We start from the raw sequence: 175,098 nt of genomic DNA on the forward strand, positions 1-175,098 counted from the left end.
CCAGCACTAATATTTCCACTAGTATCCGCATCTGTAGTCAACACTGCACTCTTTGAAATACTTAAATCACTTGATGGCGGTATAGTGGTACAAAAATCAAATCCACCAATTCCAGCACCATGAACCACATTTGCACTACAACCATCGCAGTTTTGCCAAACAATAGTAATACTTGCGATTCCATCTAAGTCTTCAAAATTAACTCCTATTTGATCATTATCATTTGCTGTTGAACTACTCTCAGCATTAATTTCTCCATTAGCCTCATCAGAATCATAAGAAGGTGTTCCTGAATCTGTGAATGTTGGAAAAATTGTATTTCCTAAACCATCAGTCGCAGTAACCGTAAATAAATCTCCATTCGTTCCATTAGAATTTATATGATAAAGATCAAATCCTATAGAGTATATATCTGTACTAAACGATATTGTTTGTGTAATTCCAGTTGCTCCAAATCCATTCGTAAAATATTCTAAAACTTCATCTTCTAAATTCTCGGAAGCATTACTAGCAACACTTGGCGTATCAAGAGAAGTCGTTACAGGCCAACCATTTAAAGTACTTGTTTCTCCAGAAAACGTATGGGTTATATCTATTCCTGATCCATCTACATTAGAAAACGTATTAGTAAGAGCGCCATCCGGAGTCCAATCAAATTCATCTATACCATTAGGGACAAAACCATCCCAAACTAAATTATAAATTGTACTACTACAAGCTGGATTTTGATGTAACACGTTTACAACTGGTGCATCACAAATATTCGTAGTAGCATCATTTGTAACCCTAGGATTTGTTCCTAGAGTATAATCTACTCCTGTTTCTGTAACTAAACCTGAACCATCTACTGTTGCCGGATCTGTCATTCCAAACTGTCCTCCATCTCCACCATCCGCATTACTATCATTATAAGCTTCATTGGCATCACTACAGCCATCATCATCAGAATCCAAATCTAGATGATTCGGAATATCATCTCCATCTGTATCCTCATATGTACAATAGGTAACATTAGAAAGTAAAAAAGTTATTAATCCATTATTCGCTACATCACCATCTTGCCTTGCTTTCCCTGTAGTAATTTGAAAAGATGATACTAATCCCTCTATAACAATATCTGAATAATTAAGTGTCGTATCGCCCGAACCATTAGTATAAGAAGTTATGGACGGGGATGTACTATCGTTATTTACAATAACATGAGAACTCCCAGATGAAGTAGTTGTATAACTCCCACTAGGAAAAGTCGTTGGACTCATCAAGGATCCCAAATTAATAATTTGACTTCCCGGACCGGTAGCATTTACAGTTACTTTATCGCCGCTATCTATTCCAGACCACCTAAACTTAACACCAGTAACCGGCTCACTGAATGTAAAAGTATACACTAAGCTTTCAGATAATCCGTCATCTATTTCTTCACCTTGAATTCTAATAGTAGTTGGATCATCAACCTGTAATATGTTTAAAGTTCCTCCATCTACTTGATTTATCGTTGTAGTAATATCAACATCTACTCCATCAAAGTCGAAGATATCATTTATAGCACCTACTCCATTCTGATTTCCTGAAGGAGCCGTTCCAACACTAATTGATGAAGATGCACAATTCAACCCTTCATCAGTGTCTAATATCCCGTCATTATCATCATCACTATCACAAAGATTACCAACATTATCAGAATCTTGGTCAGCTTGACCTGCATTAGCAATCGTAGGACAATTATCTAATGGATCACCTGTACCATCTCCATCAGTATCCACTACAAAACCATCTGGAGTTGAAGCAGTATTAATACCTGCAACAACCGTTATAGATGTTGGATCATCCCCTTGCGTCTGAACAGCGTTAATAGGTAAATCTGTATCAGAATCCAAAATATCAATAATAGCATTACCAGGAGGTAAAGTAGCACTATATGTTCCATCAGGATTTGTTTGTATGGTCTGAGTATTTCCATTTACATCTGTAATAGTAATTGTTACACTTCCTATACCGGACTCACCACTCTGAACACTATCACCATTTGCGTCATTATATACTACCCCACTTATTGTTCCAGGATTCGAACAAGTAACTGCTCCATTGCTTATTCCTGTTATTGACTCACCACTTCCTCCACTTGTAGCACCATTAGACGGAAATTCTGTTACAGCACCACTATTAGTAATACCATTAGAACCTCCATTTATATTAATCGTAGGCGAACCTGCAGAAACCGCTACAAAACCAGCACCTCCACCTCCTCCAGGACCTTCACTTTCATTATTAGTAATTAATTGATCTCCACCATCTCCACCATTTACACTAAGTGTTAAAGTATTATCTATAGAAGAAGCTCTTAAAACGATACTTCCTCCTCCTCCTCCTCCTCCAGGTGCGTCATTATGGTTTGGAACTGTTGGTAAAGCATCAGCTCCATTAGCAATTATGTTACCAGAACCTGTAATAGAATTTGCTCCAAGCAGTATTATACCACCTCCATTAGCAGCATCTTGACTTGCGCTATTATTTCTATCACCGGCTCCTCCTCCTCCTCCAAGGAAAATTCTATTTTGTTCATTTGCTATAAGAGGTCTTCCTCCTAAGCCTCCAACTGGATCTCTATCATCCCCTCCCCAAGCATCACTACCAGGAGCAAGAGTTAACGCATTTTGATTGCTAGAACCATAAGAATAACCACCTCTTCCTCCACCGGAAGAATTAGTTAATGCGTTACCATTTGCTATATAATCGGGATCTAAGGTCCATGCAGAAGTTCCGATACACCCAGAACACATTACACCAGAACCATTAAACCAAGTATTACCGTTATTACCATTAGATCCACCACCACCACCAGAGTTGTGAGAGTTTCCTCCTCCACCTCCATTAGCTGGCGCTCCTCTACCATATCTTCCGCCTAATGTATCATAATCCGTTTGATACCCAACAATACTTTCTCCTTTTTCTGCTCCTCGTCCATTTGCATTAGTTACAAAATCATTAACAACCGTAGTTCCATTCGTGGAAGTTGTATTATCAACAACTCCACCTCTAAATCCAAGTCCAGAACCATCTATATCACCTTCAATATCTATTATGTTTGCTGTAATAACTACAAGACCACCACGTCTACTTCCTGCAAAATCCTCCCAAGCTAAAGGAACTACCGAAGCACCAGCATCTATAGTAAGAGTGTTATATTGTGGGACCTTAATTACTTGTGTTTTACCCGCCACAAAATAACTATTAGCAATCTCACAGGTTAATGTTATCGTATTCGCACTTATACTAGCAACATAACCGTACTCATACACTCCTGAACTTCCATAATCAGTTATATCACCATAACTAACAGTGTTAGTTGTATTGATAGTTGCTCCTTGAGCCTGATAAATCAAAATCAAATCTCCACTAGAAAGACCTCCAAGATCGGTTGCGACACTATTCACATCCAGCGTAATATCACCAGCAGATATATCTGAGGTAACAGGACTATAGGTATTAAGAACAGTATTTGCAGCCGTTACGGTAAGATCACCATCTTTGGCTTCCTGACCGGAAGCGCTGTAGGTAACTAAAAAGATAAAGGTCAAAAGAGACATAAACGCACTTTGACCCAACAAGACTTGGGTAATTTTTTTCATATGACGATGGTTTACAACAGTATATAAAAGTTTGGGTATAACCTTTATTTACCATTCATAAATATCTTAAATAATATTTATATTTTAAAAACATATAATATCTTTACGGTAAAACCGTAATTCATTATATATACAAATATGGCATACATTAGAACAATTAACACTTAATTCCCCAAATTTTTTTCTTTTTTTCGACGAAATACACTTTTCGAACGGCGAAAAACGACTGAAATTTATAACATTTCAAAATAACGTAGTTTTTAAGTCTCTTATCTTCATTGTACATTTATATAGTATATTTGCAAACTTTAGCAATAGAACTACAATGAAATTCTCAGAAGAAATAAAGAGACGAAGAACATTTGGAATCATATCGCATCCAGATGCTGGTAAAACAACATTAACAGAAAAGCTACTTCTATTCGGAGGAGCAATCCAAGAAGCGGGAGCTGTTAAATCCAATAAAATTAAAAAAGGTGCGACCAGTGATTTCATGGAAATCGAACGCCAAAGAGGAATTTCGGTAGCCACTTCTGTATTAGCCTTTGAATACCAAGGAGTTAAAATAAACATTTTAGATACTCCTGGACATAAGGATTTTGCTGAAGATACTTTTAGAACTTTAACGGCCGTTGACAGTGTAATTGTAGTTATTGATGTTGCTAAAGGTGTAGAGGAACAAACTGAAAAATTAGTTTCTGTCTGCAGAATGAGAAATATTCCAATGATTGTATTTATAAACAAACTAGATCGAGAAGGAAAAGATGCCTTCGAACTTTTAGATGAAGTGGAACAAAAATTGGGATTAAAAGTAACACCTTTGAGCTTTCCTATTGGTATGGGATATGATTTTAAAGGAATTTATAATATCTGGGAAAAAAACATCAATCTTTTTAGCGGAGATAGCAGAAAAAATATTGAAGAAACCATTGAAGTATCTGATTTATCATCACCTGAGCTTAACACTTTGATTGGCGACACAGCAGCAGACACTCTGAGAGAAGAAATAGAATTAGTCGAAGGTATTTATCCATCATTCGATAAAGAATTATATCAAAAAGGAGATTTACAACCTGTATTTTTTGGTTCTGCTTTAAATAATTTTGGTGTGCGTGAATTACTTGATTGTTTTATATCCATAGCACCTACTCCAAGAGCTAAAGAAAGTGATACCAGAGTAGTACAACCTGATGAGAAAGATTTTACAGGTTTTGTATTTAAAATCCATGCGAATATGGACCCTAAACACCGAGACAGATTAGCTTTTATTAAAATAGTTTCTGGAACTTTCGAACGGAATGTACCATATTTACATACAAGGCACAATAAAAAACTTAAATTCTCTAGTCCAAATGCATTTTTTGCCGAAAAGAAAGAAATTGTAGATATCTCATATCCCGGAGATATTGTAGGTTTACACGATACTGGTAATTTTAAAATCGGTGATACCTTAACAACTGGAGAACAATTAAACTACAAAGGTATTCCCAGTTTTTCTCCTGAACATTTTAGATACATTAACAATGCTGACCCACTAAAATCCAAACAATTAGCAAAAGGTATTGATCAGTTAATGGATGAAGGAGTAGCCCAGCTATTTACCTTAGAATTAAATGGAAGAAAAGTGATTGGTACAGTTGGTGCACTTCAATATGAAGTAATACAATATAGACTAGAACATGAATACGGAGCAAAATGTACTTATGAAAATTTAAATGTACATAAAGCTTGTTGGATATATGTAGAGGATGAAAATAATGATGAGTTTAAAGATTTTAAACGAGTTAAAAGTAAATTTCTTGCAAAGGATAAACAAGGCCAATTAGTATTTTTAGCAGATTCTTCGTTTAGCTTACAAATGACGCAACAAAAATATCCTTCTATCACTTTTCATTTCACATCCGAATTCTAAACTCATTTTAAAACTATTTTTAAACACTTTTACAAAGAAAACAACTATTTATACGTCTTTAAAATTAAAAGACATTAAACAAGTTACATTTAACCTGTTTATTTTTTAGTCATTATAAAAAACTATCAATTCAATAATTGTTATAATTAAATCCTATATCAATCTTTTGAACTATCAAACCCACGTTTTCCTGCGAGAATTTCAAAAAACAATTTAAAATCTGAAATCAAACTCCAAAAAGGATATTTAAATGTAGCAGGCTTATTCTTTTCAAAAAAAGCATGACCAACCCATGCAAAACCATAACCGACTAAAGGCACCAAAAACCACTTCCAACTCCACCCATAAAATATAGCAAATCCTATAATAACAAAAACCAAAAAGGTTCCTACGAAATGTAAAGTCCTACTAGTCTTATTTTGATGTTCCATTAGGTAGAATCTATAAAATTCTGAATATGTTTTAATTCTATCCGACATATTTTAATATATTAAATAAAGAATGTTTAAGATAACAAATTATATATCCTTATCAAATTCAAAATTCTGATATAAAAAAAATCCGCTCTTTTTACAAGAAGCGGATTTTTATATAATAAAAAGTTATATATACTTTATGCTTGACCTGTAGGGCCAAAATTCAATGGAATCGGTGGCTGATCATAATCCTTAATCTCCCCATGTGCAGCTTCAAACCTTGACACATTATCACCTAAAGCTTTTAATAACCTTTTAGCATGTTGAGGAGTTAAAATAATCCTACTCTTTACTTTACTTTTAGGTCTACCTGGCATAATATTAACAAAGTCAACCACAAACTCAGATACCGAGTGATTAATAATTGCCAAGTTACTATATACTCCATCAGCTATTGCATCATCTAATTCTATATTTAACTGATTTTGTTTTTGTTTCTTTTCCTCTGCCATTTTATACTATTTTATGAAAGCTAATAGCTTCTTAAAAACAGAAAGCCTGCCAATTGGCAGGCTTTAACTGATTAATTATAATTTACTTCTTGTCTTTGTTCCATTCGATCTTCGAATTCTTCCTTGGAACCAACTATGATACTTTCGTAATCTCTCATACCTGTTCCAGCTGGAATTCTATGTCCAACGATTACATTCTCTTTTAATCCTTCTAAGTCATCAACTTTACCACTTACAGCAGCTTCATTTAATACTTTTGTAGTTTCCTGGAATGAAGCAGCAGAAATAAATGACTTAGTCTGAAGCGAAGCTCTTGTAATACCCTGAAGTATCGGAGTCGCTGTAGCAGGAGTAACATCTCTTGCTTCTACTAAGTTTTTATCTTCCCTTCTCAAAATAGAATTCTCATCTCTAAGATCTCTTGGAGAAATAATCTGACCAGCTTTTAAGTTTTCACTATCACCAGCTTCTTCTACAACCTTCATTCCGAAGATAGCATCATTTTCCTGAATGAAATCAGACTTATGAACTAATTGATTTTCTAAGAAAATAGTATCACCTGGATCTTGAATTCTAACTTTACGCATCATCTGACGTACTACTACTTCAAAATGCTTATCGTTAATCTTCACACCCTGTAATCTATATACCTCCTGTACCTCATTAACTAAATACTGTTGTACAGCTGAAGGTCCTTTGATTTTCAAAATATCTTCTGGAGTTACAGAACCATCAGATAATGGCATACCTGCACGTACAAAATCATTCTCTTGAACAAGAATCTGATTAGATAACTTCACAAGGTATTTCTTGATTTCTCCAATTCTAGATTCTACAATAATCTCACGATTACCACGCTTAATCTTACCAAATGACACTACACCATCAATCTCACTCACAACAGCTGGGTTAGATGGATTACGCGCTTCGAATAATTCCGTTACACGTGGAAGACCTCCTGTAATATCACCAGCTTTCGCTGACTTACGAGGAATCTTCACTAAAATCTTACCAACATTAATCTTATCATTATCATCTACCATAAGATGGGCTCCTACCGGAAGGTTATAAGAACGAAGAACTTCGTCATCTTTACCCATTATTAATAACGTAGGTATCTTTTTCTTATCACGAGATTCTGAGATTACTTTTTCCTGGAATCCAGTTTGTTCATCTATTTCTACTTGATAAGTAATACCTTGCTCAACATTTTCATAACTTACTTTTCCAGCAAATTCTGAAATAATCACACCGTTATATGGATCCCATTGACAGATACTCTGATCTTTCTTAACAGTATCTCCACTATTAATAAATAGCTGAGAACCGTATGGTATTAAATTTGTACTAAGTACTATCTTAGTTTTAGGGTCTACGACCTTAACCTCAGAAGTACGAGAGATTACTACATCAATATCATTTCCGTCTGAATCTTGACCTTTAACAGTTTTCAATTCATCTATCTCTGCTTTACCTGCAAATTTAGATTTCAATTGATTTTCTTCAGAAATGTTACTTGCAATACCTCCCACGTGGAATGTACGTAATGTAAGCTGTGTACCTGGTTCTCCAATTGATTGTGCTGCCACAACACCAACTGCTTCACCACGCTGAACTGTTTTACCAGTTGCTAGGTTACGACCATAACATTTTACACAAATACCTTTCTTAGCTTCACAAGTTAACGCAGAACGAACTTCTACCGATTCTACTGGAGAATTCTCTATATTTTTAGCTATAACATCATCAATCTCAACTCCTGCTTCTACCAGAACTTCTTGAGTCAATGGGTTAATAACATCAACTAATGAAGTTCTACCGGTAATTCTAGCAGCAAGACCTTCAATAATTTCTTCATTTTTCTTTAGCGGGGTAACCTCTACACCTCTTAATGTTCCACAATCTTCTATATTAACAATAACATCTTGTGCTACATCAACTAAACGACGTGTAAGGTATCCTGCATCTGCAGTTTTAAGTGCAGTATCGGCAAGACCTTTACGAGCACCGTGAGTAGATATAAAATATTCAAGAATTGATAGACCTTCCTTAAAGTTAGAAAGAATTGGATTCTCAATAATTTCTCCACCAGCTGAATTAGATTTCTTTGGTTTAGCCATCAATCCACGCATACCTGTAAGCTGACGAATCTGTTCTTTAGATCCCCTTGCTCCAGAGTCAAGCATCATATATACTGAGTTAAACCCTTGTTGATCTTCTCTAATACGCTTCATTGACAATTCTGTCAATTCAGCATTAGTTGAAGTCCAAATATCAATCACCTGATTATAACGCTCATTATTAGTAATAAGACCCATGTTATAATTCCCTACAATATCGTCTACTTTAGCATTAGCATCGGCAATCATTGTATGCTTTTCTTTAGGAATAATGATATCCCCTAAACTAAAAGATAATCCTCCTCTAAATGCGAAGTTATATCCTAATGTTTTGATTTCATCTAGGAACGCCGCAGTTTCAGGAACACTAGTTACTTTCAAAATATCTCCAATAATATCTCTAAGAGATTTTTTGGTTAATACTTCGTTGATATAACCTGCTTTTTCTGGTACTTTTTCATTAAATAAAACTCTACCAGTAGTAGTTTCTATAATTTTAGTAACTAACTCCCCGTCTTCAATATCTTGTGTTCTAACTTTTATATTAGCATTGATATCAAGTCTTTTCTCATTATACGCAATAACAACCTCTTCTGGAGAATAAAAAGTAAGATCTTCACCTTTAATTACTAAATCCTTAGTTGATCTACGTGATTTAGTCATGTAATAAAGTCCTAATACCATATCCTGAGAAGGTACTGTAACTGGTGAACCATTCGCAGGATTCAAAATGTTATGTGATGCTAACATCAATAACTGTGATTCTAATATTGCTTCTGGTCCTAGTGGTAAATGCACCGCCATCTGATCTCCATCAAAATCGGCGTTAAATGCCGTACACACTAATGGGTGTAACTGTATCGCTTTACCTTCAATAAGTTTTGGCTGGAATGCCTGAATACCCAAACGGTGAAGCGTAGGAGCACGGTTTAGTAATACTGGATGTCCTTTAAGAACATTCTCTAAGATATCCCAAACTACAGGCTCTTTTCTATCTATAATTTTCTTAGCTGACTTTACTGTCTTTACAATACCACGTTCAATCAATTTTCTAATCACGAATGGTTTGTATAGCTCAGCCGCCATATTCTTTGGAAGACCACATTCGAATAATTTCAATTCTGGTCCTACAACAATTACCGAACGAGCAGAATAATCCACACGTTTACCTAGTAAGTTCTGACGGAAACGTCCTTGCTTACCTTTTAAAGAATCTGAAAGTGATTTTAATGGTCTATTAGAATCAGTTTTAACTGCAGAAGCTTTACGAGTATTATCGAATAAAGAATCTACCGATTCTTGTAACATACGCTTTTCATTACGTAAAATTACTTCTGGAGCTTTGATTTCCATCAAACGCTTCAAACGATTGTTACGAATAATTACACGACGATACAAATCATTCAAATCAGAGGTAGCAAAACGACCTCCATCTAACGGCACTAAAGGACGTAATTCTGGTGGAATTACCGGAACCACTTTAAGTATCATCCATTCTGGACGATTTTCTCTATTCTTATTAGCATCACGTAAAGATTCTACAACCTGAAGACGTTTTAAAGCTTCAGTTTTACGTTGCTTAGATGTTTCATTATTTGCCTTATGTCTTAATTCATATGACAACTCATCAAGATCAATTCTTTTTAGAATTTCGATAAGACACTCTGCTCCCATCTTAGCGATGAACTTATTAGGGTCTGTGTCATCAAGATATAGATTCTCTTGAGGAAGACTATCTAAGATATTAAGATACTCTTCTTCTGTAAGGAAGTCCATTTTCTGAACCGGCTCACCTTCTTCATTCTTTGCGATACCTGGCTGAATTACTACATATCTTTCGTAGTAAATAATCATATCCAATTTCTTCGAAGGAAGACCTAATAAATATCCTATTTTGTTAGGTAAAGAACGGAAATACCAAATATGCGCAACTGGCACAACTAAATTAATATGTCCTACACGATCTCTACGAACTTTCTTTTCCGTTACTTCTACACCACATCGATCACATACGATCCCCTTGTAACGAATTCTTTTATATTTACCACAAGCACACTCAAAGTCCTTAACAGGTCCAAAAATACGCTCACAGAACAAACCATCACGTTCTGGTTTGTGAGTACGATAATTAATAGTTTCAGGCTTAAGAACCTCTCCTTTCGATGCTGCTAAAACAGACTCAGGAGATGCTAAACCTATCGAGATTTTATTAAACCTCTTTACTGCATTCTTATCATTATTTCTTGCCATAATATATGGTTACTTAAGAATTATTGTAATTTAATTTTGAATAATAGTATAGTATAATCGTACCCTTTGTATACACTCGGGGTACGATTTCATATATATTATTCTTCTAATCTGATATCCAGACCAAGACCTTTCAATTCGTGCATCAATACGTTGAATGATTCCGGTAATCCAGGTTCTGGCATAGGCTCACCTTTTACAATACTCTCGTATGTTTTAGCTCTTCCTATAACATCATCAGATTTAACAGTCAATATTTCACGAAGGGTAGCAGAAGCTCCATATGCCTCTAATGCCCATACTTCCATCTCTCCAAAACGCTGACCACCAAACTGAGCCTTACCACCAAGTGGTTGCTGCGTAATCAATGAATAAGGACCAATAGAACGTGCGTGCATTTTATCATCAACCATATGACCTAACTTAAGCATGTAAATCACACCTACCGTTGCTGGTTGATCAAAACGATCTCCTGTACCACCATCATATAAATATGTATGTCCAAACCTTGGAATACCCGCTTCATCAGTAAATTCATTGATCTGATCTAAGGAAGCTCCATCAAAAATTGGAGTAGCATATTTTCTACCTAATTTCTGACCTGCCCAACCCAATACGGTTTCATAGATCTGACCAATATTCATACGAGAAGGTACCCCTAGTGGATTTAATACAATATCTACCGGTGTTCCATCTTCTAAGAACGGCATATCTTCTTCTCTTACGATACGTGCAACAATACCTTTGTTACCGTGACGACCTGCCATCTTATCACCTACTTTTAATTTACGTTTTTTAGCAATGTAAACTTTAGCAAGTTTTATAATTCCAGAAGGTAATTCATCTCCCACAGAGATTGTAAACTTCTCTCTACGCAAGTTACCTTGTAAATCATTTTCTTTAATCTTGAAGTTGTGGATAAGGTCCGCAACCATCTTATTAAGACTATCATCAGTAGTCCAAGTACCCTTTGTAAGGTGAGCATAATCATCAACACTATTAAGCATTTTCTGAGTAAACTTCTTACCTTTAGGAAGTACTTCTTCTCCTAAGTCATTAATAACTCCTTGTGAAGTTTTACCTCCTACAATAACAAATAACTTATCTACTAATTCTGCTTTTAATAAAGCAAATTTCGCATCATATGATCTCTCTAAGATAGAAATATCCTCTTTATCCTGAGAACGTTTACGTTTATCTTTGATAGCACGGGCAAATAACTTCTTGTCTATAACAACACCATGTAATGATGGCGAAGCTTTTAAAGAAGCATCTTTAACATCTCCTGCTTTATCACCAAAAATGGCTCTTAGTAGCTTCTCTTCTGGTGTAGGATCACTTTCTCCTTTTGGAGTAATCTTACCAATAAGAATATCTCCTGGTTTAATTTCAGCACCTACACGGATCATTCCGTTTTCATCAAGATCTTTTGTAGCTTCTTCTGAAACATTAGGAATATCATTCGTTAACTCTTCATTACCTAATTTAGTATCTCTTACTTCTAAAGAGTACTCGTCGATATGAATAGAAGTAAAGATATCATCTCTAACTACTTTTTCAGAAATTACAATTGCATCCTCAAAGTTATATCCTTTCCAAGGCATGAAGGCAACCTTCATGTTTCTACCTAAAGCAAGTTCTCCATTTTCGGTTGCATAACCCTGACATAAAACTTGTCCTTTATTTACTCTATCACCAACTCTTACAATCGGTTTAAGATTTATAGAAGTACCTTGGTTCGTTTTACGGAATTTAATCAGGTTATAAGTTTTAGAATCACTATCAAAACTTACCATTCTCTGTTCTTCCGTTCTATCGTACTTGATAGTTATCTTTTGTGCATCTACATACTCAACAACTCCTGCTCCTTCTGAGTTAATTAATACTCGAGAGTCTGAAGCTACCTGACGTTCTAATCCTGTACCTACGATTGGTGCATCAACTCTTAATAATGGTACTGCCTGACGCATCATATTTGATCCCATCAATGCACGGTTCGCATCATCATGTTCTAAGAAAGGAATCAAAGATGCAGAAATAGAAGCTATCTGATTAGGAGCGACATCGGCATAATTTACAGATGTTGGCTCTATCACTGGGAAGTCACCTTCCATACGTGCAATAACCTTATCACTTTGAATTTTACCATCTTCTTCTAATGGTAAATTGGCTTGCATTATTAATTTTTCTTCTTCCTCTTCAGCACTTAAATATCTAAACTCACTTAAATCTACTTTTCCATCCTCAACCTTACGATAAGGAGTTTCTAAGAATCCCATTGAATTCACCTTTGCGAATACCGCTAGTGAAGATATTAATCCAATATTCGGACCTTCCGGAGTTTCAATTGGACATAATCGACCATAATGCGTATAATGTACATCTCGAACCTCAAAACCAGCTCGCTCTCTTGACAGACCACCTGGCCCTAATGCAGAAAGCCTACGCTTATGAGTAATCTCTGCTAATGGATTTGTTTGATCCATAAACTGAGATAACTGATTCGTTCCAAAGAATGAATTAATTACGGAAGACAAAGTCTTTGCATTAATTAAATCAATTGGTGTAAACACTTCATTATCTCTAACATTCATACGCTCACGAATTGTACGTGCCATACGTGCTAGACCAACTCCAAACTGTTGCGATAATTGCTCACCAACAGTTCTTACACGACGGTTAGATAAGTGATCAATATCATCAATCTCAGCTTTTGAATTGATTAATTCAATTAAGTATTTTATAATAGTAATAATATCTTCTTTGGTAAGAACTTGCTTATCCATTTCGATATTAAGACCTAACTTCTTATTCATTCTGTAACGACCTACCTCACCAAGGTTGTAACGTTGATCAGAGAAGAATAATTTATCAATAATACCTCTTGCAGTTTCTTCATCAGGCGGTTCTGCATTACGTAATTGACGGTATATGTGTTCTACGGCTTCTTTTTCTGAGTTCGTAGGATCTTTTTGTAATGTATTATGGATTATCGCATAATCACCTTTTTGATTATCTTCTTTGTGAAGTAAAATGGTTTTAGCTCCAGAATCCACGATCTCATCTAAGTGATCTTTATCTAAAACAGTATCACGATCTAATACAATTTCGTTACGTTCGATAGAAACAACCTCTCCTGTATCTTCATCAACAAAATCTTCGTGCCATGTATTCAATACACGAGCAGCTAACTTACGACCTAATACTTTTTTTAATCCAGACTTAGAAACTTTTACTTCCTCTGCAAGGTCGAAAATTTCTAATATATCTTTATCTCTTTCAAATCCGATAGCACGGAAAAGAGTAGTAACTGGTAATTTTTTCTTTCTATCAATATATGCGTACATAACGCTATTGATATCTGTAGCAAATTCTATCCAAGAACCTTTAAAAGGAATTACTCTCGCAGAATATAGCTTAGTTCCATTCGCGTGGAATGATTGTCCAAAGAAAACACCTGGTGAACGGTGTAATTGAGATACAACAACACGTTCTGCTCCATTAATACAAAATGTACCACTAGGAGTCATATAAGGGATTGTTCCTAAATATACGTCCTGTACAATCGTTTCAAAATCTTCGTGTTCTGGATCAGTACAGAAAAGTTTTAGACGTGCTTTAAGAGGAACACTATAAGTAAGTCCTCTCTCTATACATTCTTGTAAATCATATCTTGGTGGATCTACAAAGTAGTCTAAAAATTCTAGTACAAATTGATTACGTGTATCCGTAATCGGGAAATTTTCCATGAAGGTATTATAAAGACCCTCATTTCCTCTTTCTTCTGACTTTGTTTCTAATTGAAAAAAGTCTTGAAAGGATTTGATCTGGATATCCAAAAAATCTGGATAGTCAGGTCTATTCTTTACGGAAGAAAAATTCAATCTTTCAGTTTGCGTTGCTAACATCAATGGACGGAATTAAATTAAAATTTAAAAAACAGCGTATTTTAATACATCATATTTATATACGCAAAATGGTTTAGACCTTAGAGAAAATTCTCCAGGTCTAAACCTCTATGTCAATATATGGTAAGCTTACTTAAGCTCAACCTCTGCTCCAGCCTCTTCTAATTGAGCTTTAAGAGCTTCTGCTTCATCTTTTGCTACTCCTTCTTTGATTGCACTTGGAGCACCATCAACTAATCCTTTAGCATCCTTAAGACCTAGACCAGTTAATTCTTTTACTAATTTTACAACTGCTAATTTAGCACCTCCTGGAGCTTTAAGAATTACATCAAATTCTGATTTTTCTTCTGCAGCTTCACCACCACCAGCACCACCAGCAGCAACAGCTACTGCAGCAGCAGCAGGCTCAATACCATACTCTTCTTTTAGTATATCTGCTAATTCATTAACTTCTTTTACTGTTAAGTTAACTAATTGTTCTGCGAAATCTTTTAAATCTGCCATTTTCTATCGTTTTAAATAATTTTTTTTAATTGAAATATAATTTGTTAAAAAGTGCGTACACGCTTGATTATCCTTCTTTCTCGGATAATGTTTTAAGGATACCAGCTATAGTACCACCGCTAGATTTTAATGCTGAAATAACATTCTTAGCAGGCGATTGTAATAAGCCAATAATATCTCCAATAACTTCTTCCTTAGACTTGATCTCTACAAGTTTATCTAAGTTTTCGTCACCTACAAAAATTGCAGATTCAACAAAAGCTCCTTTTAATACAGGTTTCTCAGATTTCTTACGAAATTCCTTGATAACTTTTGCCGGTGCATTTCCTGTTTCGGAAAACATAATAGAGGTATTACCTTTCAATACGTCAGGCAATTCTCCAAACTCCTTATCTGATTTCTCCATTGCTTTCGCAAGGAGCGTATTCTTAATTACTTTTAATGATACGTTAGCTTTAAAACAAGCTCTACGTAAATTTGAAGTTGTTCCTGCATCCAAACCTGAAATATCAGCTAAATAGATATTAGAGTTTTCAGCTAACTGAGCAGTTAAGTCTTCAATTACTTGTGATTTTTCTTCTCTTGTCATAATCGTTTATCTTAATTACCAGCATAGTTCTTGGAATCAATCTCCAGACTAGGGCTCATTGTAGAAGACATATATATTGACTTAATATACACACCTTTAGCAGCCACAGGTTTTAACTTCACTAACGTTGTTAATAATTCTTTTGCATTTCCTGCAATCTTATCAGCAGAAAAAGATGACTTTCCAATTGCAGCATGTACAATACCAGTTTTATCAACTTTGAAGTCAATTTTACCAGCTTTAACATCAGAGACAGCTTTTGCTATATCCATTGTCACTGTACCTGTCTTAGGGTTAGGCATTAAACCACGAGGTCCTAATACTCGACCTAATGGACCTAATTTACCCATAACACTAGGCATTGTAATGATCACATCTACATCAGTCCATCCACCTTTAATCTTGTCTAGATATTCATCAAGACCTACAAAATCAGCCCCAGCTTCTTTAGCCTCTGCTTCTTTATCTGGTGTTACCAATGCAAGAACTTTAACATCCTTTCCTGTTCCGTGTGGTAATGTTACCACACCACGTACCATTTGATTTGCTTTACGAGGATCTACGTTCAAACGAACAGCTAGATCTACCGATGCATCAAAATTTACGTTTGTTATTTCTTTTACTAAAGCAGAAGCTTCGTCTACAGAATATGCTTTATTCTTTTCGACTTTAGCTCTAACTTCCTTTTGCTTTTTAGTTACTTTTGCCATTTTCTACACGTTTTTGGATTAAAAAGGAGCTTGTCCTTTTACAGTTACACCCATTGAACGAGCGGTACCGGCAATCATTTTCATAGCAGATTCTACAGTAAATGCATTTAAATCTTGCATTTTATCTTCTGCGATTGTACGAACTTGATCCCAAGTAACACTAGCCACTTTTTTACGATTTGGCTCTCCTGAACCTTTTTTCGTTTTTGCTGCTTCCAGTATTTGAACTGCTGCAGGTGGAGTTTTGATTACAAAGTCAAAAGATTTGTCCTTGTAAACATTAATAACAACTGGCAATACTTTACCAGCCTTATCTTGTGTTCTACCATTGAATTGCTTACAGAATTCCATGATATTCACTCCGGCAGCACCTAAAGCAGGTCCAACTGGTGGGGATGGGTTAGCCGCTCCTCCACGTACTTGAAGTTTTACAACCTTACTTATCTCTTTAGCCATTTTTCTAATTTTAAATTAGAATTGTTCCATAAAGTGGAAGCAATAAGAACAATTCAGGATATATAATGTAACAATTATTATACTTTTTCTACTTGCATATAACTTAATTCTAATGGTGTTTTTCTTCCAAAAATCTTAACCATTACTTCTAGCTTACGCTTTTCTTCATTTACCTTCTCTACAGTACCATTAAATCCATTAAATGGACCATCAATTACTTTTACCGTTTCACCAACAGTATAAGGGATGGCTACATTGTCTGTTTTAACAGCTAGCTCATCTACTTTTCCAAGCATTCGATTAATTTCCGCTTTTCTTAAAGGTACAGGATCACCACCTTTTACTTCTCCAAGAAAACCTATAACTCCGTTAATAGATTTTATTATATGAGGAATTTCTCCAGAAAGGTTTGCTTCTATCATCACATACCCTGGAAAATAAACTCTCTCCTTATTTATTTTTTTTCCATTACGAATTTGTACCACCTTTTCAGTTGGAACCAAAATCTGAGAAACATAGTCTTCCATACCCATATGAGCAATTTCTCGCTCTATGTAATCCTTAACCTTGTTCTCTTGACCACTTACAGCACGTACTACGTACCATTTTTTTGTATTACTAACCTCAGCCATATCTAATTATGATTTAACTAAAGTGAAATAATACTCTATCATATTACTGAATACAGTATCAACTCCCCAGATAGCTAAGGAAAAAATTACAGAAAACACAATTGTAACTAAAGTAAGTCTCTGCGCTTCTGCCCAAGGAGTCCAAGTAACGTGATTTTTCAACTCGCTATATGATTCCGAAATATAATTTATTAATCCAGCCATCTTTCTATTCTTTTTAATGACAAATTTGTCATTTGAAATTTATCTTAAAATTACTATGCTATTAAAACATAACAACTTAAACTTTCTATGCACGGGTTGAGAGACTCGAACTCCCGACACCTGGTTTTGGAGACCAGTGCTCTACCAACTGAGCTAAACCCGTATACATAAGTCAAGGTATTCGCCGTAACGAATACCTTTCCTTATATTATCTATATTATTAGTCTAAAATTTCAGTTACCTGACCGGCACCTACTGTTCTACCACCTTCACGGATAGCAAAACGAAGACCTACATTCATTGCAATTGGCTGAATAAGCTCAACAGTAATAGTTAAGTTATCTCCAGGCATTACCATCTCAACTCCATCAGGAAGCGCAATGTTTCCAGTTACGTCAGTCGTACGAACGTAGAACTGAGGACGGTAGTTATTATGGAATGGAGTGTGACGTCCACCTTCTTCTTTCTTAAGGATATAAACCTCAGCTTTGAATTTAGCATGTGGAGTTACAGATCCAGGCTTAGTAATTACCATACCACGAGAAATCTGAGTTTTCTCAATACCTCTTAATAAGATACCAGCGTTATCTCCAGCTTCTCCTCTATCAAGGATTTGACGGAACATCTCAATACCAGTGATTGTAGAAGTTAATTTCTCAGCTCCCATACCGATGATCTCAACAGGATCCCCAGTATTAGCGATACCAGTCTCTATACGTCCAGTTGCTACTGTCCCACGACCAGTAATAGAGAATACATCTTCAATCGGCATTAAGAAATCTTTGTCGATCTCACGTAATGGCTCTTCAATCCAAGCATCCACTTCTTTCATTAATTCTAAAACCGTATCAACCCACTTTTGTTCTCCGTTAAGAGCTCCTAGTGCAGATCCAGCAACTACAGGTCCATTATCTCCGTCATACTCATAGAAAGAAAGAAGATCTCTTACTTCCATCTCTACTAACTCTAAAAGCTCCTCATCATCAACCATATCCACTTTGTTAAGGAATACAACGATTCTTGGAATACCTACCTGACGTCCTAAAAGGATATGCTCACGAGTTTGTGGCATAGGTCCATCGGTAGCAGCTACTACTAATATAGCTCCATCCATCTGAGCAGCACCAGTTACCATGTTCTTAACATAATCGGCGTGACCTGGACAGTCAACGTGCGCATAATGACGGTTAGCTGTTTGGTATTCTACGTGAGATGTATTAATTGTAATACCTCTTTCTTTTTCTTCTGGAGCGTTATCGATAGTATCGAAATCTCTAGCCTCAGAAAGACCAGCATCTGCCAATACCTTAGTAATAGCAGCCGTTAAAGTTGTTTTACCGTGATCAACGTGTCCAATAGTACCAATATTTAAGTGCGGTTTGGAACGATCAAAAGTTTCCTTTGCCATAATTAATTTATTTAATCTTAGTTATATATTAGTGTTCAATTAATGCTTCTGAACCAAGAGCCAATGACGAGATTTGAACTCGTGACCTCTTCCTTACCAAGGAAACGCTCTACCCCTGAGCTACACCGGCTTTTTAAAGTACACAATGATAAACCAGAGTCCTTTAATTTACTTAAAAAGAAAACCGATTCATCACATTCTATTTTAAAAATCCAATGCTAATAATGCATCAAGATTAGCTCTGTATTTTTTAAGAGCGGGAGACCAGGTTCGAACTGGCGACATTCAGCTTGGAAGGCTGACGCTCTACCAACTGAGCTACTCCCGCGTTTACAATTTTGAAAACAAAATTGAAGGTTGTGGGGAGAGCAGGATTCGAACCTGCGAAGACGTAGTCAGCAGATTTACAGTCTGCCCTCGTTGGCCGCTTGAGTATCTCCCCAATAAAATCATTATTTCAGAATGAACTTCTAAATTTCGAAGCGCAAAAGTAATCAAATATTTTACAATTCAAAATTTTACAAAAAAAAAGGTTTATTTTTTTCAAAATCTTAACCTTTTTTGAGCCGATGGAGGGACTCGAACCCACGACCTGCTGATTACAAATCAGCTGCTCTAGCCAGCTGAGCTACATCGGCTTTTGATTACTTTTTTAAGCATAAAAAAGTCCGCTATTTCTAACGGACTGCAAATGTATAGAATTTATTTCTTACACAAAACATTTTTTAAAAAAAATGTTCAAACATGTGTATTTAATTTTTCCTTACGTTTTCTCAACTGTCTTTCTAACGAACTAACACACTCATCCACACCTCCTTCAAAACTTTTGTTTATTTTCTTAATTATAAACTCATCTCCCGGCACACTCAACAAAATTTCGGTAATCTTATTCTCCTTACCACTTGTATTCATAACTTTTAGAAAAACATCAGCATAAATAATACGACTAAAATGATTTTCTAATTTATCCAATTTTGCTTGAGTAAAATCTATCAACTTTTGATCAACATTAAAATTTACGGATTGCAAGTTCACTTTCATAGGTGTTATATTAATTGGTTAAACAAATATTTAAAGCCTAAAAGAAATTAAAAAAAAGCAGCTTACAATTTATTTTTTATTCCTTGGATGGGATTGTTTATATACTTTTGCCAGCTGAGCTATACTTTGATGTGTATACACCTGAGTAGCTGCTAAACTAGAATGACCTAGTAACTCTTTTACAGCATTTAAGTTAGCACCCTCATTAAGTAGATGTGTCGCAAATGAATGTCTCAATATATGCGGGCTTCTTTTAACTTTTGAAGATACCTTACTAAAATAGCCATTTATCACTCGATAAACAAGTGTTTCATATATTTTAACTCCTTTTTCTGTAAGTAACAAAGAAGAATCATCAGACACCCTAACAACCTCTTTACGTAATTCTAAATACTGTTTTACAGTCTCAAGAACAGAAGGTATTAAAGGAACATACCTTTCCTTATTGCGCTTACCAAGAACTTTAACTTGCTTAGAAGAAATATCCACATCCATTATCCTAAGGTTTACTAACTCAATTCTACGCATTCCAGTAGCATAAAACAACTCAACAATTAATCGATCTCTTACACTTTTAAAATCCGATCCGCTTAACAATTCTTTTAACACTTGATCAACCTCTACATCAGAAAACGGAATTTGCAGCTTTTTTGAAGCTTTCAATGCTTTATGCTTAGCTAATGGATTCTTTTCTATCTGCTCTGATTTAAGCAAAAATTTAAAATAAGTCTTAAGAGAAGACACCTTCCTATTAATTGTTCTATTAGAAACTTCTTTATCCACCAAACTAACTATCCAAGAACGAATTTGAGTATAATTTGATTTTGAAATATCCTTCACTTCATACTCATCTTCATAAAACTCAATAAAAGACAATAAATCTGCCTTATAAGCAGCGACAGTATTAGCAGAGTACTTTTTCTCTAAAAACAAATAATCTACAAATTCTTGAATAAACATAAAAAAGCCATTAGATAGCAAAAATATAAAACTTTTGCTTCTAATGGCTTAATTTATATATACTGAAAAACGAAGTTTGATCTCAATACATAGAAATCAAAACATACAACGCCTCAACATTTTTTTTTTAAATTTCTTCTTGGTCTCTCAAGTGCTGAATGTACTGCGCTTTTTGAACCTGAGCTCTACGCTCTACAGAAGGCTTTGTGAACGCCTGACGCTTGCGCAACTGACGCATTGTTCCTGTTCTGTCGAATTTACGTTTAAAACGTTTTAACGCTCTATCTATATTTTCTCCGTCTTTAACTGGTATAATTAACATAGTGTTACCTCCTTTCTTTAAAAATTAGGATGCAAATATAACACAAAAGTATTATCTACAAAGCTTTTTTTACACGAAGTTTATATTTCATCATTTTTAATTTTAGGCGCTACACTATCTGTACAATAAAAACAGTTATTGGACGCACTCAAATGCACCATTAAACCAATAACACTTTCCTAATATATTACTCAAAATCAAATAACTACTTAAGAGACCATACCGTATATCCTTTTGGCGGGGCTTGTATCTTAACCCATTTTCCTCCCTGAGTTACTGGCTCCCAACTAGAATTACCCGTATAATCTTTTATTCTTTTACTGGACCAATTTGTCTGAATCCATCTTTCTTTCCAAGAATTAGAATTATTGATATACACAATTAAACCATTCTTTCCTCCACCACCATTTCTTCTTGCAATATACTCATCATTATCTGTCCATAAGTTTGATGTATTACCTCCAGCTAAATTATTATGAATCCAAATCAAATTATTCAACTTACTCTTACTCAACCAATCCTCATAATCTCTATAAAAAAGTGCAGGATATCCCTCATGAGTTAAAATGTAAGCGTATGCCAATAACTTATTAGTATAAATCTCATCGGTATCATGATTTGCCACAAACGTAACTGCTCTACTTGCATTTCTCTTCCAAAGCATATCACCACTAAGTGCATTCAAATTATTACCCACAAATGCATCTCTCATTTTATAATAACAAGCAAAATCAAATGCTGACATCTCTGCCTGATCTGTCCACCACTTAAGAGTATTTACATTTCCATCCCAATACTCTCCTACTCCAAATACTCCTGTAGACTTACGGAATTCTTTCGCTACCCAAGGTTCAAAACCTTTTACATAATCAAATCGATACCCATCGAATCCCATTGTATTTTTATAATACTTCGCTACGGAATTACTTCTTTTCCATAACCAATCCTGAACATAGGCTTTATTGTGGCTTAAATCAGGAAATCCTCCAAAAATACCGCTATCAGAATTATATGCTTCATTAGGGTGAAAATCATATTTAGTTCTATTGAACTTATTAGACATTGGGTCAAACTTTGTGTATGTATTTTTACCCGCAAATTCATTCCATTCTAAATCACCACCACTATTATGATTAATTACTATATCGGCAATTACATTCAGTCCTTTATTATGGGCATTAGAAATTAAAGATTCTAATTCTGATTTAGATCCAAACCTTGTCTCTGTACTTCCCATTTGATTGTATTGGCCAAAATCATAATAATCAAAAGGATCATATCCCATAGAAAATGTTCCATTTTGAGCTTTACTCACAGGTGGTAACCATATTGCATCAACACCTGCATTACTCCAGGCATTAACTTTTCCTTTCACAACATTCCACCAAGTACCACCAGCAGGAACATCCCAATAAAAAGCTTGCATCATTACCCCAGATCCTATAGTTTTAAGACCCGCTCTAGTAGAAACCGATTCTTCTGGTTTGATTGATTCGGGCTCTACAGAATCTAGAATTTCGTCTTTACCACACGAAACGATAAAAAACATCGCTAACAGAAAATAAACGAATTTAAAAGTTTTCATAAAAAAGTGTTTTTTGTGTTAAATTTTCAACAATGTAATATTTTTACCCACAACGAAAACGTTTGAAAGTTTACTCAAACGTTTTCGTGTTGATAAAATTTTAGTATTTATCTAAAAACAGCTGCTGAAAAATATTGATTCATCACTTTTTTATGCCAATAAAAAGAAAATCCGCAGTAAGAATTGATTCCTCAACTCAAGACTGCAGATTTTGTATAATTTTTAAAAAATAGTATTGTTCATTACCATTTTGGCGAATTGAAAACAATTTTCGCCAAAACATTAATCTATTTTACGCTTTCACCGCTGGTTTGTATTCCTTTTTATCAATTACCATTTTGGCGATAATCTCTCTTAAGATTTCAGAGGTGCCTCCTCCTATTGGTCCTAATCGACTATCTCTAAACAGTCTTGCCAATGGATATTCCTCCATATAGCCATACCCACCTAACAACTGAAGACACTTATAAATGACTTCATCTGCTATTTTCGTAGACATTAGTTTAGACATACTTGCCTCTTTTACCACATATTGTCCATCATTCAACCTTTTAGCTATTGAATAATTAAATTCTTTACACATTTCTAATTCACTAGCCATATCAGCTACTGAATGACGAAGTGCTTGAAACTTATCTATTGTTCTCCCAAAAGCTTCTCGTTCTCCCATATACTTAATAGCATAATCCAAGGCAAATTCAGCTCTAGCGTGCGCATTGATACCCATTATCAACCTTTCTAATGCAAAATGCTGCATTATATATGAGAATCCTTTATCCTCTTCTCCCATTAAATTCTCTGCCGGAATTACAACATTATCAAAAGCTATCTCACCTGTGTCAGATGCCTTCCATCCAAGTTTATCTAATTTGGTTGCTGAAATACCAGGGGTTTCTCTATCCATTATAAAAATACTAATCCCTTTGTTTCCAAGATCAGGAGTAGTTTTTGCGGCTACTACAAGATAATCGCTGTAAACACCATTAGTAATAAATGTCTTTGAACCATTTATAACATAAGAATCTCCTTCTTTTACGGCAGTAGTTCTCATACCTGCTACATCAGAACCTCCAAAAGGTTCAGAAATACAGAGACATCCTATTTTCTCTCCAGTAATACTAGACTTAAGGTATTTTTCCTTAATTCTATGATCTCCTTCTTTATTCACGTGAGTCATAGCTAAATAAACATGAGCCCACATTGCTGCGGCAAAACCTCCAGAATTTATTTTTTGTAGTTCTTCTAAAAATATTACCGTATAAAAAAGATCTAAACCTAATCCTCCATATTCCTCCGGATAAGCTATTCCAAAATATCCCATTTCACCGAATTTCTCCCAAATGAAACGTTCTATATCACCAGTCTTTTCCCACTTATCTATATGTGGAACTACCTCCTTTTGTAAAAAATCTTTTAGACTTTTTCTAAATAATTCGTGCTCTTCTGTAAAATACATGTTGTTTAAATGATAACTTTTGATTTATATAGCTAACATATTACCGTAAATAAAACACATAAAAACCTTTTTAAGAATTTACATATTATCAAAAATTACGATAATTTTCTCCGATTTTTAATTTAATTCCAAATATAACGCTATTCTATCTATTTTTTCTAAAGAAAAACCCTCAATTTTTCCTAATTCTTCAAAACTAGACACCCCTTCATGCTCGTCAATAAAATCTTTAATTTCCAATGCAGTCTCAAAATCAAAATATGGCACCTCCATTAGTTCTTTTACCGAAGCATTATTAATATTAATTTTTTTGAATTTAGTATTAGTCTTGACCGTGTAGAAAGACAGAATTTTTTTTCGTTGATTTTCATACAAACCTACAACATCTTTAAGCTGTAAATCACTTATAAAGCCATTTAATCTATCTCTTCGTTTTACAATCCTATCTGCAATGAAATCCGGCACACCAATAATCTCTTGAAATTCCTTAGAAGTAACACCATTAAGATCTTCTTTCTGAGCAAAAGATTTTACAGGATATTGTACTTTTTTATAAGGTTTTGATTTTTTAGAATTTTGTACCCAATCCGGAAATTTAAATAAAGGCGAAATTACTGCTAATAATGAATCAGAAACCCCAGTAACTTTTTTAAAATCCCACACAGAATTTATCCACTTCTCTTTTTTACGATATACATAAAGTCTATCTAACTCGTCGGTGGACATCCCTAAAACATAACCTTTATATTCTGTTATAAAGTTTGGATTAAATGGCCTTAGATTATACTCTTTCTTCTTATTAAAAGCTTCATTTTTCAATGAATCTATCTGCGATTGATATTTTGTAAGTGCTACAAGATTATTTGAGCTATTTGTCGAATTGGGAAAAAAACACAAAACCAGTATCAATAAGAACATTAATATGGTTAAAAGAAGAATCCCATTTCGGAAACGTCTATGTATCTCGAAATGGGATTTATTTAATTTCATATTTTTAAGAATTATTTAGAAGCCTTTATTGCTTCAAAATATCTAGCAAGTTGCTTTTTAACTACAGGGAAAAGGAAAAACAGCCCTACCATATTAGGAAATACCATTGCAAAAATCATCGCATCTGAGAATGCCCAAATAGAACCCATACTTGCTGCTGCACCTATAACTACAAAAGTTAAGAATAAAAGTTTATAAACTAAATCCGCTGCTTTACCTCTACCGAATAAAAACTTCCAAGATTGTAATCCATAGTAAGACCAAGATATCATTGTAGAAACTGCAAATAAAACTACCGCTATCGTTAAAAATATATTAGAGTATGGTATAAACTTTCCAAACGCTTGTGCAGTAATTCCAGCTCCTTCATATGATACTCCATCAATCAAAACAGCACCACTACCATCTCCTCCATATTGAAACGCTCCTCCAGAGTTAAAAATAATAATTACTAAAGCAGTCATTGTACATATCACTACTGTGTCAATAAAAGGCTCTAACAAAGCCACAAGACCTTCTGAAGCAGAATATTTAGTTTTTACAGCAGAGTGTGCAATCGATGCTGATCCTGCCCCAGCCTCATTTGAAAATGCTGCTCTTTTAAAACCAACTAATAAAACTCCTATAAAACCTCCTACACCAATCGCTTTCGGATTAAATGCTTCAGTAATAATCATACCAAGAGCATCATCAATAAATGAAAAGTTACTAAAGATTATATACAAACAAGCTAAAATGTACATCACTGCCATTAAAGGAACCACTTTTTCCGTAACCGAAGCAATTCTCTTAATTCCTCCAATAATAATAATTCCCACAAGGATTGCTAATATAACACCAATAACAGTTCCAGCACCAGCGCTCTCTAACCCCATAAGTTCTTTTAAAACTATTGTTGCTTGATTAGACTGTGCCGCGTTTCCTCCACCGAAAGATCCTCCAATACAAAATATTGCAAAAATTACTGCTGCAATTTTACCTAATGTAGCAAAACCTCTTTCTTTAAGACCTTTACTTAAGTAATACATTGGACCTCCATAAACAGTTCCATCTTCTCCAACATCTCTATACTGCACTCCCAGTGTACATTCCACAAACTTAGTAGACATTCCTAAAAGCCCACAAATAATCATCCAAAATGTAGCTCCAGGTCCTCCTAAAGCAATTGCCAAAGCAACACCAGCTATATTACCATTACCAACAGTTCCCGAAACTGCTGTAGCTAATGCTTGGAAATGCGAAACTTCTCCTTCTTTACTCTCATCTCTTATAGTATCTGGAATATCTCCGTCTACCCCAGCATCAGGGTCTCCCAAACTGTGACCTTCCACGTCGTCATATTTTCCACGTACCACATTAATTGCTTTTGCAAAATATCTAATATTAGGAAAGCCAAAATATATTGTAAAGAAAATTGCACTTAGAACCAATAATATAATTACGAACGGAGCGCCCGCAAAAACTTCAAAAAAGATAACTTTTGAGAAAAAATTAGAAATTGGTTGAAAGGCTTCATCTATTTTTTGATCCAGACCTTTTTCTGTGGTCTCTTGTGCGAATGTTATAAATGGAATTGTGAGAGCTAAAATTGAAAGAAGAATTCTCTTCATAATGTGTGAGTTAATTGAATTTAGTTTTTTAGAAGTGAGCAAGATGCTAAAAAAAACCATTGTTTACAATAATTTAACGATTAAATCTTTTGTGCTAATCTAAATATTAAACTCTTTATTCAATTGGTTTACCTGTTCAGGTCTTCCTAGCACAACAACTTTAGATCTTGGTTTTAAAATAGTATCTGCTTCAGGATTTACTATATACTCTCCTTCTGGAGACTTATATCCAATTATAGTACATCCTGTTCTTGATCTCATGGCTATTTCACGAATGGTTCTCTCTTGTTGATCATCAAATAAATCTTCGAAAGAAACTTCTTCTATATTTATAGATCTCTTACCCACAATTGATAAATTGTCTAAAAACTCAATTAAATCTGGCACCACTACCAAAGAAGCCATATGATCTCCTCCTATCCTATCTGGCATAATTACATTATCAGCTCCTGCTAATCTTATCTTTTTATAGGAAGCATCCTGTGATGCCCTACTAATAATTTTAAGATTCTTATTAATCTGTCTTGCAGATAAAACAATAAACAAATTATCCGCATCTTCTGGTAAGGTGCATATTAAACAAAAAGCATCTTTGATTTTAGCATCTATTAGTACGTTATCCTCAGTAGCGTTTCCTTCGAGAAAAAAAAGCTCATCGCTTTGATATTTCTCAATCACTGTTTTATCATTTTCTATAATAATAAAAGGCTTATTGTATGCCAATAGCTTATCTGCAGCTTGTTTACCATTTCGGCCGTAGCCAACAATAATGATATGATTTTCTAATTTATTTATCATTTTTTGCAGTTTTCTATGTTGTACTCTTTGAGGATCACTTTTCCCTACGATATATTCTGTAATTACCGATAAAGAATATCCTAAAATTATTGCGCTTGTTGTTATTAAAAAGACCGTAAATAACTTTGCATTATCATCTAACGGTTCTACTTCTCCAAACCCTACAGTAGACATTGTAATAACGGTCATATATAAGGCATCTATCCAAGAATACTCAGAAAAAAATCGAAAACCTATTACCCCTACTGCAACAACAGTTATTAGCAAAGCTAAGGCTATATATATTTTAGACCCAAATCGCTTTAACATATTTATAAATCAAAAACTGAAGTTCTTTTAGTATATACCAAATCCTTTAATTTTAACCAAAAAGCCATATTAAGATAAATCACAAAACCTAAGCCCGCTGTAGCAAAGGTTAAATAAATAAAAAATAAGCGTACATTTTTAGCACGCATTCCTAACCTATCTGCAAGCCTACTGGACACATAAAACCCATTACGCTCCAAAAAATGTCTAAGATTATATAGCATAATGCAAAATAATTATATTATCCTAAACTACCCTCTCTATTCAATAAATAATTACCTATCGAACATTTTAAACAAGCTTTTTGATTACAATAATTATTTTTAAGTTCGATCATAGATTGCGAATGTAAGGCATCATCCATTCCTATTCCTAAATCAATAAAACGATTAGTAATACTATTTTTTTCGCAAGGTAATTGTGACATTAATCCAAATATTTCTTCTTCTATGTCTTTCCCAAGATCCTTGGCATATAAAAATTTCAAAGGGATAATAGTATTTATCAAGATCAAATGCACAAATGACTTTGTCATTTTTTTATCTCTCGCAGTAGACTTCTTATCAAAAGTATAATGTGTTTTCCAGAACTCGCTAGCACTTACATCGAATAGTTTATAAAATTTCTCAAGATTATTCGTTTCAATGACTTCTCTAAAGAGTTGTTTATTTTTAATATAAAGACTTGCAAATTGAGATATTCGAATTGTTGGGAAATTAGGAGGTCTCAATCTAAAAAACTGAAATGGAATCACTCCCTTATTTTTTAATTCAAATTTAATTTTTAAAAAATCATATTGTTTTAAAAGCTTTAAAACATATGGAGTTTCAGAGTTTATATCTAGTAAATTTGCTTGTCCATAAAGCAAAGCCTCTAATTGCTCAATATTTATACTACATTTTCTAAAGCACGAGAAATCGAAAGAATTAGCAACACTCAAAAATGCATCGCCATTAACCTTTAACCCAAAATTCTTTGCTAATAATTTAAAAAGTACAGCTTCCCAATCATTTGAAGATTGTTTTAATAACTCTCTAATTAATGATGATTTATGTTCTAATCGTTCTATATATAATCTTTCTTGCCAATTAGAAATTGTAAAACTAGGTACTTCAGAAAGCTGCTTTTCACATTGAATCCAACTAACTGTTTTATTCTGAAAAATCTTTTGATACTGAATAAGTAAAGAGGTATCCACGTAATCTTTAAGTTGTAAGGTAGGTATCCGAGAATTATCTCTTCTAAAAACATCAATATCATCTTCCCACACTACGTGTAATATAACATTATCATATGCAAAATTAGTCTCATGATGATGTACATACCAATCACTTGACTTTATATGAATCTCTACATTTCCAGCCCATTTCTGATCATTAATTATCAATTGTGCATTAAAGAAATCAGGGCCTGAATTCAATTGATTATGATCTCCAATCCGCAGAAGTATGACAGATTGTTGATTGGTAGTTTTTAAATTTGAAAAATTGATTTTCTTGTATTTCCATATATAATGCAGAAAGTCTTCATTCATAAACAATCACTATTTAAGATTATCGCAATACATATAAACAAAATAAATTGTTCACATACTTTGATGTGTCCTTAAATGGTAAAATGTTACCTAATAAGTATTTATTTTTAAAAAGAATATCATACACTTTCTTTAGTCGTGATAATTTTTATTCTTTTATTGTAAGTGAGTTTATACTATAAAGACTACTTAGAAAACAATTTCATGAACAGCATACTAAAATCAGTTTTTATTGCATTTTTACCGTTGATAGGGCTTTATTATACTATAATGAGTACTACATCTATTATAGCGCATGGATTATCAGCTCCAATATACTTTGGACAAATTTTAATTGCTTTAAGCATTACACTATTTTTTGTTTTACTCTTTTTAAAACCTGTTGCTCGAACAGATGAGAATTTAAAAGTCTATACGACACCAATTATAATAGGGCTTTTAATTAGCTTATGGTTTGGTGGTTTTAAAGAAAGTAATATTAATAGAATCTTACCGAGCTTAGGTTTATTTTTAGGTTGGGTTTTATATCTAAAATGGTATTCTATTTTTAGTAATCGCTCCGAAAATGTAATACTAAAAAAGGGATTCAAATTTCCAAAACTGGAATTTCTAGATATTAATAAAAATGAAGTTACAACTAATGAATTTCACGGAAACCCAACCATATATTTATTTTATCGAGGAAATTGGTGTCCTCTTTGCATGATGCAAATCAATGAAATAGCATCTCAATATAAAGAATTAGAAAAAAGAAAAGTAAATATTGTATTAATCAGTCCTCAACCTCATAAGCACTCTAAATCCTTAGCAGAAAAATATGGACTAAACTTTCATTTCTTACAAGATTACAAAAACAAAGCAGCTAAGAAAATAAAGATTTTAGCAAAGAATGGATTGCCAATGGGGCTTCAGGTATTTGGTTATGAAAGTGATACTGTTTTACCAACAGTCATCATTACAGATTCTAACCACACCATTATCTTTGCTGATCTAACTGATAACTATAGAGTCCGGCCTGAACCAAGCACATTTATCAATGTCATAGATAGTATTAGCTAAAAAAACTATCAAAACATCCAGTAGTATGAGTATCTTATGTTAACAAAATGAGCTGTTTCATGAATACTTTAGCATATCAAATAAGTCACCTTAAGGATTGATTAGAAATCAATTACAGAATATCTTCATCCAAAAACTAAAAAAAACCTTAAAAAACCACACTATTTACTTACAAATAGTACGGTTTAACCTCTTTTTTTCTTAAAAAAGACTTAAATATGGCAAAAATGTACTATTGGTAAGATTTTATGTATTAATGGAAATTATTACAACACTATCATTTCTTTTCTTTGTTCACGAAATAGGGAAGATAATTTCAAAAAAACATATATAAAGATTATAAAATCCTAAGCTTAGTTGAGTTTGTGTTAGGTTATAGATGGTTGTCATTTTTGACGACCATCTTTATTTTACACACATTAAAACTTATCGAATTTGTATATCAGGGTAAACATCAAATTTATTGAAGAATGCTTTTTTAAATTTCGATGAATTCGAATAATTAAGATTATCCATCACTTCTTTAATAGATAACCCTTCTGTAAATATCATATTATAAGAACTTTCTAGTTTTTTATTATTAAAAAATTCCAAAGGTGTTTGATCGTGAATCTCTTTAAACATATTAAAGAAGTTAGTTCGACTCATATGAGCCATCGATGCTAGATAATCCACTCCAACAAATGGTTCGTGGAGGTTATGCTCTAAATAACTACTAACCTTATAAATGTTACCTACCTGAGCACTATTGATATTAAATGGGTTACTCTCTGTCTCCCACATTAAAACATCTTTCCAGAATGTTTCTAATAAACGGATTCCTCTAGCAATAAAAAACAAATAATTTTCAACTTTTTTAATATCAGGAGATACTATTTGATCAAATAAAAGGGATTGTTTATATGAAAGGTAAAACTTATTAATATGTTGATGTGAGTATCTAATGTACTGATCTACCTTATCAGCCATATTACTATTTTTCAGGAAATAAGGTTTTGTATATTTACTTTTCAATACAATCATAATAGATTTAACCTCTGCACCTTTGCTTATATAAACTCTTTCTCCTTGTTGAGCATCCATGCACCTCATATTTCCCGGAGTATATCCATCAGAATATGAACTTATTATTTCATTTTTCTCTATCTGATGATCTAATGAGTATTTCCTAAAATGTAAGATAATATCTTTTTCTCCAATAGGCTCTCGCACATATTCGATATCAACGTAGGCTTTATAGTTATTGATAAAAAGAAAAACTTCTGGAGATATTTTGTAATAACTAAGGTACCCTTTTCCAATTTCTGGAGGAAAATAAATTCTATCCGTAGTTCCATCAGGATCCAATTGGGATCTAAAATAGGTCCTCAATATATCTATATCAGAAAAGTCGAATGAATATTTTTGCATAAATCCACGATTTTATACGAATCTTTTCTTTATAGATTGATTTTTTCACATAAAGTTGCGCACAAAAATAAAGAAGTTCTGATTTTGGTATAAAAACAACCCCTAAATCAGTTTAAATACTAATAAAGGGGATACCTTATATGATATAAATATAAATAATTTATTTTATATGACTTATAACATCATATTTTGTAATGATATGATGCTTTCCATTCTCCAGTGCAACTAGAACAGCAGGATTACCATTTTTGATTAAACTTGATATCTCATCTAGTGATGTATTTGCTTCTACAATTGGGAAAGGGTCATTCATAATTTCTCTGATTGGAGTATCCGCAGTGTTTTTATCATCCAAAAATGCAGAAAACAAAGCACTTTCATCTACTGAACCTACAAAACCTTCACTATCTAAAACAGGTATTTGCGAAATTTGAAATTTACGCATACGTTCTATTGCATGAGAAACTAATTCCTCTGTTTTTACCGTTACCAAAGGCTTTTCTTCATGATTTTTCACCAGATCTACTGCAGTAGAAACTTCTTCTTCAAGAAACCCGCGTTCTCTCATCCAATCATCATTAAACATCTTCCCTACATATCTACTACCGTGATCATGAAATAACACAACAACTACATCATCCTTTTTAAAATGATCTTTTAATTGCAATAATCCTTTAATAGCAGCTCCTGCACTATTACCAAGAAACATCCCTTCTTCTTTAGCAAGTCTCTGCGTATACACTGCAGCGTCTTTATCGGTCACTTTCGTAAATCCATCTATAATAGAAAAGTTTACATTTTCTGGCAAGATATCTTCACCAATACCTTCAGTGATATAAGAGTACACCTCATTTTCATCAAATATTCCGGTTTCGTGATACTTTTTAAACACTGAACCATAAGTATCTATACCCCAGATTTTAACATTTGGGTTTTTCTCTTTTAAATATTTACCTACGCCAGAAATTGTTCCTCCTGTTCCAACTCCAACTATAAAGTGAGTTATTTTTCCTTCGGTTTGTTCCCATATTTCTGGACCAGTACTTTCATAATGAGCCTTTGCGTTAGAAGGGTTATCATATTGATTAACATACCAAGAATTAGGAGTTTCTTCTGCCAATCTTTTAGAAACAGAATAATAAGATCTAGGATCATCTGGCTCCACATTTGTTGGACATACCATCACCTTAGCTCCAACAGCACGCAGAATATCCATCTTTTCTTTAGACTGTTTATCTGCCATAACACAGATTAACTTATATCCTTTTACAATTGCGACAAGAGCAAGTCCCATTCCAGTATTTCCCGAGGTTCCTTCAATAATTGTACCTCCAGGCTTCAATCTTCCATCTGCTTCGGCATCTTCAATCATCTTTAAAGCCATTCGGTCTTTCACAGAATTCCCAGGATTAAATGTCTCATATTTAGCTAACACTAAGGCTTCGACATCTTTTACCAGAGCATTCATTTTTACCATAGGTGTATCCCCAATGGTTTCCAAAATATTATTTGCGTACTTCACAAGCTTACTAATTTATTAGAGTCTCTTTAATTGTTTTTTTATGCGCTGCAAAGATACGAATACAAAGCTATTAAGTAAGAGGAAGATGCACTAATTCAAACTACTGAAACCTAATCGCTTTAGAAGGTGATATTTTAGCGATTACATAGGATGGTATGAGCAGCATTACAAGACATAATAACATAGTTCCTACATTAAGTAGAATTATATATCCTATATCAATATAAATCGGTGCTGTACTCACATAATATGTAGCTGGATTAAGGCCAATTATACCATAATATTTCTGAACAAATAACAAGCCTATCCCTATAATATTCCCCCAAAGCAAACCAATCAATATCAAATATCCAGCATTATATAAAAATATTTTTCGGATACTCCAATCATTTGTGCCTAATGATTTCAGAATACCAATCATAGGGGTTCTTTCTAAAATTAAAACAAGTAATGCCGTAATCATATTGATCCCTGCTACTAATATAATTATACTAATAATACCGATAATATTGAGATCAAACAGTTTTAACCATTCAAAAATACTTCCATACTTTAAAGTAATTGTTACTGCTTCTAAATCAGAAGGGATATTTTCATAAATCTGTCTCCCTTTTTTATCAATCTCATCAAAGTCATCAATAAACACCTCGAAACCACCCACCTGATCTTCATTCCATTTATTCATTTTCTGAATATGCCTAATATCCGCAAAAATAAATTTCTCATCAAACTCTAAGAAACCAGAATCATAAATCCCAACTATTTTAAATGCTCGAATATTAGCAGGTATATTAGAGCTAGAGTTTTTCTTTAAAAAAACAGTATTAGCATTATCTCCTAATCCTAATCCTAGTCTAGACGCAGTATATGCTGATATCAGTATCTGATTATTTCGAGGATCTGTAAAATCAGGTAATATTCCTTCTACTAGATACTCTTCAAAATATGACCAATTATAATCTGCCCCTACTCCTTTAACTACTATCCCTTCAAAATCATCTTCAGTTCTAATGAGTCCTCCTTTAGTAGCATATCCCTGAACATGTTTAATTCCAGTTACATCCGTAAAATTGGGATAAAAGTGTTGATCCTTTTTAATAGGAATCATAGATTCTAAACTGTTATTATTATCATAACTAGTAATAATAACATGACCATTAAATGCGGCAACTTTTTCTCTAATTTTGCGTTGTAACCCTATACCAGTAGCTACAGTTATCAACATCATAACCATACCAACGGTTATAGCCAAAATGGCGATTTTTATGATTGCTGATGATATGCTACTTTTATGTTCCTTACCTTTGATAAGGCGTTTGGCAATAAAATATTCGAAATTCAAGGTTACTTATGGTTTTTATAAGAAATGCATTCAAAAATACGTTTTTATTCTTTTTCACGCTGCTTATTTCTTGCGGAAGCGGAACAAAAACATCATCTCAGACAACTTCTGCTACTGAAAAGCCTAAAATAAATCAACAAAGTGTTATTTCAGAAAACCAACAACAAGACTCTTTAAATGTTTTAGAACCTGTTATTACTGGAGCAAATCAAACTGAATTATACCTACCGATGTTACAAAATAAAAAAGTAGCAATTGTCGGTAATCAGACTTCTGTAATTTTTAAGTTCCCTAATCTTGACCCATTATTGCAAAGAGAAAAAATTAATCCGAATACTTTAGAACAATATACACATCTAGTAGATTCTTTATTGTCTCAAAACATTAATATCCAAAAAGTATTTGCCCCTGAACATGGTTTTAGAGGAAAAGCAGATGCAGGAGAACTAGTTGCTGATGAAAAAGATATCAAAACAGGATTACAGATCGTATCATTGCATGGTAAGAATAAAAAACCATCCAGTGAATCGCTTTCTGATATTGATATTGTAGTTTTTGATATTCAAGATGTTGGAGCACGGTTTTATACCTATATTTCTACATTACATTATGTAATGCAAGCTTGTGCCGAAAATAATATTCCTTTATTAGTTCTGGATCGTCCTAATCCAAATGGGCATTATATAGATGGACCTACCTTAGAAATAGAACATAGTAGTTTTGTGGGAGTTCATCCAATTCCATTAGTTCACGGGATGACGATAGGAGAATATGCAAAAATGGTAAATGGAGAAGGCTGGTTAGGAAATAACCTAAAATGCGAAATCCAGATTATCCCTGTCAAAAATTACACGCACGAAACATACTATAGTTTAGCAATACGACCTTCCCCAAACTTGCCAAATGATAGATCGATAAATCTATATCCCAGTCTCGGTTTTTTCGAAGGTACTACGATTAATGCTGGACGAGGTACAGAAATGCAATTTCAGATTTTCGGATCTCCAGATTTCCCAATAGATCAATACGATTTTGCTTACACGCCACAACCTAATTTTGGGGCCAAGTATCCTAAACACAAAGGAGAAGTTTGTTACGGAAAAGATCTTAGAAAAACTGAAAGATTAAGTAGCATTAATATACAATGGATTCTTAACGCTTATAACAACTCTCAAAATAAAGATGGTTTTTTTAACTCTAAATCATTTACTATACATGCAGGAACAAAAAAACTACAACAACAAATAGAACAAGGTTATACTGCTCGTGAAATAAAAAAGACTTGGACAGAAGGTCTAGAAAAATTTAAAAAAATAAGAGCTCAATATCTTCTCTACAAATAACCCTAAAATAGAGATCTAAAGATCCCTGTTTTCAGGGATATTCATGGTTTTTGAAATTAATATCTTTGACTATCTAAAGTATAAAACATCGTAAAACAGATATTTCAACATAATTTTAACTTTAAAAGTTATTTATCATAATGAAATAGAAAAATATTCTCCCCAGAATAATTAAAGTAAAAATGAAGTTAGTCAACTACCATATATTATCTTATCTAAAAAACAGTATTACACTAGTACTACTATTATTTTCTTTGAGTATTCTAGGGCAGATTGATGGGAGAAACATATCCATTTCTAAAAAAAGATTGAATTCCTATTCTGATGAGAGAAAATATCTTGATGAAGCTTATAAACTTCTTGGAACAGAAAAAGAAATAGACGCCTACAATACATCTCATCGTTTATTAAAAAAAACGAGACATAAAAAAAATAAAATCTACGCTAATATTATTATTGGTATATATCACAATGACAGAAACTTGGCCGATTCTGCATTGTTTTATGGAAAAAACATCATAAAGTTACTAGGAAAACAAAAAGATTCATTATCAATGCTAAACCTATCTTCTGCCTACAATATTATTGCTAATGCCTATGGTGATAAAAGTTTATTAGAAGAAAGTAAGAAATGGCAACTTAAAGGTATTGAAATAGCACGTAAATATAATTCTAAAGAAATATATTATAGAAAAATACACAATTTAGCGTCTATATATATACGTTTAAAGAATTATGATTATGCTATTGAACTTTTAGAATCCTGTTTGGAATTTAAAAAAAATGAAAAATTTACTTTCACAGTTTATATAAGCTTAGCAACTGCTTACTCATATTCTAACAATTATGAATTAGCCCTTTCTTATTTAAAGAAAACTCTTGAATATTTTAAGAATGATAATGGTTCTAGAAATCAGGTAGTAATATTACAAAACATAGGAGCTCAATATCATCTTCTAAAAAACTACAAAGAAGCATTAGCTTACTATAACAAGGCACTTATTTTAGGTAAGAAAAAAAAATATCACAGACCAACACTTGATGCAATGAATAACATTGGTTTGGTCTTTCAGGACAAAGGGAAGTATGAAGAAGCGAAAAAAGCATATCAGGAATCATTATTATTTTCCGAAGAGTTAGGTTTTCTAGACAAACAAATCACCATATACAACCATTTAGAAGAAACTTCAAAAGCTCAAGAAAATTATAAGGATGCATATCTTTTTTATAAGAAAAAAAACAAAATAAAAGATTCTGTTAGAGAGCTTCAGAAAGATAGTGAGGTTCGAGAATTAGAAGTAAAGTTTAATACACTACAAAAAGAAAAAGAAATAAAATTTTTACAAGTTGAGAACACCAATAGGAGCTTAGAACTCGCAAATCGAGAAGAAGCAATCAGAAATTTAAAACTGGAACAAGAGATAGAAAAAAAAGAAAATGAAATTGTAAGAAAAGAAAATGAAAATAAACTTTTGTCTTTTCAGAATGAAACTGAAAAAACGCTAAAAGACAACATCATCCTAAAGAAAAACCAAGAACTTAATGATGCGCAATTAAAAATCCAACAAGACGAAACTGCCAAACAAAAAGTTTTTAAAAATATCATACTATATTCTTTTTTAATACTACTAGTTCCAGTAATTGGTTTATTAGTTACTTATTATCAAAAAATCAGAGTACAAAGTGAACTTAATCAAAAACAAAAAGAAATAAACGAAACAAAAATTTCGTCCTTATTAAAGGATCAAGAATTAAAAGTAATTAAAGCTTCCGTAGAAGGACAAGATAAAGAAAGAAAACGTATAGCTCAAGAATTACATGATAGTATCGGCGGAAATCTTGCTGCTATTAAACTTCAATTGAACAACTCTGATCAAAAAAACCAAAGCACATTAAAAGCTGTTAATACTCAAATTGATGATACTTATGAATTAGTTCGTGATCTTTCTCACAACTTAATTCCTAAAAAGTTTAGTAAAAACAATTTTTCTGATGTACTCGAAGAATATTTTAGTAATATTGGAGGAGCAAGCAATCTAAAAACGGGGTTTAGTGTGTACCCAAGAAGAAGAGTCGATCTCTTAGAAGAAACTTTACAAGTGGAAACTTTTAAAATCATACAAGAATTAGTAACTAATAGTATTAAGCATGCGAAAGCATCGTCTATTTCGCTTCAAATTAACTTATTAGACAATGAATTGAATATTCTTTTTGAAGATGATGGGGTAGGTTTTGATGTAAATAAAAATACCGAAGGTATTGGATTCAGAAATATAAGAAGTAGATTAGACAAGATTGACGGAACAATAGATATCGATTCTAGAATAAAAAGAGGTACAATAATTAATATAGCAATAACCAGCTTAACAACAACCACAGATGAAGTACAACCTAATTATAGCTGATGACCATAAAATGTTTTTAGATGGATTACTAAGTATCCTAAATTCTGAAAATGATTATAATATTCTTTTAACAGCAAAAAACGGCAAACACATAGCTAAATACTTAGAGATCAATCCTGATGAAAAAATAGATTTGATCATCACAGATATAACCATGCCAGAAATGGATGGAATCGCTCTTAATAAAATTGTGAAGAAGCGAAGTTCTAATATTAAAACATTGGTCGTAAGTATGCATAACAACCCTGATATGATTGATAATCTTATCGAACATGACGTAGATGGTTATGTGCCAAAAAATGCTGAGAAAGAAGAACTTCTAAAAGCCATACAGACTATATTAAGTGGAGAAAAGTATTTTTCACGTGAGATAAAAGATATTTATATGGAAAATAAGTTTTCCAAAAAGAAAGATGAAGAAATAAAACTAACACAACGAGAAATTGATGTTATTACATTGATTGCTCAAGAATTTACTACTCAGGAAATTGCAGACAAACTATTCTTAAGTAAACATACCATTGAAAGTTACCGAAAGAATTTAATTGCCAAACTTAACGTAAGAAATTTAGCAGGACTCACTAAGTATGCTATAAAAATGAATTACGTAGAACATTAATCTTCCTTTAAAACAAGTGGTTAAGCCACTTGTTTACTATTCTTTATTTTATTCAAAGTAGTATTCACCAACTTATATTTAGAGTATTGGTGATTATAATGGTGTATTCACTATCGAAATCATTTTACATCATTTTTTCTTCATATCTGTACTTAAAAAAACATGACATCCCTGTTTTCAGGGTACTCATTTTCACCAGAAACTGTGTTACTTTCGGCTTATATAAATCACATCTTTGTACTGTAGTTATTGATAAACAAAATATCAAAACGTACAGCATTAAACTAATACTAACCCTATAAAACCATAAAGATATGATCTGGGGAATCTCATTAATTTTATTAAGCATTTTAGCAGTACCATCATTATTGCTTTCAAAAAAACCAAACGCAAAAGAACTTTTAGAAAAAATAGAACCTTACCAAGGATGGATTGGTCTCGTATTCTGTTTCTGGGGTGTTTGGGGAATTATTTCGGCAATCTTAAATCTAGGATGGCTTACCACATATCCAATTTGGTGGGTAACTTTATTAGCAGGTAATATCATTTCTGCAGTGCTTGGATTTATGTTAGGTTTTGGACTTATCAATAAATTCTTTTTATCCAAAAATGAAGCTGCAAAAGAAAAAGCAAACGAATTAAGAGCAAAGCTAGCTCCTAAACAAGGAAAACTGGGAGTTTTTGGATTAATCGTTGGCGGATGGATGATCGTGGCATCATTCCTTTTCTTTACATAATATGTTAGTTAGTTGAAGAATGGGGAGAGAACATCGTGTTTAGAGATATCATTCTCTCCTCAATTCTGAACAACCAAAATTCATAAAAATAAATATCAAACTTATACTCGTACCATGATAATCTTCGGAACAAGTTCTTCTACAATTCATCCAGCGAAGCTTGATGGAGGTTGTTGCCCTTTTTGTAAAACAGAAAATCAAATGTGGATCCAAGGGTATCGAAAATACTTTCACGTATTCTGGATTCCGTTCTTCCCACTATGGAAAAAAGTGTACTCTGTATGTAGTCACTGCAAAGGAGCTTTTGAAAAACAAGAATTCAACAACGAAAAACTAATTACCAGTTTTGAAAATTTTGAAAAAAACAGAATCAAAATTCCTTGGTATCATTTTACAGGTATAATTATCTTTTTATTACTAATTACACTGATCGCAGTGTTACCATTACTTACTAATTAAACAAATTTAAATTACACAAATTATTACATTATGAAAACAAAAATTTTATTTCTATTAAGCATTATTGTTCTTGGAACTACAACCACTTTACAAGCTCAGAAGTTAAAAAAATTCGGAAGCTCCATTGAGAAAAAAATAGGTCCAAAAACAATAAAAGTACCTTACACTGATGTTGTATCCTATCTTGGATATGCTGCTCCGGGAAATGAGGATGAAGTAAAAGATGGAAAAAAGTTCTATTATATTTATGTATGGGTTCCTGCTGTAGCGCCAGAACTTGGAGTAAGAATGATGTCTCCTGTAGGTAAAGCTAAAGTAAAAAAGGCAATTAAATCTGAAGCATATACTAAAAATGCAAAATCTGCAGATTATTTTGACACATATATCACTTTAGAAAGATCTGACATTATCAGTACTGCTAACATCAGTCAAGATGCTGTAGACGGTGCAAACTGGACGATCTTAGAAAGAAATGATGATAGTGGTGAAATGCCAAAACAACCAAGTGGTAGTTCTTACAACTCTTTGTTAAGATACAAAAGTGATGTTAATGATCCTTTAAAAGCATTAACTGTTGGATTATACCGTATTGGGTTTACTACCTATAAAACTGGAGAAGTAAAAGGTACATTCTTAGCGGAAGTTGCGGCTCCTGTAAAATTACCAGGTGTAGTAATGGCTAAAACCATTAAAGACCTAAAAGCAGGACTTAGCAAGTAACATATTGCTAACAATCAAAACTTAGAAGGTTATTCTTATGTTTAAAAAACATAAGAATAACCTTCTTTCACTCATTCTTTCTAAAAATAACCTCAACTAAATTACTGACGGTATGCAGGACGACGCAGGAAAAAAACAAAAAGAAAAAAAAAGTGTTCTTGATGACATATTAGGTAATGCTATTTCTTCAACCAAAAAATATGAAGAAACAAAAACAGGTCTTGAGACTAAAAGCTGTAAAAGTTGTGGTGCAGCGAGACCTAGCGATACAAATCTTAAATACTGTGATTTCTGCGACAATCAATTTTATTAAAACCTAACAAATTCAGATAATGTCTTTTATTTCTACGCAAAACAGATGGGATACTTTTCTTTTAAAAATAAAAGATAGATTTCACGAAGTACTTAGTAAAACAGAAAAAGCATTACCATTACTATTTGAAGCTACAGATTTTGAAACTATCACATTTCAAAATGCATGGCAAGGAATATACTCGCAGGCATCTGATTTGATATCAAAAATAGATGATACCTGGTTTGATAAAGTAGAACAAACATTTTTAGATTCAGATTTAGAATATGGTTCAACTAAATTTATCAATGAACGAAATAAAGGGTTTCAACTACAGCACGATTTAAATCAAGAGCTAAAATCATATGAAGTACGAATTTTTGAAAAAGCTGCAAAAAAACTATTGTCATCTGTAAAAGAAACATTATCAGAAGATTTTTCGTGTACTCAATGTCAGGCGAAACTTCCTGTAAAAAACAATTTTTTCAGATCTTATTATAGCACCTGTGATTATTGTCAAACTGTAAACACCTTCGAACCAGGAACCAAAGCAAGAAACATAGAACATTTTGCTGTTGATGCATTAGGACAAGCAGCAGCGCTTAAACATCACCTAACTTACGAAGATCTTAAGTTTCAAAACTACCTAAGCGATCGAGATATAATTAGTAAAGACGAATTAATCACTCAATATCGAAAATACACCGAAACTTTTCTAAAAAAAAGGATAGAAATCATTCCTGATTATCAAGATAGGTATGAAAAAGATCTCTCGGCAAAAATGTCATTTCTAATCGATTATATATAATTCAAAAACAAAAAACATGTCAAACTCTTTTAGTAATCAACTACGCTCAGTTATTGAATGGAATAATCCAAAATCTGATATACTTTTTGAAAAGTGGACACAAAGCGGAGATGAGATTAAAAATGCTTCAAAACTTATTGTCGGACCAGGGCAAGGATGTCTTTTTGTATACGAAGGTAAAGTCGAAGGCTTTTTTGAAAAAGAGGGGCTTTATGATCTTAAAACAGGTAATATCCCATTTTGGACTACCATAAAAAATCTTATGTATAAATTTGAATCTGCGCATAAAGTAGGCATCTATTTTTACCGAAAAGCAGAAATGCAAAATATACGTTGGGGTACACCTTCTCCAATAACCTATAAAGATCCTGTATATAATTTCCCTGTTGGTTTGGGCGCATTTGGAAATTTCTCATTTAGAATAACTAAAGCTGTTGATTTTTTCATCAATGTGATTGCTGGTGATGACTACTACCCTGTTAAAGCTATACAAAAAGTAATCTTATCAAGAATCACGCAACCTATCAGTGATTTTCTTGCCAAAGCATCTTTTAGCTATGTGGATATCGATAAACATCGAAATGAAATTGCTGAGTTTTCTAAAAATTCATGTAGAAATATCTTTAATGAGTTAGGTTTCGAACTCTTAGACTTTAGAATAGAAGGAACCAGTTTTGATCAAGAAACAAAAACCAGAATTGGTAGAATCTCTGATATGAGTGCTGAGGCACAGGCAATGAAGGAACTTGGAGTAAGCTACCAAGATTACCAGCAACTCGAAGCACTTAAAAACATGGCTAAAAATGAAGGTGGAGGAAACCTAGGTATGCAAATGGGTGCTGGTCTCGGGATGGGGCAAATGATGGGTAATATGATAAATGAGCAGAATCAACAACAAAATACTGCTCCACCATCACAATCAAACCCAAATGATCCCATGCAAAAATTGCAAAAACTAAAACAAATGTTTGAAGCAGAATTTATTGACGAGCAAGAATACAAACAAAAAAAACAGGAGATCTTATCTCAATTTTAATAAAAAACTAATCACAAAATTTAATAAAATGAGTAACATACACAAATTCACAGATCACGATAAAACAGAACAAGGTCAAAAAGCAATAGCATTAGGTATAAAAAATAAACAATCCTCATCAGAAGTTGATTATGATTACACTGTACAAGATGCTGCAGATTTTAGTTGGCCAGACATAAACCCTGATCTTATTGGACATATAGAGCCTTGGTTATGCTATGACAAAAAAAATGATGGAACTACTGGAGGATGGGTGGATCTTAATCAGTTCGCTAATGGACAAGAAAGGAAACTTAACGCTTGTTTACAAACGCTAGGTTTTCCAGAAGTTTTAAACACAGATTCCGATAGCGCAAGAAATATATTAAATGAAATTAAAAATAGTGAAAATTTTGAAGTTGTTGCACAGCGATATGGATTTAAAAATAATCAACACTTTTCTTCCGAGGATCATGTAGCGTCAGTTCTTATAAAAATAGAAAAAGCAGAAGGAAAAGCCTTTGATGCTGCGGATGACTTTTTAAAAGAACAAAAAGTAAAACTTGATGCACAAATGGACTCACATATCGAGGCCGCCTCAGAAGGAGGTTTATTAGATCCAATAAACGGAATTGATATGGAAACCTGGGCTGCTGCAAATTCAAAAATTGCGGGAGGTATGGATTCAGAAGAGGTACTAAAAGTTGTAGGAACAGAAAAACCTATATGGGATGAAGTTTCTGCAGAGTGGACCGCAAGAATGTCTCAAGATACTACATTTGCTATCTCAAAGGTATATAGCGATGCATTTTTGAATTCTAATATTGGTAAGTTTGCTATAGTAGAAACTAATGAGACATCTGAAACAAATACTAAAACAAACGGAAGTGCATTAGAAAAAGTTTCTGAGGATTTTGAACTTTATATAAAAATCATGTGCCATCAAAATATGGGTGCAGCACAAGGAAAAGATGCTGCTTCTATACTTAATGAATACGGGCTTAATGTTACTGACTGGAGTTCTGTTGGAGCACAATGGTCTACAAAAATGGCTACAGATACTCGTATGGCAATGAAAATGGGAGAACTGATGGAAAAATATAATGCAGAATTTGCTACCGCAGGTGCAGGAGATGATATAGATTTCTAGGGTTATTAGTTTCTAGATGACAATGACCTGATGGAAGTCAATACATTCTTTGACATTAGATATAGTTAACACTTGATGAAATCAGGTCATTTGCTTTATGAAATAGCAGTATATTTCTAAGCCTTATGATCACACCAGAAAATTATTTTAGATAATCATTACAAAAAGTTCCAAAAAGATGAAATTAGTCCTTTTTCTAATATTACTATCCATACAAATGACGTATTCCCAAAACATGAAACCAAATGAAGAAGTAAAACGACTAGTAGAATTAGGAAAGGACTATATTATTAAGCAAGCACTGAAAAAATTAAATGAATTAGAAACATCAAAAATCAAAAAAGAAGACTTTCATTTCATTACTATAAAAGCAAGTGATCAAAGAATATTGATAGAATTTGGCTATAATGTATTATACCTTCCAAAAAATAGTAGCTACTATTCTGATATCCTTGTAGAGTTACCTTCAAGAAATGCTTCTAAAGGCACAGTTAGTAACGGTAGCGCAAACACCACCTTCTATAAACCAACGTCAGAACACCTAAAAGTCATTAATTTCCTATTAAATCCAAATAAAACAAACACGGATATTTTTAATAAAGGAATACGTTATTCACAAACGATTATTTATGAAGAAGAACAACAATATGTTGTAGATTTTTCTTCACGAGATCCATATGAAGGAGGAAGCTTCTCTAAAGAAGAAATAGATAAAGAAACTGGAGAAGTACTTTCTACCATCAGTGGACATTATGAACCTGCTCCAATATTTCCAGAAGACGCAATCGATCAAGAAAAGTTTATAGAAATAAAAGATTAGCATATTTCTTAGTCATGAAATTACAACTCAGAACCTATAAATTTATTCTCCTTATTTCGGCTAGTATTATTCTTTATGGATTTGACAACTCTCCATATGAGAACACTAATACATATATAAAATCAACTGCCACCTTGGACAAAAAATATCAAAATAAGGTTTTCTATGTTGAAGGTTCTGGAGAAGGCGCTGCTGCAGAGATACGTCTAAATGATATTCCGATTGGATATCTTTCATCTGGAGGTGATTCTGAAATGAAGCACATTCAGGTTGAATTAAATCTGATAACTGGAAAAAACAAATTATCCGTATACCCGACATCGAATAAAGGAACTACCGTAGTACGACTAGTTAGACATACAGAAGGAGATTGGATAGATGGCGTAGGAGGAGAAACTTTGTTAGTAATTAGAACAGAGAATGATAATTCTCCGGTTCATAAAGAAGTAACATTATTAAAAAAGAAACCTCACTGGTCTTGGTTAGATACTGATATCATATCTGATTCTGAAAGTCATAAAGAAGCAATTTCTTTCGCAAAATCTTTCTATAACGACTTAAAAGACCTAAAAAACTTAGATGAAATCATTACTGCGTTGAATCCGATATATTCTGATATGTCAACTATTGATCCAGAAATAACTCTAGCAATTAGAAATAAAGAACTGAGACAAGATCTTCTTAAGAACTCTAAAAAAGAAATCTGGCAGTTTGATAATATCGACACCTTATCATTTACTGCAGTTCTTGTGGGTAATGGAAGGTTGTATGATCTACGTCGAGCTGATGGATCTCCGTTAATCCGTACTTGTCAAAATAGCAAATGGGATCGCATCACTTATAGGAACATAATAGGACGAAAAAATGGAGTTTGGCAATTCTATCGATAGTAAAATTTCAATCAATATTTTAAAATTAAATATGAAGAATACATGGGAATATTATGTTGAGATACTAAAAAAAAATCTATTTATCTATGCATTACTATTTACTTGTTTTTCATACACACAACATCAACCAATGGACACTAAACAAACAAAAATCAAATACGGATCAATTATCGAAATAAAACTTCAAGAAAAAATAACCTTAGAAGACGATCTATGTATCTCTTTAAGGTCATTCTCTCATAAAAACTCGGTAGATGGTACTTTAACGAAAGCATCTGCGTATCTTATTCTATCCATCCACGGTGATAAAAAAGAAGCACTATTATCCACATATAGTAATGATCACTTAAAATCTGAGGAAGAATTAAATTCTTTCGAATATACCAAAACAATAGAACAAGAAAATGGAATGATAGTATCGATGACTTCACAAAATAATGATCGATTTATTTTTTGGAAAAATTATCAAATTCAACTAAAGGAATTTGAATATGATGAATTTCTTAAAATACTAGTCTCCAAAAAAACTTTATAAGGAACCTTGCAAAGTCATACTATCATTATACACGCCTATTACTTTTATGTTCTAGCGGCATTACTTCCTTCATCTTTTCTACTATATTATATGCAGCTGGACAAACAGCCATATTTTGCATCGTTAAATCAGAAATTTGATGAAACTTTTTTCGATCTGTATGTGGAAACTCTTTGCATGCCTTTGGTCTAACATCATAAATCAAACAATAGTTATCCGATGCTAAAAAAGCGCAAGGCACTTCTTTTAAAACAAAATCACCATCTTCATCTTTTTTTAGATATTGATTTTCAAATTGAATAGATTTCATTTTTAAATGTTTAGCTATTCGATCCACATCAATATCTGTAAATAATGGACCCGTAGTTTTACAACAATTAGCGCATTCCAAACAATCTGTTTTCTGAAACTCCTTAGTATGCAATTCCTGCATAAACCTATCCAAATTTTTAGGCGGCTTCTTTTTAAGCTTTGCAAAATACTTTTTATTCTCGTTCTGTGTATCTTTGGCCAGTTTCGGTAATTGATCTATAAATTCTTGCATATTGCAAAGTTAACTCATAATGAGGTTCTAAAAAATTTCTATTCCCGATTAAAAAAGAAATGTGATGAGTAAAGATATTTTCGGAGAAGCTATTAAAGATTTTTATAATAAAAATTCTACTGAAGATATCATAGTCCAAGCTCCGGATTTTGATGACGATATAATACCTGTTTCCTATTTGTTTAGAGACCATCTGGGAATGCCCAAAATTGAGCAAAAAGCATTAGAAATAGCTTTTGGAGATGTATTAGATGTCGGATGTGGAGCTGGTAGTCATAGTCTTTTTTTATTAAAAGAAAAAAAGCTACCGGTACACGCTATTGACATTTCTGAAGGAGCAATAGAAATATGTAAAAAAAGAGGGATTACAAATGCAAATGTTCAGGATATTTTTGATCTTAAACAAGTACAATATGATACACTTTTATTTTTAATGAATGGAAGTGGGATTATTGGAAAACTAGGAAACATTGATCGCTTTTTTGTTCATATCAAAAGTTTATTAAAACCTAATGGTCAAATCCTTATTGATTCTTCTGATATCTCCTATTTATTTACAGAAGATGATGGTACTTTTTGGGTAGATGCTTCTGCAGGATATTATGGAGAAATGCAATATAGACTTAAATACAAAAATTTAAAATCTGATTGGTTTGATTGGTTATATCTCGATTATAACACCTTGCAAAATGCCGCCAATGCTAATGGATTCATTTGCGAACTTTTGCTCGAAGGAGAAAATAATGATTATTTAGCCAAATTAACTAAGGTACCTGATAGCCTTTAGTCTTTAATTTCTGGATGGTCTCATTATACAAATCTCTGCTCCATAATTCACTAACCTCAGCAACCATAGTTCTTAAGGAATCTCCTTGATTTTGAACCTTTTGACCAACCTCAGAATTAAAAAAATTAGATAGTTCTACTTTTTGAGTATCACTAAGTTGCGTTCTGTCTTTAACCATCTGCTTCCCCGTTTCGGATTCATAGAAAACAATAAGTTCTTTAATATCCTTATGAGAAAAATTACTGCGATATGCAGATACTAATAATGATTTAATATTTGTTAATGGCTCCTTTTTATCTCCTTTTAATTCATTCCAAATACTATCGGGAATATCTTGAGCACTATACTGTTGCTTTAACAACGTAAACATTTGGTCAATGGCTACATTATATTGTTGCTCAGTTCCGTTTAAAGAAAAGTATCGCATTGCATCTTCATGGTACGATCTTTGTGCAAAATTTGCAGTAACTGTTAAAAATAACGTTAAAACAAAAACTAAATTTCTCATAAATTCGTTTATTTACTAACCCACACCCCTGGAAAATTAAATTTTATGCAAATTACAAAATTCTTAAGTATTCTTTTGTTCGCATCTTTCATACTCGTTGGATGTTCTGATGACGACGAAAATACTATTATTCCTGATGGTCAATCGGCTAATACACAACCTTTGGGAACATCTGCTAATGATCTATTAAGCGACACAAATTTTAGAGGGTTAACTGTAGAGATTGTATCTGTTCAAGGGTTTGCTCCAACAACGACGGCAGTAAATATGTTTAGAACATTTCTAGAGGAACGTCTTTTTAAACCTGATGGAATAACTATAAATCAGCGTACAGTTTCTTCTTCTGGGTTGTCTCCATTTAATATAGATAAAATAAAAGAGATTGAAACTACTGCAAGAACTGCATTTAACGAAGGAGATGAGATTACTGTTTATATTTATTTTGCAGATGGAACTAATGATAATGATGATGGTTCTAGAGTTACCTTAGGCACCGCTTATTTAAATACTTCTATTGTTATTTATGAAAGTACACTTCGTAATCTAAGTAGTAATCCTAGTGCACCTATGCTATCTACAATAGAAGCAGCTACCCTTAATCATGAATTTGCCCATTTACTAGGACTTGTTAATATCGGAACACCTTTACAATCACAACACGAAAATACCGTATCAAGAGGACATTGTAATGTACAAAATTGTCTTATGGAAGCCGCTATCGAGTTTGAAAGTGGTATGATGAATATGATGGGGGATGGAGTACCGGAACTAGATGCGCAATGCATTGCCGACCTCCAAGCTAATGGAGGTCGATAATAAGTTATATTCCTATTTTATAACTAAAATTAATACACCTTTTCGCCACCAACATAGGTTGAATTCACTTTAATGTTAGGAATTTTATCCTCGTCGATTTCCATGATGTTTTGTTCTAGGATCACAAAATCAGCGAATTTACCTGCTGTAATACTTCCTTTTTCTGATTCTTCAAAATTACTATAGGCCGCCCAAATAGTCATTCCTTTTAGCGTTTCTTCTCTAGTTAAAGCATCTTCCTTTTGGAAACCGTTTGCAGGATATTGCTTTAGATCTTTACGAGCTACTGCTGCATAAAACGTATAAAATGGACTAACATTTTCTACAGGATAATCAGTTCCTAAAGCTAGTTTACCTGTTTTATTTAGAAGTTGTTTATAAGCATACGCTCCTTTTATGCGTTCTTCTCCCAGTCGCTCATCTGCCCAATACATATCACTAGTTGCATGTGTAGGCTGCACGCTCATTACCAAATTATCATTCAGAATATCAAACTCTTCTGGAGATACCACTTGCGCATGCTCTACACGCCATCTTCTATTCGACTTATCTTTTAACACATCATAATACGTATTGATCACCACTGCATTGGCAGAATCTCCAATTGCATGTGTATTCATCTGAAAAGGAGAACCAGCTAATCTTTTTGCCAATTCTTTAAATTCTTTTGTGCCGATTACCATTGCTCCATGATGATCTTCTTTATCACTATATGGTTTCTTTAATACTGCACCCCTAGATCCCAGGGCTCCATCTGCATATACCTTAAAAGAAGAAACATTAAGCTTATCTGTTTTAAGAACACCTTGCTTTAGGTAATAATCCACATATTTTGGAACATTACTAACCATAGCATACATTCTGATTTTTAATTGTTCTGCTTTCTGCAAACTATCAATAACTCTAATCACTTCTGGGCTTAATCCAGCATCATCTACAGTTGTCAATCCATAACTAAAGTTAATAGCTTGTGCATCTTTTAATGCTGCTACTTGTTCTGCAACTGTAGGTTGTGGAAAAATTGCTTCTATCAACTCCATAGGATTATCTATCAATACTCCTGTTAGCTTTCCATCTTTTTGCAAAATCTCTCCTCCGGGAACCTTTGTTTCTATCGTTATTTTAGCAAGATCTAATGCTGCCTGATTTGCCAACATCGCGTGGCCATCTACTCTGGTGACTGCCACAGGAGTTTCAGGAAACAAGCTATCTAACTTTTCTTTAGTTGGAAATTCTTTAATTTCCCAATCATTTTGATCCCAACCACGACCAGTGATAAAAGGCACCTTTTTTTTATTTTGAAAATCTATAATACGTGCCACTACTTCTTCATAACTAGTTGTACCGACTAGGTTCACTTTTTGTTGCTGTAATCCTAATCCATAAAAATGACAATGAGCATCTATCAAACCAGGCACAATCGTTTTGCCTTTTGCATCTACAGAATCTGTAAAAGTATATGTCTGACTTACCTCTGCTAAACTACCTACTGCAATAAACTTATCATTCTTAATGACAAAAGCTTCTACTTTTGGCTGACTATCATCCACTGTATATACATTAGCATTAAAAACAAGCAGATCTGCTGTTTCTTTAGGTTGCTGACAAGAAATAAAAAGAAGTGTACTAAGCGTACCTAAAAGTACTTTTTTCATGATATGTTGAGTTTGAAATGTGTTAAGAGATAAAAATAAAGATAAAAATGATGATATAGCCTTTTTATTAAATTCTTAACTTTTGTACAGCTATCTATAAGATGATTTTGGTAGATTATTTTATAAACTAATAACACGTTTATAGATAATTCCTTCTGATCTATAAACTACCATCAAAACATTATCTCCCGGACGACTATATATTTCTGGTTCGGTGAACGTTTGCCATTCCAATTCTGTTTTTTCAATTATTTTTTTCATCCACGCATCTTCATGGTACTGGGATATCGCCTCCACCATTCCAACTGTCCATTTATCAACGTCTGATGGATTGATTTTAATTACAAATTTATAATCCCATGAGGATGCTCCTGGAAGGGTGGTTCTACTATTTGAAAACCCGTTTACATTAAACAGTTCGAATGCTGCATTCTCAAAATCACTGAAGGATTTAATTTCATTTTTCAAAATTGTTACACGTTCGGACTTGGAATTATAATCATCACTGTCTAGCTTATTAGAATTTGACATAGAACTAGAAGAATCAAAACAACTGCTATACCCTAAAGTCAATAATAACGATATGAGGATTAATCTCTTCACAAAATACTTATAATAAGTTATTTATAATTAGCTCTAAGAAAGAATAATATACTTGAAATTATAGTTAATATAGATAAGATCACGAAAATCGTCACAAATTATACTCGTTTCAAAATATCTTTTCTAAGAGATTTTATTTCCATATTATCATCAGCAAGCTCTAAAAACTGAGTCTTGTTCATAATTACCAAATTAATATCCGTTAATCCATTGGGACCATAATTATTCTCAGTGATGAACTTTCCGTTATCTAATTCGAGTATAGCGCTTGAGTCTATTACCTGTTCGTTATCCGAAAATCTAAAATGTATATCTTTTATCTGCTTATTTCTAAACATCAATCTTGATGTCAATCCATACCTTTGAGCCTTTTCAAAAGGTGTATTTTTATTATTTGAATAATCTTCTACTAAATCAATATCATCATCTGGATGCTTAGGTAATAATACAACTTGACCATTAGACAATCTTATTTGCGATTGAAATTCTTGCATCCCATGTTCATTTTCGAGTGTATAATTAAATCGAATTTTCGAGATTTTCTCATCAATTAAATCAGATATTTTCATAGCTTATGATGTTGTTTATAAACAATTTGTGTGTAAACGTAGTAGGTTTAAATATAACAAATTTTTATATGAACGCATAACTCATTTTTTCTATGAATTCGATTTTAACATATTCTTTTTAAATACCAAAATAGGATAGTATGCATTATCCCACTATCCTATTGATTACTCGTCATAACACATATGTACTATTTCATTCTTTCTAATTGAGTTTTCGCTTCTTGAATGCAGTAACATATTGTTGAGGAGGGATTATTGACAATCATATATAATTACTTGATATATCAAGCATATACAAATATTTGATATATCAAGTAAATTCATTATTAAGTTTTAAATCTATATCTAAAACCACACTCTGAGTAATAGTTATATGAAATATCGGTAAAATAAACCTGTAATGATGATGGTCTATGTAGAATATATCGGTATAAAACGCCTATCATCACTAAACTCAAACCTTCAATAACGGGAAATCCCTTTGTTAAAAAGGCTCCCTTCTTCTTCTATTAAATGTTTCTTGCTAATTATTAATTAATCTCTTGTAAATCAATTAACATGCTTTCCCAATTCTTTTGATTATTATGATCAAATTGAGCTCCATTTTCATCTGCAATTGTAAAGCGCTTGATTGCAGGTGTTTTACTTGTCGCCTGGAATAATTGATACGCTTCTTCTTTCAATGCTTCTGCTATTGGCAAATCAACAGACGCATAAACAGCTTGTTTACAAGCTTCGATAGATTCTGCTGGGAATTTAGAAATACGCTTTGCTAAGGCATCTACATACGGTCCAATTTCATCGGCATCTAGGGCTTTGTTAATCGTTCCAAATTTTTCAGCCTCGTTTGCATCCCAATCTCTCGCTCCTAAAATAATTTCTAAAGCTTTACCAAGTCCAGCTTGTCTAGCCATACGTGAAGCACCACCTCCACAAGGTAAAATCCCCATTCCGACTTCCATCTGCATAAATTTTGCTTTTCCTATTGCCGCAAAACGCATATCCAAAGCTAAAGCCATTTCATGTCCACCACCACGTGCAAATCCTTCTATTTTAGCAATGGTTGCCTGTGGCACATTACTCAACCTTTCTAATACAGATTGTAAATCTAATAATTTCACTTCTTGTCTAGAAACAGCTTCTTGAGACATATCTCTTAACAAATTAGTATCGTAATGACATACCCAATAACCAGGATTAGATGACTGAAAAATCACGACTTTAACACTTCTATCGCGTTCTAAACGTAAACAAAGGCTGCTTAAATCTGCTAGCATTTCTTGTCCTTGTACATTAACAGGTCCAAAATTAATGTCCACTGTTAAAATTCCGTCTTTTTGTTCTGCTGTGAATGTTTGAAAATTTTTGTAATCCATTAGTATCAATATTAAAGAGTTAATTATTAATTGAAGCAAACGTGTGTTGCTTTATTTTTCCGTTTTCGATAATGTACGTATCTGTTGCAAGTTGTATATCTATATGATTATTTCTTCCGCACCATACGAAATACACCATATTATCGTGGGTTTCTTGTTTGATAGTTTTAAATTTAAAATCCTCAAATCGTGGTAAGAATTCTTTATAAAAATTGAATATTTCGATTTGCCCCTTATAAGTTTTTTCTGGTGTAATGAATATTGCATCATCTGCATAATCCTTTGCTACATCAGCTGGGCTTAGTGTATCAACAGCCTTCATATGACTTTCAAATACATTCTGTGAATTTTTCATTATAATTATATTCCGTTAAAATTATAATGCAAATTTACCTTAGGACCTAAGGCTATATCTTGTAAGAAAAAAAGAGGTTTTAGTAAAAAAAGAGGAATATATACTTATTAAGAACTTTGTAAGCTTGTTTTATATGATCCAGCCGTTATCCCTTTATAAGTAATAAAGGTTTTATCTAAATGACTACTATCGGTAAAACCTAATTCTTGAGCAATTTCAGAAACGGTTAAATCTGTATATCTAAGGCGTGTTTCTGCTAATTTAATTTTGTAATTAAGGATGTATTTCTTTAGGCCAATATCCATTTTACTTTTAAAATATTGACTAATATAATTTTCTGAAATATGAAATTGATTTGCTAACTCCTTTTTTGTTAGTCTTTCAGGATCATGGATGTAAAAGTGAATATAATTAATGATATCCTGAATTTTAGAATCAATAAGCTTTGAATGAACAAACCTCATATTTCTGGATATGATATGAAGAATCGTATGTAACGTAGATTTCAAAACAACCTCACTTTTTAAATTTTCATCGTTATATTCATTACACAACACGCTGAATAAAGAGAATATATTATTTTCTTCTGTTTTAGATTTTAATTCTATATGAGAAGTTCTATTCGCACTGTGTAAAATAGTTTCTATTTTTTTAAACCATTCTTTTCGTTGTGTGTGATCTCCATTAACGGATGAATTATTAAAAAAGCTATTCAGAAATTTTATTGCAGTTATCGTTACAGGTGTTTTGATTTCTAAATTATATCTATCATTTGGGATTAAAATAAAAACTTGATTATCATTAAAAGGTATTTTATGGTTATTAATAACTAAAGTTCCAGAACCTTTTTCAATAAATAATATCTCAAAAAATCGAATAGGTGTGTATTGACAAAAAGCTATTGAAGAAACTTTGTCAAAATGTTGAATTACGATATTTTCGAATATAGTTCTTGGCATTTTTAATTATCTCCAGTAGTTTATATAAAATCTATTTTTACACCTAGTTAACAATAGCTTTTGTTATATTGATTTAGTAAATAATCTTCACTATCATCTTTTCCATAAGCATCAGCTTCGGTAATATGCCCATCAATTCCACTTATTCGAGTTACCATTTTACCTTGTCTAAACACTATTTGAAGCCCATGCTCTTCTTCCCATTCACAATTACATTTAATACTAACATAAATATCTTTGTCTGACCATATTCTTCTCTCTACATGAATCTCATTAAAAGACACATAGTTCCATATATCTGTTTTACTTTTTATGTCAAGAAACTCTTGAAATTCATCTCGATATTCTTCTTCAATTTTATTTACAAAATCAATACAACTTTTATGTACTAAATACGTGATGGTTTCGTGATCATCTATTTTTGTTAAGTTTTCTAATGCGTTATCAGCCTCTTTTATAAAACTCAAATCTTTTTCGGGAATGAATCCCGTAAATGTAACGGGCAATTCTTCATTTTTTAAAACAGATACTTTTAAATTCCCACCATACCACCATTCATCAAATTCTTCATCTTGTTCCAGTGTTCCTACAATTCTTGAGTTTATCGAATTCATTTTAAAATATTAATAACTTCTCTTATACCACAGATATAGAGCAGTAGATAAGTAAAACACTTCAAATTAATACTAAAATCAAATATAAATATTTTGCTTTTTTTACCTTTTACAAATATCTAATTTTATATTGATGACTTTATAATAAAACATAGGCCTTTCGATTCAACTCAAAAAAAAGCCTATGTCTTTTTCCACATTATTGTGCTATATCTTTATTATTTAGAATTGATATCCAATTCGTAAGTGCAGATTTATTGCAACTTCTCCTTCATCTTTTTCGAATCCAGAATTTTCAGAAAAATAATGAATATAACCAACTCCAACACCAGTCTCATAGTTAAAATACTTACCAATATTCCTTCTAATTCCCCACGTCGGAATGATTGATAAATCATTAACTATTTTAACATCACTATCATTTCCAAATTTAATAAGTAAATCATCTGAATGAAAACTCGTTTTTAGAGCAAAAAAATTACCGCTATTATTATCTATCCGTTTTGATTTATTCTTGCGCTTTTTAAGATTATAATACCAACGAGGTTCTAGCGAAATAACCGTTGCTAATAGAAAACCCGCATCAGGATAAAAATCATCATTATCATATGCTTCTAAACCAAATTCAGTTCGCAATGCAACTTGTCTTGATAATTTAAATTCATTGTAAACCCATAATCCAGCAAATCCTGTTTGAATACCGAAAATTGATTTTTCTACACTCGGTTTTTGTACTTGTTCAGTTAAATTTTGTGATTTTACTATTAGTGTAAATCCACAAAAAAATAAAGTCAATGCGATTTTTTTCATCATTTTTTATGTTTATAAATTTAATCGCAAATCAATGAATTTATAGGGATTCGGATTGACCAATAGAAGCATTGGTATGTTATAATATGTTAAAAAAAACAGAATGACTTTTCTAATACACTTTTTTATACCCAGAAGGAGAAAGTCCTGTTTCTTTTTTAAAAATTCTATTAAAACTAGTTCTTGATTTGAAACCACATTCACAAGCAATTCCAAAAAGGTTGTAACTTTTATATTCTTCTAAGTCTAACTTTTCTTTTACAGCTTGCACGCGATATTTATTTATTAAATCATAGAATGTAGTACTCATATATTGATTTAACATTGTGGAAAGTATTTTATCCGTAGTAGAAATTTTTTGCGCCAATTTACCTAATGTCAAATCCTGATCTAAATAAGGTTGATCTGTACCTAAAAGAAGTTCTAGTCTATTTTTCAATGCTTCAAACTCTGCTCTTTTTACTGGCGAAATTGTTTTGTTTTCTAATTTATTGACTTTATGTTTTATCTCACTATCAAATAAAAAAGAGGGTAATAACACTTTAGATTGATTTACACCGTAATACCCTAAATAAATCACTAAAATTATCATAGCTATGACAGAAACATAATCAGTATTCCAATGAAAATTTCCAAAAAAGTATTCAAATACTATAATCCCCATATCCAAGCATAAAATGCAGATTGCTGAGATTAGCATAATCTTAATCCAATTAAAATCATAACGTGTTAGGTTCGAGTATTTATGTTTTGTTAGTTTTCTGTATTTCGATAATAATCTTAATGAAAGAAATAGATATAGTAAGAAGTATAAACTATCAATTCTAATGATTAAGCGAATAAAGTCCGTATGCGTATAAGCTAGTGCATCTATCCTGGAATTATTGAAGATTATCGTTGGGATTGTTATAACACAGGCAAATAGCAAAGCAGGTATAAAATGAACTAAAGAATTATTTACTAAGCTATCTTCTTTTAAAAATAAAGATTTTACATATAAAAATAATAATGGCCCTAAAATAGTCTTGGTAATATCGTTAGGCAAAAACAAAAATTGTATCAACCAAATAATATCGTGCAGCAAAGCATAAAAATAGGTATTAACACACCAAAGAAGAGCAAACAGTACAATTAGTATTTTTTGAGGTAGTTCTTTATCTTTTATTTTTAATAGCTGTATTAAAACTATTGCAATAATAAAAACGCCTCCTACTAAAAAGAAGTCTAAGATTAAATTCATTAATATTTTACTCTTTTTAATGTTTGAAAATTCATATAGATAATTATTATGGTTTCCGCAAAAACTGTATCTAATGAGTCACAACGTAAATATCAGATTAATTAGTTGATTGATATAATTGTTTTTACAGCGTTTTCTTAAAAAAATCTAATGCCAATACTACTGTTTTTTCGTGCACTTCTTTTCTATCCACATTTGGATTATCTATGGTTATAGCAGGAGCAACCTTTTTTCCAAATTCTGTAGACTCATTCAAAAAAACATAATGTTCAACATCTTTATTAAAAAGATAAATCTTACTAGTCTTAATTAAACTATGGTACTTTTCGGCATTCCTTTTTATTGGTGCAACCAAATCTCCTTCTCCTGCTACAATAAAAATAGGTGCAGTAATTTTGTCCGTTTGTTCTTTTGAGTGGAATCCAAATCCAATTGCTGGTGCCATCACGAAGAATGATTTAATTCTATCATCTTTTACGTGATCTTTGTATTTGTTATATGATGAAACGATGAGGCTGTCGTTTTCGAAATCTATAATTTCATCTGTTTCTGGAAATTCTGCAGGCATTTCTCTGTCTTCTGCTTTTTCGCTTTCCCTTATAGTTCTATCTACATAACCACCAGCCAACGCAATGTTAGTATAACCTCCTAAAGAAAAACCAACTCCTCCAATTCTTGAAGAATCTATTTTAGTTCCAATTTCTTCGTCTTTTAGAACTCGAGTAAGAACATATTGAACATCAATAGCTCTTTCCCACCATTTTACAAACTCCCTTGGCAATTTATTGAACGTAGAATTCCCATAATGATCCAGTGAAACAACAATAAAACCTTCTCTTACCATTTTTTCTATAAACCAAGTTAACGAAAACCTATTTCCACCAGTTCCATGTGAAACTATTAACAAAGGGAATTTTTCATTGGCAATAGTTGCACTCTTAATTGTTTCTATAGTTTTAAAAAGTTGTTTTTGGCTTTTTTTCGTTTCTTTATTGGTTAAAGTATCCGAAGTTGGATACCATATTTCAACCGGCAATGGTCGGTTTCTAGAATCATCAACATATGTTACTGATTTTTGACCAATTCTAAAGCTTTTTTTTTCTGGTTCACTACAAGAAATAAATAGAAATGTTGCAATTAAAATAATTGATGCGTTTTTCATTTATTGGTTTTTAATCTAACCTAAAGACAACCGAAAAAATTAATTGTTACAATGTTTATTTAAATTACTTCTAAGGTTTATTATAAGAATATTTGCAGATTAAACTCACCAATAACTCGCTCAATGTATAATAGCGATCGACTAATACACTAAACGGATATTTTGTTTATGCATTCTTGTCTATTGTTTTCATTTCATATCGTTGGAACTTTTATGTTAATCAAATTATTTATTTTCTAATTTAGATGTATTTCTGTTTTTTTATGATCTGTTTTGTACAGAAGGATGTTTATCAAAATCTATTGGATTGATTTATGGAAATTGCTTTTCTAGCTTTCTTCGTTCTAAAAACTCTTCAAGAGTTTCCCAAATAGCAGGTAAATATTCAAAGCTTGTGCCGTATTCGAACTCTATAATTTCACCCGAATCGAGTTTTTCATTACCTAACAAATAATAACTATCTCCCACGTGATTGCTAAAAAATCCTTTTGCCGAAGTGAAGAATATAGTATCACCAACTTTATACTTTTTAAGTATCGTTTTATCATTTTTAAAGGCCTCCTCAGAAGAAACATCAATATAGTAATCACTAAATCTATTTAAGTTTTCAATACTTCGTTTTAATGCCGATGGCTGTTTAACTAAAAGAGGTTTATTTAAATAATCTTTAAAACGTACATCTTGAGAAAGATCTGTAGTTGATGAGTAAGCTATATACCAGAAAAATAGACCAATCAATATAAGTGCTACAACTAATATCCCCAGTAAAAACATCATAGATTTCTTCATTTGTTATTACGTTAATTTACTATTTAAGCAAGTTCATCTTTTCACCTTAATCAATTCCAAAATCATTGCATCATCATAAATATACAAGAACCAATCGATTATTTCTTAATTAGAGATTATCAGATATTTTATGTTTGTTTAGAAATTTAGTATTCAATCTTCAAATATTGCCACGGCTCTTACTGGCGAACCTGTTCCTCCTTTGATTTTCAAAGGAAAACCAATAAATCTAAATCTACCTTTTCCAATTAATAGATGAAGATTAATCATATTCTCATAATGCGTGAAATTTAATTCTCCGCAAATATGATGAACTTCTTTATTTGATACGCCAGAAACACCAGGTGACATTGTTTCAACTCCGAATGCAGCTATTTGTTTTTCACCAAGCCATCGAGCTGTTTTTGTCGAAATCCCAGGGCCATTACTCCAGTCTTTTCCGTTAAAACACTTTCGATAATGGTCCGTATAAATTAATAAGGTATCTCCTTTTTTTATTTTCAAATCAGCTTTTTTACAAGCATTTTCTATTTCATCAGGTTCAATTAATTCTTTTAGCTCTTTATGGGAAAAATCCAAACAGATTCCTTCGGTATAGAACATAGACAAAGGCATCTTATCAATTGATTTTCCTTCATATTGAATTGCCATGTGATTTATAGCATCAACGTGTGTTCCTGTATGTTCTCCTAATTCTAATTTATGAACAGCAGGAGTTTTGGTTTCGGGGTTTTTTATTCCATTCCATTCTTCGTGAGAATTATGAACTGTCATTTTAACTTGAGGAAGGTCTTTATACACCGGCATTCCTTCATAAATTTCTTGACTTAAATCAATAATTTCTATCATTCAGTATCGTATTTTTCAAATTTCCGGTAATATTTTGGCTGTTATTAGTAGTGTTTTTTAAAGCATCTAATTTAGCAAATACTAACTTAATAGAAAATCCTCGGAAACTTTAGTAAGGAGTTTTATAGTAGCAATTAATTCTATACAGGTATAGTTAGCATTTTTTAATTTCACCAACAATAAAGCAAGAAGATTTAACTGTATTAAATATCGTCCCGAACTTTTCGATATTCTTTTTCAGTAAACTAATATTTAAATTATTATCTTGACTATAAATTGTTAATTCATAATTTATTTTGTCTAATCTTGGAGGCTTTTCAAGACGTGTTGTACTAACTATTATTTCTGCATTTGAATAATTAAAATTCATTAAAATTGAAAAACGTTCAACATTTTTAAGGATACAAGCTGAAAAAGACCCTAAAAATAATTCTGCTGGGTTTGGTAAACTATCGTTTGATTCAGGAGTAGTTCCAAAAATAATTTGTGAATCTTTAATTTTTATTGAAGCATTATTCTTTGAAGAAGAACTGGCTTTACTAAAATATTTCATTATTTATGTTTTATGTATATTGTTATACATTTTTTATCCAATAAGTTTCTCTAAATGTTTCTCAACCTTCATTTCTAGACTCACTAAATCACCTTTATAGAAAACACTATTTATAATCCAAGGAATCGGCATTTTCTGTCCTATTTCTTTACTAGAAATATGATTTATTGTTAATGGAATTTTCTTTTTTTCTGCATATTTTCGAAGGAGTTGATTTGTGTAATAATCTGTAAAAGGACAAGTGTTTGAATAGTATGCTGTAATTCCTTTTTTGTCTGGACAAGTTCCTAATTTAGCAGATATCATTATTTTTGGAAATTCAGCTTTTGGATTTATCTTCAATCCCCATAATTTGAAAAATGGTGGTGCTTCGTCAACAATTTCAAATCCTTGATATTTAAGAAATTTTGGATCAGTCATAAAAGGTCTTTTTTTATCGCTCGAAATTGCAATAACTCCATCCATTCCATTTTTTTCTGCATCTCTAATGCACTGATCAAGTAGGTTTTTTCCATTTCCATGACCTTTAAATTGTCCCGAAACCCAAAAACAATTAATTATCATAAAGTTTTTTCCAACAATCGGTAGCCAAGAACTTTCTATTGGTACATATTCAATAAATACTTTTCCGCGAACATCAACTTTTTGAAAAGTATATCCATTTTCAAATTCAGTTTTAAGCCAATCCTTTTTCTTTTGGTATCCATCCTTACATTTTTTGTCGCTTATCGCACAACAAATATGCTCATCTTGGATATTTCTGCCCGTTAGTTTTAGAACTTCCATAGCTTTATGTTTTTCTCAAAAGTAAAATTCTACTATATTTCTTTCTATGACAATTATCACCCTCCCAGAACTTTTCTTGATCGTTTAGATACTTCTTTTAAATATATTCCAGTATTGCCTAGATTTGTACTTGCAATTAATTTATTCTGTAGTGCAGTCAGTTTTTATTAACTCGCAATTCCATTTAGATTTTAAAGACAAGAGATAATTAGTTTTCTCCTATATGGTTCAACATTACTTTTATAAAAGCTTAATTCTTTTCAATTATTAATGCAGGGATATTTAATGATTTGTATAGATTGTTATAGGTTTTCATTTCAGTATCAATAATAGAATCTCTCTCATTTTTATATACTTGCCAATCATTCATAAGGTCACTAAAACGTTCTTTGGCGCCTTTGGTGATTTTTGGATCAGCTTGGTCTATGTAGTTTAAAAGTTGTATAAGCTGTGCATTGAGTTTATTGTTAAAATTGATGACATCTTGAAATGTTTTCTGTTTCTCTTGTACTAAGTTCTCTTCCCAACTATTAATACGTTTCTGTAGATCTTCTCCTTTTTCAATCAGTGTCTTTGCTTTATCATTCTCTTTCAAAAGTTTGGAATAATTCGTTAATTGTGATTTCGCAGAGCGCATTTGAATGACAGATTCATGTATATCCTTTAAAGTGTTTTCTATACTTACAAGGATATTTTGTTGTTCCGTAAAATCCTTTGGAGTTGATTGAATTGAAGGATTCGGAAGAATAATTGCCAGTGTTTCTACAGTTTCTTCATCAAGAGATAATCTCAATGTATAATTTCCAGGAGCAACACGAGATCCAGAAAGTCCTCCAAAAACAAAAACTTTACTGATCGCAGGAATAGCTTCTCGATTAAAATCCCAAGTAAACCTATTATATCCTTTCTTAGATGGTAAGATCTCAGGTTTAGAAGGACCACCTGGCCAAGTTTTAAAATCTTCTGGCTTTTTGTTAGTATAAGACCTGACTATTTTTGTTCCTTGTAAAACATCTAATTTCAGATTTAATGAGTCTACATCTTTGTCTAAATAGTAATCGAATGTAACTCCACTTTTAGGATTCAGACCTTGACCTGTAGCTTTAGAAATACCTCCAAAAATACGATAACTGTCTTTTGGTTTAAATAATTGAACAGTTTTTTTCTCTTTTGTCATACTTTGAAGAACGCTTAAGTCGTTTAATATCCAGAACCCACGTCCAGATGTCGCAGCAACTAAATCATTATCTTGAATGATTAGATCATTAATAGCAACTACTGGTAAATTTAATATAAGACGTTGCCAATGTAAACCATCGTCATTGGATACATACAAGCCTGTTTCAGTACCAGCGTACAACAACCCTTTTCGTTTTTTATCTGCTCTAACTACTCTAGCGAAACCATTGGGATCGTCTAACCCATTCACAATTTTCACCCAAGTTTTACCGTAATCATTTGTTTTAAAAATATAGGAATTTAGATCTAATGATTTGTATCTCATAACCACTACATAAGCAACCGCAGGATCATGTTCAGAGATTTCAATACTGTTTATAATACCATCCGAAATACCTAGAGGTGTTACCTTCTCCCAACTTACACCCCCATTTTTAGTGATATGCAATAAACCATCATCACTTCCTGCATAAAGCAGCCCTTCTTGATGCTGAGATTCGACCAAAGCTGTAAGCGTGTTGTAATTTTCTCCACCAGCTGCTTCATTAGTATAAGGGCCTCCTCCAGGACCATGCTTAGCTTTTTCATTTTTTGTTAAATCAGAGCTAATTGCTGTCCAACTTATACCACCATCCGTTGTTTTAAAAACTACATTCCCTCCGTGATAAATAGTTTTTCTATTATGAAGAGATGAAATAATAGGAGCATTCCAATTGTAACGATATTTCGAATCCTTAGGAGCTATACTCAAACCCAATTCGGGATACTCTTTGATAGATTTTTGTTCTCTAGATGATTTTGTCCATTTGCTAATATTACCTTGGTACGTTCCGCCGTATACTATTTCAGGATTGTCTGGATCTAATGCAATAAAAGCACTTTCTCCTCCAGCAACAGAGTACCAATCCTTCCAATCAATTCCTTGATCATTTGTACGGCTCGCAATCGCAATTGCTGAATTATCTTGTTGGCCTCCATACACATTATAAGGCACCAAATTATCAGTAATCACTCGATAAAATTGAGCTGTAGATTGATTTTGCTGAGTACTCCAGCTCTTCCCACTGTTAAAAGAAATATTAGCACCTCCATCATTAGAATTGATCAAATTGCTATTATCATATGGGTTGATCCATAAATGATGATTATCTCCATGAGGCACAGGAATATCAAAAAAACTTTTACCGCCATCGATAGATTTCATTACAGGAGCATTTAAAACATATACTACGTTTTCATTTTGTGGATCCGCAAAAATCTCCATGTAATACCAAGAACGAGCGATATTCACACGATCACTGTTTACTTGTTCCCATTTTTTACCTGCATCATCAGAACGATAAACACCTCCTTTTTCACCTTCTGCTTCTATAACCGAAAAAACACGATCTGGATTTGCTCTAGAAACGGATATTCCAGATTTACCGAAGTCTGTTGGCAGACCATCTTTCATTTTATTCCAAGTATCTCCTCCATCAGTGGATTTATATAACCCAGAATACGCTCCTCCAGATTCCATAATCCAAGGATAACGACGATGTTCCCACATTGAAGCATATAAGATACGTGGGTTTGTCATATCCATAGACAAAGAAGATGCTCCTGTATTTGTATTTATAAATAAAACTTGCTCCCAAGTTTTACCTCCATCAGTACTTTTGTATATCCCTCTTTCATTTGTAGGAGCATATTGCGCCCCTTGCGCAGCTACATAAATGATATTTGGATTTGTAGGGTGAATGATCACGTCAGAAATATGACGAGTTTTTTCTAGCCCTATATGAGCCCAGGTTTTTCCGGCATCCATAGATTTATACACCCCATCTCCCATAGAAGTCATAACACCACGGGCAGGATGCTCTCCCATTCCAACAAGCACAATGTTGGTATCACTTTCTGAGACTGTGATTGCACCTACAGAACCTGTTTTAAAAAATTTATCTGAAATGTTTTTCCAAGTAATACCATCATCTGTAGTTTTAAAAACACCTCCACCTGTAGAACCCATATAGTAGGTATGAGGCTCTCCTATAACACCGGTAGAAGCTACACTCCTGCCTCCTCTGAAAGGACCTATATTTCTCCATTTCAAACCATTAAACAAAGAATCTGTCAGTTTTAAAATAGGTTCTTTCGTTTTATTTTTTCTTTTCTGCGCATTATTAGTTAAAGGCAGTAAAAGCATACAAATAAGAAGGGTTTTTAGCGTTTTAGTGTGGTTGTTTTTAATTTGAGGTTCAGATGAAAGTCTAAAAAATTTAATCATTATTGATAGGTTCATTATTATGAAGTACACTATTTCTGCTGTGCTTAGTAAGGAAATTAAAAGTAGTGAACTTTCTATTAAGCACTTAGCCAAAACTTTTAATTTTGTCTTAAATTTTCTATTCTAAAAACAAATTGAAAAATTTAGTGGTCTTTACAAATAAACATTACTATTAGGCTTAGCACTTATTATCAATGTTTCGTAGACATTATTGTAGACGATTATTTTTCTGAAATCTTCATTACTTCTTCCAATAATGGAGGTAATCCGCTTGGATTTATATTGTCATTATTCCAGAAACTTAAAATACAACTTACATAATTATCTCTTACTTTTTCTGAAACGTAATAAATTGTCAAATTCTTACCGCCAGACATGGATGCCAAAAGTGATGTTACTCCGGTAAAATCATAATAAACTTTTTTAGCTTTTGTAGACACACCTTCAAATACAATAGCTATTTCTTCTTCGGATATCACTTTTCCGCCATTCTGTGATTTAGTTGCTTTTAATTGGTTTTGAATTGATGCATCAGCACTTTCTTTTGTTTTGTGAACAGACCAACTCATTTGTCCGTAATATGGGCATTGAACATTATTAATGTTCATCCAATTGCAATTACCTCCTAATTTAATTTCTCGACCAGCAAAATTTACAATATCAGTTTTTTTCGAACAAAAAGAAGATTTTGGGATAGCATCATTTAAAATTAGATCAATCATCTTTCTTTCAAATACTGGATTACTCTTGTCATAATATCCAAACCAAAATATAGAAATTCGATTGTCTTTGTTTTTAACGAAGTAATGTACACTAATTGAAACCAATCCATTGCCCAGTTCTTCACGTTTGATAACCTTATAGTTTTCAAAACTTAATTCTTTATCAGTCTCTTTATGATCTTTTTTCTTGATTTTGTATTTACGGTATGCTTTCTTTAGATATTTTTCATTGAACTCTGAGGATATTGTTTGTTTTGAAAAATCAACACCATCAACGTTATAAAATGTTGTAGTACCATTATTTATTGCTCGAAGACGATTAAACAGTTCTTCGTTCTGCGCAAAACTTATTTGACTAACGATCAATAAAAGGAAGATTGAGATATTTTTTAGCATCTATTTTGCGATTGTAAACATATATATTGGAACGCCCCTTTTCTCCTATTCTTAGAGTTTTAATAGTTTTGAATACTTATATTTCTTTTGAAAAAACTATATTTTCATATGCTTTTCCATTGACAAGAAAATTTAATTCTCCAACGTTTTTAAATTCATTTCTTTCATAGAATCTAATGGCTCTTTTGTTTTTTATGTAAACAGAAAGCCACATTGTATCTGATTGTAATGCTTTAGCCTTCTTTTCAACAAAAGTAAGAAGTTTTTGTCCAACTTTTAGCGGTATAAATTCATTTTGGATAAAGATCCTTTCCAGACGACAACTATTATCAGACACAACACTTTCTTGTTTTTCGTTTAGCACTAATTTTGCGTAACCAACTGGTAAATCATCGACATAAACAATATAGAAAAAGTTCTTGGGATCGTTTATATCCTGTTTCGTTTTAGAAACTGAAAAATTCTTGTTTAAGTATTCTAATAGATTATTTTTATCCTCTATATAATGACCGTGAGATTCAACCCATGTTACTCTTGCTAAAAGAGCTAAAATGGCTGTATCTGTTTCTTTAGCTATTTTTATTTTAATCATTACAGTTCTTTTTAATGTTCAATCGTCTTAGATGATATCCATGCAGAAATACGGCAATAGTACACCCTACAATTATCGGAATTGCACTAATTAATACGCCGTATACAATATAAATAGCATTAGCAATTAGTGAGATCAGTCTTAGTTTATCTTCACCTTTAGTAGACATTGAATATAAGTTTATAACTAAACCTCCGTAACCAATACAATCAATTAAAAATGGACTCATACTTATCTTTTTTATTTGAATAATTAAAATCGTTAGCTATTGTATTTAAAATCAACAATACAAATATAGAATGCAAATAATCATTTTAACTTTATAATCGATTTTATAATAGTACATTTACATTCGATTACATCAAATAATTATTAAATAAATTTTGATTACAAATGGACACGTTAGACAAAAAGATACTTGAAATGCTAAAAATTAACGCCAGAGAAAGCTTCGCTACTATTGGAAAAGAAGTTGGGTTATCTGCTCCTGCCATAGGCAAGCGTGTTCGACAAATGGAAGAAGAAAGCATCATAGAAGGGTATTCTTTAAAAGTGAATCATGAAAAATTAGGTATTGAGACTAAAGCATATATCACTTTAGTAATGCACCGAGAATCAACAGGAACATCTAATTCTATAGAACAAATACGAGCCATGGAAGAAGTACAGAGTTGTGATCGGATTACCGGTGATGATTGCTTATGTATTTTAGGTTATTTTAGAAACAACAGGCATCTTATTGCTTTTCTTGAAAAAATCTCAGCCTATGGTGCTTCTAAAACGAGTATTATATTAGAAGTATAATTCATGCTGTAAAAAGGCGATAGTTTCGTAGTTAGAAATACCAATTATATGTCTACAGATGCTACTTTTTTATATCGAAAAGAAAGAAGAATTGGTATTTTGGTTGATGGAACTTGGATTAAGACACCACCGCTTATAGAAATTTAAAACTGACCATTTCTTTTCAAATTTTTACTATATCATAGCTGGAAATATTTTCTCGAATCTTTGAGTGAATTCATCTTTAAAATAAACTTTTTTACCTGTGAATGGATGGATAAACTCTAATGAATATGCGTGCAAATACAACCCTTTACCTTTTAAGATCAAATGCGTTATTCCATATTCTTTATCCCCTAGTATCGGATTCGATATACTGAGTAGGTGTTTGCGCAATTGATGTCTTCTTCCTGTTTGGGGTTTCAGTTTCACTAGGTTTAGTGTTCCAAATCTCCTAGAGAAAACTGATTGGATTACTTTATAATTAGAATGTGATTGCTTATCATCAATTGCTGAGGTGATTGCTCCCGCATCCTTCATTTTTCCAATAGTAATCGCATCATATGTCTTCTTTATATTTTTATCTTCAAACATCTTGTTCAAAACACGAATACTGCTACTCGTTTTTCCTATCAATAAAATACCCGTAGTTGCATAATCTAATCTATGTACAGGTTGCGGTTTTGTAGCATCAGGAAGATTACTTCGCTCTAAATTTTGTACCAATGCATTGGTAATCGTTTTAAAACTATTACCACTTACCAAAATACCAGCTGGTTTATGAATCACTGCCAGGTGATCATCTTCAAACAAAACCTTTAATGGAAATATCAATCCGTTCGAAGCATTACCCTCTTCTTGGATGCACAATCGTATGCAATCTCCTCCTTGTAGCAAAGTCCCCGAAGTAGCAATAACATCATTAACAGTAATAAAACGTTTTTTTATTGCTTTTTTAAGTGCTGATTTTGTTACGACTGTCATAAAAACACCTACACCATATTCTTGTAATCGAATTGGAGAAGGGATTTTAGGAACGATATGAGTTTCGGTTGTAGTAATTATACTCTAAATTATATACCTTTTTATAAAGATACAATATCCTTTAGGGTTTAAAAATTTACTTTCAGTATATCTTTAGACTACCAGTTAAAGAAATTCAGTTAGATAACTCTAGATTATTTTTATTTGAGGACAGAAATTTTAGAAAAGAGAATTATTCATCTACAGAAACCGCTGTAGTATCAATTACAGTTTCTGGTTCAGGAAAATAATCCTTAGCGTTTTTTTCAATTAATTCTTTTAAATTTTTCAAATTTACATCTTCCTGTGTTTTCATGGAACTAGACATAAACGAAAGTAGGGATTTTGCAAACACACTATTTCCTTTAATATTAGATTTAGAAATAATCATCGTCTTTCCTCCTTTTTCCTTGAAAAGCATTTCATAATCCATATTCATAAAATCCATGGTAAAAGTCATCGCCATACGTTCGTGAAGTTTCATAGCTGTTATAGTCTCTTCCATCACCATTTCTTCCCCACTGTTATCAACATATACATTAGAAACTGCTCCAACCGTATTAGCCGTACCCTTTATCAATTCAGTTCTTTTAAACCCTTTTATCCACTTAGGTAAGTTAGAAACATCAGACATCACTTCCCAGGATTCATTAGCTGGTTTATTAACTGTTATCTCGTTTTCATAAGAAACGGATGGTGTAAAAAAACCAATCCCAAAAAACACTAATGTTAATACAATAATTAGATACAATAAATATTTTAAATACTTCATAATATGCGTTTTGTGTTCACCATAAATCTATCAAATTAAATTTAAACAGCTTACTCATACTACCTGCAAATCAACACATTACTTTAATTCGAATAATCATAGGCTTCTGGCACTGAAATGTATTTATTTTCAATATTCGAAAACTTAACTAACCGATATATGTATTGCTTACCATTCCTATTTATTGCATATTGTTCTTTTATAATACCTAAATCAAAATCATCTCTATTGAGCTTAGTTTCCTATACGTCTTTATAACTTCTTCTATAGCATAAAATATTATGGAAAATGGATTATTAACACTCATAATACTATGGAATTTTAATTGTCTTGCTATCATGGCGTAAGAGCATACATTACTGATGCTAGTCTAAATCCTAAACTATTCATAAAACTTCCTTGAACTTAATACTACATTTTTTGAACTATACACGATATCTATCTACTTGAGTTTCGAGATACTTTTGTAAAACAGATAATAACATAATACGGTAATACATAAAAAATTATACAATGAAAAATCAAATAAATAAAGTAACACTAATCCTAGTATTAGGGTTCACATCATTTTATATCGCTTGTAGTGATAATGATAACACTTCCCAAGTAGCAGTGCTTCCAGATTCAATAATAGTTAATGAATTAGATTTTTATCCAGAAGGAATTGTTTACAATGAATCCGAAAAAGTTTTTTACACAGGATCAATTCGAAAAGGCAAAATAATCAGTATTGATTTAAACGGAAATCAAGAAGTCTTTGCCGATGATGAAACTCTGACATCAGTTTTAGGTCTTATCATTGACAAAACAAATAATAGATTAATAGTATGTAATACTGATCCTGGAGTAGGAATCAAAACTACCCCCTCGACAGTAGGACAGCTAGCTCAAGTTATTATCTATGACCTATCTACTAGAAGTAAGATTGCTACTATTGATTTAGCAAGTTTACTACCAGGAGATCATTTAGCAAATGATGTAACTGTTGATACTGAAGGAAACATATATGTAACAGATAGTTTTTCGCCTATCATTTATAAAGTAGATCTTTTAGGTAATCCTTCTATTTTAGTAAACAACCCATTATTTGCCGCTCCTGCAGGTGCTTTCGGATTAAATGGTATCGTTTACCATCCCGATGATTACCTTATTGTAGGCAAATACGACGAAGGAAAGCTGTATAAAGTTTCACTATCAGATACAAATAATATAACAGAAATAACGCTGGACGGAGCTGTTAACTCTGTGGATGGTTTATTGTTAACAGATAATAGCACATTACTATTAGCTAGTAATAATATAACTGGAGTTAATTTTGATGAAGCCATATACCAGATAGTAACTACAGATGATTGGGACACAGGAACTATTGCTAATACGTTTATAACTCCCTTAGGAACTTTTCCCACAACACTAGATGTAATTGAAAATGAACTGTACGTTATTTATTCTTCGTTAAGCGCATTATTCAGTGGTGTAACACCACCAGTCGCAGAGTTTCCTATCCAAAAAATATCATTCTAAATTATTCATATTAAAACAAAAAATTATGTCAGAAAAATCAATAATGATTGTGAATGCAGTTTTAAATCCAAATGAAAAAGAAGCATTTACATACTATTCGGAACAATCAGCTCTATTATTTAAGGAAGCTGGTGCTAAGCCAATAGGAAAGCACAAAATTGCTAAAACAATTATCGGTTCTAAAAAACTACAAGTAGTAGCAATTACGGAATTCCCTAGTAGCGAATCCATTACTAACGTTTTTGAGTCAGAAGTATATAAAGAATTACTTCCATATAGAGAAAAAGCATTCCTTGAATTAGATGTTTTTATAGGAAAATAATCGAATAAAAAATTATAATGAAATCAAACAATTATAGTATGAATACATCAACCTCAAATTTCGTAATCTTATTTTTTTCAATTGTATTTTTGTTCTCTTTGGCAGGGAATGCCCAAGAAACAGATTCTAGATCTAAACAGTTATTACAAGCTATGACCAATGTAAATGGAGGTTGGAAAAAAATAGCTTCTAAAAAAGATGTCGAATTCACCTATATTTATCATGATTTAAAAAAAGGAAAAGACATTTCTACAGAACGCTATATTTTTGAAAATGAAGCTTCTTGGGGAGAATATAAACAACACGAAGTTAACATATTACCTGGTCTAGCAGGAGTAGCTATGCAGAATAAAATAAATGGAATACCTAAAGTTACTTTAAGTGGTAAAAAAACAATCTCTCAAGAAGCCGTAAATAGTGCAGATTTCTTTAGATCAGTAAATTATTATTGGTTTACTATGATGTACAAGCTAGAAGACCCAGGCACAATACACAAATATTTAGGTCAAGAGACTGTTAATGGTGTAAAATATCATAAAGTATGTCTTACCTATGATGCTAAACTTGTAGGGAAAGAAGTAAATGATGAGTTTATTTTATTCTTTAATCCTAAGACACATTTGGTAGACAGGTTTATGTTTTCTTTGCCTGCTTGGGGAATAAAAAAACCGATATTAATTATGGTACTTGATTATGAGAAAATTGAAGACATACATATTGCTACTAAGAGAAAAGCTTTCGCTCCAAATGATTCTGGTGAATATTTTACGCTCGTTGAATTTACCACTAAGAATATTAAATTTAATAATGGGTTTACCATAGCAGATCTTAAATTATAAAATGGAACAAAGTAATATTAACTATTTTTATTAATCTAACGGAAGATTACCCTTTGGGATAGTCTTCCGTTTATGACTACCTATTTATTGGTTAAGAGCTATTACTAACTTCGGAATAGTCATTTCTTACCCGAGAATAATAAAATAGAAAACAACACAGGATATTTTTTAATTTAGAAAACCAAATTTAATAAACAATGACATTAACAATTCCCGGTGATTTTCATAAATCTTCTAAAGAAAATGATATCGTTCATACCCTAAATGAGAATACAGTTGTTTTATTAAACAGAAAAAATGGAACAAGTAGATCTAAAATAAACCTCACACAGCATTTAATTGCTTTTGGAATTGAAGGGAAAAAGTATTTTCATTCCCTTGATGATGATACAGCTCTTTATAAAAACGAAGCTATTTTTCTTAAAAAAGGATTGTTTCTAACAACAGAAAAAATAATGGAAAGTAATAATTATAAGAGTATATTATTTTTTGTTGATGATAATTTGCTGTTAGATTTTTTTAAAAAAAACGGGAAATACTTTCCATATACAAATAACTCAAAAGAAGAGCCGCAAACTTATTTTAAATTTGATAACAGTCCTAATTTAGAAGCATATATAAAATCCATACTTATTTATTTTGAAAATAAAAGCCAACTTACTGAACCTCTTTTTAAGGTAAAATTTGAAGAGCTTTTATTAAATCTAGTAATAAATGATAAACAACATGTTTTCAAAGATTTTCTAACCAATTTAAATAAGAAAAACACGTACAATTTAAGTGAATTCATGAAAAATAATTTCACTCGTAATTTACGGATAGAAGACTTTGCATACTTAAATGGAATGAGTACTTCTTCATTTAAAAGAAATTTTGAAAAAACTTTTTATTTATCGCCCGCAAAATGGTTAAAAGAAAAACGAATAGAAAAAGCCGAATTTCTTTTACAGACCTCAGAAAAAAACGTTAACGAGGTCGCTATGGAAGTTGGTTTTGAAAATCCATCTCATTTTATTCAAGTTTTTAAATCACATCACGGACTTACTCCTAAAAAATTTCAACAGAAATTTTTTAGTTAGATCTCATTAAAAATTCTTTTGGACGCTATTAATTGGTTCAATTCTTTATAAAAATCAGATTTATTAATGAAATCCCCATGGTTGCTATAAATTCCTGTCATTGAATTTAACTCCTCCATTTCTTCATTGTACACATCTATATTATCCACAAAATTAAGATCTTCTTTTACAATTCTTTTAGAAGCAATAGCTATATGAATTCTTTTGTTGCATCTACATTTATTAGCCGTGTTATACACGCCGCAATTAGAATTTAAAAAACTACCAATTAGTTTCCTAGATTTTTGGAGTCGTTTCCTAAAATTTTCAGGAGAAATTTCAATTATCTCACAGGCTACATTACTTTTTATTTTAAGAATACTTCCTAGTATAAAAACTATTCTCAATTCTCTGGATAAACATTGAAGCATCGCTAAAGTACACCCTGTTTTCATCTCCTTTTCTAACAAACCACTATCAGGCAAGTCATAACTCACAGGGTCATTAATCGAGTTTAATTCTTCTGAGAACTGACTAAACGAGATAGGTCTTTTTTCGAACGAAGTTTTCTTTTGATTAATTAAATAGTTTGTTGCAATTCTATAAACCCAAGTATTAAACTTACTTTTCCCTTGATATTTACTCAAATTAGTAATTACTTTTAATAAAATTTCCTGAGTAGCATCTTCAGCATCAGCCTTATTCCATAAAAACCGTATTGATAGATTATACACTAATTGATCAATGGACTTAATAAGTTTTTCAAGACTCCTTTTATCACCTTCTAAGCAAGATTTTATAAGTTGTTCTTCCATAATATATAATAAAAAGGCTAAGGTAAGCCTTAGCCTTTTTTTGTTTTTCTTTAATCCGCTAAAATCGTCTGTAACAATATTAATTCTTCTTTTAACTGACCAATTTGTGCACTTAATGTACCTTCCACTTCCTCTAATGGGACTGGAGGAGCAATTAATACGAAAGAGTAAATTGCATTATTGTCTGGTCCAGCTGTCACTCTGGAATACGCAACTCCTACACTATTATCAGGCATTGTCATATACCAATCAATAGTCCCCAACTCTTTATTTGTCTTTGTTTCTAAACCAATTTTAAGTTCACCATTAGGGGTTACTAATAATGCTGATTCTTGATCAGCTTCTTTAAATGCGCCAGTCCATTTAGAAAGATTAAAAGGGTTTGCTATATAATCAAACGCCTTTTCTGTTGATGTCGTTAAATTAATGCTCTGAACATCATGATTCTTTATTACCATCATTCTTATATTTTTTAATAACCAATTCATTTTGGCTACATTATATTAGACAATCTAGAATGCGCACTGTGAAAATTTTTTACGTTTTTTTCTACAGGTAACAAACTATAGCAAGAATGACTGTATTTTTAAACTAAATCAAGATGATTCATAATCTTCTTTAAGCTGAGGTATCTATTATTTTTCAGGAAAATAATCCTTAGCGTTTTTTTCAATTAATTCTTTTAAATTTTTCAAATTTACATCTTCCTGTGTTTTCATGGAACTAGACATAAACGAAAGTAGGGATTTTGCAAACACACTATTTCCTTTAATATTAGATTGAGAAATAATCATCGTCTTTCCTCCTTTTTCCTTGAAAAGCATTTCATAATCCATATCCATAAAATCCATGGTAAAAGTCATCGCCATACGTTCGTGAAGTTTCATAGCTGTTATAGTCTCTTCCATCACCATTTCTTCTCCACTATTATCTACATATACATTAGAAACTGCTCCAACCGTATTAGGAGTACCACTAACTAATTCTGTTCTTTTAAATCCCTTAATCCATTTAGGTAAATTAGAAACATCAGACATCACTTCCCAGGATTCACTGGCTGGCTTATCAACAGCAATCACATTTTCGTAAGACACCGATGGAGTAAAAAAGCCAATTCCAAAAAACACAAGTGAAAGTACGATAATTAAATACAGTAAATATTTTAAATATTTCATAATTTGACGTTTTGTATTCTTATAAATTTATTAAATTAAATCTAAACAACATACGGAAATGCTACCTATAAATCAACAAGTTACACCTGTTATTAGTTTTTTTTCTCCTGAAAAAATAGTAGATATTAAAAAAGAATGACCCCACGTATCACTGAGAATAATCACAGGCTTCTGGTACTGAAATGTATTTATTTTCAATATTCGAAAACTTAACTAACCGATATATGTATTGCTTACCATTCCTATTTATTGCATATTGTTCTTTTATAATACCTAAATCAAAATCATCTCTATTGATCATTTGTTTCCAGCTCAAATACACATAATTAGTTCCTAGAAATGGGTATTCTTGTCTTTTGTATTTATAAGTAATGAAATGAACATCATAAACTTTTCTTTGTTTAGGAGGGATATGCTTCTTACTTTTTATTTTGAATAGTATATGATTAAATACTGTATCATTGATAATAGTATCTTTTAAATTTTCAAAAATAAATTTTTTAGAATACTTAAGATCTCTTTTTTTTATTCTAACCCTTTCTACCAAATCACAATCTAGATTAATCCTATTAGCCTCTGAAAAAGCTTTCTTATCTAAATAAAAGGTAGATTGAAGATTATTCCGTTTATGAAAATAAAGTTTCAAATCCGTTTTCCCATCATCTTGAACTAAAAGGTAGTAATCATTATTTTTAGAATTTGTTAAAACTAATTCCTTCACTTTTGGCAAATTAAGAGACTCCTGATAACTAAACTCAAACAATCTATCAAACATATAAGTACGTTGTGCAGATGCAAATTGGATTAAGAGAATTGTAAGTACCGATAGTAATATCTTATTCATTTTAGGATTTTGGATTTAATAGAACTAAGCTAAGATATTTTTAACTTTTTACGCAAGTATTAAACGATACACCTTTCTTTATCTTCACCTAACATTGAATCAATTTTAAAACTAATAAGATTTAGTATATTTTTCTCTTTCTTCTAATTGCAAAAATTGCTTGCCATTACCCACAAGAAATTTTGTAGGTAATGTTTCTCGATCATTAAATCGCTGTAGAAATACTATAAAGTGTAGATGTGGTCCTGTAGACCATCCAACATTACCACTATATCCGATATGTTGTCCTTTTTCAATGATATCTCCAGGAGTCACTTTAGATCCATTTTTTTTGATATGCGTATACTCTGCAAAAGTGCCATCAGAATGATACACTAGTATATAATTGTTGAATTTGGCACAATCCTGACCAGTACACGTTTTATTATTCCCTTGTTCTACCAAAACCACCTTACCTTCTCTTGATGCATAAATAGGTGTTCCCACGGGCATTCTAAAATCTAATGCGTATTCATTATGATGCGAAATATTACCATTGTAACCTTGGGTTACCATATGCTCCGTTCCTTTTTTAAATGGTAAGTGATATGGATAATCAGTATCATAAGATTCCTGTAAATGATTTCCATGATTATAGCGAACACTAAACCCTAAACGAATCGCTTTTTTTCTATCTACCACTGTTAAATCAGCAATATAAAATTTGGTTGTTTGTTCTGGGATTTCTATGATCTTAATATCGCCAATACTCGAGGTAAGATTCTCTATTTTGAAATCAATCTCCACAGAAACTGGGCAAAACTCACCATTATCTGCATAAATTGTATATCCATTATCCGTTTCTTCGTAATAGACTTTAAAATTGTCTTGTCCAAACGTATTTATGGTTAGTAGACCTAATATCCAAAATAAAGCACTCCTCATGTTCAATTCATTTCCAATTACTAGAATAAAATAAGGTTTTTATCTGAAAATTGCTAATTGGCAGTATTTTTAACAGTATTGTATTTAAACCAGAATCAATAATTAAACTTATACGTAACACCGCCTAATACCTGTATTCCTTGTACGGGAAAGTTTGTCCAACGTTCATAGTTTTCGCCAGCAAGATTATTTCCTTTAATAAAAACAGAGAGTTTATCATTAAATCGATATCCAAGATTAACATTAGCATCAAAATAACTATCCAAAGTTACGATTGCTTCTGGCGTTGGCGGTGTAAAAGCAACCGCTGTATTGATATCCTTTCGCTCTCCGACATAAAAAAGTTGTGCTCCAGCAAACCACTGATTCGTAATTTGATAATCTAGTAATATTGATGCCTTTAATTCTGGCAAATTCCAAGCTTCTTGCTCATCTTCAGTATTATAATCAAAATACTCTGCAGAAACTCCTAATTTAAACTTCTTATTGATATTAAAATTCAATTCTCCATAACCATTCAGTGTTAGGACATCATCATATCGATATGCAAAAGAGTTCCCAAAATCATACCCTTCTAATTGCAATACTTCTGGTCTATTATTTACAAATAATACCTTATCATTTTCTGATGCATATCCACCTCTAAAATTATAACTTACTATATCAGAGATCTTTCCTTTTAATCCGACGTACGCATCAAATTGATTATGAGTAGGAGTTAACACCAAAGTTGGAGATACATACGGGTTTGCTTGTACAGCATCTCTGTATGTATTTTGTTTTAATCCTCCTTCCAATCCACCGTAAGCAATTACTGCTTCATCCAATAACCTGTAAGAAGCTGTTACTTTAGGATAGATAAAAAAGTTATTATCGTTATTCTGACTATCAATACTATAAAAAACGGCTGCCCCAAGGTTTACTGTTAAATTATCTCTTAGTACTACCAAATTAGGTTGTATCCCCAAATTAAGAATGCTAAAATCGTTAGGAGTTTGTAATGCTTGATCCAATGGCCGATCAAAACTTCCTCCCAGATAATCAACAATAAAATCTGTAGTAATCAATTCATCGGCTATTTCAAACTCAAACGTTGGTGTAAAAACGGCATGATGTTCTGTAGAACTTAATGCATCTCCAAAATATCGATAATTCAATGAAGCTCTTTTAAAATACAAATCATCAAACTGCAATTTACCCCCTAACTTGGCCCCAAAATAATTCTGCTGAGGATCAATTGCATCAATCTGCGCTTCTGTTAACACAGGAATTTCTGGCAATCCATACCAATTATATAACTGATGCTCTGCCCCTACCTCTATACCATACGTAAAGTCTTTAGTTCGTGATGTGTAATTAAGGTCTAAAAATGTATTATAAAATTTATCATCGAGTTCTACATCTTTTATACCTCCCTGAGAAGAATTATGATGTAAATATAAGCCCATATTATCTGTACGATTTATCTGGAAATTACTATAAAACTCTGCCAAAACGGATGTGAAATTTCCAAATCCTAAGGTTGCATAATTATCATATAATGGTATTTTTTTAGGTTTGTCTATACTCGCTGCCCTTCCCTTAGCAGGAGTAAATGTAGAAGCTACAGGGACCGAAAAAATACTATATCGTAATTGTTTTTTCTTCTGTGTAACAGAATCATTAAGTATTGGGGTGGATTTCACTTTAAATGCATCACTAATAGTAGGTGTATACGTTTTAACAATAACTACACGTTCCGTTTCTATGGTTTCCTCTTCTTCTTTTTCTTGGGCTACTATAGTGATAATGCTAAAGGCAAAAACACAAGTAAAAGAAATTAATTTCTTGATATATCTCGACATAAATAGTTAAGAGTTTACAACTGATTATTATTGTTCGGTTTGGATGGATGAATTAGTTTTTGCTTCTTCGGCTTTGATTCTTTTGAGTTCGGATCTTGCTTCTTGAATTACATCAGGATAATCCGTAAAATTTTTGATAACACTTTCTAAAATATAGGTTGCTTGATATGCATCTTCTAGTCCATAAAAGTTTTTGGCCATTAAAACCAGCCCTTTGGCTCCATATAGCTTATACCCTGAAAAGTCTTTTGCTAACTTTTGCACTGTTTCATTCGACGTTTTATAGCCGCCTTCTTTATTTTTAAAATAAGCCTCATAATATAATGCTTCTGCCGCTAATTCTCCTGTAGCAATTTTTCTAACTTCCGCATACGCTTTCTTTGCTCTGGCATCATCTGCGGTTTGTAAAGCTGCACGAGCAATAAAAATTTGTGCATCACTTTTTACATCGTTTTGGATTTTTGGATTACCCAACACTTTTTCGGCGTACGTAATTGTTTCTTGATAATGTACTAACTGATAATGAGATTTCATTAAATTCGATTGCGCAAATATGATATTCTGAGGAAAATCAGCTACTGTCTCTAATCGTTCTAATACAGGAATTGCTTCATTATAATTTCGGTTTTCTAAATAGATCTGAGACAACCTTGCTAATGCTTGTTCTGTAAATTCTGTTCTATCTTTTTCTAATACATATTTATAATGTGGAATTGTAGCTTGCTTATCTCCCTTTTTGTAAAACAACTGCGCTAGATAAAAATGACTTTTAAGCGCGTGAAGACCGCTTGGAAACTCGTTCAAATATTTTTGAAAACCAGTTATTGCTGCGTTATCATTATTTTCTAAAAACTGTTTTTCTGCCGCTTCATATGACGTATTATCTAGATCTGCATCGGTAACATCTACAAAACTTAATCCTTTTACCCAATTCGAGTATTCGTCGGTTCTACCAAGATCTACATAGATCAATCTTGCTGTATTTACAGCTTGGATAGCTTCTTCTGTACCTGGATAATCAGCAACTACTGTCTTAAATTTACTCAAAGCTCTATTTCCTTGATCCCCATTATAATAAATCAATCCTTGTTTTAACAATGCTTTCGGCACATATGAGCTTCTAGGTACTTCTCTGATTAATCGATCATACGCTTCGATCCCTCTTTGCGTTTTATTTTCTGCGATATAGGTATTTCCTAAAGCAAACATTGCATCATCCCGATATGTAGATCGTGTATACTTTTTAATAAAAATTTCTAGATCACTGATTTTCTTATCATTCTTTTTTACAAAGCCATAACTAATTGCTTTTTGGTAATGTGCATAATCTGAATCTGCACCGCCATTTTTAATTGCCTTATTATAAGCTTCCATTGCGGGCCAATATTTTCGAGAAATAAAATGACTATCACCTAATCTTAAATAAGTGTCTGTTAATCGCGTTTCATCAACACCTCTTTTTTTAGAATAAGTATCAAAGAACTCTGCAGCTTGTGGGTACTGTTTTAATTTAAAATAAGTGTATCCAATATTATAGTCTATTTCTTCATATTCACTTGTACCAATAGCTCCATCTTTTCCCTTAAATTGTTTAAACCCTATAAGTGCTTCATCAAAATTATTTTGCAGATAATCACATTCTGATTTCCAATAAATCGCTTTTGCCGTAAATTTCGGATCTGTTTGTTGTGCTAAAGATTTATCAAAATATAACTTAGCTTCAGCATAATTGGCTTCATTATAAAGTTCTATCCCTCGAAAATAAGCCACTTTCTGATACACCACTTTATCACCAAAATTGCGACTTCCTTCTAATAAGTCCATTGCCTCCTTATAATTCTTAGAAGTGATATAAGAACTAATTAGTAACTCCTGAACCTCTTCTTTAAACTCAGAATTAGGATATGTTTCTGCATAAGATAACAGGATTTTTGGGGTGCTCTCATATGAATTACCTATCTCATAACTTAGCTTAGCATAATTATACAAAGCATCTTCCTTAATTTTAGCCTCAAAATCCATTTCAGAAGCATTCTTAAATGCATTTAATGCTTGTTGTTTCTGATCTGTTTTCAAATAAGATTCTGCTAAATGATAATAAGCATTCTGCGCAGTTTCATTACGACCATCTACTATTTTATTAAACTCTGAAATAGCATTTGTATAATCGCCTCCTTTATAATAGGCATACCCCAATTGATAATAATCCGTATTATTCCATTTTCCTTTTCTACCTCTATATGCTTTTAGATGCGGAATTGCCTTATCATATTGTCCTAAATTAAAATAACTTTCTCCGATGATCTTATTCAATTCTGATTTCTCAGAAGGTTTAGATCTAGAAAGTTGCCCTAGTCCATCATTAATTGCTTCTTGGAATTTTCCAGATTTAAAATTCATATCACTCTGGAAATAAGATAAGTTCTTATTATACTTATCAAGATCTTTAACCTCATCGAACAACTTATCCGCTTCCTGATAATTATCTCCTTCATATGCTATAAAACCCAAATAATACTTGGCTTGAGCTCCATATTTATCAGTCTCTTCTACTTTAGATAAGAATTTTTTCGCCTCGTTAAATCGTTGGATCTTAAAATATGCATATCCATTATTGAAGTTGAACTTTTCTTTTTCGGAACGACTCATATTGCCTTCATCGACCTTATCATACCATTTACGAGCATATGCATACTTTCCGTTATCAAAATAATAATTTGCTACATCTAAATATGCAGCATTACGCTTAATACTAGTCGGATATTTTACAACAAACTCTTCCATCAAATCATCTGCTCCTTTCTGATTCAACCATACAGCACAATTCGCTATATAGTAGGTGCATTCTGCATCGATGTTTTCATCATCTACGGCATCTCTGACTTTGTCAAATAGATTTTGAGCAGCCAGAAATTGCTTATTGTTATAAAGTTCTAATGCCTGATTATACAGTACTAGTTCATTCGTGTAAATTGCTGATTGTTGCGCAGAAATCTTTGAAGATAGAATTGCTACAAAAAGCATCAAAGTGATGTATTTGTTCATGTAAATATTTCTTTCAAAGTTTAGACTTTGGATACTATTACCAAAGTTCCAGTTTAATAGAAATCTCAAGGTTTTCCTTGACCAATTTTTCTTAAAGTAAATATCGTTTCCCGCGAATAAATTTTGTGTTAAAGATACCCTAATCTTCATAGTAATAACGAAATATTTTGGAGATAATTACATTAATTCTGATTTTTTGGATCAGATATAATTTCATTTATGATTTTAGTATATTTTTTTGCCCCTTTATGATTCAAATGATCCGAGTCATAAAAATCGGCATCTTCTATTCTAAAATCTCTTTTTAAATTTATATAAGTCACATTATTATAATTAGTTGCCAAATCATTACACGAATTGGTGATTTTCTCTAATTTACTTGGGTTAAGTAGTTTTAAATACCCATTATAGACTGGCATATCAACTAAATAAACATTGCATTTTATTTTTTTGCAATAGGCAATAATCGATTGAAGTCTAACTAAATTCTCTTCGAAATCCATTAAAAAATCCTCATGTCTTTTTGCCGTAGCTCTACTTCCTTCTACTAAAGGTATATTGTTTGTGCTTTTATAGTATGTACCCCAACCCCTATTATCGCACCCGACAATTGTTCCTTTATACATATAATCGTGAAGTAGAGTAATCGATTTATCAAAACGACGAGTTAGTGCTAGACTATATTTTTTCACATCTAGTGGATTAATAATGGGAACATCTAATTCCATTTGATGATGGTAAAAATATTTACGCCATCGATCTTCTTTTGTGTTTTTTAATTGGCTTAAACTATAATAACCGATGGTAATAATTACATTTTTTAAATTAGGAAGGCTATCTATATGTTTATCAAACAACAATTGGTCAAAATATAAACTCTGACTTATATTAGACACATTAAAAGTTTTGGCATCCATAAATTCTGGATTAATACCGAAAAAAGCATGGGAATCCCCTAAAACCAATGTCTCTATGTCATTATAAGAGTTACTAATCATTCTATGCTTATAAGAATAATTAGATTCTACAGTTCTATAAAAACTCTCTAATGCTACCCAAATAAAAAGCAGTGGTAGTAGAAATAAGAATATTTTTTTTATAAAAACCTTCATAGTTTAGAATTGAAAATAAATAAAGGTTTGTAAATCCCCTGCATAGTAAAACACGACGAATACCGTAACATAATAAATTAGATATCGAATGCTTTTAGATGATATATACTGAATATCCAATAAGTGTTCTCGTTTTTTCTGAAACCATTCTATGCCTAGATATCCAATCAATAAAATCAAAAACAACTTATTCCCTTGTGGAATAGAAAAAAGTGTTGATGAAAAAATACGCTCTAGATACCCAAAGGCTTCCGTGATTGAATCTGCTCTAAAAAAAACCCAAGCAATAGTAACTATAAAAAATGTAATACTCATTCTTAAAAAATCAACTACTATTGAATTTTGATTTTGGAGAAAAACCTCAAATTTTGTTTCATTATTTATAAAAACTGTAAATATCAATATGATTCCATGAATCAATCCCCAAAAAATAAATGTAAGATTAGCTCCATGCCATAATCCACTTAACAGAAAAACCACAAGAATATTAAATACCAATCTAGGTTTTGAAACACGATTGCCTCCCAATGCAATATATACGTAATCTCTAAACCAAGTAGAAAGCGAAATATGCCATCGTCTCCAAAACTCAATTAAGTTCTTTGATAAATAAGGGAAACTAAAATTTTTCTTTAAATCAAACCCTAACAATCTTGCAGAACCAATAGCGATATCTGAATAACCAGAAAAATCACCATAAATCTGAAAGCCAAAAAATATAGCTCCACAAAACAAGGTACTCCCTGAATATTCTGTATAATCCTCAAACAATCTATTTACAATTATAGCGCAATTGTCTGCAATTACCATTTTCTTAAACAAACCTCCTAAGATTAATCGTAAGCCATCAATACTTCTACTATACTTAAAATATCTGCTTTTTTGAAACTGAGGTAAAAGGTTAGAAGCTCTTTCAATAGGACCTGCTACTAATTGTGGGAAAAATGAAACAAAGGCAAAAAATGAAATAATATCATTCGTTGGGCGTATTCTTTCTCTATATACATCTATTGTATAACTTAAGGTTTGAAAAGTATAAAAACTTATTCCAACAGGAAGGATAAACTGTAATGAACTATAAGATATTGGGGTTCCAAATAACAAAAACACCTCTGCGAACGTTTCTATAAAGAAATTGAAGTATTTAAAGACGAATAAGACACCTAGATTAAAGAATAAACTAACTCCCAAAAGTATTTTTCTCTTTACGCTAGAAGTTGTTTCTAATTGTCTTGCAACTAGAAAATCAATCATTGAACTTAAAAAAATTAATGATAAAAATCTCCAATCCCAAAAAGAATAAAACAAGTAACTTACTGCGAGAAGAAAAACATTCTGAACTTTTTTTGAGCTGTTAAAAACAAACCAATACAAAACAAAAACGATTGGAAAGAACAACGCAAAATCAATGGTATTAAATTGCAAAATGTACGAGCATATGAATTCTTTGGAAAAGTACTTAAAATCTACGTGGATAAAAAAACATTTTTAATAAATACATTATTGCATAAACTTTTTACTTTTACTAAAAATAATAAAATCAGAATTACATACTATGTCCGATCCGGTTCTAAGTCTTAAAAATGCTTCAATCTACCAAAGAGAAAATTTAATTCTTTCAGATGTTAATGTCGAAGTTAATAAAGGGGATTTTGTATATCTGATCGGTAAGACCGGTACAGGGAAAAGTAGTTTTATGAAAACTCTTTATGGAGATATCCCTTTGATAGAAGGAGATGGAAGTATTGTAGATTTTGATTTAAGTACATTAAAAGAAAATCAAATTCCATTTCTTAGAAGAAAATTAGGAATTGTGTTTCAGGATTTCAAACTACTTAATGATAGAACAGTAAAGGATAATTTAGTATTTGTACTGAAAGCAACTGGGTGGACGGATCAAAAAGCTATGGATAGCAAGATAGATGATGTGCTAGATAAAGTAGGTATGAAAACAAAGGATTTTAAATTTCCATATCAATTATCTGGTGGAGAACAACAGCGAATTGCTATTGCTAGAGCATTGCTTAATGATCCAGAATTACTCCTTGCCGATGAACCTACTGGGAATTTAGACCCTCAAACTTCTGTAGAAGTTATGGAGGTTTTACAGGAAATCAATAAAAATGGCAATACCATCTTAATGGCGACTCATGATTATGCCCTACTCCTAAAATACCCTTCTAAAACCTTAAAATGCGAAGGCAATAAAGTCTTCGAAGTAGTACAACGAAAAGGATAACTTCTGTAAAGCAATAGAATAATGCGTTTAATTACCCTTGATGACTTTATAGAAACTTATACGAAGTTTAGACAACGAGGGGCGTCCTTCATCACATCAAAACTGAATATAAACGATATCAAAAGGACCAAGAGTGCTTTTAATGAATTAGACATACAATCTGCTAATTGGTGGATCATTCCGAAAATTCAAAAAAGATGGAATCAACTCATAACTGGAGATTCTCAAACTGAGTACGAAGACTTTGTAATGAAAAAGTTTTTGGCTAATTCTAAAAATCTAAAAATGCTTTCATTAGGGAGTGGGATTTGTAGTCACGAACTAACATTTGCAGGATATGAGAATTTTGAAGAGATTTTATGTATCGATATTAACGAAGTACTTTTTGATGCCGCAAGAAAAACGGCATCAGAAGTTGCATTAGACAATATTAATTTTAAGATTCAGGATTTGTATTCATATAAGTTCCCAGAGAATTACTTTGATATTGTTTTCTTTCATGCGTCACTACATCATTTTAAAAACATAGAAGAGCTTGTTGGTCAAAAAATAAAAAGAACCTTAAAACCTGATGGTAAACTAATCATCAATGAGTTTGTAGGACCAAATAGGTTACAATTCCCTAAACATCAAATAACAGCCACCAATCGAGCTATAAAACTTATTCCTAAACCGTTTAGAAAAAGATTTAAACTAAATTTATTTAAAAATAAAATTTATGGTTCAGGTATTATTAGGATGATACTTGCAGACCCATCAGAATGTGTAGAATCTGAAAAAATCTTACCTTCAATTCATAAAAATTACACCACTATCTATGAAGCTTCTTATGGAGGTAATCTTCTTGCAAATGCATTAAAAGATTTATCACATCATTTTTTAGAACTTGATCAAGAAAAAGAAGAAACCTTGAATAAATTATTTGATTTCGAGGATGATTATTTAAAAAATCATCCAAGTGATTTTGTCTTTGGGATTTATCAAAACACACCTAATTGATTGATGATACTTATCAATCATCTTTCTTATAGACATGTGGGTTTTCTCTAATTCCCTTTTTAAATATTTTCCTAACTCCCATTCTTATTGATGAGTCGATTTTCAATATTTTATCTCTAAAAAACTGACCTGGCCAACCTCTAAAAGTAGTAACATGAAAAGATCTCTTTGCATCTACTGATTCAGTGGAGAAATAGTAATTAGAAATACAGCATCGTACATTATCGACTTTTACCTTACCCACAGAATGCCAAGAATCTTTATGAGTCGCCATAACCACTAATCTATTATAACTTGAATTTATAGATACCGGTTTATTTTTTAGACCTTCTGGCCATAATTCTAAATTACCTCCATTTTCTGGAATCCAATCTGGTGTAACATAATATAACAAGTTAAGTACCCTCCAAAGCTTTACATCCTTATCATGCGAATTATCTAGATGTGGATTCAGATAATTACCTTTTCCCATCATAGAAATCCCACCTGCATAAAGCTTATCATCAGGTTTTACATTACTATAACCACATATCTCCGCTATTAAATCAACAATTCTCTTATCCTGAAAAGCATAAATAATCTCCTCTAGTAAAGGATGATACTTATTCATCTGAGCTGCCACATACTTATACTCTCTTATGCTTCTCTTTACCTTTATATCTTTTGTTCTAGGAAATTTATCAAAAACTTGTCTTGTTAGATCATTGGGCAGTACATCATCTAAATAAAAATACCCAATACCTTCACTAGTTTGATCAAAGTGTTTTTTTAAAACTTCTTCATTATCTTTGAGTTTTAAAAAAATGAGATCAGCAATTTTATCTCTATTAGGGTGATTCATCTATCCAATTACAAATTTGTCTTAAAAATAATTATAAACTTCTAGTAAAACATCTATAAATGTTATCAATTTTGATCCCAGTTTATAATTATAACATTATTCCATTGGTTAGAGAGGTTCATCAGCAGATTTCGTTATGTAACGTTCCTTTCGAAATATTAGTGTTCGACGATCATTCTGATCATCATATTAATGAGAATAAAAGTATTAATGATTTCTCACATTCTTCTTTTAAGAGACTACCAAAAAATATAGGAAGAAGTGCTATTAGAAATCTTCTAGCTTCAGAAGCATCGTATGATTTTCTTCTATTCATTGATGCTGGGACATTTCCAGAACAAAAAAACTTTATCAAAATATATCTGGATAATTTAAACCATAAAGTAGTAACTGGTGGAATGACTTATCTAAAACAACCTCCTAATAAACCTTATCGTCTTAGATGGGTGTACACAAAAAAAAGGGAATCATTGTCAGATAGAAACAAACGTTCCATTGTTTGTTCATCAAACTTTTTAATCCAAAAAAAACTATTTAAAATTGTAGAATTTGATGAATCTTTAGAAAAATATGGTTGTGAAGATGTAGTATTTTTCGATGCTATTGTTAATGAAAATATTTCCATTAAACATATTGACAATTCAGTAATTCATGATGCTAATGACAATGCGGAGACTTTTATAATAAAAACTGAGCAAGCAATTGAAAATCTCATTTTTTTAATCAATACCAACAAACTTGCGTATGATCGATATAAAGTTTCTAAGCTCTATTATAAAATGAATAAAGTAAAAATTGACAAAATCATTTCTTTTACTTTTAAAATCTCAAGAAATATTCTTAAAAGAAATTTCAACTCCTCATATCCTTCAATTTTATGTTATGATTTTTATCGTTTAGGTTATTTTTGTTTAATTAAAAACAAAGCATAGTGCCTTTTTTCTCAATCATAATACCTCTTTACAATAAAGAAAAAAACATCGCAAAAACGATACAATCTGTATTTGATCAAGATTGTATCGATTTTGAGCTTATAATCATTAATGATGGTTCTACCGATAAAAGTGAAAAAGTAGTAACCTCTTTTATAGATGAAAGAATACAATATTTCTTAACGGAAAACAAGGGAGTTGCCAATGCTAGAAATCTTGGAATCGCAAAAGCTAAAGGAGAACTTATCGCCTTTCTTGATGCAGATGATTACTGGTATCCAAATCATCTCACAGTATTGTCTAAATTGTACAAAAAATTTCCTGATGTTGGTTTACTAGCTACTTCCTATGAAAAAAGATTTAGTACCAAATCTATTTTTTTAGCTAATTTCAAAAATATAAATGCAAGTAGTAATTCTCTGATGATAGTCGATGATTTTTTTGACTCTAGTTCCATTGATGCTATTGCTTGGACATCGGCTTGCGCGGTTCCCAAATCAGTTTTTAATACAATTAAAGATTTCGACTCTTCAATTACACATGGAGAAGATACTGATCTTTGGATTCGTATTGCCTTACAATATAAAGTTGCTTTAGCAACATATCTTACTGCGACGTACAATCTAGATGCTAAAAATCGATCAAAAGAAATAGATATAAAAAAGAAAACTTTTCTAAAATTTGAAAAATTTGAAAAAGAAGAAAAACATAATATTTCTTTAAAAAAATACCTTGATGTTAATCGATATTCAATAGCATTAGAACATAAAATTTCTGGAGATCATATTTCTTCTAAAAAATATTGTAAAAACATTCATTGGAAAAACCTGCATTGGAAGAATAGGTTATTAATAAAACAACCCAAAACAATATTACTCTTATTAAAGAAAGTTCAAACTACTTTAATACATGTTTTGGGGATAAAACTATCTAGTTTTAAATAACTTAAACTCTTCAAAGTTTCTAATATAATCTTCTTCTTTATATACTTCTGAAGCTAAAACAAGACATACCGATCCAGAAGAAAAATTTTCCAACTCTCTCCATATTCCAGGTTTAATCAACAATCCTTTATTGGGCTTATTAAGAGTAATTTTTTTTTGTTCTTTCCCATCCTGTAAAATCACATCAAAACTACCACTTAAGGCAATCAAAAACTGATATAATTTTTTATGCGCGTGACCTCCTCTACTTGCATCACTAGGAACATCGTATAGATAATATACTCTTTTAGTTTCAAAAGGAATAACATCTTTCTCCACTACAGCAATAGTACCTCTAGGATCTTTTATTTTAGGGACTTCTATAATTTCACAATCTTCAATGCTTGTCATATGTTCTATTTCTTGGGCGGAAGTATTGCTTGCCATTGTGAAGTTATATTTTCTATTTTAAATTTTGAAACACTCGATATCGTACCATTTTTACATTTTTGGTAAAAAGCTCGATCTTCTATCATTTTATTTAAAGCTTCAGTAAAAGCCTTTTCTTTATTTGAAAGCACTAATATACCATTCTCACCTGTAACAATCACTTCTGAAGGGCCGGATTTACAATCTATCGACACTACAGGTGTACCCATAGCTAAAGATTCTATTAGGACCATCGGAAAACCTTCATAATTACTTGTCAATGTAGTATACAATGCCTGCTTTACATAGGGAAATGGATTATCCGAAAATCCTTTAAAAACAACATAATTTTCTATCCTTAGTTCTTTAACTAGGTTTTGAATCTTCATTTTATCAGGACCATCACCCATTATGATAAGTTTGATCCCTTTTTTTGGTAATCTAGATTTGGCATATGCTCGAATCAGAAAACTATAATTTTTTGAATCCTCAGAAATTCTGCCGTACGATAAAACATATTCATAACTTGGTGTATCTAACCTTACTTTCGACAACATTTCCCAACGGTTTTTATCAAATGCATTATAGATGCAATGCCCTTTAATCAAACCATATTGTTTCTTAAAATGAGATACAGCATCTTTAGAAACTCCTATCAATTCATATGCATTCTTGTATAACAACTTTCCCAAAAACTTATTATCAGGAAAATAAATACCTATATTATAGCTATGAACAATAAAGACTGTATCTGTCTTTTGGTATACAAACGTATTAATAAACCACTGTCTAAACCACCAAGGCCTTGGGGCTGCATCAATGACATAGTCAAACTTATTTTCTCTGATGAGTTTTCTACTAATTACAAATTTTCGCCAACGTTTGTATAAACCTTTATCAGAAGAAGTGAGTAATTCTAAATTCACTAAATTTCCTTTATAATCATACACGATATCATCCAGAATACTAACAATTGTAACATCATATCCAGAATCTACTAACATTCTTGACAAAATAGCACTTGATCGTTCAGCTCCTCCCGCACCTAAGGAAGAAACCATTATACAAACTTTTGTGTTTTTCTTTTGAGTCAACTCAATTAAATGTTTTTGTCTGGCCCAAAAAATGATTTCCGGAACACGACGATCAATAATAAAAAATAAAAGACATAATTAAAAAAATATGCCATAGAAGCACCTATAAACCCGAATTGGTTTATCAAATAAATACTTGCCAAGTATAAAAATGCAAACGAAATAATTTCTGTAATTATATAATACCAAAACATTCTTTTAGCCAAAAACTGATATGCTATCACCAAAGATGCTATTTTAAAAAGATCTCCAAACAATTGCCATATAAACAAGGGTTCCATTTCAATAAACTCATTAGAGAAAAGAACCTTGATTATAATATTTCTTAAAAAATAAATGATCAGAAATCCAACAATAAAAACTGGTAAAATCGTCTTATAAAAATTAATTATTTCTAATCTAAAATCTTTACTCTTTTTTATCTCAGCTAATTTAGGAAGCAGATAAATCGTTAATAATGTTGTTATAAATAGCATATACTGACTACTTATACTTTGTATAGCTTCCCAATAACCTGCTTCTTTAATACCTTCAGTAGTAATAATAAAATTTCTAATTCTGATCAAGATTGCTGGTAAAATAGTTACTGATACCAATGCCATAATTGCAAATGAACTTAATCTTTTTACATATTTAAATGATATCTTATTGGATGGTAAAAATTTAAAAACATCTTTTTTATTCAGTATAATTAAAATGGTTAAGAATAATGATACTGCCGGATTTATAATAATTGCCAAAAATGCTCCTTCTAACTTATATTCCCAAACCAAGAAAACCGTTATCAATAAACCTAAAATACTACTAGCAATATTAAGTAGTATATATATCTTGTATTTAGAATACCCATTAATGATTGCTAAACATAGCGTATTAACAGAATAAAAAGGTAATGCTATTGCTATAGCTTTAAAAACAAAATTATATTGGTAACTACTACCAAAAACCAAGTTATTCCAAAATGTTGGAAAAAAGTAAAGCCATATCGACATTACTATGGTAATTACAAAACATAAAAGGTAGGAAGTTGATAACATGGACTTAGTCTCTTCCTTATCACTTTTAAATTCTGCTATATACTTTACGATACCATTATATAAACCTAAGGTCCCGACTGATTGAATAGAAGTCAAAACATTACGAAGATTACCAATAAGTGCCAATCCTTCTGGCCCCAAAAATATTGCAACTACTTTAAGACTTATAAAACCCGTAATCATTTTCGCAAAAACGCTAATAGCATTAAAAGAACTAACTTTAATTAAAACATTGTTTTTTAATTTATCAAAGTATGAATCCACTCCTTTAGTATCCGTTTAGTGTTTCTATAATCCTATCTACTTGCTGATTGGTTAAACTCGTATTAAGAGGAATACTAACAACTTCTTTATGTATTTTTTCTGTTATTGGTAAAGACAATTCAGAGAACTCTTTTAGGCCGTTTTGTTGATGTGGAGGAATTGGGTAATGGATATGATATCCTATCCCAGAATTTTCTAAATACTCAACAAATTCTAGACGATTCTCAACTCTAACTACAAAAAGATGAAACACATGATTCTCCGAACCATCCCAAAAAGGCAGTGCAATCTTATCGTTTTTGATTTCTGACCTATATCTTTCTGCAATTTGTCTTCGTATTCGATTATCCTCTTCTAAATCTTTCAGCTTTTCTAATAAAAATGCCGCCTGTAATTCATCCAATCTAGAATTTACTCCCAAGTAATCATTTTGATATTTCTTACCAGAACCGTAATTACCAATACTTCTTACTACAAACGCTAATTCTTTGTTGTTAGTAGTTATCGCACCTGCATCACCTAATGCTCCCAAGTTTTTTGCTGGATAAAAACTAAAGGAAGAAGCATCACATAAATTCCCTACTATCTTACCGTTACTATTTTTTGCCCCATGTGCCTGAGCGGCATCATCAATCACGAGCAAACCGTACTTCATCGCTATTTCATTAACTTCATTCAATTGTGCAAGTTGACCATATAAATGAACAGGCACTATAGCTTTGGTTCTATCAGAAATATGTTTCTCTATCCTTTTTATATCTATATTATAAGAATTTTCATCTGGCTCCACCATCACAGGTTTTAATCCTGCATACTTAATAGATAAAATAGTTGCAATGAATGTATTAGATGGGACAATCACTTCGTCACCAGAATTAATTTCTCCTAACTCAATATATCCTTTAAGAATTATAGTTAACGCATCTAATCCATTACCAACACCAATACAATAATTAACTCCACAAAACTGAGCGTAAGAACGCTCGAATTCACTAACAAAAGTTCCTTTAATATATGTACCGCCATCCAAGAAATTAGAAAAACACTCTTTATATTTTTCATGATAACGCCCATTAATTTTATGAAGATCTAAAAATGGAATCAACGATTTAGGTTTTGTCATTATCAAATATATCTAGCTCCATTTATGAAGTATTTTAATCAAAAAATAATTCAATAGGATTCAGTTTTTATTATTACAGTATTAAAAATACCTTTACAGCAAAGATATTTGTTTTTGTGAAAGCCCATAAAAACGTATGATAATTTTTTAAAGCCTTAAATATAGAGACTTAATATTACCTCAATGAAGATATTATTAGTAGGAGAATACAGTCGATTACACAATTCGTTAAAAGAAGGTCTAACAAAAAATGGCCATGAAGTAACTATTGTAGGTAATGGAGATGTGTTTAAAAAATATCCAGTTGATATAGATATTGATGGAAGTCTTGTGAAAAATAATTTTGTACTTAATAAAATTAGACATTTAATTTTTAAAATAACTTCGATTGACATCGCATCACTCGAATCATATATTAAATTCAAAAAAAATAAGAACTCTCTATCTAACTATGATTTTGTTCAATTAATTAATGAGACTCCTTTTAATATTGGACAATATTTCGAAAAAAAACTCCTAGCGTTTCTTTTCCAAAACAACAAAAACGTTTTTTTACTTGCCTGTGGAGATGACTTTAGATTTATTTCCTACCTACTTTCTGGAAAATTTCCTTACAGTACATTAACTCCACTTCTAAAAGATCGAAGTCTAAAAAAACAATATGAACACACTTTAAAATTCGTCTCTGAAAAACAAAAAAAAATACACAATTACGTATTTAGTAATATAAAAGGTGTTATCCCTGCAAGTGTAGAATACAAGGTAGCTTATAAAAACACTTCTAAAGTATTACCTCTAATTCCAAATCCAGTAAATACTGATTCGATCAAAGTAATACCCTTCGTAAAAGATAAAAAAGTAAAAATACTTCACGGAATCAACACTTCTAATTACTTAAAAAAAGGGAACAAGTATTTTGAAGATGCTTTAACTATTATTAAAAAAAAGTATCCCAATAAAATCGAATTAATTACGACAAAAAACCTCCCTTATAACGAATACATTAAACACTTTGTAGCCGCAGATATTATATTAGATCAAGCTCAAGCTCATGATCAAGGATATAATGCCCTAGAAGGCATGGCAATGGGAAAAGTAGTTTTTACAGGTGCTGGTGACAATTTCAGAAAACATTATGATCTTAAAGAGGTCGTAGCGATCGATACATCACCAGATAGTATTAAAATAGCTCAGGATCTAGAAAGGTTAATTCTTAAAACTGATTTGATCCGTGAAATAGGAGAAAATGCTAGAAAATTTATACAAAAAGAACATCATTACATAAACATTGCGACAAAGTATATAGAAATCTGGAAATCCAACAGCTAATAGCTACAATACTAATTCATAAAAGTCCTGCATATAAATTTCACACCCTAATTCTTCTTTCTGTTTTAATAGTCCAAAATTATCATCAGTTACAGTACCCATATCAAAAAAACGAAAACCTTCTTTTCTATATCGATCAATGAGGAATATAAAAAGGAAATCAAGTGCTCTATATTGTTCCCCACTATTAGTGACAGCACCATACTGAGATTTCACCACCCCTGCATTTTTAAAAATAGTAATTCCAGCTAAAATTTCATCATTCAAACTAATTACAAATTGATGTATAAACTCTGGAAATCTATTTTTAAGTAGATGGATTTCTTCTAAAGTATGGACAGGTTTTACATTATGTTTTTCCTTTAATCTTGGAATCAACACTTTTTCCCAAAAACCGGAAAAATCATTCACTTCTTGTATCTCAAACCCCAAATGTTTTCTTTTTTCATAATGTTTCAATTTACTTTTATGAATACTTGATGGAAGACTATAATCTATGGCTAGATTTAGATCTCTACCATAAAGTTTAGCTCCATACTCCGACAGGAAAAATGTGAATTCGTTGGTTGGTTTTTGATGATAAAAAACTGGAGTAGGCTTTATAAAAAGATTACAGAATTTTTGAGCACGTAGAAATCTAACAATCTCAGAAAGTATATCCTTCACCTTTTTTCCACCTATACTTTGTTCTAGTATCAATCCTCCGTAGGTTAAACCTTGATGAGAATAAATATTTCTATCCTTGATATTAGCAGGAAAAACAGCTATTAATTTAGATTTATCAAAAATCAATAAAGAAAAATCATGAAACCTATCAGAATGATATTCCATAAAATCTCTATAAAAAAGAAACGTACCGTTTTTAGTATTATCTATAAAATCGTTCCATAAAGAATGATCTTTCTCCTCATATTTTTTAATCGTATACGTTGGCAAAGTAATTATTTATATAAGTGAAAATAGTTAATTTGTTTGAGTATCCGGAATATAAGTCTTACTTTTAAAATATTAAGGTAGAAGTTATGCTTCTTTTCTTAAAAAAAGGTAATAAAAATTTATACCTGCAATTGCCGTGTTAGTAATTATTATTGGTAACGACCAATTCAGTAAGACCCCATAAATTACAAAAGCCACACACCCCACCGTATTTATTAGACGAAGTTTTTTAATGTTACGCATTAGGAATGAGATGAGCACCATAAACGATGCAAAGTATCCAACCAGTTCTATTATTAAATTTTGATCTAAAGACATAGATTAATGTATTTTATCGATAAAAAAAAGTATTTTACCGTTATTTTAAAGGATTTTACAAGTTCAAAGTTGAATCTAAAAATTACATTTGCACGGAGAAAAAATTATATTAAAAATAATTTCACTCCCTAAAAACGAATTGATCCCAAAACCATAATTACCCCAAAATTTTGACAAAAAATCCCGAGTTTCCTCGGGATTTTTTACTTGTATATAATATCTAAAGAATAAGATTATACGATCTTATTTCTTTTACGTTCTACTTCTGTTAAGAATACTTTTCTTAATCGTAAATGATTAGGAGTAACCTCTACATATTCATCCTTTTGGATATATTCTAAAGCTTCTTCCAAAGAGAATTTGATTGCCGGAACAATCTTAGCCTTGTCATCTGCACCAGACGAACGTACATTACTTAATTTCTTAGTCTTGGTAATATTTACAGCCATATCATCTCCACGAGAATTCTCTCCAATCACCTGTCCTTCATAAATATCCTCTCCTGGATCTACAAAGAATTTTCCTCTATCCTGTAACTTATCTATTGAGTATGGTATTGCAGACCCCTTTTCCATAGAAACTAATGAACCATTAATACGACCAGGAATATCACCTTTAAGAGGTTGGTATTCTTTAAAACGGTGCGCCATAATTGCTTCACCTGCTGTAGCCGTTAATAATTGGTTACGTAATCCGATAATTCCTCTTGATGGAACCATAAATTCACAAACCATACGGTCACCTTTAGCTTCCATGCTTAGCATTTCTCCTTTACGCATCGTTACCATTTCCACAGCCTTACCAGATACATTTTCTGGTAAATCGATGGTTAATTCTTCAATCGGTTCACACTTAACACCATCAATTTCTTTAATGATCACCTGTGGTTGACCGATCTGTAATTCATATCCTTCACGACGCATTGTTTCAATCAATACAGATAAGTGAAGTACACCTCTACCAAACACTAAGAACTTATCAGCACTATTTGTCTCATTAACTCTAAGTGCTAAGTTTTTCTCTAATTCTTTCTCTAATCTTTCTTTGATATGTCTAGAAGTAACGAACTTACCGTCTTTTCCGAAAAACGGAGAATCATTAATCGTAAATAGCATACTCATTGTAGGCTCATCGATTGCAATAGTTTTCAAACCTTCAGGGTTTTCGATATCAGCAACGGTATCACCAATTTCGAATCCTTCTAGACCTACTAACGCACAAATATCTCCAGCTTCAACTTTATCAACTTTCATTCTTCCTAAACCTTCGAAAGTGTGAAGCTCTTTTATTTTAGATTTTTTTATTGTTCCATCTCGTTTTACTAACGAAACCTGCATTCCTTCTGTTAATGTTCCTCTCTGTAAGCGACCAATAGCAATTCGACCTGTAAAAGAAGAAAAATCTAATGATGTAATTAACATCTGTACTGTTCCTTCTTCAATTTTTGGCGCAGGAATATGTTCCATCACCATATCCAATAAAGGCTCTATATTATCTGTTTCTTTCTGCCAATCATCACTCATCCAATTGTTCTTAGCTGAACCGTATACCGTAGGAAAGTCCAACTGCCACTCTTCTGCTCCCAATTCAAACATAAGATCAAATACTTTTTCATGTACTTCATCAGGAGTACAGTTTTCTTTATCCACCTTATTAACAACCACACAAGGTTTTAAACCAAGATCAATTGCTTTTTGTAGTACGAAACGTGTTTGCGGCATTGGTCCTTCAAAAGCATCAACTAATAATAATACTCCATCAGCCATGTTCAATACACGCTCTACTTCTCCACCGAAATCGGCGTGACCTGGTGTATCAATAATGTTAATTTTTGTTCCTTTATAAGTAACAGAAACATTCTTAGAAGTAATTGTAATTCCTCTTTCGCGCTCTAGATCATTATTATCCAAAATCAAGTCTCCTGTATTTTCGTTCTCACGAAACAATTGACAGTGATACATAATTTTGTCTACCAAGGTAGTTTTACCGTGATCTACGTGAGCAATTATAGCAATGTTTTTTATAGCAGTCATATACGCCTGAATTTAAGGGTGCAAATGTACGTTATATTTTAATAGTTTGTATATTAAATCAAAAATAATAAAACAGCTTCAAAATCAAATACTTAAACCCTACTTCTAAAGCTGCTAGAGTTTCAGTTAACAATTAGCTATTATAAGACCACACCAATAAAGTAAGGACTTTATACAACTAATAAGTAATATGATATTTAACTCAGAACTTCTTGAAGGATAATCTTTTCATTCAATAATTAAAACGCATATCTTTGCATTCTTAAAATATCGATATGGAACTTTCTAAGATTAAAAATCTCAAAAACCTTGATGCTAATAATTTTTTCCTTCTTGCTGGACCTTGCGCCATTGAAGGTGAGGAAATGGCATTACGAATTGCAGAAAAAGTTGTAGAAATTACCAATAAACTAAAAATTCCTTATGTTTTTAAAGGTTCTTTTAAAAAAGCTAACCGAAGTCGTATTGATAGTTTTACCGGTATTGGTAATGAAAAAGCTTTAAAGATTTTGCGTAAAGTCGGAGAAACATTTGAAGTGCCAACAGTAACTGATATTCATGAAAATGATGATGCTGCCATGGCAGCGGAATATGTTGATATTTTACAAATCCCAGCATTTTTAGTGAGACAAACAGATCTAGTTGTTGCCGCAGCCAAGACAGGAAAAACTGTAAATCTAAAGAAGGGGCAATTTATGAGTCCTGAAGCTATGCAACATGCCGTAAGAAAAGTAAAAGATAGCGGAAGCGACTTAGCCATGATAACAGATAGAGGAACTATGTTTGGATATCAAGATATGATCGTCGATTTTAGAGGAATACCTACAATGAAGGAATACGCTACAACCGTTCTAGATGTTACACATTCCTTACAACAGCCTAATCAGACTAGTGGAGTAACTGGTGGAAGACCGGATATGATAGAAACGATAGCACGTGCTGGAGTAGTAACTGGCGTTGATGGCTTATTTATGGAAACACATTTTGATCCTGCAAATGCAAAAAGTGATGGTGCAAATATGCTAGACCTGCAATATCTAGAAAAATTACTTAGCAACTTAGTAAGTATAAGACAAACTGTTAATTCGTTATAATTTTTTTATCTCTATGTGCATATGCCTGATGAAGTAGAGCAATAAGTACTTGTTCTTCTATTTCTTTAGACTCATAATAACGTAAAGATTTAACGTATTTTCTCTTATCCGATTCTAGTTTATTGACATACTCGGTAAAATATTGTGCGCCCCAAAAACCGATATCAATATATCCTTTGGTTACATTTAGATAACAAATAGGACTTTTATCTACGTAATAAAAAGGGACTTTCCACTTAAACAACAACTGCACCTCTGGCAGAGTAGTTTCGATAATTACCTGGATATGGAGTAACATAGATCGAAATGGTTCCGGTTGGTTAAGAATATAATTTTCAGCAGGATTCAATAAAAAACAGTATTTTTAGATAGTTAATTTATAATTATTAACCCCAAGATATCTAATCACATTGAAACCTCAAAACCTAACTCAATTAATCTACCTCTTACTCTTTTTACTACCTGTATTAGCTTCAAGTCAGGCAAAAAAGAAGAAACAAGAAACATATACCATAGAAGCTACTGTCTTGGATAAAAACAGCAAGAATCCTTTACCATTCACAAATGTTTTGATTGAAGGAACATCTATAGGAACTATAACTAATGAAGAAGGAAAATTTGAACTAACAATAAGTAAAAAATATGAGTCCTTTAAGGTTGTTTTTTCCTTCGTAGGATATGAAAACAGTAGTCTTTCTGTTAAGAAACTAAAAGACACTTCTAAAAAAGTATACCTAAAACCTATCTCAACCTCACTAGATGAAATTGTTGTTACTGCAAAAAATAAATACAAAGAACTTATTGATCAGGCTATTTCTTTAATTTCAAAAAATTATTCTCAAAAGTCTATTCAACTCGAGGCATATTATAGGGAATTGACGAAAATAGATGACAGTTACACCAAATTCTCTGATGCGGCCAGTATCATCCAATATTCAGCATATGATTCTAATTTTGATTATTTATTATCTAATACTAATTACATTCAATTTAATCGCTTAGAATACAATATCAATCAGGTTCCTTATCCTGAACCTAAAGAATTTGTAGCTGACACCAGAGATCAAGCAAAAATAATAGCTCTAAGAAAAAGCAATAACTTACAAGATTACCGGATTTTGGAACAATCAAAGAAGCTAAAATCCATTGACACTTTAAACCTAAAATGGTTAGAAAACAATGAAATAGGCGGAGGTCCGCTTCGATTAACAGGAGCAGATAAAATAAAAAGAAGAGAAGATTTCTTCGATCCTAAAATTAATAGCAAATATCTTTTTACACTCTATGGGAAAAGTATTTATAACAACAAACCAGTATTTATAATCTCTTTTAAACCTAAAGATTCTAACAACATAGAGACTCGATACAAAGGAGAAATAACCTTAGATAAAGAAAGTAAAGCAATCATTGCATATCAATACCAGCTTACAAAAAAAGCAAAAAAAGCTCTGAATCAACGATTTGCTACTCAATTAAAAACTCCAGAAACTATTGAGAAAAAGACTAAAAAAGCCTTCATTACGCGTATTACTAGCCTAAAGAATTATAAAATATATGTAACATTTTCTAACTATAAAGATAAGTGGTACCTAAAAAGAATTAAAGCAATTAATTCTTATGAAAATACTGGTGATTTATTTGAAAACTATAAAATAACTACTGAATCTGAATTAATAGTTGGTGCAGTTGATACTGGGAGAACCTCACCATTAGCTGGTCAAGAAGTTTTCAAAAACAACTTTTCCAACGCTCTATTTAACTACCCACTTTCTTATGACAGTGAATTCTGGAATAACTACAACAGCCTTATTGCAACTGGCGTTATCGGAAAAGCTCTTGAAGATTTAGAAGTCAAAGGAAGTTTAGAATCACAGTTCAAAAACAAAAATTAATTTTAGATTTCTTACAAAAAAACTTGCGAGATATACTTTTTTAATTTTACTTTGTATTTCAAAGTACTTTTAATATGAGCACAGAAGATTATTTAAAAGACATTACAGAGATCAAAGACATGATGAATAAATCATCACGTTTTTTCTCTCTAAGTGGTTTATCAGGAATATTAGCAGGGATCTATGCAATTATAGGGGCAGCAATTGCCTATTACCTTGTCCGCATCAGCGGTATAGATTATGTTATTGCAGAAGGAAAAATATTTAATTACATTTTAATTGATCTAATGGCTGTGGCTCTTCTAAGTATTGTAACTGGAATTATATTGAGTAATAGAAAAGCTAAAAAAAATAACGAAACCCTTTGGAATGGAACTTCCAAAAGATTACTCACTGCTTTTCTAATCCCATTAGTTACTGGCGGTATTTTTATAATCATCAAAATTTATAGTCATCATTATGGTCTTACGGGATCATTAATGCTTATTTTTTATGGATTAGCTTTAGTAAATGCTTCAAAATATACTATTGGAAACGTAAAGTATTTGGGGTATGCAGAAATTATATTAGGTTTGGTGTGTTCTGTATTTCCTACCTATGGTTTTTGGTTTTGGGTCGTAGGATTTGGAGTGATGCATATTATATACGGCAGTTTAATCTATTTACAACACGATAGGTAATTCTTCAGAACATTTAAACTTTAAGCGTAAAAGCTAAACAATGAGTAGTATAATTGGCAACATAAATAAAGCATTTGATCACCGAATACGACTGGGTATTATGTCTATTCTAGTGGTTAATGAATATGCGGATTTTAAAATGCTAAAAGAATTATTGGGAGCAACTGATGGTAACCTAGCTAGTCATACGAAAGCATTAGAAAAATCAGAATATATATTAGTCGAAAAATCATTTATTGGCAAAAAACCCAACACCAGATACAGTGCTACCAAAAAAGGTCGTGAAGCTTTTAAAAAACACGTAGAAGCTATTGAAAAATTACTGAAACAATAGCTATATTTTTTTATCAATTTACTTTGAAATTCAAAGTACTTTTAAAAACTAAAGATGAGATCTATATTATTAGAAATATTATATGAATGGAGTAAAATCCCATATCAAAAATGGTTCAAGAAAGAAGATCCTTGGGACATTCCGGTATCACAATTATTAAGGTATCCTCAAACAAGCCTGGGATTTCACTTAGGAAGTTTCTTGCTACAACATGATTTTACACCTCAGCCTAAATTAGAAAACCATGATGTATTTCATGTGCTAACAAAAACAGGAATTACTGTTCCTGAGGAAATATCAATGCAATATTACCTTCTTGGTAACGGTAAAAAGAGTGCATACTTATATACTGTCATTTTCATAGGAACCGTACTCTACCCTGATAAGTTTAGAGTATTTAGAAATGCATTTAAGCAAGGACGCAATGCATACTCATTTCATCAATTGGATTTCAAGAAATTACTAGATCAATCACTAGACACCATAAGAACAACTTTTTTAATAGCTACATCATGCAAATAACACAATCAATAAATCGAAATGCTCTTATGATAGCAACTTTTAGTTTCCTTCTGGGTACAATACTTCTATTATTACACCTCATTGTTTCTTGGGAACAAATAATTATGATAGGTCTTTTTTATGTTATCATAGCTATTGTTCTAAATGGAATCACTTTTATTGGATTATTAGCCAATACAATTATAAATTATCACTACTACAAGGAGAATCTAACTACTGTACTAGTGTTTTTATTAAATATTCCTATTGCCATAGGATACTTCTTAATCGTTATCAACAACCCATTTCATAATACCATACTATGATAAATACTTTTCAAAAACAACTACCCTTTATTAAAGGTTTTAGTATAGCCATAGCATTTAGCATAACTCTTTTACTAATTAGAGTTATAAGGCTAGAATCCAATTTTTATTTATTCTTAATCTGGAATTTATTTTTAGCCTGTATTCCTTATGGAATTACTGTCGTACTAAGTTTTGGTAAACTAAAAGAGAATCGATTCATTTTTGGATTAGGATTTATTTTATGGTTAGCTTTTCTTCCTAACGCTCCTTACATCCTAACGGATTTACAACATATTCGTCTTAGTACCTTACATTCTGTATGGTTTGATGTATTATTAATTCTATCATTTGCAATAAATGGGTTAATTATTGGATTTGCCTCTCTGCGTATTATGCAAAAACTTCTCAATAACCATTTTTCTAAAAAAACTACGAATTTACTAATTCATATCACCCTTTTGTTATGTGGATTTGGCATCTATATGGGAAGAATACTTCGATGGAATAGTTGGGACCTAATCCAAAATCCATTACACATTCTCGGAGATATATTTAGACGAATTATATCGCCTATTGAGTATATACATACTTGGGTATTTACTCTAGGTTTTGGTTGTTTTTTAATCATAACCTATCATCTAATTCAACATTATCATAAAGAAAACAATTAAAAATACAATCACTATAAAATCAAAGAATCATGGAAAATCAAAAACCAAGAAAGTCCTTTGGACAATGGATAAAAACATCTATTACTATCCGTATGCTTATGGTTGGAATATTAATTTTGGTATTATTAATTCCACTCTCTTACATTAAAAATTTAATTCAAGAACGATCAATAAGACAAGAGCAAACGGTAGTAAGTGACATCAATCAAAAATGGGGAAATCAAGTAATGCTTTATGGACCTATTCTAAAAATTCCATATCAAACTCATAACATTAAAAAAATATGGGATGAAAAAACTAAATCATACACTGAAGAAGACATTATTACGGTTCGACATGCTTTCTTCTTTCCTAATTTATTAGACATCAAAGCAAACGTTACATCTGACACACTAAAAAGAGGTATTTATAAATCTCCAGTATACACTTCTGACATGAAGATTAAAGGATCATTTACAATACCATCTTTTGAAACACAAGATATAGCACAAGAAGATATTCTATGGGACAAATCGACGGTCATCCTTAACTCTACCAATCTAAAAGGAATAAAAAGCAATCTCCAACTAAAACTTGGCACAGAAAATTACTTACTACAATCAAAATACTCTAAAGATTCATATACCAACACATTGGAAACTAAATTCCTAAAAGAAAACTCTTGGCCAAAAGATAAAACAGTTGACTTTAATTTAGATCTTATCATCAACGGAAGTAATCAATTAAAATTCATACCTGTAGGTAAAGAAACCAATGTAAACATAACTTCAGATTGGGCTTCTCCTAAATTTGACGGAAATTATTTACCAGACCCAAAAACTAAATCCATTACCGACAAAGGTTTTAAAGCAAGCTGGAAAGTACTACAGGTAAATAGGGAGTTTGAACAAGAGTTTTTTGGTGAACTCCCACATATTAATTCCTCCGCATTCGGGGTGAAATTCATTGTTCCTGTAGATGATTATCAAAAAAGTGAGAGAACAGCTAAATATGGATATCTAGTAATTGCTCTAACCTTTTTGGTGTTTTTTTTAATACAAACTATTAGCAAAATAAATATTCACCCGTTCCAATATCTGATGATAGGATTAGCTTTAACGATGTTTTATACATTGTTAATCTCTATATCTGAACATTCTAGTTTTTTATACGCCTATCTAATCGCTGGTACATCTGTAGTATTATTGATCTCTACATATTCTAAAGCAATTCTTAAAAGCTTTAAGTTTATGGCTATGATATCAACATCTTTGACCGCGTTATACGCATTCATATTTGTTATCATTCAACTAGAAGATTATGCATTATTAGTAGGAAGTATTGGACTATTTTTAATACTAGGAACCATTATGATGGTGTCTAGAAAAATTGATTGGGGAAATGATGGGGTTTAATATTTTTTTATAAATCATATTACTAATTTTTTAAATAACAAACAAAAATGCTGGTTAGTTAGTTGAGAAAAGTCGTGCTTCATTTTTTTTGAAGTGCGGCTTTTTTTTAACAAAGATTTGTTTCTATTACAGATTGTGTTTCAAAAAGAAAACCGTTACTTTTCATTCTTAAATATATCCAAATCTATATTGGAATAACAAAAAGAAAACACCAATGAAAAAAGAAATATTTATACTAGTTATTGCGATTTCCTGCATATTTGTTTTCTCTTGTAAAAAAGAGGCTAATAAAAAGATTGTTACGGAGGAAATAAAATTCACAAAAGAGGGAACACTCTCTATTTATGCTTTACGGGATTCTATTCCAAATCAAATTATCTCTTTAGATATAGAAATTGCAGATAATGATTACGAAAGAGAAACTGGACTAATGTATCGTAAAACTATGGAAGAAAAAAGAGGCATGTTATTTATTCAGGAGAAGTTTAAACTACAAAGTTTTTATATGAAAAATACATTGATACCTTTAGATATTATCTACATTGATGATCAATATAAAATCGTGAGTTTTCAAAAAGATGCAAAACCATTAGACGAGACTTCTCTCCCTTCAGAAAAACCTGCAAAATATATTTTAGAAATAAATAGTGGATTATCTGATCAATGGAATCTAAAAATTGGGGATTCTATATCCTTTAAAAGAAACTAAATTTATCAGAATCAAATAAAAACCCTTGAAAAATTATTCTTTTCAAGGGTTTTATCTAGGGATAAATCGGAAAAATTATTTAATAATCTTCACAACCTTATTAACAGTTTTACCACTGAATTTCACAAAATATATTCCTTTTGCCACATTAAGAGGTATTGATATAACTCCATTTTTACTCGATATCACATCAGAATAATACAACCCTCCTTTTACATCTCTAATCGTAACACTAAGAGATCTATCCTCTCCCGATATATTAAAGTTAATCTCATCTTTAAAAGGATTAGGGTAGATTGAAGAAATTATTGTTGTAGCTGTTTCTGATTCTTTATTTAATGGATTACTTACCCAGCCTGCATCATACCATCCTTCTCCACAGATTTGTAAATCTTCTGTTTGTTGTTCTCCATTCGTACTAAAAATAACTTTAGCACAGGCTACACCAGACAATGTATATTCATACCATCCATCTCCATCTATATCAGTCATTTGGACACCAGGCCAAGAAGTAGTTAAAGATGTGGGCGTTGTTTCCCAATAATACAATGTTACAGGATTCCAATTGGTATTGTTATTATTAAAATGAATTGTCAATTCATCATCAGAAACATCACCAGGACAAGCTGTTGGACATTGATCATACCATTGATTAGTAGACGAATCATACCATCCATCTATCTCTCTCATCAAATCATCTGATTGTCCTCCATTGTTGTTATTATTAAACACAATACCTATATCTGCATTTTCTTCTATTAAAAATGAATACCATTGAGAGGTTTGTTCTCTATTCATGGATTGACCTGGCCAATTCCATCCTGGTAAAGGCTGATTTGTATTTTTATCAAATAAGTATACATATACTTCATCCCAACTAGACACATTTCGATAATAAACAGTAAATGATTGAGCTTCATTGACATTATAATCTTCAGAAATAATCGATGACTCTCCAGTACTATTATAAGCAATAACTTTTAAGACAGTATCTCCAGTAAAAGTTAATGTATTCTGATACAAGGAACTAGAATCAGAGGGTTCTGATCCATCAATGGTATAATAAATCATTCCTTGATTAGTTGATGACAAATTAACTGACACGCTTCCTTCATAAGAACCTCCTTGTGGAGTTACTAACAACTCTGGTAATCCTAAAACTCCTGGACAATCCGAAGGACATTGGTTATACCAAATATTTTCTGAATATACATACCAACCATCTACGTTTCTAAATTGGTCGTCGGATTGTTCTCCACTTCCATTTGTAAAAACAAGACCAACTTCTACTGATTCCGATATAGTAGTGATATACCACGGTGAATCTTGTTCTTGATTCATTAATTTACCTGGCCAATTCCATCCTGGTAACGTTGCATTATTATTTTTATCAAAAGCATATACATAAACCTGACTCCAATTAGAAGTGTTCTTAAAATGAACATCATAAGAAGGCAGGTCTCCAAATGTATAATTCCTAGTGATTACTTCAGAAGAATTTCCATCTTCATCAAATGCTATTGCTTTTAAAGTAATTGGTTCGCTATCACTATTTCCTATATCGAAAGAATTTATATACTCCTCACTTGATTGATCAGGCTCTGATCCATCTGTTGTATAATAAATAGTAATTCCGTCATTAGTTGCTGTTGTAGAAGCCTCTAACTCTACTTGTATTATATCATCAAAATTTCCAGAATCTGGAGTTACAGTAAGAGTTACTTGATCACTACTATTAAATTCTCCAACATAAACATGCTGAATAGGAGTCTTAAATACATTCCCTTTAGTATCCACTGCTTCTACATAATAATCCACTAATACATTAGACAAACCTTTAATTTCTGCATAACACAAGTCCGCAATTGCGGTAGGCTCTATGAACAAATCTATTTCTGGATCTTGTGTTACATTTCCTTTAGGAAATTGTTTTTGCACCATAGAAACGCTACTCCAAGAGCTAACACCATCTCCACTAGAATACACATCATTTACATTATCAGAAATAGGGTTTATTCCATCATTATCGGTTCTATATTTTAATTCTACAGATGCCAAACCATTTACATCATGTGCAAATGTCCAAACATGAAAATCGGATGTATTCTGAACTTCTTGATACGCGTAAATAGGACCAAACCCTTTCCCGCCTGGATTATATGGAAAACGTTGTGGTATAAATACTGATGGAGGTGTATTATCCTGTTCTGGAGCATCTCCTATTTCGGCTTTCGCATGTTCTATAGCAATATTACCTGCTAAAGTTTGCTTTACTTCCATATCAATTGCCTTACCATAATACATATAACCACTAGTTAAAGATGGTAAGAAAAAATGCCAAGCTTTTTCTGCATTAGAAGCTCCGAAAGAAGGATCAATAACTTTCGCTATATCTATACCTCCACTATTGTCCTCTGCAGTTAAAACATAGTTTTCTGCAGCAGTTATTACGGCCCAATTTCTAGCATCCTCAGTCCAACCATCCGGATTAAACATATAATCTGTGGTATCATACAAAGGCCATAACCAATTAATAAATTGAGGATGTCCCCAATCATTAGCCGCATTAACCCAAGATCCATCTTCTACCTTTACAATATCACCTTCTGGAACTGGGTAAGAATTTAAGAATTGTTGTATTGTAGTGGGATCATATCCTTTAGAAGCAGCTTCATTAGCAAACCCAGGAACAGACTCTTGGTAATAGCTATCTCCTCCTCCCCAAGCATTATCTCCATCATGAGCTAGTAATACAATCGATGGTTGACTTGCATTACTAAAAGGAGCGATATTAGCATCTATTTCTCCTGTTTCCATAGAACTAAATCCGTTCTGATAACTCAATAAATCAGCCATCGGAACAACGTCCATTTTATACGTTTGACCAGTTTCTGGATCAATATACTGTGCTTTGTGTGCTTGATAACAATATGGAGCAGCAAAAGTCCCTCCTCTTCCATCAATTTGACCCTTCCACCAATTCTGTCCATTGGTCGCTACTTTATCTGCAGCATTAGGTGGATCAATATTTACTCCAGAAGTTCCATAATCTAATGGGTAATCATTTAATGTACGAGACAAATGACTATTAGCAACAACAGACCATTGAAAACCTTCTTCTACTAAAACCTTAATAATCCTCTCAGAAAAAGAACATTCTGCTGGCCAAAAACCTTTAGAATATTCTCCTCCAAAAGTTTCAGTCATTATTAGCTTATGAGTTTTTAATTCCATTCTTAAAGCACGTTCACTTATTAATGGTGCTAACGCATGATGAAATGTAAACCCTGTTAGGTCCATCCTAGGTTGTCCACCAGATGTTTTCCAGTTTTTAGCTTCTATAAAGTTATTTTCCCAACCTTGGCTATATCCCCAAACTCCGGCATTTCCTAAACTATTTACATTTTCTATTAAACAACCAGAATAATTAACTTGTGCTCCTCCATTTGGTAACCCTAATAGTGTTTGAACAGAATTTTTGGGACCATATTGATATGCTTTTACGCGATCATATTTACCAAAAATCTCCTCCAAATTATTTAGAGGATGACTTATTCCATCATCATATATATTCCAGGAATCACCAGAGGTTTTTAAATTATGGGACTCTAAAACAGTCTGATAGCGATTAGGATTTTCTTTACTTTTCTCGGGCCAATAATTCGGCTGTTGCATATGCCACAAGTAAGAAGTGTGGACTTGTTGTGCTACTATCCCTGAATAGACAAATAGCAGTACTAAAAATAAGTTAGTGTTTTTCATGAATCTTGTGTGTTAAATATATAATTGTGTTATGTTGTAAAACAACATTTATATATTCCAACGACAACTAACCCCTGCAAAGAAAGCTTCCCAAATCTTATATTTGCAAACTACTTATAGATATCTCAGCATCATTATATGTTCAAAAAAAAATGAACAACTAAAACTTTCGTTTATATACAACCAAATAATAGTAAAAAGTAGATTGACACTATTTTAAACCCCACCCTAAAACTATCAATGAGTTAAAAAATTAACTGTTTAATAATGATATTTTCAAATGTAGGTAATTAAAAAAATTAATTTCTTATTCAATTATTACGCAAACGATATAGTGTTAACAAAAAGAGAAAGATTCACAAAACCACAGTCAATTAACAGGGAAAATTCAAATAAAAAAAGAGCTGTACCCTAAAAACGATACAGCCCTTTTTTATAAAAATCTACAGAAAACTATTCTTCAATTTTCTTTTTTTCTTTAAGACCAACTTTCTTCACTGTGTCATACATTACAGGAGTTGCAATGAATAATGAAGAATATGTACCTACTAATACACCAATAATTAATGAGAACATAAATCCTCTTAATGGTTCAGCAAAAATAAAGATTGCTATCAATACTAATAAAGTAGTTAACGAAGTATTCAATGTACGACTTAATGTACTATTTAATGCTCCATTAATATTCTTGTCTAATGGCCAACCAGTATGTTCCGCGAAATATTCACGGATTCTATCAAATACAACCACCGTATCATTCAGAGAGTATCCTACAACCGTTAATATGGCTGCAATAAATGCTTGATCAATTTCCATATTAAATGGCATAAACTTCCAAGTAATTGAGAACACACCTAATACAACTAAAACATCATGAAACACTGCTGCTACTGCACCTAAACTAAACTGCCATCTTCTAAATCTAAATAGGATATACAAGAATACTACAATTAAAGATCCGATAACCGAAACAAATGCTGCTTGCTGAATATCATCTGCAATAGTTGGTCCTACCTTTCTAGAAGACATAATACCCACTTGTTTATCTTCATCTCCATTAGAGAATTCCGCATACGTCATACCATCTGTCAAATAAGGTTTTAAAGCAGTAAATAAAGAATTAGAGATTTCAGAATCTACTTCTTCACCTGTTTCATCTACCTTATATTTTGTTGTAATCTTTAACTGGTTATTAGCGCCTAAGGTTTTTGCTTGCGCGCTACCAAAAACAGCTACCAAATCCTTTTCTACATCTGTAGGTACTACATCCTGAGCAAAACGAACAGTATACGTTCTTCCTCCAACAAAATCCACACCTTCATCTAATCCTTGTCCTGGAGTAAATAGTGATACAAGACCGGCTACTACGATAATACCTGAAATCACATATGCAATCTTTCTTTTTGCAAGGAAATTGATATTTATATTCTTAAATAAATTCTTAGTAGCTGCCGTAGAAAATGCTAGTTCTTTACCATTTTTACCATATCCATCAATAAATAATCTTGTAATAAAGATTGCGGTAAATAAGGATGTAAGAATACCAATTAACAAAGTTGTTGCAAATCCTTTAATTGGACCTGTACCAAAGAACAAAAGAATTAAACCTGTAAGACCTGTTGTAATGTTTGCATCTAATATAGATGACAAAGCATTATTAAAACCGTCTTTAATTGCATCTACTTGAGACTTCCCTTTTGCAAGTTCTTCTTTAATCCTTTCAAAAATAAGTACGTTCGCATCCACAGACATACCAATCGTTAATACAATACCCGCAATACCAGGTAACGTCAATACAGCTTTTAATCCAGCTAGTACTCCAAAAATAAACAGAATATTTACTACCAAAGCAACATCAGCAAAAGCTCCAGCCTTACCATAGTAAAAAATCATCCAGATTAAAATCAACACCAATGCAATACCAAATGACATCACTCCACTATCAATAGCCTCTTGTCCTAAAGACGGTCCTACTATTGCACTCTCAATAATATCTGCAGAAGCTGGTAATTTACCAGCTCTCAATACATTTGCTAAATCTTGTCCTTCTTCTACTGTAAAATCTCCAGAAATTTCACTTCTACCTCCAGAAATTGGTCCTTTAGAAACACCAGGTGCAGAATATACAATATTATCTAATACGATAGCAATCTGACCTCTTGTTTGCGAAGCCCTTCCTGTCATTTCTTCCCATTTCTTAGCTCCTTTACCATCCATCTGCATGGTTACTACAACATTATTCACTTGATCATAAGTTTGTGCAGCATCGGTAATTACTCCTCCACTTAATTCTGGAGTATTATCACGGTTTCCTTTTAACGCATATAAATCTACTCTTTCACCTTCTTTCTCAGCCTTACTCCAAGCAAATTTTGTGTATCTTAAAGCCTGAGGTAATAAAGTTCTAATGTCTTTTCTATTTAAATACTCATCAAACTGCTCTACATCTTTAATCGCAACAGAAACTAACGCTCCAGGAACTGATGGCGGTCCTAATAAATCATTTATTGGATTTACCTGTGTTTCTACATCTGTAGAATCCTCAGAATCTGCTAATAATTTTTCTATTTCAGCATCTGCATCCGTTTTAGTAGTATCCGCCTGAACGGTATCTAGTACTTTTTCTGATTCTGTAACCTCATCAGTTACTTCTTCTTTAACTTCTACACCATCTTTAGCTTCTAATTCTTTCTTAAGTTTCTCATTCATTCTGCTTAAGAAAATACCAAGTTCTTGAGCATTTTCTACATCCCAAAACTCTAATTGTGCAGTACTCTGTAAAAGTTTTTTTACACGATCTACATCCTTAGCTCCTGGCAATTCTACTAAAATACGCCCTGACTCTCCTAAACGTTGGATATTAGGTTGTGTAACCCCAAACTTATCAATACGCTTACGAAGTACTTCGAATGCTGAAGTTACTGACTCGTCAATTTTTCTTTTTAAAACTGGCTCTACAATGTCATTAGACATATCAAAAGTGATATCATCACTTAAATTTTTATTCGCAAAAATATCTGGAGAAGCTAACTGAGCATCAGGTATTTTTTCAAACTCTATAAAGAAATCTTCAACATATGTATTCTGACTATTTTTCTGAGTCTGATCGGCAGCATCTAGCGCTTGTATAAAAGCAGGGTTTTTAGAATTATTAGCCAATCCTTCTAGGATATCTCTAACAGAAATCTGAAGAATTACATTAATTCCACCCTTAAGGTCAAGACCTTTATTTAGTTCTTTTGACTTAGCATCGTTATAACTAAAATTTGCAAAAATTGGATCCTTACCAATAGAATCTAAATAAGTTTTTTCTGCTGTATCTCTTAATGCAGAAGCATCTGCTTCTGGATGTTTAGCTAAGGCATAGTTCTCAGCTTCTTTTTCTTTTGTGTATGTTAAGTACGTAAACGATAATTGGTAAACACATACCAATCCAAATAAAATCGCAAACACTCTAACAAGTCCTTTATTTTGCATTATTATTTATTTTGGTCAAACCCTTTTAAATCAAATAGGATTCAACAATTATTAATTTATTAGAATTTAATTATTGGAAAGCTCTGTCAAATCTTTGACATGAGCTATATTAAAAAGTCAAGTAGGATTTAGAAAAAAAACAACTCAATTACTTTCTTCTTATCTGACTTCCTAAAAATTGGAGATGTAAGGAATATTAAAATTAATATATCCTTAATTAAGAAATTGGTCCTGCTCTTACCTCAGGAATCTTATAAGAAATATTATCTATTGTAATTGCAATAGATTTATTAACTTTTTGAGCTAATTTTGTTAGTCTAGCTAAATGATCAATATCATTTTCGGTTACAAAACTATGTGCATAAAAACCTGAAGCTCTATCCTGTTTTTGTTTAACCTCTAGAACAAAAATTCCATTAGAATCCGTATTGGAGTCTGTACTTTTTTGAATTTTATAAACATCTAGATTATAGTCTGAAGAATTTTTGTTGAACGGAAATTGATCGTCTGCACTATTCTGATCAAATAAAATATGATTTAAGGCAACACCTTGTTCTTTAGACAGTATTTCTTTGATACTTTCTACATCAGCATCACTATAATAAGCTATCTTAAGCTTACCATTATTTAAATCCTTAGAAATCCGAGTGTTTCTAACCCCAATAGATTCCAATTGTTTTTTCACAAGCGCAATTGCGTTTTGCGCTTCTGAAGAAGTAACCTCAACATCAGTAAACTCAAGAACAATTTCTTGATTAGGCACTACAGTTTGATGCTGCATCACAACTAATAGTGCAAATGCAGTAATCAAAATTTTGAAGTACCATTCTTTTCTCATGATCGCAAATATAAAAAAATTAAAACTGCATTTCTAAAGTCTTACAACAAATATCTTCTTAGAAAAACTAAATAACTCTGTGACTATGATTTTATTTTATTACAAACATTTAAAGTTATAAAAAAACAAAGAGTTACTATGTAATAGCAACTCTTTGGCAATTCTATATAAAGGATATTATTAGACTATAATTCTAACAATCCATTAGTTTTCTTAACTCCTTCAGCACTTTCAGAAAGTTTTGCCTTTTCTGCATCGCTAAGATTTATTTCTACTACCTTTTCAATACCATTTCTACCTAATACTACTGGCGCTCCTATACATAGGTCATTTAACCCATACTCTCCTTCTAACAATGTAGAACAAGGAAAAATCTTTTTCTGATCACAAGCAATAGCCTGAACCAATCCTGATACTGCAGCTCCTGGAGCATACCATGCTGATGTCCCTAATAATCCGGTAAGTGTAGCTCCACCAACCTTAGTATCAGCAGCAACCTGCTCTAAGCGCTCATCAGAGATATATTCTGAAACTGGCACGCTATTTCTAGTTGCTAGTCTTGTTAAAGGAACCATCCCTTTATCACTATGTCCGCCAATCACCATTCCATCAACATCAGAAATTGGAGCTCCTAATGCTTCAGCTAATCTATACTTAAAACGAGCACTATCTAAAGCTCCACCCATACCAATAATTCTGTTCTTAGGAAGATCTGTAGTTTTATGTACTAAATATGTCATTGTATCCATTGGATTACTAACAACAATAATAATTGCATTTGGAGAATGCTCAATCAAACTAGAAGAAACAGATTTTACAATCCCTGCGTTAATACCAATCAATTCTTCACGTGTCATTCCAGGTTTACGCGGAATACCAGATGTAATTACAGCAATATCACTTCCTGCAGTTTTAGAATAATCATTTGTAGTTCCTGTTATCTTAGTATCAAACCCGTTTAAAGAAGCTGTTTGCATCAAATCCATTGCTTTACCTTCTGCATATCCTTCTTTAATATCTAACAATACTACCTCTGAAGCAAAATTCTTAATGGCGATATACTCGGCACAACTTGCACCTACTGCACCAGCTCCTACTACTGTAACTTTCATTATCTCTATATAATTTTGATTAATATTATCTTGGCATATTGAATCTCTTCAATATCAGCGCGAAAATACAAATTCTTTAACGATTTTGTTTGTGAATTCTTAGTTAAATTACCAACCAAAATTCAAACCAATAGAGAGGTTTTGATAGTTCTGAAGCGTATAATCTAAATTAGCTCTAAAAAAACCTAATTTCACATTAGCACCAATAGTAGCCTTAAGGCCTGAAGTTTTATTATCTACAGAAATTGGATCCTCTACAGTCTGTGTTGCTAACGGACCATTTTGCACCTCATAGGTACCTAAAATATCAGCTTTACTATTCCCTGCGTAATACCCAAATCCTCCATAAAAATTAAATTTAGGAAGCTTTGTAGATATAATACCGCTTACCAACCATGAACTAGATTTTAATCGTATTTCTTGATCTGTTCCATCAATCTGGCTATCTGCCGTAAAATCATAAAACCCTCTAACATTAGTATACCCTATTAATCCAGAGAACCTAAAAGGAAGTCTTTTCCAAGAAAAAATCCAATCGGTTAATTCATGCTGAACTGCCAACCCATATAGAAAAACTTCTGTATTCTCACGCACAGCAATTTTTGGTAAAAATCGAGCTTTAATTTCGGTGCTTTTTGATATCCCCATAGACCCTTGAAGAAATCCAGTAGGTGCAATATTCACTTCCTTACCACCTATACCGTCAGGGAGTGTTACTTCTACTTGTGCTAACTGCCCTTGATTTAAAACCACTACGATATCACCACGATCACCACCAAAAGCATTTGCTACCAATTGACTTGATGGACCTTCTCTAAATTCTACACCTTCATAATCAGCGGTATTAAGAACAAATGACTGCTTTTCTTCTCTTACAAAAGAAAGGTTACCTAGAAATCCAACTTCAAAACGCCACAACTTTTTAACTTCAGCTGTTTTATACCAACCATTAGACATACTATTCACCAATAGTTCACCAGCTGGAGCAAAATAGTCATTACTAAAACGCTGTGCATTTTCTATACCTAATTCTAATAACTGATCTACATTGGTTTGGGAATAAGACACTTTAAACAAAAGCATCGCTAAAAGCAGTATAGTTTTTTTCATCTGTTTCTATCTAAGGTTATTCAATAATCAGATGGAATGCACATAAACTAATATTTGAAAAAGTAATCAAACATTTTAGGTCTGTTCATTTCACTAGATTTGGGTTTAATAGGCGCGACAATATATAAAAAAATCCGTTATACACAGTACAACGGATTTCATTCTATATTATTTAATAACACTTACATTACGCATCAATGTTAGCGTAAACTGCATTTTTCTCAATGAATTCTCTACGTGGTGGTACCTCATCTCCCATTAACATAGAGAAGATTCTATCTGCCTCTGTTAAATTATCAATTGTTACCTGACGCATTGTTCTAAATTCTGGGTTCATCGTAGTATCCCATAATTGTTCCGCGTTCATCTCACCAAGACCTTTATATCTCTGAATCTTAGAACTCTCTCCAAATTCCTTTACAATCATATCACGCTGATCGTCATTCCAAGCATATTGTTTTTTGGCTCCTTTCTTAACCAAATATAATGGCGGCGCAGCTATATAAATGTGTCCTGCCTCAATTAACTCTTTCATATAACGGAAAAAGAATGTAAGAATTAATGTAGAAATATGACTCCCATCCACATCAGCATCACACATGATTACCACTTTATGATAGCGTAATTTAGAAAGGTTAAGTGCTTTACTATCTTCTTCAGTACCAATAGTAACCCCAAGAGCAGTAAAAATATTTTTTATTTCTTCATTCTCAAAAACTTTATGATGCATTGCTTTTTCTACATTCAAAATCTTACCACGTAAAGGTAAAATAGCTTGAAACATACGATCACGCCCCTGCTTTGCAGTTCCACCTGCCGAATCTCCCTCGACAAGAAACACTTCACATAAAGCTGGATCCTGCTCTGAACAATCAGATAGCTTACCAGGAAGTCCACCAATACTCATTACCGTTTTTCGCTGTACCATTTCACGAGCCTTCTTAGCTGCATGACGTGCTTGCGCCGCTAGAATTACTTTCTGAACGATTGTTTTAGCATCATTAGGATTTTCCTCAAGGTAGTTCTCTAACATTTCAGAAACAGATTGAGAAACCGCAGAAGTAACCTCTCTATTTCCTAATTTAGTTTTCGTCTGACCTTCAAATTGAGGCTCCTGCACTTTTACAGAAACAATTGCAGTAAGACCTTCTCTAAAATCATCCCCTGCTATTTCAAACTTTAGTTTATCCAACATTCCTGAAGCATCAGCATACTTCTTTAAGGTAGAAGTAAGCCCTCTTCTAAATCCTGAAAGATGTGTTCCTCCTTCGTGTGTATTGATATTATTAACATATGAATGAAGATTCTCTGCATAAGAATCATTATAAATCATAGCAACCTCTACAGGAATATCGTTCTTCTCTCCTTCCATAGAAATCACATGTCCTATAACAGGACTACGACTCGTATCCAAAAATCTTACAAATTCTTTTAAACCCTCTTCAGAATGAAAGGTTTCTGAAATATAATTACCATCATCATCCTTATGCCTTTTATCTGTTAGATTAACTGTTATTCCTTTGTTAAGATATGACAACTCTCGCATACGACTTGCTAAAGTATCGTAGTTATATTCCAGCGTCTGCTGAAAAATAGTAGGATCAGGTCTAAAAGTAACAATTGTACCGTTAAAATCAGTATCTCCTGTGGACTTTACCGGATACAGAGGCTTTCCTTTTTCATACTCTTGCTCCCACACTTTACCATCTTTATGCACAATCGCATGTAAATGATCAGAAAGTGCATTAACACAAGAAACTCCAACTCCGTGCAGACCACCAGAAACTTTATACGAGTCTTTATCAAATTTACCTCCAGCTCCAATCTTAGTCATTACAACCTCTAAAGCCGAGACACCTTCTTTTTTATGAATTCCAACAGGAATACCACGACCATTATCCTTAGTAGTGATGGAGTTATCTTCATTTATTGTAACATCGATAGCATCACAATGACCAGCCAATGCTTCGTCAATTGAGTTATCTACAACTTCATATACTAAATGATGCAAACCTCTAGTACCTACATCTCCAATATACATGGATGGACGCATGCGTACATGCTCCATTCCTTCTAACGCCTGAATACTATCGGCTGAATAATTATTTTTCTTTGCTTCTTCGCTCATAAATCAGCTTTATTTATTACAATTTTTGGTCAACAAACAAAGATAAAAAAACAGCCAAATGTTCAAAGCGTTTTATAACGTATGATTTAAAGAGTTATCAACAATTAGTTAAGAACAAGACTAGAAAAATAAAAAAGCCTCTTAAAAGTGATTAAAACAGCCTTAAAATCGATTTAAGATTAAATTAATAATTTATATAATCCTTCAAAAACAAAGACAACACTTTGTAAACAAACACTTTAACATCAAAACAATATTTTACAAAAACATATATTCATTTTCTTGGCTAAAAAATAAATCTAAAGACAAACAACAATATTAAAATAATGTTCTCCCTTAACATCTTTACGTTTTCTCACCCAACACTTACGAATAATAAAAGCCTCTTAATTAAATGACATCATTCACAATAATACAACCTACCTCCGTTAAATCAACCAGACTACAGATGTGGTCGAATTAAAGGAAATACACACAATCAACAAATTTAATTTTTTAAAAATGAAAACTAAAAATCTAATGAATTTAGGCAAAATTGCCTTTATCTGCCTAGGACTAGCTATGGGTTCTTGTACAAACGAAAATTTTGATGAAGAAATCAACAATGAAGAAAACAATGATATCCAACTAGAAAAAAAATCTTTTCTTGGAGAAGCAATATACGTAGAGTCTATTGGTGATGGAGAATATCTTGCCGGGGATGTAATCTATAACGAAGACATGTTCGATAATGGTGAATTTGACCTTAATCCCGTTCCTGGAGAAGTTGAAAAACTAGGACTAGCACCTGGAGTTACAAAATGGCCCAACAACACAATTATCTATGTTTTAAGCAATAGTTTAACTTCTAACCAAAGACAGGTTACTCTAGAATCTATAGAGCAATGGTCTTCTAAAACTAATATTAAGTTTAAAGAACGAACGAATGAAAATTACTATGTTACCATAAGAAATAATGGAGACAATTGTAATTGCGCAAACGCTAGTTTAGGAGTTCAAGGAAATAGAGGAACTATTAACATGGGAGTTAGAACTGGAACTGGAGTTATGACTCATGAAATAGGACATACACTTGGGTACTTGCACGAACAAAATAGAAGCGATAGAGATCAATTTGTACGAATTTTCCCTGAAAACATACAAGATGGCGCGATAAGTCAATTTAGAATCAGTAATAACTCTGTAAACCCTGGAGCTTTTGATGTGCAATCCATAATGATATACAGTAGCTTTACATTTAGCAAGAACGGACAACCGGTAATGCTTGAGTTAGATGGAACTCGCATTCCTTTTAACGGTAGATTATCTGCCGGAGATATCGCTGGTACTAATTTACTATACCCTGGAGGAGATGATGGTGGTGACGGAAACGATATATGCGAAGGAATAGATGAATGGTCTAGAAACATTAGATATAATGTTGGCGACAAGGTTACGTATCAAGGTTTCTTGTACGAAAGAGATTTTAGTAGTTGGAATCAGATTGGAAAGTGTGGAGAGACTCAACCGGCAGACATCTGTGATGGTATTGAATCATATAATGGGAACATAAGCTACTCATCTGGTGATCAAGTAACTTATAATGGTTATTTATACTTACTACAAAGTAACAGAAGATGGTCTAATCAAGGTCGTTGCGGAAGTTAATTCTCAAAAAATCATCTTTTCTTACGTGATTAAAACAATAGGGCTACATTACAATGTAGCCCTATTATTATTTCAAGTTTTACATTCAAGAAATAGCATCTCTTAAACTATGTACAAGAAATGAATAATCCTAAAAGTTAGGACAAATAGGATCTGTACCATCCAAACAGATATAATCTCTTTGCACCCTACATACTTGTCCATTTACAATACAAGCACAAGGGCCGCCAAAAGGAGGTGCTCCAGGAAAAGTACACGCCGATGGAATAAATCCTCCGTTAATTGCTTGTTGCTCTTTTTTACTTAATTGCTGAGTCGCATTGAGTTTTAAAATGTTTTTTAACATAACAGAAAATTAAAATATACCGTGAAAATTTTAAAGATGCTCACGACTTACACCCTATTAATGAAACTGATAATTTGAGCTTGACAACTTAGAATGTTTTATTGCCCAAGGAAGTCTGATCGTAATATTTACCTAAAAACAACATCTACTGTTTAGACATCAATAAAAAATATTATCATATTAGATATTTAAAACGAACAATATCACAATTAAAAACACAATAAATTCCTCATAAATCTAATTATAAAAGAACTGTAAATTCCCCAAAAAATAGTTAAACTTATTATTTTAACAACCAAGGATAATTAACTCTTCATTCGAGAAAATCACTTACTATAACGCCACACTTTTTTTTTATTTACCATAGAGCTATCTCTATTAGCACAAAAGACTTCAGAAAAGATTTATTGACTATAAATACGTAAAAAACCCCAAGAAAAATTCTTGGGGTTTTACATCTCAATTAACTCAACTTTCAGCGACTCAAGCTGAAATTTTTAAATTTCTTTTTATTCTATTATTATTGCACAACTTCATCTAATAAATACGCATCATCATGAACATTTGCTACTGCTCTACCGCTAGGGTCATTCATGTTTTTGAAAGCTTCATCCCATTCTAATGCTATTTTAGTACTACAAGCCACAGAAGGTTCTTGTGGAACACACAATGCTGCAGCATCACTCGGGAAATGCCCTTCAAAAATTGATCTATAATAAAACTCTTCTTTATTTTGCGGTGTTTGTATTGGGAATCTAAAATGTGCATTAGCCATTTGTTCATCGGTTACCTCAGTCTCCACTACTGCTTTTAAAGTATCTATCCAACTATACCCAACACCATCAGAAAATTGTTCTTTTTGTCTCCAAGCTACACTTTCCGGCAAATATGACTCAAAGGCTTTACGAATAACCCATTTTTCCATTCTTTCCCCATTAATCATTTTATCCTGTGGATTGATACGCATTGCTACATCCATAAACTCTTTATCTAAGAATGGTACCCGTCCTTCAATTCCCCATGCTGCTAAAGATTTATTTGCTCTTAAGCAGTCATACATATGTAACTTATCTAACTTACGAACCGTTTCTTCGTGAAACTCTTTTGAATTCGGTGCTTTATGAAAATACAAGTATCCTCCAAATATTTCATCCGCTCCTTCTCCAGATAGAACCATTTTTACTCCCATAGATTTAATAACCCTTGCCATTAAATACATAGGCGTAGAAGCTCTAATAGTAGTTATATCATAAGTTTCTAAATTATATATCACATCCTTAATAGCGTCCAATCCTTCTTGAATTGTAAACTTAATTTCATGATGTATTGTCCCAATATGGTCAGCTACCTTTTGTGCAGCCGCTAAATCAGGTGATCCTTCCAAACCAACTGAAAAAGAATGTAATTGAGGCCACCAAGCTTCTTTAGTATCCCCAGACTCAATTCTTTTTTCTGAATATTTCTTTGCTATAGCAGAGGTAACTGAAGAATCTAAACCTCCCGAAAGCAATACTCCATAAGGCACATCTGACATTAATTGTCTATGAACCGCAGCTTCTAAAGCATCTCTTACCTCATCAATACTAGTTTGATTATCTTTTACTGTTTCGAAATCAGACCAATCTCTAACATACCATTTTGTTAATTCTCCTTTTTTACTATCCAAATAATGACCTGGTGGGAATAATTCTATTTTTGTACAAACACCTTCTAGTGCTTTTAATTCTGAAGCAACATAAAAAGTACCATTTTGGTCCCAACCCATATATAAAGGAATAATACCCATATGATCACGAGCTATTAAATATGAGTCTTGCTCAGCATCATAAAGTGCAAAAGCAAAAATACCGTTTAGATCATCCAAAAATTGAGCACCTTTTTCTTTATATAAAGCTAAAATAACTTCACAATCAGATTCTGTCTGAAAATTATAAGAACCATCAAACTTCTTACGAATTTCTCCATGATTATAAATTTCGCCGTTAGCAGCTAAAATCAACTTATTATCTTCACTAAACAAAGGTTGCTTACCAGATACAGGATCTACTATAGCCAACCTCTCATGAGCTAATATAGCTTTATCATCTGCATAAATACCACTCCAATCCGGACCTCTATGTCGTATCTTTTTCGACATTTCTAACAACTGAGGTCTTAACACATCTGCTTTTTCTTTTAATTCAAAAGCGCATACTATTCCACACATATTCTTCTTTTTCTATTAATTGAGAAGTCAAAGATGCATTTATAGTTACATTATTTAAACACAAAACCATTTTTTGATTTCAAATTTAAACTAAAAAACAATTATTGACATCAAAAAAAAACTATATACACACAAAAAACCTATCAAAACTATCAAGTTGTTATTTAACTCTTTTAACAGAATTTAAGGAGAGGATTAACATTTCCCATGTATGTTCCTACATATCTTTACGACAATTAAGAAAATAAAATCACGAATTATGAAAAAATCACTCTTCTTCGCTGTTGTTATGTTTTTAGGAACAGTAAGCACTATTAATGCTCAGAAATTTGCAGGACTACAGAAAAGTCCAACTGATATTTCCTATGCAAAAACAGACAGAAATGCAAAACCTGACATTAAAGTAATCTATAGTAGACCTCAGAAGAAAGGTAGAACGATGCTTGGAGACAAAGTGCCTTATGGAAAAGTTTGGAGAACAGGAGCTGATGAAGCCACTGAAATTAAACTTTTTAAAGATATGAAATTAGGAGATGGAACCGTAAAAGCGGGTACTTATTCTCTGTTTACCATTCCTGGTGAAAAAGAATGGACTGTAATATTAAGTTCCGATCTAGATGTATGGGGAGCATACTCTTATGACGAAGGTAAAGATATTGCTAGAATAAAGGTCCCTGCAGCAAAAGGTGATGAATTAGAAGCGTTTTCTATAGCTTTCAAGAAAGTAGATAAAGGATACCATATGGTTCTTGGATGGGAAACTGTAAGAGTAGAAGTTCCTTTTTACAACTAAGATAAAGTATCGCAAATAAAAAGGAGATTGAAAAATTCAACCTCCTTTTTATTTTTACAATAACCTTCTGACTAAAAAAGGTTAAATTATTTCACTGAAATAATAACTATCTGTGGATAGCATTACTAGATGCCCCTGGTAATTCTTTAAGAAAGTCCATGACAATCCTAAAAGTTAATCTGAATTTAGTGTAAAATAGCCCCATAATATTTCCAATTTATTTAGCTACAATATAATATCTAAAAGACTTTAAATCAACATTTTTAACAAAAAATGTAAGAACTTTTAGATATAAGGTTTTATTTAATCGATTAAAAACCTAAATATCAATTGTACTAGTAAAATTTATTCCTACTTTTTAGTTTATTTATCAAATTAATCAAGAACTATATTCTTAATAAATTTAGACAATATAGTATTATAGCGTTTCCCAAAAACTACACAATACTAATTAATCAATTATCTATGTATTGCATTACTGCTAGCGGAAGGTAATTCCTTTAAAAAACTCTTTAACGAATTAAAGTCTATTCTAAATATATTGTAAAAATATTTCATAATTATTTGATTTTTAAATTGTTATGCAAATATAAAACTCAAACGTAAATCAATGAAAAAAATTAACATGTAGAATTGAGTATTTTAGACATAAAACCACTTTTATACGATGTAGAAACAAAAATGCTTTAAAAACATTTACACAAAAAAGAAATTACTTACAAAAAACAGTATAGAATCAGGGGTGAATCCCCCTAGTATTTAAGAGTGTAGGCTCAAGGTTATTATTTTTCTTTGCTTCACCAGCATATCCTATTTATTTTAAAAGTTCTTAAACCTTTTCTAAAAACCCTACGAAACTGAGCTAAATAAAAATGATATGAAAGGTCATTTTTTTATAAAAACGATACACAAAACTTATTGTAAAAAACAAAAGACTACAAACTAGTGTAATCTTTTACTTATAAATTAATACGGGATATTGAACTTAAATTATCTGCGCATTGCATAGCGAGAGGCACTCGGAAGATCCTTCACGAAATCAATAAACATTCTAAAATCAAGCCCAAAAATAGAGTATAAGTTTTTCATAAAAAACTGTTTTTAAATTACTTATATAAAAGTAAAAACAACTTTCTGCAAAATCAAAAAAAAAGATAACTATCATTTAACAATTAGTTAAACACATATTTATCTACGTCAAAAAACCTAAATCAAGAGCCAAGCAAAAACCAAAAAGAAAGTTTTATCTTACAATAATACATTTTAATAGAAGGGAAAATTCTTACAAAATTACGGTCAAACCATAATTTTAAAAATAAGCAATTATAAAACCGACCTAAAAACGTCAAAAACCATAAAGAAGATGTGCTTACCAAGGAGTTAATTATGGAATATTCAAGTACTTATGAGTCTGTAAAGACACCTTCCACTTGGGGTTTTTCATCACATAATCTACAATCAAAGGAATCATCTTTTCTCTAACACTCCATTCTGGTTGTAAATACAGTACACAATCTTTCGAAACTTGTGAAGCTTGTTCTTCAGCAAAATCAAAATCGCTCTTATTATATACAATACATTTTAATTCGTGAGCTTTACTATATATTTCTTTGGTAGGAAGTTTTACTTTTTTAGGCGAAAGACAAATCCAATCCCAATTACCAGTCAGAGTATACGCACCAGAAGTTTCTATATGAGTTTTAGCACCTTTACTCTTTAACCCTTTAGTAAGTTCAGACATATCCCAAGTAAGGGGCTCACCACCTGTGACAACAACTACATTACTATATTTCACTGCATTATCTACAATTACACGTGTGGAAGTTGGTGGGTGAAGTGCTGCGTTCCAACTCTCCTTAACATCACACCAATGACATCCAACATCACAACCACCAATTCTTACAAAATAAGCAGCAGTACCCTTGTGATACCCTTCTCCTTGTATGGTATAAAATTCTTCCATCAGCGGAAGCATCCTACCTTCATTCACCAATTTCTCTGTACTTTCTTGCATAAGGATGCAAAGGTACACAACATTAGATAATTAAAGTTATAAATTCTATATGGAAAAATGATCTAACTTTAATTTTTTACTGCGACACATTCTATTTCAATTTTTGCTCCTACCGCTAAGCCTTTAGCAGCAAAAGTAGTTCTTGCAGGTTTCTGAGGGAAATACGTTTTATATACCTTATTAAAAGCAGAAAAATCATTTATGTCAGAAAGTATAACCGTACATTTTACAACATCACTCATATCCATATCATGATGCTTTAATACATCCTTAATATTTTCTAATGTTTGTTTTGTTTCTTGCTCTATTCCTCCTGTTACCAACTTACGAGTTGAATGGTCCATACCAACCTGACCCGAAAGAAAATACAAATTACCAACTTGTACCGCATCAGAAAATGGAGCGTTCGATTTTTTTGGCTCATGAGTCTCATGAAAGGTAATAGAAGTATTCGAACCGCTATTAGGCGTACAACCAAACAAAGAAATGACCAACATCAGCACTAAATATATCTTTTTCATCATTCTAAAACTTATAATTTATTACTTATAAAAGTAAACTATAATTTTCTACACCTCTTCATATTGATATAAAAATTATAAATTTACCTAAAACAAAACCACATTCATTTCGATAGCATAAGTAAGATTGCTATTTTTATCAAAATTTACATCAACTTATGAGTAGTAATCAGGATTTTTTTGACCATATAAATAAAGGATATACTACCAAGGGTGACTTCATCACCCTAGGAGCTGCAATGCATAATGGAGAAACTGTGACAGATGCTCACGTAAAAATTCCATTAAAAACATTAAATAGACATGGATTAATTGCTGGCGCTACAGGAACTGGTAAAACTAAAACATTACAAGTTCTAGCAGAAAACCTAAGTGAACAAGGAATACCTGTTCTTTTAATGGATATTAAAGGCGATCTAAGTGGTTTGGCTGCTGCGAGTCCAGGCCATCCTAAAATTGATGAACGACACGAAAAAATTGGTATTCCATTTGAAGCAAAAGATTTCCCTGTCGAAATTCTTTCATTATCAGAACAAGATGGAGTACGTCTTAAAGCAACAGTCAGTGAGTTTGGACCTGTACTATTTTCTAGAATTTTAGATGTAACTGAAACACAAGCCGGGATTATTTCAATAATTTTTAAATATTGTGATGATAATAAACTACCTCTATTAGATTTAAAAGACCTAAAAAAGGTTTTACAATTTGCTACTCGTGAAGGAAAAGAAGAATTGGAAAAAGATTACGGAAGAATATCTACCGCTTCTACTGGTTCTATATTGCGTAAAATTGTAGCTTTAGAACAGCAAGGAGCAGATATTTTTTTTGGAGAAAGATCATTTGACGTACAAGATCTATGTAGAGTAGATGAAGATGGAAGAGGTTTTATAAACATCTTACGGTTAACAGACATCCAAGACAGACCAAAACTGTTTTCTACATTTATGTTAAGCCTTCTTGCCGAAGTATATAGTACATTCCCAGAACAAGGAGACAGTGGACGACCAGAATTGATTATTTTTCTTGATGAAGCTCATTTGATATTTAAGCAAGCATCTAATGCATTAATGGATCAAATAGAAAGTATCGTGAAATTAATAAGATCTAAAGGTGTTGGACTTTATTTTGTTACACAAAATCCTACTGATGTACCTGACGGAGTTTTAGGACAATTAGGTCTAAAAGTTCAACATGCCTTAAGAGCATTTACCGCAAAAGATCGAAAAGCTATAAAACTCACTGCCGAGAATTATCCTATATCTGAGTATTATGACACTAAAGAAGTACTAACATCTTTAGGTATCGGAGAAGCTTTAGTATCAGCTCTTGATGAAAAAGGGCGCCCTACTCCTCTAGCAGCAACAATGTTAAGAGCTCCAATGAGTAGAATGGATATACTTTCTAAAAGTGAATTAGATGATTTATTAAAAAAATCTACCCTTTCTAATAAATATAACGAAGATATAGATCGAGAGAGTGCCTATGAGATTCTTAATGAAAAAATAGAAAAAGCTGAAGCCGAAGAAGCCAAAGCGGCAGCAAAAAAAGAAAGAGAGAAATTGAAAAAGAATTCCTCTAGTTCTCGTTCTAGAAGCAGGAAATCAAGTACTACTGAAAAAGCTGTTATCAAAGTTCTTACTAGTGCTACCTTTATAAGAGGGGCATTAGGAGTATTAAATAAATTATTACGCTAAACACAAAACCAATCATTGTTTAACCTTGGGAATAATTAACCTATTATGACTAAAAAAATTAGCTGTATTCTACTTATTTGTATAAGTTTATTGAGTTGTCAAAATGACAAAAAACAAGATCCATTCGAAATTTCTTATAATAGAATCGGTCACTTAACAAACACAACAAAAGTGAATCAATTAGATTCTATCTATGCCAATGACTCCATAGTAAAGATGTCAAAAAATGACAAAATCATAGATGTCGCTAATACAATAGAAATCTATGAAAAAGGCGGAGCCAAATTATTATTACTAGAACCTAGAGAAGAAAATAACCCTGCATCATCAATTGAAAGTATACAGGTCATTGATCCTAGATACAAAACTATTTCCGGACTATCGGCAAGTGGTGTTTTTAAGGATATTAAAGACAACTATACCATCACCAAGATTAATAATACGCTTAGTGCTGCGGTTATATTTGTTGACAGTATCCAGGCTTCCATAACAATTAATAAAAAGGAATTACCTAGCGAACTAAAGTTCAATACTGATAAAAAAATTGAAGCTTCCCAAATTCCGGATTCGGCTACAATTAAACATTTCATTATTAACTGGGAAAATAATTAAAATCTATTATTTGGATATTTATGAGTAAAAAATATCAAGTTCAAAAATCGCCTTTTGTAGTACCAACTACAGATGGAAAATTAATTGAAGAACATTTTGGAAGAGCCACTGATGGTAATTCTCAGGTTAGCATTGCTCATATGATAGCTCCTCCAGGCTGGAGTGAACCATTTCAAACACCAGAATTTGACGAATACACTTATATTATTCGTGGGAAAAAACAATTTATTATTGATAACGAAAAAGTAATCTTAGAATCTGGGCAATCTATTAAGATTAAAAAAAATACCCGAGTACAATATGCTAATCCATTTGAATCAGAATGCGAATATATAGCAATTTGTCTTCCTGCTTTTTCTATGGAGTATGTTCACCGCGAAGAATTATGAAGAAAATATTAAAAAAGTACATCCCAATTTTTATTGGTAAACGACTTTTATTACTATTCTTTTTTAACAAAAAAAAGGCTTTACACAAAGCCTATATATTATTTAGCACACCACTAAAAGGAAAAGTACTACCAGATCAGGAATACTTTCTAGAGGAAGCTGAAGATGAAATCGTCTCGGTAAAAAACAGTTTTTTACAAACATATAGATGGCCTAATATGGGAGAAACTGTTTTGATGGTTCACGGATGGGACAGTAACAGTCATAGATGGAAAACACTTGTTGAAAAATTACATCAGCAAAACTTCAATGTTATTGCATTTGATGCTCCTGCGCACGGTAATTCTTCTGGTAAAACACTGAGTGTTCCACTATATGCAGAATGCCTTCAAAAAATGATAGAATTATATCGTCCGAACTATATTATTGGACATTCTGTTGGTGGTATGACCACTGTTTTTCATCAATATAAATACCCAAACCCTGAAATAGAAAAATTGATTGTTCTCGCACCTCCAACAGAATTATCCGTAATTATGGAAGGTTATCAAAAAACATTGAAATTATCTGACAACTTCATGGAAGCTTTAAGTCAATATTTTAAAGAAAAATTCGGCTTTCATTTCAATGAATTTTCCGTTGCAGAGTTTGCGAAAAATTTAACGCATCCAGGCTTACTTATACACGACAAATTTGATGAAATTGCGCCATATACAGGTGCAGAAAAAATTAGTAAAAACTGGACAAATTCAAAATTTATTACCACAGAAAATTTTGGACATTCTCTATTCTTTGATGAAGTAGATGATATGATCATTCATTTTTTGAAAAATTAAATTTTATAAGCACCTTTGCATTGTGGAAAACTCTAAGCTTACTAGACTCAATAAATTCCTTAGTGAAGTTGGATACTGTTCTCGTCGAGAAGCAGATAAACTAATTGATCAAGGTCGTGTTACCCTAAACAACAAAGTTCCGGAAATGGGCACCAAAGTAGCTCCCGGAGATGAAGTAAGAGTTGATGGCGAATTGATGAACAAGTCTGAAGAACAACACGTATACCTCGCTTTTCATAAACCAGTTGGAATTGTTTGTACGACAGCTCAAAATGAAAAAGATAATATTGTTGATTACATCAACTACCCAAAACGTATTTTCCCAATTGGTCGATTAGATAAACCAAGTGAAGGATTAATTTTACTAACGAGTGATGGTGATATTGTAAACAAAATTCTAAGAGCAAGAAATAATCACGAAAAAGAATATATTGTTACGGTAAACAAACTAATTAGTCCTCAATTCATTAAAAGAATGGGTAATGGAATTCCCATTCTAGATACCATTACTCGTAAATGTGAAGTAGAACAGATAAATAAATACGACTTTAAAATAGTTCTTACACAAGGTTTAAATAGACAGATCCGAAGAATGTGTGAATACCTTGGATACGAAGTAACAAAACTAAAACGAATTCGTATAATGAATATTAGTTTAGATACTCCTGTAGGCGAATGGCGTTATTTAACAGAAAAGGAACTACATATTATTAATAATGATGTAGGAGACTCTAGTAAGACTGAAGAAGCATCTATAATAGAAGAAAAAAAAACAACAAGGCGACAAAACAATAATAAAAACTTCTCTCCCCAAAATAAGGGCAGAAAAAGTGCTGAAAAAAGAAATAGTTCTACTTCTAAAAAAAGAAAAAGAAGCGATAGAAAAAGATAAAACACATATTTATTTACAACCTTAGCATATATATTAAGGTATAAAATCAATAAATTACTTATGAAATCATTATCTCCTTTTCATCTTGCAATACCTGTGGATAATTTAGAAGTTGCACGAGATTTTTACAATAAAACACTTGATCTAAAAGAAGGACGAAGTAGTGACCACTGGGTAGATTTTAATTTTTTTGGGCATCAATTAGTAATTCATTATAAACCAAAATCAGAATCTACTACCAGTCATCATAATAATGTGGATGGCAAAGAAGTTCCTGTTCCACATTTCGGAATAATTCTAGAATGGGATATTTGGCAAAATTTCGCACAAATGTTATCCAATAAGAAAGTAGAATTTGTTATTGAACCTTATATTAGATTTCAGGGAGAGGTAGGAGAACAAGCGACCATGTTCTTTTATGATCCATGTGGAAATGCGCTTGAATTCAAATCTTTTAAAGATTCATCTCAGATTTTTGCAAAATAGTATGTATAGAATTTGAGAAAACCACATCTACATTTAAATAAACAATCGTTAAAAACATACTTTTTTTATTTAAAAAAGTAAAATGCTAAAGTTTTACTGCAAATTCTTATTATATTCTGCCCCAATTAGAATACAACAAAAAGAAAATGGATTTTATACAGCCCTTAAAATACGGTGTACCTTTATTTCTAATACTTATCGTAGTAGAATTGACATACAGCAAAAATCACGATGAACATAAAAACCTTTATAATTGGAAGGACTTATCTGCCAGTTTCACTATGGGACTTGGATCAGCATTTTTAGGACCTTTTCTTAAAACAGTTTTCTCAGTAGTATTATTTACCTATATGTACAACGTTTTCAATCCAGAAATTAACGGTGTAAGAACCAACATTATGGGCTGGGAATCTTTCGGATACGCATGGTATGTATGGTTATTATGTCAATTAGCGGATGATTTTACCTATTACTGGTTTCACAGACAAAACCATATGATAAGAGCATTGTGGGCTGCTCACATAGTTCACCACTCATCTGATAATTTTAATCTTGGAACAGCTGTACGTAATGGATGGTTTACACTTTTATATAAACCATTATTCTATATGTGGATGCCAATTGTAGGGTTTCCTCCTGAAATGGTTATTGTTTGTCTTGGAATAGAAGCTTTGTGGCAATTTCAATTACACTCTGTATTTATTCCAAAAATGGGCTTTATAGAAAAAATATTGAATACTCACACAATGCATCAGGTACATCATGCGAAGAATGTGGAATATATGGATAAAAACCACGGAGGTTTTCTCAATATTTTTGATAAGATATTTGGAACTTGGAAAGAACTTGATGATGAAATCGAAGTACAATATGGTGTTACGCACGCACCTAATTCTTACAATCCTTGGGTTATTTTGACACATGAATACAAAGACATTTGGAATGACACCAAAAAATCAAAAAACTGGTATCATAAGTTTATGTATATTTTTGGACCTCCTGGATGGAGTCATGATGGGAGTACTTTAACTGTAAAACAAATGCAGAAAGAGTTAGAATTGAAGAAGCGTTTGAGCGCAGGATCATAATTATTTTATAACATCGTTATATTTATCATTATGAACTATCAGGAAATCATAAATACTCAAAAAACTTTTTTTGACACCAATACTACTAAAGAAATATCTTATCGAGTAAAGGAGCTAAAACGTTTAAAAAATGTTTTACAAAAAAATGAAGACCTATTATATAACGCGATTTATAACGATTTTAAAAAATCCAAGTACGAAACATACACTACAGAATTAGCGATCATATATCATGAAATTGATCTTGCTATCGTGAACACAAAAAAATGGTCTAAGAAAAAAAGAGTAGGCACAGGATTAGCAAACCTTCCGGGTAAAAGTTATATAATCCCTGAGCCTCTTGGAACTATTTTGGTAATGGGAGCCTGGAATTATCCTTTTCAATTATCTCTAGTTCCTGCTATAGCAGCGATAGCCGCGGGATGTACAGTAATTCTTAAACCTAGTGAAATCCCATCGAACTCTTCGTCAATAATGGCTAAGATTATCAATCAAAATTTTAGTGAATCATTTTTTAAAGTTATAGAAGGTGGGGTAAAAGAAACTACAGAATTACTAAAAGTACGATTCGATAAAATTTTCTTTACAGGAAGTATTCCTGTAGGTAAAATTGTTTATCAAGCAGCCGCAAAACACTTAACTCCCGTTACACTAGAATTAGGAGGAAAAAGTCCTGCTATTATTACCAAAGACGTCGATATAGATATGACAGCGAAACGTCTGGTGTGGGCAAAATTTTTAAACACTGGTCAAACCTGTATTGCTCCTGATTATATAATGGTAGAATCTACCATACATAATGAGCTTTTATCTGCTATAAAAAAACACATCGAAAAAGCAGATTATAAGGTAGAGAACCAAAATTACACTCAGATAGTAAATCAAAAAAACTTCGAGAGATTACAAGCTCTTATCAAAAATGATAAAATATACCTAGGTGGTCAATGTGATGCAGAAAATAGAATTATAGTACCAACGATCCTTACGGAAGTTTCTTTTACAGATAAAGTAATGCAAGAAGAAATTTTTGGTCCTATACTACCTGTTTTATCTTTTGACTCTATAGAAAAAGCCATTTTGGATATAAAAACATTATCGAAACCACTATCCTGCTATATTTTTACAAAAAATAAAACTATCAAAAATAAGATCCTTAATGAAATCTCTTTTGGTGGTGGGGCAATAAATGATGCTGTCATGCATTTTATGGAACAAAACCTACCTTTTGGTGGTGTTGGCGATAGCGGTACAGGTAATTATCATGGTAAAGCAGGGTTTGTAGCATTTTCTCACTACAAAAGTATCTTACAAAAATCCTTTTTAATAGAGTTAAATCTAAAATATTCTCCCTACACCAGCACTAAATTAAAATGGTTGAAAAGACTTATTGGGTAAAAATCACTAATTAGACAACTTGATAAGCATTTAGGCCAGCTATTATTTGCTTTTCTACTTCCTCACTATCCCAAACATTTTCAATATTCTCTATTTGCATGATTTCATCCATAATAGCCGCTTGTTGATCTCCAATTTCTAGAGCTTCTGCATAAGGTCTATGTGTAAAAGTTACTCTAGTATATAAAGGAATCCATTTATTAGGATGTTTTTCAGAGAAATGCTTTTCTATCTTTTTTCTTAAAAGAAAGTTAGCGTCCGCAGTTTTACTACTCATTTCAACAAAATTACGATACGAAAGTTCTGCAATTGCATCGGTACTTGGTTTTCTGGTCTCCTGATATTTTTCAAAAATCTCCTGCCAGTTTTCTCCTTTATAAGCACCTATAATATCATCAAGAACCGAGATATCTTCAAAACCAGCATTGATTCCTTGTCCGTAAAATGGTACAATTGCATGGGCAGAATCACCAACCAAAGCTACTTTATCCCAATAACTCCAAGGATAACATTTCATGGTAACTAATGCACTAGTAGGATTATTCTCAAAATCTCTAAGTAACGTTGGCATTAAATCCATAGTGTCTGGAAAATTTTGTTTCCAAAACTCTTCTACCTCCTTATCATTTGTCAGACTTTCAAAAGAGTTTTCACCTTCATGAGGCATAAATAAAGTGCACGTAAAACTTCCATCCAAATTTGGCAAAGCAATTAGCATAAATTTTCCTCTCGGCCATATATGAAGTGAATTCTTATCTAACTTATGAGTACCATCATCATTAGCAGGAATACCAAGTTCTTTATAGCCGGCATCAAGAAAATCCTGTGAGTAATCAAACCTACTTCTTCTTTGCATTTTATGACGTACTCTAGAAAAAGCGCCATCACATCCAAAAATCATATCATACGCATACTCTTTCCATTCTCCCTTTTCTGTTTCTCCGGTATATATCTTAGCTTCTGGTAAATTAACATCCCATACTTTTTCATTAAATCGAAAAACAGCTCCCGATTCTTCTGCCAGACTAATCATTTTTCGATTTAATACTCCTCTAGAAATAGAATAAATGGCCTCCCCTTCTTTACCGTAGTATTGGTAATATTCCGGTTGATTATTCACGTGCATAGCTCTTTTATTCATTGGAATTGCAAGCTTTCTGATTTCTTCACCAATACCAACCTTATCCAATGCATTCCAGCCACGAATAGACATAGCAAGATTTATAGAACGACCGCTAAACTTAACCTCTCTAATATCAGGCCTTCTATCGAAAACCGTAACCTGATGATTATATTTTCTCAAATAAATTGCCAATAGTGAACCTGCCAGGCCACTCCCTACGATAGCTATATTTTTTGCTTGCATACTTTTTAGTGATTCCAGTTTGCCAAAGTATGAAAAGGAACTATACGGTCCGGATCTTAATGTCCTTGACAAACTTGCTCTTTTCAACTTAGAGCTTATACAACATTAAAACCTTTAACAAATGTAAAAAAATTATCAATGAATTGTTACCTAAAAGCTTTAATCGCAAATAGTAGTGGAAATAATTTATCGGAAGTTTCAAACATTCCATTATCTTTTTTAATTAAGTCAGGAAAAATATCATACGGAGATTCATCATATTCTTTTAGGTATTCTATTGTTAATCCTGCTTCAGACAAAGATGAAACCACTTCTCCTAATCCATGATTCCAACCGTATTCTTTACTAATCATCTTAGAATTCATATCTGCATATGTCCCTTCATATTCCTCATAGATTACCTCTTTTTGGTTATATCCATATTTAATTGTAGGAATCCCTTCTAAATAATCAAACATCCAAACAATAGGATGGAACTCTACCATATAAAAAACACCTCCTTTTTTCAACCTCTCGGCAATCATTTTACCCCACGATTTCAAATCGGGTAACCAACCAATAACACCATAACTTGTAAATACAATATCAAACTGTTCATTTATATAATTAGAAGTATCTAAAACGTTGCAAATCAAAAAATTAGCATCCAGATTTAGTTCACTATTTAATTGTTTCGCTAATTTAATTCCTTTTTCAGAAAGGTCAATCCCAGTACATTTTGCTCCCATCCTACTCCAACTTAATGTATCCTGACCAAAATGGCACTGCAGATGTAATAATGATTTCCCTGAAACGTCTCCTAAAGCTTCTAACTCATACTTTTTCAAAGAATTATTACCTTTTTTAAAAGATTCTAAATCATAAAAATCACTGGAAGCATGAATTCCTACTTTTTGATCCCATGTTGTTTTATTTGTTGTAAAATATTTTTGTAATTCGTGAGACATCACCTTTCTTATTTAATAGTTTTTAAATATAATAAATCATTCTGATCTTCATTATAATAAGATCTTCATAAATAAAACTGAATAATCCATATTCGGTTTAATAGAGTACAAACTTTATAAAAACCTTAAGAGTTCTTATATGTAAAGATATTGGAAAGAGGTTTTTTATTGCCTAATTTTAGAGTAATGAAATTGAGTATAGAAAATCTTCAACAAGTTCAGGAGTTTATTCAAATTCCAGACGATCAATTACAATGGCTACTAAATAAGGCTTATGTAAAAAAGCTAAAGAAAGGAGCATATTTATTTCAGAAAGGAGACCCTATTGATAAACTATTCATCGTTCTAGAGGGAAAAATCGAAATCAAAGTAGAACAGAACGGAAACTACAAACACGTAGCACTTATGGACACTAATGAAATAGGTGGTTTACTTCCTTTTTCTAGAGCAAGTTCTGCGCTTGGTTTTGGTGAAGTCATTGAAGACACTAAAGTTTTGACTCTTGAAAAAATCTTATTTAAAGAAATGATCTCTAATCATTATGAACTTACAGAAGTGTTAGTACATAAAATGACCTCGAGAGTTAGAGAATTTACTAAAGATAATGTACAAGCAGAAAAAATGATGTCCTTAGGTAAATTATCCGCAGGATTAGCCCACGAACTTAATAATCCCGCTTCTGCCATGGTACGAAGTGCCAAAGCTCTTAAGGTACACTTAAGCAATGTCCCTGAAAAATTTAAAAGGGTAGTTTCTATTAGAATGGGAGATCAGGAAATTGACACTATTAATAAACTTCTTTTTGATAAACTGAATAATCGCCCAGAAAATAACATGAAGCTAACTGAGCGCAATGAAAAAGAAGATGAATTAGAAGAATGGTTAGAAGATCATGGCGTCGATGAAGCATATGAATTGACAGAGACACTATTAGATTTTTGTATGGATATAGAAGCTATGGAGAATATTTATAATGTTACAGGTCAAAAAAACTTTCCTAATGCAATTGAGTGGGTTGAAAATGTACTTACTACAGAAAAAATGGTAGATGAAATTGCTGAAGCTTCTAATAGGATATCTAGCTTGGTACATTCTATAAAAAGTTATACTCATATGGATCGAGCTCCAGAAAAAACACCTACCGATATCCATATTGGAATAAAAAGCACACTTACTATGCTTAATCACAAGCTTAAAAAGAAAAATATTTCCGTAGAAAAAGATTTTCAAAATCATCTCCCCAAAGTAAAAATATTTGTTAGCGAAATAAATCAGGTATGGACAAACTTAATTGATAATGCAGTTGACGCTATGGATCATTCTGGGGTATTAAAAATTAAAACGTATAAAGATCAAAATTTCTTAAAAACTGAAATTATTGATAATGGAAAAGGAATTCCTGAAGAAAACCTGAATATTATCTTTGACCCCTTTTATACCACAAAAGCTATTGGAGAAGGAACAGGTATGGGGCTTGAAGTAGTTCAAAGAATAATAAACCAACATCACGGTGATATTACTGTGAAATCTAAAAAAGGAGAAACAAGATTTACTGTTTGTATACCTCTCACTTAACTAAACTTATGAAAACGATAACAGATATAAAAGGAACATTTAAATTACATAACGGAATCGATATGCCTTACTTCGGTCTTGGTGTATACTTATCAGATAATGATAAAGAAGTTATTGATGCCGTACAATGGGCACTAGATGAAGGATATCGTCATATAGATACTGCAAGTATTTATAAGAATGAAGAAGGTGTTGGAAAAGCTATTCGCAATAGTCATGTTCCTCGAGAAGAAGTTTTTGTAGTCAGTAAGGTATGGAATGCTGATCAAGGTTATAAATCTACTCTAAAAGCATTTGAAGAAAGTCTTAAACGATTACAGTTAGACTACCTCGATTTATATCTTATTCACTGGCCAGTAAAGGGAAAATATAATGAAACTTGGAAAGCTTTAGAGAAATTATACACAGATGGACGTATAAAGGCTATTGGAGTAAGTAATTTTTTGCAACATCATCTGCAAAATCTTATGCAAACATCAGAAATAAAACCGATGGTAAATCAAATGGAGTTTCACCCATATCTTGTGCAGCAAGATCTAATTGAATTTTGCGAGAAACATGATATACAATATGAGGCTTGGTCTCCAATGATGCAAGGAAAAATTTTTGAATTATCTATTTTAGATGATTTAGCAAAAAAATATGAAAAGACGGTTGCTCAGATTGTTCTAAGATGGAATTTACAAAAAGGAGTAGTTACCATTCCTAAATCCTCTAAAAAACAACGAATTATTGACAACTCCAATCTTTTTGACTTTGAACTTTCTAAAGAAGATGTAAACTATATAGATGCTTTAGAAAAAAATCAAAGATTAGGGCCAGATCCAGATAATTTTAATTTTTAGTTTGTTTTAAAATGTAACAGTGATGAAAAAACCTATCATATTTGCTCTCGATGATGATCCACAAGTATTACGTGCGGTAACCAGAGATTTAAAATCGGAATATCGCAAAGAATATCGTGTAATGAGTACTGAATCTGCTAATGATGCTTTAGAGGCCTTAGAAGATTTAAAGAAAAAAAATGAGATTGTTGCATTATTTCTGGTCGATCAAAGAATGCCAGAAATGCTTGGAGTAGAATTTTTAAAACAAGCGAAAAAACTTTTCCCAGATGCTAAGAAAGTATTATTAACCGCCTATTCAGACACAGAAGCTGCTATTAAAGCAATCAATGATGTACAGCTAGACTATTACCTTACGAAACCATGGAATCCACCAGAAGAAAAACTATATCCAACTATAAATGACTTATTAGATACTTGGTTAGTAAACTTTCAACCAGAATTTGATGGAATAAAAGTAATTGGTTATCAATATTCTCCAAAATCCCACGATATAAAAGATTTCCTATCAGGAAATCTATTTCCATTCCAGTGGTTAGATGTAGAAACTAGCGACAAGGCAAAGGAAATTATTGAACTTTATCAGCTTACCGCAAAAGATCTTCCTGTGATTTCACTACAAGACGGTAGTTGTTATAAAAACCCTGATATAATTGAACTGGCAACTGCACTTGGCTTGAATGCTCATCCAAAAGACAATTTGTATGATGTAGTAATTATTGGTGCTGGTCCATCTGGATTAGCAGCTGCAGTTTATGGAGGTTCAGAAGGCTTAAAAACATTATTAATTGAAAAACACGCGCCAGGAGGTCAGGCAGGAACTAGTTCCAGAATAGAGAACTATCTTGGGTTTCCGAATGGATTAAGTGGTCAAGAGCTCACACATCGCGCTATTACACAAGCAAAGCGATTTGGCATAGAGTTTTTATCCCCAAGAGAAGTTACTTCTATAACCGAAAAAGATGGTTACAAAAGTATATCCCTAGCCAATGGAGAATGTATTAGAACAAAAAGTGTAGTGATCACCACTGGAGTCAATTATAGAAAACTTGAAGCACACGGCATTGAGGATTATACGGGAGCTGGTATTTATTATGGTTCATCAATGACAGAAGCACAAGCTTGCTCCGATAAAGAGGTTTATATAGTAGGAGGCGGTAATTCTGCAGGTCAATCAGCAGTTTATCTATCTAAATTTGCAAAAAACGTTTACATTACTGTACGTAAAAAAGATCTTACAACTAGTATGTCTAGTTACCTCATCGATCAAATTGATGCAATTGATAACATCACATTATTAGGCTATACAAATGTCACAAAAGCTACTGGAGAAAACAATAGACTTACTGCCTTAGAACTTACCCACAGTAAAACCTCGGAAAGTAAATTCGTAGATGCAGATGCTTTATTTATTTTTATCGGTGCTAAACCTTATACAGACTGGATTGCATTAGATATTATCAAAAACGAACGTGGTTTTATTGAAACTGGTCGTGACTTGAATCGCTATAATAATTTCAAAAAAATCTGGAAAAAAGACCGTGAGCCCTTTTTATTGGAGACCTGTAGTCCTGGTATTTTTGCATCTGGTGATGTAAGAGCTGGCGCCATGAACAGAGTTGCATCTGCTGTTGGAGAAGGAGCCATGGCAATAAAATTTGTACACGAATATTTAGCCGAAATGTAATATGGGATTTAAAACCAAAATTTGTGAGCATTTAGAAAATTTTGACTCACAAAACATCAAAAAAGATAATACTCATGAATGTGCTATTTGTATACAAAATGGAGATAACTGGTTACATTTAAGAACTTGTCAAGAATGCGGGATTACTTTATGCTGCGATTCTTCACCTAATAAACATGCAAGTTCACACGCAATAAAACACAAACATCACGTAATAGTTTCAGCTGAACCAAATGAAAATTGGGCCTGGTGCTATGAACATAAATCCCTTATTCAGTTTTAAAATCAGAAGTCTAATTAACGATTATCCTTTCTTCATTTTCAATATACATATCGGAATAATTAGATTTTTTATAACATATTTTGTTCTTATTAATCATTAAATTTGTACAAAATTTCCAAATGGATATTAACTTCTATTTGTTTTAATACTATTCTAATTTACAGATAGTTGACCTTAAACAAAATATTGATTTGTAATTTTATTAAACCAATAGCGACCAATACGATATATAGTTGAAAATAATAATATTTTCTTTTGATTTATCTAAATATTTGAATAGAAATATTGACAATATTTAAGGAAAAAATGACCTTTTAATCTATATGTTTTTGCCCCAACTTTGTAGTACATTTGATAGTTTATCAAGCACGAAAGTTATTTCGAGTAAAAAACATTTCATTATGAAGACTTTTAGCAATTACATATCAATAATTATAACATTAATTTTCTTCACAGTTTCTTTTTCCGGTTATATGCAAGAAAAAACATATAAAACTCAATTAGAAACTATATACCTAAAAAACACCAAAGAAATAGTTTACAAAAACACTTTTAGCAATTATAATGATGATTTGATTGCTTCAAACGAAATAAAATTCAAAAAAGAAATAAAAAAATATAGGGGAAAAAAGAGTTCATTGTTTTTCACTTCCAATAAAAACAACATAGAGTTAGTTACCGCTTCTTATCTGAAAATCATACGAAAAGCAGCAAACAGAAGTAGAAATGCGGAAGCATTTAAGGTTTTCTTGATCAACAATTTACCACAATTGTCTCATCAGTTTACTGTCGATGACAACCTTGAAGAATTGTATTTTCTTTCTAGAAAGGATACCTTTAATGGAAGAATAGACGCCTTACCCAGTGTTCTATAATAACTAACGCAAACTCTAACATATCAAAATGAAAAAGGCCTTACCTCTGGTATTAAGGATAATTGTCGCTATTATCCTTATACAAACCCTTAGATTTAAGTTTACTGGACATCCTGATAGTGTCTATATTTTTTCTAAAGTTGGTTTAGAACCGTACGGAAGAATCGCTACTGGAATTGTTGAACTAATCGCAGGGGTTTTAATACTAATTCCTAAAACAGTTTGGATAGGTGCTACTATAACTCTAGGTGTTATTGGTGGTGCTATTTTTATGCACGTTACAAAACTTGGAATTGAAATCAACAATGATGGAGGTGTTCTTTTTACAACTGCGTTGCTAACATTTATTCTTAGTGGTGTCATACTATGGATAAAACGGAAAGAAGTAAAATTCTTTTAGAATAAAAACATACAATATTATACTAAAAAAACCTCCTTACCGGGAGGTTTTTTTATTTAGGGAAAAATCGACAACTAGTAGGGAAAAACAAACATTCTAAGAGCTTCTTTATTACTTCATCTTTGTACTGTTAATTTAAAACAATATAAAAAATGATAGTTAATAATAAATCCATATTTAATTTAATAGAGATTTTCCGTCAAGGGAAAAGAAAAATTGTAAACACTCTAAATGCGAAAGCACATTGTGATCAAAGAAGTCATCACGATTTTTATTGTGATGTAGAAAGACCCTTTATAAGCACTCAAAAATAGAGTAAGGGAAAAATTGACAAGTAGTTGGGAAAAACTACCATTTCAAAGTCCTCAATCTCGCAGCATCTTTGCATTGTCAAGTTAAAAGACTATTTAAAAACAAAATATAAACTCATTCTGAAATAACTTCAGAATACTAAAAAAAATAAAATCATGGCAACATTTAATGTACCAACAAGAGAAGAAGTAAATACTACAAATCAAGGAATTTTTGACAACCTTAATAGCGCACTAGGTTTTGTTCCTAACTTATATGCAACATACGCTCATAGTGAAACTGCATTGGAAAATTATTTAAACCTTTCTAATGCAAAAACATCATTAAAAGCGAAAGAAAAAGAAGTTGTTAACCTTGCAGTTAGCCAAGTAAACAACTGTACTTACTGTTTATCAGCTCATACCGCAATTGGAAAAATGAACGGATTTACTGATGAGCAAATATTAGAGTTAAGAGCAGGACATGCTTCTTTTGATAACAAATTAGATGCATTAGCAAAACTTGCTAAGAATATTACTGAAAATAGAGGACGTACAGACCAAGATGTGGTAGATAATTTCTTAGCTGCAGGATACGACAAAGGAAACTTAGTAGACACTATTGTATTAGTAGGAGATAAAACTATTTCTAACTACATCCATAGCACCACTCAAGTTCCAGTTGATTTCCCAGTAGCAGAACCTTTGGAAACTGCGACAGTATAAATCATCAACCACCAATAAATATATTTAAAGATTCTGAGGAAAAATAATGACTACAAAGACATCTTTTTTCCTCAGAAAAATCAAAAATAATTTCAACAATAATCATAAACATTAAAAATCATGAAAAAGTTAATCACATTATTCACATTTATTTTCGCAATTACACTAAGTACATCTGCTCAGGAAGTTAAAACAGTTTCTTTAGAGCAAACAAAAGGAGAGTTCACTCAGAAACAAATTACATTATCAGAAGGTAGTTATGTTTTTAATATATCTAATAATAATTCTGGAACAGATGTTGGTTTTGTACTAGTACCAGCTGGTAAGGATGCTTCAGATCCTAAAAATCATATCCAGGAAGCTTATGTAACAAAAGTAGTTGCCGAAGGTAAAACAGAAAATTCTAAGACAGTAACATTACAAAAAGGAGAGTATAATTATTTCTGCCCTCTAAATAAGACTCCACAATACAAATTGATTGTAAAGTAGTCATCCAAAAAATAGTTTAAAAAAGCTTCCGTAACTGGAAGCTTTTTATGTTTTATAAATACCTAAAACCGTGTTAATTCAATTCATCACGGTTTTTGTTTTTTTATTTTAGCCAAAAAATCTCTCAAAATGAAAAATGTAATTGGCATATTCCTATTTTCTATATTAGTTTTTGCTTGTAAACAAGAGTCCAAAAAACAATATGAGTATGAAGATGATGTAGAAAAAACTGAAACAATTCAGAATAAAATACCAACTACAGCTGAAGCAATTGCTAATGCCAATGGTTTTGAAAATTGGAAAAAAGTGAAAGAAATAAAATTCACTTTCAATGTAGATCGTGATAGTAGTCATTATGAGCGCTCTTGGACCTGGAAGCCTAAAAAAAACGAAATTATCTTAACCACTGCTGAAGATACTATTGCCTATAACAGAGCTAACATAGATAGTACTGCATTAAAAGCGGATCAAGGTTTTATTAATGACAAATATTGGTTATTAGCTCCATTCAATTTAGTGTGGGATCAAAATAGTTTTACATCAGAACACCAGCTTAAAGCAATTGCTCCAATAAGCTCCAAAGAAATGCAAAAGTTAACTATAGTTTACAAAAACGAAGGTGGGTATACTCCGGGTGATGCATATGATTTTTATTTCGAAGGTGATTTTAAAGTAAAGGAATGGGTATTTCGTGAAAAGAATAAAAAAGAACCTTCATTAATTACAACCTGGGAAGATTATAACGATTTCAACGGAATCAAAATTGCAAAAACACATAATAAAAATGAAGGTAATTGGAAACTTCATTTTACGGACATTGAGGTTGTAACTGAATAATCTTAAAATCACTCTTTATTTAGTAACTATTTAATCACTCGTTTTGAAATAAGCAGTGTAACAGTTAGCGCAATTATTGTTGCGATTAACAACGCTATAAAACTTAGTTTTAAACTTCCAATTTTAGATAAAAATCCTAAAAAAGGAGGACTAATTAAAAAACCAAGGTAACCAAATCCAGCTACGAAAGAAATTCCTTTTGCAGAAGAAACTCCTTTGACTTTTCCTGCTAATCTAAATAATTCAGGAATAATAACGGAGAAACCTAAGCCTACTAATCCAAATCCAATTATCGTTAGATTTAATGAAACACTTAATACTGCTAAAAACCCAAATGCGCTAACTAAAGATCCTCCAATAATTATCGCAAACGATCCAAAATGTTTACTAACCGCGTCACCAAAAAAACGTCCTAATGTCATCATTAAGGAAAAAGCAACAAAACCAAATCCAGAAATTTTTTCTGAAGATATTTTTACCACATCCTGTATATAAAGCTTGCTCCAATGTTCTATTGCTCCTTCACTACCCATAACCAAAAATGCAATAATAGTAAGTCCTAAAAGAGGTTTGATAAGCTGTAAATCAAAACTTTTTTCAGAACGTTCTTCTTCTTTTCCTTTAATAGTTAAATATTGCTTACATACTATAGAATTAGTAATGATTACAAATACAGCAGCACATAACATATGCATCAATGGAATCTCAAAATATGTGATCAGAAAACCACCTATACCAGCACCAATGACTCCTCCTAAACTAAAAAAACCATGGGAAGCCGACATAATATGTACATTATCTTCTTGTTCAATTTCGGATACCAATGCATTCATAGCAATATCTGTTAAACAAGCAAATAATCCAACCACAAACAAAACAACACAAAGTAATGTATAACTCGAGGCTGCAATTGGCATTAGAAATAATATAGAGAAAATCGTGATTCCGGTAATCGTAGTTTTTCCAACGCCAAGTTTTCTAATAATTAAAGAGGAAATAGGAATCATTGTTAACGTACCTAAAGCAAAACAAAATAGAGCTATTCCTAATTGTGCATCATCAATTAATAGCTTTGTTCTAATTCTAGGTATATATAATACCCAAGTGCCTGTCATTATATTAAGTGAAGCAAAGACCCAAGCTGGTCCAAAATATCTTAGTTTAGTAAGAATAAGGTATAAAGAATTCAATTCGTGATATTTAAACAATTAATTTCCTATCAAAATTAACTACAAAAAAAAGCTTTAGATAACACAAAATATTCTATCACTATATCGATTTATTCTAAAAATAACCTATTAATACATAAAAATGATAATTTTGTTATATGAAACCTTCGTATGAGCAAATTTATCTAGAACAATCCAAATCATTAAAAATAGAAAGTTATACCAAAGACTCTCTTTGTCATGAAATAAATTGGCATTTACATCCTGAATATGAAATCGTTTTTATTAAAAATGGAAATGGTATTATTCAGGTAGAATCGCATCTTCAAAATTATACAGATGGATTACTTATTTTTCTGAGTCCAAATATGCCTCACATGCCCTTTGGTAATAAGGATCTAAAAGATAATGTAGAAGTAGTAATACAGTTTAATGAAAGTTTTATTAAAGAAAAGTTATATCATTTTCCGGAATTCTCCGGAATTCTAAACTTTATTAGAAAGTTACCTAAAGGCTGTATTTTTTCTAAAGATATCAAAGAGGAATTATCAGAATATTTTTTAAGACTATCTGATCAAAATAATACTGAAAAATTATTAAACTTTATTGGCATTCTATACCGTCTTTCTATTTCCGAAAATTATAGATCAATTATAAAATCAAATCGTCTAGAAATTGACAAAACTTCATTACCAAGAATATCAAAAGTTTTTGAATATGTAAATAAAAATTACGCTAGGAAGATTAAGTCAGAGACTATAGCTAAAGAATTAGGGTTGACTACAAATTCATTTTGTAGAATGTTTAAATCATCTACCGGTAAAAATTTTATTAGTTTTTTAAATGAATTTAGAATCAAAAAATCTCAAGAACTTTTTGACAACAGTAATATGTCTATTTCAGAAGTACTCTATCAATGTGGATTTAATGATCCTTCTTATTTCTGCAAACTATTTAAAAAACAAACCGGAATCTCGCCTTCATCTTATATTAAGGGATTAAAGTGAACATATCAACCCACACTCTTCTGTAATATACCTTTTTTAAGAATTTGACCAAATTCGTACATATCTTGATAGGAACAATAAAAAGGAGCTGGAGCTAATCTAATTACATTAGGTTCTCGCCAATCTGTAATTACTCCATTTTTCATCAAGTAATCAAATAGTTTTCTTCCTTCTCCATGTAAAAAAACAGAAAGCTGTGTTCCTCTTTCTTCTTGACTGGAAGGAGTTATTATTTCGAAAGTGCTTTCAACTTCTGCATCAATAGATTTTAATACGAACTCTAAGTAAGCTACAATAAGATTACGCTTCTTAATAAGCGCATCCATTCCAACCTCATCAAACAATTCCAAGGAGGCTAAATAAGGCGCTAATGACAGAATAGGAGCATTACTTAATTGCCATGCATCCGCATTGGGCATTGGCTCAAACTCTGGTTTCATTAAAAACCTAGATTCTCTTTTAGTTCCCCACCAACCTTCAAAACGAGGAATATCCTTTTTGTTATGAAATCTTTCGTGAACAAAACATCCTGACGCATTTCCAGGACCACTATTCATATATTTATAACTACACCAAGATGCAAAATCAACATTCCAGTCATGGAGTTTCAATTCTATATTACCAGCTCCGTGTGCAAGATCCCAACCAACAAAAGCTCCAACATCGTGACCCACTTTAGTAATTGTTTTCATATCAAAAACTTGACCTGTGTAATAATTAACACCACCAATTAAAATCAATGCGCACTCATCTCCTACTGATTTGATTGTAGACAGTATATCCTCTAATCTAAAGTTGTGTTCCCCTTTTCGTTTTTTAATTTCTACAATAGCATCATCTGGATCATACCCATGAAATCGAACCTGACTCTGTAACATATACTGATCACTGGGAAATGCCTTTTCTTCGCATATAATTTTATATCGTTTTCCCTGAGGACGATAAAATGAAACCATAAGCAGATGAAGATTTACCGTTAGTGTATTCATTACGGTTATCTCAGAAGATTTAGCTCCTACTATTTTACTCAATGGCTTTGCCATACGCTCATGATAGTCCCACCAAGGTTTATCTGCATAAAAATGGCCTTCAACAGCAAGTTCCGCCCAATCATTCATCACTTCATCAACATACTTCTTTGTGTTTTTAGGTTGAAGTCCTAAAGAATTCCCTGTAAAGTATATAACTTCTTTTCCATCAACTTTAGGAAAAAGAAACTGTTCTCTATAAGATTTTAAAGAATCTTGTTGATCGAGCTTTTGAGCAAATTCTTTACTGTTTTCAAATTGCATTTTTGAGTTTTGATTCAAAAATACAGATTAGAAATGAGATTATATAATGTTTTAAAAACCTGTTAAAAATATTGGGGAAATTACCGCTTATCACTATCTTCATAGAAAACCGTAAATTCCCCACGCAAATCGCGAAAAAACAGACACAAATCCTGAGTGTCTCTAAATGTTCGGGTACATACAAAATCATCTTAAACTCATATTCGAATGAAAGAATTAAAAAAATTAGACGGTGTACAGGAAATTAGTAAAAAAGTTCAAAAAAATGTAAATGGCGGACATTGTCCTCCTTGCGGTCCTGGAGAATGTGGACAAATTATTTTCCCCGGACCAGACTGGTTTTGTGCACCTTGCTAATAGCAAGTAAAAAAAATATATTGCTAAAATATAGAATAAGTACTGCAGTAGTTTTTAGATAAACTACTGCATTTTTTTTAATAGAACTTTTGCTTTATTAAAGTTGTAATTTTGCTCATCTAAAAGAATATTTTCTAAAATTAGTATTGCCCTATCTTCATTATCTTGTTTTAGATATACTAATGCTTTATACCAATATCCTTTTGATTGATCAACAGCATCAGAACTTATTAATCTATCAAAATAAGAAATTGCTTCTTCATATTTATTTAATTCCAATGCAGAAAGTCCAACATATACAAGTACTGATGGTGATGTTTGATCGTTATTTTCTACATAGTTTTTAAACAAACTATAACTTTCTTGATATTTCTTTTGCTCGAACATTTTTTGTCCTTCTGCCAACTGATTTTCATCACTTCTGCTGGTAAGCGATGGCAAATCTTTCCATCTACTATGCTCCACATACAAATCTCGTGTTGAATTATTTGAATTGAAAGTATACAAAATTACAATTAATGCGATCGAAGCAGCTGCAAGTATTGGCAAAAACAATCTATTATTAAAAAAAGAAAACCTATTTCCTTTTTGATAATTAATTTGGGCTTGAGCTATAGTATTTTTTAATTTTTTAGCTTCAGTACTTCTAAAATAAGTTTCTACTTCTTTTACTTCTTCTTCACTTGGTATAAAAGATTCATTGATCCATACTGATTCATCAGTTAAAGCAAACAACTCTTGATGTATCCTGAATTCGTGTAATAATTCAGGATTATTCTTTAATGATTGTTCAAACAGTGCTTTTTCTTCTATAGAAAGTTCATCTCTGAGATACGCATCGATTTGATCATGATATATTGAGTGGTGGTTAGCGTCCATTATGATATCAATTTTTTAAATCGTTTATCGGATTTAACACTTTCTATAAGCTTTGCTTTACACTTAAACACACGTTGTCTCGCAACCGTTTCTGAAGAATATGATAATTGACTAACGATTTCCGCATAAGATACTTTTTTAAGAAATAAGGTTAATACCTGTTTGCAATTATCCGATAGTTTTTCTAATTTCTCTTTAAAAAGTTCCCACCGTTCTTGTTCAAGTAAAGCATATGCCATATCCGATTCTTCACTTACCAGTTCCTTTACTTCGGTATTTGTTACCCGTTTTCTTTTATTTAATTCTCTTCTCCATAAATTTTTACAAGCTGTAAATATATACGCTTCAAACGTGGAATTAATATCTTGTAGTGCTCGACATTTAATTCTAGCAGAAATCTGCATCAAAACTTTTTGAAAAATATCTTCTGCATCTACTTCTTGCCCTTTATTACTAAGAACAAAACCTAAGACTTTAGGAAAAAAAGAGATGTAAATTTCTGTTATCACTCTTTCATCTGAGTTCAGAATTCCCCGTATAAAATATCTATTTTCTGGCATTAATATTGTTGCTATTGAATCCCAAAACTGGATGGGTAACAAAACTAACAATTTTGAACTATAGTTTGAAAACTAATTATCATAAGGTTTTCAAAACAAATAAATATTAATATTTTTAAACAAACTATCATAATGAAAAAAATTGTAAGTATATTATTAATTAGTACTCTTCTATTTCTTTTTCAAAATTGTTCTTATGATGAACTTGAAGTTTTTGATGAGAATCCTAAATTGACTGAAGAATTTAACGTAAAAATGGGATCTAATACTTCTGATTCGGATCCTTTTATAGAAGGTTGTGAAATTGAATATACATTCAGTAACCCAAATTTAACCCCTTCTGAAAAATCAATCATTAGAAATTCATATAGTTTTTATATAGGTATTAAATCAGTTAATGGTAACACAGAAATATGGTATACAGATTGCTCAGATTTTAATGATTATAACAATTTGAATCCTGGCTGCGATATTTATGGATGTTATATTGAAACGTCAGGTTGTCCATCTGGAGGCTGTGGATCAACTCCTCCCGATGACCCTATAGAAGATCCTTTTGGAAGTAATGAGTAAAAGAATATTAACGTATGTCAAAAATTAGCATAAAATTGAATAAAAAATATTTCCTAATAGTTTTTTTATCACTTTCTATTCTATTATGCAATGCTCAAAAATTGTCAACACCATCTTCTCTATACTATGATATTATCAATAATGATAATGGTAATGAAGATAAAATACTAGCTATTGAACAATCTTTAAACAAACTTTTTGATAATAAAGATTTTCTGCAATACGGTATTGATTTAACTGCTTTTTCATTTTGGCTGTATCAAAATGGGTATTTAAATAAAGCTATTTCTAAATCTGAAAAAGCAGTTAAATTTTATGAAACATATACTCCACAAGACACAAATTTTTATTTAAAGAACCTTTATTTATTAGGAAGGCTTTACGCAAAGGATCAAAATTACTCTTACTCTAATCATACGTACTTTAAAATTATTAAAGAAAAACACACAAAAACAACTATTGGAGAAGTATATCAAAACATTGCTAAAAATTATAATGCCGAAGGTAATTACCATACAGCTACCTCTTATTTTCAAAAAGCAATTAAAGAATTCAAAAAAGAAAATAAATATCAAAAATTGTTTAGTACTACAATATCACTATCCCAAAATTATCACAAAATCCTGGATGACAGTAGTATTAAAAAAGGAATAGAAAATTTAAAAAACTTAGATTCTCTAAAGAATAAAATCGATTTTAATGAATACCAAAAATATTTAATAAATGAAACCCTGGGAAATCTTCATAATTATGAGAATCTTTTTGAGCCAGATACTTGTCTCCCTTATTACAACAAAGCTTTATCCATTGCTAAAGAACTAGAAATCAACCAATCAATCTCTATAATTTACAATAACATTGGTCACATTTATCGTGAAATAGATAATGAAACCGCATTAAACTATTTTAGGGAAGCTCTAAAATATTCTAAAAAAAATGATATTGATAATGCCCGTTCCCTATATAGTATTGGTCTTACACATTTAGATCAAAAAAATTATAGCGAAGCTTATAACTATTTTGAAAGTTCTCTAAATAAATTAAAACCGAAAAAAAACAGACACATACCTTTAGAAGAATTGATTATTACTATAAATGATAAAAACTTAGGGGTAGCACTTTTAAAAGATATAGGAATTACCCTAATCAAAAAATACAGTACTTCTGAAAAATCAAAAGATGTTTTAGAAACCGCTTTGGTTTATTTAAAACAAGCAGACAGACTAATAGATTTAATAAAGGTAGAAAGTACTCACAAAGAATCTAAGTTATTTTGGAGAAAAAAAGCATCTGATCTTTATATTAATTTAGTAAAGATTTATTATTTACTTGACAAACCAAAATCCGCATATCATTATTTAGAGAAAAACAAAGCATTATTGCTACTTGAAGATTTAACCGAGGAGCGTTCTAAAACATTCTTCAATATTCCTGATAGTATCTTAAAACAGGAGCAAAAATTAAAACGAAAAATCGCCAAGACTCAAAATAATCTTAAGGCATCCAAAAAAGATGATTATAAGTTAACTTCTCTTTTTGATATTAAAGAGGAATATCAACTATTTATGGATTCTTTAGAATATAAACACCCAACCTATTATAGATACAAAAATAACGCTAAAATTTTATCTTTTGAGAAGGTTATTATTGAAGCAAAAACTAAAAACACCACATTCCTTCATTATATTCTTAACGATGAATCTGGATTTGGATTAGCTATTTCTGAAAATAAACAAATATTATATGAAATAGATAGTATTTCTTTGGTTCATGATCAAATAAATAAATACAAAAAACTGATTTCTAAACCATTTAACTCAAAAAAGGAAAAAAAAGAATTTGCTACTATTAGCAAAGAATTATATTTTAAACTTTTACCGGATACCATATTTAAAGACAATAACAGCAATCTTATTATTGTTCCAGATCAAAACTTACAAAGCCTTCCGTTTGAAACATTAATGAAAAAAGAAGGAAAGTACTTAATAGAGGATTATCATATAAGTTATGCATATTCCATTTCTTTTCTAGAGCAAAATAAACAGCTAAAAAGATCATATCATAAAGAATTTTTAGGCTTTGCTCCTATAAACTATAAGAATAACCTGCCGACTCTTACTAAAAGTAACAAAGAAATAAATAGAGTAGCAAAAAAATTCGATAATGACATATTATTAGAAGAAAATGCTTCATTACAAAACTTATTAAACGCTCTACCTAATTATAAAATTATTCATCTTTCTACTCACGCCAATGCGAATGACTCCATTACGCCTTGGATAGCTACCAGCACCAAAAACATTACGTTAAACGATATTTATAGCACTAAAAACAATGCAGAACTGGTAATCTTAAGTGCCTGCAATACTTCTATCGGAAAATTACAAAAAGGAGAGGGTGTTATGAGTCTTGCCAGAGGTTTTTTTAATACCGGAGCTAATAGTGTGGTCTCTACTTTATGGAAAGCAGATGATCAATCTACACAAGAAATTATTACTGATTTCTACACATATCTAAGAAATGGTATATCTAAATCAGAAGCCCTACGACAAGCAAAACTCACCTATCTTAAAAAACACTCTTTAAGTGAAGCTTCTCCTTACTACTGGTCTTCACTGGTTCTTATAGGAAATCCTGAACCTATGTATTCTTCTATAAACTCTTGGTTTGTACTTATTGGAATCCTAATTTCTTCTCTTTTCGTATTTCTTCTTTACAAAAGAATTTCAAAAAAATAATTTTTTCTGGGTAACAGAATTTTTCTTCTTGAACTACTTCATATAAAGCAAAATATTGCAAATACACACTTGTTTTCGAAAAAGGGTTAATTCCATACTCAGAAACATTAATTTTTTAAAACAAATACATTATGAAAAAAAGTTTATTACTTCTATTCTTATTATCTATTGCTATGAGCGTTTATGCTCAAAGGCCTAATTTATCTGGATCATCGATTACCTGCGCAGTTACTCAAAAATACACAGTTGAAAATGTCACATGCTTTATTAAAATTAAAGATGTTATTATATCCGGAAATGGATTCTATAGACCTCATCCATTTGACAAATACTCTTTTTATGTAGATTGGATTAATCTTACTAATCAGGATTTGAACTCACTATTAACTGTAGAATATGAGTACTACCAACGAAATTTCGGCTCTTCTGGTGGAACAATTCAAGGTAATCCGCTTTGTAGTTCTACAAAAAAAAATAATAGTTTAGTAAAGCAAATCATCATAAAAGGTGATCCCGTTGGGATCCCAAATCCAGTACAGAATGGACTATCTAGTTCATTCCCAAAAAAGCATACATTCTCCACATCTGCATCCAATGCTTCAAAATATATCTGGAATATTCAAGGAGGTATTATAATAGGTTGTAATACTTGTAGCTCTATACAAGTTCAGGCAAATCCTGGTGTATGTACTATTACAGGAACAGTTATAGCAGAAAACTTTTGTGGTAGAAGATCTAATCTAGTAAGCTTTAACAAAACGATAACCAGACCTTCTGCGATAAGTAATATTAGCGGGCCAACATATGTGGGTGCTTATGGAGACTTTAAAACATATAGCGTTTCGCCAAATGCTAATGCAACTTCTTACAGGTGGTATTTTGCTCAAGGTTCTCAATTTTTGGGAAGTTCTAAATCCAACATAATAAGTGTATTCTGTAACACAAACAACACTACTGCAACTACTTTATACGTGGTAGCGCAAAACTCCTGTGGTCAATCAAGTGTTAAAGGGAAAGCTATCACTGGTGGTATTGATCCTCCTTACAAAAGTGCTGTTTCTAATCAACAATCCGGCTGGAAAAACATCAATAAAGTAACAGTGGTTAATAATCAGGAAAATGAAATTATTGTCCTTGTTCCTGATTATCAAAACACTAAAAATCTAGAAATATACAGCCTATCTGGAAAAATGATAAAAAGCTTTACTCCTAGAGAAATTGAAAACAAGATCGACACATCATCCTTAACATCTGGGATATATATTCTTATTGCTAAAACCACTACTCAAAAAGAAAGCATCAAGTTTCATTTGAAATAAAGGCATACAAAAAACTCATTCGCGAAGAGGAGACAGAAAACTCGAATGTCTATAAATGATCGAGAAATCATAATTCATAAATCAAATATTATGTTACAAAACATGTTAAAATTAGAAGGTGTAAACAAATTAAAAAAGAATGATCAAAAAAGGATTTTTGGGGGATTAAGTTTAGCCGGAGCTGATCAAACGTATAACTGCACTTGTAAAAATCAAAATGTTGATTGGACACAACAAGCAGGAAGTGCATCTGAGGCAGCTGAGTCTATTTCATCAAAATGTGATGATGGACAAGGTGCTTGTTGGTAATATTCATTTAGCTATTCTTAATATAGCTATATAGAAACAATCCTATTATTTATTGCTGATTCTCTAACCAAAGTCGAGAATCAGCAATAATTACATTCTAAAACAGTACAAAACCCTTAGCTTTGCAAAAAATAGAAAGCTATGCACTTCATTCCAGAAGCATTAGATACATATGTAGTGAACCATACAGAACAAGAACCGGAATTACTACAAAAACTAACACGAGAAACCTATCAAAAGATATTGCAACCACGTATGCTAAGTGGACCATACCAAGGTCGCGTATTAAGTATACTTTCTAAATTAATTAACCCAAAATATATTTTAGAGATTGGCACCTATACTGGTTACTCAGCGTTATGTTTAGCAGAAGGAATGAAAAAAACTGGTGCACTACATACTATAGATGTCAATGAAGAATTAGAAGATTTTCAACGAAAGTATTTTGATCTTTCTTCTTGTGGTGATCGAATACATCAACATATAGGGAATGCTACTGAGATTATTCCAAATCTAGATATGAAATTTGATTTGGTATTTATTGATGCAGATAAACCAAACTATCCGACTTATTTTAATTTAATTATCGATAAAATGAACCCTGGAGGTGTTATTTTATCTGATAATGTTCTTTGGAGTGGTAAAGTTATAGAGAAAGTAAAAGAAGATGACCTCTCTACAAAGGCTCTCTTAGCATATAATAAAGTATTAGTAGAAGATAATCGTATAGAAACAGTATTACTACCAATTAGAGATGGATTAACAATTAGTCGAGTACTATAAAAAAAGTGGAACCAATTAAGATTCCACTTTTCAGATGTATTAGTAACTACAATTGCTAATTCATTAATTATTGCACTGCTTTTAGTGCGTCGATATTACCATAACCAAATTTACTATTTCGGTTAGGATAAAATTCTCCAGCTCTTTTTAACTTATCCAATACTTGTGCTCTAGACATATTAGGATTACGTGACCAAACTAATGCTGCAATACCTGCTGTCATAGCTGTTGCTACAGAAGATCCACCAACATAAGATTGCGAACCATTATTAAATCCTAATACAGGCACAGTTCTGCTAGTATTACTAGCTCTTTGCATAATTATAGTAAAATCAATTTTACTACCATCATGACAAATATCACAACGATTATATCCATTATCTTTCAATCCTGTTACTGCTACTGTTTCGCTCATACTTGCTGGGAATATGACACCGTACCAATTCGTAAAAGTAGTGGAAGTTCCACCGGCAGCCATGATCATTTTACCTTTCCCATATGCATATTTTACAGCATCTTTTACATTACCAATTGACCAAGGATACCCAACTGACATTGAAATTATTTTAACATCGCTTCTATTCCCTAATGCTTTTAACGCATTACTTACACCTTTACGCTCGTGATAATCGTTTAAAACCACATCTTCAGTACCTCTATACGCTACCAAATTAGAATTGTACGCCACACCAACCGGCATAAAATCATTATTACGTGGTGAAGCTATAGCAGATGCCATCTGAGTTCCGTGACCACACTTATCGTTAGGCCCATCAACATTATTTGACCACCACCAAGGAGAGTCGATAAATGTTCCAAAACGTTGTACAGATCTTCCATTGGAAGCTCCATCATTAAATCCATTTCCTAAAAGGTTTTGATTAGCTGACAAGCCCGTATCTATAAGCCCAACAGTAATTCCAGCTCCAGTACTAAGACTCCAAGCATCATCAATATTATGATTTTTATAGTTCCAAGGTAATCTAGCATTAGGAGAGATCACGCTATAATCTCCACTATTGATCGATTGTCCACTTTGACTGCAACCAGCAGACTTTTGTTGTACTTCTTCCTTAAGGTAAAATCCGTATCCATTTGGTTCTAGGTAACGAATATTATCCATTGCAAGTAATTCTTGTATTGTTTCTAATTTAGTTATTTGCAGATCTAAAACGTTCAATACCTCATCTTCTGCAATTTGAAAGTTAGAACGTTTCACTCCTTCAGTCTTCTGGACGGTTCCATAAATTTCTTCTATGATGCTATTTAATCTTGAAGATCGTTGTGTTCCATCAATAAAGCTTTCTCCTTTTTCTCCAAAACCTATTGTTAAGACTTCGCTTCCGTGCATTACAGCACTGTACAACATGTGTGCTGATGCATCTTTAGACCAATCTAAATCACCATTTTGTTTCAGTTGTGTTTCGATAAAGGAATTGATCTCTTTGATAGATAGAATTTTCTGAGAGTCTAAACTTTCGTCAATAATTTCTGCAGGATCATTTTTTGAACAAGATACAACAAGGAGTAACCCTAAAATTAGAGGAATAATTTTTTTCATTTTAGTATAAGATTAATGAGTTTGTGTGTTAATGATTTTTTAAGATCTAAATTTTCTCAAAAACATCAAATAATTATCATTTAGTTAATTTCCGTACTAATTTATTAAATAAAATTTAAATATTAACACTTTATATTGAAAGAATCTTAAAAAAAATCTCGTTCCTATGCTTGCATAACACTAAAAATAAGTGCTAAATACCAATGTTTATAAGGGTTTTACAGAAAAAGACTACAGAATGAGTTATACCTAAAAAAAGTACATGTTTTATACATTTAATTTAAAAACAAGGGCTTTTTTTATGGAAGTGATAAAAATTTAAGTAGTGAAATTAGAATTTACGTTTCACCGGACCTGTGACATCATCGATATCTTTTTTAACTTGATTTATTTCTTTCTTGATGTCTGAAGTAATAGAAGAAGGAATATCTGTATCGATACCATGTTTTTCCGCACTTTTAGTTATTTCGGATTTGATATCGTTTGTAGCATCTTTTACGATACGCATACCTTTACCTAAACCACGAGCGATCTCTGGTATTTTATCTGCTCCAAAAACCATAACCAGAATAAATACTATAAAGGCTATTTCGGTCCCGCTAATAAATAATGGTAATCCTATCATATCATTGCAAATATAGCTACAATAATGTACACAAAAAAGCCGTTCGCGATCACGAACGGCTTTAATTTATAATTTAAAGGTTTTTTAACTATTGTCCTTTTACCTTATTTTTAAACTTATCAAACTTTCCTAATTTTTTATTCTTAGGCCAGCTATTATTTGAAGTATCTATATCTGCAGTTTCTTGATTAGGGTCTACAACAATTTTAGAAATCGCTTTTTCAGATGCTATTGCTCTTTTTACAGACGCATCATTCTTTCTCCAAATCTCTGCTGGATACGTTATGGTCTCGGTACTTCCATCTTCATATGTATACTCTACTATTAATGGCATTACTAAACCACCTGGTTTCTCAAAAGTAACTTCATAAAAATACTTTGGCTCTTTAAGAACTTCTCTTTCTTCAACAGAAAAGTTATCTATCAAATATTCTTTTAGAGTTTTAGCATTATCAATGATATTACCATTCTTTTTGATCGTTTCGTATTCTTCACTACCTTCTTCTACCATAAATACTAAAGGACCAAAGTCTTCAATCTTAGCTCCTCTTGCTGAAGCAAAATCTTTTGCTCTTTGATTTGGTTCTTTAGAAACAACATATTTCTTAACATCTTTTACACCAATATCAGTATAATCCGTAGTATAAAACCATCCTCTCCAGAACCAGTCTAGATCTACAGCAGATGCATCTTCCATTGTTCTAAAGAAGTCTTCTGGTGTAGGATGTTTAAACATCCATCTTTGAGAGTATGTTCTAAAAGAATAATCAAAAAGATCTCTACCCATAACAGTTTCTCTAAGAATATTTAATCCCGTAGCTGGTTTTGAATATGCATTAGATCCAAATTGATAAATATTATTAGATTGTGACATAATTGGAGAAATAAAACTTTGATCTCCACTCATATAAGGAACAATTTTAGCTGCAGGCCCTCTTCTAGAAGGATATTTTTTAAGAGGTGCAATTGCATCTGGATACCATTCTCCAAAATCTTGTTCAGCTACATATTGTACAAAAGTATTAAGACCTTCATCCATCCAAGTCCATTGACGCTCATCACTATTTACAATCATTGGGAAAAAGTTATGCCCAACTTCGTGGATAATAACACTCATCATTCCAAATTTAGTACGATCACTAAATTTTCCTTTTTTATCAGGTCTTCCATAATTCCAACAAATCATTGGATACTCCATACCTTGATTCTTAGCATGTACAGAAATAGCTTTATGATAAGGATAATCAAAAGTCATTCTACTATAAGATTTCAATGTACTTGCCACAGCTTTAGTTGACCAATCTTCCCATAGAGGATTTCCTTCTTTAGGATACATAGAAACAGCCATAACATCTTTCCCTCCTATTTTTACAGCCATCATGTCCCAGATGAATCTTCTAGAAGTAGCAAATCCAAAATCTCTTACATTTTTTGCACTAAGTTTCCAAGTCTTCTTACTTTCGGAAAAAGTTTTCTCCTTTGCTTCAGCTTCTTTCTGAGTTACAATAAGAACTGGTTTATCGTATGATTTTTTAGCTTTTTCATAACGACTCATCATTTCTTTAGTAAACACTTCTTTTCTATTTACCAATACTCCAGTAGCATCTAAAATATGATCAGAAGGCACTGTGATGTTAACATCGAAATCACCGAATGGAAGTGCGAATTCTCCTCGACCCCAAAATTGATGATTTTGCCATCCTTCTACATCATTATAAACCGCCATTCTTGGATAAAACTGTGCGATAACATATGCTCGATTTCCATCTTCGAATTCTTCATAACCCGATCTACCTCTACCATTAACATGATCGTTAATATTATACCACCAATCTATAGAGAATATAAATTTGCTACCAGATGCTAAGTCTTTCGGCATTTCCACACGCATCATAGTTCCATTAATAGTATACTCTAATGGTTTACCTCCAGCATCTTTAACAGCCGTAATATTAAATCCTCCATCAAACGATTCTCCAAGATATTTCCCTACAAATCTATTTGGTGGATCAGCTGCATCTACTCCAGTTGGTTGAATTAATGGTGTTTTCGATTCTCTAGATCGCATATTCTGATCTAATTGCACCCAAAGAAATTCTAAATTATCCGGAGAATTATTAGTATATGTAATGGTTTCTTTACCTGTAAGCTTTTTGTTTTTATCATCAAGCTCTATATCCATTTTGTAATCTGCTTGTTGCTGATAGTATGCAGAACCTGGAGCTCCAGAAGCAGTTCGATACATATTTGGTGTAGCAAATTCATCATACATTTGCTTAAATTTGTTCTGATTCGTATGTCCCAACTCACGAGTTTCCTCGCTTTTGTTTTCATTTTGAGCATACAATCCTAAACCAGAGACAAAAAACGTAACTGTGAGGATAAAAAGTGTTTTTTTCATTAGAGTGTAATTGTGTTAAGTAATAAATTGCAAAATAGTTGTTTTTTAAAAGTTTAATGATTTATTCACTAAACTTTAACACGCCTTCATCCTTTTCTTTTTCGAGTATAAGACTTTTACGCTTTTTATCCTTTTTAACGTGTATAATATTTTGCTGATCATCAAAGAAATCCATCAAAACTTGATTAGATACTACTATTGTTTTTAAGGCTTCTATATTCTTTATTTCGAGATAACATAACAATAAATCATTATCGTATTCTTTTCCTATAAAATCAAAAAACACCTCTTCTCCATTTACCGTAATTGACAATTTCTGTTTTAAATATGTAGCCAAATATTGATCTACTTTAGTTTCTTCTTTTTCGGAAACTAATTCTATATTCTCATCATATCTTTTTCTAAGAACTTCTTCAATATCATCAATAAAAATTCTTGAAATAATCTGTAGCGATTTTTGTTCTTCTATATATTCTATTTGAGTAACGCTAACATAGAATTTATGTAAAGTAGTAAAAGAACTCAATGAAATTAAGAGTACTGATAGGATAAATAGTAATTTCTTCAATTTAAAATAATTTATAAGATGGTAAATGTACTATTTTGACATAAAATATTGTGCCAAAAATATCTTATTAAATAAAAAAGAAGAGTATCAATCGATTTCTTTAATTTTCTTATAAGACTTTACCTTGACTTGAAAAAACTCTAGCAACGATAGCTTTTTAGTATTCTCTAACAAATTTTCGAAATAACTGTCTTCTGCACAGTAATACATAAAATCAGAAATCAAATCCTCGTTTAACCCTAAATCATTTGTAAAAAAGGTTACACTAAATGAGGTTTCTCCTCTTTGAATTAATCGATCTAGATCCTGAATAGCTTTTATCTTTTTTAACTTCTTCAAAGTTCCATTTAGATAATTAATCGGTCGATCTATAATTCCGGATTTCGCTGTATAAATCTTTCTTTCTATTTGAGTAGGTTGTTTTATATCTCTAAACGGAAGTCCTAAACTACGATTATTAACAAAAGGTTTAATTTCAATACCCTTAGTATCTTTATCTACATTCCCTGAAAGATTAATGTCACTAACATTAACTTGATCTAGTTTTGTGACTATCGGAGTTAATTTTATTTGAAAATTATCGTTACTTATATCTGATTCTACAACTATAAGAGAAACAATATCATACTGAACAGAAGAAAAAATAATTGAATCATTAATTGCTGCAGGGATTTCGAAGTAGCCTTTTTCATCATTAGTAGTCCCAATCTTTTTTGTGTAGTTTACAATATTTATGGCAAATCCTTCCAATGAATCTGCTACAATAGTTCCTTTTAGGTTTTGAGATTGTCCAAAAGTATTAGTTGAAATAAAAAGAAATATAAGAATAGGTAAAATTCTGACCATATGATGAATTAGTTTTATGACCAGATTCGATACGCTCTCAAATAGATAAACTCAGAAACTCCGCCATACTAATTCAAAAGACGAAAGACCACTAAAAATGTTGCGTTATCAAGAAGAAGGTTATTTACGATCTTTATAAACTTTACTTTGAGATACCAAAAACTCGATAAGATTCAACTCATTTCCTTCCTCTAGATATGATTTATCTAATCCATTTTCTTCTGCAAAAAAGATAAAATCATTAATCTGATCCATTTCTAAAGCCAAATTTGTTTTGAAAAACTCATCATTGTACATTTTTCTAACCTTAACATCAATATCAGCTGGAACATTATCCTCACCATTATCTTTATTCTTAAAAACTACTTTAAAAAGGTTCACAAAATTAAGTCCATAAATCATTCTATCCTCCAAAAAAACTTTGTTTTCTAGCTCAGATAATTCATCAGCAGTCCAATCATAATCAGTGTCATTAATTCTATCTGTAGTAAGCTTAGCCACTTCATCTATTCCGCTTTCTGAAACACCAATTTTTTTAACATCAATAGAGACATTTCCTAACAGATCATAAGGCGTAACAATTACCTCCTCCAACAGATTAACGGATTCATTTAAAAAAATATTCAATCGCCTATTATTTAATACACCTTTATCAATTAACACCACGAACTTCTGATATTGCATAGCTATTACTTCTAGCTTATCATTGGTTCCAACACTTATCCTAAAATTACCTTTATCATCTGTGATAGTTCCTTTTTTTGTAGTCAGGTTATAAACAACAACTCCCTCTACATCATCCCCAATGGGTGCGCTAACACGACCATCAATCATAACTCGTGAAGTTATCTGAGCAAAAGAAAAACTAATTGTAAAACATATAAAGAGTAGGGATAATTTCATTTTCATAGTTAGCTGGGTTAAATTTGTATGTATTCAAGATACTATAATTTTTCAATATGTTTTGAAGATTTCTTTATAAGAAAACGTTAAACTACCTTTACTAAAAACAATTTTATGCAAAACTGTATCATTGCGAGTACCTCTACTATCCACGGAAGTGGTCCGTTAGAATATTTATTTGATGCCTTAATTGAACTTTATAAAGATTCTGACCAAATATTGTTTATTCCATATGCACGCCCGGGGGGAATCTCACATGATGAATATACTATTGGAGTCAATAATATTTTCAAAAAAATAAATAAAAGAATACTTGGCGTTCATATGTTTCCTGATATTGCAGAAGCATTCGAAAACACGCAAGGGATTTTTACTGGCGGAGGAAACACTTTCTTACTAGTAGATCAATTATATAGAAACAATGTACTTGAGCCTCTTAAGCGGGCAATTGATTCCGGAATTCCATATCTAGGTACTAGTGCAGGGAGTAACATTTGTGGACTTACGATGCAAACAACTAACGATATGCCTATCGTACATCCGCCTAGCATTAAAACATTAGGAATTATGCCTTTTAATATAAATGCTCATTATTTAGACCCTAATCCAAAATCTACTCATAAAGGAGAAACTAGAGAAACACGTATTAAAGAGTTTCATAATTTAAACCCACAACCAGTAGTTGGACTTAGAGAAGGGAGTTGGTTAAGAATTTTAGATAACAACATCATATTAGAAGGTGATTTATCAGCCAGAGTTTTTGAACAAAATAAAACTCCTTATGAAATAACGTCAAAAAGTTCTTTATCAGCGCTAAATTAAATTTCATATGCAATATCAAAAAATTCTTGATACTATTAAAGAAGAATTATCTACTAAACAAAACAAAGGAAAAGTAGCTTCCTACATTCCTGAATTGGCCAAAGTAGACCCAAATAAATTTGGAATGCATTTATATTGCATCAACTCTGGTCATTATGGTTTTGGTAATGAAGAGGAACAGTTTTCTATCCAAAGTATATCTAAGGTATTTTCTTTAACATTAGCCATGTCTTTATTAAATGACGAGTTATTTGAAAGAGTTGATGTAGAACCTTCTGGAGACCCTTTCAATTCTTTAGTACAATTAGAATATGAGAACGGAATACCAAGAAATCCATTAATCAATTCTGGAGCCTTGGTCATTGCTGATATTTTGGTTTCTACACTAGACAACCCTAAGAAACAACTTTTAGATTTTATTCATGAAATTACTGGAAATACTGGGATTAATATTAACTTAAAAGTTTTTAATTCTGAAAAAAAATATAGTAATAGGAATGCTTCATTATTGCATCTAATGAAATCTTTTGGTAATGTCAAAAACGATATTGAAACAGTTTTGGACCTCTATATTTTTCAATGCTCTATCGCCATGTCTTGTAAAGAATTAGCGACTGCCTTTATGGTTTATGCAAATTCTGGGAGGACTCTATTTGACAAAAAGCAAATAATCTCGGAAAGAAAAATAAAACGTATCAATGCTATTATGCAAACCTGCGGTTTTTATGACGAAGCTGGAGAATTTAGTTTTAGAGTAGGCTTACCCGGCAAAAGTGGTGTTGGCGGAGGAATTGCTGCTATTCATCCAGGTCAATATGCCGTTACAACTTGGAGCCCTCCATTAAACCCTAAAGGAAATTCTGAATTAGGAATGTATGCATTAGAAAGATTAACTACTTTGACTGGGTTTTCTATTTTTTAAAAAAGTAGTTTGATGCTCGTATTTTAATAAATTTGACTACCTAATAACTATAAAAAAATATCTGATTAAAATTAATTCTAAATCAAATAAAAATTTAGAAAACAACAATTTACACTATGCTTCCGGAGAACAGGAGCACTCTGTAATAGCTTTAAAATCTTCCAATGAATAATCGGAATTAGAAACTAGCTTTTCAACTAGCAGGAAAAATCTATAATTGATAAAAATAACCAACATAATCTCACCTCAAAAAACTAATTTTCCGCTTCTTTCAAAGACTCCTTCGCCCATTTCAAGTTATTCTTTGCCATCTGAAAATTTGGAGCAAGTTTTATTGCTATTTCACAGAATTTAATTGCTTTTTTGTATTGTCCTAAACGATTATATGAAGTGCATAAGTTATTATATGCAATTGGGTTTTCTGGATCCTTTTCTAATAGCTCTTCAGTAGCAACAATACTCTTTCTTTGATTTCCTAACTTATAATAATTATCACTTATAAAATTATACTCCTTTATTGTTAAGTTTTTAGTTTTCCTTCTCTGAATTCCATCATTAGAATTTCTCAAATTATTTTTTGCCAATTCCATATTTGACTTAATTAATAGTGCTTTTTCGCAAGCCAATTTAGCCTCATCAAAAAGTAAAAGATTATTATAAATAGAACATAAGTTATTAAAAGCTATATAATTATTTGGATCCAATCGGACTGCCTCTTTTAAGGCATTAACACTATTGATGTAATTTTTATTATCATATTCTAATAACGCTAGCTGTCCAAAACTATTAGATGAAGGTTTCTTTTTCAACTTCTCTCTTAATTCAACAATATGCTTTCCTAAATTTTTATGATTCTTTATAATAAAACAGACAGGTATATCATCTATTTTAATTTCGTGCACTGTATGATCTTTAGACCAATTCACGTTCAGATGATCTTTTTCATATTTACCTTCAGCTAACATAACAATAGAATAATCCCACTCTAAAGAGTATCTTCTATCCTTCATATAATATAAACCTGTTTTTTCTCCTTCTTGATAATCTAGTTTGGTCTGACTACCATAATACATTCGAACTTTTGGCGGATTATCTTTATCTCCAACATTTTCCTCTAACCAATCTACAGCTGATTTTACCGCTACCCCATAATAATCTATTTCATAATTACCAAAAGCTCCAGATACACCACCAATAATTGGACTAAAATAAAGTGCTTGTAATGGATGATACTGTATCATAAATTTTAATGGTTGTAACATGAGAAATACCACAAAAACAAAAACAGCTCTGACAATATTTTTGGCAGGTATTATAGTGAATAATTTGCACCAACTAGCTGCACTTAATATAACCATAGGTAATACCAAGAACATGAACTGTCTAGAACCGTCATGGCTATTTGGGTTTGCAATAATGATTAAGATCATTGGAAACACTGATGCAAATAAAACCATTGTAAGTCTAAGTATATTTTGCTTTGAGTTTCTAAAATAAAGTATAGGAATAAGGAAAAAACCTAAAAAAGCGTGCAACGGCATCATTATAATAAATAAATTTTTTATCGCATAATACCAGGGCATATCGAAACTACTTTTCCAGACTCCTTCAAATAATTGTAGGTTCTCAAATCCTCTAAACTCTCCCATCTTAAACAAAATCTCAACAGGAGCTTTCAAGGGGTTTGTTTGCACATGCGGCCAAAAAATGCTCACAGCAAGATAAGACAGTATAGAAATACCTATAGTTTTAGCAAATAAAAGTAATGTTTCTTTCCTTTGAACCTCTTTAAACCTTGATTCATAATTTTGTAAGCACCACCATAAAAAAACCGCTAAAACAAGATATCCGATAACCATCAAACCAATAACCCTGATATTTATTAATAATGAAATATTTAATATCAAGAAAATAGCCCTTTTTAATGTAATTACAGGTAACTCTTTTAATAGTTTTATTATATGAAATAAAGAAAACATATAAAATGCGGCAGCTGGAATATCTTTGGGATTATTCATTGAATATCCAAAAAATACTGGACATAAAACAACAAACAATAAAGCTAATAATCCAGATCTCCAATCCCCTATTTCTCTTCCTATCAACCCGCAAAATAAAAATAATAGAAAACCAAAAATTGAATTTATCAGGTTTTTAAAAGCATATATGTTATAAAAATCAAAAAACTGGTGTAAAAAATTAGTGAATAAATCAAAAAAGCCACCAAAGCCATTCATACCACGATTTTCATGTTCCTGACTTAAAGCTACATCGATATAATTACCTTTTTCATCAATTGGGCTTAAACTTGCCACGTCATCTATTCCTTTAAAATAATTCAGAAGTCTGACACCGTGATCCTGATGTATTTTCGCATCTTCTAACGGGCCATAATCTTTACTTAAAAACATCATGGTCAATCCGATAACAAAAGCACTTAATATAAAACCATTTCGGCAATTCATCATTTTTTTAAGAACAAATTCCATGTAATACTTATTTTTTATCGAAAAAACTTGTGATTAGATTTATTATTTTGTTTTGATCTTCCATATGTAATTCATAGTACAGTGGTAATCGTACTAATCTCTCAGAAAACATCTCACAATTCTTTAACTTTATACTATCTTTTACGGTCTTATAAAAAGGGCTTTTATGAAGAGACACATAATGAAAAACCGCATATACTCCATTATCTTTTAAATAGTTAATCAACTGACTTCTTTCTTCTATATGTTCACAAACAATATAAAACAGATGACCATTACACGTGGCATATGCTGGTATTTTTGGCAACCTTAGTAAGCCTTGACTCTCAAGCATTTTAAGTCCTTCATAATATGTATACCATAAAGTTGTTCTTCTGGATTGAATTTTCTTCAAATTCTCTAATTGAGCATATAAAAAAGCTGCAGTAACATCAGATGGTAAAAAAGAAGATCCAACATCTACCCAAGAGTATTTATCTACTTCTCCTCTAAAAAAAGCAGATCTATTTGTCCCTTTTTCCCATATAATTTCAGCTCTTTTATCAAAACGTTTATCATTTATTACTAACATCCCCCCTTCTCCTGAAATAATGTTTTTTGTTTCATGAAATGAAAAGGCTGCCAAATGACCTATGGTACCAAGTGGTTTATCTTTATAATAAGAATCTATAGCTTGAGCTGCATCTTCTACAACGAACAAATTATGTTCATTCGCTATATGCATAACTGTATCCATATCACAAGACACTCCTGCATAATGAACCACAACTATAGCTTTTGTTTTACTAGAAATTAATCCTTCTAACAAGGTTGCATCAATATTAGGCTCATCACTACGGGAATCTGCAAATATAATCTTTGCTCCTCTTAACGCAAAGGCATTCGCTGTAGACACGAAAGTATAAGAAGGTATTATAACTTCGTCTCCCGGCTTTATGTCAACAAGTATTGCCGCCATTTCCAAGGCATCTGTACAAGAGGATGTTAATAAACAATTCCTAAAACCTATATTTTCTTTAAAAAAATTATGACATTTCCGGGTATAATATCCGTTACCGGAAATTTTCCCTCTTGTGACCGCATCTTTTATATAGTACAGTTCATCACCAGTCATATAGGGTTTATTAAATGGAATCATCGAAATTAATTAAGTTACAAAAAGTTAAATTAACCAAATTGTCTTTAATAAACTAGGTATAATTTATACAAATTCTTTAGTCAAAAGATTTTTAGTAATTATAAGAAGAAAATCTAAAATTATTAAATAGGTGTGAATTTTGCTTTGTCAGGCAGTAAAAATTTCATGAACGCAATTTCCTCTGGAGTTCCTCTTTTTGTATAATTTCTTGACGACACTATAAAATATGAGATTTTATCACTTTTTATTTCACTTTCGTATTGAATAATTTCTATAGTACTACTTTCTATACCAGCAGCTACAATATATTCTTGCATTTTTCTTGTTTTTTCAGACAAAGAAACTTCCATAAATTGATTTCCTACTTTATCGGTTAAATCTTTTGCTGGTGCACCGCCATAGATTCGATTATACTCCATGTCCGACGTAACAACTGATCCTGCTAAAGCTAAAGATTTATTCTTAGCCTTAATAGGAGACACTATACAATGGCCAACAAACCATACATCATCTCCAACTTCAAGTTTTTGTTCAGATTTAAAACGACATCCCTCTAGAGTATCTCCGTATTTAATATGACTCCACAATTGAGATTGAGCTCCTATACCACAATTATTACCTATAGAAACTCCACCTATTGAATCTATTATTGTAAATTGTCCGACCCACGCATTATGACCAATTTTACAAGGCTTATAACCATGTATATTAGTATCGTGATGAATTTTTGAGTAATCGCCTAAACTAAATTCATCTACAATAATTTGAACATTAGCCCCTATGTAACAGTTATCTCCTATTACAATTCTACTAGCCTTTCCATCAAGGCCTCTTATCACAGCTGTAGGCTCTATTATAGTATTATTGCCTACTTCTATATATTCTGCTTTAATGTTTTTATAATCTTTCATTCTATAGTTTCATCAATTATAAATGTAGGTCTTTTTTTTGCTGTATCAAATATCTTACCTACATATAAACCAAGAATTCCTATAGAGAATATAATAATACCAGCCAAAAACCAAATAGACAATATAAGACTGGTGTAACCTAAAATTACTATTCCATTGGTTAAATATTTAAATAAATAATAACAACCTACTAAAAAAGAAAAAAGGGAAATTAAAAAGCCAAAACGAACAGTAAGCATTAATGGTTTATTAGAAAATGTCAAAAATGTATTAACAGCAAGCTTAAATAATTTTGAAAAAGTATATGTTGATTTGCCTATTTCTCTTTTAGAATGATCAACATCAATTGCTGTTTTACTAAACCCTACCCACTGAATCATAATTGGGAAAACTCTAATAACATCTCCCATTTTTAAAACAGATTCTATAACTTTCTTATGATATATCCCAAAATTAGCAACTGTTCTATCCTGTTTTGTATCCGTGAAAAATGACAACATTTTATAAAAAAAGATTGAAAACATTTTTTTAAAGAAACTATCTTTTCGCACTTTTCTTCGTGCTAACACTATATCATATCCTTCTTTAGTTTTATTATAAAGCTTTTCAATTTCTTCAGGTTGATCTTGCAGATCACAATCCATAACTACTATCCAATCCCCTGTCGCTTTATGTAACCCAGCCGTAATAGCATAATGCTGCCCAAAATTCCTACTAAGCTTTATTCCTATAACTTTTTTATTTATAGTGGCTATATCCTTTATAATTGCCCAAGAATCGTCTGGACTATTATCTTCAACTAAAATAATTTCATAATCATCTGTTACTTTGGTTACCCCTTGATTGATACGCTCAATTAATAGAGGTATTATATTTTCAGCTTTATATACAGGGCTAATAATAGATAATTTCATTTTTTAAATTTTACTCAAATTCTAATATATTTTAAAAAAACAATTCCTACAAAAAGACTTGCTAAATAACTCTCTTCATAAAAGGATGATAATCCCCAATTAAAGGAGAAATTTCAGCATTTCTAATGTCGTGAACTATTTGTATTGAAGGTTTCGCTTCTAACAAACCAAATCCCTTTCCTTTTAAAATACTTTCATAACTTCTAGTATGCAACTCTGTAAAGCCTGTACTAAATTCAATTTCTTCATTATCAATAGTAATTGAACGATATGTACGTTTACCTTCTGCTTTTATAGCATCGGGAATATTATCATAATTAATAGATAAAAACCATCGTACTCTAGCTCTTTCAAATTCTAAAAATCCAGAGGCACTATCATCTGTTAACAAATGAACTTTGTTTCCTTTAACCTTTCCAAAAACCCAAGATAACATATCATAGAAATGAACTCCAATATTTGTTGCAATTCCGCCAGATTTTGAAACATCACCTTTCCAAGAAGCATGATACCAATTACCACGAGAAGTTAGATAGGTTAAGTCGAAATCATATATTTTATCATTTGGACCATTATCAACTTTTTCTTTTAAAGCAATAATACTAGGATGCAATCTTAACTGAAGTATCGTATTTACATTTCCTACCGATTCACTTTCTATTTCTATTAATGTATCAATATTCCAGGGATTAAGAACCAAGGGTTTTTCACAAATTGCACTTGCTCCTCTTCTTAAAGCCATTCTAATATGCGAATCATGTAAGTAATTTGGGGTACATATACTTACATAATCCAACTGAATATTTTTTCTTCTTTTCAGTTTTTCAATATGCCGATCAAAACGTTCAAATTCTACAAAAAAATCGGAATCTGGAAAATAACTATCAATAACACCTACACTATCAAACTTATCTAAAGCTGCTATCAAATTATTATTGGTATCCTTAATTGCTTTAAGATGTCTAGGGGCGATATAACCTCCAACACCCATAATTGCAAAATTTTTATTATTCATAAATTAAATTTTAGAAACAGTTTCATCAATAAGTTCATATTGTTCTTTACTTTCAGAGCAAACTGCCTTATTTTTTATATCAAAAACCAACCTAGATCCATACTCACTCATCCACCCTATTTGTTTTGCAGGGTTACCCACCATCAATGAATATGGTTTTACTTCTTTAGTAATAACTGAACCGGCACCAATAAAAGCATATTTACCAATGTTATTACCACAAACAATAGTGGCATTCGCTCCTATTGTTGCACCTTCGCCAACATGGGTTTTAGCATACTCCCCTCTTCTATTTACAATACTCCTAGGGTTAATAACATTGGTAAAAACGCAAGAAGGCCCAAGGAAAACATTATCATCACAAGTAACTCCTGTATATAAAGAAACATTATTCTGAACTTTTACATTATTTCCTAAAACTACTTCTGGAGAAATTACAACGTTTTGACCAATATTACATTTCTCTCCAATTATAGATCCTGACATAATATGAGAAAAATGCCAAATTTTGGTACTCTTTCCTATTTTACAATCCGAATCAATAACAGCTGTTTCGTGAGCAAAATATCCCGTATCCATAAGTACAATCTAAAAATTATTAAAGTTTATTTTTTTAAAGATCTTCAAATATAAAATAAATCGTTCTATTTGTTTTAAAATAAGAAGTACACAAGACGCTGTATTTTTTTATAAGTAACAATATCATAAACACAACTTAAAACTAGTATATTTAACACCAAAACGGATTTATAACAACGACAGCTTTCAATAGGCGCAGCTATAAAAAGATTGTTTATATTGTATTGATAATTACTTTCTAAAAAAACTTAGAAAATATATGTTTAAAGATTTCGCTTCTAGAAAATTTGAGATTTTTATCTTGATGCTTATTATCGGGGCTACTATTATTTTTTATATAGGTCATTTTGACAACCCTTTCTTCTTTGATGATAAACATACCATATCTGAAAATGAATCTATTCGAAGTTTAAAAAATTGGACTGATTTTTTCACCGATGCAGACACTTTTAGCTCCTTACCTGCTAACAGAGCTTATCGACCTATGATCACATTAATGAATGCTATTGATTATTCTTTAGCTGGAGGTTTAAAATCTACATATTTCCATTATCATATCTTTTTCTGGTTTTTAGTACTTATCATTCTCGTTTATTTACTCACTAAACATATATATGAAATTTCTGAAGAAGCGAATAAATATATTGGGATTATTGCTTTTTTTGGTACCGCGTGGTTTGCTTTACATACTGCTAATGCAGAAACAATTAATTATATATGTGCTCGTTCTGACTCTTTTTCCACACTGTGTATTGTTATTTCTCTTCTTTTATATATACATCCGTTTGGCAGAAAATGGTTTTTATATTTAATTACAATGATAATCGGAATTTGGACAAAACAAACAGGGGTTATGTTTTTTCCTATTTTATCTATATACATACTACTATTTGAGGAAGAATCCTTGTTAACAAGTTTTAAAACTAATACCGCATCCAAAATTTATAAATACCTGAAAAAGATAGCTCCTGCTGGGATAATAGCTATCTCTCTTTTTGTATTTAATCAATATTTTCTAACCCCTTCTTCGACACACTCCACGAATTATGATGTTTCGCGATTTGAATATTTCAGCACGCAATGGTATGTCACAATACATTATTTAGGAAATTTCATATTACCTGTAAATTTAAGCGCTGACCCTGATCTTGCTATTATTAAACCTTGGTATCATTTTAAGAATATTTTTGGGTTACTCATTATCGTTTCTTTGTTTGTTTTAATGATTAAAACATCCTTTAATAAAAAACTAAGACCAATCTCTTTTGGAATAGCGTGGTTCTTTATAGCACTCCTTCCTACCGCAATTAATCCTTTATTTCAAATAGCAAATGACCATAGAACCTTCTTTCCTTATATAGGCCTTTTTATAGCAATTCCATATGGAACGGTTTTATTACTTAAAAAATTAGAATTATTTAAAAAATACAAAACAATCGTAATTTCAATATCCATATTAATTTTCATTGCTCACGGAATAGGTGTAATTAAAAGAACTGAGGTATGGTCTTCTCCAGAAACATTATGGTATGATGTAACCGAAAAAAGTCCTAAAAACGGACGAGGTTTGATGAATTATGGACTAACTCATATGGCAAAAGGAGATTACGAAAACGCTCTCCTATATTTTAACAAAGCACTTAAGCTTCTTCCTAATTACTATGTATTACATATAAATCTAGGGATACTCTATCATTCAACTAATAATGAAGCAAAAGCCATAGAACACTTTAAAAAAGCACTCAACCTTAATTCTTCTTCTCCAGATCCGGAATATTGTTATGCTATTTTCCTGATTGATAAAGAGCGATATATTGAAGCGGAAAAATATCTCAACTTAGCTATTCAAAAAAGCCCTAATCATATAAGATCAAAAGAATTGTTAGCTAAGATTTCAGGAAACACAAATAACCATAAACAAGAAATAACTAAACTTGAAAATAATATAACAAATAATAATTCTCTAGAAAATTACATAGAGCTTAGTTTAAGGTATTATGACATTAAAAATTATGAAAAAGTTATTGAAACTTGTAAAATAATTCTAAAACTTGATCCAAAAAACATTAACGCTTACAATAATTTATGTGCGGCTTACAATCAATTAAAAAAATGGGAATTAGGAGAAGAGGCTTGCAAAAAAGCTTTAGAAATTGACCCTGACTTTCAATTAGCTAAGAATAACCTTAGATGGGCAACAGACAACATAAACAAATAACACCAAGTACAAAATAATTCACAATGCTTAATAATAAAACAATTGCAGTAGTAGTTCCTTGTTATAATGAATCACAGCAAATAATGATGGTTCTCGATAGTATGCCATCATTTGTTGATCGAATAATAGTTGTAGATGATGCTTCTAAGGATGATACAGTTGGAACTGTTATGAAGCATTTAACCAATAATTCTTCCACATTTAAACTAACATCTAACTTAAAAAGTGAAATTACGCCAAACATTTATAATCGCGCAGATATTGAAGTAAGACAAAAAAGTATTGATGAAATACAAAAGTTTACTCCATCCGAAATTATAAATAAAAATCCTGATGAAGAAAAAATAATTGTAATTAAACATCTTACCAATGGCGGAGTTGGTGCTGCGATAGCAACTGGATACAAATGGTGTAAAGACCATGATATTGATTGTACGGCTGTTATGGCAGGAGATGGACAAATGGATCCTGACGAACTAGAATCCATATGTAAACCGGTTGTAGAAGAAGATATAGATTATGTAAAAGGAAACAGATTAATACATAAAAGCGCATGGGTTATTATACCAAGAGTACGGTTCTTAGGAAATTCAATTCTTAGTATTTTAACTAAGGTTGCCTCTGGTTATTGGGGAGTATCTGATACACAAAGTGGATATACAGCTATATCTAATAATGCACTAAATTCTGTACCACTTTATGATATCTATAAAAGATACGGAATGCCAAATGATCTTTTAGTTAAATTAAATATTGCATTTTGTACTATTAGAGAAGTAAAGATTAAACCTATTTACGGAGTAGGCGAAAAATCAAAATTAAACATCATTAAAGTCTCTCTACCTATACTCTTTTTACTTATTCGTTGCTTTTTCAAAAGGTTACAAACAAAGTACTTATACAGAAGCTTTCATCCTTTATACTTACTTTATTGGGTAGCCTTCATTATTGGCATTATAAATAGTTATTTTCTATATCAATTAATAGCCAATTTTTTCATACCTAATTCGAAAACACCTACAGATTATCTAATCATATTTATTTTCTTAACAATATCAGGATTCCAATCATTATTATTTGCTATGTGGATGGACATACAAGACAATGAAAGATTAGCTAAATAGCTAATAGGTTTTATTAGATTTTTCTCAAATCTTTTAAATTTATTGGTGAAAGATAAAACCAAATAGCACCAGGAATGAAGGATATGAGCTGTAGAAGAAAAATGATAAGTGATAATGCAATTGCATCTTCAGCTGGAAGGTTATATAACTTAAAAATAACTATAAGAGATGTTTCCCGTACTCCTATTCCTAAAACCGTAATCGGAAGTAAGGTCAAAATCCCTAAAATAAAAGTACCTAGAAATAATCCAACATGATCAATCTCAACACCCATAGACCAAGCTATATAATTAAAAACTCCGTAAATTAACACCATACTAATACAGGTAATCATTAAACTTTGCAAACTTCTTAGGAATCCCAGATTATGAGAATTAAAAGCTAATACCCATGGTTTAATAACTTTTCTAATCTGATGGTTAAATTTAAAAAGAACTAAAACAAAAACTATTAAAATTAAACTCCACCAAATTAAACCTTTATATTCCGTAGGGTATTTCAAAACACGAAAATTAATTTGATAATAAATTAGGGCTAAAAAACTAAAAAACAATAGACAAAATAGATCAAATAAACGATCCATTATAAGACTAGACCATCCAATCTTTTGAGATGGTAAATGATCTTTAATATAAAGTAGTCTTCCAAAATCTCCCAATTTACCCGGTGTGATATTCGCTAAAAAAAGTCCTATAAAAAAGATTTTAAAAGCCTTATACCCAACTAATGGTATTCCATAAGAATTGGAAATAATTCTCCATCTAAGGCTTTTCAAATAAAAAGCAATCCATAAAATCAATATCGCTACACAAATATTAATAAAAGAAATTTTATTAACAGAGACTAAAGTTTGTTCCCATCCTATTCTATGAATTAAATAAGCGAAAAGAATTAGCCCAAGGGATTTTAACCAAAAATTAATATCAAAAAAATATCTCCTTATCATTTAATTACTCTAAATAATTTTATCTAATATCGAAAAATAAAAATACTCTTATATTTATTTTATCTAAACATATAACAATATTTCTTTACAATAAATATCTATCATAATAAAAACTGAAAGAAAACTTTAAACAGCTAAATCTAATTAATTCTTTTTCAAAAATAAAAAACCCCACCTATAAGATGGGGCATTGAGCGGGAGACCAGGTTCGAACTGGCGACATTCAGCTTGGAAGGCTGACGCTCTACCAACTGAGCTACTCCCGCTTTTGCAGGCGCAAATGTATTATATTTTATGATAAATAAAAATAAAAATATTTTTATTTTTAGTCCCAATATCAAAAAAATCATTCTTTACTACTGAATAATCATACCTCATACTCAAATTAAAATAAACCAAAAAAAGTATTTTATCGAAAATAATTGCATTTAATCGGATTAAATATGTATTTTTGTAGTTAAGAAAATATTAATATATTAGCAACTTATCTATTTTAGCTTAGATAAAAGGCTAATTTTGTTTAAACAAAATAGTTACGTGATAACCCCAAACAAAAAGAGGTAAAACTCTTTTTTGAAAAGAAATTTCCTACAGCCTATGAAGGTAAAATTACTTCTTTTTATATGTATACTTTCATCTTTGAGCCATGTATATGCACAGGTGAAAGTTGGTGACAATCCAAATCAAATAGATGCTTCATCTATTTTGGAACTAGAAAGCGTGGATAAAGCTTTCGTTTTAACCAGAATCAATACAACTCAAATGAATGCACTCACTCCATTAAATGGAGCTTTAGTGTATAATACAGATGATCAATGTATTTTTCAATTTAGCAATAATAGTTGGACAAGTTTATGTAATGGTAATGATAATCAAGTATTATCATTTGACCCAATTACTAACGTATTAACATTAGAGAATGGTGGATCTGTTGATTTAACTTCTCTTATAAATGATCAAGATTCAGATCCAACCAATGAAATACAAATACTAAGTCAAAGTGGAAACACCATAACCTTATCAAATGGTGGAGGAAGTGTAACAGAAACCATATCGACTTTAGTAGACAATGGAAACGGAACATTTACCTACACTGCAGAAGATGGCACCATAACTAATATAGGAACAATAGGTGTTCAAGGCCCTACTGGCCCTACAGGTAGAACAGGATTTACTGGACGTACTGGATTTAC

Annotated in this window: 160 protein-coding genes and 6 tRNA genes; 67 read left to right on the forward strand and 99 right to left on the reverse strand. The window is 31.8% G+C overall.

What is annotated here, in order from left to right; genetic code table 11:
• On the reverse strand, positions 1–3,629 hold a 3,629-nt coding region (locus tag BMY33_RS20985), incomplete at its 3' end, for a beta strand repeat-containing protein (RefSeq protein ID WP_091412187.1).
• A gap of 325 nt (positions 3,630–3,954) precedes the next feature.
• Here BMY33_RS20985 and BMY33_RS20990 point away from each other — a divergent pair.
• Positions 3,955–5,541: a peptide chain release factor 3 gene (locus BMY33_RS20990; protein WP_091412189.1), complete on the forward strand. Its 1,587-nt coding sequence runs from the start codon at positions 3,955–3,957 to the stop codon at positions 5,539–5,541.
• A 158-nt stretch (positions 5,542–5,699) separates the two neighbouring features.
• On the opposite strand, the gene BMY33_RS20995 is transcribed toward BMY33_RS20990, so the two are convergent.
• The 26 genes from BMY33_RS20995 to BMY33_RS21120 form a co-directional block, all read right to left on the reverse strand.
• Positions 5,700–6,020 carry an Mpo1-like protein gene (locus tag BMY33_RS20995; protein WP_091412191.1) on the reverse strand — a complete coding sequence of 107 codons (321 nt, stop codon included), beginning with the start codon at positions 6,018–6,020 and terminating at the stop codon, positions 5,700–5,702.
• Between the two features lie 134 nt (positions 6,021–6,154).
• Positions 6,155–6,469: a DUF3467 domain-containing protein gene (locus BMY33_RS21000; protein ID WP_027393803.1), complete on the reverse strand. Its 315-nt coding sequence runs from the start codon at positions 6,467–6,469 to the stop codon at positions 6,155–6,157.
• 71 nt (positions 6,470–6,540) lie between these two features.
• Positions 6,541–10,839, reverse strand: a complete 4,299-nt coding sequence (gene rpoC / locus BMY33_RS21005) for a DNA-directed RNA polymerase subunit beta' (protein ID WP_091412193.1) — start codon at positions 10,837–10,839, stop codon at positions 6,541–6,543.
• A 98-nt stretch (positions 10,840–10,937) separates the two neighbouring features.
• The gene (rpoB, locus tag BMY33_RS21010) at positions 10,938–14,747 is read right to left on the reverse strand and encodes a DNA-directed RNA polymerase subunit beta (RefSeq protein WP_091412194.1); all 3,810 of its coding nucleotides are present in this window, start codon (positions 14,745–14,747) and stop codon (positions 10,938–10,940) included.
• Between the two features lie 129 nt (positions 14,748–14,876).
• Positions 14,877–15,251: a 50S ribosomal protein L7/L12 gene (gene rplL, locus BMY33_RS21015; RefSeq protein ID WP_027393800.1), complete on the reverse strand. Its 375-nt coding sequence runs from the start codon at positions 15,249–15,251 to the stop codon at positions 14,877–14,879.
• Between the two features lie 67 nt (positions 15,252–15,318).
• A complete protein-coding gene (gene rplJ / locus BMY33_RS21020) occupies positions 15,319–15,840 on the reverse strand; it encodes a 50S ribosomal protein L10 (RefSeq protein ID WP_091412196.1) in 522 nt (173 codons plus the stop codon).
• Positions 15,841–15,851: 11 nt separating this feature from the next.
• The gene (gene rplA, locus BMY33_RS21025) at positions 15,852–16,550 is read right to left on the reverse strand and encodes a 50S ribosomal protein L1 (protein ID WP_091412198.1); all 699 of its coding nucleotides are present in this window, start codon (positions 16,548–16,550) and stop codon (positions 15,852–15,854) included.
• An 18-nt stretch (positions 16,551–16,568) separates the two neighbouring features.
• Entirely contained in the window at positions 16,569–17,006 is a 438-nt protein-coding gene (rplK, locus tag BMY33_RS21030; protein WP_091412200.1) for a 50S ribosomal protein L11, read from the reverse strand.
• A gap of 77 nt (positions 17,007–17,083) precedes the next feature.
• Positions 17,084–17,638: a transcription termination/antitermination protein NusG gene (gene nusG, locus BMY33_RS21035; RefSeq protein WP_027393796.1), complete on the reverse strand. Its 555-nt coding sequence runs from the start codon at positions 17,636–17,638 to the stop codon at positions 17,084–17,086.
• Positions 17,639–17,644: 6 nt separating this feature from the next.
• Entirely contained in the window at positions 17,645–17,842 is a 198-nt protein-coding gene (secE, locus tag BMY33_RS21040; RefSeq protein ID WP_091412202.1) for a preprotein translocase subunit SecE, read from the reverse strand.
• A gap of 90 nt (positions 17,843–17,932) precedes the next feature.
• Positions 17,933–18,005, reverse strand: a tRNA-Trp gene (locus tag BMY33_RS21045).
• Positions 18,006–18,062: 57 nt separating this feature from the next.
• A complete protein-coding gene (gene tuf / locus BMY33_RS21050) occupies positions 18,063–19,250 on the reverse strand; it encodes an elongation factor Tu (protein WP_027393794.1) in 1,188 nt (395 codons plus the stop codon).
• Positions 19,251–19,308: 58 nt separating this feature from the next.
• Positions 19,309–19,380 (reverse strand) — tRNA-Thr (locus BMY33_RS21055).
• A gap of 125 nt (positions 19,381–19,505) precedes the next feature.
• Positions 19,506–19,578 (reverse strand) — tRNA-Gly (locus BMY33_RS21060).
• Between the two features lie 32 nt (positions 19,579–19,610).
• Positions 19,611–19,692: transfer RNA gene (locus BMY33_RS21065), tRNA-Tyr, on the reverse strand.
• A gap of 122 nt (positions 19,693–19,814) precedes the next feature.
• A tRNA-Thr gene (locus BMY33_RS21070) sits at positions 19,815–19,888 on the reverse strand.
• 100 nt (positions 19,889–19,988) lie between these two features.
• Positions 19,989–20,291 carry a ribosome hibernation-promoting factor, HPF/YfiA family gene (hpf, locus tag BMY33_RS21075; RefSeq protein WP_091412204.1) on the reverse strand — a complete coding sequence of 101 codons (303 nt, stop codon included), beginning with the start codon at positions 20,289–20,291 and terminating at the stop codon, positions 19,989–19,991.
• 69 nt (positions 20,292–20,360) lie between these two features.
• Complete coding sequence (locus BMY33_RS21080; protein WP_091412207.1) at positions 20,361–21,251, reverse strand: tyrosine-type recombinase/integrase; 891 nt, start codon at positions 21,249–21,251, stop codon at positions 20,361–20,363.
• A 127-nt stretch (positions 21,252–21,378) separates the two neighbouring features.
• The gene (gene rpsU / locus BMY33_RS21085) at positions 21,379–21,573 is read right to left on the reverse strand and encodes a 30S ribosomal protein S21 (protein ID WP_025743950.1); all 195 of its coding nucleotides are present in this window, start codon (positions 21,571–21,573) and stop codon (positions 21,379–21,381) included.
• A gap of 205 nt (positions 21,574–21,778) precedes the next feature.
• Positions 21,779–23,158: an alpha-amylase gene (locus BMY33_RS21090; protein ID WP_091412208.1), complete on the reverse strand. Its 1,380-nt coding sequence runs from the start codon at positions 23,156–23,158 to the stop codon at positions 21,779–21,781.
• A gap of 292 nt (positions 23,159–23,450) precedes the next feature.
• Entirely contained in the window at positions 23,451–24,614 is a 1,164-nt protein-coding gene (locus tag BMY33_RS21095) for an acyl-CoA dehydrogenase family protein (RefSeq protein ID WP_091412210.1), read from the reverse strand.
• A gap of 117 nt (positions 24,615–24,731) precedes the next feature.
• Complete coding sequence (locus BMY33_RS21100) at positions 24,732–25,604, reverse strand: ComEA family DNA-binding protein (protein ID WP_091412211.1); 873 nt, start codon at positions 25,602–25,604, stop codon at positions 24,732–24,734.
• Between the two features lie 11 nt (positions 25,605–25,615).
• Complete coding sequence (locus BMY33_RS21105; RefSeq protein WP_091412213.1) at positions 25,616–27,214, reverse strand: alanine/glycine:cation symporter family protein; 1,599 nt, start codon at positions 27,212–27,214, stop codon at positions 25,616–25,618.
• A gap of 99 nt (positions 27,215–27,313) precedes the next feature.
• Positions 27,314–28,321 (reverse strand): potassium channel family protein, encoded by a 1,008-nt coding sequence (locus BMY33_RS21110; protein ID WP_091412215.1) that lies wholly within the window; start codon positions 28,319–28,321, stop codon positions 27,314–27,316.
• A gap of 2 nt (positions 28,322–28,323) precedes the next feature.
• Positions 28,324–28,545, reverse strand: coding sequence for a PspC family transcriptional regulator (locus BMY33_RS21115; protein ID WP_035085698.1), 222 nt, complete (start codon positions 28,543–28,545; stop codon positions 28,324–28,326).
• Positions 28,546–28,562: 17 nt separating this feature from the next.
• Positions 28,563–29,855, reverse strand: coding sequence for a DUF2851 family protein (locus BMY33_RS21120; protein ID WP_091412217.1), 1,293 nt, complete (start codon positions 29,853–29,855; stop codon positions 28,563–28,565).
• 204 nt (positions 29,856–30,059) lie between these two features.
• Here BMY33_RS21120 and BMY33_RS21125 point away from each other — a divergent pair, with 204 nt between their 5' ends.
• Entirely contained in the window at positions 30,060–30,914 is an 855-nt protein-coding gene (locus tag BMY33_RS21125) for a redoxin domain-containing protein (protein ID WP_091412218.1), read from the forward strand.
• Between the two features lie 426 nt (positions 30,915–31,340).
• Here the strand turns inward: BMY33_RS21125 and BMY33_RS21130 are convergent, their stop codons facing one another.
• From BMY33_RS21130 to BMY33_RS21140, 3 genes are all read right to left on the reverse strand, one after another.
• Positions 31,341–32,324: a helix-turn-helix domain-containing protein gene (locus BMY33_RS21130; protein WP_091412220.1), complete on the reverse strand. Its 984-nt coding sequence runs from the start codon at positions 32,322–32,324 to the stop codon at positions 31,341–31,343.
• A 160-nt stretch (positions 32,325–32,484) separates the two neighbouring features.
• On the reverse strand, positions 32,485–33,846 hold the full coding sequence (locus BMY33_RS21135) for a pyridoxal-phosphate dependent enzyme (RefSeq protein WP_091412222.1): 1,362 nt from the start codon (positions 33,844–33,846) through the stop codon (positions 32,485–32,487).
• Positions 33,847–33,946: 100 nt separating this feature from the next.
• Positions 33,947–35,188, reverse strand: coding sequence for an ABC transporter permease (locus BMY33_RS21140; RefSeq protein ID WP_091412223.1), 1,242 nt, complete (start codon positions 35,186–35,188; stop codon positions 33,947–33,949).
• 8 nt (positions 35,189–35,196) lie between these two features.
• Here BMY33_RS21140 and BMY33_RS21145 point away from each other — a divergent pair, with 8 nt between their 5' ends.
• From BMY33_RS21145 to BMY33_RS21205, 13 genes are all read left to right on the forward strand, one after another.
• Positions 35,197–36,531: an exo-beta-N-acetylmuramidase NamZ family protein gene (locus tag BMY33_RS21145; RefSeq protein ID WP_091412225.1), complete on the forward strand. Its 1,335-nt coding sequence runs from the start codon at positions 35,197–35,199 to the stop codon at positions 36,529–36,531.
• A 182-nt stretch (positions 36,532–36,713) separates the two neighbouring features.
• Positions 36,714–38,936, forward strand: coding sequence for a tetratricopeptide repeat-containing sensor histidine kinase (locus tag BMY33_RS21150; protein ID WP_091412227.1), 2,223 nt, complete (start codon positions 36,714–36,716; stop codon positions 38,934–38,936).
• Complete coding sequence (locus BMY33_RS21155; protein WP_091412229.1) at positions 38,911–39,555, forward strand: response regulator transcription factor; 645 nt, start codon at positions 38,911–38,913, stop codon at positions 39,553–39,555. Before BMY33_RS21150 ends, BMY33_RS21155 begins: the two co-directional genes overlap by 26 nt.
• A gap of 314 nt (positions 39,556–39,869) precedes the next feature.
• The gene (locus BMY33_RS21160) at positions 39,870–40,292 is read left to right on the forward strand and encodes a hypothetical protein (RefSeq protein ID WP_027393777.1); all 423 of its coding nucleotides are present in this window, start codon (positions 39,870–39,872) and stop codon (positions 40,290–40,292) included.
• Between the two features lie 114 nt (positions 40,293–40,406).
• Complete coding sequence (locus BMY33_RS21165; protein ID WP_091412231.1) at positions 40,407–40,751, forward strand: zinc-ribbon domain-containing protein; 345 nt, start codon at positions 40,407–40,409, stop codon at positions 40,749–40,751.
• A 30-nt stretch (positions 40,752–40,781) separates the two neighbouring features.
• Entirely contained in the window at positions 40,782–41,471 is a 690-nt protein-coding gene (locus tag BMY33_RS21170; protein ID WP_091412233.1) for a Lipl32 family lipoprotein, read from the forward strand.
• A gap of 112 nt (positions 41,472–41,583) precedes the next feature.
• The gene (locus tag BMY33_RS21175; RefSeq protein WP_091412235.1) at positions 41,584–41,784 is read left to right on the forward strand and encodes a hypothetical protein; all 201 of its coding nucleotides are present in this window, start codon (positions 41,584–41,586) and stop codon (positions 41,782–41,784) included.
• 19 nt (positions 41,785–41,803) lie between these two features.
• Positions 41,804–42,571 carry a hypothetical protein gene (locus tag BMY33_RS21180; protein WP_091412237.1) on the forward strand — a complete coding sequence of 256 codons (768 nt, stop codon included), beginning with the start codon at positions 41,804–41,806 and terminating at the stop codon, positions 42,569–42,571.
• A 16-nt stretch (positions 42,572–42,587) separates the two neighbouring features.
• Complete coding sequence (locus tag BMY33_RS21185) at positions 42,588–43,607, forward strand: SPFH domain-containing protein (protein ID WP_091412239.1); 1,020 nt, start codon at positions 42,588–42,590, stop codon at positions 43,605–43,607.
• A 28-nt stretch (positions 43,608–43,635) separates the two neighbouring features.
• On the forward strand, positions 43,636–44,736 hold the full coding sequence (locus BMY33_RS21190) for a DUF6620 family protein (RefSeq protein WP_091412241.1): 1,101 nt from the start codon (positions 43,636–43,638) through the stop codon (positions 44,734–44,736).
• A gap of 178 nt (positions 44,737–44,914) precedes the next feature.
• Positions 44,915–45,556 (forward strand): hypothetical protein, encoded by a 642-nt coding sequence (locus tag BMY33_RS21195; RefSeq protein ID WP_139195715.1) that lies wholly within the window; start codon positions 44,915–44,917, stop codon positions 45,554–45,556.
• Between the two features lie 14 nt (positions 45,557–45,570).
• A complete protein-coding gene (locus BMY33_RS21200) occupies positions 45,571–46,446 on the forward strand; it encodes a hypothetical protein (RefSeq protein ID WP_091412245.1) in 876 nt (291 codons plus the stop codon).
• Between the two features lie 31 nt (positions 46,447–46,477).
• The gene (locus tag BMY33_RS21205; protein ID WP_139195716.1) at positions 46,478–46,981 is read left to right on the forward strand and encodes a hypothetical protein; all 504 of its coding nucleotides are present in this window, start codon (positions 46,478–46,480) and stop codon (positions 46,979–46,981) included.
• A 25-nt stretch (positions 46,982–47,006) separates the two neighbouring features.
• Here the strand turns inward: BMY33_RS21205 and BMY33_RS21210 are convergent, their stop codons facing one another.
• Positions 47,007–47,525 carry a YkgJ family cysteine cluster protein gene (locus tag BMY33_RS21210; protein WP_091412248.1) on the reverse strand — a complete coding sequence of 173 codons (519 nt, stop codon included), beginning with the start codon at positions 47,523–47,525 and terminating at the stop codon, positions 47,007–47,009.
• 64 nt (positions 47,526–47,589) lie between these two features.
• Here BMY33_RS21210 and BMY33_RS21215 point away from each other — a divergent pair, with 64 nt between their 5' ends.
• The gene (locus tag BMY33_RS21215; protein ID WP_091412250.1) at positions 47,590–48,312 is read left to right on the forward strand and encodes a class I SAM-dependent methyltransferase; all 723 of its coding nucleotides are present in this window, start codon (positions 47,590–47,592) and stop codon (positions 48,310–48,312) included.
• On the opposite strand, the gene BMY33_RS21220 is transcribed toward BMY33_RS21215, so the two are convergent.
• Positions 48,290–48,820: a DUF2059 domain-containing protein gene (locus tag BMY33_RS21220; RefSeq protein WP_091412252.1), complete on the reverse strand. Its 531-nt coding sequence runs from the start codon at positions 48,818–48,820 to the stop codon at positions 48,290–48,292. The genes BMY33_RS21215 and BMY33_RS21220 overlap by 23 nt on opposite strands.
• Before the next feature lie 45 nt (positions 48,821–48,865).
• On the opposite strand from BMY33_RS21220, the gene BMY33_RS21225 reads away from it, so the two are divergent.
• The gene (locus BMY33_RS21225) at positions 48,866–49,636 is read left to right on the forward strand and encodes a hypothetical protein (RefSeq protein ID WP_091412254.1); all 771 of its coding nucleotides are present in this window, start codon (positions 48,866–48,868) and stop codon (positions 49,634–49,636) included.
• Positions 49,637–49,665: 29 nt separating this feature from the next.
• Here BMY33_RS21225 and BMY33_RS21230 read toward each other — a convergent pair whose 3' ends face one another.
• The 18 genes from BMY33_RS21230 to BMY33_RS21315 form a co-directional block, all read right to left on the reverse strand.
• Positions 49,666–51,291: an amidohydrolase gene (locus BMY33_RS21230; protein ID WP_091412256.1), complete on the reverse strand. Its 1,626-nt coding sequence runs from the start codon at positions 51,289–51,291 to the stop codon at positions 49,666–49,668.
• Positions 51,292–51,411: 120 nt separating this feature from the next.
• Positions 51,412–51,894, reverse strand: a complete 483-nt coding sequence (locus BMY33_RS21235; RefSeq protein ID WP_139195717.1) for a hypothetical protein — start codon at positions 51,892–51,894, stop codon at positions 51,412–51,414.
• Positions 51,895–51,992: 98 nt separating this feature from the next.
• The gene (locus tag BMY33_RS21240; protein WP_091412260.1) at positions 51,993–52,463 is read right to left on the reverse strand and encodes a hypothetical protein; all 471 of its coding nucleotides are present in this window, start codon (positions 52,461–52,463) and stop codon (positions 51,993–51,995) included.
• Positions 52,464–52,993: 530 nt separating this feature from the next.
• Positions 52,994–53,878, reverse strand: coding sequence for an enoyl-CoA hydratase/isomerase family protein (locus tag BMY33_RS21245; protein WP_244543070.1), 885 nt, complete (start codon positions 53,876–53,878; stop codon positions 52,994–52,996).
• The gene (locus BMY33_RS21250; protein ID WP_091412262.1) at positions 53,859–54,194 is read right to left on the reverse strand and encodes a nuclear transport factor 2 family protein; all 336 of its coding nucleotides are present in this window, start codon (positions 54,192–54,194) and stop codon (positions 53,859–53,861) included. The genes BMY33_RS21245 and BMY33_RS21250 overlap by 20 nt, the downstream gene beginning before the upstream one ends.
• A gap of 107 nt (positions 54,195–54,301) precedes the next feature.
• Positions 54,302–55,153 (reverse strand): AraC family transcriptional regulator, encoded by an 852-nt coding sequence (locus tag BMY33_RS21255; RefSeq protein ID WP_091412264.1) that lies wholly within the window; start codon positions 55,151–55,153, stop codon positions 54,302–54,304.
• A 47-nt stretch (positions 55,154–55,200) separates the two neighbouring features.
• Positions 55,201–55,767: a DUF6985 domain-containing protein gene (locus tag BMY33_RS21260; protein WP_244543071.1), complete on the reverse strand. Its 567-nt coding sequence runs from the start codon at positions 55,765–55,767 to the stop codon at positions 55,201–55,203.
• A gap of 222 nt (positions 55,768–55,989) precedes the next feature.
• Positions 55,990–56,580 carry a hypothetical protein gene (locus BMY33_RS21265; RefSeq protein WP_244543072.1) on the reverse strand — a complete coding sequence of 197 codons (591 nt, stop codon included), beginning with the start codon at positions 56,578–56,580 and terminating at the stop codon, positions 55,990–55,992.
• 109 nt (positions 56,581–56,689) lie between these two features.
• On the reverse strand, positions 56,690–57,817 hold the full coding sequence (locus tag BMY33_RS21270; RefSeq protein ID WP_091412267.1) for a helix-turn-helix domain-containing protein: 1,128 nt from the start codon (positions 57,815–57,817) through the stop codon (positions 56,690–56,692).
• A 124-nt stretch (positions 57,818–57,941) separates the two neighbouring features.
• Positions 57,942–58,979: an alpha/beta hydrolase family protein gene (locus BMY33_RS21275; RefSeq protein WP_091412269.1), complete on the reverse strand. Its 1,038-nt coding sequence runs from the start codon at positions 58,977–58,979 to the stop codon at positions 57,942–57,944.
• A gap of 312 nt (positions 58,980–59,291) precedes the next feature.
• A complete protein-coding gene (locus BMY33_RS21280; RefSeq protein WP_139195718.1) occupies positions 59,292–59,768 on the reverse strand; it encodes a hypothetical protein in 477 nt (158 codons plus the stop codon).
• A gap of 153 nt (positions 59,769–59,921) precedes the next feature.
• On the reverse strand, positions 59,922–60,617 hold the full coding sequence (locus tag BMY33_RS21285; RefSeq protein WP_091412272.1) for a cyclase family protein: 696 nt from the start codon (positions 60,615–60,617) through the stop codon (positions 59,922–59,924).
• Between the two features lie 154 nt (positions 60,618–60,771).
• Entirely contained in the window at positions 60,772–61,170 is a 399-nt protein-coding gene (locus BMY33_RS21290) for an OsmC family protein (RefSeq protein ID WP_091412274.1), read from the reverse strand.
• A gap of 33 nt (positions 61,171–61,203) precedes the next feature.
• Positions 61,204–61,956, reverse strand: a complete 753-nt coding sequence (locus BMY33_RS21295; RefSeq protein ID WP_091412275.1) for a YoaP domain-containing protein — start codon at positions 61,954–61,956, stop codon at positions 61,204–61,206.
• Positions 61,957–62,206: 250 nt separating this feature from the next.
• Complete coding sequence (locus BMY33_RS21300; RefSeq protein WP_091412277.1) at positions 62,207–65,320, reverse strand: VPS10 domain-containing protein; 3,114 nt, start codon at positions 65,318–65,320, stop codon at positions 62,207–62,209.
• Positions 65,321–65,622: 302 nt separating this feature from the next.
• A complete protein-coding gene (locus tag BMY33_RS21305) occupies positions 65,623–66,519 on the reverse strand; it encodes a hypothetical protein (RefSeq protein ID WP_091412279.1) in 897 nt (298 codons plus the stop codon).
• A gap of 76 nt (positions 66,520–66,595) precedes the next feature.
• On the reverse strand, positions 66,596–67,111 hold the full coding sequence (locus tag BMY33_RS21310) for a GNAT family N-acetyltransferase (RefSeq protein ID WP_091412280.1): 516 nt from the start codon (positions 67,109–67,111) through the stop codon (positions 66,596–66,598).
• Positions 67,104–67,340, reverse strand: coding sequence for a hypothetical protein (locus BMY33_RS21315; RefSeq protein WP_091412282.1), 237 nt, complete (start codon positions 67,338–67,340; stop codon positions 67,104–67,106). Before BMY33_RS21315 ends, BMY33_RS21310 begins: the two co-directional genes overlap by 8 nt.
• 164 nt (positions 67,341–67,504) lie before the next feature.
• Between BMY33_RS21315 and BMY33_RS21320 the strand changes: the two genes are divergently transcribed.
• Positions 67,505–67,915: an Lrp/AsnC family transcriptional regulator gene (locus tag BMY33_RS21320; protein ID WP_091412284.1), complete on the forward strand. Its 411-nt coding sequence runs from the start codon at positions 67,505–67,507 to the stop codon at positions 67,913–67,915.
• Positions 67,916–68,089: 174 nt separating this feature from the next.
• On the opposite strand, the gene BMY33_RS21325 is transcribed toward BMY33_RS21320, so the two are convergent.
• Positions 68,090–68,956, reverse strand: a complete 867-nt coding sequence (locus BMY33_RS21325; RefSeq protein ID WP_425284239.1) for an RluA family pseudouridine synthase — start codon at positions 68,954–68,956, stop codon at positions 68,090–68,092.
• Between the two features lie 154 nt (positions 68,957–69,110).
• Positions 69,111–69,689: an SRPBCC family protein gene (locus BMY33_RS21330; RefSeq protein WP_091412287.1), complete on the reverse strand. Its 579-nt coding sequence runs from the start codon at positions 69,687–69,689 to the stop codon at positions 69,111–69,113.
• A gap of 513 nt (positions 69,690–70,202) precedes the next feature.
• On the opposite strand from BMY33_RS21330, the gene BMY33_RS21335 reads away from it, so the two are divergent.
• From BMY33_RS21335 to BMY33_RS21350, 4 genes are all read left to right on the forward strand, one after another.
• The gene (locus BMY33_RS21335; protein ID WP_091412289.1) at positions 70,203–71,213 is read left to right on the forward strand and encodes an SMP-30/gluconolactonase/LRE family protein; all 1,011 of its coding nucleotides are present in this window, start codon (positions 70,203–70,205) and stop codon (positions 71,211–71,213) included.
• A 25-nt stretch (positions 71,214–71,238) separates the two neighbouring features.
• Positions 71,239–71,535 (forward strand): DUF1330 domain-containing protein, encoded by a 297-nt coding sequence (locus BMY33_RS21340; protein WP_091412291.1) that lies wholly within the window; start codon positions 71,239–71,241, stop codon positions 71,533–71,535.
• 38 nt (positions 71,536–71,573) lie between these two features.
• Positions 71,574–72,374: a DUF6503 family protein gene (locus tag BMY33_RS21345; protein WP_091412292.1), complete on the forward strand. Its 801-nt coding sequence runs from the start codon at positions 71,574–71,576 to the stop codon at positions 72,372–72,374.
• Positions 72,375–72,571: 197 nt separating this feature from the next.
• A complete protein-coding gene (locus BMY33_RS21350; protein WP_091412294.1) occupies positions 72,572–73,453 on the forward strand; it encodes a helix-turn-helix domain-containing protein in 882 nt (293 codons plus the stop codon).
• On the opposite strand, the gene BMY33_RS21355 is transcribed toward BMY33_RS21350, so the two are convergent.
• The 9 genes from BMY33_RS21355 to BMY33_RS21395 all read right to left on the reverse strand — a co-directional run bounded on the left by BMY33_RS21355 (position 73,450) and on the right by BMY33_RS21395 (position 84,445).
• Positions 73,450–74,247, reverse strand: a complete 798-nt coding sequence (locus BMY33_RS21355; RefSeq protein ID WP_091412296.1) for an RNA polymerase sigma factor — start codon at positions 74,245–74,247, stop codon at positions 73,450–73,452. The genes BMY33_RS21350 and BMY33_RS21355 overlap by 4 nt on opposite strands.
• Positions 74,248–74,297: 50 nt before the next feature.
• Complete coding sequence (locus BMY33_RS21360) at positions 74,298–74,708, reverse strand: hypothetical protein (RefSeq protein ID WP_211482417.1); 411 nt, start codon at positions 74,706–74,708, stop codon at positions 74,298–74,300.
• Between the two features lie 174 nt (positions 74,709–74,882).
• Positions 74,883–75,422: an SRPBCC family protein gene (locus tag BMY33_RS21365; protein ID WP_091412297.1), complete on the reverse strand. Its 540-nt coding sequence runs from the start codon at positions 75,420–75,422 to the stop codon at positions 74,883–74,885.
• A 148-nt stretch (positions 75,423–75,570) separates the two neighbouring features.
• Entirely contained in the window at positions 75,571–76,266 is a 696-nt protein-coding gene (locus BMY33_RS21370) for a hypothetical protein (protein WP_091412299.1), read from the reverse strand.
• A 111-nt stretch (positions 76,267–76,377) separates the two neighbouring features.
• Complete coding sequence (locus BMY33_RS21375) at positions 76,378–77,190, reverse strand: M23 family metallopeptidase (RefSeq protein WP_091412301.1); 813 nt, start codon at positions 77,188–77,190, stop codon at positions 76,378–76,380.
• A 95-nt stretch (positions 77,191–77,285) separates the two neighbouring features.
• Complete coding sequence (locus BMY33_RS21380) at positions 77,286–79,034, reverse strand: TonB-dependent receptor (RefSeq protein ID WP_091412303.1); 1,749 nt, start codon at positions 79,032–79,034, stop codon at positions 77,286–77,288.
• A gap of 27 nt (positions 79,035–79,061) precedes the next feature.
• Positions 79,062–82,079 carry a tetratricopeptide repeat protein gene (locus tag BMY33_RS21385; RefSeq protein WP_091412451.1) on the reverse strand — a complete coding sequence of 1,006 codons (3,018 nt, stop codon included), beginning with the start codon at positions 82,077–82,079 and terminating at the stop codon, positions 79,062–79,064.
• 182 nt (positions 82,080–82,261) lie between these two features.
• The gene (locus tag BMY33_RS21390; RefSeq protein ID WP_091412304.1) at positions 82,262–83,191 is read right to left on the reverse strand and encodes a hypothetical protein; all 930 of its coding nucleotides are present in this window, start codon (positions 83,189–83,191) and stop codon (positions 82,262–82,264) included.
• 3 nt (positions 83,192–83,194) lie between these two features.
• Entirely contained in the window at positions 83,195–84,445 is a 1,251-nt protein-coding gene (locus BMY33_RS21395) for an MBOAT family O-acyltransferase (RefSeq protein WP_342028443.1), read from the reverse strand.
• Between the two features lie 301 nt (positions 84,446–84,746).
• Here BMY33_RS21395 and BMY33_RS21400 point away from each other — a divergent pair, with 301 nt between their 5' ends.
• Both BMY33_RS21400 and BMY33_RS21405 read left to right on the forward strand, forming a co-directional pair.
• Entirely contained in the window at positions 84,747–85,430 is a 684-nt protein-coding gene (locus tag BMY33_RS21400) for a cell division ATP-binding protein FtsE (RefSeq protein ID WP_091412307.1), read from the forward strand.
• A gap of 21 nt (positions 85,431–85,451) precedes the next feature.
• Positions 85,452–86,429 carry a class I SAM-dependent methyltransferase gene (locus BMY33_RS21405; protein ID WP_091412309.1) on the forward strand — a complete coding sequence of 326 codons (978 nt, stop codon included), beginning with the start codon at positions 85,452–85,454 and terminating at the stop codon, positions 86,427–86,429.
• A gap of 13 nt (positions 86,430–86,442) precedes the next feature.
• On the opposite strand, the gene BMY33_RS21410 is transcribed toward BMY33_RS21405, so the two are convergent.
• Positions 86,443–87,270, reverse strand: coding sequence for a 2OG-Fe(II) oxygenase (locus BMY33_RS21410; protein WP_091412310.1), 828 nt, complete (start codon positions 87,268–87,270; stop codon positions 86,443–86,445).
• A gap of 59 nt (positions 87,271–87,329) precedes the next feature.
• Here BMY33_RS21410 and BMY33_RS21415 point away from each other — a divergent pair, with 59 nt between their 5' ends.
• Both BMY33_RS21415 and BMY33_RS21420 read left to right on the forward strand, forming a co-directional pair.
• The gene (locus tag BMY33_RS21415) at positions 87,330–88,202 is read left to right on the forward strand and encodes a glycosyltransferase family A protein (RefSeq protein WP_091412312.1); all 873 of its coding nucleotides are present in this window, start codon (positions 87,330–87,332) and stop codon (positions 88,200–88,202) included.
• Complete coding sequence (locus BMY33_RS21420) at positions 88,202–89,146, forward strand: glycosyltransferase family 2 protein (protein ID WP_170837147.1); 945 nt, start codon at positions 88,202–88,204, stop codon at positions 89,144–89,146. Before BMY33_RS21415 ends, BMY33_RS21420 begins: the two co-directional genes overlap by 1 nt.
• On the opposite strand, the gene BMY33_RS21425 is transcribed toward BMY33_RS21420, so the two are convergent.
• The 4 genes from BMY33_RS21425 to BMY33_RS21440 are packed head-to-tail and all read right to left on the reverse strand — an operon-like array spanning position 89,129 to position 93,054.
• Positions 89,129–89,572 carry a sugar 3,4-ketoisomerase gene (locus BMY33_RS21425; RefSeq protein WP_244543073.1) on the reverse strand — a complete coding sequence of 148 codons (444 nt, stop codon included), beginning with the start codon at positions 89,570–89,572 and terminating at the stop codon, positions 89,129–89,131. The two genes, BMY33_RS21420 and BMY33_RS21425, sit on opposite strands and share 18 nt — an antisense overlap.
• Positions 89,542–90,615, reverse strand: coding sequence for a glycosyltransferase (locus BMY33_RS21430; RefSeq protein WP_091412316.1), 1,074 nt, complete (start codon positions 90,613–90,615; stop codon positions 89,542–89,544). Before BMY33_RS21430 ends, BMY33_RS21425 begins: the two co-directional genes overlap by 31 nt.
• A 38-nt stretch (positions 90,616–90,653) precedes the next feature.
• Complete coding sequence (locus tag BMY33_RS21435) at positions 90,654–91,949, reverse strand: O-antigen translocase (RefSeq protein ID WP_244543074.1); 1,296 nt, start codon at positions 91,947–91,949, stop codon at positions 90,654–90,656.
• A 4-nt stretch (positions 91,950–91,953) separates the two neighbouring features.
• Complete coding sequence (locus tag BMY33_RS21440) at positions 91,954–93,054, reverse strand: DegT/DnrJ/EryC1/StrS family aminotransferase (RefSeq protein ID WP_091412455.1); 1,101 nt, start codon at positions 93,052–93,054, stop codon at positions 91,954–91,956.
• A gap of 201 nt (positions 93,055–93,255) precedes the next feature.
• Between BMY33_RS21440 and BMY33_RS21445 the strand changes: the two genes are divergently transcribed.
• Positions 93,256–94,401 carry a glycosyltransferase gene (locus BMY33_RS21445; protein WP_091412318.1) on the forward strand — a complete coding sequence of 382 codons (1,146 nt, stop codon included), beginning with the start codon at positions 93,256–93,258 and terminating at the stop codon, positions 94,399–94,401.
• A 3-nt stretch (positions 94,402–94,404) separates the two neighbouring features.
• On the opposite strand, the gene BMY33_RS21450 is transcribed toward BMY33_RS21445, so the two are convergent.
• Entirely contained in the window at positions 94,405–95,337 is a 933-nt protein-coding gene (locus BMY33_RS21450) for a GNAT family N-acetyltransferase (RefSeq protein ID WP_091412320.1), read from the reverse strand.
• A 551-nt stretch (positions 95,338–95,888) separates the two neighbouring features.
• Positions 95,889–97,688 (reverse strand): translational GTPase TypA, encoded by a 1,800-nt coding sequence (gene typA / locus BMY33_RS21460; protein ID WP_091412324.1) that lies wholly within the window; start codon positions 97,686–97,688, stop codon positions 95,889–95,891.
• A 275-nt stretch (positions 97,689–97,963) separates the two neighbouring features.
• On the opposite strand from typA, the gene kdsA reads away from it, so the two are divergent.
• Positions 97,964–98,782 (forward strand): 3-deoxy-8-phosphooctulonate synthase, encoded by an 819-nt coding sequence (gene kdsA, locus BMY33_RS21465; RefSeq protein ID WP_091412326.1) that lies wholly within the window; start codon positions 97,964–97,966, stop codon positions 98,780–98,782.
• Here kdsA and BMY33_RS21470 read toward each other — a convergent pair.
• Positions 98,769–99,131: a DUF1801 domain-containing protein gene (locus BMY33_RS21470; RefSeq protein WP_091412328.1), complete on the reverse strand. Its 363-nt coding sequence runs from the start codon at positions 99,129–99,131 to the stop codon at positions 98,769–98,771. The genes kdsA and BMY33_RS21470 overlap by 14 nt on opposite strands.
• A 61-nt stretch (positions 99,132–99,192) precedes the next feature.
• On the opposite strand from BMY33_RS21470, the gene BMY33_RS21475 reads away from it, so the two are divergent.
• The 8 genes from BMY33_RS21475 to BMY33_RS21510 all read left to right on the forward strand — a co-directional run bounded on the left by BMY33_RS21475 (position 99,193) and on the right by BMY33_RS21510 (position 105,271).
• A complete protein-coding gene (locus BMY33_RS21475) occupies positions 99,193–100,674 on the forward strand; it encodes a carboxypeptidase-like regulatory domain-containing protein (RefSeq protein ID WP_170837148.1) in 1,482 nt (493 codons plus the stop codon).
• Positions 100,675–100,748: 74 nt separating this feature from the next.
• Positions 100,749–101,354 carry a hypothetical protein gene (locus BMY33_RS21480; RefSeq protein WP_091412332.1) on the forward strand — a complete coding sequence of 202 codons (606 nt, stop codon included), beginning with the start codon at positions 100,749–100,751 and terminating at the stop codon, positions 101,352–101,354.
• 40 nt (positions 101,355–101,394) lie between these two features.
• The gene (locus BMY33_RS21485; protein ID WP_091412334.1) at positions 101,395–101,688 is read left to right on the forward strand and encodes a winged helix-turn-helix domain-containing protein; all 294 of its coding nucleotides are present in this window, start codon (positions 101,395–101,397) and stop codon (positions 101,686–101,688) included.
• Between the two features lie 54 nt (positions 101,689–101,742).
• Entirely contained in the window at positions 101,743–102,210 is a 468-nt protein-coding gene (locus tag BMY33_RS21490; RefSeq protein WP_091412336.1) for a Coq4 family protein, read from the forward strand.
• Entirely contained in the window at positions 102,201–102,515 is a 315-nt protein-coding gene (locus BMY33_RS21495; RefSeq protein ID WP_091412338.1) for a hypothetical protein, read from the forward strand. The genes BMY33_RS21490 and BMY33_RS21495 overlap by 10 nt, the downstream gene beginning before the upstream one ends.
• Positions 102,512–103,168, forward strand: a complete 657-nt coding sequence (locus tag BMY33_RS21500; RefSeq protein ID WP_091412339.1) for a DUF1361 domain-containing protein — start codon at positions 102,512–102,514, stop codon at positions 103,166–103,168. Before BMY33_RS21495 ends, BMY33_RS21500 begins: the two co-directional genes overlap by 4 nt.
• A 29-nt stretch (positions 103,169–103,197) precedes the next feature.
• Positions 103,198–104,562, forward strand: coding sequence for a cell envelope integrity protein CreD (creD, locus tag BMY33_RS21505; protein WP_091412341.1), 1,365 nt, complete (start codon positions 103,198–103,200; stop codon positions 104,560–104,562).
• A gap of 214 nt (positions 104,563–104,776) precedes the next feature.
• On the forward strand, positions 104,777–105,271 hold the full coding sequence (locus tag BMY33_RS21510; RefSeq protein ID WP_091412344.1) for a DUF192 domain-containing protein: 495 nt from the start codon (positions 104,777–104,779) through the stop codon (positions 105,269–105,271).
• A gap of 75 nt (positions 105,272–105,346) precedes the next feature.
• Here the strand turns inward: BMY33_RS21510 and BMY33_RS21515 are convergent, their stop codons facing one another.
• The 6 genes from BMY33_RS21515 to gyrB all read right to left on the reverse strand — a co-directional run bounded on the left by BMY33_RS21515 (position 105,347) and on the right by gyrB (position 117,698).
• Entirely contained in the window at positions 105,347–109,033 is a 3,687-nt protein-coding gene (locus BMY33_RS21515) for a starch-binding protein (RefSeq protein ID WP_091412346.1), read from the reverse strand.
• Between the two features lie 453 nt (positions 109,034–109,486).
• Positions 109,487–112,510: a protein translocase subunit SecDF gene (gene secDF, locus BMY33_RS21520; RefSeq protein WP_091412349.1), complete on the reverse strand. Its 3,024-nt coding sequence runs from the start codon at positions 112,508–112,510 to the stop codon at positions 109,487–109,489.
• 217 nt (positions 112,511–112,727) lie between these two features.
• Positions 112,728–113,348: a hypothetical protein gene (locus BMY33_RS21525; protein WP_091412351.1), complete on the reverse strand. Its 621-nt coding sequence runs from the start codon at positions 113,346–113,348 to the stop codon at positions 112,728–112,730.
• A gap of 185 nt (positions 113,349–113,533) precedes the next feature.
• Complete coding sequence (gene mdh, locus BMY33_RS21530) at positions 113,534–114,460, reverse strand: malate dehydrogenase (RefSeq protein ID WP_091412352.1); 927 nt, start codon at positions 114,458–114,460, stop codon at positions 113,534–113,536.
• A gap of 108 nt (positions 114,461–114,568) precedes the next feature.
• Positions 114,569–115,570, reverse strand: a complete 1,002-nt coding sequence (locus tag BMY33_RS21535) for a DUF6588 family protein (RefSeq protein ID WP_139195719.1) — start codon at positions 115,568–115,570, stop codon at positions 114,569–114,571.
• A 187-nt stretch (positions 115,571–115,757) separates the two neighbouring features.
• The gene (gyrB, locus tag BMY33_RS21540) at positions 115,758–117,698 is read right to left on the reverse strand and encodes a DNA topoisomerase (ATP-hydrolyzing) subunit B (RefSeq protein WP_091412355.1); all 1,941 of its coding nucleotides are present in this window, start codon (positions 117,696–117,698) and stop codon (positions 115,758–115,760) included.
• A gap of 501 nt (positions 117,699–118,199) precedes the next feature.
• On the opposite strand from gyrB, the gene BMY33_RS21545 reads away from it, so the two are divergent.
• A complete protein-coding gene (locus BMY33_RS21545; RefSeq protein ID WP_091412358.1) occupies positions 118,200–119,345 on the forward strand; it encodes a M12 family metallopeptidase in 1,146 nt (381 codons plus the stop codon).
• A 130-nt stretch (positions 119,346–119,475) separates the two neighbouring features.
• On the opposite strand, the gene BMY33_RS21550 is transcribed toward BMY33_RS21545, so the two are convergent.
• Both BMY33_RS21550 and asnB read right to left on the reverse strand, forming a co-directional pair.
• A complete protein-coding gene (locus BMY33_RS21550; RefSeq protein WP_091412360.1) occupies positions 119,476–119,691 on the reverse strand; it encodes a hypothetical protein in 216 nt (71 codons plus the stop codon).
• Between the two features lie 520 nt (positions 119,692–120,211).
• A complete protein-coding gene (gene asnB / locus BMY33_RS21555) occupies positions 120,212–121,897 on the reverse strand; it encodes an asparagine synthase B (RefSeq protein ID WP_091412361.1) in 1,686 nt (561 codons plus the stop codon).
• 259 nt (positions 121,898–122,156) lie between these two features.
• On the opposite strand from asnB, the gene BMY33_RS21560 reads away from it, so the two are divergent.
• Positions 122,157–122,690 (forward strand): DUF2911 domain-containing protein, encoded by a 534-nt coding sequence (locus BMY33_RS21560; RefSeq protein ID WP_091412363.1) that lies wholly within the window; start codon positions 122,157–122,159, stop codon positions 122,688–122,690.
• A 1,384-nt stretch (positions 122,691–124,074) separates the two neighbouring features.
• Here the strand turns inward: BMY33_RS21560 and BMY33_RS21565 are convergent.
• Both BMY33_RS21565 and BMY33_RS21570 read right to left on the reverse strand, forming a co-directional pair.
• Positions 124,075–124,704 (reverse strand): 7-carboxy-7-deazaguanine synthase QueE, encoded by a 630-nt coding sequence (locus BMY33_RS21565; RefSeq protein WP_091412365.1) that lies wholly within the window; start codon positions 124,702–124,704, stop codon positions 124,075–124,077.
• Between the two features lie 68 nt (positions 124,705–124,772).
• Positions 124,773–125,225 carry a RidA family protein gene (locus BMY33_RS21570; RefSeq protein WP_091412457.1) on the reverse strand — a complete coding sequence of 151 codons (453 nt, stop codon included), beginning with the start codon at positions 125,223–125,225 and terminating at the stop codon, positions 124,773–124,775.
• Between the two features lie 158 nt (positions 125,226–125,383).
• Between BMY33_RS21570 and BMY33_RS21575 the strand changes: the two genes are divergently transcribed.
• The 8 genes from BMY33_RS21575 to BMY33_RS21610 all read left to right on the forward strand — a co-directional run bounded on the left by BMY33_RS21575 (position 125,384) and on the right by BMY33_RS21610 (position 132,617).
• Positions 125,384–126,919 (forward strand): helicase HerA-like domain-containing protein, encoded by a 1,536-nt coding sequence (locus tag BMY33_RS21575; RefSeq protein WP_091412367.1) that lies wholly within the window; start codon positions 125,384–125,386, stop codon positions 126,917–126,919.
• A gap of 45 nt (positions 126,920–126,964) precedes the next feature.
• Entirely contained in the window at positions 126,965–127,531 is a 567-nt protein-coding gene (locus tag BMY33_RS21580) for a hypothetical protein (RefSeq protein ID WP_244543075.1), read from the forward strand.
• A 20-nt stretch (positions 127,532–127,551) separates the two neighbouring features.
• Positions 127,552–127,920, forward strand: a complete 369-nt coding sequence (locus BMY33_RS21585) for a cupin domain-containing protein (RefSeq protein ID WP_091412371.1) — start codon at positions 127,552–127,554, stop codon at positions 127,918–127,920.
• Positions 127,917–128,756: an alpha/beta hydrolase gene (locus BMY33_RS21590; protein WP_091412373.1), complete on the forward strand. Its 840-nt coding sequence runs from the start codon at positions 127,917–127,919 to the stop codon at positions 128,754–128,756. Before BMY33_RS21585 ends, BMY33_RS21590 begins: the two co-directional genes overlap by 4 nt.
• A 22-nt stretch (positions 128,757–128,778) precedes the next feature.
• Positions 128,779–129,648 (forward strand): 23S rRNA pseudouridine(2604) synthase RluF, encoded by an 870-nt coding sequence (gene rluF, locus BMY33_RS21595; protein WP_091412376.1) that lies wholly within the window; start codon positions 128,779–128,781, stop codon positions 129,646–129,648.
• A gap of 60 nt (positions 129,649–129,708) precedes the next feature.
• Complete coding sequence (locus tag BMY33_RS21600) at positions 129,709–130,134, forward strand: VOC family protein (protein ID WP_091412378.1); 426 nt, start codon at positions 129,709–129,711, stop codon at positions 130,132–130,134.
• 146 nt (positions 130,135–130,280) lie between these two features.
• A complete protein-coding gene (locus BMY33_RS21605) occupies positions 130,281–131,222 on the forward strand; it encodes a sterol desaturase family protein (protein WP_091412380.1) in 942 nt (313 codons plus the stop codon).
• Between the two features lie 30 nt (positions 131,223–131,252).
• The gene (locus BMY33_RS21610) at positions 131,253–132,617 is read left to right on the forward strand and encodes an aldehyde dehydrogenase (protein WP_091412381.1); all 1,365 of its coding nucleotides are present in this window, start codon (positions 131,253–131,255) and stop codon (positions 132,615–132,617) included.
• Positions 132,618–132,627: 10 nt separating this feature from the next.
• Here the strand turns inward: BMY33_RS21610 and BMY33_RS21615 are convergent, their stop codons facing one another.
• Together BMY33_RS21615 and BMY33_RS21620 are read right to left on the reverse strand one after the other, a co-directional pair.
• Positions 132,628–133,983, reverse strand: a complete 1,356-nt coding sequence (locus BMY33_RS21615) for an FAD-dependent oxidoreductase (protein WP_091412383.1) — start codon at positions 133,981–133,983, stop codon at positions 132,628–132,630.
• Positions 133,984–134,129: 146 nt separating this feature from the next.
• Positions 134,130–134,930, reverse strand: coding sequence for a class I SAM-dependent methyltransferase (locus tag BMY33_RS21620; RefSeq protein WP_091412385.1), 801 nt, complete (start codon positions 134,928–134,930; stop codon positions 134,130–134,132).
• A 186-nt stretch (positions 134,931–135,116) separates the two neighbouring features.
• Here BMY33_RS21620 and BMY33_RS21625 point away from each other — a divergent pair, with 186 nt between their 5' ends.
• The 9 genes from BMY33_RS21625 (at position 135,117) to BMY33_RS21665 (ending at position 142,937) form a co-directional block, all read left to right on the forward strand.
• A complete protein-coding gene (locus BMY33_RS21625) occupies positions 135,117–136,505 on the forward strand; it encodes an ATP-binding protein (RefSeq protein WP_091412459.1) in 1,389 nt (462 codons plus the stop codon).
• An 8-nt stretch (positions 136,506–136,513) separates the two neighbouring features.
• Complete coding sequence (locus BMY33_RS21630; protein ID WP_091412386.1) at positions 136,514–137,350, forward strand: aldo/keto reductase; 837 nt, start codon at positions 136,514–136,516, stop codon at positions 137,348–137,350.
• A gap of 22 nt (positions 137,351–137,372) precedes the next feature.
• Entirely contained in the window at positions 137,373–139,037 is a 1,665-nt protein-coding gene (locus tag BMY33_RS21635; RefSeq protein WP_091412388.1) for a response regulator, read from the forward strand.
• Between the two features lies 1 nt (position 139,038).
• Entirely contained in the window at positions 139,039–139,320 is a 282-nt protein-coding gene (locus BMY33_RS21640) for a UBP-type zinc finger domain-containing protein (protein WP_091412390.1), read from the forward strand.
• Positions 139,321–139,721: 401 nt separating this feature from the next.
• The gene (locus BMY33_RS21645) at positions 139,722–140,195 is read left to right on the forward strand and encodes a hypothetical protein (protein WP_091412391.1); all 474 of its coding nucleotides are present in this window, start codon (positions 139,722–139,724) and stop codon (positions 140,193–140,195) included.
• A gap of 28 nt (positions 140,196–140,223) precedes the next feature.
• Positions 140,224–140,595 (forward strand): DoxX family membrane protein, encoded by a 372-nt coding sequence (locus tag BMY33_RS21650; RefSeq protein WP_091412393.1) that lies wholly within the window; start codon positions 140,224–140,226, stop codon positions 140,593–140,595.
• Between the two features lie 467 nt (positions 140,596–141,062).
• Complete coding sequence (locus BMY33_RS21655; protein ID WP_091412394.1) at positions 141,063–141,611, forward strand: carboxymuconolactone decarboxylase family protein; 549 nt, start codon at positions 141,063–141,065, stop codon at positions 141,609–141,611.
• A gap of 120 nt (positions 141,612–141,731) precedes the next feature.
• A complete protein-coding gene (locus BMY33_RS21660) occupies positions 141,732–142,100 on the forward strand; it encodes a cupredoxin domain-containing protein (RefSeq protein ID WP_091412396.1) in 369 nt (122 codons plus the stop codon).
• A 129-nt stretch (positions 142,101–142,229) separates the two neighbouring features.
• The gene (locus tag BMY33_RS21665; protein ID WP_091412397.1) at positions 142,230–142,937 is read left to right on the forward strand and encodes a hypothetical protein; all 708 of its coding nucleotides are present in this window, start codon (positions 142,230–142,232) and stop codon (positions 142,935–142,937) included.
• A 26-nt stretch (positions 142,938–142,963) separates the two neighbouring features.
• Here BMY33_RS21665 and BMY33_RS21670 read toward each other — a convergent pair whose 3' ends face one another.
• Entirely contained in the window at positions 142,964–144,127 is a 1,164-nt protein-coding gene (locus tag BMY33_RS21670; protein WP_091412399.1) for an MFS transporter, read from the reverse strand.
• Between the two features lie 137 nt (positions 144,128–144,264).
• On the opposite strand from BMY33_RS21670, the gene BMY33_RS21675 reads away from it, so the two are divergent.
• Complete coding sequence (locus BMY33_RS21675; RefSeq protein WP_091412401.1) at positions 144,265–145,113, forward strand: AraC family transcriptional regulator; 849 nt, start codon at positions 144,265–144,267, stop codon at positions 145,111–145,113.
• A gap of 5 nt (positions 145,114–145,118) precedes the next feature.
• Here the strand turns inward: BMY33_RS21675 and kynU are convergent, their stop codons facing one another.
• Positions 145,119–146,405, reverse strand: coding sequence for a kynureninase (kynU, locus tag BMY33_RS21680; protein ID WP_091412403.1), 1,287 nt, complete (start codon positions 146,403–146,405; stop codon positions 145,119–145,121).
• A 207-nt stretch (positions 146,406–146,612) separates the two neighbouring features.
• Between kynU and BMY33_RS23630 the strand changes: the two genes are divergently transcribed.
• Positions 146,613–146,762 carry a hypothetical protein gene (locus BMY33_RS23630; protein ID WP_159092130.1) on the forward strand — a complete coding sequence of 50 codons (150 nt, stop codon included), beginning with the start codon at positions 146,613–146,615 and terminating at the stop codon, positions 146,760–146,762.
• Positions 146,763–146,825: 63 nt separating this feature from the next.
• Here BMY33_RS23630 and BMY33_RS21685 read toward each other — a convergent pair whose 3' ends face one another.
• Positions 146,826–147,641 carry a PDDEXK family nuclease gene (locus BMY33_RS21685; protein WP_091412404.1) on the reverse strand — a complete coding sequence of 272 codons (816 nt, stop codon included), beginning with the start codon at positions 147,639–147,641 and terminating at the stop codon, positions 146,826–146,828.
• Positions 147,641–148,243, reverse strand: a complete 603-nt coding sequence (locus tag BMY33_RS21690) for an RNA polymerase sigma factor (protein ID WP_244543076.1) — start codon at positions 148,241–148,243, stop codon at positions 147,641–147,643. Before BMY33_RS21690 ends, BMY33_RS21685 begins: the two co-directional genes overlap by 1 nt.
• 90 nt (positions 148,244–148,333) lie before the next feature.
• Here BMY33_RS21690 and BMY33_RS21695 point away from each other — a divergent pair, with 90 nt between their 5' ends.
• The 5 genes from BMY33_RS21695 to BMY33_RS21715 all read left to right on the forward strand — a co-directional run bounded on the left by BMY33_RS21695 (position 148,334) and on the right by BMY33_RS21715 (position 153,923).
• Positions 148,334–148,774: a hypothetical protein gene (locus tag BMY33_RS21695; protein WP_091412406.1), complete on the forward strand. Its 441-nt coding sequence runs from the start codon at positions 148,334–148,336 to the stop codon at positions 148,772–148,774.
• 14 nt (positions 148,775–148,788) lie between these two features.
• The gene (locus BMY33_RS21700) at positions 148,789–151,512 is read left to right on the forward strand and encodes a CHAT domain-containing protein (protein ID WP_091412408.1); all 2,724 of its coding nucleotides are present in this window, start codon (positions 148,789–148,791) and stop codon (positions 151,510–151,512) included.
• Between the two features lie 131 nt (positions 151,513–151,643).
• Positions 151,644–152,831: a T9SS type A sorting domain-containing protein gene (locus BMY33_RS21705; RefSeq protein WP_091412410.1), complete on the forward strand. Its 1,188-nt coding sequence runs from the start codon at positions 151,644–151,646 to the stop codon at positions 152,829–152,831.
• A 90-nt stretch (positions 152,832–152,921) separates the two neighbouring features.
• Positions 152,922–153,140 (forward strand): hypothetical protein, encoded by a 219-nt coding sequence (locus tag BMY33_RS21710; RefSeq protein ID WP_159092129.1) that lies wholly within the window; start codon positions 152,922–152,924, stop codon positions 153,138–153,140.
• A 141-nt stretch (positions 153,141–153,281) separates the two neighbouring features.
• Positions 153,282–153,923 carry an O-methyltransferase gene (locus BMY33_RS21715; protein ID WP_091412414.1) on the forward strand — a complete coding sequence of 214 codons (642 nt, stop codon included), beginning with the start codon at positions 153,282–153,284 and terminating at the stop codon, positions 153,921–153,923.
• 67 nt (positions 153,924–153,990) lie between these two features.
• Here BMY33_RS21715 and BMY33_RS21720 read toward each other — a convergent pair whose 3' ends face one another.
• From BMY33_RS21720 to BMY33_RS21745, 6 genes are all read right to left on the reverse strand, one after another.
• Complete coding sequence (locus BMY33_RS21720) at positions 153,991–155,484, reverse strand: S8 family peptidase (RefSeq protein WP_091412415.1); 1,494 nt, start codon at positions 155,482–155,484, stop codon at positions 153,991–153,993.
• 331 nt (positions 155,485–155,815) lie between these two features.
• Positions 155,816–156,109, reverse strand: coding sequence for a Sec-independent protein translocase subunit TatA/TatB (locus BMY33_RS21725; protein ID WP_091412417.1), 294 nt, complete (start codon positions 156,107–156,109; stop codon positions 155,816–155,818).
• Positions 156,110–156,197: 88 nt separating this feature from the next.
• Positions 156,198–158,510 (reverse strand): M1 family metallopeptidase, encoded by a 2,313-nt coding sequence (locus BMY33_RS21730; protein ID WP_091412419.1) that lies wholly within the window; start codon positions 158,508–158,510, stop codon positions 156,198–156,200.
• A gap of 61 nt (positions 158,511–158,571) precedes the next feature.
• Complete coding sequence (locus BMY33_RS21735; protein ID WP_091412420.1) at positions 158,572–159,078, reverse strand: DUF6702 family protein; 507 nt, start codon at positions 159,076–159,078, stop codon at positions 158,572–158,574.
• An 87-nt stretch (positions 159,079–159,165) separates the two neighbouring features.
• Complete coding sequence (locus tag BMY33_RS21740; protein ID WP_091412422.1) at positions 159,166–159,924, reverse strand: peptidase associated/transthyretin-like domain-containing protein; 759 nt, start codon at positions 159,922–159,924, stop codon at positions 159,166–159,168.
• A 120-nt stretch (positions 159,925–160,044) separates the two neighbouring features.
• Positions 160,045–160,827: a carboxypeptidase-like regulatory domain-containing protein gene (locus BMY33_RS21745; RefSeq protein WP_170837149.1), complete on the reverse strand. Its 783-nt coding sequence runs from the start codon at positions 160,825–160,827 to the stop codon at positions 160,045–160,047.
• Between the two features lie 114 nt (positions 160,828–160,941).
• Between BMY33_RS21745 and pepE the strand changes: the two genes are divergently transcribed.
• Complete coding sequence (gene pepE / locus BMY33_RS21750; RefSeq protein WP_091412426.1) at positions 160,942–161,649, forward strand: dipeptidase PepE; 708 nt, start codon at positions 160,942–160,944, stop codon at positions 161,647–161,649.
• A gap of 7 nt (positions 161,650–161,656) precedes the next feature.
• Complete coding sequence (locus BMY33_RS21755) at positions 161,657–162,571, forward strand: glutaminase (RefSeq protein ID WP_091412427.1); 915 nt, start codon at positions 161,657–161,659, stop codon at positions 162,569–162,571.
• Positions 162,572–162,825: 254 nt separating this feature from the next.
• Here BMY33_RS21755 and BMY33_RS21760 read toward each other — a convergent pair whose 3' ends face one another.
• The 6 genes from BMY33_RS21760 to BMY33_RS21785 all read right to left on the reverse strand — a co-directional run bounded on the left by BMY33_RS21760 (position 162,826) and on the right by BMY33_RS21785 (position 169,617).
• Positions 162,826–165,060, reverse strand: a complete 2,235-nt coding sequence (locus tag BMY33_RS21760) for a hypothetical protein (RefSeq protein ID WP_091412429.1) — start codon at positions 165,058–165,060, stop codon at positions 162,826–162,828.
• 7 nt (positions 165,061–165,067) lie between these two features.
• A complete protein-coding gene (rffA, locus tag BMY33_RS21765; protein ID WP_091412431.1) occupies positions 165,068–166,198 on the reverse strand; it encodes a dTDP-4-amino-4,6-dideoxygalactose transaminase in 1,131 nt (376 codons plus the stop codon).
• A gap of 122 nt (positions 166,199–166,320) precedes the next feature.
• Complete coding sequence (locus tag BMY33_RS21770; RefSeq protein WP_091412433.1) at positions 166,321–167,109, reverse strand: acyltransferase; 789 nt, start codon at positions 167,107–167,109, stop codon at positions 166,321–166,323.
• Entirely contained in the window at positions 167,106–168,023 is a 918-nt protein-coding gene (locus BMY33_RS21775) for a glycosyltransferase family 2 protein (RefSeq protein WP_091412435.1), read from the reverse strand. The genes BMY33_RS21770 and BMY33_RS21775 overlap by 4 nt, the downstream gene beginning before the upstream one ends.
• Positions 168,024–168,084: 61 nt before the next feature.
• Positions 168,085–169,038: a Gfo/Idh/MocA family protein gene (locus BMY33_RS21780; RefSeq protein ID WP_091412437.1), complete on the reverse strand. Its 954-nt coding sequence runs from the start codon at positions 169,036–169,038 to the stop codon at positions 168,085–168,087.
• 3 nt (positions 169,039–169,041) lie between these two features.
• Positions 169,042–169,617 (reverse strand): acyltransferase, encoded by a 576-nt coding sequence (locus BMY33_RS21785; protein WP_091412439.1) that lies wholly within the window; start codon positions 169,615–169,617, stop codon positions 169,042–169,044.
• 259 nt (positions 169,618–169,876) lie between these two features.
• Here BMY33_RS21785 and BMY33_RS21790 point away from each other — a divergent pair, with 259 nt between their 5' ends.
• Entirely contained in the window at positions 169,877–171,835 is a 1,959-nt protein-coding gene (locus BMY33_RS21790) for a tetratricopeptide repeat protein (protein WP_091412441.1), read from the forward strand.
• 23 nt (positions 171,836–171,858) lie between these two features.
• On the forward strand, positions 171,859–172,959 hold the full coding sequence (locus tag BMY33_RS21795) for a glycosyltransferase family 2 protein (protein ID WP_091412443.1): 1,101 nt from the start codon (positions 171,859–171,861) through the stop codon (positions 172,957–172,959).
• Between the two features lie 13 nt (positions 172,960–172,972).
• Here BMY33_RS21795 and BMY33_RS21800 read toward each other — a convergent pair whose 3' ends face one another.
• Entirely contained in the window at positions 172,973–173,905 is a 933-nt protein-coding gene (locus BMY33_RS21800) for a lysylphosphatidylglycerol synthase transmembrane domain-containing protein (protein WP_091412445.1), read from the reverse strand.
• Between the two features lie 193 nt (positions 173,906–174,098).
• Positions 174,099–174,171, reverse strand: a tRNA-Gly gene (locus BMY33_RS21805).
• Positions 174,172–174,478: 307 nt separating this feature from the next.
• Between BMY33_RS21805 and BMY33_RS21810 the strand changes: the two genes are divergently transcribed.
• On the forward strand, positions 174,479–175,098 hold a 620-nt coding region (locus BMY33_RS21810), incomplete at its 3' end, for a hypothetical protein (RefSeq protein ID WP_211482418.1).

The organism is Aquimarina amphilecti (genome assembly GCF_900109375.1).
Taxonomy (GTDB): domain Bacteria; phylum Bacteroidota; class Bacteroidia; order Flavobacteriales; family Flavobacteriaceae; genus Aquimarina; species Aquimarina amphilecti.

Coding starts and splice junctions, on each gene's coding strand:
- BMY33_RS21585 (WP_091412371.1), top strand. CDS start 127,552: ATGAGTAAAAAATATCAAGTTCAAAAATCGCCTTTTGTAGTACCAACT.
- BMY33_RS21780 (WP_091412437.1), bottom strand. CDS start 169,038: ATGAATAATAAAAATTTTGCAATTATGGGTGTTGGAGGTTATATCGCC.
- BMY33_RS21385 (WP_091412451.1), bottom strand. CDS start 82,079: ATGAACAAATACATCACTTTGATGCTTTTTGTAGCAATTCTATCTTCA.
- BMY33_RS21095 (WP_091412210.1), bottom strand. CDS start 24,614: ATGTATTTTACAGAAGAGCACGAATTATTTAGAAAAAGTCTAAAAGAT.
- BMY33_RS20995 (WP_091412191.1), bottom strand. CDS start 6,020: ATGTCGGATAGAATTAAAACATATTCAGAATTTTATAGATTCTACCTA.
- BMY33_RS21360 (WP_211482417.1), bottom strand. CDS start 74,708: ATGATGGTAATAAAGAATCATGATGTTCAGAGCATTAATTTAACGACA.
- BMY33_RS21160 (WP_027393777.1), top strand. CDS start 39,870: ATGATCTGGGGAATCTCATTAATTTTATTAAGCATTTTAGCAGTACCA.
- BMY33_RS21645 (WP_091412391.1), top strand. CDS start 139,722: ATGAAGACTTTTAGCAATTACATATCAATAATTATAACATTAATTTTC.
- BMY33_RS21335 (WP_091412289.1), top strand. CDS start 70,203: ATGAAAAATCAAATAAATAAAGTAACACTAATCCTAGTATTAGGGTTC.
- BMY33_RS21760 (WP_091412429.1), bottom strand. CDS start 165,060: ATGGAATTTGTTCTTAAAAAAATGATGAATTGCCGAAATGGTTTTATA.
- BMY33_RS21180 (WP_091412237.1), top strand. CDS start 41,804: ATGTCTTTTATTTCTACGCAAAACAGATGGGATACTTTTCTTTTAAAA.
- BMY33_RS21775 (WP_091412435.1), bottom strand. CDS start 168,023: ATGAAATTATCTATTATTAGCCCTGTATATAAAGCTGAAAATATAATA.
- BMY33_RS21330 (WP_091412287.1), bottom strand. CDS start 69,689: ATGAAGTATTTAAAATATTTATTGTATCTAATTATTGTATTAACATTA.
- BMY33_RS21655 (WP_091412394.1), top strand. CDS start 141,063: ATGGCAACATTTAATGTACCAACAAGAGAAGAAGTAAATACTACAAAT.
- BMY33_RS21315 (WP_091412282.1), bottom strand. CDS start 67,340: ATGAGTCCATTTTTAATTGATTGTATTGGTTACGGAGGTTTAGTTATA.
- BMY33_RS21730 (WP_091412419.1), bottom strand. CDS start 158,510: ATGAAAAAAACACTTTTTATCCTCACAGTTACGTTTTTTGTCTCTGGT.
- BMY33_RS21150 (WP_091412227.1), top strand. CDS start 36,714: ATGAAGTTAGTCAACTACCATATATTATCTTATCTAAAAAACAGTATT.
- BMY33_RS21120 (WP_091412217.1), bottom strand. CDS start 29,855: ATGAATGAAGACTTTCTGCATTATATATGGAAATACAAGAAAATCAAT.
- BMY33_RS21405 (WP_091412309.1), top strand. CDS start 85,452: ATGCGTTTAATTACCCTTGATGACTTTATAGAAACTTATACGAAGTTT.
- BMY33_RS21755 (WP_091412427.1), top strand. CDS start 161,657: ATGCAATATCAAAAAATTCTTGATACTATTAAAGAAGAATTATCTACT.
- BMY33_RS21430 (WP_091412316.1), bottom strand. CDS start 90,615: ATGGTTTCTTCCTTAGGTGCGGGAGGAGCTGAACGATCAAGTGCTATT.
- BMY33_RS21350 (WP_091412294.1), top strand. CDS start 72,572: ATGACATTAACAATTCCCGGTGATTTTCATAAATCTTCTAAAGAAAAT.
- hpf (WP_091412204.1), bottom strand. CDS start 20,291: ATGAAAGTGAACTTGCAATCCGTAAATTTTAATGTTGATCAAAAGTTG.
- rplL (WP_027393800.1), bottom strand. CDS start 15,251: ATGGCAGATTTAAAAGATTTCGCAGAACAATTAGTTAACTTAACAGTA.
- BMY33_RS21740 (WP_091412422.1), bottom strand. CDS start 159,924: ATGGTCAGAATTTTACCTATTCTTATATTTCTTTTTATTTCAACTAAT.
- BMY33_RS21570 (WP_091412457.1), bottom strand. CDS start 125,225: ATGAAAAAGATATATTTAGTGCTGATGTTGGTCATTTCTTTGTTTGGT.
- BMY33_RS21130 (WP_091412220.1), bottom strand. CDS start 32,324: ATGCAAAAATATTCATTCGACTTTTCTGATATAGATATATTGAGGACC.
- BMY33_RS21685 (WP_091412404.1), bottom strand. CDS start 147,641: ATGGACGCTAACCACCACTCAATATATCATGATCAAATCGATGCGTAT.
- BMY33_RS21310 (WP_091412280.1), bottom strand. CDS start 67,111: ATGATTAAAATAAAAATAGCTAAAGAAACAGATACAGCCATTTTAGCT.
- BMY33_RS21610 (WP_091412381.1), top strand. CDS start 131,253: ATGAACTATCAGGAAATCATAAATACTCAAAAAACTTTTTTTGACACC.
- BMY33_RS21090 (WP_091412208.1), bottom strand. CDS start 23,158: ATGAAAACTTTTAAATTCGTTTATTTTCTGTTAGCGATGTTTTTTATC.
- BMY33_RS21590 (WP_091412373.1), top strand. CDS start 127,917: ATGAAGAAAATATTAAAAAAGTACATCCCAATTTTTATTGGTAAACGA.
- BMY33_RS21620 (WP_091412385.1), bottom strand. CDS start 134,930: ATGTCTCACGAATTACAAAAATATTTTACAACAAATAAAACAACATGG.
- BMY33_RS21795 (WP_091412443.1), top strand. CDS start 171,859: ATGCTTAATAATAAAACAATTGCAGTAGTAGTTCCTTGTTATAATGAA.
- BMY33_RS21575 (WP_091412367.1), top strand. CDS start 125,384: ATGAGTAGTAATCAGGATTTTTTTGACCATATAAATAAAGGATATACT.
- BMY33_RS21790 (WP_091412441.1), top strand. CDS start 169,877: ATGTTTAAAGATTTCGCTTCTAGAAAATTTGAGATTTTTATCTTGATG.
- BMY33_RS21105 (WP_091412213.1), bottom strand. CDS start 27,214: ATGAAGAGAATTCTTCTTTCAATTTTAGCTCTCACAATTCCATTTATA.
- BMY33_RS21165 (WP_091412231.1), top strand. CDS start 40,407: ATGATAATCTTCGGAACAAGTTCTTCTACAATTCATCCAGCGAAGCTT.
- BMY33_RS21200 (WP_091412245.1), top strand. CDS start 45,571: ATGAAATTACAACTCAGAACCTATAAATTTATTCTCCTTATTTCGGCT.
- rpsU (WP_025743950.1), bottom strand. CDS start 21,573: ATGTTAATTATACCAGTTAAAGACGGAGAAAATATAGATAGAGCGTTA.
- pepE (WP_091412426.1), top strand. CDS start 160,942: ATGCAAAACTGTATCATTGCGAGTACCTCTACTATCCACGGAAGTGGT.
- BMY33_RS21210 (WP_091412248.1), bottom strand. CDS start 47,525: ATGCAAGAATTTATAGATCAATTACCGAAACTGGCCAAAGATACACAG.
- BMY33_RS21480 (WP_091412332.1), top strand. CDS start 100,749: ATGAGCACAGAAGATTATTTAAAAGACATTACAGAGATCAAAGACATG.
- BMY33_RS21115 (WP_035085698.1), bottom strand. CDS start 28,545: ATGCTATATAATCTTAGACATTTTTTGGAGCGTAATGGGTTTTATGTG.
- BMY33_RS21390 (WP_091412304.1), bottom strand. CDS start 83,191: ATGAAGGTTTTTATAAAAAAAATATTCTTATTTCTACTACCACTGCTT.
- BMY33_RS21650 (WP_091412393.1), top strand. CDS start 140,224: ATGAAAAAGGCCTTACCTCTGGTATTAAGGATAATTGTCGCTATTATC.
- BMY33_RS21535 (WP_139195719.1), bottom strand. CDS start 115,570: ATGAAAAAAACTATACTGCTTTTAGCGATGCTTTTGTTTAAAGTGTCT.
- BMY33_RS21215 (WP_091412250.1), top strand. CDS start 47,590: ATGAGTAAAGATATTTTCGGAGAAGCTATTAAAGATTTTTATAATAAA.
- BMY33_RS21155 (WP_091412229.1), top strand. CDS start 38,911: ATGAAGTACAACCTAATTATAGCTGATGACCATAAAATGTTTTTAGAT.
- rplA (WP_091412198.1), bottom strand. CDS start 16,550: ATGGCAAAAGTAACTAAAAAGCAAAAGGAAGTTAGAGCTAAAGTCGAA.
- BMY33_RS21485 (WP_091412334.1), top strand. CDS start 101,395: ATGAGTAGTATAATTGGCAACATAAATAAAGCATTTGATCACCGAATA.
- BMY33_RS21000 (WP_027393803.1), bottom strand. CDS start 6,469: ATGGCAGAGGAAAAGAAACAAAAACAAAATCAGTTAAATATAGAATTA.
- BMY33_RS21615 (WP_091412383.1), bottom strand. CDS start 133,983: ATGCAAGCAAAAAATATAGCTATCGTAGGGAGTGGCCTGGCAGGTTCA.
- BMY33_RS21545 (WP_091412358.1), top strand. CDS start 118,200: ATGAAAACTAAAAATCTAATGAATTTAGGCAAAATTGCCTTTATCTGC.
- BMY33_RS21745 (WP_170837149.1), bottom strand. CDS start 160,827: ATGAAATTATCCCTACTCTTTATATGTTTTACAATTAGTTTTTCTTTT.
- BMY33_RS21280 (WP_139195718.1), bottom strand. CDS start 59,768: ATGAAGAAATCTATGATGTTTTTACTGGGGATATTAGTTGTAGCACTT.
- BMY33_RS21220 (WP_091412252.1), bottom strand. CDS start 48,820: ATGAGAAATTTAGTTTTTGTTTTAACGTTATTTTTAACAGTTACTGCA.
- BMY33_RS21675 (WP_091412401.1), top strand. CDS start 144,265: ATGAAACCTTCGTATGAGCAAATTTATCTAGAACAATCCAAATCATTA.
- rplK (WP_091412200.1), bottom strand. CDS start 17,006: ATGGCTAAAGAGATAAGTAAGGTTGTAAAACTTCAAGTACGTGGAGGA.
- BMY33_RS21370 (WP_091412299.1), bottom strand. CDS start 76,266: ATGAATAAGATATTACTATCGGTACTTACAATTCTCTTAATCCAATTT.
- tuf (WP_027393794.1), bottom strand. CDS start 19,250: ATGGCAAAGGAAACTTTTGATCGTTCCAAACCGCACTTAAATATTGGT.
- BMY33_RS21195 (WP_139195715.1), top strand. CDS start 44,915: ATGAAATTAGTCCTTTTTCTAATATTACTATCCATACAAATGACGTAT.
- BMY33_RS21345 (WP_091412292.1), top strand. CDS start 71,574: ATGAATACATCAACCTCAAATTTCGTAATCTTATTTTTTTCAATTGTA.
- BMY33_RS21100 (WP_091412211.1), bottom strand. CDS start 25,604: ATGAAATTAAATAAATCCCATTTCGAGATACATAGACGTTTCCGAAAT.
- BMY33_RS21170 (WP_091412233.1), top strand. CDS start 40,782: ATGAAAACAAAAATTTTATTTCTATTAAGCATTATTGTTCTTGGAACT.
- BMY33_RS21560 (WP_091412363.1), top strand. CDS start 122,157: ATGAAAAAATCACTCTTCTTCGCTGTTGTTATGTTTTTAGGAACAGTA.
- BMY33_RS21205 (WP_139195716.1), top strand. CDS start 46,478: ATGAAGAATACATGGGAATATTATGTTGAGATACTAAAAAAAAATCTA.
- BMY33_RS21295 (WP_091412275.1), bottom strand. CDS start 61,956: ATGGAAGTTCTAAAACTAACGGGCAGAAATATCCAAGATGAGCATATT.
- BMY33_RS21400 (WP_091412307.1), top strand. CDS start 84,747: ATGTCCGATCCGGTTCTAAGTCTTAAAAATGCTTCAATCTACCAAAGA.
- BMY33_RS21715 (WP_091412414.1), top strand. CDS start 153,282: ATGCACTTCATTCCAGAAGCATTAGATACATATGTAGTGAACCATACA.
- BMY33_RS21240 (WP_091412260.1), bottom strand. CDS start 52,463: ATGAAAATATCTGATTTAATTGATGAGAAAATCTCGAAAATTCGATTT.
- BMY33_RS21665 (WP_091412397.1), top strand. CDS start 142,230: ATGAAAAATGTAATTGGCATATTCCTATTTTCTATATTAGTTTTTGCT.
- BMY33_RS21710 (WP_159092129.1), top strand. CDS start 152,922: ATGTTACAAAACATGTTAAAATTAGAAGGTGTAAACAAATTAAAAAAG.
- BMY33_RS23630 (WP_159092130.1), top strand. CDS start 146,613: ATGAAAGAATTAAAAAAATTAGACGGTGTACAGGAAATTAGTAAAAAA.
- BMY33_RS21695 (WP_091412406.1), top strand. CDS start 148,334: ATGAAAAAAATTGTAAGTATATTATTAATTAGTACTCTTCTATTTCTT.
- BMY33_RS21175 (WP_091412235.1), top strand. CDS start 41,584: ATGCAGGACGACGCAGGAAAAAAACAAAAAGAAAAAAAAAGTGTTCTT.
- BMY33_RS21705 (WP_091412410.1), top strand. CDS start 151,644: ATGAAAAAAAGTTTATTACTTCTATTCTTATTATCTATTGCTATGAGC.
- BMY33_RS21290 (WP_091412274.1), bottom strand. CDS start 61,170: ATGAAATATTTTAGTAAAGCCAGTTCTTCTTCAAAGAATAATGCTTCA.
- BMY33_RS21490 (WP_091412336.1), top strand. CDS start 101,743: ATGAGATCTATATTATTAGAAATATTATATGAATGGAGTAAAATCCCA.
- BMY33_RS21495 (WP_091412338.1), top strand. CDS start 102,201: ATGCAAATAACACAATCAATAAATCGAAATGCTCTTATGATAGCAACT.
- BMY33_RS21285 (WP_091412272.1), bottom strand. CDS start 60,617: ATGATAGAAATTATTGATTTAAGTCAAGAAATTTATGAAGGAATGCCG.
- secDF (WP_091412349.1), bottom strand. CDS start 112,510: ATGCAAAATAAAGGACTTGTTAGAGTGTTTGCGATTTTATTTGGATTG.
- BMY33_RS21700 (WP_091412408.1), top strand. CDS start 148,789: ATGTCAAAAATTAGCATAAAATTGAATAAAAAATATTTCCTAATAGTT.
- BMY33_RS21230 (WP_091412256.1), bottom strand. CDS start 51,291: ATGAAAAAAGTACTTTTAGGTACGCTTAGTACACTTCTTTTTATTTCT.
- mdh (WP_091412352.1), bottom strand. CDS start 114,460: ATGAAAGTTACAGTAGTAGGAGCTGGTGCAGTAGGTGCAAGTTGTGCC.
- BMY33_RS21565 (WP_091412365.1), bottom strand. CDS start 124,704: ATGCAAGAAAGTACAGAGAAATTGGTGAATGAAGGTAGGATGCTTCCG.
- BMY33_RS21305 (WP_091412279.1), bottom strand. CDS start 66,519: ATGCTAAAAAATATCTCAATCTTCCTTTTATTGATCGTTAGTCAAATA.
- BMY33_RS21630 (WP_091412386.1), top strand. CDS start 136,514: ATGAAAACGATAACAGATATAAAAGGAACATTTAAATTACATAACGGA.
- BMY33_RS21550 (WP_091412360.1), bottom strand. CDS start 119,691: ATGTTAAAAAACATTTTAAAACTCAATGCGACTCAGCAATTAAGTAAA.
- BMY33_RS21640 (WP_091412390.1), top strand. CDS start 139,039: ATGGGATTTAAAACCAAAATTTGTGAGCATTTAGAAAATTTTGACTCA.
- rffA (WP_091412431.1), bottom strand. CDS start 166,198: ATGATTCCATTTAATAAACCCTATATGACTGGTGATGAACTGTACTAT.
- BMY33_RS21770 (WP_091412433.1), bottom strand. CDS start 167,109: ATGAAAGATTATAAAAACATTAAAGCAGAATATATAGAAGTAGGCAAT.
- creD (WP_091412341.1), top strand. CDS start 103,198: ATGGAAAATCAAAAACCAAGAAAGTCCTTTGGACAATGGATAAAAACA.
- BMY33_RS21415 (WP_091412312.1), top strand. CDS start 87,330: ATGTTATCAATTTTGATCCCAGTTTATAATTATAACATTATTCCATTG.
- BMY33_RS21260 (WP_244543071.1), bottom strand. CDS start 55,767: ATGAATTCGATAAACTCAAGAATTGTAGGAACACTGGAACAAGATGAA.
- BMY33_RS21185 (WP_091412239.1), top strand. CDS start 42,588: ATGTCAAACTCTTTTAGTAATCAACTACGCTCAGTTATTGAATGGAAT.
- BMY33_RS21725 (WP_091412417.1), bottom strand. CDS start 156,109: ATGATAGGATTACCATTATTTATTAGCGGGACCGAAATAGCCTTTATA.
- BMY33_RS21270 (WP_091412267.1), bottom strand. CDS start 57,817: ATGAATTTAATCTTAGACTTCTTTTTAGTAGGAGGCGTTTTTATTATT.
- BMY33_RS21145 (WP_091412225.1), top strand. CDS start 35,197: ATGGTTTTTATAAGAAATGCATTCAAAAATACGTTTTTATTCTTTTTC.
- BMY33_RS21625 (WP_091412459.1), top strand. CDS start 135,117: ATGAAATTGAGTATAGAAAATCTTCAACAAGTTCAGGAGTTTATTCAA.
- BMY33_RS21720 (WP_091412415.1), bottom strand. CDS start 155,484: ATGAAAAAAATTATTCCTCTAATTTTAGGGTTACTCCTTGTTGTATCT.
- BMY33_RS21635 (WP_091412388.1), top strand. CDS start 137,373: ATGAAAAAACCTATCATATTTGCTCTCGATGATGATCCACAAGTATTA.
- BMY33_RS20990 (WP_091412189.1), top strand. CDS start 3,955: ATGAAATTCTCAGAAGAAATAAAGAGACGAAGAACATTTGGAATCATA.
- BMY33_RS21445 (WP_091412318.1), top strand. CDS start 93,256: ATGAAGATATTATTAGTAGGAGAATACAGTCGATTACACAATTCGTTA.
- BMY33_RS21110 (WP_091412215.1), bottom strand. CDS start 28,321: ATGTTAAAGCGATTTGGGTCTAAAATATATATAGCCTTAGCTTTGCTA.
- BMY33_RS21500 (WP_091412339.1), top strand. CDS start 102,512: ATGATAAATACTTTTCAAAAACAACTACCCTTTATTAAAGGTTTTAGT.
- BMY33_RS21340 (WP_091412291.1), top strand. CDS start 71,239: ATGTCAGAAAAATCAATAATGATTGTGAATGCAGTTTTAAATCCAAAT.
- BMY33_RS21320 (WP_091412284.1), top strand. CDS start 67,505: ATGGACACGTTAGACAAAAAGATACTTGAAATGCTAAAAATTAACGCC.
- kdsA (WP_091412326.1), top strand. CDS start 97,964: ATGGAACTTTCTAAGATTAAAAATCTCAAAAACCTTGATGCTAATAAT.
- BMY33_RS21785 (WP_091412439.1), bottom strand. CDS start 169,617: ATGGATACGGGATATTTTGCTCACGAAACAGCTGTTATTGATTCGGAT.
- nusG (WP_027393796.1), bottom strand. CDS start 17,638: ATGGCTGAGGTTAGTAATACAAAAAAATGGTACGTAGTACGTGCTGTA.
- BMY33_RS21080 (WP_091412207.1), bottom strand. CDS start 21,251: ATGTTTATTCAAGAATTTGTAGATTATTTGTTTTTAGAGAAAAAGTAC.
- BMY33_RS21660 (WP_091412396.1), top strand. CDS start 141,732: ATGAAAAAGTTAATCACATTATTCACATTTATTTTCGCAATTACACTA.
- BMY33_RS21410 (WP_091412310.1), bottom strand. CDS start 87,270: ATGAATCACCCTAATAGAGATAAAATTGCTGATCTCATTTTTTTAAAA.
- asnB (WP_091412361.1), bottom strand. CDS start 121,897: ATGTGTGGAATAGTATGCGCTTTTGAATTAAAAGAAAAAGCAGATGTG.
- BMY33_RS21125 (WP_091412218.1), top strand. CDS start 30,060: ATGAACAGCATACTAAAATCAGTTTTTATTGCATTTTTACCGTTGATA.
- BMY33_RS21600 (WP_091412378.1), top strand. CDS start 129,709: ATGAAATCATTATCTCCTTTTCATCTTGCAATACCTGTGGATAATTTA.
- rplJ (WP_091412196.1), bottom strand. CDS start 15,840: ATGACAAGAGAAGAAAAATCACAAGTAATTGAAGACTTAACTGCTCAG.
- kynU (WP_091412403.1), bottom strand. CDS start 146,405: ATGCAATTTGAAAACAGTAAAGAATTTGCTCAAAAGCTCGATCAACAA.
- rpoC (WP_091412193.1), bottom strand. CDS start 10,839: ATGGCAAGAAATAATGATAAGAATGCAGTAAAGAGGTTTAATAAAATC.
- BMY33_RS21800 (WP_091412445.1), bottom strand. CDS start 173,905: ATGATAAGGAGATATTTTTTTGATATTAATTTTTGGTTAAAATCCCTT.
- BMY33_RS21225 (WP_091412254.1), top strand. CDS start 48,866: ATGCAAATTACAAAATTCTTAAGTATTCTTTTGTTCGCATCTTTCATA.
- BMY33_RS21395 (WP_342028443.1), bottom strand. CDS start 84,445: ATGATTGATTTTCTAGTTGCAAGACAATTAGAAACAACTTCTAGCGTA.
- BMY33_RS21425 (WP_244543073.1), bottom strand. CDS start 89,572: ATGGCAAGCAATACTTCCGCCCAAGAAATAGAACATATGACAAGCATT.
- BMY33_RS21380 (WP_091412303.1), bottom strand. CDS start 79,034: ATGTCGAGATATATCAAGAAATTAATTTCTTTTACTTGTGTTTTTGCC.
- BMY33_RS21510 (WP_091412344.1), top strand. CDS start 104,777: ATGAAAAAAGAAATATTTATACTAGTTATTGCGATTTCCTGCATATTT.
- BMY33_RS21375 (WP_091412301.1), bottom strand. CDS start 77,190: ATGAGGAGTGCTTTATTTTGGATATTAGGTCTACTAACCATAAATACG.
- BMY33_RS21605 (WP_091412380.1), top strand. CDS start 130,281: ATGGATTTTATACAGCCCTTAAAATACGGTGTACCTTTATTTCTAATA.
- BMY33_RS21525 (WP_091412351.1), bottom strand. CDS start 113,348: ATGAGAAAAGAATGGTACTTCAAAATTTTGATTACTGCATTTGCACTA.
- BMY33_RS21365 (WP_091412297.1), bottom strand. CDS start 75,422: ATGAAATATTTAAAATATTTACTGTATTTAATTATCGTACTTTCACTT.
- BMY33_RS21300 (WP_091412277.1), bottom strand. CDS start 65,320: ATGCTTTTACTGCCTTTAACTAATAATGCGCAGAAAAGAAAAAATAAA.
- secE (WP_091412202.1), bottom strand. CDS start 17,842: ATGGCTGGATTAATAAATTATATTTCGGAATCATATAGCGAGTTGAAA.
- BMY33_RS21250 (WP_091412262.1), bottom strand. CDS start 54,194: ATGAAAAATTCACAGAATGTATTTGAAAGTCATATGAAGGCTGTTGAT.
- typA (WP_091412324.1), bottom strand. CDS start 97,688: ATGACTGCTATAAAAAACATTGCTATAATTGCTCACGTAGATCACGGT.
- gyrB (WP_091412355.1), bottom strand. CDS start 117,698: ATGAGCGAAGAAGCAAAGAAAAATAATTATTCAGCCGATAGTATTCAG.
- BMY33_RS21580 (WP_244543075.1), top strand. CDS start 126,965: ATGACTAAAAAAATTAGCTGTATTCTACTTATTTGTATAAGTTTATTG.
- rpoB (WP_091412194.1), bottom strand. CDS start 14,747: ATGTTAGCAACGCAAACTGAAAGATTGAATTTTTCTTCCGTAAAGAAT.
- BMY33_RS21515 (WP_091412346.1), bottom strand. CDS start 109,033: ATGAAAAACACTAACTTATTTTTAGTACTGCTATTTGTCTATTCAGGG.
- BMY33_RS21265 (WP_244543072.1), bottom strand. CDS start 56,580: ATGATGAAAAAAATCGCATTGACTTTATTTTTTTGTGGATTTACACTA.
- BMY33_RS21275 (WP_091412269.1), bottom strand. CDS start 58,979: ATGAAAAACGCATCAATTATTTTAATTGCAACATTTCTATTTATTTCT.
- BMY33_RS21190 (WP_091412241.1), top strand. CDS start 43,636: ATGAGTAACATACACAAATTCACAGATCACGATAAAACAGAACAAGGT.
- BMY33_RS21255 (WP_091412264.1), bottom strand. CDS start 55,153: ATGCCAAGAACTATATTCGAAAATATCGTAATTCAACATTTTGACAAA.
- BMY33_RS21355 (WP_091412296.1), bottom strand. CDS start 74,247: ATGGAAGAACAACTTATAAAATCTTGCTTAGAAGGTGATAAAAGGAGT.